The organism is Bacillus sp. FSL K6-6038, assembly GCF_038050455.1.
Classification (GTDB): Bacteria; Bacillota; Bacilli; order Bacillales; family Bacillaceae_G; genus Bacillus_A; species Bacillus_A pseudomycoides.
In genome coordinates, this window is the sequence record NZ_JBBOUH010000001.1 from 3,230,559 (window position 1) to 3,461,244 (window position 230,686).

Below are 230,686 nucleotides of genomic sequence, written 5' to 3' on the forward strand. Positions count from 1 at the left end.
CTGGTTTGACGCCATAGTTCATAAATCCAAACGGCTTCCCTGTCCGGCCAAATCCACATATAACTTCATCACAAATGAGCAACGCACCGTGCTTCTCACAAATTTCTTTTACTTTTGCCATATATCCATCAGGAGGCATTAAAATTCCGCCCCCGGTAATAATTGGCTCCATAATCACGCCGGCTACTGTTTGGCTTAACTCCCATGTCATGACACGATCAATTTCATCAGCACTTGCCAGTGTATGAACATCATCTGGATTGCGATACGTATCAGGCGGTGCTACATGCAGAAATCCTTGCCCCAATGGTTCATATTTGTACTTTCGTTGTGCTTGACCTGTTGCTGCAAGAGCCCCCATTGAATTACCGTGGTAAGCGCGATAGCGTGAAATAAACTTATAGCGTCCATGATCACCTTTTTGCTGATGATATTGACGAGCAATTTTAAACGCTGTTTCATTCGCTTCCGATCCACTGTTAGAAAAGAAAATGACGTATTCGTCACCAAGCCATTCATTCAATTTTTCTGCTAATTTAATGGCAGGAACATGACTTTGTGTCAGAGGGAAGTACGGCATTTCTTCAAGCTGTTCAAAAGCCGCTCTTGCAAGCTCTTTTCGACCATACCCAACATTCACGCACCAAAGACCGGACATACCGTCTAAATAACGGTTTCCATCAATATCCGTCACCCATGCCCCTTCTGCTTTTGTGATAATTAAATTCGTTGGACTAGGGGCTGCTCCTCTCATTGCATGCCAAAGGTACTTTTCATCTGCTTTTTGCAAATTTTGTGTTTGTTCTGTCGTTTGCACAATCACCAACTCCATTCTATCCTTTTATGATTTTACATCACTCTTTCAATAACGAGCCGTAAGCATTTTCTTGCGAGTATAGAATGCTACGCGATCTTTTCCATTTGCATGGAGATCACCATAGAAGGATTTCTTATAACCTGAGAATGGGAAGAATGCCATTAGAGCAGGAACTCCAAGATTGCCCCCAAGCATACCTGCATAAATTTCACTACATTTCGTCAACATTACTTGAGAGAACAATATCGGCTTTTTGGTTCATTAGGCTTTATCTCCATTTCGCTTTACTATTCTGAATTTCTTATCCATTAAATACGCAGGAGCAGTCGTCTGCTTAGCATTTGCCCACTTCTCATTTCACATTATTTCAGATTGATCTCATGGTTCATTTTATAATTCTTTTTCAAAAATACTGGACAATCCCATTCACAGACAAGGTCCTTAGCCAAGGAAACGACCCAGTCCTTTGTAATATGATACTTTTTTCCATCAACAGTAATAAACACTTCACCGTCTGTCACATAGAAAACCTCCTGTTCTTCTAGATGCCACGTTCCTTTATCTGGTTCGCCTACCCATAGTTCCCACGTGTCAACACCTAGTTGTTGTGCTTCTTCTGCTGTAAGTTTTTTCGCAAAAAACATGATGATCCTCTCTCTTTCTTATTGGTAATTTTGAAGGAATAGGTTCTATAAACGTACTGTCTTACCATTTGTATCTTTTAAACGTTTGAGCTCTTTTTTCATAAAGTATATGGCAATGAGAACGCCTGGAATTTCTGCAGCGGGACCTGTGTACCATATACCTTCTACACCCCAGAATTTCGGGAAAATAAATAGAAACGGTACCATGAACAACAGTATTTTGCTAACACTAATAAACGTTGCGGACCAGTTTCTCTCTTGTGATTCGAAATAACCTGAGATAAGCAAGCTGACTGCATTAAGCGTAAACAAAGAATTGAATACAACTGTCGTCCAAATACCCAGTTTCTGCAATTCAGGATTACCACCGGAAAAAAATGACACAATTGGATCTGCAAAAATGATTAGTATGGCTGTCACAATCACAAAGAAGGCAACCGTAAAAATGAGTCCCATCTTAATTGCTTGTTTAACACGATCAAGGTTGCCCGCACCGTAATTATAACTAATGATCGGTTGAAGTCCTGTCATCCCACCGAGCGCTGCTAAGGCAAGCAGATTTGTAATATAACCGTTTTGAATCGTGAAAGCGGCAACGTGCAGCCCACCACCGTAGCTTTGCAGTAAGTTGTTGAAGAAAATAATTGCAATAAACATCATGAACTGACTCGAGAAAGATGCAAAGCCCGTCCAAGCCACTTCACCGATCGTCTTGAGATTAATCATCATATCTTTCATTTTTGGCTTAAGTTTTGTTTTACCAAACCAGAAATAAAAGATTAGGAAAACAGGGATCGATTGCGAAATCGTATTGGCCCATGAGGAACCCATCATCCCCATGTCATACTTCGTTACCATAATCCATTCTGTAATCCCAGCAACAACTGCTGCGACTAACCAACTGTTCATTGATAATACAGGTTTTTCATCGATATTGGTTAAAATACTTAATACAACGGCCAATATCGTTAATGGCAATGAAATCCATAGCAGACGGCTATATTGTACCGCATATGGAAGCGCTTCATTACTTACTCCGAATAAGGTCATAATATTATTTTCAAAGACCACTCCAAGTACAGCTAACAAAATGGAGAGGAAAAGAGTAAACCATAAAGTTTGTCCCATAATACCTCTAGCTTCTTCGATCTTCCCTTTTCCAAGTCGAAGTGAAATGACCGCTCCGGCTCCCACACCCAAAAGAACGCCAAGCATACGGGTAATAACCATGACCGTAAATCCAATTCCGATCCCTTCGATTTCCAGCTCCTGAAAGCCACTGACGAAATACCCATCGACAACCGCTACAACTCCTAGAATCACGTTAGCCATAATTCCTGCCAAAGCAAACCGTAAATATAGTAACGGAATACTTTTGGTTCCCAGCACTGAATCATACGCCGGCTTATTCATTACTTCTAGTTGCTCTATCTTCGATGACGGACGGTTGTCTACTATTTTCATGAGCATGTCCCCTTATAAATAATTTATATAGCAAGTTAAGCTCAATTAATTCGCATACCAACCTACAGGCTGGGCATGCTGGTGGATATTGATTTGCTTCGTTTCCATAAAGTGCTCCAGCCCAACAGCACCTAACGCTCTGCCGATTCCACTTTGCTTATACCCTCCCCAAGGACCTTCAACATAAGCGAGATGATAACTATTAATCCAAGTAATTCCCGCACGCAATTTACTAATGACACGTTTTGCTCGATCCATATCTTCAGTAAATACAGCACCGGCTAATCCATAAATGGAATCATTCGCTTTTTGGATGGCATCTTCCTCATCTTTAAATTTCTGTACAACAAGGACTGGACCAAAAATCTCTTCCTTAACAATACGCATATTCGCATTTACATCAGCAAAGATCGTTGGCGCAATAAAAAATCCTCGATCAAGCCCATTTTCTATTAAGCGCTTACCACCACAAACTAATTTTGCACCTTCTTCGATTCCGCTCTTGATGTAATGTAAAACTTCATTCATATGAGGCTCGTGTGTGAGGGCTCCCATTTCAATGTTCTCGCTTTCCCCGTTGCCAACTACAATTTTGCTTGCACGCTCGGCCAATCTTTCAACAAACTTATCGTAAATGGTCTCTTGTACAAGCAAACGAGATGCAGCTGAACAAACTTGCCCAGCATTGTGGAAAATACCAAACATCGCATTCTCGACTGCAGTTTCAAAATCCACATCGTCGAACACAATAAGTGGAGATTTACCACCCAGTTCAAGTGTGATTTTTTTCATATTGCCCGCAGCTGCGCGCATAATGCTTTGACCTGTTTTTGTTCCACCGGTAAAGGCGATCTTGTCAACATCATGGCTCTCGGCAAGCTCATTCCCAACCTTTGATCCAGGTCCCAATACCAAGTTTGCCACTCCGTCCGGAAGCCCAATCTCTTCGATAATTTCAAAAAGTTTGAATGCGCTTACAGGAGTGCCATCAGCAGGCTTAAGTACAATTGTATTCCCTGCGGCGAGTGCAGGAGCAATTTGCCAAACAGCTAACATAAGCGGGAAGTTCCAAGGTACAATAAGTCCACAAACACCAATCGGTTCATGAATAATAATTGTTTCCGAAGAATCAGCACGAGTGTAAGATTCCTTTTTCATGCCTTTGATCAAGTCAGCATAGTAGCGGAAGCATTGAATCGATACCGGAATATCCACATAAGTGGTTGCACGAATAACCTTACCGTTATTTGCAGTTTCCAAGCGTGCAATTTCAGCTACCTTCTCTTCAAGACGGTCTGCAATCTTATAGAGATAGTCAGCTCTTTCATCAGCCGATAAATCCGACCAGATTCCGCTGTCAAACGCTTTACGAGCCGCCTTGATTGCTATCTTCGCAACGTCTGCTGATCCATAAGCAGACGTTGCGATCACCTCTCCGGTTGCAGGATTGATAATGTTTCGTCTAGCACCGGATAACGCTTCTATCCATTTCCCGTCAATGAACATGTTAATTTTCATAAACAACTCTCCTTTACGCAATAATATCTAACAGTTTGAAACCAATATGTGCTAGATTGACCAGCATCGTTTTCTGATTATAGAACGGGAATGATTTGAGGCGTTCCTTTTCAAATCGATATCCACCTGCACTCCCCGTAACGATCCATTGTGCCAATAACTTACCAAACAATGTCGAGAGAGACGCACCGTGTCCCGTATAACCCGTTGCGAAATATGCGCCTTCTTTGGATCTGCCGATAACCGGGAACGTATCAATTGTAACCCCGATAAATCCACCCCAACGGAAATCAATCTTGCTTCCTGCTAGTTTTGGCATTATTTTAACCATGGCATCGTAAACACTTTGATAAACAGCATCGCCTAAGTTTGGACGAACATCGCCACCGCCAAATACGATCCGATTATCTGGTGTACGTCGGAAATAGTAAAGGAAACTGCTTGTATCAAAAACCATGCGATCTTTAGGAATGACGGTACTCACCAGTGATTCTGGAAGCTGTTCAGTAGCAATAATACGTGCCGAAATTGGCAGTACGCCTTTGTTCAGTTCATTCATGATTTTTCCAGAGTAACCATCTGTAGCCACAATAATGTCTTTCGCAGTAACAGCACCTTTTTCTGTTACAACTTTCACACTGTTTCGACCGTACTCAATAGATAGTGCTTTCGAATGCTCAAAGATTTTTGCACCGATCGATTTAGCTGCTTCTCCCAAACCAATTGCATAGTTCAGTGGCTGGAACGAGTAACTCGAGTTGTCGACTAAGCAGCCATAATAATGTGGAGAATCGATCTCTTGATGCAACTGACTTCGATCAAGCACGCTTGATTCGTACCCGAAATTTTCGTTTAAGTATTCGCTTTCATGTTTCAATCCTTCAAAATGCTTGGCTTTGTAAGCCGCCACAATGTGACCTGTCTTTCTAAAGTTACAGTTGATTTGATGCTCGTCGATGATGTTTTTAACCAGTTCAACACTAAATAGGGAGAGATCGTTAAGCTGTCTCGCCTCGTCGGCACCATACTTTTTGGCAAGCTCCTGCATCGTTGGCTTATAGCCTGGCAATACCATCCCGCCGTTACGACCGCTTGCGCCATATCCGATCGCTTCTTGCTCAAGGACAATGACACTCTTCCCTAATTTTTGCAAATGATATGCAGAAGAAAGACCTGTGAAACCTGCGCCAATAATGACAACATCCGCCTCTTCATTTCCTTCAAGAAGTTTTCCTTTTTCATAGCTGTTTGCAGTCGCTGTCCACAGTGAGAGAGTATCCATTCGATCCATCTTATCCATAGCTAATTCTTCTCCTTTTGTGACATGTATGTTACAATACAGTCAAAAATTATTCAAAATATTCAAACTTCTTGAGTCTATCATATGACTTGGAGTTTCCTCCAAGTCAATAGCCATTTGAGAGTTTTTTGAATTCATTTTTGTGAAAAAAGTGGAGTAACTCCACTTTTTTCGTTGGGGGGCATCTATGAAAATTGGTACATTTGCAAAGCTTTTTCATGTTACAACTGATACCGTTCGTTATTACATTGAACTGGGATTATTAATACCAGACAAAAAAAACACCCAGTATCAAATGAACCAATTGTGTCTCGACGACATGGCTTTTATTACTGAGCTGAAAAAACTTCATTTTTCACTGCTAGAAATTCAACAAATTTTATCGTATCAGCGTGTCACAAACTTCTCGGACCATGAGGATATCGACTACTACAACAACTTGCTCATTGATAAAAAGAACCAGCTGACCAAGAAAAAAGAAGACATATCAAAAGCTATCCAATTGATTGAAAAAGCGGTTCAAACCAGCTCGCCTTCATCCAAAGAAGAGAACCTTACAGGGATCCCACTTTCCTTTGTAAATCTGCTCTATTGTCCGAAGTGCCACATTCCACTTGAAATGAAAGATGTAGCGATTAAAAAAGTCTACATTCAAACGGGGAGTTTAACTTGTACTTGTGGATACGAGGCAGCTATCGAGGAAGGTATTATCATTACCGCGAACTTGTACGAGACGTCTCCTTATCCATCTTATTTTTACGATAAAGAAACGATTAAAGAGATCAATCCCAAAATGATTAACTTATTTGAAAAAAGTAATTTTTGGTTTCAAAAAGTTCTACAAAATGTAGATTTGAAAAACAAATTAATCGTGGAAACAAACGTTGACGCTTTTGTGTCACTACCCAAATATATCGATGTTCTTGAAACGAGCGCATCCTATGTATTCAGTGGCTATTCGCTTGCGATGCTCAAGAAGGTTAGAAAGAGAATTGAGCGTATGAATCCGAAGCCAAACGTCCTTTATATTTTGAATTCTGATTTGAATCTGCCATTGAAACCGCTTAGCATCGATATTTTTGTGGATAGTTTTACAGCAACTGATTTTTCACTGCTCAATCCGCAGTTTCCAATTCATGTTCTAAAAAACTATTTCCATAGCAGTTCAACAATTGTCGGCGGGTACTCCTATTATGATAGCTCGGCCAAATCCTTGAAAAATATTTCAGCCTTATATCCAAATTCCCACGAGCATATTTTATATCCAAAATACTTAGAAGAAAATTTATCAGTCAACGGATTTCAAATCACGCAAAGTGAAAATATCGGTTACTGTACAGATCCAGGACCTTACTTTGATTATCATGTAATAGACGAAAAATTCCACATGCTAATGTATTTGGCTAGTACGAAAAAATAGCGCACAAAAAGAGGCTGTCCGAAAAGTAGGCTAGTTCACGGATGAGACAGCTCCCTTGTAGCTAAAATCATGGTTAATCTGAAAAATTGAGGAAACATTAACAGATTATCTTCTGTAGAATGGTGTATTACAATGAACAATGTTACATGGTTTGCAGTAAGTAAAAAACAAATTACAGATAAAGAAATCCAAGCATTTTTGGGAAAGTTAAAGGCGGCCCAGACCAAATAAATCAAACAGCATTGAAACATCTTGAAGAAATAATGGATGGACCGGGAGGTTTTATCAAAATTAAAAATCCTAAAGGAATAGAATTTTTGGAGAAAAAACTACAAGATGGAAATGGAGTTCGATTAAACCTTGATGGAACTTTTAAATGGTATATTGACCAGTAAAAAGGGTGAGTTATAAATGGAAAATTTAGAGATTATATTAACTGATTTTAATAAGAGAAAAATTGATAAATTAATTTACGGAGAACTTAAATTATCTACATTAAAACTTAAATCATCACATTTGTATAATAATACTTCAGAAAAAGATTTGGATTTTTCTCAAGTGAAAAACATAAAAGAGATTCTATCACCGAAAGGAACAGGAAATATATTTTTAGAAGAATTGAAGTTAGGTATTTCATTAAAAAACGTAGTAATAGTTTTCTCGTTTGATGAACAATATGGTGACATTGTATTTAACTTTCCTGAAAATGAAATATTAAAGGATGAGAGGAACGATAATAAGTTAAGGTTGAAAAAGCTAGTACATTTTCTAGTTGATTTGAAAAAAAATTATGATATTCCAAAAGTTATAATTGGTTATGAGCCTGCAACTGATGAGGATACTTTGTTAATTGAAATTAATAATATAGTAACTAATTATGACAAAAAAATAGAAAAAATACTTTCTTAATTTATGAGCCTTAAGGTAACTACCTTAAGGCTTTTTTAGGGGCGGAGTATCGAATTAACCACTTCTTTATTCCAAGTCAATGGAATAAAGGTTCTTGACATTGACACGTTGAATACTGAAGTGGAGGAAATTTCGTTAGAGTTAAAAGAAACAGGAGTTACCCTATATAATTGCCTGTTTGAAGATGAGTACTGAAAATTATTACCTGATTAAGAAATGAAAGTAGTATAATTTTGTGGAGATACTACTTGATTAATCTTATAGTACACAAAATACATACCTAGGAAGGAAATGATTATGACAGAATTTAAAAATAGAATGGATGTATCCGATCAAGAAAAGTGGGATTTAACGGATATTTATAAAACGATTGAAAACTGGGAAAACGACTATCAAAAAATCGAAACCTTAACAGAGGATTTAAAAAAATTTAATGGAACTATCCATGATGGTCAGAGCCTACTTGCCTATCTTACGAAAAGTGAAGAAATATCAAGTTTGTTTAATTTAGTCTATGCTTATGCAAGACTTCAATCCGACCTTGATACACGTGATACAGAAGCGCAGTCCCTTGTAGATAAAGCATCACAATTACATGTTAAAATAAGTGCTGCTCGTTCCTTCTTTTCTCCATTTTTACTTAGTATCGATGAGAAAACATTACATTCTTATATAGAGGAAAACGAAGGCTTACAATATTTTAAAGAAGACTTATTTGAATTATATCGATATAAGAAACATGTTTTAAACAAAGATAAAGAAGAAATCTTATCTCAAATGGGTGAAGCTCTCTCTTCTCCTCAGCATACATACGGAATGCTTAATAACGCAGATATTACATTTGGAGAAGTTACAACCAAGGATGGTAATAAAGTAAATTTAACACGCGGGATGTATTCAAAATTAATTAAGGATGAAAGTCGAGATAAGAGAAAAGAAGCTTACAAAGCATACTATCAACCTTATGTGCAATTAAAAAACTCTATTGCTTCTACCTTAACAGCAGCTATAAAAAACAATGTTACCATTTCAAAAATTAGAAACTATCCATCTGCTTTAGAAAGGTCTTTATTTGGTGATATGGTTCCAAAAGAAGTGTATGATACTTTAATTGATACAACTAAAAAGAACATTGCATCTCTACATACATATAATCATTTACGAAAAGAAAAATTGCAGCTAGATGAATTAAGACAGTATGACTTAAATGTTGATTTAGTAAAAGGTGTAAAGCAAGAGATTCCCTATGATGAAGCATTCGAAATCATGCTTACATCCCTTTCTCCACTCGGTGAAGAATATCTTCAAACACTTCGAGGTTTTAAAGATAAACGTTATATAGATGTAAGAGAATTACCTGGAAAACGTTCGGGTGCCTATAATTTTGGCGTATATGGCGTTCACCCTTTCATCCTGTTAAATCATAATGATGACTTAAATAGTCTCTTTACACTTACTCATGAATGTGGGCATGGTATGCATACATATTATTCACATAAGTTTCAGCCGAGAATCTCTGCTCATTATTCAATCTTTGTGGCCGAAGTCGCTTCTACAGTGAATGAAATACTCTTAATTCACCATCTATTAAAAGAAGCAAAAGATATAGACGTACGCAACCATTTAATCAATCACTTTATTGATCAATTTAAAGGAACTTTCTTTACACAAGTTATGTTTGCTGAATTTGAAAAGATTACGCACGAAATGGCGCATCAAGGTAAACCATTAAACGCCCAAGCATTTAATGATGTATATGAAAAATTATTTAGAGAATACAATGGGGATACACTCATATTCGATGAAGAAGTAAAATATGGATGGGCTAGAATCCCTCATTTTTACCGACCATTTTACGTTTATAAATACGCTACCGGATTTGCTTCCGCAATTCAAATTGCAGATCAGCTTTTAAGTGGCGATCCTACCGCTCAGCAAAATTATATCGAATTCTTAAAAGGTGGAAGTTCAGATTATCCGCTCAATCTTTTAAAGAAAACTGGTGTAGATTTAACAACGCCAAAACCAATTGAAAGTGCACTAGGACGCTTTAGTAAACTAGTTGAAGAATTCTCATCACTTTAACAAAAAATGATAAGATTCTATGGACAGAATTCTATGTTAGGTCATTTAAAGAGCCAGCTTCTTCAATATTAAAGAAGTTGGCTTTTGATTATTACATTTTTTAAATTTAATAATCAAAAAAATAGAAATTTGAATTAAAAACAAAAACTAAATGAAAATAATACTGCATATATCAGCATGGTATAATATTAATCACAAAAAATAAGATTATTTCGAAAGTAAAACTTTAATCAGTGGGGGGTTTTCTTCATCCCCCACTGATTATTAGCCCACACCAATCGGGCTTTTACGGGCAGTTAATCTCCTACCTAACTTCTTTGCTTTTGCCGAATTTTGAGGTGGGAGTCTTACTGCCCGTTAATACGGGATAAAATCATTTATAAAGAATTTCTAAATCTAACTTATTTATATGAATCAGAATACTACAGACCGCTTATTTTCCTTCCAATAAATCTTTTGCCATCTTCCGAAATTCCTGATTAAATTCATCGGTCATACCGTTTTGAACATTAGAGAATAGAATAACAAAAATTCGTTTATCCCAATTGAAATTATTAAATGTATTCCACCCAGCTAATACACCGTGATTATGGTAATAATCTGGATAAATGTAAAAACTAAATCCATATTTCCTTGCAGGTGATACAGTAAACATATCTGATAAACTTTGTTTGGAAAGAAGTTTGCCAGTCATAATCGCCTCATCTAATCTCTTCATATCTTCTACAGTTGTATACATTTCACCACAACCGTATAGCCAGTTCATTCTTAACCTAGGAGTAGATATGAATTCATTATCTTTCTTTGTATAACCTTCTGCGAAAAATATATCTCCAGGGAATTTTGCCCCCATGCCAGATTCATGCATTCCAACTGGAGTGAAAATATGTTCTTTTACATATTCAGCTAATGGTTGTTTAGAGATTTTTTCTATAACATAGGCAAGTACCATATAATTATAATCCGTATATCTCCAACCTGTTCCAGCAGGGAATTCAAGATTTTGTGAACCAATCCATGTCACTAATTTTAAACGTGATGCCGCATCAACTTTCCCTTGCCCTTGTTCAGGTAATCCAGATGTATGTGTCAATAAATGTCTTAAAGTAATATTTTTATCCGCTGGGAATGAAGGAATATATTTATTCACATTATCTTCTATATTCAATTCCCCTTTTTCCTGCAACTGCAATATAGACACTGCCACTACTGTCTTAGTGATAGAACCAATACGATATTTTGTTCTTGGCGTTGTTAAGACTTTATCCTGCATATTTGCATAGCCATACCCTTTTCGCAAAATCACATTATTTTGATCCGTCACAAGTACCGTTCCATTAAATCCCTTTTCTTTTAAATATTGGTCTAATTTTTGTGTTGCCCCAGCATAACGATTTCGCTGATTTCTATCTACTTTCGGTGTATCTGTTTCTAGTTTACTAGTAGAATCTGAAAATGCCTTTAAATTCTGCGTTTTACCTTTATTTGTTTGCATGAACATATATACACTTAAGCAAAAAATCGCGATAATAAAGCAAACGATTAAACATCTCTTAAACATACAGGAGCCCTCTTTTTATTCAATTTATACTTGTTACTCTTTTCATTGTTTTATTCTATCTCTATTCATTTAAAAGAAGACTTTAATTTTTGCTTAAATTTATTGAAGAACTATATTCGAGAAATGAACTACATATTACTATTTCATCCTCAATTCTACTACTATAAATTAGCATGTCTCTTGATTATCTATATCTTCCTAAAAAGTTTGTATTATTGGAAAGTTATTCAAGAGAAGCTTCCCATACTCAAATTTTTGATCACTTACTATTGTATTTCTTTCTTAGAAAATTTCCACCCAACAATCCGATTCATCTCACTATAATTTTGTTTTTTTATGTAACATTCCTTGTAAACAACATATACAATAATGCCAAAAAAGGTAATCTATTAGCATTCATCGATAAGCAAAATTAACTAGATAGTGAAATGTTCAGTTATCGAACAAACAAAAATAGCATGGTATTTATCGAGTATTACGGAAAATAAATTATGATTGTCAAAAGAAAAGATGCAGAAAAATTTTCAAGTAAAATAAATCATGCAAACAATAAAAAGAGAGGAAGCTCATTACGGCCAAAATAATAGGGAATTTCAAAAGAGGAAATGAACGAAAAGCAAATATTAATAAGAATAAGAATAAGAATAAGAATAAAATTCATTTATATGTCATAATATCACCATTTTAAAATTCATACCAAAATTGATTATACATCATATTGCAAAAAAATGTCATTCGTATGACTTTTTTTTTGCAATTTTTCAATAAACTTATTGCTGAAACAAACAGCAATATAGCCATACACACCCACGCCCACGTATACCCTTTGATATCCACTATGAAGCCAAAAACAGGCGGAGCTAAAATAATAGCAATTTGATTTAGCGTAAGTGCAAAGCTAACCGTAATTCCTACTGAATCCTGCCGCGATGTTTCAACAACTTCAACCATAAAAAGACTAAACCACCCAATGCCGAAGAACCCTAATAAGCCGCTAATTGAACTACCCCCATCTTCACTTCGTTTAGAGGAGAAGGTCTTCTCGGTTAAAATGATAAAATATTATAGTTTATAAAAAACAAGTACTAATACGTTTTTTTCATTGATTAAGGATATAATGTACATAACTACAAGTGAATTATAAAAACAATGCGCACCAATTAATCAATATTAAATTCCAATCTTCTATATTCTCAATAAAATGGAGAATATCATTGAGTATTTATATCTATGCTTTATGTAACAGAAAAAAACGTAAAAGAAGGAGATACAATGAAAAAGAAAAAAGAAACAAAAGAAACCGGATGGAACTTAGACAATAGTTATGCCCGTCTACCGGAATCATTTTTTTCCACCCTTTGCCCAACCCCTGTAGGCTTACCAAAGTTAATCATTCTCAATCATCCTGTGGCAACATCCCTAGGGCTAAACATTGAGGAACTACAAAGCGAAGATGGAGTAGCGGTTCTTGCTGGAAACCGAATTCCCGAAGGTTCTATCCCTCTTGCTCAAGCTTATGCAGGGCATCAATTCGGGCATTTCAACATGCTAGGAGACGGCCGTGCGCTGCTAATCGGTGAACAGATTACTCCTTCAGGTGAACGATTTGATATTCAATTAAAAGGCTCTGGTAGAACACCATACTCCCGCCGAGGGGATGGCCGCGCCGCACTTGGACCAATGCTACGCGAGTATATTATCAGTGAAGCAATGCACGCGCTTGGTATTCCTACTACCCGTAGTCTAGCTATAGTATCAACAGGTGAGTTAATCATACGCGAAACTGCTTTACCAGGTGCAATTTTGACACGTGTAGCTAGCAGTCATATACGCGTTGGCACATTTCAATACGCAGCAGCAAGCGGTTCAGTTGAGGAGCTGAAAATTTTGGCTGACTATACGATTAAGCGTCATTTTCCAGCTATTCAATCACAGGAAAATCCATACCTAGCGTTACTACAAGAAGTGATGAAGCAACAGGCAAGCTTAATTGCAAAGTGGCAACTCGTTGGCTTTATTCATGGGGTAATGAATACCGATAACATGACCATTAGCGGAGAAACCATCGATTATGGTCCTTGCGCCTTCATGGATGAATATGACCCAGCAACGGTATTTAGTTCCATTGACACGCAAGGCCGATACGCCTATGGTAACCAGCCGTATATTGGTGTGTGGAATCTCGCGCGATTTGCAGAATCTCTATTGCCGATTCTACATACAGACCTAGAACAAGCTGTCCAAATAGCCCAAAATGCGATTTCAGATTTCGGCACACTGTATGAAAAGCATTGGCTCGCTGGGATGCGGACCAAACTAGGTATATTTAACGAAGAAGCAGAAGATAAAGCCCTCATTGATGAGCTCCTTAAAATTATGGAGAAATATCGCGCAGACTATACTAATACCTTCCTTGCTTTAACTTTTGGTACACATAAAGATACCGATTTGTTTAAAAGTCAAGAATTTACGAAGTGGAATGAAAAATGGCAGGCAAGATTAAGCAGACAGGAGGAATCGAAATCTTCTTCACATCAGCTGATGCGAGACACCAATCCTGCGATAATCCCACGAAATCACCGCGTGGAAGAAGCATTAGATGCCGCAGTTAAACAAGGGAACTACAGCGTAATGGAACAACTGCTTGTTGTTCTTTCAAATCCTTATGCTCACTCTCCTGAACAGTCTGAGTACTGCACACCACCGGCGCCATCATCCCGCCCTTATCGCACTTTTTGTGGTACATGAGAAAGAATTAAGTTAACACCTTCTCATGATTTACTATTTTTACAACATAATGCTACTCCTTTACCTAATGGAGTGGCATTTTTTCGGTTTTGGTGCAAAATCATTTAATATAGATATAGAACCTACACAGTTTGTTCAACTACTCTTTTCTCAGCGCTAAATACAATTGATTGTTTTTTCATAATATCTAGTGGTAAATCTAGATCTCTATTTTATTAGATAAAGAGAGGCCAGCCAGCATCCAAACCAGGAAGATAAAATATCTGAATAACATGTGGAACAAGACCATCGTTTTATTAAGAAACGAATACGCTCTATGTTGGGATTCAAGTCCTTTAAAACAGCAACCTCTATATTGAGTGGCGTTGAAGCCATGCATATGATAAAAAAGGAACAGATTGATTTAGAAAACCAGTCTGTCCAAAATCAAAAAGAGTTCATCCACCAAGTGTTTAGACTTATAGCATAAAATACGATTCCGTTAGGAGTCTACTATTCTCCGTGTTATTCTTCATATATTTGCACCAGAACCGATTTTATCCAATTATTTTAGAATATTAAAATAATTAATAATAATACAAGCAACGAATATACTATTCATTTTTTTGTTATCATTATCATTTTTTATTTGTGACAACTTGTTGAACAACGGATTATTATACATAACCTAGAAAAAAATAGAGAATAATGTAGATTTTTGTCTAATGATATGTATGTACACTTCCTATCTGCTAGATATAGACTGTGAAGTGTAAGGACCTTATCTTACAAAAAACTTAAAGGAGGCTTATAAAATGGGGAAATTTACAGGATTTTCAAAGTTTACACTTGCTACATTAATAGGGATAGGTAGCTTAGGTGCCTTTTCTCAAACAGAAGGTGTAAAAGCTGAAAGTTTGGATCGTATTTCTCATGAGAATGTTGAATTTAATTCACCTTCTACTATCACAAATACTTTTGAACAAAGAGCTAATATTGTCCCTGAATCAAAAGTAATCACAAACCATTATGTGAAGTACTCAAAAACTAGTTATCAGGTTAAAGAAAGTATTCCAAAAGAAATTTATTATTCATCAGATGGTTTTAAAGGTTATATACAAGCAACAACTATAATTGATATTGGTGACCATTTCCTGACTCTCTATTCCGGAACTGTAATTCGATGTTAATTTCATGATTATGTTTATTAAAAGTAGTTTAAAACTTGTGGATTTACAAAAAATAAACCACAAAATTATTCAATTTTATGGTTTATCAAATAAAAGATAATGCTAAGACTACGTCTAATGCTCTTAGATTACCTTCCCCAAAGTTAATTATAGAGTATTAAAGTATTACTGTACAATCAAAAAGCACTCGAATGAGTGCTTTTTGATTGCTATTCCTAATGAAATTCTTTTTCTTGTCTAAAATCTGTTCATACTATTGATTCACAAAGCACTTATGCCCAGATATACAAATCATTTGTGTGAGATTTTTACATACATGTTTGAAATAAAAACTTACATGAATGATTTTAAAAGTTCTTGTACGAATGGAATTACTCCACCCACAAATTTTAAAACCGCCATTGTGATTGCCATTGTGATTGCCATAGTATTTCCTCCCCTTGTTTGAGTATTAAGATGTGGTAAATCTTATACCTTCATTTTAGATACATTTTTAATATGCAATATTTCATATTAAAAATGTGTTTTATACAGTTATAATAGAATAGGTAAATTCTAAAGCACTCTTAAGTGAACAAAACAGCTAATGAACATATAAAAAAGAAGAGGATTATAAAAATCCTCTTCTTTTTTATGTTAATAAATCTAAGCTTGCATTCATGTTGGTCCTACGTAACTAGTAATTTAATACATAACAGAATATCCAGAAGGGATAGTTTCAAGGGTTTTTTGTAGCTTTTTTATATAAATATCATATTTTTATCTTTAACATTAGGGAATATCGTTAGATGTATATATTTATTTTCATTAATCTCTTTTTTTTTAGATATTTAGTGATACACTATATGTTGTATAAAGCGAGAGAAATGGTTAAAGGTGGTTATTATAGGTGAAAAAGATATCATTATTTTTGATAATTATTAGTTTGTTATTAAGTGCTTGTAATGGTACTAATATTATTAAAAAAGAAGAGAAAGTTGTAGAAAAAAATACGAAGGGAAATAGCATTATTCCGAAATATTCTATTTCTGATAATTATTATAAAACTATTATTCCTTTAAAAGAACATAAAATAATAAATACAGTTAATATACAAACTAATTCTAAATTAGATATAGATAAATTAGAATTAGGTTTAATGAATATGGCATCTAAGCAATTTGATACAAAAAATCATTTATTACAAAGAAGTGAATATATTGCTCAAAAAACAATAGACGAATTACTCACAAAACAAGAAATACCTTATGTATCTAATATTATAGAATATGATTATTATACTAAGAAAAATTCAGGTGAATTGAGTTTAGCTGGTGTTGTTATCGGTTTAGCCATGACTTCAAATCATTCTAATGAAGAAGCAAATGTTAAGGGCAGTGAAATTGCTAATCAACTTTTAAAAGTTCTTTATGATAATAAGAACTTTGTAAAAGTTCCTATTACTTTTTCTATTTTTAAACAGGAAGCTTCTGATTCTTTAAAAGCCGGTACTTTTATTTCTAGTGTAACAGTACAAAAAGGTGAGAATAGTATAGGACAGTGGGCTAATATTAACGAAAAATCCTTTGCTTATCCTTCTGATGATTTTAAACAAGTATATAATAAAGATAATGAAAAGTTAGATCGTTTTTCTCATGAAGTGAAAAAATTCACTACAGCTGATTATGATTATATACCGGTTAATGCTACAATTTTTTATAAAGATGATCATATGGATACTATAAATATGAATGTTTTAGTTAAATTTAATGGTAAATCAGAACTGATTGCTTTTACACAAATGATAGTCCAAAAGATACTAGATATTTTACCTAAAGATGTTAAGGTTCAAATGAATATAAAGTCTGAGCAAAAAGTTGAAGCAGTTGTTGTAAGAGAAAAAAATGAAGATAAACCTTTTGTTTCTTTTATTGAATATTGAAAATAAAAAAGACAGTTATTATACTGTCTTTTTTATTTTCAATATTAGTTTAATGTACCATGGTTATTTTATCATTAGCGCTTTAAAATAATTAGGCGAACAAGTGAAAAAAGATTGTGCTCTAAAACAGATTATTTAGCTCTACAATTGTATCCGCTTCTATAAGCTTAAGTTGCTGCCCCGATTTAACCTATTCGTAACGAAGTGCTTCAATTGGATCTAATTTCGCCGCCTTATTCGCTGGAATTAATCCGAAGATAATACCAAGCGTCATCGAGAATAATACGCCGCCAACAACTACTTGCCATGAAACGAGTGGTGGCCATTTCGCAAATGTGGAAACAATATATGCGCCCCCGTAACCAAGACCAATCCCGATTAATCCACCAAGAAGCGTTAACATAACAGCCTCAATTAAGAATTGCAGTAAAATTTTACTACGCGTTGCTCCAAGTGCTTTACGTACCCCAATCTCACGTGTACGCTCTGTTACAGATACGAGCATAATGTTCATAACGCCAATACCACCAACGACTAATGAAATACCAGCAATACCTCCAATAATCATCGTCATGATATTTGTCATTTTAGAAATACCATCTTGAATTTCTTTTAAATTCATTACCTCATATTTACCTGTAAACTCACTTGGCTTACGACTATTTAATGCATCAGCCGCTTTCTTTCCAGCGTCATCTAAATTATCGACATTTTTCGCTTGGACAGAAATCTCTTGAATTTCATCTGTTCCATACAACGACGGCCATAACGTTAGTGGAATTAGAACTTCTGAACCTCCCATTCCCATGAATCCGCCCTCGGCTTTATATACACCAATAATTTGCAGCGGTTGGCCTTTCATTTCAATAATCTTTCCAACTGGATTTTCTTTTTCAAATATCTTTTCTTCTACATCGGAACTAATCATGACAACGTTATTTCCATAATCGATATCTGTATCATTTAAAGAACGGCCTTTTAACACCTTAACTTTATTCGCAGCGAAATATTCGCTGTCTAGCCCTTTAATATTCACCATATCTTTTTTATCATTGACATCAAGTGTTTCCATGTTTGAATTCGTCTTAATTACGTGTGAAATCTCTGGAAGCTTTTTAATTTCAAAAATATCTTCTTCTGTCAATTTCGGTTTTCCCATGGATTCCATACCAAATGAATCATTCATGTCAGGAGTATAGTGAATAGAAATCACACTATTCCCAGAACCAACAAATTGTGATTTTAACGCTGCTTCCCCGCCCTGCCCAATCGCAACAACAGTAATAATAGAGCCGACACCGATAATAATCCCAAGCATTGTAAGTGCTGAGCGCAGTTTATGAGCTAGAATAGAAGATAGGGCAATCTTTATACTATCTAGTAAACTCATACCGCACACCTTCTATCTTCTGTAATTTCCCCATCCCTTAGTACGATTCGGCGCGAAGAATACGCCGCAACTTCATCTTCATGCGTAACCATAACAATCGTTGTACCTTCTGCGTTTAACTTTGTGAAAATATCCATAACCTGCTCTCCAGATTTCGTATCAAGAGCACCTGTTGGTTCATCGGCCATAATGAACGTTGGATCATTTGCAATAGAACGTGCGATGGCTACACGCTGCTTTTGCCCACCTGAAAGTTCGCTTGGCAAGTGATGCACGCGGTCAGACAATCCGACTTTCCCAAGTGCTTCAAGAGCTCTCTGACGGCGCTCCGCTTTCTTCACGCCGCCATATATAAGCGGAAGTTCTACATTTTCTACCGCTGAAAGACGTGGCAATAAGTTAAAATGCTGGAATACAAAGCCTATATATTCATTGCGAATAAGGGCAAGTTTTGCTTCATCTGCCGTTAAGATATTCACGCCGCTTAACACATATTCGCCTTCTGTTGGACGATCTAAACAACCGATAATATTCATAAGGGTTGATTTCCCTGAGCCAGACGGTCCCATAATGGAAACAAACTCACCGTTTTGAATTGTTAAACTAATACCATGTAAAATCGGTACCGCTAGCTTCCCTTGGTAATATGTTTTATGAATATTGTTTAACGTAATCATTTTTCTTTCACTTCCATTCCGTCATACACGTTGTCGGAAGGATTTTTAACCACCTTTTGTCCCACTGTTACACCTTCAAGAATTTCTGTCCAATCTCCATCAGTAGAACCTTTTTTCACATTTTGTTTACGAAGCTTTCCTTTGTCTTCTACATAAACAAATAGATTACCAGCTTTTTCAATAATACTTTTACTAGGAACAGCAATCATCTTCTTATTCTCTAAGTTTACTTGCAGTGATACGTGATAGCCTGGAGATAAACCTTCTTGTCCATCTAAACTAGCTTTATATGTATACTGAGACATATTTTGTGTTCCCTCACCAACACCAGCTGCTTGAGCCATCTCTGCACTTGTCGGAAATTCACTTACTTCTGTAATTTTCCCTGTCCATTTCTTCTTACTATTTGCTTTTGCATTTGCATTAAATGTTTGATCTTTTTGGATTTGTGATTTTTGAAGTTCTGTTAATGTCCCTTGAATTTGGAATGGTTCTTTAGATGCGATTTGTAAAAATGATTTTCCTTGTCCACCCATTGCTTGCGTCGAACCTTGTGCTGCATCTTTATCTAATTTTTGTACAACACCAGCAAAGTTACTATAAATTGTGAGTTCATCTTGTTTTTTCTTTAATTGTTGTGATTGTAATTGACCTTTTTCTTTCTCAAGTTCAGTTGTTTTTTGCTGTATTTCTAGTTCACTTACTTGCTCTTCTAACGGATCTGTTACTTCTTTTCCAGCGCCGCTATCTTTTGCTTTCTTAATCTCTTTATTTAGTGAATCTATTTTCTTTTTCCCTTGATCATAGCGCATACTTGCCATTTTTTGATCAAGCTCAGCTTGCTTCAATTGTAGATTTATTTCTTCATTATCATAAGAGAATAACTTCGTCCCTTTTTCTACTTCTTGCCCTTCTTTCACCGCAATATCCTTCACTTTTCCTTTTGTCGGATCTGCATAGAAGCTCTCAATATTCCCAGGCTTTACTTGTCCAGAAATCAATTTTGTATTATTGAGTGTACGTTCTGTTACTTTCTCAAAGCTAACAGCGTCTCCCTTTGCTGTCTCCTTCTTCTTACCTTGCATAACAAAAATATTGACGGCTGCAACGATGACAATTAATGCAATAACCCCAATGATAATCCATTTTTTCTTTTTAGTTGGTCGATGTGTTGTAGTTGGTAACATAATGTCTTCCCCTTAATAATGATATAATTTAGTACATACGTTTATTGAACAATTTATATGGGACAACCCCCTAAAGTAACTGGCTATAAAAAAAAAAATAAAAGCTAAAAACCTTTTAATACCTTAGGCTATATGAAGCACAAAATAAAGAGGTCGATCCTTTATTTTAAAGAAACTGACCTCTTTATTTTGTGCTTCATATGATATAAATAATTGCAAAAACTAAACTACATCACTGCTTTTAATAATTCTGTTACTAATGGAATTACTCCACCAATGAATTTCAAAACTGCAATTGCGATTTCCATATGATTTCCTCCTCTTTTTTGAGTATTGAATTGTGGTAAATTTTTATACTACTATAATAGCGAGAATTCATTTGGATATCAATGCATTTCAATATGCAATATTTCATATTTATACGATTTTTTAATTTTTTAATATATCAAATCTAAAGTGTTTTCTGATGAATTCAACAGTTAATGAACATAAAAGTTTCCCTACTTAAAAAGAAGTTAATTTTTGTGATTTTCTTCTTTTTTGTGGCAGATCCTAGATAATTTGACTATTAATAAGTGAACTAATGTTCATTAGACATAGAGGACACCCTCCTATTATAAAGCATGACATTAAAAAAGTTATGGGATCTTCAAAAGAGGTGATACAAGCGACTCAATTGCGATATTTTAACAACCGAATACTCCGTCAGCCTACTCTGTTGTTTGATAAGTGTTTCTCGAAGCGGCTATTATAAATGGCTAAACTGACAAGGAATCCTTGCACCAAGACAATAGGAAAATGAAGAGCTGAAACACTTCATCCAACAGTGTTATGAGAAAGTAAAAGGTGTGTATGGTTATAGTAGAAGGTGATACATATGGTAAATTTACGTGAAATAAGAAATACTCATAAAAAAAGAGATAAAGCATTTTATGAAGTGCTTTATCTCTTTTTTATGAGTGAGGAATGTATTTGGGGATATTTTCGGTATGTTTTTACACAATTTCCGTATCGCATAAATTTTATTTTAATATGTGCTATTACATATTATTTTATCATTCCCCCGACAGAAGAATCCCACTTCAAAGAATGTAAAAGGTGTAGCCCAATGAGTAGGTGGGAGATGAATGTCGGTTAGGTGTAAGCCTAAAGGTTATTGGGTTTACAACGAATAAAGAATACTGGGATTTTAGTATTCAGCGTATCTAGAGATGTAGGTTGTGTGCAACGAATCCGTAAGTACCATATTTTAGAGTTTGTGTATCAAATTCAATGTGTTAAAAATGTATGTTATGTAATTTTATAGTTCTTGGTTTTAATTTGATGTAAAGTATTTATGAATACGATAGTAAAAATTATGACCAATAAAGCCTTTTCCCACAAAAAGTTATGTCTAAGTATAAGATTTGCACATAAATTATACCAATTAATAATTAATAAGATCCCAAAAATCCACACACAACTTTTTAATGTGTTTAAGCGGTATTGATATTCTAATATATTTCTCTTCATATATTTCTGCTCCTATTCGATATAATTAAATAGAATTGTAAACATGATAAGTTAATTTGAAACTTATGTGGAAGAACTTTCTCTTGGAAGAGTCAATAAATCTGGTTACAGCCCTAATTACACATAAAGAAAAAGAATCCCTTATGATTTCTAGGATTCTTTTTCTTGTTTAAAGTTTGCTCATACAAATGATCTGCACCTCAATTCATCTTTGATATACAGACCATTTGTATGATAATTTTTATAAATAATTGCTGAATAAAGAACTTACATAAATGCTTTTAAAAGCTCTTGTACGAATGGAATTACTCCACCTATAAATTTTAAAACTGCCATTGCGATTGCCATAGTATTTCCTCCTCTTTCTTGATGTTAAGATGTAGTACATCTTTATGCTTTTATTATAGTAAGCACTTACTTTTTTATCAATACATTTTAATATGCAATATTTCATATTAAGATGTATTTTAAATTCTCTTCCTTTTTTTATGTGTTCATAGATTAAGTGATACAGGGGTTCAGACGCATGCCCATCAACTTAAGAAACCAAACAAAATGAACTTCCGTTCATATGAACGGAAAAACTCTTAAAATACTTTGTGTCCTTAAAAATGGGCATACCAAATAAACCTCAATCAACCCAATTTCAAAAACTATGCAATTTTATTTTGTTTTTCCAATCCACTATACTCATAAATAACACCCAGGATATCAAAGACTGTTTTCTTCTCCTATCTGTGAGATTTTCGTCCATTTTTCAGTAAAAGGCTGAATAGATGGCACAAGATTTTTGTTATTTCTTGAGTATTTTGTTGTATAGCCTGATATAAGATGTATAGATGATCTTGTATCATTCCAATGGCTTTATATTCGCTTAATTCTTTTTGTTTCTTTTGTAAAATCAACTGTCGCATCTTAAACATAGTAGAAGAACATAGGAAAATAGCAATAAGTTTCCCATAAATGTGACATTCTAATCGCTCTTGTTTGATATTTTGCCAATGATGGATTTGAAAAAGTGATTTCCAAGTTTTAAAGATAATTTGTCGGGTAAAGAACTGGCGCGGTATCAGTTATGACCCGTTTCCAACCCCTCCCCATAAGAACTGCTCGTGAGGTTTTCCCTCAAGCAGCTCACCCCATAAACTTCATCAAAAGGGTTATGAGACCTATCAAATCGCAGACACTTTCATCGGTATCCCTCTGCGCTTTTAAGGGAATGGACTTTCCAGTCCCAGTAGAGCCCCAGTACACCATAGAGATATTCATTACTCCATCTCTGCCATCCGATACTACGCTTTCGTCGCCGTTTCCTTCTTGTCAGCAGTGTACGGATTTTCATCTCCGTATAGTCACGCACTTCGCTAAATGCTCCGCTGGAGTTTCCAACTCGAAAGTAGTTCACCCATCCTGTTAGTACGGCATTGATTTGTTTTACTAAGTCTTGTGCTGGTTTGGCTCCTCCGTTTTGAATGAGTTCGCGGATCCTTGCTTTCACTGCCGTACGGGCTTTCTTCTTTGGGGTCATGCATATGAAGTGTCGGGTCTTATTTCGGTTCAGTACTCGCCTGAAATCAAATCCCAGAAAGGCAAAAGACTCTTCCTGTAAGACATCGACCATCCGAGTTTTCTCAAGATTCAGTTCAACTCCCAAAGGCTCCAATTGTTCCTGCAGTCGTCGCAGTGCCAGTTCAGCCCACCCCCGTTTACTGGAGTGCCCACTTACGGTGATAACCATATCATCGGCAAATCGGTGATAGTTCACAGCTTCATAGTTGCCTTCCGTCGTTTTACGCCGAATGGTATCAAATGTCCAATCTACCTCATTCAAGTAGATGTTTGCCGCTAGTGGCGAGAACGGTCCCCCTTGCGGGACTCCAATCTTTCCTGCGGCTTTTACCACCTGTTTTACTAGGCGCATAACTTGGTGGTCTTGGACACGATTTGCGATTTTCCTCAGTAGGATGTTATGCCGAATTGTATCAAAGTAACGTGACAAATCAACATCAATGACTGTGGTCATACGACGCAGTACACTGCGTCGCACTTCTGCCAGCGCTTGATGCGGGGAGCGTTTTGGTCGGAATCCGTAGGAATTTGGGCAGAAATCAGCCTCAAAGATAGCTTCCAATATGAGTTTTAGCGCTCCTTGGACCACACGGTCCCGTATACATGGGATTTGCAGTGTCCGCATTTTGCCGTTTGCTTTTGGGATTTCTACTTTACGATTAGCTTGTGGTTGATATGTTCCAGCCTGCAGTTCTGCTTGGATGTTCTTTAAAAACGGTATAACTCCCTCTATTTCTATATCAGCGAAACTTTGACCGTCGATACCTGGGGCACCGCCGTTTTTCCTCGCATGCTGATATGCTTCATGGAGGGTTGTTAGTTTGGTAATGTGGGAAAATAGTCCCCAAAACCGATGCGTAGGTTCAGACTTCGCCTTTTGATAGATTCGTCGCCTTAGTTCCTGCAAAGTAATAGGTGTTTTTGTCATGGCACCCTTGCCTCCTTTGGTCGTACGAAATATTTACAGGTTCGGACCCTTCCCTCCCCGCGCGTTTTGCTGCACGCAGATCTCTGGTACTACGATCCGTTCCGCCACCCTGACACCTACCGTTCTCACTTCCCGATCGCGGTTATAGAGACGGTCTCCTCGATGAGGTTTCTTCATCGGGTGTCGAGGGCTTCTCCAGTTTCCACATTATCTTTCTCTCCATGTCGCCGCTGATACCCCGCCGGTGAGAACTGCCGTTCCAGACTCGTTTCGGTCAGTTCTTGCTGCTTTCGCACGTTATCGACCGTCTCAGCCACCGGAATTGCGTGTAACGAGGCTACGTCTACGTTCACTGTACGTTACAACCTGGAGATTTGCCCACATGCCTTTTGCATGTGATGTCAGAGGGCTTCGCCATGTCGCTTTCACTTCATGGTGCCTCTCAGGCTACGGGAGTGGAGTCTATTCTCCCGATTGGACTTTCACCAACTAGATAATGTGTCCTTATCTGGACACGCCGATTTGCCAGCGAAGAGAGTAAAAATCATGTATTTGTTCCATCGGAACAATCTCCCAAGGTGTATTGGTAACATAAATGTTAATGCCAGCTAATCTTTTGCTTTTCTCTGAATATGTAATGCCCTTTTTACTTTCCGTATACACTTGTTTTTTCATACGCTCATGAAGTTGTTTTTCAGTTAATCGATACATAATAACTCGTGTGAATAGTTTTTTATCATTTCCAATATAACCGTCTGTTATTTCATGGACCTGTCCCGGTTTTAAGGTATTCATAGTGTGTTCTAAATCAACTTTGATGTACTGAGATTGTTTTTTTACTGCCCCATTTTGGAAATATTCAGGAAACTCATTTTTGATATACACCATATTATTTAGTTTAAGCCGCGATATATAATACACGCCTCGTTTGTCCATTTGATCTAAATCGTCCAGTGAATAATAGCCTAAATCTCGAATACATAGATCGCCAGGCCGTAATGTCGCTAAACATTCTGTTCCAAAGGTCTTATCATTATTTTTCCCCGGTTCAACTTGAAAGTTTAAAAACTGTCCGCTATGTAAATCATATTCTAATTGAATCTTTATGCCCGCTGTTTGTGCACAACCACCTGATCCAGGATACACACTAGCTAAATGTTTTGGCACTTGAAAAATCGTCGCATCTAAAATACGAATCCGTTGAAAATAGGTGATTGAAGAGCTTGGAATCACTGATGTTTCACAAATTTTATTTTTTAATAATGTGGAGAAAATATGTTTTAAAAAGCAAACAGCTTTCTTATTGAAACGTTTATTTAGTCCTTCTGGACTCATAAGAGTTCCTGTAACAGCATGAAGTTGACTACACAGTCGTACTAAAGAATCACTCGCTACCCGTTGACTAATCCAGACACAGATAGTTGCTAAATCATGCCCTGAAAACTTACGTTTCCGTTGTACAAACCCCAGTTCTCCAGCAAGTTTTTCTAAAAATGAAGGGGTAAGATGTTGATGTAATTCTTCAGCAAATAATTGTAGTTCACTTTGAATGGAAAGATTCATAAAAAACGTCATCCTTTCTGTATATTTCTACAAAAAGAATAACGTTTTTTTCGGCTTATAAATACAATTTCATTTATCTTTTTTGGTGTTATGCATCCCATTCACTTAAATAGGATGCATATTCTAATTCATCTGGATTATCATGTAACATAGAAATAAACTCCGTTACTTTGCGTAACTAATTTGTTTTCTTTGCTCACAAAGATCCAATTCCGAAATTTGTTTCCCAGCCAAAACCAATACTTCTTCGATTAATAACTCCAACTCATTTATACTGTTCTCTGGATGTCCTATTAATATATTTGTCATACGCTCATACAGATTTGCAGGCTTTATTTTCATTCGTTCAATATTAAAGGGCATCCATTTAAATGCAGGATGATGCACGTACATTTTATTAAGGCCAAACAAGGCGCCAAATATATTCTTCTCTACTTCACAAATTACATCATATAGCATGAGCCAATCTTTTCGTTTTAACAATGCTTCGCGGTTATTCCAGCGATTGCTTAGTAGAAGGTTCTCTGCAATCATCCTTTTGGAAAGTTCTAAAGGATACTTTTCAACTCTATCTTTTAACTTTTGAATTATTTCTTTTCCATACAAACTCACCCCATCTTGAATTGAAGCCACAATACATTGTTTCTCATAGTTAGTTTCGTACTTGTCCACCACATCTGAAATAAAACATTCAACTGTTACCGATAAAAAGTTACTTATCTCTAATTTGATTCCATCTTTCGTTAAATATGATTCAGACCACTCTTCCTTTTCATACGGGTGATACGACAAAATGGTTCCTCCAACATCTTGAATAGGATTTTGGCGATCTTCATCTTCTGGCGGTGCTGACCATAAAATATGCAATTCTATATCTGAGTGTTCATCTTGCCAGTTTCTTGATACTGATCCTGCCAAAAGAATTGCTTCTATTTTTGAATTTTGTTTATAGATTTTTGTCATCTCTATTGCTTTTTGCATTAAGTTCATTTCATTTCCTCCATATTTAATTATCCATTTGAACATTTTACTTTTGCATTAATACAGTGTTCCTATGTATAGGTTAATAGTAATTTATTAATATATCAACCAATTTACTTATATTTCAAAAAATTCCTTAAATACAAAACACCTCATCGTCATCATGATAAGGTAAACAAATACCTCAAAACGAGAAAATTGATATCTTCAAATTGAAAATATATAAAATTCTTGTTTTGGGGTTTTATATATTTTTTAAGTTGATGGGCATGGGGTCACCATACATGCCCATCAACTTAAGAAATTGGTTGTTCCCCAAAACGAAAAAAATAAGTTGAATTCTCATAAATAACTGTAAAATAATAAAATTTTACGTTTTTTGGAGACTTCAAAGTATTAGCTTGATGGACATTGGTACTAACCCTAGAAGGAATGAGTTTTTTGTTTTACTACTGATAATGGGTGTTATGTAAAAGAAGACCAGTACATAACAAAGAAATCTTTATCATACTTTTACTATGAATAATTTGTATATTATGTAAAATAAAGAGGTACCTGGAATAAGGTATCTCTTTATTTTTTTAGTATGTTTAAAAATTTTGTATATGGTAGGTGTAAAGATGTTAGGTAATTTAATCCATTCAATTTTAGTTTTTTTAGAAGGACTTGGTTATTGGGGAGTTATGCTTGGACTAATGATTGAAATAATCCCAAGTGAAATTGTGCTAGCTTATGCTGGATATTTAGTATCATCGGGAAGTATATCGTTTTTCGGTGCTGTTGTATTCGGTACAATTGGTGGAGTTATAGCACAACTATTTATATACTGGATTGGTCGTTATGGAGGTAGACCAGTACTTGAGCGTTATGGAAAATATATTTTCATTCAAAAAAAGCATATTGATCATGCGGAAGCATGGTTCAATCGTTATGGAACTGGTGTAATATTTACAGCACGTTTCATTCCTTTTGTGCGCCATGCTATTTCAATACCTGCAGGTATTGCTAAAATGTCACATGTTAGATTTATTACGCTTACTACACTTGCAATTATTCCTTGGTCGGCATTATTTGTATATTTAGGCTGGAAACTGGGTGAAAAGTGGGAGAATATAAATGAAGTAGCAGGACCCTATATTAAATATTTTGCTATTACTGCAGTGGCTCTTGCTGTGTTCTATTTTGTTGTAAAAAAATTAATGAGAAGACGTGGCTAGTAATTTATTATTAGGGGCCACCATACATTACTATCAACCTAAGATGAATTTATACCCATAATTCATAGAAAGCGTTATTCTTTTTGTAGAAATATACAGAAAGGATGGCGTTTTTTGTATGAATCTATCGATTCAAGATGAGTTTCATTTTTTTGCTGAAGAATTACAGCGATATCTATCTCCACATATTCTTCAACAACTCGCACAAGAGACAGGTTTTGTAAAACGTAAAAGTAAGTATGGCGCACGAGATTTGGCTGCCTTATGTATCTGGATTAGTCAACAGGTAGCAAGCGATTCTCTTACTCGATTATGTAGTCAGCTTTATGCAAATACAGCTACACTTATAAGTCCGGAAGGACTTAATCAACGTTTTAACCGATGTGCTGTTTTATTTCTACAACGTGTATTTTCTCTTTTAATCAAAAGCAAATTAAACGATTCGTCTCAAATCTCAAATCAATACACCTCTTATTTTCAACGTATACGTATTCTAGATGCTACTATTTTTCAAGTACCCAATCATTTAGCTTCTATTTATCCTGGTTCAGGAGGATGTGCACAGACAGCTGGTATTAAGATTCAACTAGAGTATGATTTACATAGTGGGAAATTCCTCAATTTTCAAATGGAACCAGGTAAAAATAATGATAAAACCTTTGGTACAGAATGTTTGGATACCTTACGACCAGGAGATTTATGTATTCGAGATTTAGGATACTTTTCTCTAAAAGATTTAGATCAGATGGATCAACGAGGGGTATTCTATGTTTCACGGTTGAAATTAAATAATAGAGTATATGTGAAAAATGAATCTCCAGAATTCTTTCGGGATGGGACAGTAAAAAAGCAATCTTTATATGCTTTACTTGACCTTGAACATGTCATGCATCAGATAAAACCAGGAGATACTTATGAAATTCAGAATGCCTATGTTGGACAACAAAAATTACCCTCACGAGTTGTAATATACAGACTCACATCAACTCAAGTTCATAAACGTAGGAAACAGCAAACTTATGTTGAAAAGAAAAAAGGGGTTACATACTCTGAAAAAAGTAAACGTTTAACAGAAATCAATGTTTATATTACCAACATCCCATGGGAAATTGTTCCGATGGAACATGTTCACGAGATTTACTCTCTACGTTGGCAAATAGAGATTGTATTTAAAACATGGAAATCTCTTTTTGGTATCAATCATTGTCACAATATTAAGCGAGAGCGTCTAGAATGTCATCTTTATGGACAGTTAATCGCTATTTTTCTTTGTTCTTCCACTATGTTCAAAATGCGACAGCTGTTACTACAGAAAAAACAAAAAGAATTAAGTGAATATAAAGCAATTTATATGATTCAAGATCATCTGTACTTAGTATATGAAGCTATACAACAAGACACTCAAGAAGTATCAAAAATTTTTCTTCGTCTGTTTGACCTCTTACAGAAAAACGGACGGAAATCCCATCGATATGAGAAAAAGACAGTTTTTGATATTTTAGGCGTTGTTTATCAGTGCACTGTATCCAATCTAAATAAGAAAATTGCATAACTTTTAAAAATACGCCTTATTAAGGTTTATTTGGAATGCGTATTTTTAAAAACAAATAAACAAAATATCAAGCATGTAGGCAACAAGAACGGAAGTTCATGGAATACCCCACCTTAGCTTGATGGGCATGGGGTCACCATATCAAAAAAAGAAAATTGTACGTTTAGACATAATTTAGACACATTTCATCCGGTTCCCTGTACGTTAAGGGATTAGTTTGTATATTTGAGGAGATGTACTAGACAGATGTGAATTTAGGGGAATCCAATATTTTCTATTCAAATATGATAGAATGGAAATATATACAAAACGGAGGAAAAACAAATGAACTCAATCACAAAACAGTTTATTAATGATATCCGGCAAAGAAAGAACAATTATTTAGAAAATGTATTAATAGCAATACAACACCCTAAAAAAGAGCAATCTGAACAGGTCATTCAAAATATAGTAGAGAAGATGGATATGATGATTAGTTTAGTTACTACTTACATGAGGATTGAATCAGGATCTATGGAAGAATTAAAAGAACTTCAGGAAGAAATTATTCATGCTCAAGCATATATTCAAAAAAGAAAATTTGAAGAAACACAGAGATAAAACCCTGTGTTTTTATTTGGTCGTCTATGACGCCAATCTGTTATAAATCAAATTAGATGTAATTTGATCATTGTTTTGGCATAATCCATACAATTTGTTGAATACGTACAATATACGGTACCGTATCTTCAATGAGCAAATGATCTGGTTTCACATCCTTTAACTTTCCTCTTACATTACCTCTTACAGTTTCAATAACCACAAGTTTACCAATTACTGATTGTAATGTCTGATATACGTAGGGGTTAGGTACACTTACCATATTTTGTTCACTAAAGTCATTTTCCTCCAAATAACTCATTCTATAAGACTCCTTTCTAACTTGCATTCTTTCTCCTAATATATGATATAAATCTTATAAATATGCTAGAAGGATAATTCATTATATGAACGAAAATAACATTTTAATAAGGTACGTTTTCTATTCCTAAATTACTAAAAAATTATTAATATAAGATTATTTTTTAGTAATTAATAGGTACTGATATAGGGATATTTTAAATGTACATTTAGGTTGTTCTTTTCAAGATATTTATCATTTTAAATACGCCCTTTATTAGAATACTGCTCATACTTTTTTTGAGATCCTTTAGTAATACGTGCGTTAAGTAAAATTGCTAACAACAAAAACACTCCATATTTTCCCCCTGTAGCTCCTATGATAATCACACTACTACAAACAAGTACAATTAATAGGAGAAACGAAACTAAATAAATATGGTTATAGTTCTTTGACATCTTCTCGTATTTTATACGTTCTTTCCTTGCATCCATCTAAATTCCTCCTTTAAATTATCTATTTCACTATAAAATAAATATCGCTCTTAAAAAGAAAACAATCTATCGTTTCAAATAATTAGTTTGTTTTTTTATCAACTAATTTATATAAGATAAAAAGAAATACTACCAATATTAAGCTTTCCACCATGATAATCCCGACCCTCTCCTTCCTTTTAACCCCATCACATCCGATGAAATTTATGTATATCCTATTATTATCAGCAACAAACAAAAAGGATCTTCCCTTCGCGTAAAGGCTGATCCTTTTCTTCGTTCATTCAACTATTTTTAGCTATTCTTGATTAATTAGAATAACAGCTGGTCCATCTACACGAATTCCACCAACTTCGATTTTTTCATAAGGCTCAACTGTAATAGAAATGATCCCTTCTCGCTTCTTTAATTCATTACTTAATTCTTTTGTTAACATTTTTTTCATGTGTGCACTCCTTCTTACTGCTTAATTTACTGTTGTTATGTAAATGAAATTTAAAATGGTTTCCTGGTCAGGAAACCATTTTCTTGTAGTTGACCATATGGTGTTATCAATTCGTCTATCAATTTTACGTAAAGAAGATAAACAATTATTATTCACTTTTTCAGTAGATGTAAGAAATTCTTAAAGATAGAGATGAGATTGATTGTTTTTTCTTCTAGAAATAATGACTTAGATATATATACCTAAAACAATGAAAGCCCTACCTCTCTTTCATCCTTACGGCTCCTTGTCCGTGCCAGTGTAAATCAGGATTGCAAAAATCAAGTGACTATTTGATCGAGTTATTTGATGAAACTTCAAACGTTCGTAAAAAGAAATTTAAATAATAAAAATGGATTAGATTGTAGAAATAACAAAAGAGGTTAATACTCTAAAAGTGAGTTGAAGAAGTTGAATGTCTTTGAAATGATTTACTTTTAATAATAATCATATTCCCAAAAAATTCAGGATATTTTTTGGGGATGTAATACATTATCTATAATGAACCTTAACAGAAACTTTTTAATTGATTTTCAGTGATCCCTTTAATTAATCCCAGTTCACTAATCAAAAATTCATGTGCGTTTTCCAACATTTTTTTTTCGCTTGTATTAAGTGCTTTTTCTTTCTTCATACGCATTAGATCACGTACAACTTCAGCAGCTTCTTGTATTTCACCCGTTTTTATTTTGTCCGTGTTTACTTTATATCTTTGTTTCCACGGGAGTAATCTATCTGATTCTCCATGCTGAAAAATGTGTATGATGTGTTTTAATGCAAGTATATCAGTAACTGGACGTATACTCGAACTCAATATTTTACCCGTAGGAATCAAGACTTGCATATTACTGATTGACATTTTTATGACATAATACTGTTGTTTTTCCCCTGAGAATTCTTTTTCTTCTATGGCTTCAATTATACCTGCTCCGTGCATTGGATAAACAATGTTATCGCCAATTTGAAACATATAACCCACCTCCATATATGGTAACCTTCTTAAGCTTAACATATATGTTATTTTTTATCAAATATTTAATAATATCATAAATTTATTTTTAGTGTCAATCACTTTTTCTTTAAAAATTAAATTAAGTAAAACGGCCACAAAATAATAGGGAGCGTGCCAGATTTCCAATAAAGAGAAGGGGAATTTCCCCGCGTATATTCTGAAACCTCTACTAATTAACGTAGATCAGTTTTCCCTTGAAAACGACCAAATCGATCCCGTATTTTTTTCAATCTTGTGTGGTACTCCAAAATCTCAATTCTTGCTTTTTCAGCTAGAGGTGCAATTGGTTGTAAGTCTTTTAACCCCCAATAATCCATTACTACATCAAGTACTTGATCAAAATATTGCAGCGGCCCATAGTTAGCTTCTTTTGCAATCACAGCCATTCTATTTTCAAAATCAGGCATGACAGCACCTGGCATTTTAAAATTCATAATCACATTGGCAATATGATAGCAATAATTAGGTTCCAATTCCAAATGTGTTCGAATGACGTCTCGATAAAATGCATAATGAAGAGTTTCATCTTTTGCAAGACGGCGTAATAATGTAGCAAGATCTGGATCATGCTTACTTGCAACCTTAGCTACATTATTGTAAAACACCATCGTTGCAAGTTCTTGTAGCGTCGTATACGTCATCGCTTCGATTGGTGTATGAAAATCAGGTTCAAATCCACCCTCAACGACTGACTTTCTTAATTCATGTAATCTTTTAGGGTTCACACTTCGAATGTACTGACCCCCTGTCAAGTAGACAGTAATTAAAACGCATAGTTAAGAAGCCTGAGTTCGATATTCGTATGGACTCAGGTTTTTTAATTTCTTTTGAAAACGATGATAGTTATAAAAATGAATATATTTATGTACGGCAAGTTTAACTTCTTCTACTGAACGAAATGAACTCAGATTAAAACATTCCGCTTTGAAATGACTGAAGAAATTCTCCATACAAGCATTGTCCCAACAATTCGCCTTTCTAGACATACTAGCTTTCATCTTATGTTTTTTTAGGAAATCATTATATTGGCGTGAAGTATACTGGAAACCTTGATCACTATGTAAAAGAATCCCTTGTACGTCTCGTCGTTTTTTGGCCTTGTTTAGCGTATCAATAACTAACTGTATATCATGACGATGGCTAATATGATAAGCCACAATTTCATTATTATAAAGGTCCTTTATAGCAGACAGATATAGCTTTTTCTCATTGAAAATAAGATACGTAATATCTGTTACCCATTTTTCATTTGGTTGTACAGCTTTGAAATCTCGATTTAAGTAATTCTTTGAGACTACACATGCTTCTTTTGATACAAAATAAGGTCGTTTTTTTCTGATAATCGCTCGAAGCTTCATCCTATTCATTAGCCTTTGAACTCGCTTATGATTTACAATGAGCTCGTGTTTCATCCTTAACCACACAGTTATTCTTCGATATCCATAGATACCCTTCACTTGTTTATAACATTCCATAATTTTTTCTTTTATTTTTCCATCTTCTATCTTCTTCGGAGAAGGATTGCTTTGTCTTTTTAACCACTTGTAGTATCCGCTTCTAGATACTTCCGCAATTTTACATAGTAGCTGTATTGAACGCATACCTTTGGGCATTTCTTGTATCACCTCATATTTTTTGTATGCCGGTACAGCTTTCATCCCTCCTTTTACATTCCCAATAGCTTTTTTAGCATTTCGTTCTCTGTTTCTAGGTATTTGATTCTTTCTGTAGGATCCTTTGGACAATTTCTAGGTCTCCCTTTTTTTCCTCCAGTAGCCTTTCCACGTTTTTCTTCTAAACCTTTGATTCCCTCGTCTTTGAAACGTTTTACCCATCTACGTACGTTTTTTTGGGTTCCGGTGCAAGAAATTCAAGATACATGCAAGTAATCTCCTAACCTTGGACATACTGATAGTATTACTCTAGAAAAAGGTGTGTGATCGATATGGAAAAGGAAAATTTGTTCAAATGGAAGCATTATCAGCCGGAACTAATCTTATTAACAGTAAGATGGTACCTACGGTACAATTTGAGCTTCCGTAACCTGGTGGAAATGATGGAGGAACGAGGCTTATCCATGGCTCACACAACGATTATGCGATGGGTTCATCAATATGGACCTCAATTAGAAGAGAAAGTACGACATCAACTTAAAACAACAAATGATTCATGGAGAGTCGATGAAACTTATATTAAAGTGAAAGGGTAATGGATGTATGTATATCGTGCCGTTGATTCAGAAGGGAATACCATTGATTTTTATCTAAGTAAATCAAGAGATAAACAAGCAGCCAAGCGCTTTTTCAAGAAAGCCTTGGCTGCTTCTCATATTTGTAAACCTCGTGTTATAACAGTAGACAAGAACCCGGCCTATCCCGTAGCGATTCAAGAGTTAAAAGAAGAGAAACATATGCCTGAAGGCATACAAATAAGGCAAGTTAAATATCTCAATAATATAGTGGAACAGGATCACCGTTTCATTAAGAAACGTGTACGTTCTATGTTAGGATTCAAATCGTGTGAAACAGCCACTTCTATATTGAGCGGCGTTGAAGCCATGCATATGATGAAAAAAGGACAACTTAACCTACAGGTGAAGTCTGCTCAAAATGAAGTTGGGTTCATACATAAGTTATTTGGAATTGCATCATAATCTGTCATTGAATAGGCCATGTAGGTTCTATATCTCTATCAAATGGTTTTTGTACCAGAACCAGAAATTTTAATACCTCCAAGTATCAAAAGATGTTATTTGTTTCTAACAAGCTAGATTAGAAAGAATGACGTTTTCTTATGAATCATTCAAGATGAACTACAACCATTTGTGGAAGGATTACAACGATATGTTCACCTGTGGTTTTAGAAGAAATAGCCTATTCTTGGTCCATTGGAGAAGAAATGTTATCTTTGTATGTATCAATATAAATATTTCCATTTGCAGCAAGTACAGCATACGTAACATCTTTGTAGCGAAGGTTACGTTTTTTTAGTTCACATTGTAACCTTAACTCTGTCTGATTGTTTTGCCTTAGGTTTTCTGTCATAATTTCTCCATCCATAATTAGCTCGATGGGGAGTTTAGACTCTTTTTTTATCGGTATATTTAAATCTTGTTTTGTAACAGTACGATATTCAGGTTTTTTCAAAACAGATATCTTACCATTTGTTTCAACTACGACATAAAGAACTTCTTCAATGTTGAAAATACCATTCTCTCTTAATTGTTGGTTTAAATAATCTAGAGAATAGCGCATTTTCCGCATATTATTTTCTAAAATTTTCCCATTTTCAATAATGACTGTCGGATTTCCAGCAAATATTTTTCTGCCTATCCGACTTTTCATGGATATATAACTAACTATTAGAATGATAAATACTAAAATAAGAAAAGCGATGACTACATGATGAGTTTTTACATTTAAATTAAATGCCAAATTTGCAATAATACTTCCGATAGAGATAGCACCAATAAAATCAAATGTATTCATTTCCGCGATAATTTGCTTTCCTAATATTTTAGCTCCGATAAATAAAATCGAAAAAGATAACAGTGTTCTCAAAATAATCTCTATATGTTCAGACACAAGTAGCTCCTCCTTTTGGGATTGCATGTTCGTATTATAACAATTTATATAAGGATAGTATGTATCATTGTAAAAGAATTTATTATGTTCAATAGCATTAAATAGTTCATGTAGATGAATTAATCTCGGTTCTGTTGCCAAGTTTCTCAAAAGATAAAAAGAGACATGAATGTAAGAGGAAATATAATGATGTTGAATGTTTTGATACAGAGTACATTTTTTGAAATCGAATAAAATATGAATTATCAAAAAGAGATTGGATTCCCTTAAAGGGTATTAACTAGATAAATATGAACTGATTTGAATTACCGGGATATGTTTTCTACCTACAAAATCCTGTATCACTCTCACCTATCCAGAAAATCATAACTTTTTAAACTGGTGATTTCTTTGAGGAAAAACAATCATGTACCGACAGGTATTAATATTTTAAGACCGTCCCTAAAATATATTTTTGGTGTTTTTAAATTAAATGAGAAGTGAATATGATGTGCATTGTTTTCTTATTATCTAAATAAGAGTTTCTTAAATTACTTATATAAAAGCTAATGGACGAGTATTAATACTTATGAAGTAACTTTTATCTGATAAGAAAGGGGCATCAGATTTATGAACAACCTTAATTTCCTTTGTGAACAATTTGCTAAAATTCTTAATGGAAAAAGCAACATAAATCAGGGTGTTTGTTCTGTCTCCTTGCGTCGTAATATTAAAGTGTTTGTTCAAGGACGACCAAGCACCTCAGTGATACCGGTTGGGATATCTTTTGAATCGTTAGATCAAAATGGCAATGCGTTGAACTTTGGAGAAATCGCTATTTTACAAGAAGAAATCCCTTTATTTATGCAATCAATTGTTCAACAAGGGATTATTGTTAGCGCCTTACATAATCATTGGTTATAAATGAAACCATTGATTATGTATATTCATATCCAATCTGTTGAACCACCATTGAGTTTTGCAAAAAAATTGGCAAATTCCTTTTCAATTTTAAGTAGTTATCCAATTACTGATAACGGGAGCTAATGTTAAGTAGATCATATTTATTCATTTCCTATATCGAGAATCATGTGAACAAAAAATGCCCTCCAGCTAAGTGATCTAGAAAGCATTTTTATGAATTTCTAGATACATTGAATTCTGATAACAGGAATTATGTAAATACGAAACCCCTTCAGCAAGTAAATTGAAGGGGTTTTTTCTAGATACAGTGACTACTGATAAGTGAGATTATGTTAACTGAACAATTGAGCTTACAAATAATCCTAATTATAGTAAAATTTATAAGGGTGATAATTATGAGAAAAAGCGAAAAAGATGATTTATCTTGGAAAATATTTAAATTATGGATATCAATTCCAAGGAGTATCCGTTTAGCATTTTTGTGGTCAATTCTTATAGGATTTTCTTATTTAGGTTGGGTAAAAATCATACGTAAACTATTTGAATAAATATATTGTGACATGTTCAATAATTCCTTTATTCAAAGCATACTTTAAAACGTCAAATAAAGTATGTTTTTTGCTTATAAAACAGAAAGTGATTTATTATTATAAAGAAAATATTGAATATTTGTAATATAATTATTGAGTTATGTATTTATAGAAATTTAAGGGAGATGACTATGGAGTTTATTACTTTTAAAGTAATTTGTATCTTTTTATTTTTAATGCTTATGACTTCTATAGAAGTTTTAGGATATGGAGTTCGACTTGTTGGAGCGAAATTGGCGTTAGTTGCATCGGCTTTTGCTATATATAATATTATGTCTTTAATTGCTCGATTTTCTAATATGTTTCAACAACCATTTACTGCTTCTTTGGTTGATAGTGCAGCGAAAAATGGTGGATTAGAATTATTAATTAAACAATTTAGATTTTTGTTATTAGGTTCTACTATGGGAGTAATACTTGGAGGGTTATTAGTACCATTTTTTATGAATGTTTTTTCTAAAGCGCTTGTACCTTTATCAAAAGATGGTTCGTTTTTAAACATGTTTAAATTAATAAATAGCACCAATTTGAAAAGAATGAAGAACTATTTTGTTTTAGTAAATAAAAATAATCTAGAAGGGGTAAATTTAAAAAATATATCAATTAAATTATTTGTTATTAATACAATTGTTTCTGCCGTATTTACATTAGGTGTTATGTCTGCGTTGTATGCAACTTTATTAATTCCTGATTATGATAAAGCAGCGATGTCTTCATCCAATATTATTACTGGAGTAGCTACGATTCTATTAACACTTCTTATTGATCCTAAATTGTCTTTTTTAACTGATAAAGTTGTACAAGACAATCGTAGATATTGGGAACTTAAGAATTTTACATTTATGATATTAATTTCGAGATTATTAGGTACATTAGTTGCTCAGGTTATATTAGTTCCAGGTGCATATTATATAGCATGGTTTGCTAATTTTATTTCTTAAAATTTTTATATGAAAATCAATATATCTAAAGTAAACAAATATTTAAAAGTTTACTTTAGAAATAAGAAAAAAAGTCCTATATAAGAGGACTTTTTTTCTTATTTTTTTCCACAACTATCAATTAAATCATATTGTACAGAAATGATTTCATTTCGAATTTGGTTGAGGTGATCATGTAATGTTTTTTTAACTGCACTACCTGTTTTACTTTCAAAACTTTTATCTAGTACAATCCCTTGTTCAGTTAAGCTTTTGCATACATCATGAAATGATTCTTTATTTTTTTGAATGTCATTTTTTTGTTTTGTTATGATGCTATCTGCTTTCAATGATACTTCAGTTTCTAAAAATGTTCGTTGCGCTTCTCTTTCCAAATGTTTTTTCGCAGCTTGTAATTCATCAACGACATTTCCTGCGAGATCTTTTACAGCTTTTTCTATTTCTTTTTCTATTTTTTGAATTTCCCCTATAAAATCTATCATGTTATCTCACCGCTAATCCTTCCAATTTTGTGCCCAACTGATTATCTTTATCTCGCAGTGAATTGGCAGCATCTGCAATATCATATCCAAAATGGCTTAATTCTTTTTGTTTTTTCCGTAAAAGATGAATTAATTCTTCTGCAAGTTTTACATCATGAAAATAATCTTTTCCGTTTTGAGACGTTTTTGCAATTTTTCTGATGGCTTCATCTACTTCATGTTCTTCTAATAGATGATATTTTCCCCCTGGACCTGTTTCATGTTTTAACTGACTTTTTAATTTTGCAACTTCCTCTTCTTCTTGTCGTTGAAATTTTTCTATACTTTCAACAATACGAAGTAATGTATCACTTATTCTTTGTATTTCTGGTTCTGGTGCAAAAACATTCGCTAGAAACCTAGAGAGTCTGTTTTCTTTAAATTGCTAGTTTATGAAGCTACTCCAAACAGTTGATGGATGAATTCTTTTTGATTTTGAGCAGACGTCATCCTTTGGTGAATCTGTTTCTTTTTAATCATATGCATGGCTTCTATGCCACAGAGTATATAAGTAGCTGTACGAAGTGATTTCAACCCCAACATCGGGCGAACTCGCTTCTTAATAAAACGATGATCTTGTTCTACGATGTTATTAAGATATTTCACTTGCCTTAGTTGGATGCCTGTAGGCATCTTTTTTTCTTTCTTTAACTCTTGGATGGCTATAGGATAGGCTGGGCTCTTGTCTACTGTGATAACACGGGGCTTTGAAACATGAAAAGACCGCAAAGCTTTCTTGAAAAAGCGCTTTGCAGCCTTATGGTCTCTTGTTTTGCTTAAATAAAAATCAATCGTGTTCCCTTCCGAATCAACGGCACGATACACATACATCCATTGCCCTTTCACTTTCACATATGTCTCATCGACTCGCCAAGAATCATTAGTTGGCTTAAGATAATGACGTACTCGCTCATCTAATTCAGGTCCATACTGATGAACCCAGCGCATGATCGTTGTATGAGCAATGGAGAGTCCACGTTCTTCCATCATCTCGACTAGATCACGAAAACTGAGATTGTACCGCAGGTACCATCTCACGGCTAATAAAATAAGATCAGGTTGATAATGTTTCCATTTGAACAAATTTTCCTTTTCCATACTGATCACACACCTTTTTAAGAGTAATAGTATCAGTATATCCAAGTTTTAGAGGTTGCTTACAACTGGATTAAAGTTTTTGCACCAGAACCCGGTTGAGCAAATTGAAAAAATGTTACCAAAAGATGTACAACCAGTTTGGTATTGGGTAGACACATATAATGAAAATAACCCAGATACTTATGTAGGTTTAAAAGACCCTAAAACTGGTGCTGTTTTGAATGCTGAGATGTCTACGTCTGTATATGGATTTCAAGGAAGTTATACAAAAAAAGAAGAATATTTAAAAGAAGATTTAAAGAGAAATTCAAAAGACTTTATGGATGCAATGAAAAAATTAAATGAGAATAATCAATTTAATAATGATGATGTTAAAAATTATTATAAAAATATTAAAGATATTTCTCCGAAAGATTTACCTATATATGGTGTAGTAATTACAGGAACAACAGAATCTTTGCAACAGTTACAAGACGCTCCTTATATGAAGGCAGCAGTTAGAGGAGTAATTGTTGATAAGCAGTAATAATTAGTCATTCAAAAAAGATAACAATATCAAAGAATTGAATGTATACTTTTATCCGTGGTTTTAGAAAAAATGAGTAAATCACAATATGGTCAATAAAATCAAAGAAACGAATGTAAACAAATAATAAAAAGTTTACATTCATAAGTTCATTACATACTAATTATTTAATATATAAATTAATTGTATTAAGAATAGTGTAATATAGTTAGAAGGAGATGATTTTATGTTAAAAATAGAACAAAACAAAGTAGGTTTAATTTCAGGAATTAGCTTATTAATATTGGTTTTAACTAATTCTTCTATAAAAAGTGATTTTTGGGTTATTTGTATAGATGTAATTTTAGTTTTGGTTAACTTAGTTTTATTTATTATTTCTAGAAACATAACAAAAACTAAGTTACTTAGAAAAATGAATAAGTTAGATGAAGTAAAATGATTTTTTGTTATTTTTTAAGGATGGAAGACGATTAATGTGAGATCGTCTTCCATTTTTATTTTCTGATAATATCGTTTTAATTGAATGTAAACAAATAATGGTTTTTTTCAAAAGGCTGTTTTTTTGTAACAAACTTTGCGCTTAACGTACAGTGTATCAGTTAAAATGTGTCCAAATTGTAACTAAACGTACAATTTTCTTTTTTTGATATGGTGAGGCCTACTTGCTAAATTCAGCAAGTAAAATATTTTTAAAAGGATCAGGATTATCAGCTTTTCCTAAGCTGTTCAAATTGACGGCTAACGTATGCTTACCTCCAAGTGTACCTCCAGCAAAAGTACTAAACCCTGGAATGCCACCTGAGTGTCCCCATATCGAGACACCGTTTGGAAGCTTAGTTTCATAGATTCCAAGACCATATCCGCTGATTTCAGCACTTCCTGTAGGAACTGTAGTAAGCATTTGTTTTAGTTGCTGTTCCTTCAGTAATTTGCCACTGAGTAAGGAAGAGAAGAATTTGTTTAAGTCATCTGCAGTAGAAATCATATCTCCAGCCGAGCTACCTATACTTGGGTTATAATAAGTAACGTCTTTTAGCTCAATTGCTCCGTCTGGTTGGAAATATCCACGGGCATGGTTGGTGCCTGGAATAACGCTTGAATTGCCAGGTAGAAATGTATTCGACAATTCAAGTGGTTCAATAATCCGATTTTCAATCTCTTCCGCATAACTGTTTCCGGTTACTTTTTCAATAAGGATACCCAGTAATACGTATCCTGTGTTTGAATAAGACCAGCCCTTTCCTGGGGCAAAGTCTGGGGGCAGCGAAAGTCCAATCTTCACTAGTTCTTCTGCAGTAAATGATTTTTTTGTATTCTTAAAAAAATCAGCTTCTTTTGACCTTGAGTATTCGGCGATACCACTTGTATGGTTCAATATCTGCCGGATAGTAATCTGTTTAGCATCATATCCGTTTCCTTGAATGACACCAGGCAACCATTTTTCGATGGAGTCGTCTAGATTCAGGCGGTTCTCTGCAGCTAATTGAAGTACAACCGTTGCGGTGAACGTCTTCGTCACGCTGGCAATACGAAAGTGAAAATCTGTTTTCATTGGTTTCTTGGTGATCAGATTCGCTACCCCAGCGGCATAACCCCACGTTTTTCCACCCTCAGAAGTTTTAGCAAGTATCCCCGGGAATCCAAGATCCAATGTATCCCGCATTGCTTGCTTGACGGAATTACGATCTCGTTGAGTGCTTGTTTGTGACGAACTAGATACATTTTCAGTGGGATCTGCTTTTACAATTGAGGTTGGCGTTGTGTATAACAGGGAGCTTCCAGCTATTAATAAGGCAAGACTTGCAAATGTAATTTGACTACGTGTTTTCATAAGGCATTCCTCTCCTCTATTCATATTGTATGGGCGGTTGCTTGTTGTTTCGTACTAACTACACAGCTATCATCCCCACCAATGACAAAAGGGCAACATGGAATTCGTAATTATCTTCATAATGATTATTTTTATCCTAACAAACGGTGAATCCCCCTTTCACTCTTCTTTATATTTTTATCTTACACAAGAAAAATTTCTTTTTTCTTATCCATTCCTTACAAATTTCTTACGTTCAAAATAGCTTCTATAATTAGGATAGCAGAAGCATCTGTGAAAATGCTTTTCCAATAAATATATTAATCAAAAAGAAACACGGAAGTTTTTCACTTCTATGTTTCTTTTTTCGTCCTTTAATTATTAAAGATTCGATTTACTCCGAACGAGAGTTCAGCCGCATGTTCATCAACTTAAGAAATTAATTGTTCCTCAAAAAGAAAAAAATGAACTAAATTCCCATAGACACTTATATGCCTATGAAAAAATGAAATTTTGGTTTTGGGGGCAATTCAAAATGTTAACTTGATAGCGATGTAAGGTGACCCCAAATTAAACGATTTTAGAGTCTCTATCTCGGTTCCAGGGTCATTAGATTTGTAAAAAATGAACTCAAACTCCTCGCCGATAATACGAAAATCCCCGTTTAGTGTTTCTCTAATTCCCTTGATCTTTTCTAAAATGCGGTCAATAGAATTACTCACTCTGCGCTCACACCCTCCAATGAAATTAAGGACTGCCACCTGAATAACAGTCCGTTTTTACGTTTATTTTCTGTAATTTCCCCACCACTTAGTGACTTCATGATGATACAGGATGTACTGTTCCTTACTCCCACCAATGTTGCATTCCGCGGATTCCGATATCCCACAGCTTAGCGTTTCCGGAAACGCTAATGGTCAGCTCGTTTACCTTGTTAAAAGGCAACTCCCGTAAAGCCTCTGCTCCTTGAGAAGATTGTTCGTTTAATCGATATACTTCTTGTCCATCTACGATTATTTTGGCTTCACCCTTAAAGTCTACATTGTCGGGAATGCCAAAATAGAAATAAAGCCAGACATTTTCTTTGTTCCCAAGAATATAGTTGTATGTTTTAGTTGATTCACCTTCACTGCTGTACACGTTCATTTTCGGCTCTATTCGCTCACCTGCTACGGTGAAATTTGGAAGGTTCTCGATTATAGGTGTAGTTCCTGTCATTTCTTTCATAACATTTAATGTTTGAATAGGGCCTTCTCTTTTTTTGATGATTTCAGAGACCACCATGACTCCAATTATAAGGACAACAATAGATAGAGTCGAAGCCATGAGCTTTTTATAAGAAATTTTTGAAGAAAATCCAACTCTATAGGTAACATAGCCAATCATTGCACCTAATGTATTGGAAATAACATCATTTACATCAAAGCTACCAAGATATGTTAAAGCCTGAATGGTTTCCAGAACGAGAATCGCTAAGACAAACAAGGATATGAACTTCCCGAATCTGACACGATACAATAGGGGAAATAGTATTCCAAAAGGGATAAAAGCAGCAATGTTTCCAAAATCAACAATCCATGAATAATTTAGGTCTGGAAATTTAAGTGGTACTCTTTCTGGAATAAGAATAAAAGTGTACCGTTCTACACTGGTTACACTATCGAGCCTGTTAAACGCAAAGAACATAAAAAATAAAACTAAAATTGTATAGCATATGGTGCCAGCTAAAATGATTTTCCGTGATTTCGTTTCCATAATTTCAATCTCCTTAAAGCTATCTGTTTCTGAATGATTTTACTTTGAATTAATACGTAAGTGGGTTCTGTTGCAAAGTTAGAAAAAATTTAGAGAGGTGTTTTTTATCGTCTCATTCTCAGGGTTCACTCCAATACAGAAAGAATAGCGTTTTTTTCATTTTAGGGGGCATTTTTTTTATTAGCTTGATAGCGATGTGGCGGTACCCCTATTCTCAATAGAGTACACTCTATTGAGAAGGTTAAATATGCAATTTTGCATTTTATTAATTTTATAGCATGTAAACATATTGATTCGTATATAATTTTAGGGTTATAAGGGTAGCATGCGATTCCGATCAAGTTAAGATATTAAAGTAGCTCCTAAACGAAAATTTTATTATTTTACAGTTATTTATGAGAATTCAACTCTTTTTTTCGTCTTGGGAAACAACCCATTTCTTAAGTTGATGGGTATGTGTAGTGAGTCCTATCTTAGTCTAAGTACATCATAACATTCTAACTATTATGGAGCGTGTATTATAATGAAAAAGATCTTATTATTGTTTATAACATTAGGAATACTTATAGGATGTGAAAAATCTGATTCGTGTGATGAATCAAGAGCCATCTACTCTGGAAATTGTAATTTTTCTAATACACTCACAAGCGACAAAGCTGAATTACAATTAGATTCCAGATAATTGCTTTTATACTTAATTTTAAACTAATTGTTCATCAGATTATTATACATTTCATGTAGATTATTCTTGGGGTTCTGTTGCAAAGTTTCACAAGAGATAGACATAGATCAGCGTATATGACTAAATATGGTTCTGGTGCAAAAATGTTAGTTAGAATCATAGAATAGCAATTTCCTCTACATTTCTATCTTATGAAGCTAAGCCAAACAATTTATGAATAAATTCTTTCTGGTTTTGGACGGATTCGTCCGGTAAAACAACTTGTCCTTTTTTCATCATATGCATGGCTTCAACACCACTCAATATAGAGATTGCTGTTTTAAATGATTTTAATCCTAACATAGAACGAACTCGGATTAATCACCGCATCTTCTGGCGCCATGTCTAAAAAATATTTAAAGGACATGTCATATTTTGAGCGTTCAACAACATCTACATCTGATAAGTCAAAAATGGACTTTAGCAATAAATATTTGAACATACGAACAGGCGGCACTGCATTGCGGCCATTATCAAGACAATATTTATTCTGTAATTCCTCTAAAACAAAAGAAAACTCAACTAATTCATTAAATTGACGAAGCATATTATCTTTCGGCACGACGATATCGTAAATTGCCATGAAAGGACTAAGGTTAAGAGATTGTTGGTTTGAAATCATCCGAGACACCACCTAGAATTAGTACAACTATTATGCATAAAAATGGTGAAGGCTTCCTCGATTTCATCGAGGAAGCCTTCACTTGTTTAAACTATATGGACTTTTTCAGTGGTCTCTTTGATTCTGCCCTCTTTTTTAGCTCATTAATAAAAAATTATTTTTCGTTTCTTTGTGTGAATAACAAGCTGTGATTTAATCCACTTTTAATATAATTGGTTAATTGCTTTCCAATAAGAGTATACAGCTACTTTAGCTTGCTCTTCTGAAGTAAACTGTTCAATGCTTGGTAAAAAACTTCTTCCTTTATATTGAAATAATTTTTCTGTTCTAAATGCTTCTTTTTCATATTCTGCAATTTCTCTATGCAATAGATATTGGTTGTTTCCGACATGCTCAATTAAATAGTTGGACGGCTTAATGATTTTATCTTTAAAAATTTCTGGATTCGCTTGCATTAATTTCATAAGCTTTTCCTTTCATCTATTTCTCCTTTTGATAAACTACTTCTCCTTGTAAAATTGTCATTAAAACTTGAGCATCTGGAATCTTATCCTTACTCATTTCAGTTATATTTTCATCAAGTACTACCATATCAGCAGATTTACCTACTTCAATAGAACCAGCTATATTATCAAGTCCTAATGATTTGGCAGGCTTAATTGTATAAGCATCAATAGCTGCGTATACATCAGGTAAACCTTTTTCACCAATGCTTAGTGAATTCGAAATAGTGACAAGTGGATTCAGTTCATTTACGTCCCAATCACTACTAAGCGATACATTTGCTCCTGTTTTCCAAATTCGTCCTAGCGGCATAATTCGTTTCATCTGTTGATCTGAAAAATACATACTTGCCCAGCTTTGCTTAGGATCTTCCGCAAAATCATGCCCTACTTGAAAATCCGCACTAATACCTAAATCAGCAAAACGGTTAATATCACTATCTTCTACCATTTCCACGTGCGTGAGCGTATAAGGCTGTTTTGCTCCTTCTTTTTTCGCTGCTTCAATTGCGTTTAAACTCTCTCTTGCTCCACCGTCTCCAATTGTATGAATCAATGCACCATAACCAATTTTATCGAGTTCGGTCAACCACCATTTCATTTTCTGCTCTGGAATATAGTTCAAACCATATGGAGTTCCTTTAAACCACTCAAATTTATATTTTTCTAGTGTTTTAGCTGTGCTGTTAATACTAATTCCATCACTATACATTTTCACTTGATTAATAAGCATTCGAGACGATGAATCGTCTCGCCTAATTTTTTTGAAATACTCAATTTGTTCTGCTTCATTTAAATTTGGATACACCCACGGACGAAGTACTACTCGTGATGTTAACTTTTTCTCATCATTAACTTTATTCCAGACATCTAACCAACCTCGTTTCCAATATAGACGTCCATCACCAACTGTAGTAATACCATTCTTCACAACCTCATCTAAGCCATCCAATAAACCTTCGTAATTTTTTTCAAACAGATTTGGTTGTGAACTCCATGCTTTCTCCATTACAATATCACCAGCTGAGTCATAAAGAATACCAAAAGGCTCTCCTGTTTCCGGGTCCCGAATAATTCTTCCCCCCTGTGGATCTTTCGTCTCTTTATTCATTCCAGCCAACTCCATTGCTTTGGAGTTAACCCATACAGAATGAGAGGTTCTTTCCATAATTACTACAGGATTATTGGGGAACAGCTCATCAAGGAGCTGCAATGGAGTCTGCTCTTCCGATTCTTCGCTCATGTCTTTTAACAAACTTTCCAAACTAAATCCCGATCCGCTTATCCATTCCCCTTCTTTTAAATCTTTTTGACAATCCTTTAAATACGAACGTTGGTCTTGTAATGAAGCATCTGGTGACACACTACAATTTCCTGCCGCGGGTGATTTTGCTTCAAATATATGATTATGATTGTCCACAAAACCGGGAAGGACGGAACGCCCTTGTAGATTTATGACTTTCGTATCTTTATTTATAAATTCTTCTACATCCTTGTCGGAACCAACAAATATAATTTTACCATCTTTAATTGCTACTGCTTCTGCCATATCTTGTTTTTCATTAGAAGTATAGATTTTCCCATTTTTAAATACTACATTGTCTGGCAAATGGTTAGGCAGAACAGTGCTATTTTGCTTGGCTTCTCCCACTTCAGGAGCGCATGCTGAAATCAATACCATATTAAAAATCAGACAAATGACCATTAGTGCTTTCTTTGGAATTCCCTTCATTTTTCTACTCCTTTTATTAAGATAAATTGCTTTTGAAAATAGAATAAACGTTAACATAGTGTCAAGGTCAAATCATTATTGTTGTTACTTTTTAATAACTGAAAAACAAATTTGCGTCACATAATCCTCTACTGGGCAATCGCATTCAGGACCCTTTAAATAGACTTCACATGGTGGAGCAACTATCAGATATCCATTATTTTTAATCCATTCTTCTAGTTCCATATAACCGTAACCTATATCGTCATAACTCCCATGATGCAAGGTAGTAACAATTTGATGCTGAGCTAGCTTTTTTATCTCCCAATCCCATGATAAAATTCCAGTGTTCTCATAAATAATTGGAATTCTTAATTCAATATCACTGGGATTCGGAATATACTCTTCATCATAGAAGATGGCGGATGGAGAACCTATTATTTGAAAATTATTCACTTGTACTTTTTCATATAAGAAATCAAAATGTTCATCTATATCATTAATATCGATTTGTAATCTTTGCGTTATGACAGTTATTTCACTTCTCACTCCAATTAATATATCGTAGTGTCTACGTTGGATTGAAATGAGATCTATGTTCCTATTTATCATTTCACTCATTTCGGAAATAACCTGTAAATGTTCTCTCACTTCATGTGATAACTCCATAATTTGCGATTGCATATGTTTGATAAGTGAATTCTGGTCTGATGACTGAAGAATTATTTTGATTTTCGAGAGAGGAAATCTGTACTCTCTTAGTTTTTTGATTTGTAATGCCACTTCCAATTGACCCTGTTCATAATATCTATATCCATTTATGGGATTAACATATGCTGGTTTCAGTATTTCCTCTTTGTCGTAATGTCTCAACATCCGAGTACTCATTTTACAGATTCGAGAAAATTCAGTAATTTTATACATTTAAATACTCCTTGAGTAACTTTATTCACTACGTCTTTTATAATCCCATATAATAACCTTTTACTCTCATAATAGGTATTTTTTACAGGGAGTTTGCAAACAGACATCATTTCCAATTAAAAAAATCCGAAATGGAGAATTCATCCTCCCGACTTTTCATTCTTTTAAATTTTTGAGGTAACAAATGAATGGGACAATACCACGTTAAGCAATTAATTGCGCCTCCCATTGTCGATATATCTCCTACATGAACTGGAATCGCATGTTTATCAGTATGTTTTTGGATGTATTGTAAGACTTCCTGATCTTTAGATAATCCAAACCTAGGAACATAGAGAGCATCTCTTGTTTCTAACATGTTTATATATAAACCTTTGGCTGATGCTATCTCTTGATCATATTGCCCTTCTTCTGTATATGAAGAAGGAACAACTACAAACTCCGCTTCAGGCATTTGCTCTCGAATAATCTCTTGAATGCTATGCCTAAATTCGTAATCTCCTAGAAAGTCACTGATAAACATTGTATGTTCATCAATAAACTTAATCATACCGTCTGCATGTGCAAGCACATCTCCTGGTTCAGAAGGAATGATAATAACTCGACTGACATCTAAATCCCATTCCAGTTGCTCTATAATTTCTTTTTCTGTCCAATCATAATTATCGTCAAGTATACGATCCGTTAATATAATTGTATCTTTTTTATTCCAAATGAGATTACCGCCATCTAATATCAATGGGGAAGTAATATATTCAAAGTCATTTTTCTTCAGCCATTTATTGAATTGTTGATTTAAATATCGACTTTGACTTTCAGGTAAGTAATCTGGTTGGTATTTAAATTTAACGAGGTGATTTGTTACAACTGGTGCAACGTCTCTTAACCAAATGTCGTCATACTCAAAAAAGTTTGTATCAAAGTCTTGTTCTTCCACAGTTAAAGATATAAGTTGATCGGTAAATGCTTTATTTTCATTTAGGTTCTCATTAAAATAAATAAGATCTTCATAAAATGGTCGATAATATTGATTCGATTTATTTGGTATTGCAGTAAAAATAATTCCATTGTGTATTTGATTCATATTGTTTACCTCACTATTTTAAGGGTTATTGAGTAACTGATTGAAACAAGTCATTATCAAGATAAAGTGAAACTTTAATCAGTAGGGGGCTTCATCCCTCAATGGCTATTAGCTCTCACCAATCTGACTTTTACGAGCAGCCCGACCCCCACCTAATTTCTTTGCTTTTGCCGAATTTTGAGATGGGGTTCTTACTGCCCGCAAATAGCTGGATACATACAACTATTCCTCAATTCAATTCTCTTATGATTCTATATTTTAGAAACGTGCACATTTCATGAGTGGATTATAGCACGGAGAAATATTATATATTTATATAAAAAATATAAAGCCGTGGTTAAGCGGAAAATTCGCTCTTGACAAGATTTGAAAACCAAGCCATCATCCATATAAATTCAACTTTTAAAATGAATTACATAATAAAAAAGTTACACTCTCATAATAGTGTTTTGGAATGTAATTGGTTATTTGTTATTAGTAAATTGCGTAATAGTGACCTTTAGATAAATCTCAAGTAGTTAATATTAAGTTATATCAAAAAGGAAGAATTATTTTCCCTCAAAACACCTTAGAGAAAAATGATAAATACCAAAATTAAATTTACAAAAATATATAATATAATGAAGAAGTATGAAAAACGAAATTGAGGAAATTTCGTGGTATTAACGTAAAACAGTTCACTATCATATAACTCTGGAGATAAAAATATCATATGTATTTTTTTAGCACTGCTAATTACATGGTAATTATCTATCATTAAACTGAAGCTATGATATAAAGAAAAGTCCATGTGTGTTTTATTAAATGTATTTCTACTTTTGAATTCATTTATGAAGAGAATATAAAAAGAGTTCTAAATGAATAGAACTCTTTTTGTTAATGATATGAATAAATAATTTAAAAAGTCTCATGAAATATGCAATTAGATGATTTTTTTATGAGAATTTAAAGCTGACGACTCTAATAGATTATTTTGATTGTATAAGTGTAATAAATGAGTTTCCACTCCTATACAAATCCCTTCTAGTGGAAGGTCATTTGGATCATGACCGAATGGATCTTCGATTTCAACTCCTATCGCTTCAATCCCTATAAATGCAAAACTAATAAACGTAGTTGCAAGCACTGTAAACCATCCGAGACAATCAACAAGCCCAATTGGTAAAGTCCCACAAAATATAATCAGTAAACTTTTTATATGGGCGAAATATGCAAAAGGAATAGGGGTTGCTTTGATACGGTCACATCCACCAATAGCAGTAAGCAGATTATTCAAATCAGCTTCCATATTAATTATTATATTGGGGTGAAGGTGACCAGATCTTAATCCTTTTGATAGGATAGTTTTTAACATAAACACAATAGTAATCGGTAAATAGTTTGACTCAATCAATAGCTTTTTTTCCTTATCAGAACATAATTTAAACAAATCTTTTACTTCAGATAAATCTTTTTCATCTCTCAAATGTTGTTTAGCCAATTTTGAAAAAGCAATTAATAGATGTAAAAACTTCAGCTTCTCCTGATCCGTATTTTCCCCTTTAGAATCCCAATGACTTAAAAAACTCACCGCCAAATTCCTAGTAGAGCCACCAATAGCGCCAAATAACTTTCTTCCTTCCCAATACCTATCATAGGCAGTATTGGTCCGAAATACTAATAGTAAACCTAAAGCTCCACCAACAATAACCCATGGAGTTTGATTTATATTTATTTCTACATAATAGTGATTAATTATAACCATACCTGTTGAGACACATATATATAATAAAATTTGAGGGGAAATATCCCTTATAATCGTTCCTTTTAATGTAAATACTCGATGTAAGCTATCTTGATTGTTGTAATGAACCATATTTACATAAACCTCTTTCTTTATTAACTTATTTATACTTTTACGGTAATCAAATTCAACATAAAACCAGCTGGATATTATTAAAAAATACAATACCTAACTTTATTTTACTTAGAGGGGTGAAAAAATCCTTTTGTATGAAAAACATACCTGAGCTTTACCATCATCTAATTACAAATTCTTAATTTTACTTGATTGTTTTACAGTCTGTATGTTCTCTGTATTAAAAATTAACAGATTATAAAATTAAATAATAGAATAGTGAATCCAATATCGATTTATCCTTTGTTCATAAACATATGATTTTCTGAACAAGTATCTCTTAACGTACAGTAGCTGTCTGTACGCTAAGCATAAAGCAAGTTAAATAAGTCCATTCATAATGTCTAAAGGGACTTTGCTCACACAAATGATCTGCACATCAATTCATCTTTGATATACAGATCATTTGTATGATAATTTTTATAAATAATTGCTAAATAATGAACTTACATAAATGCTTTTAAAAGCTCTTGTACGAATGGAAGTAATCCACCTACAAATTTTAAAATTGACATTGTGATTTCCATAATATTTCCTCCTCTTTCTTGGTGTTAAAATGTGGGCATTTATAATGATACTCTACTAGAAAAAACTTTTATTTCCATATATTACATATTGTAATTATAATTTTTAAAGTTATACTTTTTCTATAACTTTAAAAATTTGTATTATCAATAATACACTATACGAAAATAATAACTACTCAGCAATACCTTTAATTTAGGAGTTTCATAGGCGAAAATTCGGTCTATTTTTTTGCTACAACACAAACATGTGCGATAACACTACATCTTGTGATAAAACAGGCAAACATATTTTGGTGAATTTTTCCAAATACCTTATATCTTCATGAGGTGACTGAATAGTTACCAGAAATATTTATATAAGTTACGTATTAGGGTTGAGTTTTTAGGAGGTTTAAATGAGAAAAATATTGCCAGGAGCCATTTCATCTCATACCCAGTATGGGTATTTAAAGGTGCCGAAAAATGTCAAAAGCGAGTGTCCTAAATGCGGTAAATCAAGTGAATTTACGTTAAAAACGAATTTTTACCAAGTTACAAAAAGAGGATTATTCGCAGAAGGGCTTTGTTTTGAATGTAAAAAGCCATCAGAATTCGTGATTATGTTTAATGATTATATGGATCGAATAAATGAAGAAGTAGAAGTTTATATTTATAGTCCTTCGGATTTAAAAGATCCTTCGGATCAGCTCGAACGCAATAAACATGTCCCTATAGACCTTGTCAGGGCGTATCGCTCTACTTTAAATGTCAGTCAGTCAAAAGATAATTCTGCTGCTGCAGTAATGTCAAAACGAGTTCTTGAAAGTGTCCTCAAACATTTTCTTGGAGAGAAAAGTAATGAGCAGCCTCTTTCCCAGCAATTTGAGCAATTGCCAAAATATATCGATTTAACTAAACCGATTCAAGATGTTGGCCACCTCGTTCATCCAGACAGCCCTCTTTATGAGATGCTTGAATTGAAACAGGAAATTGATGATGAAACAGTAGCTTTATTAACAGAATTATTAGAAGTCCTTATCCAGTATTTATTTGTGTTGCCTGAAAAAATCGAATCAGTACATGATAAGATTGAACAGAAATTTAAAAAGGTGTAGCACGCACATTTTAATATTTTTATACGCTAAGAGATTTTCAAAAACCAACAGCATGATTTCAATTGGGATTTTAATTTAAAGATAAGTTTTGAGAAACCGTTTAAGCTATTTTTAGCTTATTTTACGTTTTTTACGTTGAAGTGCATTTGTCTCAAATACTTACTGACGCTTTTGAGATTAGGGGATTTTCTTAGATTAGTAAAATCAACGCTTTTTCATGCCGAATTTTGCTTAGCGTATATTTTCGTTAAAATGTGGGCGGTACGTCCTACTCATCAACTTAAGAATTTTTCTATCCTCAAGTATAAAAAATGTTATTCTTTCTAAACCAACTAAATTATATTTCATAAAAATGTTTTAGACTGCAAAAGATATTTGTAACCTGAAAAGGGATTTTCCATTCACATAATCATCTCTATTGGAAGTGAGTGATATTAACTATTGAGTTCTTAAGAAAAATTGGCTTCTTTAGCTAACTAAAGACATCAGATTTTAAAGTATTCAGCATCAATAAGTATGTATCCTATGAAGGTTAAGAGAAGAACTAGAGTAAAAAAGATTGTTTTTTGCTTTTTACTTCTTTTTTAAACCATCCCCATCTTTTGTTATCCATATCTAAACAATAGTAATCAACAAGAAGAAATAACAGAATGAGTAAGAAATAGAAAAAGATATTCAGTATAATCATCTCCTTTATTATTATCATAGACGCATCAACTTCCTTTTAATTCCATTTCATAAAAAATGATGCTATGTCACATTATGAATATTCTATTCATGGGGTACGGAAACGATTCACAGAATAACCCGCCATATCCGAAAATCCCTCTAATTTTGGCTGGTTCTTTTTATTATACTTTGTCTTGTAGTTCTATTTCTTCTGTCTATTTTAGTCAGAGTATATTTCAAAATTACATCAGCATTAAAATACAGGAACATTCTAAAAATCCCCCCCATAAATTTAAAAATATATTGTTATATTCTTAAACTTATAATATAATAAACTTACAAAGTTCTTAATATTCAGAAATTTACAAAGGAGGAATTATTATGGCAATCGCAATTGCAATTTTATCATTTTTAGGTGGAGTAATTCCGTTAGTAACAACTCTTTTAAAAGCGTTCATGTAATCCTTACTTCTTTACAATGAATTATCATCTTACAAATGATCTGTTTATCAAGGCTAAATTGATGTACAGATCATTTGTGTGAGTCTAAATAGCAAAAATGCTTATTTCCCTCTGAACTGTACCCTATAAAATGGACAGTTTAATAAAAAGACCTTTAAAAATTAAGCACTTAAAAAATAGCCACACTCTGTTTATGAAAAGATCGTGGCTATTTTGAGTAGCCCCAAAAAGAAGGAATCGTTGCCGTGCCCCTTATACATTCCTCTTTGTTCACTAATTTACAAAATTCATTTATTAAACTTTTAGAAACTATATGTTATACTTGATAGGTAGATAGTCAGTAGTCGGCAATCTAATTAAACTGTGGGCCCTAGCTTTGCACCTAGCTAGGGCTTTTTGCTATTCATCAAGTACTATGTGATATACATTCACTATAATTATTTTTATCTATTCCTCATGGTTTCTAACATCTTGTCATTGTAATGTACTATTTCTTTTCTATGTTTCACGTTTTCCCTTGTTTTCCATCATTTCAAATCATAAATCCATTATTTAGTTACTTTATGAAGCAATACTACCATTTGAATTTAGATAAAAAATATCAAAATTCAAATAATTAAAATTGATATATTATTGTTCCTACAATACTAGATCTATCAATATATCCCAGACCATTTCGACTATCTTTACTATGGTAACGGTTATCCCCCATTACAAATAATTTATTTGAAGGTACTTCTCTTTCTTCAAAGTTAGCAAGATATTTGGATTTATTACTTAAATCTTTATAAATATAGTTTTCTTTTTTTTCCTTTCCATTAATATACAGAATATCATTTTCTATTTTAACTTTGTCCTTTGGCAATCCAATTATCCTTTTCACATAATACTTAGGATCATTGGGGTTTTTTATAATAACAATTTCTCCATGACGTAATGGAAAAATTGCTGCACCTGCTCTATTAACTAGTATATACTCTTCATTTTGTAAAGTAGGATACATAGATTCCCCTTCTATTTTACATAATAAAAAGTTTAAACTTATTATCATAAGCATCACTGTAATCAATAAAAACAATGTTATATTACGCCAATATTTTGGGTTCTTTTGCTTCATGTTTTTCCATTCCTTATTGATTATTTTCATGAAAAACGCCTCTACAAAATTTTAATGTAGGGGCGTTTCATTTATATATATTTACTAGAAGCATTCCACTTATTTGTTTATGGAGAAACGTTACTTCCTTGATTCTTTTTTAAAGCGAAATATGCATCTAAGATATCTTTACCAATCATTGAATTAATTCCACCTTTATCATCATTTACCCATGGTACAACAACGGAAAATGCAACCTCTGGATTATCATATGGGGCATATCCTGCTAAAGTTAAATTGTAACAATGAATACGATTCCCTTCTGAATCTCTACCAACAGGGTCCTCGCCTCCATAAACTGTTTGCGCTGTTCCTGTTTTACCAGCTGGTTTATAAGGAGCTTTTTGAAAATACCTCACACCAGTTCCATCACCCTCTTGGAACACTTGCCTAAAGCCCTCTTGTACTCGGTCGATATATTCCTTTTTCATATCTACGCGGTTCAGCACAATGGGTTGCATAGTTTGTACAACTTTACCAATATCTTCTTCTTGCGTTGTTTGCTCCCGAATTTCTTGTACAATCTGCGGCTTCATTCGATACCCCCCATTTGCAATGGTAGAAACATACTGTGCAAGTTGCAAAGGCGTATATGTATCAAACTGACCAATAGCTAAATCTAGTAAAAAACCTGGTTGATAATTTTGTTTTTTTTGTTGTCCCAACGTTTCATTTGGTAAATCAATTCCAGTCGAAACTCCTAATCCAAATTGCCCAAAATAATATCTCATCCTATCAAATGTAGCCGCTTTAATATCTAAAGAACTGTTCGGTACATAATTTATACCTGCAATTTTTAAAGCTGTATTAAACATATACACGTTAGATGAAACTTGTAATGCCCTTATATCATCAATAGTTCCAAAGTCTTTCCAAGATTTCTTAGCTTTTGCTGTTCCCTTAAATTTCATTGGTGCATCATAAAAATATGTTCCTGGTGTTATGGCACCTGTCTCATATCCTGTTAAAAGTGTTGCTCCCTTTACAGTAGATCCAAGCTCGTAGGAGCTTGTCATTGTGCCTAAAGCATAATCTTCCACTTCTATATTTCCATCTTTTTTGACTAATTTTTTCCCTGCCATAGATAAAAGTTGTCCCGTTTTTGGATTCATCATAACAACAAATGCTCGGTCTAATAAACGTTCTGAACCTTTAAAAGCTTTTAAATGCTTTTCAATAATCTCTTCTACCTGTTTCTGTAATTTCATGTCTATTGTTAACGTTACATTGTTTCCGCTTTTCCCTTTAGAAACGGTTTCCGTTCGAATAATGTTTCCTTCTTTATCAGTAATATTTTTAATTTCTGCTTTTGTTCCATGTAATACATCTTCATATCGTTGTTCAATATAACTTTTTCCTACGCGATCATTACGGCTATAACCACGTACCATATAAGAGTCTAAGTGTTCTTTAGGCAGTCCTTCTTCAGAATTTGTTATATTACCCAATACCGAACGAAATAAATCACCATTTACATAATTACGTTCCCATTCAACTGTTGTATCTACCCCTGGGTATTTAGCTAAATTTTCACTTATAATGGTGTATTCTTTCTCAGGCACATTTTTCTTTATAATTTGAGGTGTCATTGAGTAGCCCGAACTCATTTTACTTTTAATAGCTAATACTTTTAAATCTTTTGGTGTTAATTCGCCTAGTTCTTTATCTGTGATACGTTCTCGTCTTAATTCCTCTATTTTTTTATCAAGCTCTTTCCCTTCAATATTTTTGGCTCGGAATTTTGCCTCATCTTGTTTCGTAATCTTTTTTTGAGCCTTTTCCTTATTTAACTTTACCCAAAAATCCTTTTTATCTGTTTCGGTTAACTTATTTATGTCTTCTTCTGGCATTTCAAGTACGTTTGCCAGATCTCTAGCTGTTTTTAGAATGCCTTCTGAATCTACACCCTTCATCCTTGTATATGTAATAGTACGAATAGCATTGTTGTTAACAACTTTTTCTCCTTCCCGATCAAAAATTTGCCCACGTGGAACGGGAATGCTGATTGTGGAATTCCCTTGTTTCTCCGCTATATTCTTATAACTCTCTCCATCAATGATTTGTACTTTTCCTAGCTGAATAATAACAGCTGAAAATAGTAAAAATACACAGAAAAACAATATATTCAACCTTAAGGGAATCGTACTTTTTTTAGTATTTTTTTTCTGTTTTTGTTTCATTTCATTCTCCTCTTAAGTACAATATATTAAAATAATACAGTTCTAAATGTAATTAAAAATAATAAGTTTATTACAGCTGATAGATTTCTAATAAAAAATCATTAACTAATTTAGTATATTGCATTTTACGATTAACGATAATACAACTTCAAATACCCAAGTAAACTTATTAATATGTTATTAAACAGGAGTATTCGTACTTTTCAGAAATAATAAACATCATTGTAAATCAAATAAAAACGACATTATATTAAACGTTTCCAATCCGTCTGTTACTAGCATAACTACTAATGTGAGAGCGATAGATCCATTTTCAAATGAAAAGTAAAATAACAATACCTAGATAAACTCATTTCTTAATTATACAAATGAAAATTTTCCTGTCAAACAAAATTAAAGAACACTTTCTCTATTTAGAGTCTTTAGAGATATCTTTAACGACAATAATTTAATATATTTATATATAAGTTTTATGAAATTTATTCCACAATAAATTTATTCAAAATCTAAATTGTAAGCACCCTGTCCTACGGATTATACACATTTCATGTTCAATCTTCTCAACAAGCGTGTTCCACAATTTTGTTATTGTTTGAAAAATGTTTTTTGAATCCTCACAAATTTTATCGAATTGTTAATAATCGTTTTATGAATGAACTGTATAAAATACCTTTTTAAAGTTGTGTAGTGTATAAGTTTTATTCAAAAATATAAATTACGTTTAAACGACATTTAAAATAAATAAATCATCAAAAATTGATTCCGATATACTTATTCACCACCTTTATCAATTTAACTTTTTGACAAATTATTTTTTTGTTGATACATCATTATTACTTATATTAATATGTTTTTATTGTTATATTTTAAAAATACATATTCAATAAAAACAATACGAATATTCTTGAGTAATAGGAGGTTTTATTATCAAAGGTAAACATCGTAAGATTGTCCTCACAATATTAGGTTTTTATTCAATTTTAATACTTTACTTTATGTTTCTTGGTTTTGATAGGTTGGGATTAAAATATATTAATTATGAATACCAATACCAGTTAATTCCGACTAGTATTCCTTTAGGATTACCAAATATGACAGGTGAAGAAGACTTTAACCTATGGGTTTTTAATTTTGGGAATTTAACTGCATTCATACCTTTTGGAGTACTAATTCCTTTGTTATACCGCTGTAGCTTCATTCGATTCATTACCTCATTTTGTATTTCAATCCTTATACTAGAAGTTTTACAAATGCTAACTTTTCTTGGAGGTTTTGACATTGATGATGTAATTGTGAATGCAATGGGTGCTATAATAGGATTTGCTGCATATAAAATAGGATTTCGTTCAAATACTTTTTTAAAAAAACTTATTATTACTTGTGTAACATCATCAATCCTTACTTTAGGATTGATTGTTGTTGTAGGTGAATTTAACAAATCATTAGAAAAGCAGCAACACTCTCTCAAAAACGGAACTATTATAGGACTAAATCAACTGACAGAAACTAATGGATATGCACCGAAAGATAAAAATTTCCATAGTTTTGAAATTGCTCATAAAAAAATTGAATCTAAATTAAATATGTATAGTAGTAATGGAACAGATTTTCAGCAATTTAAATACTTGTTAAAGGGTAAATATGTAAAAATTTCGGGCTATCTTGGTATCCCAGATGGTGCTAGTAAACGTTCTGGAAAGATAATTATTTCTGTGGATGGAAAAGATGTACAAACAGTTCAATTCTCTGAAAAAAACATATCTACATCAAAAAGTTCCTTTGAAATAGAGTTGGATAAAGCAAATGAACTTTGTATCAAGTTCATTGATACCGATGTATTACTATGGGATGTTACACTTACAGAATGGAAAAAATAAAGAATAATCCGCCAATTTAGATACTGGCGGATTATTCTTTATTTGTATATACTTAATATAAAATACAAGTCTTCCAATTTAGGGTATATACCGAACACCTATATCTTAATATGCAATATTGCATATCATATTATTATTTATTTCTGTTAAAATCTTAGAAGTGGATTGTTCATCTAGCAGTTCACAACAGCGTATATTTATTAGTATAATGCTAACCCTAATTACAGACAAAGGGAGAAGAATGTTTATCACTCTTCTCCCTTTGTTTATGTAATTTTTTACGAAGCATTTATGAACTACTCGCCACCTACCCTTCGCTTAGAGGTGGCATCTTCTCAGTCCCGCGACGAAAATAATCATTCATCTTTCTTAGCATTACTTCCCTTATTCCCTATATTAGATATCGGGAGAATGAAATTTCTTTCGATACCTTGATTATTTTACAAAATGGTGATATTTTTTTAAGAACACTTAGAGATGATTTACTATATCACTAAATGTTACTAATTTTTTAATTAGAAATCTAAAATGCTGTATCAGTTTATTTAATTGTGAAGAATATCACTTGTATATTATAACTATATTGAGAAATTATCCTATTATGTATATAATGTTTTAGGAATTTATGTCCGTTTCAGGGCTAGGGGATACACCCTGCAGTGTAAAAAAGTCGAAATATGTACATGATGGCCATTAACATACTAAACAACAAATGTTAGAGCATTTTTTTAAATGGAATATAATAGGCTACTAGAGGAAGGTATTATGAATCAAAATAATGTATATCCATTTAACCAACAGGTTCGTCATCAACAACTAATACAAAGTAGAAATTTAAAAGCAGCTAGAAGGAAAAAAGCATTAAGTATATGTGTATTAATAACTTTTATTTTGTTATTATTTTTAAATCGCTTTGGAAAAATTTCAACAATATATGTAACTGGAAATGAAATAATTTCAAAAGCAGAAATTATAAGTCTATCCAATTTAAGCGACAAAGATAATTATTGGAATTTACATGAAGAAGATATAAAAAAAAGAATACAGAAAAATAATCTGATTAAAGAAGTCGAAATTTCAAAGAACTTTCCAAGTCGAGTCACTATTAATGTTAAAGAAAATAGCACTGTTGCATATATGATTAAAGATAATAAGTATTATCTTCTACTTGAAAATGGTACAATGTTGGATAAATTTACAAATGATAAAATCTCCAAAAGTGTACCTGTAATAAAACAATTTACTAGAAATGATGAAAAACAACTTAGAAAACTTATTTCGGAGTTAAATAAATTACCGAGCGAAATACAAAGTATAATATCTGAGATTAATTTTTTGCCGACTAAGAATGATAAATTCCATATATATCTATATGCGAAAAACGGGTTTACAGTGAGCGCTTCAATCACTGATTTGTCTAAAAAAATGGAACTATATCCAGTCATAACTAAAAACTTAGATTCTAAACAATACCCTGTAATTCACTTAGAAGATTCTATATTTGCAAATAACAAATTATAAGCCTTGAAATTACATTTGCTATTATAGGAAAAATAAAAAAGAACTTGTAGTAATGAACTGCCCCCAATTGTTAAAATGTGTCTAACTTTTTGGGGTCACTTCAGAACTATCGGCTTTTTGTTATGTTGGGATTTTCAAAAACTAGTTTCTTGTCCTGGTCACATACGGATAAATCGGATCTCTTAATTCGAAGTCATACGTTTCTCCATTCACAATTCCTACCACCTTCCCACTGTCATATAAATCGAGCAAGAAACCGGCCATTTGTTCAGCTGTATGGAACTTAGGAACAACACCATTATATTCAAAATTATCAACATCATAGGATCGTTTCGCAAATTCGGTCTCTGTTGCAGCAGGAGCCAAGACTTTCGCTTGCATGGCTGCTCCTTTTCCTTTCAATTCTTGTGCGAGACCTTCTGTAAAGGCACTTACATAGAACTTTGTCGCGCAGTAGGTCACAGCATCAGCAACAATCAAGTATCCTCCTCCTGAAGAAATATTGATGATTTGCGTTCCTTCAACATCTGTATAGTCACGTACATAAAGAGAGGACAGAACGGTTAAGGCTTCAATATTCAAGTGAAGCATCGTCTCAATTTTATTTAAATTTTGTTCCCCAACGGAAGCAAAGTTTCCAAACCCGCGACTTCAGTCGTGGGTCATTGACAGAATCATTCCCTATTCTTTAATTTTAAAAATCTTATTTGGATTCAGAATATTTTTCGGATCAAGAGCTTGTTTCATTTTTTTCATCACAAGAAGTGCTGCTCCATGCTCTTTTTCTTGATATTTTTGTTTACCAATCCCTACCCCATGTTCACCTGTACATGTTCCACCGCGCTCAAGAGCATACATCACAATTTTTTCATTTGCCGCTTCTGTTTTATGCACTTCCTCTGTATCATTTGGATTCACCATTAATAGAACGTGAAAATTCCCATCTCCGACATGTCCAAGTATTCCCCCAACAATTCCCATAGCATCTAAAGTCTCTTTTGCATACTGTATTGCACTTGCTAACTCTGAAATTGGTACACAAACATCCATACTCATCAGTTTTTTCCCTGGGCAACTATGAACATAAGCGTATGCTAAATTATGTCTTGCTTCCCATAATTTATTTCTTGCTGCTGTTTCTGTTTCAAATGAAACAGCCTTACACTTGTGATCTTTAACAATTTCTTTTGTGAAATCAATATCTTGTTTTAATCCCGCATCATTTCCATGAAACTCTAAAAATAACGTTGGCTCTTCCCTATAGTTTGTTTCACTATATTTGTTAACTTGTTTCATTGAAAGTTCATCAACAAGCTCAATTCTCGCAATCGGAATACCAGCTTGTAAAATATCAATTACAGCTTCTACCGCATCATTCACTGTCGGAAAAGATGCTCTTGCTGCCATCGTATGCTCAGGTATTCCATATACTCTTAGCGTTAATTCCGTAAAACAACCAAGTGTTCCTTCTGATCCAACGAAAATACCATTTAAATGATAACCAGATGACGACTTTGCAGCTAAATTCCCTGTATGTATAATCGTTCCATCTGCAAGCACAACTTCTAAATCACGAACTTGATCACGCATAACGCCATACTTTACTGAGGTCGTTCCGCTTGCATTTGTAGCAGCCATTCCACCTAATGTTGCATCCGCCCCTGGATCCACACTGAAAAACAATCCATACTTTTTTAATTCTTTATTAAGCTGTGAACGAGTTACTCCAGGTTGCACTTTAACTAGAAAATCTTTTTCTCTTACCTCCAGCACTTGATTCATCAGTGAAAAATCAATTGTAATGCCATTTTCATATGGAATTACATGACCTTCCAAGCTTGAGCCCACTCCAAATGGTACAACTGGTGTTTGGTACTTGTTCGCTAGTTTCATTATCTCACTAACCTCTTTTGTCGTTGTTGGAAATACAACAACATCAGGCAGACTGCTAGGATGATAAGATTCATCTTTACTGTGCAGTTCTCTCACCGTTTCATTTACTACTACTTGTGTTTCAGGAAGTACCTCTTTTAAAGCAATTATCAGATTTGCAGTTACAGCTTTCATTTCATTCTCTCCCACCATTCTGTTACAGATTTCATATACAATTTAAGATCTTTTTATAACGATTCATCTGATGAACTATTTCATACATAATAATCTGAAAAAACTAGTAATTCAAGTCCTAAATAAAAAATGCCGTGCAATTACTATTAAGTTGGACATCCATAAGTTAATCAACTCACAAAAATATGTAACATGAAATTAGAAGAAATCTTCTTTCTCGTTAATGTGTCAGTCAAATCATCCCCAGTAATATTTGTAAAATAAAGATATTTTGTTTATATTCAAATTAACCTGATTACATTTTAGCAATAGAAATACGATGTAAATTTAAATAGCATTTATGGGGGAATCAGACGTGCAATTACCAACCTTTAAATATAATCCAAACGCATTAGAACTAGGGATTTTTAAAAAAGAATTTACGACTTGTTCTGTTTGCAAAAACGAACGTGAGTATGTTTATAGTGGTCCTTTCTATTCTATAGAAAGGGTAGAAAGCATCTGTCCTTGGTGTATTGCTAATGGAAATGCATCTAAAAAATTTGATGGAGAATTTCAAGATCCATACTCCTGTGAGGAAGTAAGTGATGAAGAAAAAGTAAAAGAACTTATCCATAGAACGCCTGGATATGGTCGATGGCAACAGGAGTATTGGCTGAGTCATTGTAATGATTTTTGTGCATTTATTGGATATGTGGAATGGGAAGAAATCGCTCTTTTAGCAATTTCATATAAACGGGTTCCTACACGTTTTATTAGTTCACTACAAAATTGAATATCAATTGCCGTCATTAAATATGCCAGCCTTTCTCTTTGAAATAGCTTAACATTTTCCGGTAATTCTCCCCATACTTCTCTTGAAATTCTTTCCCAAAATCCTCTTCGATGTGCTGCATCATCATATCATGGTAAAAAGCATTTTTTATTACTTCAATTACTGCTGGATGATTCGTCTCTAATGCAGATGGCTTAATCTCTCCTCCGAAACTACCAATTAAAGCTGAACTAGAATCACAGAGAATAGAAAACTTCCTTTCATCAGCAGGCCACTCTTCATCCCTATAATGCTGGAATACATGTTTAAGAGGTGTTTTACATGTCCCGATTGTAATTAAGATAACACTAATTCCTTTGCATTCCGCTACAAGTAGTGCTTCCTCTATATAGTGCAAGTCTTCTGACCAAACATCTACAACTATAGATGTTTCCGCATTTGCAATAACGCGGCGTACAGCATTATCTAATGCATTACTTCCTTGCCAATTATAAAAAGCAGGTGCAGGTCTAGGTGGAGTTTTTAATTGATTGATAAGTGCCTTCGAAGTCTGTTCAAATTCAGTTTGAAAAAGACGGATTAATTGCTCAATTGGAACAGCATTATAAAGAACCGTCTCCCCTTCTATGCTTCGACAAGCTCCTTTATCCGTTAATGATCGTAACGCAGCATATACATTTGTTCTTGAAACAGATACCCGTTTTGCAACTTCATAGCCAGACAAATCAGATTCTTCGTGTAATGTCAAATAACATCGCGCTTCTAGATCTGATAATCCTATCTTTTTTAATAAATCAATCATGGAAACACTCCTTACTTTGCACATAAATTTCGCATTGAATTTAAGTGGTATTTTATAATACTACTTAAATTCATATTAATCTTCCCTTAAGGGAAAGTCAACAAAACTTTATCCGTCTTTTCTTACTTACAAAAAATCAGAACAACATTTTATTACGGATAAGTTTCACATGTATAATTATGGTATTCCTCATTTTTATATCGAAATATATTCGTAAAGTCGGGGGCGTTTTTAATGAAAAAATCATACTAGGGGGCGTTTACAGTTGTACTTGCATTAGCCGAAAGTAAACTGGCCAATTCACAAAAGATTGCTGAAAATAAAACATCCATAATTCCCCGATTAGTAAAAGCTAATTTTTATTCCTTTCCCCTCTCCACTAGCAAGACAGTAAAAACATCTTTTCTCTATAACCATAGTAAAAAATATCTATACTAAACATTTGCAATATTCCATATAATAATTCTCAATTTACTGTTTATTCTATCAACGTTAAGTTTTTAATGAAGAGTGTTTCTGTTCAAAACCTTGTTCCCCTGCTAATAAGGTTCTGAAAAGTCATTTCAATACGCGAAAACAAAAAAGTACTCATTGAGAGTACTTTTTTGTTTATTCTAATTTACTGACAGTATTCTATTGTCATCAGACTAAGAAACAAAACACATTCCAGACAGAAAAAATACTTATAACCTATATTCAAAAAGAAATATTTTAATGAATTCTATATTGTCCAGATAATTGTTCTTCTCCCATACGAACTAAACGCTTCGTTATTTCTCCGCCTACAGAACCGTTTGCACGCGCTGTAGAATCTGGTCCAAGTGTAACACCAAGTTCACGAGCAATTTCATATTTCATTTGCTCAATAGCACTCGCTGAAGCTGTTATAAGTATTTCATTTGTATTGTAATTTTCACGAATATTCATTGCTTCACCTCCAGTTAATTTCTTATATGTTTCTCTAATTACCCATAAATATACATACATAAATTCAAAATATTTAACTTCATAACAAAGGGATTCTAGAGTAGAAATCTTTTCCTAATCTATATCCTTTAAATTCATCAACATCAATATCTCCAAGTACTTTATTTCTCTACCATCCAAATTATGTTAAGATTATTTTAATATTTCGAAAAATATATAAAAGGAGCCTAATAATAATGGATGTCTACTTAGTACAACCCACAATTGACTTACAAGAAGAATATTTAGAATTCTATCAAGAATGGAAAAATAGTGGTGAAACGATGATTCCTTGGGTTATCACAAAAGATCCTTCTAATTTTCCAGTAATGGTTCAAGAGTTGCTGGATGCAGCGAAAGGTAAAAACATTCCCGATAGTTGGGTACCGGACTCTACCTATTGGCTTATCACAAATGACAACAAAATCGTTGGTGCTGTAAATATTCGTCATCGTTTAACTGAGCATCTATTCAATGCTGGTGGGCATATCGGTTATGGTATTCGTCCTTCAGCAAGACAAAAAGGATATGCTACAAAATTATTAGCTTTATCATTAGAAAAAATAAAAGAATTAGGTGTTACAAAAGTACTTGTCGTTTGTGATGAAGGTAATACTGCTTCAGAAAAAACAATTTTGCATAACAGAGGACTTCGTGATAATGATTTTATCGAAGAAGATGGTAATGTTGTAAAAAGGTATTGGATTGAGCTGCAAACATTCAGTTATTAATGAAAATGGAGGGATTCACATGTCTACATTAGCAACCCAATTAGAACATATAATTCATACTGCATCTCAAAAAATTATACTTTTTTCTGACATGGATATAAAACTCGCCCCAACAAAATGGTCTAAAAAAGAAATATTAGGTCATCTTTGCGATTCCGGTACGGTAAACCATAGACGCTTTGTTGATATTCTTACTTCAAAGGAAACAATTATACTCACTGGCTATGATCAAGATTTGTGGGTGCAAGTACATAATTATCAACAATCTTTTTCAGCAAATGAAATTCTAAAATTATGGGAAGCTATTAACATACAAATGATAAAATTACTAAGCAATGTAAAGAATGAACACTGGCAACTTACATGTAAGTTGGAAGACCAACAGGAAGTAACTTTAGAATGGCTTGTTACAGATTATATTGATCATATGAACCATCATCTTAATCAAATATTTACAAAACATAAAAACTAAATTCCTTTTCACCCTTTCCCGATTTGGATTACATAACAAAAATAAAGAGGAAAGCTCACAGCCGGACCTCCTCCTTATTTTTGTTATAAAAAAACTAATGCTTTCTATACATAAGCACCTTTTTTCTCTATCATTATGCATTATGAGTCATTTGTTTTCTTTATTCTTCTTCCTTCTATTGACATCTTTTAACGTTTTACTAAATCCTAAAATCAAAATAATAAATATTATTCCAGCAATTGCTACCATTTCTAAAATGAATTGCATAGTTCTCTCCTCCTCAAAGTTATGCCTATTATCCTTTATTAAAGCTGTTATCTATTTGGACAAACTTTCATTTGGTTCACTTGGCGTTTTTATATCAAATTATAGCTGTCTAATTGTAAATATACTTTTAAAACACCCTATTTCCTATTTATTCTAGTTTATCAAAAGAAGTTTTTTAAATCAGTAGATAAAGTAAATCTTTAATAATCGGTTGGGGCTTCATCCCCACTGATTATTAGCCCTCAAGAATCGAGCTTTTACAGGAAGTTTATCTCCCACCTAATCTCTTTGCTTTTGCTGATTTTTGAGGTGGGAGTATTACTGCCCGCGAATAGCGGATAAATTTTCATTACTGATTTATACGTATACAAAAAGCCACCCCTTCTAGAAAAATACTAGAAAGAATGGCTCAGATCATAATAAAGTGAAACTTCGATCAGTGGAGATTCCCCTAATCTTCCACTAATCGTTAGTTGAATCTATAAGACTTTTATGTACGGTAATTCTTATCTTGCTGCACGTACCTCAGCAACAAGTTTTCCACCCTCTATGCTCATATAAAGCTTCACAGGCACTTCATTTGTATTTTCAAACACTAAATCTAAATATGGATATGCAATTGTAGCATCTCGGCCTTGTGGAACGTATCCTACTGTTTTGGAGTGTGTAGTTCTCTCCACCATTTTTAAACCAGCTTGATCTGCAGCATTAAAAAGAGTAGAAGATGTTTGACATACTCCTCCGCCATAACCATCTACTAGTTTCCCGTCAACAATCTCTTTTCCTAACTGATACCCCTTGTCTGGTGTTGTATCTCCAATTAATGCGTTAAAAGAGAAACGATCTCCTTTTCCTAATACGACACCACTAATATTACTTGCAGACAAACGAATATTCTCGATTCTACCACCTGTAGAAGCACCTAAGTTTGTTTCATACCTTCCTAAAACTGCACCATTTCCACTTGCATCTTCCGGCTTCGCTACAGGTTTTTTCTCAACAATTGGTAGTTGGTACGAAGAATCCCACATTCCTACGTTCATTAGTTTATCTACTAGCTCTTTTTCCATTAACTCATAAGAAGGCTTACCTTCTTGCCATGTTCCATCACTTGCCATACGAGAAGGGACCATTTTTTGATCAATAGTTTTTCCGACTTCCTTAGCAACCTTCGTTACTTCTTTTTTAAACTTATTTTCATCTTCAAAATAACCTAAGCTTGCTATATTAACATTTTTTACTTCTTTACCACTTCTAGCATCTACTAAACTTACACTTTCATTGACACCAGTCTTAGCTTCTACTGCATGCTCTCCTATGCCACTTACTAATGAAACTTCACTTATTTTTGTACCACATCCACTCACTATGCTTACACATAGTGCCCCTATTACTATACTTTGTACCTTACGTAACAATATACTCTCTCCTTTTCCCTACCATTACTCTTTGTTTTCAATTTTATGTATGAATGATTACATGACTTTGCAATATGACTACAAAATATTACAATTTGATTTCCACTATATTAAAATTACTCTTTTCTTTAAGAAATGTCTACACATATTTACTTAAAAAACTTAAGTTTGTAATGTCCTTCTTATTTAACCAGTATATACCAAATGATTATTCAAAAACAATTTTAATACATTAATATTTTGGAATTCTTCATAGGCAATTCTCATTTATAAAAACTTATCACAAATTCTCTTGAATACATTTGATGAAGCACCCTATTCAAAATAGGTATTTGCCGTGCCACCTATCCGCTCTTACACATACATTATGATGAATTCAAGCAAATTTAGAGAACGGAGGATGTTTATGTATCCCTATAATTCATATGCCCCCTACAACCTTTATAACTATCAACCATCATATGACGGGCAATCGCAATATCAACCATATATAGAACAAACAGAACAAATTGATCCATATGATCCAAATAGACAATTTCAAATTCCAATTTCCTTTCCAGGTAGTGGCGGCCGTCAGTTAGAAAGACGAGTAAATGAGCTAGAACAAAGAGTAAATCAACTTCAGCAGACAGTAGAACGTCATACACGTAGACTCAATCGATTAAATCAGCGTTTACGTACTGTAGAGAATCGACTAAACATTCCATTTTCAGCACTTGAGGATGGATTTTAAATTAGTAAAACAAAGAACTATATAGGAAGGGACTCTCCCTTCCTATATTTCAAATTAACAGATAGTAAGCCTCTGTTATCCGTTTTATTTTATTAAATTGACGAAAGTTTTCTCCATCTCTATACTGATAAGAGTCAATGAAATGAAACAAGGTGATAAATATGGATTTTGAAATAAACTTCCTCTCCTTCTATGTCGTACAAGTAGAAGGAAAAGGTGAACAAGCAGATAAGCGATATAAACATTTTCAAACGTTAGATGCTGAAGAATATGAGGACAGCCCATTAAAAGAGTTCTTAGATGGTGAATTATTAAAAATATCTAAACGAAAAGTAGAACGTCATGCAAAAACCGAACAAGCCCCAACAAAGATTGGTCGATTTATTGTAGAAACTGGGCACGAATTCGATTCCAACCCTCATTATAATTTATTTAATCGTATCCGTTTTGCAGAAACGAAAGAGAATTTTAAAGATATGAGTGAACCTCTCGTTTATACATATATCGATACAAGTGCAGTACGCGGTGGTGTATTTTTAGTTGCTCAAGCAAAACTGAGGAAATACTTTGACGATCCATTCGTATTCGTTATGAAGTGTGACTTCGAGCCAAAAGTTGCTTCCATTTCCGACGAAACAACACTTATTCGCAACGTTGAAATGGCAATTACGACAAAAAATATGAAATCTATTCAATACCCATACATGCCAGAAGAAGGCATCGTAGAGGTAGGCGAACTAAAAATCCACCAAGCATCACACGCCCGCTACTTCGAAGACTTCTTAAAATTCGTTGAGTATGAGCGTTCCATGCCAGAAATTATGAAAACACAAGTTATGGACATGGTATACGACCAAATTGAAGACGTCTTTGAAGAAGGTACAGAAGAACGGGAACAATTCGACCAAGCGATGGAAGTATGGGCTGCGAGTCCAAAGCGGGAAATTATGGAACATTTCACAACGGAAGAAGTTATGGAAGCTACGGCACAAATTGTGGAGCATACCCCTGAGATAGAATTAAAGCTAAAGGCAGATCATATTTCTGTGAAGGCATTGCTTGCAGATTTTGGGGAACAGATTCATATTGCCAAGGTTAATGATAAATATGTACTAATGATTGAGGCGGATACACTTACGTTTGAGAAGGGATTCTCTCCTATTGAGTTTTTGAAGCCGGATGAGTTAGAGAAAGTAATGGAGCGGATTGCGAGTAAGACGTAAACTAAAAGAAATTTTAGTGTCACTAAAGCGATTTTTGTATTTGGTAATCTAAAAGTAAGCACGTATAATCGTTAAAAACCCAGCCATTCTTCTTCAATTACTTCGAAGAAGTGGCTGGGTTTTTAATGACAAAATGGCTGGATTTTCAATTGACAAATACACTAGCTCCTCACATATGAGTTATCTATTCATTCTTCATACATACAAATTTCTTTAAGTCAGCTTTTACTTTGATTTGCTTTCTTTAAGTAAGAAATCGTTTGGTCTAAACCAAATGAGACGTCTGAAGCAGGCTTCCATTTTAATACTTCAATCGCTTTACTATTATTTAACTGGCTATGAAGAATTTCTCCTTTATAGATTGAGGCATCATTTCTTTTATTACGACGTTCCATACATGTTCTACATATCGCTTATAAAAGAGTGATAGATTCTTTCTATCTTTGAAATCATCCCACCTTGAGTTAGATGTTGTCGTGAATATTCCTGAGCATTTCTTCCTAAACGTTCACGAAGACTCTTATTTGCTAAAAGCAATTTAAGAGCATCGGAAAGTTGTTGTACATTTCCCGGTTCACAAATGATCCCTGTTTTTCCGTTTTGAATCATTTCTGGTATACCACCGCAATTTGTTGTAACAATAGCTTGACGAGAAAACATAGCTTCAATAATTGAAATCGGAAAATTATCGTTAATGGTAGGTAAGACATAGATAGCAGAAGAGGAAAGGATTTCCGGTATATCTGTTCTTCTGCCAAAGAACCTGATATTGTCGAGACCAAGTTGTAGTACTTGGTCTTCTAGTCTTTCTCTCATGACACCATCACCAACAATCCATATTTCTACATTAGATAAATCTTGTTGAATTTGCGAGAGCGCTTTCAAAAAAATGTCATGACCCTTTCTGGGAGAAAGGCGGGAAACACAGGAAATTACAAGATTATCATTATACTCTTGTTTAGGTATAGAAGCTTGATGAAAATGTATGCCTGTATGAACAGTAACCAGTTGTTCTATCTTTGCGCCATACTCTTTTAAAGGGGAATGAAAAGAATTACTGATCGTTATGATTTGATCGGATGCTCTTATTCCCTGTTTTTCAATTTCACTAAAATAAACTTCCTCAATTGATCCTTTTTTTATTTTATCGAACTTTAACCGGCTTTTTGTAAAATGTCCATGCGGTGTAAAAAAAAGAGGTTTCTTATATTCTAGATTTAGTTGTCCTAATAAAAAGACAGAAAATAAATCTTGTGCATGAAACACATCATATTGTTCTAGACTTCTTCCTCTTAAGAAAGACTTATACACATTCATGAAACTAGTGTTTTTTATAATTTTTTCATTGACTGTACCATATCGTTGCAGCAGAAAGTCCCTTGCATGTTCGGCAGCCTGCGGGATATCTTGCTCTAGATGAACTGCTGTCATTTGAGTAGGTGAGATGACATCTACGTCATGACCATACTTTTCAAAACCTGTTTTTAAGGAAGTAATATAATTTGATAACCCTCCAGTATTTGGATATCGCAAAAACGTTACGTAGAGAATCTTTAGTTTATTTGTTTTACTTGGTATGCGATTCTTTTTGATTCCAAATGTCTGAAATGGTTCCATTAAATGATTCTTTTTACTATCTATTTTATAGTATTCATCCATGACTTTTAGCAGGCTCGCATGGAAGGGACAGATGTATTCATTTCGCTCTTCCTTTATTGTATTCAGAAGCATCTCCTCCTAACTCTACTAATGTGAAAATTTTATTTATCTTATAAACCTAATTCTCTTCCCCAAGTTGAAACTTTTTCAAGATGATACGTTAATAGCTCGCCACCGCGGTTATCAAATATTCTTCGTAGCTGGGTATGCAATCCCTTTTCTAATGTTCTCTGCAAATACGCCATTTTATAAAGGTCAATTGGGGCCGTTTTAAATTGAATGCCATTCTTCTGCATTTGTTTTGTATATGATTTCACACAATGCGTGCGAATTTCTTCTGCATGGCTCTGCCAATCTTTTCTGAAACCTAATAATATTTCGACTAAAACAACCATATCAAACCAGACGGGTGCATATTTAATGGACTCCCAATCGATAAACTGGATGTTCCATGGTGCACCCGGTGTCACATTGTTGCTGCATATGTTTTGCATATGAAGATCACCATGCGTTATAGATGAACCATTTTCAAATAGTTCCGGGAAAAAATCCGGTCCCTTATGACATAGTTTTATTAGCGGTTTATGATAGGGTTTAATGATCTCCCTTAACCGGTCGTCTTTCGCTGCGTCATCGAGAAAAGCAATCGTCTTTCCAATATATTTGGCTCGATTACTTCTCATGTGGCTTGATTCATAAATAGGAAGCCAAGATTTCCAAACATCTTTATGCTTTTTAAAATTGTCTTCAAATGTGTGTGCGTGAAGTTTGGCAACGGTGGGGATAATGTAGTCAAAATGTTTCGGGGAGAAGGTGATCTGGCCGCGTACTTGCTGAACAAATTCCATGAATATCCAGGTGTCATTTCCGTTTTTTTCAACATGGTATATTTGAGGAAGAAACTCTTTCAATATAGGATAAGCTCTCTGATATACATTAATCTCTACTTCATTTTTATAGTTTGTTGAATGATATATTTTTAAAATAATGGGATAATGATTCGTTTTTTTTCGAAGAGATAATTTGTAGATACTCATTCTTGTTGTTGATTTTAGACACTCGATTTTAGCAGGGTCTATTACAACCTTCTCAGCCATTGAATAAGAAAGCTTTTCTGAAATCTTCAACTTCTCAAAATGATGGAATAATACTTTTGCCTCGTACAACGTTTTCATTCCTTTCGTTTTTGTTTCCAGGCGTTCTTCAAATGAGACCACGCACTTCTAATGAATGGCATTGGATCATCCCATGCAAACAAAGCAAACTCTTTTTTGCCTCGCAAGCCTTCATAAAAATCTTTCCACGTCATTTCAGCTCTTTTTTTCTTGTGACGGAACGTTAAATAATACCGCACAAGATAAATCCATTTGACACCGTCTATTTGTTTGAGCCTCGGCCCGGGGTTTTGCTTGGTTAAATATAAATAATACATATAAACAAAATCCACGCCAGCAGGTCCTGTCAAGCTATGCGTTAACCAAAAACGAGGATTTATTTCAATAAACTTATAAACCCCATCTCGGGGGTCCTTTTTAAACTCTGCCATACCAATACCTTTAAGGTTCATTTTTCCAAAAAATGGTAAACATATATCCACCAATTCTGGAACTTGTTTACTAACAATATGAGCTCCCGTTCCAAATTCAGCTGGGAATTGATGATTCTTTTGCAAAGAAAATAACGCTAGTAGCTCCATATTGTCGTCATAAAAAGTGGCCACTTTATAAAAATGCTGATTGTCGCCAGGAATGATTTCCTGAATGATGAGCTTTCCATGCTGTCGATACAATTCATACTCATTTCTTAGTTGATCTGGATCTTTTATGAATATGGCCTTTTTATTTATTTTTTTTCGAAACTCATGGCCCAAAGTCGGCTTTAATATACATGGGAAATCGAGGGCCAATATCGCTTCTTCCATTTGTTCTTTATGTTCGATCACATACGTTTTAGGACATGGAATATTATGCTTCACTGCTAATTCATACATTTTGTGTTTATCCAGTATTTCTTCAATCAGCGAATGTTCAGGAAACAAAAATAAATAGTAGTTAGACAGTTCCATTCGATATTTTGAAATGAACACCACATAATCATCCGCGCCTGTATACAAAATCGGTTTCAGTTTAAATTCTTTAGCCAAATTGATTAAAAAAGTTAGTAATTCCTTTTCTTCTGATAAAGGACTTGGGCATACTCCACATGAAGCAAGACGTGATTTTCCTATCTTATAAGGTTTCTCTATATCGAACGCATAAACGTTGATCCCTTTTCTCGCTAAGCTTCTGATGATTCCGATTCCATTGGCACTTAAGTCCAGTACAACTGCTGCGTGTTCATGATTCATAGAATTCTTCCTCACTCAAATACTTTTTGTAGATCTTTTCAATATGAGCTGTCATTGTCTCTCTAGTTAAATGCTTTTTAGCAAAGTTTCTTGCACTTTCACCCAACTGCTCCCGACCTTGCTGATTTGCAATGACGAACTTTAATGCACGTGCCAGTTTATCTGTATCTCCTGGAGCGACTAGAATGCCTGTCTTGGAGTGATTCACCAATTCAGGTATGCCTCCCGATGTTGTCGAAATGACACAAGCTCCACTATGCATGGCCTCAATGATAGAAATAGGCAGGCTGTCGTTTAGGGTTGGAAGTACAAAAACATCGGTTTTGCTTAAAATGTTTGGCACATCATTCCTTGCCCCTAAAAACTCCACCATGGAAAGACCCAAAGAATCGACTTGCTTTTCTAAAGTGTCTCTCATCTCACCATCTCCGACAATGAGCACTTTAATGTTATCAGTATATTTTCTTTTCAGCTTTGAAAGTGCGTCAAATAATACATTATGGCCTTTTCTTGGGCCTAATCTCGCCACACATGTAATAACGACCTTCTTGTGTACTGATGTATTTTTTGTGCGATACTTCTCAGGGTAATCAATGCCCGTAAGCACAGTTGTCATGTTCTCTTGTTTAGTCCCTAGCTGCATTAACGGATCACGAAATGAATCACTGAGAATGATAAGGTGATTGGCAAATTCAATGGCTTTTCTTTCTAATGTTTTATAATAGACTTCTTCCAGCGAACCTTTTTTAAATATACCAAATTTCAGCCGGTTAAAAGTAAACATCCCATGGGGTGTAAACAACAAAGGTTTTCCGTAATATACATTGATTCTTCCTAATATATTCGCTGTAAACAAATCTTGCGCATGGAAGATATCATATTTTTTTAAGTCGATATTGTGAAGAAGCATCTTTTCATAGATGTACATATGTCTGTGATTTTTCAAAATCATGCTATTATAACTTCCATAACGTGTATTAAAGAAATTTTTTAATCTGGGAACAACTACTTCACGCAGGGTCTCTACTTTACTCCGAGGAAATTGATTAGGGGAGATAATGTCGACTTGATGTCCTTGTTGTCTTAACCCTTCACTAAGTGCCGTAATATAATTAGATAAACCTCCAGTATGAGGATAGTCCCAAAACGTAGCAATTAATATAGAAAGGCTTTTCTTTCGGACCGTCTTTGGCCCTGTATTTGTATAACGTTCGTACATTTCATTCTTCTTTTTTTGAAATGAGAACGAATGAATTCCAAAATATTTATCCATTTCTTTAATTACATAAGGATATGGAAACATAAGCTTCTTTTTCATCGCCAGATCCTCCTTACCACTTCGAACGCTTCAGCGTATTGTACGCCAATCGTCATTCCTCTAACTCTTCCTAAATACTGAACTCCTTCATATGAACGAGGATGAGGAAAATCTCTCATTTCTACATCGTAATGTTTGAGCGCCGCAATCTTTGAATCCATTTGATCTGTAATGTCGACAAAATAATTAGCTTTGAAAGCTTTATCATTCGTGTGGATATTCCACTCACTAGAGGAAACCGTTTCAAATGTAATTAATTCTATCGGTTTTTGGTTCGGCAGAGGTCGAGTCGCGGTCAAAACCGCTTGAAAAGTAATTAAATGATCAATATTGACATCTCCATAATGGTGGGTGAAGATTTTACTCGGTTTATAGGTCTGTATTAATTGTTCTATTTCTTTCGTTAACTGATGCAGCGGAATTAATTCTAACTCTAAATTAGCATGCTCGAGGAATATCACTTCTTCAATACCAATTACCTTATTTGCACACCGGCTTAGCTGCTGTATGTGATGGGCTTCCTCTTTTCTTCCTAAAGCGGTAATGATTGAAATTACCCGATAGCCATTTTCTACTAGTCTTTTTAAAGTCCCGCCGACTCCTAATAGCTCATCGTCAGGGTGAGCACCAATGACTAAAACACACTCTCTCATTATTTTTATCACTCCTTGTACTACTTAACTTATGATTGATGCTACAAAAAGAAACGGTCATTAGCGGAGAGCTTGCTCTATTGTTTATCATCTTTTAACAGTATTCCAACAGAAGTCCCCTTCCTTAAGCATGTGCAGGGCATGGCCCAGGTCGTTCGGTTTTTTATCAATGTTTCACCCATGTATTATAAGCAGAAGAAGGTATATTCTTCACATAGTTTAAAAAATCCTGTGACAGTCCAAATTTTTTAAACCCCTTTAATAATTTAATAGGAGCCTTGCTATTTGAGGTAAAAGCTCTTTTATGGTCAATAACTTTTAACTGACCTTCTTCATTTATTAAAACGTGTCTTACTTCCGTGTCCCATCTGGTAAATCCGATCTTTTTAAATTCATCCAACATTATTAATATTTTTTCAGTTAATTCTTCAGTGATCTGTTTTTCTTTTTTCAAGTGACGTGCAAGTGAAATTCCATGTATATACTCCATGACAATATAATTTTCTCCATATTCATAAAGTCGTGGAATAATAGGTGATGATTGTCCAATTACCAGAGCTTTCAACTCTTTTTTTTGAGTTTCTTCCAGGAAAAACATTTTCACACATTTATCATGAGTTAATTGATATACTTCTCCATCCTTCCCATCCCCAATGAGCTTATATTCCTTCAAGTCTCTTCTGCTTATTCTTCTTTTATTAAAGTATGTCTTCATTTGATCGCTCCTTAATAAGTATTTCGTGTTTTTGCAATAGTATTACCTCATATTCTATGATTCATCACTTACATATGTAACCTAGATTAATATATATTTTTATAACTTGATTCAATTCATATGGTTTTTTAATAGATATTATTTTAAAACCTTGAAATGCAATAAAGTGAAAGTTTGATCAGTGGGGGGCTTCATCCCATTGCCATCAAGCTAAGAAATGCAAATATCCCCAAAACAAGAAATTCGTTCCTTTTATTGCAACGAAATTCATTTTTCTCATCTTGAGGTAGTTTATTTTTTAGATTGATAGAGATAAGGCGATTCCCGGGGGCGACTGACCCTATTAAACCGGTTGCCCCCGCTTAACATGGAATAAATACGTTATGTATTAAAAACCGACTCCTATTACATAGCCGGTTTCTTTTATTGCTTCACATACACTTAGTCTTCATTAGGAAACAGTAGGTAAAGTGATATTTGTAAAAATATTGTCTGAATCAACAAAGTTACGTATGTGATTTTTATTTGTATAGTATTTTAAATTCAGAGGTGTAGAGCCTGTATAAACAAACTCATTTCCTTCCAGAACTAGTTCATTCGCTGCATTAGCTGAGCCAGATGCTAATAAGGCACCAAAAGATGTATTGTTTATCGTGACTATACAATTTGCTGCTTTATAAATTGTATAGGGTCTGTTTGTATCTGATAAAAACAGATTATTTTTGGTATTGATAGTGATATCGCATTCTTCTAATGATGTGTATGATACTTGGTTGTCCACATTTGTAATACCGACTTCGCAGGTCGTATCTATAAGCTTTGATTTAGTAACCTTAACGTTCATGGGGCGTCCGCTAAACATATGATTTCTCAGCTCACAATTAATAAATTCTGATCTAGTGAATTCACAGACATCTACATTCTTAGGATTTGGATTTTCAGATCTGACTCGTAAGTTTTCGAATCTACAATTATCATACTCTTTCACTTTAAACGTCATTTCCTTTTGTATAGGAACAGATTTAAAGGTACATCTGCTTATTTTGTTTGCCTTTAGCCACGGTGCAGTAACTAGATTTTCTGTAAAAATAATGTAATTATTATCAAACGTGCAATTATCGCCCATTGCAATCATGTCAGGATTTACGTATTGATTGTTTGATAATGAAACCCTGTATGAATCACTAGTTACATTCATGATGCCACCTGTAAAGCTGTTGCCTTCGATATTCACAAACGCCGCACTAAAATTAGAAGTCATAAGGCCAATGTTGTTTTGACAGTTATATAAGAAGTTATCCTTAATGTTTGCATGCACGAGAGAATACAAATTGATTGCAATATTATCAATGTTGTAAATGTGATTGTGCTCTATTAAAACATCGTAACACCCGACTAAGATACCATGATAACTACCGTAAATTTCGTTATCTTTTATCGTACAGCTTGCCCCATAACTATCTTCCATATTTATCGAATACCTAGTCGGGTCATTGAAAAGCGGTTTTCCATCCAAAAACCTAACCAAACCTTTTCCATTATCACGGATTTTATTGTTTACAATTTTGTTATAGCTACCACCTAAAGTAATACCGCCCCTATGCCCATTAAATATTCCACACTTTTTCACTGTATTATGATGGGGAATCCCGCCAAACATAATAGTAATCTGCATATTCTTACTTGGGTTGGTTTCATTGTAATACTGCAATCTAAACTTAGTTGCAGTAACAGGAATAGAAATATCGGTATAAATTCGTCTTTTCTTCATAACCCCTATGAATTTGTTGCTATTGTCGTAAAAGAAGATGTCCAATTCTTTAGTATTTAAATTAGTTTTTCTAGCGTATCCTGCGCCAGCTATAAGGAAAGAATTTATCTTTGGTGTTAAATCTTGAGGTATGTTTAACAGTTTTGTTATGAGTGTATTAGCCGAGGTGATTGGTTGTCCAGTTGTGTAATCTAAAGCACTTAATGTAAGTCCTTGATCAAATTCACCATAGTTATATATAGAATCTGAGCTAAATGAAACATTATCACCCATGTAATCGCGAACTGTACAATTTGTCATAGAACAATAACTTGAACTTCTTTGAAAGAGAACTCCATATGTGTGCTCCATTGCTGCTTCTAAAGGATTCGAGAAACTCCTATCATCCCTACATCCAATGACGGTTCCGCCAAATAAATGAGAATTAGTGGTTTTGCTAAAAACAACACTATTTCCTTTAAAGTTGTAATAATCAGTAGTTGTTCTATTATCGAATGGTGATTTTTTGTTAGAATCATATATTACTTTTAGTGTTGAACCATTTAAATTAAAGTCAATATTAGAAACCATAGCGATTTCACGAGGGTAACAGATCGCATAATTCCCCTTTGGAAGAATCACTTCAACATAATTGTTAACCGCCGCAAATTGTAATGCACTGTTTATTCCCTGTATATTCTTATCAGCTTGTATATAATCAGCATCTGCATAGGGCTTGGTGGGGAATCCTTCTTTTATACCCCACTGATTTAGTTCAATTAAATAATCCAATTCCCTTCACCCCTTCATTTTCTTAAAATAGTATATTCATTGATAAAAGAAATCGTCCCTATAAAAGGAAACTGTTTTAAAAATCACTAAAATTTACAACCCTATTCATAAAAAAACAGTTATATTCTCTCGTTAGATTTAACAGTACTCCAGCAGAAGTCCCCTTCCTCAAGCGCGTGCAGGACATAGTCCAGTGGTAGGGAGGGGAGGAATGTTGGTCGTGCACAGCACGAAGTTTTTGTTTCCTTTTTCTGTAACTTTATGTATACTAGTAGTAAGGGGAGGAACGTACATTCGTTTCTTTGTTTTTAGGAATCTGAAACACTACAATGAAAAAAGAGGAAGGTGATGACAATGTTGCTGAGCCGAAAATGTGAAATTTCCCCAACGGAAGAACAAAAAGAAATGTTAGAACGTTGGCTGCAATATTGTCGTCAAACCTATAACTCTTCTCTTTTAGATAAACAGAGAAAATATAAAGAAAATAAGCAATTGTATACACGTTCTGACATGCAGAAGCAACAAGTAATCGATAAGAAGAGATATCCTTTTCTAAAAGAAGTGCCATCACAACCCTTACAAGAAGTATTTTTACGACTCAAAAAGGCATATGATGGCTTTTTGAGTGGGGATACAAACTATCCCAAATTAAAAAAGTATAAAGACTATAATAGTCTCACTTCCCCTCAATTTGGATTCAAATCGAATGGGAAACACCGCTTTGCGATGTCATTTGCAGATAACGGAAATTTATATAACAAACAGTTAGGAGAAATAGAGATTCATCTGCATCGGCTGATAGAAGGAACGATCAAACAGTTGATTCTGAAACGCCAATCGAAGAGATGGTACGCTATTTTTAGTGCCGAAAGACAGGATGTACCTCCCTCTATTGATATAGAAAATGCAATTGGTATAGATGTAGGACTGAATCAATACGCTGTTCTTTCAAATAGAACGGTATTTGAAAATCCAAGATTTCTTCTGCAAAAAGAAAAACAACTGCGGAAAGCACAGCGTAACCTTTCGAAGAAAAAGAAGGACTCTGCGAACTATAAGAAGCAAGTAGAACGAATTCAGATCCTTCATGAAAAGGTAGCGAATCAAAGAAAAGATTTCTTACACAAATTAAGTTATCATCTCACGCAAATGTATTCGGTGATTTGTATAGAAAATCTTGATATTCGAAAGATGGTTCGGAATCGAAAAGTTTCGAAGTCGATCTCTGATGCAGGCTGGGGCGCTTTTCGTAAGATGCTTTTGTATAAGTGTGAGAAATTTGGCGGTTTACTTGTGAGAGTAGACCCAGCGTACACATCACAAGATTGTTCTAGCTGTGGGAATCGTGTGGAAAAATCACTTTCGATTCGGACACATATTTGTACAAAGTGTGGAACAGTGTTAGACAGAGATTATAATGCAAGTCTCAACATTTTGCGAAAAGGATTAGAGCGATTACTTATGAGAACGACCGAAGAATGAAACTGTAGGGCAAGGTTGTGTCCAAACAGTATAAACGACGCCTGTGGAGAGTATGTAAGACTGCTTAGATTCCCAAGCAGCAACGCTCTATGAAACAGGAAGTCCCTTCTTCAAACGACTCGTAAGAGTGTTAAGGAGGGGTCATTCACAGACCAGTTTTATTTTACAATTACACCCCCTTCCATATTATGGTTTTTATTGAGCGCTATTCTGTAGCGCTCTTTTATTTTTACTCACATCCCTTTGCCTCTACCTTGGTTACTATACATATCCGGACACGAAAACCTACTATTAGAATTCAAAAAGATGACATTTCTTCAATATATCCTATCAGGCTATTGTTTGTATAACTACTAGAACTGAAGAAAAGCAGTTATCTTTAAACTACAATAAAATATATCAGAATTTAAGGGAGACAGCTCAAGGAGAATTGTCCGTAAGAAACAACTGATGCGAGGGGAATAATCACGGAAAATGCCGCACTTTCTTTAAAATGGACCGATATGGTTCGATCTTAAAGAAAAACTAAAAAAAGTACCTAGAATAAAAAAAAGGGAAATGACAAGAAAATAATGTTTTTTTCTCATCTTCACAGCATGTAAAAACTTTCTGTTCGTAAATATAATCATCGGAAAAAGAATACCACCTATTATCAAAGTAATAACTAAACCCATAACCATACCCACCCATTCTTTTACCATATCTGAGCAACCATTAAATAGACAATTGATTGAATAAACAGTTATTCCCCTCCTAAAAGAGCATACCCAAAAAGAAAACCAAAAATAAAATTTAGAAGCACACTTATTACTAAGTACAATTTTTTCATCTATTCACCTCAAAAAATACGTGTATATAATCATTGTTATTCTAATTAAAGAAGCCTAACAAAAAAACAATTCTTTATATATTCATCTACACGAACACTTTTAACTTTTGACTATGCATCGTTTATTTTGTTATTTATCTCTTCTAACACTCGCAACTGCTGCTCACCTTTCTTTACAGCCATAGTAAAATAATTTTGTAAAAGTCGTATTGTGTTATTATCAATATAATATCGTTCCGTTATATTCCCCCATGTCTTGCTATTTTGAAAATCATCCCAAGTAAATGGACTGTGTTCTTTTTTCTTTAATTCTTTAAATACCCATCTTTTCATTTTCTTTTTTGCTTTTTCAGTTAATAAACCATTCTTTACAAGTACGAGTTCTTCATTTCGTTTATACCGCTTATAAATATCCTTTTCCTTGAATACTTTAAGAAAGATATTCAAGGTGTTCTTAGCGTCTGCAAAGGCACGGTGCTGCTTTCCTTCCCATTCTAAAGAAAATTGTTCCACCGCAAATTTTAAACTTGGTGTATGTATAAATAATTGATCATATGCTTGAAATACAAATTTTTGCAAATCAAATTTTCTCTCATTCTCTATATTAGGGCATTCTATATGATGTAGCTTACAATCTTGCGCAAGAAATTTATAGTCTTCCTTTCCCCATGTTATAAACATATAATCATCCCCAGCAAATTGAAGAAATCGCTCCATTACCTCTGGAAACACTTCTACCTCTTTTAAATCTTGCTTTGTAATGCCTGTTAATTTTGTTGTATGGCGGGTTAGAGGTGCGGTTGGTTTAACAAGTGACGAAAATTGTCCTATTATACGCACTGTACTTGCTTCTACCTTGATTGCCCCAATATCAACCACTTCCAAGGGATCTTGCGATTTATAAGGTCGAAAATTCCGTTCAACATCAAAGACAATATAATATTTAGGTTCATTCAAGTCATATCCCTCTTCCTTATCTGATTATATTTTTAATTATATATTCCCCACTGTACAAATACACAAAACAAAATTTATAAAAAAGATCCCGAGATTACTTTTTGAATATTCAGACAAAAATAACTAAATTTTTTTGTATATAGAGTAAAGCTTTAATCAGCGAGGTTTGCTTTATCTCTCGTCTAGCTTCTTTGTTTTCGTCGAATGTTGAGGTGAGAGTATTATTGCACGCGAATAGCGGGATAAACATACATTCGAAAGAATGAAATGAATCAAGCACAATAAAAAAAGAGAAGGGCAAGCCCTTCTCTTTTCAATTCAATTACTTCTTAACTACGTTAGTAGCTTGTGGTCCACGGTTACCTTGTTCTACTTCGAAAGTAACTTCTTGACCTTCTTCTAAAGTTTTGAATCCTTCGCCTTGGATAGCTGAGAAATGAACGAATACGTCTTCTCCGCCTTCAACTTCGATGAATCCGAAACCTTTTTCTGAGTTAAACCATTTTACTTTACCGTTTTGCATGAAAAAATCCTCCTACAATGTACCTATATGTACATATTCATTTTCGACCACTTTACAACAATAATAACGACATTAAAAAACTGCAACCGCAGAGGAGATTTAACATTGCTATCCTCTTCTGAAGTTACAGCTCATTTAAATCTCTATATTATTAAAAGTAAAATGGTTTATAATCACTATATCATATCGATATAATAAAAGTAAAGCTGAATTCTCTATTTTTTGTACATTTTACTCAACATTTTTCTCCCAGGGCTTCAACTTTAGAATTTCTCCACTAGTTGCCTATCAGCTACTAGGCGAGTCGGTTCTTACCTAGACTTTCACGAGTAAGCAATACTTAGCTTAACTGGGCACGCTATAAAAAAAGCACGAATGACTCTTCTTGTCATTCGTGCTCCTCTACTCTTATTTTTTAAAAATGCCAAATGGCTTTCCTACTGGTAATACAACTTTTCCGAAATGTGTATTTAATACAGCAGCTGCTGAACCATAGAAAGATAGTAATGAAATACATAGTTCAGAATACGCTGCTAAATTATGCATAGCATGTGGCATAACACCTAAAGTACTAAATGAAAGACCGATAAATAAGAAATCAATAAGTACAAAAATCATAAATAATACTTTATGTGTTTCCATTGCTCCAATAGTCATAAAAATTGTAAAAATTAGGTACCCAATAAATGCAACACCAAGTTGCTTTGGATCTACAGCTTGTGCCAGTTTTTCGCCAAATACACCAAGTTGAATTAACCATGATGTCCCAACACCTAACCAAAATAGACCATACGCACCAAAAGCAGTTGTACCGAACGTATTATTATGCTTTGCATCGTGAATGCAAGCAAAAAGTTGTGCAAATCCTCCTAAAAAGATTGCCCATGGTAATACAAATGAAACGCCATCAGTTAATCCTAGCTTTTGTGATGATGCTACAAGTGTTACCATTGCTAATCCAAATAGACCAATTCCAGATGGATCCGCTGTTGTCATTTTCACATGATGTGTAGTTTGATTACTCATAAAAACCTCCTGATTTTGAACACATACTTGAATACAATACTGAATTCAGGTATGTATGTCAATGGTTTTTATTGTATGTCGTCAGACTTCACGTTTTTGTAACAATGAAATATCATTTTCGCTACTTCATATGGCTTGATATTTAAATTTAATAGCTCTTTTACAGGAATCCAAACTGGAATGTATTGTCCCCTATCAATCTTTGTAAATTCTTCACCTTTTCCTGTACCAAAAACACCACCAATGATACGAGCTTCATAAAAATACTGAGTGCCTTTATACTCATACTTCGTAACAAGTTTTTGAACTTCAACATGCACGCCTAATTCTTCATAAGCCTCACGTATTGTTGCTTCTTTTGGTGTTTCATACTCTTCAATCCCTCCACCCGGAAAGACAAAATACACTTCATTCTTTCAAACACGTTTTATAAGAGCAACCTTGTTTTCTTGTATCAAAATGAGTGAGCTACGATTTCGAATCATGCTATTACTTCAACCCCAATAGCAATTGTTCCCCACCTTTTCTCTTGTTCTTTCGTATATATTTCATATGTACTTGCTAGCATTTCTTCTACACTCCAGTTTGCACAGTCCAGCAACTCTTTATCAATGTCTTCATACATCTGTTGAAATGTTTGATAACATTTTAACTCAGTTACTTTTACACAAATTGTTTCTTTTGTTATTAGATTTGTAAATTCGATTTTATCGTCTTTTTGTATATTCTGACGCTTTTTATCATATAAGCGTACTTCAAATACCTTTTTTCCAGATTGAATAGATTGAAATGGCCCATTATATAATCCCATTTTATGTTTCATTTCCTCACCACCTTAGTTTATTATAACATGAGCATTTCCAACTCTTTTTTCATTTGTTGCAAGAAATTCAGCAAGGCTTATTCGATATCATTTTCAAAAGAAGAATCACCACCATTACTTTTTCAAACAGATTGAACAACCCCTCCCCGCATGTACAAAACATTCATGAATTCTACATTATATTTGTGATTATAATCACTTCGATCTCTTTTCTTATCCATTATGCTAAAAGCATACAAATGAACAGAGGAGTGATTCATATGGCTACACCTTTTACTAAAACATCTATTGTTGGTGAAATAGTTACCACTTTTCCACAAGCAAGTGATTTGTTTAAAAAACATCGTATTGATTTTTGTTGTGGCGGGGACAAAACAATTGAAATAGCGACACAAACAAAAAAAATTTCTCCTGATGAACTTTTAAAACTATTAAATGAACAATATATTTTATATAAATCAAAAAATAATGAATCTACAAACTGGAGTGAAGCTAATTTTTCTATACTAATTGACCATATTATCCAAAAACATCATCGATATATTCAAGAAGAATTGCCACAGCTGAGCCCATATGTAACAAAAGTATTTCGCGTACATGGTCAAACAGAGTCGCATTTAAGTACCGTTCACCGACTTTTTCATGAATTAAAATTAGAACTTGAACAACATATAATAAAAGAAGAAACTCTTGTATTCCCGCTTATCAAAAAATACGAACAAAATTCAACTCAAGAAAATTTAATTTTGGCAATTGAAAGGCTTGAAGAATTAGAACAAGAGCATGATGGAGCTGGCGATCTTATAAAAGAATTACGAATCATTACAAATGATTTTACTCCTCCAGAGCATGCATGCCGCACATATCGTATGGTTTATAATCGTCTAGAAGATTTTGAATCTGATTTATTCCAGCATGTACATCTTGAAAACAACATTTTATTCAAAAGATTACTTTCCTTAAAATAAACAATAAATCTCCTCATATGAGGAGATTTATTTCTTTATATAAGATGCTCTATACTATAACATGTAGATAAAACACCTTATCAACACCACTTATTACATTTAATATGGGAGGAGTTTTAAAGAAATGCGCTACGTCATTGTAACAGGTACTTCACAAGGATTAGGCGAGGCAATCGCTACACAATTATTAGAGGAAAATACACGACTCATTTGTATTTCTAGAAGACAAAATGAAAAGCTTATTGAAAAAGCAAAACAAAAAGATATTCCTTTAACATTTCACTCAATCGATCTCCAAGATGTACATAATCTAGAAACTCATTTTGAAACAATCTTTTCATCCATTGAAAAAGAAAACGTATCGTCTATCCATTTGATTAATAATGCCGGTACCCTCGCACCAATGAAACCGATTGAAAAATCAGAAAGTGAACTTTTGATTGCAAATGTACAAATTAATTTAATTGCACCGATGATCCTTACTTCTTCGTTTATGAAACATACGAAAAATTGGAACGTGGACAAACGTATTATTAACATTTCTTCAGGAGCCGGTCAAAAACCATACTTTGGATGGGGAGCATATTGTACAACGAAAGCTGGCGTGAACATGTTTACACAATGTGTCGCTATAGAGGAAGCTGAAAAAGAATATCCAGTAAAAACAATTACTTTTGCCCCAGGTGTTGTTGACACAGACATGCAGCAACAAATTCGGCAAACAGAAAAAGAAGATTTTACTAACTTAGATCGATTTATCGCTTTAAAAGAAGAAGGAAAATTACTCTCCCCTGAATATGTCGCTAAAGCGGTTATCCATCTTTTAGATACACCCCATTTCGAATCTGGCGGCGTAATTCGCATTGATGAAAAATAGTTTCATAGCAAAAGGCTCGCATATAAGCGAGCCTTTTATCTTATCGGTTCTAAAAATATTAATACAGATTCCATTATTGGTTCATATCCTATCTCTTGGTAAATCTTATTCGACGTTGGATTTGCTAAGTCTGTATATAAAGTAGTTGTTTTATAACCTCGGTCTAACATGAGCTGGCTAAGGGCAGCTACACAATTAGAAGCGTACCCTTGTTTACGTTCTTCTTTCGGTGTATATACAAAATTGATTGTAATATTACTCTTAGTAGGCCTTGTAATTGCAGCTACTGAAACTAATCTCCCATCTACTTCCCATCCAAACAACCGATTTGTACTTACTAATGTGTTTGCAGTTTGTTTTGATTTTTCTTCCGTAGTGGGCAAATGAACATCTTCACAAAATTGGTGCACCCACTTTTCAATTAATGGTAGTTCAACGCTGTTTACTCGCCGAAAAACTCCATATTCACCCCATTTCTTCTTTACTTTTTTTAATTCATACACACCTTGATTCATACGAATAGAAAGCTTCTTTTGTTCTAATTTTGCAATCTCTTCAGCTAATTGTTTCACCACTCGCTTTTCACCAATCAATCCCGGTATATCTGGATACACCTTTGTTAATTGTTTCGCTATTCCCTCTATAGCCTCTTGCGAAATCTCGGATTTAGCAACAATCATTTGCTTTTTCTCAGTTTGAAGAAGTATGAGAGCAATTTTTTCATTTTGCTTTGCTATTGCCATAAACAACGGATTCTCCGTAGACTGTAACACCCCTAATAATAAATTATTTTCTTGCTCATTCATTTCCAAAATGGAGGTGACTTCCTTCTTAAAGTAAGAAACATCTTTATATACCTGTAATTGAATCATCGACAATCTCTTCTTTCTATATAAATCCCTTTTGATTTTTCGACATATAAGTCGTTGATACGAAGAAGAAAAGGTGACTTACACTCATTTTCTCTCTCTGTTTTACCTTGGCATGAGGCAGGAAAAGGATCTGACCGTTTCTATGCATGGCCGTATGCTCTCTCCCACCTAAAAAGAAGGGGTTTATTTGGATTTATATTTTTATATTTAAATAGAATATTGGCGATTCATTCATTAAATCCTGCTTTTACGATTCAATAATATTCAAGACTATCGTCATTACTTCTTTTTCAGCTTGTGAGATCCGTTGTTTTTCCCTTTCGAATGTAATTTCTTCGTTTTTAAAACACTCTCTCCTCTTTTGAATCATACGTACCATTTCTTTTTTGCTCGGCCCACCATATACAGTCCGTTTTTCAACAAATGATTCTGGTGATATAATATCATCCCATTCTTTTTCTGAAAGTATTACATGAAAGTTTTCTTGTAAATATATATTTACTTCTGTGAAATTCAGTTCATGTAACTCTTTTTTCTGCTGTATAGACATTGTTGCAATATCACTTGCAGCACGATGAGCACGCCGAAAAGGAATCTTATAATTTTTTGTTAATGCGTCTGCAAAATCGGTTATTGTAATCGCATGTTGAAACGAGCGAGTTCTTAAAACTTCATCTTCCACCTTCATCGTTCGAATTACTGCATTCATCATACAAAACACACGAATTGCCTTTTCGATTCCTTCATACAAATAAGGTTGCAAATCATCTTCTGTATCAACAATATCTCCAAACGGTGTATTATGAATCATTTGAAATACAGTGAAAGTTTCTCCAAGTGCACTGCTAGCGAGAGCACGAGCATGTTCAATGGAAACAGGGTTCCGTTTTTGCGGCATTATACTGCTGATTTGTACGTATGGGTTTGCAACAGTAATCCCATTGTATTCTTTTGTTGCTAGTAGTAAGAAATCATGGAGCCATCTACTGCTATTCGTCATCGCTACCATAAGTGTCGCGCTTGTTTCTAATAAATAGTCTGCGCTTGCAATAGCGTCATATGAATTTTCAATAACACTTGAAAAACCGAGCAACTTTGCAACCTGCTGTCTATTTATAGGAAAGCTTGTAGTAGATAGAGCAGCTGCACCCAAAGGAGATTGATTGACAAGATGATATACCTTCCAAACACGCTCTAAATCCCGATGCATTGTATCATATATTGCTAACATATAATGACCGAATGTTGTCGGCTGGGCAGGTTGTGTGTGCGTATAAGCAGGCATGATTGTTTCCATATGTTCATTCGCAACTTCTAACATGCTTTCTTGTAAAAGAAGAAAATGCTCTATATAACGGAGTAAATAGCGACGCAAACTCATCCGATACATCGCGACCCCCATATCATTCCGGCTCCTGCCAATATGCATATTACTTACAAAATTATGATTTGCTTCTTGCCCAATTAAATGCTCCACTAAAAAAAAGAGATCTTCATGCTCCTTCTCATACAGTAATTGACTCTTTGGAATTTGTGCCACTTTTTCTAACGCTGTTAAAATAACTTTTGCATCTTTTTGTTTCATTAATTTTTGCTCAATAAGCATGATAATATGAGCACGATGAATCATAAACATCTCTTGCAACAAGTAATCTCGCTGAAATTGAAACACATGCTGTAGCACACAATTTGCATAGGTTTCCCCAGGGAAATCAGCGCCCTCACTCTTTATAAATTCCTCCTTATTTTGTTTCATCACCTTTTCCCCTTTCGCCCAGTTATTACTAATCATCATACCCTGAGCTTTTGAAAAGGTGCTTGTATAAAGTGAAACTTCCATCAGTGGGGTCTTACTGCCCACAAATAGCGGGATAAAAATAAACCCGATGCTTCACGCATCGGGTTTATTTAATAACAGTGGCATCATATTTTTCACTTTTTAACACCTGGAACTGTAAATTCAGTAAGTGCTTACGAAGCTCTGTACTATCATCTTCATCCAATTGATTTGCTAAAAATACAATTTCTGTACAATTCCCAAGTTTATCAGTGGCATAAGCTGCTTTTGCTAATGTCCATGGGGTATACCCATTTTTTTGTCCAGCATGCCGGAATGACTTACGATACTTCTTTGCTTTCATGTCCGTTTCAACAAGATTTGCCCACTCATTTTCTCCAGCCTTTGTAAATCCTTTTTTATGATTCGCTTTTTCCAGAAGCACCATATAATCATTTGCGGATGCAGCTGGCAACTTATCTGACCATATTTTTTCATATTTTCCTTCTAAATAGAGCGGAATTTCTTTTTGTAATAACGGTCCTTTCTCTTTTAACCGTTCATGTATTAACATGGCATAACGACGATATTCTTCTGAAGACATTTCTTTTAACTTTTTCTCTAATTTAGATTTTGGAATATGCAGTTCCTTATGCAAATATCCCGGAATGTATAGAGAAGAAACAATAGGAAATAACGGTTGATGTGAAGGAAGTGATAGGTTTTGTAAATTTTGGTTAATATAATCTAGTCCAAGTCGATCCATTAAATATTCTGTATTTGCATTTGAACTAAATTTCATCATCCCTTTCGCAACTTCTTCTAAAGAAATTGCATTTCCATCCATTTTACCAGTTTTCATTAAATACTTTTGCCAACGATCCTGCGCACCACCATCTGTATTTGGAATATAGTAACGATTTACATCATCAATTGACACATAACTATTTGGGTCAATTCTCCCATCTACAACTTGTTTCGTAAATTCAAGTGCAACAATTAACTTCATCGTGCTCGCAACTGGTAACACGACATCTGGATTCACAGAATAAACAACTTTATCATTTCGCTTTATAAGTAGGGCACTATTTTTTTCATCTTTATGTTCTTCAACAAATGAGGCAATAAATTGAGCATCATCATTATTAGAGCTCCAAACTTTTTTTACTAAAAAGTTACCGGATATAAGTACTACGAATACACCAATGATTCCCGCACATATTATAACTTTTCTCAAGTGAATTCCCTCTCCTAATTTACATCTTTTATCTTTTATCTTTTATCTTTTATCTTTTATCTTTTATCTGTTATATATAGTTATAAACAAGACAATAGAGACGATTGTCTAAATAATCGTCTCTATTATTTTAACTTGTCATCTCCTATTATGTCTATGTCATAATTCGAACAAAATTTTCAACAAATTTCTTATAATTTAATTTCCACCCAATTCGCACCCAATTTTTAAGAGCTTTCGCATCGGGTTGTGGCCGAAAATCAGCGATACTTTCCCCCTTTGCACTACCTTCTAAATCAACTTCTACTTTCCGATATACATATTCAATCATAGAAGGATTTACAACTGCCATCATCGTAAGCACATCATGAATGGGGCTTCCGTTAATTTTCGGATTTATTTTCTTATATGCCTTATAATAATATTGAAATATAGGTTCAATTAATTTGTTAAATGCAGTTTGTGAATGTTTTTTTATATAATGCACAGTTTCAGGTGTAACGATTGATTCACTTGTAACATTTAGAGGGATTAATGTTACGTTTTTTGCATACTGCATGACTAAATTTGCAGCAAGTGCATCTCCATGAAAATTCGCCTCTGCTACAGGGGTAACATTCCCTGGAACAAGAAATGCTCCACCCATACAGTAATATTCTTTTACATCTTTCATTATATCTTTTCCTAATATAAACGCCGTTGCTAAACTTGTTGATCTTCCTGTATCAACAATAATAATTTCTTTTTTATAACGCTGGATTATGTCAAAGATTGCACAAAACGATTTAATATTTGGTTGAATCGTTTTTGGAGGGCGAATTGGCCCTAATCCTTCCGCTCCATGAATTTCCGGATAATATGTTGTAAATTCACCTGACAATGGCATTTTTGCTCCATTTATAATTGGTATATCCTCTCTGCCTGCTAGTTGCATTAAATACGCAGCATTGCTCGTTGCTTGCTCTTGTGTTACATTTCCATATCCAGTTACAATCCCAACGATTTCAATCTCAGGATGTAATAGCCCATACATAATGGCTAAAGAATCATCAATACCTGGATCTCCCAAAAAAAGCACCTTTTTCATGGCACTTCCCCCCCATCCCTTCACCTCTTATTATGGTATAAACCAAAATACATGTTAACTATTTTTTAAACCATATACGCCATAAATTAAAATCACACTGTATTCACACACTGCTTTTTGAACAAACGATGAATTATTCAAACAACCACTGGATTGAACCATTTGTTCAAATTTCGTTCATTGTGATTCGATTCACAAAAATACATAATAAACTTGTAAATACATTTTATTATGTATCGGAGGAATTTATTATGTTTATTGATTTTTTACGTAATAACAAAAAAGCTTTATTTATTCTATTACCCCTTCGTTTATATTTAGGATACGCTTGGTTATCTGCTGGATTAGGGAAGTTTTTCGGTCAATCATTTAACGCAAGCGGTTTTTTAAAAGATGCAATTGCCAAAGCGAGTGGAGATCATCCAGCTGTACAAGGTTGGTGGGCTGATTTTCTACAACACTTTGCTCTTCCACATGCTGATTTATTTAGCTTTCTCGTACAATGGGGAGAAATTTTAGTTGGGCTTGGTCTTCTTTTAGGAGGGCTTACGAAAACCGCAGCATTTTTCGGATTAATCATGAACACTGCTTTTCTTTTAAGTGGAACTATAAGTACAAATCCAAATATGATACTATTGTCTATACTGATTTTAGTTGCAGGACATAACGCTGGACGTGTTGGTCTAGACGGATTTGTTTTTCGAAAACTTTTCCATAAACATAAAAATAACTATCCAACCTATCCTACACATAAATTTGCATCATAATTAAGTTTTTAATTATAAAAAGTAGAGCTCTTATAAATGCAATACGAGCTCTATTTTTATAACAAATTTATTTAATTAGATTATAAACTCTTCAAATCCAAACATCTTTTCTATTTTTTGATTAAAAACTGTAGAACATACCCATTTTATATATGCCATTCACACATATATCTTCATGCCGTTTTATTTGACGTTAGCATACTACCTATTACATACGCAATGAAAGCAAAACAAATCGGAAACACAACTGTATGTATACCAAACGGATTTGGAAAACAAAGGTGAAATAGCATATAAGAACTCACACCAACCAGAATGGATGCAAGCGCGCCAACTGCATTCCCTCTCTTCCAATATAGCCCTAAAACAATAGGCCAAATAAATGCTGCTTCTAAGCCACCAAAGGAAAATAAGTTTAACCATATTAAGAAATCTGGCGGTTTAATAGCTGCGGCATATACAAGTAAACCAATGATACCCGTAATCCATAGACTTCCTTTTTTTATTGTTGTATCCGCCGCATTTTCATTTATATAGTTCACATATATATCTTTAATAATGGATGAACTCACCAGTAGTAAAAGTGAGTTTACCGTTGACATAATTGCCGCCATTGGGGCAGCCAAAAAGATTCCAGCAAGCCAAGGTGGCAATACTTCCATCGCAAGAAGTGGCATTACTTTGTCTGGTACAGTTACACCTGGAAGCACCACGCGCGCAAACACACCTGTTAAATGCATGCCAATCATAATTGTACCAACAACAACTGTGCCAATTATTAACGCTTGATGCATTGCTTTTGAATTTTTATAAGACATCGCACGCACGCTAATTTGCGGTAATCCAACAACACCAACACCAATTAATATCCAAAATGATGTCACATACGTTTTCGTTAAACTGCCATCTGCACCAAATGGTGTAATTAAATTGGGATTAATTCGAACCAGTTCTTGCATAATCTTTTCAATCCCGCCACCAGCAATCACTGTTGCAATTAAAATAATTGTCGTACCTGCTAACATAATCATGCCGAGCAATGTATCAGATAAAGCAACTGCGCGGAATCCACCAATTAAAACGTATACAAGTACAGAGAATGTAAAAAGAAATAAAGCCGTTGTATACGAAAGACCTGTTAACGATTCAATTAACCTTCCGCCTCCAACCCACTGAGCAACTGTTGCTGAAAATAAAAAGATAATAATACATACTGCTGAAAGAATGACCACTGCTTTATGATTATATCTTCCTTTTAAATAATCAATAAGCGTAATTGCTTCCATCTTTCTTGCAATGATTGCAAACTTTTTACCAATTACCGTCAAGACAATGTAACCCGTTACAACCTGGATTGCTGATAATAATACCCATCCAAGCCCCATATTGTATGCAATTCCAGGTCCACCGATAAAACTACTCGCACTACCGTACGTAGCAATCATTGTCATAGCTAATAATAGACCGCCAAGCTCACGTCCTCCAAGAAAATATTCTTGTAAAAATTTATTATGAGCGGTTGCTTGTACACGTCTTGATGCATATACACCAATTAAAAATACAACGATAAAAGAAATTATCATTGGGATTATTACGTACCAATTCATTTATCATTCCTCACTTTTTTCTTCCTCATCGAGCGAAATATCTTGAAATGCAAAACGCACGATTAAAATAAGAAGTATAACTACTACACCAAAACCGACTATACAACTATAAAAAAACCATGCCGGAAAACCTAATACATATGTATATTCACTTGGATCTTTACTCCCAAGCCCATAGGCAAATCCATACCATATTATAAAATTGATAAAAGCAAGTCCAAGACCAATTAACGCCTCTCTATGGGCAATTCGAAAGCGTGGATCATCATGATAATCCTTCATTTTCTCCCTCCTCTCACGATGTATAATTGTAACATTGTTTTTCTAGTTTTTCCTACTAGAAAAGAAAAACTAGAAGGATTTTTTGCAAATATATAGAATCCAACTCCGTATTACATAATTTTTACAATTGTAATGTAAATGAAATTTGAATTTTCAGTCTTTGTTATTTATGATTAAAATTAGAGGTCTTCCATCTAGTTTCTTTACAACCTTGTTACAGGAATAAACGCCGTCTCGTACTGCGTTTACATTATATTTTCAAGGGGGTTATACAATGAGTCAACTAGCTGTAAATCTTCATGAAAAAGTAGAGAAATTTCTTCAAGGAACAAAAAAATTATATGTGAATGGGGCGTTCGTCGAAAGCGCTTCCGGAAAGACATTTAAAACTCCTAACCCAGCAACTGGCGAAACACTTGCGATTGTTTCCGAAGCTGGTCGCGAAGATATTCATAAAGCTGTAGTAGCTGCTAGAGTTGCATTTGATGAAGGACCTTGGTCGCGTATGAGCGGCGCTGAACGCAGCCGTCTTATGTATAAACTTGCAGATTTAATGGAGGAACACAAAGAGGAACTTGCACAACTTGAAACATTAGATAACGGTAAACCAATCCGTGAAACATTAGCAGCAGATATTCCGCTTGCAATTGAACATATGCGTTATTACGCTGGCTGGGCTACAAAAATTGTCGGTCAAACAATCCCAGTCTCTGGAGAATATTTTAACTATACACGCCATGAAGCGGTTGGTGTCGTTGGTCAAATTATTCCATGGAACTTCCCTCTTCTAATGGCAATGTGGAAAATGGGGGCTGCTCTTGCAACTGGTTGTACAATCGTATTGAAGCCAGCAGAACAAACACCTCTTTCCGCTCTATACTTAGCTGAATTATTTGAAGAGGCTGGATTCCCAAAAGGCGTTGTCAACATCGTACCAGGATTTGGCGAGACAGCTGGACAAGCTCTTGTCAATCATCCTCTCGTTGATAAAATTGCATTTACGGGTTCTACTCCGGTTGGTAAACAAATTATGAGACAAGCATCTGAAACATTGAAACGAGTTACATTAGAACTTGGAGGTAAATCACCGAATATTATTTTACCAGATGCTGATTTATCTCGAGCAATCCCAGCAGCACTTTCCGGTGTTATGTTTAACCAAGGTCAAGTATGCTGTGCAGGATCACGTTTATTTATTCCAAAGAAAATGTATGATAATGTTATGGCTGACCTTGTTCTATATTCAAAAAAATTAACACAAGGTGCAGGTCTAGATCCACAAACTACAATTGGACCTCTTGTTTCTGAAGAACAACAAAAACGCGTTATGGGATACATTGAAAAAGGGATCGAAGAAGGCGCAGAAGTACTTGTTGGTGGAAACAAACCATACGAGCAAGGTTATTTCGTCGCTCCAACTGTATTTGCGGACGTAAATGATGAAATGACAATTGCAAAAGAAGAAATTTTTGGTCCTGTCATCTCTGCATTGCCGTTTAATGATATTGACGAAGTAATTGAACGTGCAAATAAGTCATCATTTGGCTTAGCCGCTGGTGTATGGACAGAAAATGTAAAGAATGCACATTACATTGCAAGTAAAGTTCGTGCTGGTACAGTATGGGTAAACTGTTACAACGTATTTGATGCAGCTTCTCCATTTGGTGGATTTAAGCAATCTGGCCTTGGCCGTGAAATGGGTTCTTATGCATTAAATAACTATACAGAAGTGAAGAGTGTTTGGGTGAACCTAAACTAAATGAAAGGGCCTGACCAAAGTTGGTCAGGCTCTACTTATTATGTAACAAATTTTTTAGAAAATCCAATTATTTTATTCCGTAACATATTTGAAAATATGGAACTATCTCTTACACTTGCAAGCCACCACTCACATTTAATACCTCGCCTGTAATATAAGAAGCATACTCTGAAGCGAAAAAGGCCGCTGCATTCGCGATATCTTGTGGCATTCCAATTCTTCCAACTGGGATTGCACCAACCATCTTCTCTTTCACTTTATCTGGTATTGTTTTTGTCATATCTGTATCCATAAAACCGGGACAAATGGCATTACAAGTAATACCAAATCCGCCCACTTCTTTTGCTGCCGTTTTTGTTAATCCAATGACGCCCGCTTTCGTTGCAGCATAATTTGCTTGCCCAATATTACCTTCCCTACTAATCGAAGAAATATTGATGATACGTCCAAATTGTTGCTGCCTCATGTAAAGAAGTGCCGGTTGCATACAATAAAACACACCTGTTAAATTTACTTGCATTACTTGCTCCCAAGCTGATTTCTCCATTTTATGTAACATCGCATCTCTTGTAATCCCTGCATTATTCACTAAAACATGTAATTCTCCAAATGTTTGAACTGCGTATTCGACTAACGATTTCGCTTCACTTTGATTACTCACATCACATGCGTATAAACTTACTTCATATCCTTGGTCTAAAAATTCTCTTGCTGTTTCTTTTAATTTCTTCTCATTTACATCACTGATTAACACCTTTGCACCTAACTTTGCAAAAGTACAAGCAATTTCTTTCCCAATCCCTTGCGCTGCTCCTGTTACAACAGCTGTTTTCCCATGTAAAAAATCCATCCCTATCCCCCATTTCTATTACTTATACTGTATATTTCGGCTTTATGCTTTCCAAATCCTTTTTGTATAAAAAAGTCTATTTGTGTCAAACTAAACTTGCAACATAGCATAAACACAAGGAGATTGTGTCGAATGAACAAAAAGAACCTAGGGTATAGCAAAACTTCTGATGGCATCGATGTAGAGTTCTCTCGTGAACTTGCTGATCATGATGACTTAGAAGCAAATGCACGTGCTGACGCCGCCGATGCACGTCAAAAACGCCAGTCTAAACAAAAATAAGGCGCTATCTCGCCCTTATCCTTTTGCAATTGGGACCTACTACTACCCATACAAAATGAAATAAACCGAGATAATTTCTCGGTTTATTTCATATATTTTTTGATATAATGCGCAAAAGTAAGGATTGGAAATATATGATGGTAGCTATGGTAGCGAATATAAAAACCATCTGGTAGCCCTATGCCTGTAGGATAATCCTGATTCTGATTTAGATGTGCAAGTAAATAAGAAATCCCTTTTCGAATGACAGGTGTTTCCGTATCATAAAAAGTAATAAGTGCATCGAGTGCCCATGCCGTTTGTGATGGTGTACTAAACGGTAACGAAATAAAATGCTTTTCTATGCTACTCCTGCAAGACTCTCCCCAACCTCCATCGTTATGTTGAATACGCTCTAACCATGTAGCTGCTTTTTGTAAAGCTGTATGATTAGATGGAACTCCTACAGCACGTAAACCTGTGAGGACTGCCCAAGTACCGTATATGTAACACACTCCCCATTTTCCATACCATGATCCATTCTTCTCCTGTGCTTGCATTAACCATTTAATTGCTCGATCCTTTTGGTCATCTTTTAGCTGGTGCGGAGCATATGTTCCAAAAAACTCCAACACCCTACCTGTAATATCTGACGTAGACGGGTCCGTAGTCATGTCTCCTGCGTTATCAAGTGGTAAATGAGTCAGAAAATGACTCGTTACACCTCTTTCAAAAGCTGCCCAGCCTCCATCAATATTTTGTAACCCTTTGACCCATTCAATGCCTTTTCTCCAATCTTCTTCTATTCTTTGATTTCCTTCTCGGCTTCGTGCTATCGCTCTTAGGGCAGCTGTTGTATCATCAATATCTGGAATTGTTGTATTCACATCAGAAAAGCCCCAACCTCCAGCGTCTAGTGATGGAGCATGCACACTCCAATCTTTTTTCTCCTTATGTTGTTTTTGCAACAAATAATCTGTCGCTTTTTGAATCATTTGGTTATCATTTGGTACACCTGCTTCTTGCAACGAATAACTTAGTAAAGCTGTATCCCACACTGTAGATGGTGAATTTTGAAGATGTGTCCCCTTGTTCATATTCCATATATAAGATTTCAACCCTAATACTGCATTGGAAATAAGCGGTGACTGAATCGAATGCCCAAGTGCAAGCAATGCATAAATCATATAAAATGTAGCACTCGCATAACTGTATAGTGTTCCATTTGTTTCAATCCGCTCAATCATAAAACGCTCTGCTTCTTTATATCCCTTATGTTGTAAAGATAACGGATAAGATAAAAACTTTTTCACGTCACCAAGAAGCGTTTGAAACAATGGTGAACGTTCTTCACGGAACCACTGCTTTTTACTCCCACCTGAAATATAATCTAAATTAGGAAAAATCGTTTTGGACACAGTAAATCGTTTATTCATACAAATCATCATCGGAATGAGGTGAATACGTGCGGAACTACTTAGCTCAAATATACTAAGCGGGGAATCTTCAGGTAAAAATAACATGGGTGTTGGGAAGTGAAATAAAGAAGGATATTCATATCCTCCATGAAGCGCTAATAAAAACTTCGTCATAAAGTGAGCCTTTGTAATCCCACCCTGCCTCCGAATAAACGCTTCTGCACGCTTCATATTTATATCTTCTTTCGTATACCTTCCAGAAGCAAGTAAAGCGACATATGCATTAATTGTAGTAGACAAATTGCCAACAGATTCATCTTCATATAGCTTCCAGGTTCCTTCATTTGTTTGAAGAGATGCAACTCGAGTAACAAATGGCTCCATCTCACCATTTTGTCCTAATAATCTTAGTAAAAAAATCATATGACAATCGGTTAATGGAGAACCTTCAAAACAAAAACGCCAAGCCCCATCTTGATATTGCGTCGTTCGAAGTGCAGTAACTTTCCGCTCGACTTCTTGACGCACTTTTTCATATAATAACACCCTTTTCACCTACCCTTTCTAAATCCGTATACGATATGCCACTTCGCACGCAATTATGTATAAAACAATTGAACTACCCCCACCTTCACTTCGTTTAGAGGAGGGGAGGCTTCTCGGTTAAAATGATAAAAGCAGAACATGTAAATACACATTCTGCTCATAAACAATATCCAATTCCAACAACAATTCCTAAAATAGCTCCGACAACCACTTGATAAGGCGTGTGTCCAACAAGCTCATTCAGCTTTTTATATTCGGTTTGTCTGCCATGAAAAAAATCATTTAAAATCTTCGCCTGTTTACTTACCGCGAGCCTTACTCCTGAAGCATCGTACATGACAATAATAGCAAAAATGACTGCTATAGCAAAAACTGCACTCGTGATTCCTTCCACCATCCCAACACCTGTTGCTAACGCTGTAACTGTTGAAGAATGAGAGCTTGGCATTCCACCAGAAGCAAAAAACTGTGCAAAATCGAACTCTTTTGTCTTTACTAACTTAATAATAACTTTCGTTAATTGCGCCAAAAACCAGGCAATTACAGCTGCCATAAGCGGATCATTATGTAAAATTGTTTCCATATTTCCAGCTCCCTACTTGCAGTAATGGAAATTCTATATTTATAAGTATAAAGAAAAAAGCGTAGAAAATACTACGCTTTATGATACTTTTGCTGATTTATTTTTAAGAAACTTTGGTTGCTTCCGAAGCAAAAACTTTGTTTTTGCTATCGAAAATATCAATAATGCAACCCAAATAAAGAAAAAGGCTGTCATATGAGCTGACGTAAAATGCTCATGGAACACAAAAACACCTAAAATAAGATTAATGGTCGGAGAAATATATTGTAAAAATCCAATCATATATAGCGGAATAAGTTGTGCTCCTTTTGCAAAATAAAAAAGTGGTAATGCAGTAACAATCCCTGCTCCCATTAAAATTAGCGTTGAAGTAAACGAAATAGAGCCAAACGAACCAAAACCATGCTCACCAATCATAACTAAATAAATGAATGCAAGAGGCGTCACAATCATTGTTTCCATCGTAAGTCCTATCATTGCATCATAATTCAGCAATTTCTTGGTTAACCCATATAACCCAAATGTAAATGCCAGTGAAAGAGCAATCCATGGAATTGAACCGTATCGAAACGCTAAAATAATAACACCTATTCCTGCTAAACCAACTGCAACATATTGCCAAAAGTTAAGTTTTTCTTTCAAAACAACTGTACCAAGTAAAATACTTACAAGAGGATTAATATAATAACCAATACTCGCTTCAATGATATGATTCTGATTCACAGCCCATATGTACACAAACCAATTCCCACTAATTAAAACGGAAGCGATCGTTAATGAAATTAATAATTTAGGTCGTTTAAAAAGACTCACAAGTTCACTCTGAAATTGCCCCAACCGTCTCGATACTCCCAAAATTAGTAACATAAAAACAAATGCCCAAACAATACGATGTGCTAATATTTCTTCTGCAGGAACTTCCCCCAACCATTTCCAGTAAACAGGAAGAACTCCCCACATCATATAAGCACCAGCTGCGTATAAAATCCCTTGCTTTTGCAGTGCTTTTTGACTCTCCATCTTCCCTTTTCTCCTCTTCTCTTTTCCCCTTCATTATAAGGTGTATCTTTAAACCTTTACAAATATTCTCTCCCTATCTTTTTCGACAATGAAATTCCTTTTTCAAAAAACTTACTTATTTTTAATATGACATACTTCAGAACCTAGCAGAAAACAGCTAAATTCCTTTTAGACTCCTCATAGGAACCTAATTTGTTGTACGAACTCTAACTAACCAAGTAAACCTAAATTACCCATAAAACATATGAAGTTATAGCAACAAGAAGCGGTATACCAATTTTAAATTTATTTTTATGAGTTTTATGGTGAAAAACATACATTCCAATCCACGTTCCGATTGCTCCTCCTGCTGCAGACATTAAAAACAATGTACTCTCAGGGGTACGCCATTGTTTTTTCACTGCTTTACGTTTATCAAGTCCCATCATCGAAAAAGCAATGACACTAATACACAATATATACATACATTTTACGAACATTATTAATTCTCACATCACTTTCTTTTTTAAATTTAATTCTTTCTACAATAATGGGGTTTTTATTTATATACAAATAAAAATCGCTGTAGACAGTAAAGAATTACTTGTAAACAAGCTATCTTTTCAGCCTACAGCTGTTATTTCAATTATTTATCCGCTATTCGCAAGCAGTAAAGCTAAATTGATGACGGCCAACACCCCACCTTAGGGGATGGTTATTACACTTTATGCGCCATTTCTTTTTCTTACATTACTATGCTTTTTAGCATACACAAAATAAACCAAAATACCTAGCATAACCCAAACCATAAAACTGATTAAAGTTACTTTAGAAAGATTTAAAGCTAAATACATACAACTTATTATTGACATTATCGGTAAAAAAGGAACCAACGGTGCACGAAATGGTCTTTCAATATTTGGGTTTGTTTTACGCAGTACAATTACCGAAATACATACAAATATAAAAGCTGTTATCGTTCCCACATTCACTAAATTCGCCAATAAATTCAAATCTACAAGCCCCGCTAAAAGTGCTGCGAGCATTCCTGTAATCCACGTATTAAGGAATGGTGTTTGAAAACGTTTATGCACACTTGAAAGCTTCTTTGGAAGTAATCCATCTCGACTCATTGAGTAAGATACCCGTACAAAAGCAAACATGGCTACCAAAAGAACTGTAGTTAAACCAGCAATGGCTCCTACTGATAACAAACCTGCAATTTTATCCTCTCCTACAACACGCAATGCATATGCAACTGGATCAGCTACATTCAATTCAGTAAATGGTACCATTCCTGTTAAAATAAATGAAACACCAATATAAAGAATTGTACAAATACATAACGATACAAGAAGACCAATTGGAACATTGCGTTGTGGGCGTTTCACTTCTTCAGCTGCTGTAGCAACTGCATCAAAACCTAAAAAGGCAAAAAATACAGTAGCCGCTCCTCCAATAACACCGTGAAATCCAAACGGAAGAAATGGTTGCCAATTCTCTGGTTTCACATATTGTCCACCTACAATAATAAATCCTAAAATAACAGCAAGTTTAATAATAACCATTATATTGTTAATACGCGCACTTTCTTTCGCACCACGACTTAATAAAAATGTAACAACTAAAACAATAAAAACTGCAGGTAAATCAATGATTCCACCTTTCCCCATGCCCGGTGCCGAGGCAAAAAGAGTAGGAATTTTAATATGAAATCCTAGAAGTAATGATTGAAAATAAGCGGACCACCCAGCTGCTACCGCAGAGGTCGCTAATAAATACTCTAACATGACACACCAACCAACTATAAAAGCAAAAATTTCTCCTAATGTAATATATGTATAAGAATATACACTACCGGATACTGGAACAGTAGAAGCAAATTCAGCATAACAAAATGCCACACATGCACAAACAATTGCAGCCAATACAAAAGATAGAACAATTGCCGGGCCAGCATGTTTCGCTGCCACAATACCTGTTAATACAAAAATACCAGTTCCAATAATTGCCCCGATTCCTAAAAGAGTTAAATCAAATGCTCCTAACGTTTGGTTCAATACCCTTTTCTTTTCTTCATTCATTTCCTTTTTAATTAGTAGACTCATTAATAGAAACCTCGTTTTCAATATAATCCCTTACTAAGTACAACTTCTTCTTTTCCTTTTTAAAGTTTTTATAATTATTATTTTTCAATAGCTATAATTTTTACTTATTTCTAAACTTTGCATTTCGAAAAAAACAGAATTTTTCGAAATGCACATTTGAAATTATCTATACGATATTCTTTCAAATGATGCATCACTAAGAAACAGGATTGAATTTATCATATAATTAATTCAATTGTCAATAATAAGATCAATCACTCTAGAATGGATAATTATGTAATGAAGATTGTTATTTTACAAATCCAAATTATTAAATCTCAATTATTACCAGGAATATCCCTTGATTCATTTTTCTAATATTAATGTTTTATTCATTATCCCCTACAAGACACATGTGCGCTCAACTATTTCATAATTGAAATTATTTTTGTGAAATAAAAACCATAGTCACTTGATTGTATCTTAACTCTATTATTTGCATGATATAAATTTCATATCATAAATTTACTTTTTATTATTAATTCAAAAAATTTTTTTTTGGTTGCTATATAAATTTCATATGAGTATAATAAAAAACGTTGTGAATATAACAATTTTAAAATTCAGAATTTTCTATGTGGCATTATGGTATTTTAAAGAATTATTTCAATGGAGGTTTTAAGTTGGCAAATAAAGTACCCTTTTCTCGTGTCCTTGTAATCGGCCTTATGTTATTTGCACTGTTTTTTGGTGCTGGAAATTTAATTTTCCCAGCTATGTTAGGACAAGCAGCTGGGCATAATGTGTGGATTGCTACTGCTGGATTTTTAATTACAGGAGTAGGTCTTCCTTTGCTAGGCGTTCTAGCATTTGGCATTTCTGATAGTGATGATTTACAAACATTAGCGAATCGTGTTCATCCTTGGTTCAGTGCTGTGTACACATTTATTCTTTATTTAGCAATTGGTCCGTTATTTGCACTCCCTAGAGCTGGAAGTGTTTCTTTTGAAATAGGTGTAAAACCATTTTTATCTGACGGAACAGAAACGGTTGCATTACTTATTTTCACAATCATTTTCTTTAGTATTACATGTTGGTTCTCATTTAATCCAACGAAAATTGTAGATGTTGTTGGGAAACTTTTAACACCTATCAAACTTACATTCATCGGGATTTTAGTAGTTGCAGCGTTTGTCCAACCAATCGGCCCTATTCAGGCACCTACAAAAGAATTCGTGAACAATTCTTTTTTTAAAGGTTTCCAAGAAGGCTACTTAACAATGGATACACTTGCATCTTTTGTATTCGGTATTATTATTATCAATGCTATAAAAGAGAAGGGTACTTATGATAAAAAAGAAATAGTAAGCGTTTGTGCAAAGGCTGCTGGTATTGCAGCAATTGTATTAACAATTGTCTATACTTCCCTTTCTTATATGGGAGCCGCTAGCGTATCTAAACTAGGGCACTTAACAAATGGAGGAGAAGTATTAGCTAAAGTAGCTAATTATTATTTTAGTTCTTTAGGAAATTTATTGTTAGGCTTAATGATTACTGTTGCATGTTTAACAACAAGCGTTGGACTTGTAACAGCATGCTCTTCATACTTCCATAAAGTATTCCCGAAAATATCTTATAAAACATTTGCTGTTATGCTTTCTATTTTTAGCGCATTGATTGCAAATCTTGGTTTGACAGAATTAATTGCGGTTTCTGTTCCGGTACTTACAGCGATATATCCACTAGCAATTATGCTAATTGTTTTAACATTTCTACACCCTATATTTAAAGGTAGAACAGAGGTATATCAATGGAGCTTACTCCTAACTTTTGTCGTTAGTTTGTTTGATGGACTAAATGCAGCAAATATACCTATTCAAGCAATTAATGTTACTTTTTCTAAAATTCTTCCTTTATACGATGCAGGTTTAGGCTGGATCTGTCCTGCATTTATTGGAGGGTGTATTGGTTACTTTATTTTTGTATTCCGAATGAAATTCATTACTAGTACTCCGAAAACGAATCATTAAAAACCATGCAGATAAAAATCTGCATGGTTTTTTCTTAATCTTCCATTTCTATTTCATTCCTCTTTTCCACATGCTCATTACGTAATTCTTCTTCCTGCATTTCCACAGAAATCATCGCATGATAAATCTCCGGATATAATCCAAATATTTGATACACACTTCCTAAAAATGGCACCTAGAACCCCTCTTTTCATAAATAGTATTTCCATACTTAAGGGTTCCCTATCTTTCCCCTACACATTCGTTTTTGTATCTTGTTCTTCATCTTGAACATGTAATAAGTGCTGCCATTTTTTATAAGGCGCACTATTTGGATCAACATACCCTTTCGCATACGAACGGTCCCATAGTTGTTTTACAAACATTTCTTTCTCTTTCTTCGCAACCATATCTGCACCTGTTCCATAATAATTTTGGAAATACAACTCCATTTCATCAAGAAGTAATCGCAATAATTCATCTGATGTTTCTTCTAACGTTGGATCGTATTTTGCCTCCCGGTCGTACATTAAAATAATGTCTAAAATATTATGAACGTGCTCTTTTCTAAGCCATCTCACATCCTGAGCCCCTAATACAAAGGCCTGTGTATACAAATGTCCGCCTTGGAGCATTGCTTTTTCCTGCTCTTCTTCAAAACGGGACAAAATATTTTCATAAATAAACGGATTATGAAGTAATGCTCGATGTAATTTATAGCTTTCACTTGAAATGTTTTTCCCCATTGACTGAATTAAAAAGCTTCGCCCTACACCATTATATTGATATACAAATTGACCATCGACAGCGACAAGACTAATCCACCGGTACATATATGCATAAAGAAGAGCACGATTACATTTATCATAATCTAGCTTCGTTTGCGTTGCATTTAAATCGGGCATGAAGGCTGGTAAGTGCCAATATTTATCTAAATGTGGTGTTAAATTAGATTTTTTAATATTCAATTTATTCACACGTCGATAATAAGACTGAAAATAATCTCCTTTATCATTCATAAAACCATTTGCAAGATGTCCAGATGAAAGCTTAGGAAAATCTTGTAATGATAATCCATAATGAGCTCGGTAACAAATTACTTCAAATGGTGAAAATGCTTCATTCACTGTATCTTTTTCTTGAAACATTTCTTGCAATAGTTCTTCCTGTAGTTCCTGTTTTAGTGATGGATGTATACCCCAATATTGTAACTCTCGATGATGGGCTACCTTCGGGATAAATGGGCTTGCTAGATGGAAGAGATCTTCAATTTTTTCTCTCACATATTCATTACGATCACGCTTTTTAAAATCAGCTTCTTTTCGCAATGCTTCAATAATATTGAGTTCTAATTTGTCACGATATCGGACTTGGAGCTCGTTATAACAATACGTTAAAATATGCTCCCGATAAAAATCCTCTACTTTCTTCGATTGACTTTCCTCTGCTTGTGCATCGCGGCAATATTCCGCATACAAGCTCATATACATCTCTGCTGATATATCCTTTGGAAGCACACCTAAGTTTAAATGCTGCTGCATATCTTGCCATATTTTTTCTTGTAGCTTTTCATCTGCTAACACATATACATTCGTTGGATTTGTTTTCCCTTCAAATTCTTTGCTGCGTTTTTGAATTTCAAACAGCAAATTTTCACGTGTTTCTTGTAAATTATCAAAGAACCTTTCCCAATGTTGGATCATTTTATTTACTGCCTGATATAGCGATTGATAAACGAGTTCCAGTAGCATTTCTTTGCGATATTCATTTAACTTATGCACGTATTGCGTCACTATATCTTCAAATTCTTTTCGGAACATACGCTGCTGATTATAAAACATTTTGCCAAACCAACCTTGTTGCTGTGCAAGTTCAACACGTCGCACAGCTGTTACTGTACCATCAATATTGCTCACATTAAATTTCTTATCATAGTTTTGAATTAGATTACGCTTCTGTTCATTGTTCTCATGTAATCGATTCATTTTCTCTACTAATTGCTTTCGAATCTCATACAGCATGAAACGAGCAGCCACTGGATGAACAGCTTCTGTTTTCTTTAAAAACCATGTATTTAGTTGATATGACTGCCCCTCTGATCCACTAGGCGTATAGCGGTCTGATTCTATCATGTCATATAAAAGTGTCGTCACATGCTCATGCACACGGCTCGGTATCGCATAGGCATACAACCTGACAGCGTGATCAACTCTTGCTACTTCGCCCTTCATTTGCTCCATCATTTTAAGCTTCGCAGCAGATATTTTGCACTCATGCTGTAATCTGTTTAACTCTTCATCTTTTTGTACTGTACGCTGCACGTAACTTTCGACCGCTTCTAAAAATAATTTTGATTTCGCGACGCCTACCTTACCACCTTCTGCACCTTCGCGTGTTTCATTGTACATTTGTCTATAGAAAATATGTGCTTGTTCTGGGCGAGTGGCAAGATGCTCTAAATCTTCTAAATAACTCTTTCCCCGCTCTGGCTTCTCACGCTGCATACCACGACGAACATCTTGTTCATACCGCTGTTTTTTCTCTTGAAACAATTGATCTAAATGTAGCCAGGATTCATCTAATCCTTGCACAGCCCATTTCAAGGCACAATATTTTAAAACATGCTCATATGGATAAATAAGCTTTGCAGTTCCAGCACCACAATAACGTGCTTTTCCGTTCGATTCCGCCAACTGCTGAATTTGATTATCCTCTTGTGCAAAATGACTTGTGGACATCGGACTAAATAACTGTAAATAAATCGTATTTGTCATTTGTTCCATGTAATCTGATAGATTGTGTAAATGATGACCATGTAAATTTTCATAATCATATAAGAAACAATAATTATATGGTAAATGATGCTCTTTAATTGTATGATTCGTTCTTCCGTCTTCATCCACTTGATCTGGACGATACTCTAGTTCAATTGTTACACCGCCCCGCTTTGATAATTCACCCGTTGAGCCAAGTGTAATTGCATGAAGTTCTTTTAATGACGCGTAACCATTTGCCTGAACAGTTTCAAATTCTTTCGCACTAACGGTGCGCGTCTTAACAAGTGCATCTGGCATTAAAAACGCACCGCGAATTAAAATGTTATGATGTTGCAATTTCTTACGAAGCATTTCACGTAGGTACAACGCAATTTGTAAGAACATACCCGAGCCAGTGCCACCAGCTAATGATGTAACGATAATAACTCGAACACCATACTCTGTTTGATCACTTGTGACAGGAAAAATCTTTTCGATTTCTTGCCAAAAAGCAGTCAATTTATCTTCTTTCATCGCTGCCCGAAGAGCTAAGCGTGAAATCACACGCAGTTGACCAGCTCCTTCAGTTAACGGCTTATCCAGAATAGTAGGGTCCATTGGAAACCATTCCGGGATCGTTGGATCCCCTGCAATATATTCTCGCGGCGTTTTACTAGAGCTCGTTTGAGTCTTGAACTTACGAATATGCTCAAATTTACTTAATGTATTCACATCTGTATCAAAGACATGCATCGCTACCTTTTTACGTCGTTCCTCTGGCAATTTCTCATATATTTGGTGTGTAACGGTACTCCCGATTCCACCTAAGCCAATTAAAATTGTTGGAACTTGTAATGTCATGTGAACCACCTTCCTATTTGAACTTCCTATTATTCACATTCATATCGATAAATTTCTTTTCCATACCCACGATCAATTAGTAAAATCTCGTTCGGATATAATGTCTTATGCTCATTTCCGGCCTCTTCCTCTGTTATAAACATACCGTCAATAATCATACCAATCACTTGTGATTCCTTTGCTACAAATATAGACTTCGAACCTTTTTTCGCTATAAAAGTTACTGATTGTACCGTCTTTCGTTCTGCTCGAAATGGAATGCCAAAATAATGTTTCCACCACTTGTTTCTTAATAATTCTGGTTCAGATTGATAGAGCCAATCTTTTGCTACTTCTTGATCCCATTCGTAATATAACATTGCTTTACGATGAAACCTTGGCCGGACAATCCATCCTAAAATAAGAATCGCAACAAGCAAAAGCAGTAAACCAATCGGGATTACAAATTGAAAAATTAGCGCATACCGTTCCCAAAATGGTGCATTTTGAATATAAAACGAAATCGTTTTCTTCACTTCTTGTAACTTTGAACCGTTTATAGTGATGGTAGCTTCTATGGTGCCGGTATCTGTAAAATTGAATGTATCGGAGTAGTAAGGACGAGGATACACATAAATTTGATTGTCATGTTGCCGCAATTCGTAGTTAATCGATTGATGAGATGTGACACCAGTAGATTCCAGTAGCTTTTTCACCTCCACTTCTGTCATTGGTTCACCATTCAGTAATGGCTGCAGGACAAGTGGTTTACTCTTTTCTAAATTTGTTACCTTTTCTTCATAATCTTTCGTAATGACCTGTAAAGATAATTTTGCCTTTGGCATCGGATCAATTCGGAATTCTCTCGTTTGCCTGTAAAACCCTTTTATATTCATATGAACTTTCCCACGTACAAATTGGTTTTTAATTTGTAATTCATAGTAAAACACATGTCTTTTATCATCCCATTTCATCGGATACAGCTTTCCATCTAGTTCTACTTCTGCTTGGAAATAAGAAGATTGGATTGGTAAATCCGTTGGTTTCGCTTCAATCACTGCTTTCGTTCCCTCATACATTTTCTCGACGTTTTTTTTCGCTTTATCCTCTTTATCATAAGTAGCAATGGTATAATCAAGTGCTGGTTCAACAAGTACTTTCGATCCTTCTTTCACAATATCTCTATCAATTTCTAACGTGTATGTCCCTGGTTTAATCACTTCATGATTCGTAGCACCAATATGAGTAATACCACCATATAAATTTGATTCTCCTGGTGCATGAATCGAAAAGGACGATTGTACTGCTAATGGTTTGGCAAGTTGGTCTATCCGATATCGCGATGTATTAAAAGATTGTTGTACGAGCGTCATTCGCTTTAATGGGAATGGTGTAGTAATCTCTAATTTGTTACCAGATATAGTCGTTTTCACGACAGATTCAACAGAAGAAAACGGATCTCGATTCGCAACCAAGGCAGCAGCTTGATTTACACTTTGAATGACTCCATCTTCTCCACTCGTTGGCATAACGATACCATTTATTTCTTGCTTCCAAATTTCTTTAAACGTATTCATCTGTTGTTGCTCTTGCTGTCCTAAGTTTTCTTCCATTGTTATTAAAACTGGATGCAATGATATTTTTTTCGCTTCCATTTCTTTTTTAAACTGTTCCAGTTTCTGCGTGATTTGTTCTTTACCGCCGGTCTTTTCTTTTTCTAATTCATTAAATGCCCCGTCAGTTAATACAATAAGCCAAAATTCACGTTTTCCATTTATGTCCGCTGCCTTTTTAATAGATTGCATTGCGGTCTCTACTGCGCTAAACGGCGTATTTAAATAATTCTTCCACGCTCCAATTTGATCAATTTCTGTTTGTCTTTTTTCATTTGTTAGTGTGATATTTAACGCTTCAGTAGGACGACTCATTGGAACATATGAAAATCTATCTTTTTCATCTAATAATGCAACTAAACTTTGCAAAGCATAGTTGGCATATTTCCAGCGATCGTTATTTCTCATGCTGCCAGAATCATCATATACAAGTGAAACGACCCTTTCTTTTGCCTCCTCTCCTTTTGCAAAAGTTGAAAAAGGATTCAAACACAATAATAGAAAAAAGATGAATGTGGCACAAATTCGAATCTTCATGATGAGGCTTCGCCACCTTTGTAGACAAATTCCTATGTTTAAATTTATGAAAAGAAACAAGATATATGACTTGTATTTTGGGATATGTAGATCATTATAATGTCATTATGTAAACTAAATTACTGGAATGATAACCTCCTTTTCAGTAACGATCTTGTTTTGAAAGCGAATTAATCAAAACAGACTCTTCATACAAAAAATCCCTATAAAAAAGTTTGATTTTCTCTTCTATTAAAAATAACTTTTCACCTTTGAATACGGTGTTTTTTCTAAATATCCCCTACTTCCACTTGTCATTTTTGCTACGCATAAAGCTTTCTAAATATCCTCTTCTATCACTTCTACAGTCATCGTAAACAGATATGAAACTTCCTTACCATCTTCACGTAAAAAAGAATATTGTAAAGTTTCTGTAGCAATGGTATGAGGAATACGATGCGCTGTTGAAAAAGCAATCACAATATCCCCTCTCCTTAAAGTGTGAATTTCCTTACATTTTTCCATACAAATAAAAACACGCCTATAACAGCGTGTTTTATTGTTTCACATATACTTCAACAATAGGATTGTCTTTACGATCCGCATGCAGACGAATATTCTCTTCGCTTGTATGATAAATACTTGCTAATAACATAACAGTTAATAAATTAGGAATTTTCCCATCACTCCCAAGTTTTCGTTCAAGTTCTTCTTTATATTCAAAATCTAAATCTCCTTGTATATATGTATACACTTCAAACCCATCCTTTAAATCACAAACGACTTGGTCAATAATATCTGCTCCTACTTGCTTTTCCATTTCACTACGAAGGGCATTCGTAAATTCATTCCAAGGAACTTCATATGTTTGAAATTGATCTTTAGGTTCCATACTTCCCACTCCTTTTTCATACACTTTCACCATATATTCCCCCTTTCTCGTAACAATTATGAAACTTAGGTAAATCGTACAAGCCGCACTTGTCCCGATGACATATCGTATTACTGTATATGGAAGGAGGCAAGAACATGCATTGTCAAAAATGTTACAATACTTGTCATCGTTATTTTGGTAAAGTTGTACGTATTGAAGATGTAGATGGTTATGTTCATATCGGTAAGATTGTTGATGTGACAAATGATTCTGTTTGGATTGAACCCTATAGATCATCTTTTGATACAGGATTTGGTTACCATGATGCATATGCAGGTGGTGGCTGTGATTTTTGTGGTGGTTTAGGTCAATGTAACCATTGTGGCTTTGGTTTTGATAGAGGCTTTGGTTTTGATGGAGGCTGTGGCTTTGATGGAGGCTGTAGAGGAGGATTTTGCGGAAGTGGTGCCGTTGAATTAGGTTTCGGATTTATTTTTGGTATTGCTTTAGCTGCATTATTTTTCATCTAATATACAAAGAAGCCAACTATATTTTTAGTTAACTCCTTTTCAAAAATAATGGAATACAGTTATCCTATCATACGCGAATAAAGTGAAACTTTAATCAGCCCTCATCAATCGGGCCTTTACGGGTAGGTTATCTCTCACCTAACTTCTGTGCTTTTGCTAAATTTTGAGGTGAGAATATTACTGCCCACAAATAGTAGGATAAATGAAGCAGATTTTTTAATCTGCTTTTTATTTTTCACAAATAAATACACGGTGCCCTAAAATATGTTGATACATTTGCAATACCTGCTCGTGCTGCACCCATGCATCGTACAATTCAGCCGGAATAAAATGTGACAGGTTCCATTCTGGCTGTTCCATTTGTCCTGCAATCGTTTCGGCAATCGTTCCTCCACCTACAATCGTTATCCTTTTGAAGTTTGTCGTTTGAAATAAATCAATCCATTCCTTTTCTGTGTGTAACTCCTTTATTCCGTAAAATTGTAGTATTTTCTCCTCTTCTTCTTTTGTTAAGTGCTTCTCAATTATCATTTCAATGACAACAAGTTTCCCGTTCTTTTGCAAGACACGATAACATTCAGGAATCACCTGTTCTTTGTTTGTAAAAGCAAGTACAGATTCACCTAATACAAGATCAAACTTCTCATTTAAAAACGGCAACTGTTCAGCAGTTCCTTTAATCAGTTCAATGGATAATTGTTCTTGTGACCATCTATTTTTTGCTTTTTGAATCATAATTTCATTATTTTCAACTGCTGTGACGTTATAACCATATTGTTTTTTCATATAAGCTGCTGTACGCCCTGTTCCGCATCCTATTTCAAGCACATTTGCTTCACGGTATAATGGTAACTGTGCCAATAACTGTTTTGTTAATGTAAAACCACCAGGATGTGCGCTTCCAATTCCGTAATAAGCTAAAAAGTCAATGTATACATTCCGTTTCATAAGATTCTCCTTCTTTTTTCTAGAATACCTATATGCATAAACGTAATGTACTGTGCAAAAATAACGTACTATTTTCTCAAAGTAGCTCCACATTACTCATAAAAAAAGCATTTCCAAGGTAAAGTAATTACCATTGGAAATGCTTTTTTTATTACTTGCTATCTTTCTCTGTTACATATGCCCACTTAAAGCTATACTCTGGGCTGATATTATGTTTTACAATTCCTTTTACATTTGGTCTCATTACATACGATCTAGCATTTTGATGTAATGGTACAAGCGCTACATCTTCTTCAAGCAACAGTTTTTCTGCCTTTCCTAACTCTTCCCAACGCTTCTTCGCATCTGCCATTAACTCTGTTTTTCCTTTTTTGATGATTTCATCATATTTTGGATTTGAATAGCTCATTTGGTTTTGAGAGTTTGTTGATTCAAACATATCTAAATATGTCATTGGATCTGCATAGTCTGGGTTCCAACCACCATATGAGAAATCATAATCTTGCTCAGATTCTAATTTTAATTTTTGTTTAAATGGCTGCATTTTAATATTAACTGTTACACCTTTTAAATTTTTCTCAATTTGATCTTTTACATACTCACCAACTTTTTTTGCATTACTCGTATCATAGTTTAAAAATTCAAGTGTCACTTGATCTTTACCAAGCTCTTTCTTCGCTGCTTCCCAAGCCGCCGCTGCTTTTTTCGTATCTTGTTTTAAACCGTTTTTAAACGTTTCTTGGAAATCTTTACCGTCCGGTCCATTCGCTAATCCTTTTGCAACTAAGAAATCGGCAGGTTTGGAACCATCATTTAAAATTACATTTGCTAAATCCTTTTTATTAATTGACAACGCAATTGCTTCACGCAATTTTTTGCTCTTTAATGGTGTATCTTGACCAGCACGTTTTTGATTCAAGCGTAAGTAGAATGTACTTGGTTCCGAATATGTTCCAAATTCATCCTTCTTCGATTTATATTTATCAACAAATTCTCCTGATAATAGTGTAAAGTCAATTTGACCACTGTCATATAGATTTACACGAGTTGCCATATCTTTTACAACACTATAGTTAATTTCTTCTAGTTTCACATTCTTTTTATCCCAATAATTATCATTTTTCTTTAACTTCCAACCTTCTTCATGCTTCCAGTCAGTTAAAACAAACGGTCCATTATAAACTACCGTATCAGATTCTAAACCGTATTTATCTCCTTTTTCTTTTACGAACTTTTCATTTAGTGGGTAATACGATACAAATGCCGTTAAGTTCAAGAAATATGGAACTGCGGTTTCCAGCTCAACTTCAAGTGTATAATCATCTACTGCTTTTGCACCTAATGTAGATACTTCTGCTTTTCCTTGGTTAATTGCTTCTGCATTTTTAATATAATAAGCAATAAATGCGTATTCAGAAGCTGTCTTTGGATCTACTAACCGTTGCCATGCAAATACGAAATCTTTTGCTGTTACCGGATCTCCATTAGACCATTTTGCATCTTTACGAAGTTTAAATGTATACTTTTTTCCATCCCCACTTTTCGTACTTGATTCTGCCACAGCTGGGATTGGCTTATTATCTTTATCAAGGCGATATAACCCTTCCATTGTATTCCCTAAAATTTGTGACCCAAGAGTATCTGTATTTTTAGAAGTATCCATCGTTGGAATTTCGTTTGTTTCTGTACGATTTAGTACTTGTTTTGCTGCATATTTAATATCAGATTTCTTCTCTTCACCACTATTAGACGTTGTATTTGTCTTCTTATCCCCACCTGACCCCGAGCATGCCGATAACGCCATACTTACTGCTAAAACCGGTGCCACAACCGCTGTTAGTTTCTTGATCTTTTTCATTTGTGTACCCTCCCTAAATTATATGTACGATGATACATTTGAGAGATTTTCTAATACTTATGGTATTATCAGAAAATTCTTATTAATTAATATTCTACTATTTTTTTCGAGTTTGTAAAGTTATTTTTAAAAATTCTGAAAATAGTTTTTCTATAATAATGATTCGCTTTTTAATAGCACAATTACAAGATTCTCCCCATCTACTATATGAGCACTAAAGCTTTCTTATTCATCTCTATTTTTTCGAATTATATATAACCTCCTTTCTCTCTATAAAGTGAAACTTTAATCAGTGTGGTTTTTTCATCCCCCACTGATTATTAGACCTCACTAATCGGGCTTTTAGAGATAGTTGATCCCCTCACCTAATTTCTTTGCTTTCACTAACTTTTGAGGTAGGAGTCTTATTGCCCTTTAATAGAGGGATAAATAATATACATTTAAGAATTCCCTTTAATTCCTCACTGCCATTCTGAATCAATTTAAATTTTTATCCTTTTAGCAATAAAACAAATTATGAACAAGATTCTTTCCATGAAAAAGCACCTCCAAAAGTAGTTGACCTACTTCCGGAGGCTCTTTTCTAATTTCATATTATTTTCCGCCTTTTTCCTCTACATACGCCCACTTGAAGCTGTACTCTGGGCTGATATTATGTTTTACAATTCCTTTTACATTTGGTTTCATTACATATGCTCTACCTGTTTGATATAGTGGCACCATCGCTACATCTTCTTCAAGCAATAATTTTTCTGCTTTTCCTAACTCTTCCCAACGTTTCTTCGGATCAGACATTAATTCATTTCCTGCTTTTTTAACCATTTCATCATATTTTGGATTTGAGTAGCTCATTTGGTTATAAGGGCTCTTTGTTTCAAACATATCGATAAATGTCATTGGATCTGCATAGTCTGGGCTCCAACCTGCGTAAGAGATTTCATAGTCTTGCGCTGTCTCTAGTTTTAACTTTTGTTTAAACGGCTGGATTTTCGTATTAATTGTTACACCTTTTAAATTTTTCTCAATTTGGTCTTTTACATAATCAGCAACTTTTTTCGCTGTTCCATCATCATAACTTAACAATTCAATTGCCACTTGGTCTTTACCAAGTTCTTTTTTCGCTTCTTCCCATGCTGCAGCTGCTTTTTTCGTATCTTGCTTTAAACCATTTTTAAATGTTTCTGTGAAATCTTTACCGTCTGAACCAGTTGCTAGTCCTTTTGGTACTAATTGATCCGTTGCTTTAGAACCGTTGTTTAAGATAACATTTGCTAAACCTTTTTTATCAATTGACAATGCAATTGCTTCACGTAACTTTTTATTTTTCAGCGGCGTATCTTGGCCACCACGTTTTTCATTCAAACGTAAGAAGAAAGTGCTTGATTCTGCATACTCACCATATTCATCTTTCTTCGGTTTATATTTATCAACAAACTCTCCTGATAATAATGTAAAGTCAATTGCGTCAGTATCATATAAGTTCACTTTTGTAGCTACGTCTTTTACAACACTATAGTTAATTTCCTCTAGTTTCACACTCTTTTTATCCCAATAATTATCGTTTTTCTTCAACTTCCAACCTTGCTCATGCTTCCACTCAGACATTACAAATGGTCCATTATATAAAACTGTATCCGCCTCTAAACCGAATTTATTCCCTTTTTCTTTTACAAACTTTTCATTTAATGGATAGTATGATGGGAATGCCGTTAAATTTAAGAAATACGGAACAGGCTTTTCTAATTCCACTTCAAGGGTATAATCATCAACCGCTTTAGCACCTAATGTAGATAGGTCTGCTTCTCCTTTATTAATTGCTTCTGCATTTTTAATATAGTAAGCAATAAACGCATATTCAGAAGCTGTGTTTTTATCAAGTAAGCGCTGCCATGCAAACACGAAATCTTTCGCTGTTACTGGATCACCATTTGACCATTTTGCATCTTTACGAAGCTTAAATGTATATTTTTTACCATCCTCACTTTTCGTGCTAGATTCAGCTGCAGCTGGGATTGGTTTATTATCTTTATCAAGGCGATATAGCCCTTCCATCGTGTTCCCTAAAATTTGCGAACCAAGTGTATCTGTTGATTTTGAAGTATCCATTGTTGGAATTTCCTGATTTTCTGTACGATTTAATACTTGTTTTGCTGCATATTTAATATCAGATTTTTTCTCTTCACCACTATTAGACGTTGTACTTGTCTTCTTATCCCCACCTGATCCCGAGCATGCCGATAATGCCATACTCATTGCTAAAACTGGTGCCACAACCGCTGTTAACTTCTTCAACTTTTTCTTTTTCATTGTGTACCCTCCCTAATTATATGTACGATGATACCCTTGATAGATTTCTGATATATTTGTATTATCAGAAAATTCTTATTAGTTAATATTCTACTATTTTTTTATGTTTTGTAAAGTTATTTTTTTAAATCTCGAAAATATTTTCTACTATAATGATGGTATATTTTAGTCACACTACTTTACAAAATCTCTCCATTCACTATATGACAGCAATACCCTTCCTATCATTTATTTAAATTAATATAAAATTATTTATATATAAACTTTGCATCAAACATCCCTTCTAATGTCTGAAGTCTCTTTAAACAAGATTCATTACATAGAAAAAAAGCACCTCTAAAAGTAGATGTCCTACTTTTAGAAATGCTTTTCTATCTTTATATTACTTTCCGTCTTTTTCAGTTACGTAAGCCCACTTGAAGCTGTATTCTGGACTGATATTATGTTTTACGACACCTTTTACGTTTGGTTTCATTACATACGATTTAGCACTTTGGTATAACGGTACAAGCGCTACATCTTCTTCAAGCAACAGTTTTTCTGCCTTTCCTAACTCTTCCCAACGTTTCTTCGCATCTGCCATTAACTCTGTTTTTCCTTTTTTGATGATTTCATCATATTTTGGATTTGAGTAGCTCATTTGGTTTTGAGAATTTGTTGATTCGAACATATCTAAATATGTCATTGGATCCGCATAGTCTGGGTTCCAGCCACCATATGAGAAATCATAATCTTGTTCAGATTCTAATTTCAGCTTTTGTTTGAACGGCTGCATTTTAATATTAACTGTTACACCTTTTAAGTTTTTCTCAATTTGGTCTTTTACATATTCTCCAACTTTTTTCGCATTACTTGTATCATAGTTCAAGAACTCAAGTGTCACTTGATCTTTACCAAGCTCTTTTTTCGCTTCTTCCCAAGCTGCCGCTGCTTTTTTAGTGTCATTTTTCAGGCCAGTTTTAAACGTCTCTTGGAAATCTTTACCGTCTGGTCCGTTCGCTAATCCTTTTGGCACTAAGTAATCAGCAGGTTTAGAACCATCATTTAAGATTACATTCGCTAAATCTTTTTTATTAATTGACAACGCAATTGCTTCACGTAATTTTTTGCTCTTTAGTGGTGTATCTTGGCCAGCACGTTTTTGATTTAAACGTAAGTAGAACGTACTTGGTTCTGAATATACTCCATATTCTTCTTTTTTATTTCTATATTTGTCAACAAACTCTCCAGCTAATATAGTAAAGTCAATTTGGCCACTATCATATAGATTTACACGAGTTGCCATATCTTTTACAACACTATAGTTAACTTCGTCTAACTTCACACTCTTTTTGTCCCAATAATTATCATTTTTCTTCAGCTTCCAGCCCTCTTCATGCTTCCAATCAGTTAGAACAAACGGTCCATTATAAACTACAGTATCAGATTCTAAACCGAATTTATCCCCTTTTTCTTTTACAAACTTTTCATTTAGTGGATAGTACGATGGGAATGCCGTTAAGTTTAAGAAGTATGGAACTGCGCTTTCTAGTTCAACTTCGAGTGTGTAATCATCTATCGCTTTTGCACCTAGTGTAGACACTTCCGCTTTTCCTTTATTAATTGCTTCTGCATTTTTAATATAATAAGCAATAAATGAGTACTCTGCAGCTGTCTTTGGATCTAACAAACGTTGCCATGCAAACACGAAATCTTTTGCTGTTACTGGGTCACCGTTTGACCATTTTGCGTCTTTACGAAGTTTAAATGTATATTTTTTGCCATCCTCACTTTTCGTACTTGATTCAGCTGCAGCTGGGATTGGCTTATTATCTTTATCAAGGCGATATAACCCTTCCATCGTATTCCCTAAAATTTGTGATCCAAGAGTATCTGTTGATTTCGAAGTATCCATTGTTGGAATTTCGTTTGTTTCTGTACGATTCAGCACTTGCTTTGCTGCTAATTTAACATCCGATTTGCTATCACTTCCGCTTGAATTCGTACTTGTTTTTTTGTCCCCACCTGTAGAACATGCAGTTAATGCCATACTCATTGCTAAAACTGGTGCTACGACTGCTGTTAATTTCTTCATCTTTTTCTTTTTCATTTTTTGTACCCTCCCTAATTTCCTGTACGTTTCTAGATTAAGAAATTTCTGATAATTCTGTTTTTCTTTATATTCTTATCAAAAGATTCCTATTAACTATTATTCTACTAATTTTTTGTTTTTTGTAAAGTATTATTATTAAAAATTTTGTAAAAATTATTTTATTACAGTAATATTCATAAACATTCTATTACGTTGATATAGAATTTTCTTGTATTACTATATGCATTTGATTCTTCTTCTATTTATTCCAATTGTAAAGAAAACTCTTCTGAATTATTGTTAATAAATAATGTATAATTCTAGTAAATCCTTTCTTAACAAAATAAAAAAAGTCAGCTTTACTGACCTTTTCATCCGGCTATTTTTTCTTTTTGCATACCTATTAGCATCTGTTTATCTTTCCCCTCATTAAATTCATTTTCGCTTTTCGCAACAACTACAGTTGCAATACCATTACCAATTAAATTTACGATAGCGCGCGTTTCTGACATAAAGTGAAACTTTAATCAGTGGGGGTTTTCTTCATCCCCCACTGATTATTAGTTGAACCAATCGGGCTTTTACGGGCAGTTCATCCCCCACCTAACTTCTTTGCTTTTGCCAAATTTTGAGGTGGGGGTCTTACTGCCCGTTAATGCGGGATAAAACGATCTCCCCCCTAATAGAAGAGCTAATCCTTCTAACGGAATAACATGCATCGCTGATAAAGTTGATGCCAATACATAAAGCCCTCTCCAGTTACAGCGTCTTCCCCTTTTAAAGTAACTAACAAAATAGCTATTATTGTTAATTGTTGACCAAGCGAAAGATCGAGGTAAAAACCTTCACTGTATCATTCAAACAAAAAAGCAGATATTTATAATGATCTGCTTTACTAAAAAATATTTTATATTATGTTTTTCATATACTTTAACTCTCCCCATCTTCTTTTTTAATTTGCTGTTCACTTAATCCAAGATGTATTCGAAGTATATTACTAAGTTCTCTCAAACTCTTTGTATCTGGATTATAATAATAGACTCGTTCACCTTTCGGCCCATTCGGTAAATACAAATCATCTCCAGCTAATTGAATTTTCTCAATTGAAGCATTTAATCCATATTTATAAAACGACAGCATATCAGCCAAAGCTAAGTTTGTCTTAAACTCACCATCTACAGCATCAATCATCTTTCCTATTTTCGTAACAGATCCTGCACTTTTTAATTTTGTTAAGATCGCTTCAATGACAAGCTGCTGACGCTGTCCTCTCATAGCATCACTATCGATATGACGTGTCCTTGCAAGAGCAAGTGCTTGTTCACCAGTTAATGTTTGCATTCCTTTTTTTAAATGAATAGCCTCCGGTTCATCTTTACTATTTTGTTCAGAAAACTCAATTGGAACATCTATTTCAATACCACCCAAATCATCAACAATTTTTATAAATGAATTAAAATTGAATTTCACAAAATAATCAACTGGTACATGTAATAATTTTTCTACCGCTTCAACAGACGCTTGCGGTCCTCCATCCTTTCCGTTCTTTACAAAGCCCCTACCATATGCATGTGTTATTTTATCCTTTTTCTTTTCGATTGGAACATATGTATATGTATCACGTGGTATGCTTATTAACTTGACTGTCTTATCATCCTTATTAAAAGTAGCTAGTAATAATGCATCTGTATGAAATGCACCATTATATTCTTTTTGACGCTCTTGATTTTCATCAATGCCCATAATTAAAAGAGAAACATTATTTGTTATTGGCTTTACAACTTCCTCACGCAAATCAGATTTCTCACCACGTGCTAGACTGAGAGAAGCTTTTTGTACCGCATTTGAAGTTTTATTATACAAATACGCACCATATCCTATTCCAACAGCTAATAACACCCCTACAAATATCCCTATCACTTTTCCTCTTTTATATTTTTTCTTATTCTTTTTTTCACGTGAAGGTAAATTCTTCTCCATATTAGTTCCCCCGATATTTATTATTCTATACGAATTAAAAACTATCAAAATAACAAGATCATTATTTATTCAATACATTTTTCAATTTTTCGTATGAAGAAACATCTTTTTGAAATACGTTTTCATCAATCCCTTTGTTTATTTGTATCTTTTCCGTAGTAATAGAATACTGGATCATTCCATTATGAAAACTAAGAAAATTCAACATAATCCCCGTATTTTTTTCTACAATCATTTCGAATTTTCCTCGTAAGTCTTCAGATGTACTTAAAGGCATCTCTATGTTTATAACGCCCTCTATTTTATAACAGTCTAATCCAAGATACTTTGTTTCTTTAAAATTCCAATCTTTATATCGAATTAACAAATTTGCAAACTCCGATTGAATACTATATTTTGCTAGTCCGACATATTCATCATCATACCGCTTTTTCTCCCCCACTTTATTAAATGCTCTTTCAGTAGGTGTTAGTTTTAGTAACTCTATATTTTTAGGTTCTGACTTCCATCTCACTTCTTTATATGTATAATCTTTATCATTAAATTCCTGTTTTTTCCCTTGGTTATATAAAACTGTCATTTTTTTTGACTGACGATCCTCTTTAGAAGAAATCCCTCTCTGATTCCATGTATCAATTGCGTACTTATAAGTAGTAATTAGGCGAGATGAACTAGAGTACTCTTCAAATTGCCCCTTAACACTTTTAAAATGATCGATTGAATCCAGCATTTTTTTGTGAATTTTTTCTTTTTCAGGATAATTTACATTAGATTTTGTTTCTTCCTCATTTTCATAATCTGAAAATGCCTTTTTCGTTACATATTCAAATACTCCACCTTTTTGCGCAAAACTTTGCACAGAAAATTCAAACATAGAAACGATTGACAATGCCATTATTGCCACACTAACAGCCATAGCTTGAACTCTATAAGACTTCTTCTTAACCGGGAGATTATGTAATGTATCATTAATTTTCCGATTCAACTGCTCCGGTAACATTGTTTTCTCTCGGTCTATTCGCTTTTTCAGTTTTTCATCAAATAATTCATCCTTATCCAACACATACACCTCCTATTCCATTCGTAATTGCTTCTGCAATTGTTCTCTTGCCCGTGACAACCTTGATTTAACAGTTCCTTTTGGTATTTCTAATAATGCCGCAATATTTTCTTGATTCATATCTTCATAATAGTAGAGTACTGTTACAGCTTTTAATTCTTCATTTAAAGACTGAATTGCATTATGAAGATCTATATCTTCATAAGAATCAAATGCTATCATATAATCATTATTTCCTTCTATCGCAATTACCTTTTTTCGTGATCGTATCATTTCATTACACTGATTCATCAGGATTCGAATGCACCATGTTTGGAAAAACTCTTCATTTTTAAGCTTTTTTATATTTTCATAAGCCTTTAGAATTGTTGTTTGTATCGCATCTTCTACGTCATTCTCATCATATAGCATTGCTTTGGCTATACGATAGAGCTGAACTTTATGTGTATGTATTAAAGAGACAAATGCTTCATGATCACCGTTTTTAGCTAAAGAAACATTACTCTCTTCTTTTACCATTATTTTATATACAGGTATTACTTTCACTGTCTATCCTCCCGTTTTATCCCGCTATTTGCGGGGCAGTAAGACCCACCACCTCAAAATTCAGCGAAAGCAAAGAAGTTAGGTGGGGCGGACTAATAATCAATTGGGGATGAAGAAACCCCCTACTAATTAAAGTTTCACTTTATATCTTCCAATAAAACTTTACACTTATTAGATGGTTTAGTGGGGAAAAAGGTTCACTTTTTTTATAATTTTCCAGAAATAAAAAAAGATAGTTAGTTCATAAAGGAACTAACTATCTTTTCAACTCTATTTATCTATAGCGGTAAATCTCTCTTTTTGAACAATACAATCGCTACTACAAAGATACAAATCGCACCAAAAATTAATCCAATACTTACCGGCCATATGTTATATGTCCCTGCCACAATTTCTTTTGGACGGAACAACGTAAATAATGATATATTTCTCATCCATTCTAGCTTATCACTTAATTTCCCTACCATATCTAGTAAATAAAACAAAATTGTAACACTGGCAGAAAGACTAAGAGCTTTTCTTTCATCGTTACATATACAAGAGAATAAAAATGAATAGGCACTGACTACGAAAAACAACAGCCCCCCAACTAAATTCATTTTGAAGAATACTTCTTGATTTAAATTGTTATCTTTCAAGAGCCACTCTGCTCCTAATACACCAGCTCCATACGTCGCAAGTATAATAATCAGCAATCCTAGAATAAGAACTACCCCTTGTGTTATTGCAATTTTCACTCTAGATACCGGTGTTGCCAACAAATAAGCCATCGCCCCTTTATCTACATAACAAGCCATTACATGTGTAGCAACCGTTACACTAAAAATTGTCAATATAATTAGAAACAACATGCCATAGTATTCACCTGCTAAAAAATCACTTACATTTTGAATCGAATTTTCCATGCCAACAATCTTTTTCACACTATCTGGCATAGCATCTATCATTTCATTTAATCCTTTCGCAGATACGAGCGATGGAAATATCCAAATTAATAACCACAAATAAAGAGCCGCACCAATTGAATAACTCCATATGCTTTTTTGATTTTCTTTAAAGCTAGCTAAAAACAGCTGTTTATTCATGTTTCACACCCTCCTTCGCATCATAATAATGCATAAATAAATGTTCTAAATCCATCGCCCTCGTTTGAAGTGCTTTCACATTATACCTAGCAAGCGTTTGTAATACTTCCTGATAATTCCCCTGTACAATAATGGACGCTGTATTCCCCTTCACCGCTTCAAAGTGTAAATTTTCCTTTTGTAAAGAACGCATTTCCACTTGAGATGAAACCGTTACATCCATTACCTGTCTTCTCATGCCTTGTAAATCATGAATATTTTCCACCGTTACAAGGCGACCATCCTTAATAATAGCTACCCGGTCACATGTCCGCTCAATTTCTGTGAAAATATGGGATGACATAAGGATTGTCTTTCCTTTTTGTTTTTCCTCTAGTATTAAATCAATAAAAGTTTGCTGCATGAGTGGATCTAATCCTGACGTTGGTTCATCCAAAATTAACACTTCTGGATCATGCATAAATGCAGCTACAATTCCTACTTTTTGTTTCATCCCTTTAGACATTTTCCGAATTGGTGTTTTCACATCAAATTGTAATCTTTCAATAAGCTCATCACGTCTCTTTACATCTTTCAATCCGCGCATACCTTGCATAAGTTTTAAAAATTCTAATCCATTCATTCCTTCTATAAAGGAAATTTCCCCTGGTAAATAACCAACTTCCCTTTGAATTTTTGCAGCTTCGTTCCAGCAGTCTAGACCGAAAATTTCTGCATGACCAGCAGTTGGCTTTATAAATCCCATTAAATTACGAATCGTTGTTGATTTCCCTGCACCATTTGGCCCTAGGTAACCGAAAACTTCACCTTCTTTTACTTGAAAAGTAATATCAAATAATCCTTTTCCATTTGAAAATTTTTTTGTGACATTTTGGACTGAAATCATTATTCCACCTCATTTTTTGAAATATTTCGTGTTTTATATTTCAAAATTATTGTACTCCTCTCTATTTAAATTGGCAACAACTTTTTGAAATATTTTTATGTTCATATTTCAAAATTATTGTTTTCATCTCTATTTTCTTGTATATTTTAAATGAGGTGATTGTATTGAACGGTTTTGAAAAAGTAAAAGAAAAGAAAAAACGCGCCATTAAAGACGCTGCGTTATCATTATTTTCAGAGCGTGGATTTAATGAAGTAAAAATAGAGGACATCGCAAAAAAAGCAAAAGTATCTCAAGTTACCATTTATAATCATTTTGGTAGTAAAGATGCGCTTTTCCGAGAGCTTATTCACGAATTTGCGACGACTGAGTTTCAATTCTATCAAGAGATAGCAGCTGAAAATATGACATTTCAAGAGATGTTTCATAAGATGATGCGACGTAAAATGGAAAGTGGTAGTTTATTTCACCCTGACATGCTGTTGCAAGTAATCCAAAAAGATCCAGAGCTTCGCGAATTTATATATCGTTACCAAAATGAAACAGTCCTGCCTTGGTTTTTAGAGATATTAGAAAATGCACAACGCCAAAATGAAATTAATCCCAATCTTTCAAAAGAAATGATATTACTATACATTCAAATGTTTAGTAAGTTCGGCGAAGATTACGGTGTACAACTCTTGGAGGACGATCGTGAAAAACATATAAAAGATATCATTACGATGTTTTTTTATGGGCTTTCCAACCCTGAAAATGTCACTCGGGAAAATTAGATTAGTAATTTGAATTGTTTATATTTCATTCGAAGAGAAAAATTATATCCCACAACAAGCACATATATTCCAATCCTAAAATCCAAAAAAAAGACACGAAATCGTGTCTTTTTAACTTATAGTGAGATAACTCTACCTGTTTCACTACTTTCAATTGCCAATTGAATAAGTTGAATCACCTGTAAACCCTCTTCAGCTGTTACAAGAGGTTGCATACCATTTACTATACTATCTCGAATTCCTTTATAATAAATTTCATAGCATCCCACTTCTGTTGGAATATGCTTCACTTCTTCTTCTGTTTCTAAAACAGCAAAATTACTTTCACTATCTTCTCCATATCCTATATCACCTGGCTTCATACCAGCTTTTAATTGGTCTTCTTGTGAATCCATACCATATTTAACAATTGAGCCTTTATCCCCATGAACACTAAAATGAGGGCCTGCATGTTTCACATAACTACTACTATGTAAAATGACACGCTTGATTCCATAGTAAAGTACAATATGGAAATAATCATCCGTTTCTGCCCCAGGTCGTTGCTTTACTATATCCGCACTAACAGCATCTGGTTTTCCCAATAAATGTAATGCCTGGTCAATTAAATGCGATCCTAGATCGTATAAAATCCCCGATCCTGGTAAGTTCTTTTCACGCCAGCGCTCACGTACATGAGGACGGAAGCGATCAAAATGCGCTTCATATGTATACACATTTCCAATTTGTTTTTCCTCAATTAATTTCTTTATTGTTAAAAAATCATTATCAAAGCGGCGATTATGATAAACACTAACAAAGACATTATGCTCTTTCGCCAATCTAATAAGTTCTTCACCCTCTTCAACTGAAACAACAAATGGCTTTTCTACAACTACATGTTTTCCATGTACAATAGCTTCTTTTACAAATGGAAAATGCGTTGTATTTGGTGACGTAATAACAACAAGATCAATATCTTCTCGTTCTACCAATTCTTCAATTGTGTTAACAACTTGCACAGTTGGTAATGCCTGCTTTACTACTTCTTCTTTCGAAGATACAATAGCGCGAATATCATATTCATCAATCGTTTGTAATAAAGGGATGTGAAATGTTGTACTTGAAAATCCAAATCCTACAATCCCTACTCCTATTTTTTTCATATATTCCCTCCATATTTGAGAACGATTTCATAGTTATTATATCAAGTTTTATTTTATTTACATAACCATTTGCTCATTCTTAGATCGGTAAAAATAAAGTAAAGCTTTAATCAGTGGGGATTTCTTCATACCCCACTGATTATTAGCCGTTACTTAAATAACAAGACAAGCTGAATTCTTATAAATGACTGTAGAGAAGAAATTTCCGTTTTGAGAGTACTATAAAACATTTGCTTGATAGGCATAGGCATTCCCCAAAAAGCATACGCCCACTTTCAATTCATCTCACCTTATTTACTTTATTCTTCTATAAGATTTTATAAAATCAAAATTTTCTCAATATACAAAACAAAAACATAATTTATAATAACTCTTGAGCTAACTATTTTTAAAATTTATTTTTTATCTTCTATTTTCTTAGAGGATTTATTTCATTATTTCCATCTCTAAAAAAGGAAGGGTGAAGTCATGAACAATACAGAAAAAAAACTAGAATACATATTGTTTAGTAGCTGGTCGGTTTCCTTTATTGCAACCCTCGGGAGTTTGTATCTGTCTGAAATAATGAAATATGAGCCCTGTACATTATGCTGGTATCAACGTATTCTCATGTATCCACTAGTTCTTTTACTAGGAACAGCTATTATACGAAAAGATTATAGAATTGGGATTTATAGTTTGACTCTCGCTATCATTGGCGCATGTATAGCTGCCTATCACTATTCCCTTCAAAAAATCCCATTTTTATCTGAAAACGGAACATCATGTGGGAGAATACCTTGCACAGGGGATTATTTAGATTGGTTCGGATTTATTACAATCCCATTTCTCGCTCTAATAGCCTTTCTTCTTATTATTATTTGTGGCTTTATTCTTATGAAAATAAGCAAGGAGAGAAACTGTATATGAAAAAAATGCTTTTTTTCATTATTACTATTTTATCAATATTTACACTTATTTTTGTTCTAACCAATAAAGGAACAAAAAGTGAAAAAACCATAAGTACTGAGGAGGTAAATTATTATAAAAATCAAATTACCCCCGAACAATTGCAACAAGATCTATCAAATCACAAAACAAAAATAGTTTATTTCTACAAAACGACCTGTCCGCATTGCCAAAGGATTTCACCAATTGTAGTTCCTATGACAAAAAATATGAATATTGATATGCAAGTTTTGAATCTAGAAGAATATAAACAAGGTTGGGATATGTTTCAAATAAAAGGAACACCTACAATTATTTCTTACAAAGATGGAAAGGAAATGAATCGTATATTAGGCGAACAGTCTTTACAAACGTTTCAAACATGGTTTGAAAACAACAAATAAGAGTTTTTATTTTACCAAAAACGCTATTTTTTCAAACTCATAACTAGAGTATTGATAAAGAAACAAACATTAGCTTTATTTTTTATTTTTAACCATACATTCTATTAATTTATAGGGGAGTAAAGGGGCTCTCCCTCATGCTTACCAATCTTGAATAAAGGATGATTTTTATTTGATAGGTATGAGGGGGATTCCCCATCTGCAATAAAATATAATTTATTAGGAGGTAACACGTATGTTTAAAAAAGTTGCATTATCAATTGCTTCAGTAGCGGTAGCAGGTTCGGTTTTATTTGCAAGTCAATCGGTAACGGAAGCTGCTTTTTATCCGGTACAAAAAACAGGTTCTGGGCTAGATCTTCGCACAACTCCAACAATAAATGGCACACGGACCGAATCAAACATTCCAGATGGCACTCAACTTTGGTTATTTTGCTATGTGAATGGCGAATCTTATATGGGAAGTAAGGTTTGGGATTTTGTAGATGATAATGGCTATGGTGGTGAGTTAGATCAAGGCTTTGCTCCTGACTATTTCATTAAAACTGGTTCTTCTAAACCAGTTGTTGGATACTGCGCTTTTTAATTGGAAAACACAAGAAAACAGCCTCATCAGGCTGTTTTCTTTTTTACATAGTAATCTCAGTAGTAGTTACTGTGCTCACTTCATTTTTTGTTTGCTGATCTCGTACCGCATCAGTAATTACTTTTACGAATTTAACATCATTTGGAGCTTGAGATAAGAAACAGATAAGTGTAAACTTCATTTTTTCCTTCGCATTTAAGCTTCGACTTTTTGGATCCGCATTCATTTTATATACATCTACTTGTTCACCATTACTTAAAACAAGTGTTTTAAAAGGCCCTTGTTCCAAATCAAGTACTTGATCTGAAGTATTTTCTAAAGTGGTTGTAAATTGTATTGCATTCATTTGCTCTGTACCTAGTCCTCGTTCTTTTAAGTTGTATTTCCCAATTTCACTTACTTCTGTACTCTGAATTACCTTAATTCTTTCTACTTGAATATGAAGAGGCCCTGCTTCTATCATTGTATTAGGCTCACTTAATTGCTTTAGAATCACTGTTCCAAGTGGATGCTTTGCTTTTTGTCCTACTTGTGTTAATGGTTCTGTATAAGGCTTAGCTTTTACATTAGTTTCAGCTATTGGAGCTTTTTTATTATCAGATTCTACCTCTTTTTCAGAATTTGTTTGATTGGAACAAGCAGATATAAATATACATACAGATACAGTCATTAAAAAAGGATATACTTTTTTCATTTATGGACTCCTTTATTACAGAATATAGTTAACACATTTATTACTGTTCTATAGTTCTTAAATTATTGTAAATTAACAATGTGTTTTTTTGAATATTGAAATCAACAATATATGCAATCTTATATTGAGAAAATTTATTGTTACATATTTTCTTGCCTGCTTCTTTTTTCAAACATTTCTTTACTTTCACTCGAAGAGTTAGTAATAACAAAAATACCCAAAATAACCAATGTCATTCCAAAAATATGATACCAGAAGAGAGGTTCATGTAATATAAAGGCTGATAAAATTACTGTGCTTATAGGCATTAAAGCAGTAAATACTGCCGCTGTCCCCGCTGATACCACTTCTAACCCTTGATTCATTAATAGAACAGCTAATACAGTAATTACAACTCCTGTATATAATACGAGTAGCCACGCCAATGGAGATACAGTTAAAAAGTTAAAATGTAAAGATTGATATATTGCAGAAGGCAAAAATAATACCGCACCTGTCAAACTCATAATTGTTGTCATCGTTAAAGGTCTTAAAGGTGTAGAAATTAATTTTCCAAAGGAAAAGAAAATCGCTTCTCCAATAACAGCACAGAAGATTAACATATTTCCTATTAATGGGTGCGAGCCTACATTAAAATTTAATACCTGACCAAAAACATTGATAGACAATGTACCTAAAATAGTTAAAAGAATCCCTCCTATTTTATTCATTCCTAATCTTTCTTTTAGAAAATAATAAGAGATTAAAGCCATTATTGCAGGCGTACAACTCATAATAATACCGCTATCTAAAGCTGTTGTTTGTCTTAAACCATATAATGTGCAAACACTAAATAAAAACACCCCTATAAAACTTTGAAGAAAAAATATGATGTAATCCTTTTTTACTAGTTTAGGCATTTTTTCACCTTTATATAAAAATAAAGGAAGTAATATTAAGCAAGCAATTAGTAATCTAAGCTCAGAAGCAATAAATATAGGAAGTTCTTTAATAATGTACTTATTAACAATAACGAAGCTTCCAATTGCAACCATTGCAAATGACATTTGAATATAAGCAATTGTTTGTTTGGACATATTGGATTCCTTTCTCACTAAATTGTTAGTATTAATAGCTTTATTTAGCATGTTGCTTGTTATTATTTTGATATTCAACTGGTTACATAGCATAAGCTCTTAAGCCTTTATGAGTTGAAAGATCTTGTATGTATGATGATTTCATGGTTAATTACCCTTTGGCTGAAAACTCGTTTATAATGAATCAGCTCTTTTAGAAAACAAGAATTTCTAAAAATCATAACTAACAATAGCATGTAGCATCTTATATTTGCAAAATAAAAAACTGATTATCTTTTGAGAAATTTATACCGAATAATCAACCATAGACTAAAAAAAAGTATTTTATGGCTATGTTTCTTATTCTTCAAAAACACTATTATTTTAAAATATCTTGTATATCTCTTTATTTTATTTGAATGCTTATATTTTCAATAAATTTTCTAGGGATTCATTTTGATGTTGAGAAAAATAATTATATTCAGAATATTATTGACGGTTATTTTTTAAGGATGATACTATGAACAACATGATAAACAAGTTTCAAATTAGTATCTAAACTTTATATGATGGCAGTGTCGCCAAGTGGTAAGGCATAGGTCTGCAAAACCTAATTCCTTGGTTCAAATCCAAGCACTGCCTCCATACATTTTAAGGAGGTAACTTATGTCGAATTCAATGAATGTAAAAAAGAAAGGAATTCATCAATTAGTTGCATCAGAAGAAGAAATGATCAAGTTAATCAGTGAAGAATTAAAAAATACTACTCAAGAAGAATTAGTAATTATGTCAGGGCATTTTATGCTCTTTTTTAATGAAGAAACAAATAGCTTAACTCCTGGAATTATCGAAGAACAGAAAACAGATATGATGAAAGAGAGGATTTCACGTAGGGTAGGTATATTCCCTTTATACACTTGGAATATCGGAATTCAATTAGGCGAGCAATTTTATGAACAATTTAAAGACATTAAATACCTATTGTTAATTAATGATTGGCAATACGTTCCATCTACAAATGCAAGTGTTAGTGATCTTCGCAAAGAGTTTTATGAGAGATATACAGAAATTCCAGAAGCTTACGTTACAAGTTTAGAAAAGAGTAAATACTTTAATCAACAGAGTATCTTGCCTAACCGAAAAAATCCGATTTTTTTCCCTGAAACTTGGCTTAAATATAGATTTCAAAAAAGCGCTAGTAAGCTAGTAAAAGAAGGAAAATTAGAAAAGAGAATGTTAAACGATCGAGAAAATCAATCCGAAGTATCATTTGTAGATGAGGATGGAAATTATAAAACATTAATTAGTTGTGGTGTAACTGGATGTGCAGGAGAAATTACAGAAATGATAGCTGAGGTACATAAGGCAGGTTATAGAGCATTGTTATTATTCGCACCTGGAGAGTGTTACCAACCTGTACGTACAGGTATTGAAATCGCCCTTAATCTATATAATTTAACAGGGATGAAAGTGATTGTTGCGGATCCTGGTGGAAGTGGCGAAATGTCAAAAGAAGAAATCTATGAAAAAACCGTTAATTTTTCTGTGTTTTCTTCGTGATAAAGGAGGGCAATGCTTATGAGACAGGTGTACTTAGATTATGCTGCTACTACTCCATGTCATAATAAAGTGATCGAAGTTGTAGAAAAGTACATGAAAACAGAATTTGCAAACCCTTCATCTCAGCATGTGATGGGAAAAAAAGCACAGTATGCGGTGTATCAAGCGAAAAGTAAGATTGCAATTTCTATTGGTGCTCATAAAGAAGAAATAATATTTACTTCGGGTGCAACAGAAAGTAACAACTTGGCGTTGTTAGGAGCAATTGATTATCATGAAAAAGAACCCGTAAATGTAATTCTCTCACCTATAGACCATAAATCGATTTTAGAGGTTGGAAAAGAGTTACAAAGAAGAGGTATTATCGTAAAATATGTGGACATTAAACGTGATGGAACCATTTGCTTAGATTCATTGAGTCGCTTATTAGATGATGATACAAGAGTTGTTAGTTTTGCATATGTTAATTCTGAGGTGGGAACAATTCAACCAATCAATGAGATTTCTGCTTTATGCAGAAAATATAAAACATTGATACATGTAGATGCTGTTCAAGCTTTTGGAAAAATACCAATAGATGTGAAAAAATTGGACATAGATGCTTTATCTTTATCTGGACATAAAATTTACGGACCAAAAGGTATAGGCATTTTATATGTAAATCAGCACAAACAGGAATATTTTCGTCCTTTATTGTTTGGTGGTGAACAAACATATTTACGGAGTGGAACATTACCCACTTCACTAATAGCTGGCATGGGCGTAGCTAGTGATATAGCTATATTAGAACTAAAAGAGAATTATGAAAAAGCACTGAAATTAAGAACAATTGTTATAAATCAAATTCAACAAGAAATACCCCTTTCTCGCATAAATGTATGTATGGAAAATAGCATACCTCATATCATAAATATAATGATCCCAAATATTAGTTCAGAAACACTTATAGCAGGTATGAGAACTGTTTCTATTTCTTCAGGATCTGCTTGTAATTCAAACAGTTTAGAACCGTCATATGTATTACAAGAGATTGGATTATCCAAAGAAGAAGCCAATAGTTCTATTCGTATATCCATTAGTCCATATTTAAGTGAAGAAGAAATTTTATACGCTGTTGATGAGATTATAGCTAAAATTAAAGATATTTATTGCGTGCAACAGGGTTTTTAAAAATAATATAAAAAAGCACTATTCTTTCTGTATATTTTCACAGAAAGAATAGTGCTTTTTTGTGCTTCGCAACAGTATAAGATTTTAACAAAGGATTATAACTTGAAACAATATATTTTCGAGAGTTTCTTATCGTCTTAATATGATGATGACGTACTGTCCCCCGTTTCTATCAATACATAATCCCCCTTATTTTTCATCCTAATTCTTTTTGGTTTACTTTCATGAAAAAACTAAAAAGAATTAGAATAGTGGTGAATTTAAAGCCCTACTACTCCAAGAAACCCATGTTCTATATAGAACATGGGTTTCACTAATAAGATAAGTATATTTAATTGAAATACTTACTATCGTTTATTCACTATATCCGTTTCTTCGTCCACGTCTCAACCACTTCACCCGTATCAGTAACATCTAGTACTAAACTACCGTTACTATACCGGTCTTTATTACGAAATGCTTTTGGATCTATTTCTTCTACAATCTGTTTTTCTGTTTTCATATAAACAAGTTCATCATCACGAACAATTTCAATACCGACAATACGGTACGGATTACGTTTTAACTCTTTGAAGATAACAAGGCCTCGCTTCGCCCTTGTTGATTTCTCAATTTCGGAAGCTTTTAATCGCTTAACTGCACCGCGCTGCGTTACGAGAATCAATTGATCTTTTTCACTATTTAACGGTCTACCAGAAGCAACATAATCATCTTCTTTTAAATTAATCCCTTTTACCCCAGCTGCTCTTACACCAACTGGGCTTACTTCTTCTTCATTAAAAATAAGTGCATATGCACCATGTGTTGCAAGAACAATATCACTTGTTCCATCTGTTGCGAAGATATCGACAACTTCATCATCTTTTTTCAAGTTTACGGCTACAAACGCTCTTGAATAGCGCTGAACTTTATACTGATTTAATTCCGTTTTCTTAATCATACCATTTCGTGTAACAAACACAATAAATCGCTTTTCTTCCTCGAAATTCGGTACAACGGTTGCCCAAATTAATGTCTCGTCCCTATCAAGTGAAACGATATTTGCCACATGCTGACCTAAATCTTTCCAACGAATGTCCGGCATTTCGTATACTGGAAGATAAATATAATTTCCTTTATTCGTAAATAAGAGAACTATTTCTGTTGTATTTGTATCGAAACGCTCGAGTAAGATGTCGCCCTCTTTCATACCGAAGTCTTTCCCGTTCGATGCATTATGTGAGCGCCAACCAGTTCGCTTCACATAACCTTCTTTCGTTACAGTAACGATGACATCCTCCTGTGGAATCATAACTTCCACATCAATTTTAATTTCTTCAATTTCCTCTTCAATAACAGCACGGCGATTATCGCTATACGTTTTCTTTACTCTCTTTAGATCTGCTTTAATGACCTGAAGGAGCTTTTTCTCACTTTGTAAAATCGCTTGTAATTCTGTAATTTTCTTCTCTAGTTCTTCCGCTTCTTTTTCTAGTGCTGTAATATCTGTATTTGTTAAACGATACAGTTGCAAGGATACAATTGCTTCTGCCTGCGCTTCTGTGAATCCAAATTTTGCACTTAAATTATCTTTTGCATTACGCTTATCTTTAGATGCTCGAATTGTTTCAATTACCTCATCTAAAATCGATAATGCTTTCATTAAACCTGCCACAATATGTTGACGATTTTCAGCTTTTCGCAACTCATATTCCGAACGACGTGTAACAACTTCTTTTTGATGCCCAATGTACGCATCTAAAATCTTGGGTAACGTCATTAATGTTGGACGACGATTATTTATAGCCACCATATTGAAGTTATATGGAACTTGTAAATCAGTATTTTTATATAAGTAATTTAAAATACCTTCTGCGTTTGCTTCTTTTTTTAGTTCCACAACAATACGAAGACCTGTACGATCTGTCTCATCACGTACTTCCGCAATTCCATCTAGCTTTTTATCTAGACGTAGTTCATCCATTTTCTTTACAAGGTTTGCTTTATTGACTTCGTATGGAATTTCTGTAATGACAATTTGCTGTTTGCCACCGCGAATCGTTTCAACTTCCGCTTTTCCACGAATGATGATTTTCCCTTTTCCTGTTTCATATGCTTTTTTAATTCCATCAAGCCCTTGAATAATGCCACCTGTTGGGAAATCAGGTCCTTTTATAACTGTTAATAAATCATCTACGGAACTATTTGGCTTATCGATACGCATCATTGTTGCATCAATTACTTCTCCAAGGTGATGCGGTGGAATTTCTGTTGCATATCCAGCTGAAATCCCTGTTGAACCGTTTACCAATAAATTCGGGAACATTGCTGGTAATACAACAGGTTCTTCACTTGTATCGTCAAAGTTTGATACAAATTCTACTGTCTCTTTATCAATATCACGGAGTAACTCAGATGCAATTGGCGATAAACGAGCTTCTGTATAACGCATTGCTGCCGCTGGATCACCGTCAACACTACCATTATTTCCGTGCATTTCAACTAATACGTTACGTACTTTCCAATCTTGGCTTAAACGTACCATCGCTTCATATACAGAAGAATCACCGTGTGGATGATAGTTACCAATAACATTACCAACTGTTTTAGCTGATTTACGAAATGGTTTATCATGTACGTTTCCTTCTACATACATTGAATATAAAATCCGACGTTGTACTGGCTTTAAACCATCACGAGCATCTGGTAGCGCGCGATCTTGAATAATATATTTACTATAACGTGCAAAGCGGTCACCTAACACGTCTTCAAGCGGGAGGTCATGAAACTTCTCTGCCTGCATGTTATTCCACCTCCGTCTCCATAATCATTTCATTCTCTAAAATATTACCTTCTTCTTGCATACCAAACTGTACATTACGCTCAATCCATTTCCGACGTGGTTCTACTTTATCACCCATCAATGTCGTCACGCGGCGTTCTGCTCTTGCTGCATCATCAATTTTTACGCGAATTAGCGTACGCGTTTCTGGATTCATTGTTGTTTCCCATAATTGATCCGCGTTCATTTCGCCAAGACCTTTATAGCGCTGCAACATATATCCTTTACCGACCTTTTTCGTTACGCCATCTAATTCTTCATCTGACCATGCATATTCAATGACTTCGCTTTTCCCTTTTCCTTTACTTACTTTATATAAAGGTGGAAGAGCAATAAATACTTTACCAGCTTCAATTAACGGCTTCATATAGCGGTAGAAAAACGTAAGTAGTAACACTTGAATATGTGCGCCATCCGTATCAGCATCGGTCATAATTACGACTTTATCATAGTTGATATCTTCGACAGTAAATTCATTTCCAACGCCGCCACCAATTGCATAAATAATTGTATTGATTTCTTCATTTTTGAAAATATCAGCAAGCTTTGCTTTTTCCGTGTTAATGACTTTACCTCGCAGTGGCAAGACAGCTTGGAAACGGCGATCACGCCCTTGCTTTGCAGAGCCACCAGCAGAGTCACCCTCTACTAAATATAGTTCGTTCTTCTGTGGATTACGTGATTGCGCAGGTGTTAACTTCCCACTCAACGTTCCTTCTGAACGTTTTTTCTTCTTACCAGTACGAGCTTCTTCTCTAGCCTTACGCGCTGCTTCACGGGCTTGTGCTGCTTTAATTGCTTTTCTCACAAGAAGTGTTGCTACATCTGGATTTTCTTCTAAAAAGTATGCTAAATGTTCCGAAACAATTGCATCGACAGATGAACGTCCTTCACTTGTACCAAGCTTACCTTTTGTTTGACCTTCAAATTGCAATAAATCCTCCGGTACACGTACAGAAACAATCGCCGCTAACCCTTCGCGAATATCTGTACCTTCTAGGTTTTTATCTTTTTCTTTTAGCAAAGAGACTTTACGAGCATATTCATTAAAGACACGTGTCATCGCTGTTTTAAATCCTGCCTCATGTGTCCCCCCATCTTTCGTACGTACATTGTTTACGAATGAAAGAATATTTTCTGAATAGCCATCGTTAAATTGAAATGCAAGTTCTGCTTCAATCCCATTTTGTTCACCAGTGAAGTAAACAACTGGATGTATAGAGTCCTTTTCTTCGTTTAAGTAAGAAACAAATGCTTCAATTCCTGTTTCATAATGAAAAACATCTTCTAAATCATTTCGTTCATCTCTTATAGTGATTTTCATACCTTTTAACAGAAATGCAGATTCACGTAATCTCTCACATAACGTTTCATAATTATAATTTGTTGTACTGAAAATTGATGGATCTGGTTTAAAATGCATCGTTGTTCCAGATTGTTTTGTTTTTCCAATTTTCTCTAGTGTCGTTGCAGGAACACCACCATTTTCAAAACGTTGTTCATATATATACCCATCGCGTTTAATGGTTACAACGAGCCATTCTGATAATGCATTTACAACAGATGCACCAACACCGTGTAAACCGCCACTCGTTTTATAACCTCCTTGTCCAAACTTCCCCCCTGCATGAAGTACAGTTAAAATCACTTCAGGTGTAGGTTTTCCAAGTTTATGCATTCCCGTAGGCATCCCGCGCCCTTTATCAATAACACTAATACTATTATCCTTATGTATTACGACAGAAATTTCGTCGCCAAACCCCGCTAATGCTTCATCAACTGAGTTATCTACTATTTCGTATACTAAATGATGCAATCCACGGCTGTCCGTGCTCCCGATATACATACCCGGGCGTTTTCGAACGGCTTCAAGACCTTCAAGCACTTGAATGGCATCTTCATTATATTGAAACTGATGCTTTGCCAAACTCCTTGCCCCTTTCCTAATCAAATCAGAACATATGTTTCTATTATAGAATAACGCCTTAACCATCCTTTTGGCAAGTTATGTTATGTCTTTTATATACTATTTTCAATAGAAAAATCCTTGTTTTTTCACAAGGATTCCTCTAGGCTACTATTTCAGAAAAATAATCGTTTGTCAACAAAAAATGGATATGTATTCCAATTACACACTCCACCATTTGGCAATTAACCAAATGACAATTATCCAAAATGGGATAACAAGTAGCAATCCCCAAAAACAGCCTTTAAAAAATCTCATGATGAACACCTCGTTCATCTACCCAGTCTTCAAGTATTCCCCCGAGCTGAATCGATCTTTCGTTTACAATGTCTATACTACCTCGTCATTGCATGTTCTACTTTTATACAACGATCCATAATAACAGTATATCCCTTTTCCTTTAAAAATTTATATGTATCTTCATCTTGTACTCCTAATTGTGCCCAAAAAACATCCGCATCAATCTCCACAAATTCCTTTGCGACGTCCATTAAAAATTCAGAACGACGGAATACATTTACGATATCGACATGCTCCTTAATATCTTTTAATGACGGAACAGCTTTTTCTCCCAGTACCTCATCTACGACTGGGTTTACTGGGAGAATACGATACCCTGCATCCTGCATTGCTTTTGAAACCATATAGGATGTGCGTTCTGGTTTGTTAGATAATCCAACAACCGCAATTGTTTTGCTATTTTTCAATACTTCACCAATTTCCGTACGAGTTGGGTTTTCAATTGTCATATTAAATCCCTCCTATTCTTTTAGTATAGCCGATAAAGAAAGTCTCTTTCAATACGAAAGAGACTTTCTTTATTAATTCTTAGCAGAAGAGTTATCTGCTAATGTAGCTGTCTTCGTCATTTTTTCACCATTTCGATAGAACGTAACTTCAATTTTGTCGCCTACTTTTTTCTTTTCATACAAATATTTACGGAATTGAAGCGCATTTTCAATTTTTTGTCCATCTAACGCTACAACAACGTCATACTGCTGAAGTCCTGCTTTTTCAGCTGGTGAAACGGAATAAATCTTACTTAAAATAACGCCACTTGTAACATCTTTTGGTAACTTTAATTGACCTACTGCATACGGTTGTATCTCTTCAAGAGATGCGACTCCTACTCCCATCGCTGGACGTTTTACTGTTCCATCTTTTTCAAGGGATTCCAGCACTGGTTTTGCCACATTAATTGGAATAGCAAAGCCAATACCCTCTACTTCTTGCTGTGCAATCTTACTAGAGTTAATACCGATGACTTGACCATTTTGATTGAATAATGCGCCACCACTGTTCCCTGGGTTAATTGCTGCATCTGTTTGAATCACTTGTGCTTGCCAATCCGGCTGTTTGTCACCATTAATATCCACTGGAATTTCACGTTCTTTACTACTAATAATCCCTTCTGTTACACTACCATCAAAACCTAATGGATTCCCAATTGCAATAGCCGATTCACCAGCGCGAATTTTACTGGAATCACCAAGTGTGGCTACTTTATTAATATTAGATCCATCAATCTCTACAACAGCTAAATCTAACCATGGATCTTTCCCAACTAATTTTGCATCTACTGTTTTACCATCACTTAGTTTCACTGCCAGTTTGTTTGCTCCGTCTACTACGTGATTATTTGTTACAATGAGAGCTTTATTCCCAGCTTTTTTATAAATTACACCAGATCCTGTTCCAGCTGTTTGTTCCTGCCCTGCTTGCTCCATTGCAAATGGATCTATGTTCTGTTGCATATTGATAACACCTACAACTACTTCTTTCGCCCCTTCAATCATACCAGGTAAATCTGTTTCACCCTTTACTTTATTTGCAACAGGAACCACAGTTCCCTCTACTTTTGAATTAGAAGTTAACGCCGTCCCATTTCCATTTGTCCATGGCATATACGGTGCTGCAAAACTAATGGAAACAGCTCCGATAACTGCTCCAACTAAACCTGTAAAAAAGTAACCTTTTTTACTACCTGATTTTTTTACTTCTCTCGTTTCACTATGCTCTTCATTCATATTTGGTCCGTCATAATATCCCATAATTGATATCCCCTCTCTGCTGAATTCGTATTTTCAGTATAGTCACATTTTGTGTCCTTCTTGTGAACTCATCGTGAAATCCAATTAAAAAAATACTTTTATTCATTATTGTAGACAAAAAATCTGTAATTTGTACATTTCCATCTACAAAAGAGAGTGTAAATGTACTATATTTTCAACCTATAAGTTGCTGCTACGAAAACAAAAAGAGATCTCCACTCGTTTTCTCCCTCTGTTTTCACTCGGCATGGGGCTAAAAAAGGTACTGACCGCTTCTATCCATGGGCGGATTCTCTCTTCCAACCAAAAGGAAAGCTTTTCTATCGTTTTTTCTATTACATAGTATTTAAAAACTATTCCTCAAACTTATATCCAACTCGAATAACAGTTCCGATATGTTTCGCTTTATCCCCTAACTTATTTCGCAATTTTTTTATATGTGTATCTACAGTACGATCATCACCATAATAATCATATCCCCAAAGTTGATCTAATAAATGCTGGCGTGATAATACGATTCCTTTATTCTCCATTAAATAAACAAGAAGTTCAAATTCTTTATGCGTTAATATAATTTCTTCTCCGTTTACCGATACCGTACGCGAAAGACGATTCACATCGATTCCAGCCATAGAAAGTGCATTCTCTTCTGCAACGCCTACTGCCCCATCAGCACGCTTTAATAAAGTTTTCGCCCTAGCTACTAGTACTTTAGGACTAAAAGGCTTTGTTACATATTCATCAGCCCCAAGTTCAAAACCTAACAATGTATCATCTTCGTCAGAACGAGCTGTAAGCATAATAATTGGTACCGCTGACTCTTTTCTAATACGACGACAAACAGACCAACCATCTATCTCTGGCAACATGATATCTAACATAATTAAATCAATTGTATGTTCAGCAAATAATTCTAACGCTTGTTTTCCATCTTCAGCTTCTATCACTTCAAAACCTTCATTGCGAAAATAATCACTAACAATTTCGCGTAGCCTTCTTTCGTCTTCAACAAGTAATACTGTTTTGTTCATCTGACCTATCCCGCCTTTTTACTCTTTCAATCGAATAATACGTTGATTGGAGCTTCCGCGAAACGGAAGTGTCAAGTCTCTTTTTTGAAGTTCAAACCTTCCATCGACCAGAACATCCCCATAGTGTAACAACTCTATCATATCATTATTTTGAGAACTCTGTATCTCTTCTAATGTATAACCTGTGTAAATCCATAAGTTTTTTTTCAAAGCCTTCACCGCATTTGCTACCTTCTTCACTTCAGCAGCTTGAAAAAATGGATCTCCACCTGAAAATGTTACATCAGTAAGCGGGTTTTTGGCAATCTCTTTCACAATTTCTTCTACGGTCATTTCAGTTCCATTACAAATATTCCATGACTTAGGATTATGACATCCTAAACAACGATGCGGACAGCCCGCAAAAAACACGACTGTCCGCAATCCGTCACCATCTACTACACTATCATGAATAATATTCATTACTCTCATTTATGTTTCACCCGATCCGCTTCTTCACTGCGCTTTGCACTATTCCATTTAGACATATCACCTACAAGATATCCTGTTATACGGCGAATTCTTTCGATATCATTCTCATCCTCGTTTCCACAACTTGGACATTCATTTTTGATGACACCATGATAGCCACAGCATTTACAACGATCCACAGGGTGATTAATGGAGCCATATCCGACTCCATACTCTGCCATTGCCTGCACAATTTGTTTTAATGCTTTTTGGTTATGAACCGCCGCTCCATCTAATTCAATATACGTTATATGTCCGCCATTACAAAGCGTATGAAATGGCCCTTCTAAACGTATTTTATCTATCGCTTGGATGTTATAATACACCGGAATATGAAATGAATTTGTATAATAATTATGATTTGTTACACCGCTAATCATTCCAAATTCTTCTCGATCTTTTTTAACAAACTTACCTGATAGTCCTTCTGCAGGCGTTGCAATTAAAGAGAAATTCAACTGATGTTCTTCCGTTGCTGCATCCATTTTCTGTCTCATAAAGGTAACAATCTCATATCCAAGATTCCATGATTCTTTATCTTCTCCATGATGTTTTCCTGTTAAAACAACTAAACATTCTGCAAGGCCAATAAAACCAATACTTAATGTTCCTTGTTTTAAAATCTCAGCAACAGAATCTTCAGGATGCAGTTTTTCTCCACCCCGCCATACTCCTTGCGAATATAAAAAGTGAAAATCTCTTGCCTTTTTCGTACATTGGTAAGCAAATCTTTCTAATAGTTGACGAATACCAAGATCTATATAATAATTTAAAGCTTCAAAAAATGCTTCTTTTGAACCGCTAATCAATGCTAATTTTACTAAGTTAATAGAAGTAAACGATAAATTCCCTCTTCCAATCGCGGTCTCTTCCCCATGAATATTAGACATAACACGCGTACGACAGCCCATATAACATACTTCGCTTTCTGGGCGACCATCATAATGAACTGCATTAAATGGCGCATCTAAAAATGAAAAGTTCGGGAATAATCGTTCTGCTGTCGTCTCTAACGCCAATTCAAATAAATCATAGTTCGGATCACTTTCTTCAAAATTCACACCTTTTTTTAGTTTAAAGATTTGAATAGGGAAAATGGGTGTTTCACCTTTTCCTAATCCAGCTTGCGTCGCCCGTAATAATTGTCTAATTAACAATCTTCCTTCTTTCGACGTGTCCGTTCCGTAGTTAATAGAAATAAACGGAACTTGCCCACCACCTCTGCTATGCATACTATTGGAATTATGAATAAAAGCTTCACAAGCTTGATACGTATCATTCTCTGTTTCTTTCCACGCAAACTCTTCTACTTGCTCTTTTGTTAACGGATACGTTTCTAATCTTTTCTTATTTTTCTCGAATGTTTTTCTCACATACGGTGCTAAATCAATGTCAAATAACGCAGCTGATTGACCACCGTGCTGCATGTTTTGATTCGCTTGGAAAATAATCGAAGAAAGTGCCAATGCACTTTTAATATCTTGTGGTTGCCTCATATGCCCATGCCCGGTATGAAATCCTTTTTCAAGCATTTGCGCTAAAGGAATCTGCGAACATGTTGTTGTACCTGTCGCATAAAAATCTAAATCATGTGGGTATAATATATTTTGATCTATTGCTTTTTTTACTTGTTCAGAAAGTAAGTGTTCCATTGCATAATATTTTGCACTCTCAGATGCAAATGTTCCCATCATCCCCATAGGAGACCGCCCATCAACATTTGCATTTTCTTGCATTAAATCTTGCTCATTCCCGTGGACAATTGTTTCAAAAATCTTCATTAACTCTTCTCCACATGCACTTTGTTTCATCATTTTTCAAACCTCCAACAACATCTTGTTAATTTACTAACAAAATGATACAACATATAGTTATAGTAGATCTGTGAGAAATGTAACATTCTTGTGAAAGTTTTTTTAAGAAACTTTGAATTTTTCATTTACAAAAAAGAAATGTGCTCTTTACAAATGTATGGTACAATATATGGGAAAAACTCTTTTTACCCTTTATCAACACATTTGAATAAAGGAGACTGAACTTATGCTTATTACATATCTTTTATTTATCGTTGCCTATTTACTTGGCTCGATTCCATTTGCACTTGTTGTTGGAAAAATTGGTTATGGAATCGACATTCGCGAGCATGGTAGCGGTAATTTAGGAGGAACGAATACATTTCGGACGCTAGGGAAAAAAGCAGGTTTTATCGTTACAATTGCTGACATTTTAAAGGGAACGTTAGCGACAGCTCTGCCGTTAATTTTCGCCTTAGATATCCATCCCCTTTGGTTTGGATTAGCTGCAGTTCTTGGACATGTATACCCAATCTTTGCAAAATTCCGCGGCGGAAAAGCAGTTGCAACTTCTGCTGGAGTACTCTTATGCTATGCGCCAGTTATTTTTGCAATATTAGCTGTTATCTTTTTCACCCTTCTATTTACAACGAGATACGTATCGCTTTCTTCTATGGTAACAGCTATCGTAGCTGTTATTGCATCAATTATTGACGGGGATAAAATCTTCATTGTTGCGATGTGTTTATTAGCTGGTATGGTTATTTATAGACACCGTGCAAATATTGGACGAATTATAAATAAAACTGAACCAAAAGCAAATTTGACAAAGAAACAAAAGTAAGGTTGTGACCCACATAACGCAAAAAGAAAACGCAAAGCATATTAATAGCGTCTTTTTGCGTTATTTTTTATACTAAAGAAAAGGCAACATAACTTGGAGGAACTATACATGAATCTTTCCGTAACAAAAGAAGCAGTAAATTGGTATAAAGATGAATTAAACTTACAATCTGGCGATACACTTCGCTTTTTCGTACAATATGGCGGTTGCAGTACTGTTCAAAAAGGACTTTCTTTAGGAATCCGTAAAGACGATCCTGCACATCCTGCTGTTCAAATTCAAGAAGACGGCATTACTTTCTTCGTTGAAGATGATGATGAATGGTTCTTTGATGGGCATGACTTATCCGTTACCTTTAACGACGGTGATGACTTCCCTCAATTTAATTACGAAAAATAAAAAAGCGTGGCTTTTGCCACGCTTTTTTATTTTTTCTTAATTTCCTCATATTTCGCATACCACTCTGGATATAGTTTCTTAAAGGACACAGGACGAAAACCTTCTTTTTTCGCACAAATATTTGTTGTTGTAGCTGTAATACAAAGATCTCCATCACCGTTATAAATTTCATATCCATATATAACGCGAAGGGGACTAACTGAATCAATCCATGTTTTCACAATTGCTTTCTCTCCATAACGCATTGCTTTCCGATATGAAATTTGCAAATCTAATACGGGAGAAATAACCCCTTCTTTCTCCATTTCAATATATGAAAATCCTAATTCTTGTATCAATTTTGTACGCCCTAATTCAAGCCATACTAAATAATTTGAATGGTAAACAACGCCCATTTGATCTGTTTCCGCATAGCGGATCTCAATTTCGTGTTCTGCTACAAACATATCTTTATCTCCTTCTCACTTCTGTTTCCTCACATACATTTAATCATAATACAGTGAAATCAAAAATAAAATAGAAACGGTGGATCTTTTTAACTGAAAGGAGCGAATATATGATTCAAATTGTAACCGTTCGTAGTGGTGATAGCGTATATAGCTTAGCGTCAAAATATGGCACTACGCCCGAAGAAATTGTAAAAGACAACGGACTTAATCCAGCTGAGACACTTGTTGTTGGTCAGGCACTGATTGTAAATACGAGAGGTAATAATTATTATGTACAACCCGGAGACAGTCTTTATCGAATTTCTCAAACATATAACGTTCCTCTTGCTAGCTTAGCAAAAGTTAACAATCTATCATTAAAATCCATTCTTCATGTTGGTCAACAACTATATGTACCAAAGGGCTCTAAACGAACGATAGAATCTATTGCCTACTTACAACCTTCTACCATTCCAATTAAAGAAAGTTTAGTGAATGCTACGCGGGCCATCAATCCTTATCTCACATATCTAGCTTACTTTAGCTTTGAAGCATTGCGTGATGGAACGTTAAAAGAGCCGACTGAAACCGCAAGAATTGCTCAAATTGCAGTGCAAGGTCAAACAATCCCAATGCTCGTTATTACAAATATTGAAAATGGAAATTTTAGCGCTGAATTAGCCTCTATTCTTCTAAGAAACGCTACTATTCAAAATAAATTCATTACAAATATCCTCCAAACAGCTAAAAAATATAATATGCGTGATATTCATTTTGACTTTGAAAATGTTGCACCCGAAGATCGCGAAGCATATAACCGATTTTTACGAAATGTAAAAACACGACTACCTGAAGGATATACGTTAAGCACAACACTTGTTCCAAAAACAAGTTCGAAGCAAAAAGGAAAATTTTTTGAAGCACACGATTACAAAGCCCAGGGGGAAATTGTTGATTTTGTCGTGATTATGACATATGACTGGGGATGGCAAGGTGGACCACCCATGGCAGTTTCTCCTATTGGCCCTGTAAAACAGGTAATCCAATATGCAAAATCTCAAATGCCCCCGCGAAAAATTATGATGGGACAAAATTTATATGGATTCGACTGGAAGCTTCCCTTTAAAGAAGGAAATCCACCAGCAAAAGCAATTAGCTCTGTCGCAGCCGTTGCACTTGCTCGTAAATATAATGTTCCAATTCGTTATGATTTTACAGCACAAGCACCACACTTTAATTACTTTGATGAAAATGGTGTACAGCATGAAGTATGGTTTGAAGATGCCAGGTCTGTTCAGAGTAAGTTTAATTTAGTAAAAGAACAAGGCATTCGCGGGATTAGCTATTGGAAAATCGGGCTTCCTTTCCCGCAAAATTGGCGTTTACTTGTGGAAAATTTCTCAATTACAAAAAAAGGCTGACAACTGTCAGCCTTTTTTACGCATCATATTCAGATTCATCTTTTATTTCACTTTTCAATGAATCAATACTTTCTAAACGGCGTTGATTTTTCGCTTCAATTGCAGCGCGATCTTTTTCATTCGAAACCTCTGCAGTTTCTTTTGCCTCATTAAAGTTATCAATCGTATTTTGTACCATTTCTTGTAGTTTTTCTACATTATCACTTCTATCATCTGGATTCGCTTTATATTGCTCTGTCATACGATTTCCCTCCTAGTTGAAATATACATACCATGTTAGTTTTCCAAAAACGAATTAGATTATGTATGCACATAAAAAAGGAGAATGAAAACATTCTCCTTTTTTTAACCGTTATCAACAATCGGTTGTTTCCCTGTTTGGTCTTGCATTTGCTTCCCTTTGTTTCCACCGGCTTTTTTCGACTGTGTTCCAATGTGATCTGGTGTAAAATCTTTGGAATTCTTCTTTGGATTTCCCATTCTTATCGCCTCCTTATCACTAGTATCATACTAGTGATAAGAATTATTCAGCCTGCTTAAAAAATTGCATTTCATAACGCTTCTCGATTCGTTCCTCAATCCGTTCAATTGCATCACGATCGTTTAGTAGTTGCCGCTTATTTTCCTTCACAAGTTCTTCAAACGTTCTTCGACGATTTCTTCTCATGCTGCTCATCCTTTCTCCTTCTCTTTCTTACTATAGTTAGTATGAGCAAATGAAAAACTCTTTAATCAGATTTGTAAGAAAATTTTATGTTTTGTCAAAGAAAAGTCTTTTGTTAACAAAAAAGTCCATTAGCTGTTCTTAAACAACTAATGGATTTCCAAGCATTTTATCCTGCTATTCACAAACAAGTAATATCCTCTCAAAATTCAGTAAAATGAAACAACTTAAGTAGGAGATGAAGAATTCCCCCACTGATTAAAGTTTCACTTTATCATTTCGTTATACTTAAATACTTTTTAATTTCTTCATCCGCATTATCTTTCATTTCTTTGTACTCATTCAGCGCTTGCATGACTGCATCATAACTCTCTAAAATATAATTTTCTAATTTTGTAAAGTCCTCTATGCTTTCAATCATAATTCTAGTTGTCCCTATTTCACTTTTTAAAGCCGGCTCACATTTTAAAGTAGGATATATCCCTAATATTTCTTGTTCTGTCTTTTCAGTTAAAACATATTTTTTTCGCCCTTTTACCTTCACCCTTATAATCGGATAAAAAGCCTTTATATCTAGATAACTTCCAACACTCACATTGCGAATCCATTCTATATCGCGATTATGCTTTACAAGCATTTCTTTTATTAGTGTGTACACTTCGTCTTCTTCAACCGTTTCTTTTTTTGTTTTCTTTTGTCCTTCTTCTTGAATAGCAGCACATTTTTGATACACAGCTGCACATGTGATACAGTCGTCAAGTGCATTATGAGAACTTAAACGAATTCCGAGCATTCTTTTTAAAGTTTCTAACTTATGGTTCGGGGCATGCTTCATATATCTTTTCGCTAAAAAGACGGTATCAATTACTATATTTTTAGGTTCTGGCAATCTAAGCATATTTGCATTACTCTTTAAAAAACGCATATCAAACGAAGCATTATGAGCAACAATGGTATCTTCTCCTAAAAACGCTAAAAATAACGGCAAAACTTCCTGAATCGTTGGAGCATCCGAAACGCGATAATTTGTAATCCCTGTTAAACTCGTAATTCGATTAGGAATAAATCGCTCTGGATTTACAAAAGAAACAAATTGATCTGCCAGCTCATGATTACGATACCGAACCGCTGCCACTTGAATTATTCGATCATTATAAGGATTAAATCCTGTCGTTTCAAAATCAATAACAACATAGTCTCCTGTCAATGGTAAATTCCCCACAATATACGCTCTCCAATCATTATTTTCGATGAAATTTCTTTCATCATATCACGAACAAGCTGCTTAATGAAAAAGAAAAGACAGAAATGACAAATAGCCAATTCTGTCCTCTTTCATTATTTTCTTTTCGCAATTCTCTTCTCCATTTCTTTTTGTGTCATCGGTCCGATAAATTTATCTTGAATCACACCTTTTGTATCCACAAAATAAGAAGTTGGAATGGTAATTACTTTATACATTGTTGTAACATTTATATCTTTATCAAGTAAAATAGGGAATGTCAATCCCTTCTCTTCTGCAAACTTTTTCACTTTTTCTTCTCCGTTAGCACGTTCAGAAACCGTATAATTTACAGCAAGGATTTCTACATCATCTTTATGCTTCTTATAGAAAGCTTCCATATCCGGCATTTCTTGCTGACAAGGTCCACACCACGTTGCCCAGAAATTTAAAATAACTTTCTTCCCCTTAAAATCCGATAATTTTACTTTTGTGCCATCTAATTTTGATAACTCAAAATCCGGTGCAATCTTGCCTACCTCAATCCCATTTTTTGCAATGACTTCTTTCATCGCCGCTTCGCTGTTCACTGGTTCTTCCCTTACTTGTTTCTCATTCTTTCCGAGCTGTTCATAAACTGCATAGCTCGCTAAACAAAGCAACACTACAACAATGGTAAGCTTTCGCCACATATACATCATCCTTATCGCTTATCTCATTTTATATATCACTTAAAAATAACAATAGTATTTATACTTTATTTTAGCTTATACGGACAACCTTGGAAATATTCTCCTGATAAATAAATAGAATATTCTTAATAACAATGAAAACCGTTTCTTTTTATCATATAATTATAATAGTTATAATTTAGAAAGGGTGTCATTATTTATGAATAAAACCGTTTTACATTGGTTACAATATGTTATCATTCTCCCCATCTTATTTTTCTCATTGTTTATTACAAGCTGGACTGCTAGCTACTTAAGTATTTCAGAGGACTGGAAACAACATATCGTCTTCACTCCCCAAACAGCAGAAGACTCCAATCAAATTTATGAAATTGACAAACTGTTGTATGCCTTTAAGTATAATCCAGTTTTTACGACAATTTTTGTATTATCAATTGTCTATTTAATAGGAATTATGATAACTCGCTGGTTATACTGGAGAAAACATAAAACAGGATTAATCGGTTTACAACTCATGATTGTTCTTCCTATTTTTCTTTACACATTACTTGTCACACATTCTACAGGTGCGATAATTGCTGTGGAAAAGAATTGGGAGAAATATTTAGTCTTTTCACCAAAATCAATTACAGATGTAAATCAAATTTATTATATTGATAGGTTGTTATACGCATTTCAAAAGTCTCCTATCATTAGTACAGTTCTCATTCTAACTTTTCTTTATATGACAGGGCTAGTTGTAACTAAGCTCTCTCATCAAATACGTTTACGCAAAAATATAAACATATGAGGTGATATTCATTCTACAATTACTCACCTATCCCATTACTTTTATTTTTGTTATTTTATCATTGTTATCTATTGCTTTTGGAGCCTTACTCTATAAATTCAAATGGATTCCTGTTCTTATTTCTTTTCTTATTCCACCTATTTTTTTCATTATCGTATCTGGATAGGATTTACGTGTCGTTTCCCTCAACTTCGATGCTTGGATACTGTACGGCACTTTCTACTCCATTCTTTCCTATATCACAGTAATAATTATAAGACGAAAAAAATTACAATAAAGAAGATGTTTGTACTGTTTTGTGCAAATACCTTCCTTTTAAAAAGGAGGTTTCTTATGCACTCATTTGAAAAAGCTGTTCTCTATATTTTTAGTTTCATATTTTATCCTATTGGTATTATCGGATGGATTATATCCCTATTTAGTAAAGATCCTGAAAGAAGAAAAATCGGCCGTGTTTGCATTTATACAGCTTTGATATCGTTTATTTTATTCACTACACTTGGCATTATTAGCTTCTACTCAATTACAACAATCTCTAGTTTATAATAATCATAGTAAGGATAAATGCTATGGGAGAGCATCCAATTAGTAAAGAACTACGCTATATGCGCATATGTTTTGTCATCTTAATTTTAGTCCTTATATTTTTTGACAGAGGAAAGATTGTTGAAATTTCTACCAACCACGACTCTTCTCCAGTTAATATACCAACTAGTAATATGACACAAATTGCAGAAAATACATTTGCTTTACAGGAAAATGATCCTGAAAGTGGCGATAAGCATACCATTAAAATATTTAAATATAATCCAGAAACAAATACAGTCACATTAGTGAAAGAATTTAATACTGAAAACTCTTCTACATATGAATATCAACTAAATAAAGCAGAATGAAAACTGCGTATGTACAAACAGAGGTATTACTCTAATCCCTGTTTGTAAAAAATAAACCTATTTTATCAACATTTCTTTTATATTCTTTCATTGTTATACCTCCAGTTCTTTATATAAGAAAAGGAAAGAGATGCAACCATATGATTGCATCCCTTTCCTTTCTTTTTACATAAAATTAGGAAGCTAACATCAGTCAGCTTCCTAATTTTGATTGAAACTATTTACTTTTCTCGTTTACTACAACATTTTACTTAGTTTGACACCTTAGACTCTTCAATTTTCTCACGAAGCACCATTTGTAAGATACCACCATGACGGTAGTAGTCAATTTCTACTTCACTATCGAAACGTGCTACTACTTCAAATTGTTTTTCGTTTCCTTCTGGGTCAATTGCAACTACTTTTACAAGATCGCGTGGTTTAACTGTTTTATCAATTTGAATTTCAAATGATTCGTTACCAACAAGACCTAATGTTTCAGTACTTTCGCCTTCTTTAAATTGTAATGGTAATACACCCATTAATACAAGGTTACTACGGTGAATACGCTCGAAGCTTTCTGCGATTACTGCTTTAATACCTAAAAGGTTTGTACCTTTCGCAGCCCAGTCACGAGAACTTCCCATACCGTAATCTTTACCAGCAACTACAAGAAGTCCAGTGCCATCTTCTTTATATTTCATCGCAGCATCATAGATCGATGTTACTTCACCAGTTGGCCAGTAAGTTGTATATCCACCTTCTGTTCCTGGTGCGATTTGGTTTTTGATACGGATATTTGCGAATGTACCACGCATCATAACTTCATGATTACCACGGCGAGAACCATAAGAGTTAAAGTCAACTGGCTGTACACCATTTTCTAATAAATAGCGGCCTGCTGGTGTATGTTTACCAATTGAACCTGCTGGTGAAATATGGTCTGTTGTTACAGAGTCACCAAATTTACCAACTACGCGTAAACCTGAAAGTGTTTCTACTTCACCTGGTTCTTTTGATAATCCTTCAAAGAACGGTGGATTTTGAATATATGTTGAGTCATTATCCCAAGTATATAACGCTTCATTTGAAGTTTGAATTTCATTCCAGCGTTCATTGCTGTTAAATACTTGTGCATATTCTTTTTTGAACAATTCAGACGTTACGACGCTTTGAACCACTTCTTCAATTTCTTTAGCTGATGGCCAAATGTCGTTAAAGTAAATCGGGTTACCATTTGCATCTTTACCGATTGCATCATTTTTCAAGTCGATATCCACTGTACCAGCAAGTGCATACGCCACAACAAGTGGTGGTGATGCTAAGTAGTTCGCTTTTACAAGCGGATGAATACGACCTTCAAAGTTACGGTTACCAGATAAAACAGATGTTACTAATAGGTCATTTGCCGCAATTGCTTCTTCTAATTCTGGTTCTAATGGGCCAGAGTTACCGATACAAGTTGTACATCCGTAACCAACTGTTTGGAAACCTAATTGATCTAAATAAGTTGTTAGGCCTGATTTATCTAAGTATTCCGTTACTACTTTAGATCCTGGTGCTAATGATGTTTTTACATAACCAGGTACTTTAAGTCCTTTTTCAATTGCTTTTTTCGCAACTAAGCCTGCACCGATTAATACATATGGGTTAGATGTATTTGTACAGCTTGTAATCGCAGCGATTGCAATTGCACCTGTTTTCATCGTTACTTCTTGATCTTTTAATGCAACTTTCACTTCTTTATCAAATTCTTGTTCATTGAACCCAAGTCCTTGCGTTCCAACTGGTGCCACAACCGCTTTATGGAACTCATCTTTCATGTTTGAAAGAGGGATTAAATCTTGTGGACGTTTTGGTCCTGAAAGGTTAGATTCAATTGTATTTAAATCAATTTCAACAAGATCTGTATAAATTGGATCTTTGCTGTCTGCTGTATAGAATAAACCGTTTGCTTTACAGTATTCTTCAACAATGCGAATTTGTTCTTCGTCTCTTCCTGTTAAACGTAAGTAATCTAATGAAATTTCATCAATTGGGAAGAATCCACAAGTTGCACCGTATTCTGGTGCCATGTTTGAAATTGTTGCACGGTCAGCTAAAGGCATGCTCTGTAGTCCACTACCGAAGAACTCAACAAATTTACCAACTACACCTTTCTGACGTAACACTTGTGTTACTTTTAACGCAACGTCTGTTGCTGTTGTACCACTTGGAAGTGTACCAGTTAATTTAACACCGATTACTTCTGGTACTGGGAAGTATGAAGGTTGTCCAAGCATCCCTGCTTCTGCCTCAATACCACCAACGCCCCATCCAAGGACACCGATACCATTAATCATTGTAGTATGAGAGTCTGTTCCCACTAATGAATCTGGGTATGCAACTAATTCACCTTCAGCATTTTTCACCGCATGAACAACTGGTGCTAAATACTCAAGGTTTACTTGGTGTACAATACCTGTTGCTGGTGGCACTGCACGATAGTTATCAAACGATTTTTGTGCCCAGCTTAAAAATTTATAACGTTCTTCATTACGTTTAAACTCTAAGTCCATGTTGAATTCAAGCGCGTCTGCTGTACCCGCTCTATCAACCTGTACAGAGTGATCGATTACAAGGTCTACAGTAATTTCCGGATTAATTTTATCAGGATCTCCACCCATGTCCGCCATTGCTTTTCGAAGTGAAGCCAAATCAACGACAGCTGGAACACCTGTGAAGTCTTGTAAAATTACGCGAGATGGTTTAAATGGAACATCGATATCTTGAACATCTTTCGTTCCCCACTTCGCTAAATTTGTAACATGCTCTTCTGTAATTACACGTCCATCAACTTGACGAAGTACAGATTCAAGCAAAACTTTAATTGAATACGGTAATTGTGATACGTTGCCAACCCCTGCGTTTTCAAGCGCTTTCAATTGATAATAATGATACGTTTTTCCATCTACTTCAAATGTTTCACGAGATTGAAATGGATTATGTTTGACCATTATGTTTCCCCCCTGTTAAACATGACTGAGTTGTCTGAATATAAAATGTAGACAAACTTTTCAATACCTTACGATAATATCTTATTACAACTTTCTAAATAAGTAAATAATAAGAAACTTATAGTTTATCATAAGTTTTCTTTATCTCTGGAATTTTGAATAGTCTTCGCTCTCCTTATGAATACTATTACCATAAAGTAAAGCTTTCTTTTTAGAGCTTTTCTTCTCTGTTCATACATGTAATGAACAGCTCAGTATTTTTATAAAGAAAACATTGTAGAGGTGAAAATAAATGGGTAAACGTAAAGCAAATCATGTAATTTCAGGAATGAATGCTGCATCCGCACAAGGACAAGGAACTGGCTATAATGAAGAATTCGCAAACGAGCCACTAACACCAGCTCAGCGTCAAAATAATAAAAAACGTAAAAAGAATCAGTAATGAAAAATCCCAAAAGGTACTCCTTTTGGGATTTTTATTTAATGTTTATAACGTAACAATTCCGAAACTTTTACAAATCGATACCCTTCCTTTTGAAGGGCCGACAGGATTTTTTCTAATGCAGCTACCGTTTGACTACGATCATTTCCTCCGTCATGCAGTAACACAATATCTCCGCTCTTCGCATTTTTCACAACATGATTCACAATGGACTCAGCTCCTGGATTTTCCCAATCTTTTGGATCTTGATGCCAAGACCATAAAACGGTTTGATAACCCGCTTCTTTTGCCGTTGTAAAAACTGCATCGTTAATATATCCACCTGGTGGACGGAAAAGTAGCGGCTCCTTTACCCACTTTTGTAAATACTTTTTCCCCGCTAAAATATCATCTTTTAATCTTTCATCAGATGCACTTCTAGCATATAAATGATTCATCGTATGATTTCCAATCTCATGTCCTTCCTTTAGCACCTGCTTAACTAAATACGGATTCCGCTGAATCCGAAAACCAATCATAAAAAAAGTTGCCTCAGCTTTATATTGGTGTAATAGCTTTAACACCTGCGGAGTATACGTAGGATCCGGACCATCATCAAATGTAATTGCAATTATCTTCTCGTTATTTGGTACCTCCCACGTTACATAACCCGTAGGCTCTAATTCTTTTCTCATCAGCATTTTTGCTTCTACTTTGTCCACTTGAAATATATGTACTACACAAACCAAACAAATGATTATTACAGAAATTTTTCTTTTCAACATATCGACTCCAAACTTGAACAGGTTGTTGAACTCATACAACCTGTTCAATCGCCTAGCAGATCCACATCTCGTATAATGTTTTGCAAATTACTTTCATACTGCTCAAGTTGTGGACGTTGTGTTTCAGATGCTACTTCCAATGCATTTTGAATTTGTTCATATGCCTCTTGAACTTCTTGGCGTAAATGCTTTAAATCCTGACCATAATTCGGATCATTTTTCACAATATTGTTGTATAAATTTTCCGCTTGTACGACTCCTTGTTGTGCGGCTTGAAAAGCTTGCTGTTTATCTTTATGATACGGCATACGCTTTCCCCTTTCTGTTATAGTTAGTCTCACTTAGCTTTACCTTTTTTCATAAAAACATTCTCGTATAAATTTACAAAGTTCTCTCATTCTAAATACAAGAAGGAGGTGCAACACAACATGGAAAAAAACAATAGCAAGTCTATTCGTCAAAACACAAAAAAAGGACAGCCTTCTGGGCAACCTGAGCCGCTAAGTGGGTCACATAAAGTAAAAAACCGAAATCATTCAAGACAAAAAAATCACGCGCATCACGATATGTAAAAGAAGGACAATGCGCATGCATTGTCCTTCTCACTTAAGCTATTTACAACAAACCACTCAACATATTTTCTAGTTTGTTTTTCACCTCTAATTTCTTAATGCATATTATAATATGAATTGAGACTTTACGGAGGGTGTCTTACATGGGCAAGAAAAAGAAAAACTGTCTTTTTCATGTTGATGGTTTTGAAGAATGGATGGATCAGTTTTGCTCTGATTCATACGACAACTTCAGTTTCCCTAATCACATTCACATTGATCTTTGCGAAACGGAGCAAGAGTATATTTTAGAAACTGATATCCCTAATGTGTCAGAACAAGATGTACTTATAAACAAGATGGAGACAGGCCTAGCAATTCATATATTTCATAAGAACTCGTCCTTGCAACGAACAATTTCTTTACCTGCTAACATCATCTATAAAAAAATGCTAGCCTGTTTAGAAAATGGCTTTCTTGCCATACACATTTCAAAAACTGAAGTTGCAAATGAACATGAGAAAAAAGTTCTTTTTTTTAATTAAAACGTTATATAAAAACAGAGTGGAAAAAGTTTATTACTAATTTTTCCTACCCTGTTTTTTCTTTATTTTATATAAAGTGAAACTTCCATCAGTGTGGGTTTTCTTCATCTCCCACTGATGGAAATCCTTCACCACTCGAGCTTTTACGAGCAGTTATCCCCTACCTATCTTCCTTTCTTCTCTCTGAACCTTGAGATAGGGAGGATTACTGTCCGTTAATGCGGGGTAAAATTAAGCTTCTAACCCTATTTCATGCATATGCATAGAAAAAGAAAGCAAACTAACAGCTTTCTTCTCCCTGTTTTTATAGTAAATATGATTACACCTTGGCTATCCTAGATAATTCCATGTCAATACCATATGTAAACTGTAACTCTTTGCAAACGTCCTTGATTAGGATGTTCACATCATACTTTTCATTAAATTCAAGAACCGCATTTTCCACTTCCTCATACGTATATTTGTATTCACCAGTGATGACACTTTTTAAATCAAAGCATTCATTGATACAAAGCTGAACGAGAAGCTGATCATACATAGCGGACACATCTTCTTTTTTCCATAATAACTCTTTCACATATAACCGATCGAATATTATACTTTCTCGATTACACTCCATTAAAGTCCGAGTCATTCCATGTAATTCTCGATATAGTTCAGAAATATTTGTATTGAGACGAATCAATTTGTCTACGCCATTTTCATACAGCATTTCATCCACCCCCGTATATTCCCTTTTTCTTATTATAGCAAGAAAATTCTAAAAAAGAGATTTTTTCTTCTGAAATATTAGGAAACTTATTTAGATTGTTTTACAATGAAACTAGTGAGATAGAAAGGAGTACGAAAGTGAACCAAAAATTATATTACATCGATGCCTATCAGCAAACATTTACAGCACAAATTATTAAACAGGCCTATGATAGCGAAGAAAAATTATATGTTACTTTGACAGAAACAGCATTTTACCCAACTGGCGGTGGGCAACCACATGATACAGGAACATTAAATGAAGCTTCCGTCGTCAATGTTGAGGAAGTTGAGGGCGAAATCCGTCATTTTATATCAAGTGAATTACATACAAAAGAGGTAACGGGTAAAATTAATTGGCAGCGTCGTTTTGATCATATGCAACAACATACAGCTCAGCATATTCTATCCGCTGCATTTTGGGATCATTTTGACATTCCCACAATTGGTTTTCATCTTGGAAAAGAAACGATAACAATTGATTTAGATACACCTGAACTTTCGATAGAAACAGCTACTAGCGCACTCCAAATTGCAAATCAGATTGTCTTTGAAAATCATCCTATCCATATTAAATGGATGAACTTAGAGGAAGCAAAACAGTTACCTCTCCGAAAAGAACCCACAATTACAGAAAATATTCGCGTTGTAATCATTGAAAACTACGATTACAACGGTTGTGGTGGCACACATCCAAAATATACAGGTGAAGTGGGGCCAATTCATATAATAGAGTGGGAGCGGAATAAAGGTGGTATCCGTTTAACATTGGTTGCAGGATGGCGTGTACTCAAGTTAATGGAGCGTCATCAACAAATTATTAAAGACGTTTCCAAACAGTTAAATAGTAGTGAAAATGATATTCCAAATAAAGTAACCCAGCTTCTTACTTCTCAAGAAGAAAACGAAAAAGCACTACAAACTATGAACGAAAAACTACTTTTCGTAGAAGCAAATAAATTGTTGCAACACTCCATAGACATACATGCTGGAACACTCATTTCTAAAGTCTTTACACATCGTTCCATGCAGGAAATCACGAAATTATCAGCTATCATTACCGAACAAAATGAAAACTCTATTACATACCTAGTTACCGAAAATGAAGAAAAATTACAATGCGTTCTTGCATGCGGGAAAGCGGTAACAGCAAACATGAATACAATTTTGAAAAATGCTCTTCCTACTATTGAAGGAAAAGGCGGCGGTAATCAAAAAAGCGCTCGCGGCGGAGGAAAAGCAATTATTACGGGTGAAGAATTTCTAGCTCATCTTATTCATTTATCACAAGAAACATTTTAAAGTACAATCTAAAGGATAGCCTGTTGCTATCCTTTAGATTTTTATCTACTTACAAGCCAATATTTTGTTTCAATCCTTGATAAGTTCCTGCATTAGGAAATCCTTTTTCAATAAGTTCGATAAATGTCTCAGAAAAATGATAATTTCGTAATTCTGTTATTGGTACCATCTTCACATCATGGATTGGATTATGATCGAATTCATTAGACGGTAGCTTTATTTCTCCCGACACCCTTTCAAGTAAAAACGTAATATGTACTAGTGATGGCGTAACATCCGGTTTATCACAAATATATAGTAATTCCTTAATTCTAGTTTCCAATCCCGTCTCTTCTCTCATTTCTCAAATCATAGCTTCTTCTAACATTTCTCCCCCCCTCTACTCTTCCGCCTGGTAAAGGCCAATTCCGATCAGAAACTTTTTGTTTTACAATTAAAAGGTTTTCTTTCTCAATCAAAATTCCAGTTACTCGAACTTGTAACAAATGATTCATATAGTCTCCTCTTTTCATTCTATACATATGACTTCCAAGCTATATAATTCTAGATTATTAGCTAAACCCCTTCCACAAAAGGAACGTACGTTTTATAATTAAAGAAAATTATGGAAGAAAGAAACGATTTCTATGCGTCCGCCTTTAACAAGAAACATACTAATTGAAGATTTTTAAAATTATTATTGGCTAAAAACAGAGTTGCAGGAATTTTGTCGTGAATATGATTTGCCAACAAGTGGTTCTAAAATAGAAGTTACTGAGCGCATTGCAACCTTTTTAACTACAGATAAAATACTGAAAAATAGTCCCGCCAGAAAAAAACAAACCCTACCTTCCTCTTATGAGCCACTTTCTCTACAAACCCTTATTACTGAAAATCACCGCTGTAGCGAAGAGGCTCGGGCTTTTTTCAAAGAAATAATCGGTGCAAAATTCCGATTCACAGTAACACTACAAAGTTTCTTTAAAGAAAATATCGGAAAAACATATGAAGATGCTGTGACGTTTTGGTATGAAGAACAAGAAAGAAAAAATGATCCTTCATATAAACCAAACATCGGTGCTCAATTTGAATACAATCGCTTTACACGTGCCTTTTTCCAAGATCCATATAACAAAGGAAAAACAAAAGTCGATGCTATCTCTGCTTGGAATGAAATAAAATCAAAACCTGGAAGTAATGTCTATGAACCAAAAAAGTAGAAAACTAGATTTTTTCTAGTCCTCTACTTTTTCAAATAATAGAGCAAGCCCAATTCCCCCGCCAATACCTAATGTTGCTATTACGGATTGCGCCTTTCTTCTTTGTACTTGATAGAATAACCGAGTCACAAGCATAGCTCCTGATGCACCGTAAGGATGACCGAGAGCAATTGCTCCGCCGTTCACATTTAACTTTTCATAGGGAATTTGCAGTTCTTGTGCACAGGCTACAATCTTAGCAGCAAAGGCCTCATTCATTTCAATATAATCAACATCGTCTATTGATAGGTTCTGATCTTGTAATAACTTTTGCACAGCATATATAGGCCCACTCCCTGGTAAATGTGGATCTACACCAATAACAGTACTATGAACAAACCGAAGAATCGGCTTATATCCAAGTTCACGAGCCTTTCCCTCCTCCATTACAAGCACAGCACAAGCTCCATCATTCACACCACAAGAATTTCCTGCTGTCACTGTTCCTCCTTGTAAAAAAGCTGGCCTTGTTCTCTTTATAATTCGTTCATAATTCATTCCGTACTTTATCGTTTCATCCTCCGTTATATTTGAAGAAATCGGGATAATTTCTTCTTGTAAATATCCTTTTTCTAGCGCTCCCAATGTTCTTTTATAACTGAAACAAGCATACTCATCCTGCATATCCCTTGTAATTTTGTAGCGCTCTGCTACATATTCAGCTGCTATCCCCATATCTGGATCTCCGATAAAATCAGGAGAAAAACGAGCTCTCTTCTCAAAAGGAGATGTACTTGTACTTTCAACACCACCGGCAATATAGCAATTCCCTGCACCGCCTTGAATCAAGTGACAAGCCATCCGAATTGCTTCTAACCCAGCCCCGCATTGGCGATCAATTGTTACACCTGGTACCTTATATAGCAGCCCAGCTTCAAGTGCCGATAACCGTGCAATATTTCCGCCTGGTCCAACAACGTTTCCTAATATTACATCGTCTATTTCATGCTCTACACCTTTACTTAAGTGCGCCAGTATAGGTGCTGCCAATTGCTGTACTTCATACTCTCTCAATATTCCATTTCGCTTGCCAATAGGCGTTCGTTTTGCTAGTACAATCACCGCTCTATTCATATACTTTCTCCTGTTTTTCAACTATATGTTTTGCCACTTCACGAGCAATTTTCCCACTGCTTGTATGAGGAATTTCATCAATAAAATACCACTCTCTTGGAATTTTGAAAGATGATAAATGCTGTAAACAAAATCGTTTCAATTCTTGTTTTGTTCCTTTTCCCTTTACAATGGCAACAGGCTTTTCCCCCCAATACCCATCCTTCACACCAACAATTACGATTTCATCAACATTTGGATGAGTGCCCAATACACTCTCAATCTCTTCAGGGAAAATATTAATACCTCCAAATAAAATCATATTTTTTTCTCTACCTACTATATATAAGAAACCTTCCTCATCTTGATAGCCTATGTCATATACAGTCATCCAACCATCTTCTGTAACTTGACAAGATAGATCTCCGTTCAGTAAATATCCCATAAAAAACTGATCACTTTTCACATAAATAGTTCCAATTTCACCTTGCTTCAATTCCTTACCCTTTTCGTTACATATCCGAATTTGCACATTATGACATGGCTGTCCAACTGAACTGGCTTTTCTTTCACTTTCTACATCTGTTAGTGCTGTGACAAAGCTTAATTCAGAAGCACCATAAAATTCATATCTTTTTGCATACGGAAATACGGTTTTTACTTTCTGTTTTGCTTCCGCCTCCCATTTTGCTCCTGAAGAAATAATTTTTATTTCCTGTTCAATAACACTTTCTTCTTTATATAATGCCTCTAGCATCGTCGGAACTGTGTACATCACTGAAATATTCTCTTGTTCCAATATAGATAGAACATGATTCGGGATAAATTTTTCTATAAGATACACTGTTTGCCCTAAATATAGCGCACTTATTGCCCCGTATAAAAAAAGGGAATGGACCAATGTACCAGCAAGCAAAACCGTATCATTATTTTTCATATGGAAATCATGCAAATTGCAATCAAAGCTATGAACCCAAGAATCCTGCGCACGAAGAAATGCCTTTGCTTCCCCAGTTGATCCCGATGTAAACCCCATATAGAAAGGGTGGTTTTGTACACTTTCTGAAGAATGATACGTATTTAACTGATTATCCACCATCTGATTCCATTTATTGATAGAAAGTACAGTTCCATTTATTCGCGGCAATTCACTCATCTTATATTGCTCAGAGGTAATGACAATAGAGGGATTTGCTAACTCCAATCTTGCTTCAAGTTCGTCCTGCTTCCACTTTAAATCAAGCGGAACACAAACCCATCCTGCCATTGCAGCACCTGCAAAGATCTGTAAAAATTCAATACGATTCTCTAGTAAAATCGCGACCGTTTTATTCGTTATTTTTTCTTTATTGAGCCAATTTGCAACTTGGCAAACAGATTCGTGCCATTCTTTATATGTTAGTAGTCTATCTTTTTCCTTTATCGCCATTTTATTCGGATGTATACAAGTATGTTTTATATAAGACAATGTAATCCCCACCACTATTCATCCTTTCCTTTCAGATAACAAAAAGAAACACGCTAATACGTGTTTCCTACATTTTATAAAGTCCCTTACGCTCTTTATCTAGCATTTGAGATTTTACCATTCTTTACAGCAGGCGTAATGACGTGCTTCAATGAACGATATAATCGAGGTACAAGAATTGCTGCAATCACAGCTTTAACGAAATCACCTGGTAAAAATACGACACTTACTTTAATCGCTTGCCACACAGAGATATCCATTATAAATGATTGAACAGTCACGCCAAATATATAAACAACTAGAATTCCACCAATTATATTAATCAAAAATACTTTTATAACAGATGCATGGCGTAAACGCTCTACAAGATACCCTATCACAAACGCTCCAACAACGTATCCGATTAAATACCCTGCACTTGGACTAACAAATACGCCTGGACCACCGCGGCCACCAGCTAACAATGGTGCCCCTATCCCAACTACAAACAAGAAAACCATTTGACTTAATGCCCCAAGGCGAGATCCAAGCAATCCTCCTGCAAGCATAACACCAAGAGATTGCAATGTAATAGGAACAGGTGTAACAGAAAGCGCAATTGGTGGTATCAGTCCTAACACACCCATAACTGCACTAAATAAAGCAACAAAAACTAAATTCTTTGTATTCATCTGTCTATTTCTCCTATTTGTAAACTATAAATTCTTTTAAGGTAACATATTACAGAAGTTATATTACCTTCCCAGAGATTTAATGTCAACACATTTTCAGTTGAAGTTAACAAATGACGCTGTATCCTATATAAAAAGCTAACTTGTATGATTCACTCTTTTCTAAATCTATTTCAATTTGTATCATTAGTATTGCTGACATTTATTATAAGCTTTTCGATCAAGGAAAAAGTAGCACTCATTAGTTCAAGAATTTTCTACCGAACTAGGCAACTATTATTTTGAAAATCCAGCCTATAAAATATCGGCCAAATATTTTAAACTTACAATCGAAAACGCTGTAAATTAGTCATTATTCAATATAAAAAGCGACTCACAATCATATCGTGGTGAGTCGCCCTTTCTTATATATTACTTTTCACTGCTTCTATGCAAATGCTCTAATTCTTTTCGTAACGCTTGTTTCAAAAATTTCCCAACTGATGTTTTAGGGATCTCCTCCATAAAAACGATATCATCCGGCAACCACCACTTCGCAAACTGCGGTCGTAAAAATTCATATAATTCTTCTTTCGTTACAGAACTATTTTGTTTTTGCACAACACATGCAACAGGTCGCTCCTGCCACTGAGGATGAGGTACCGCGACAACTGCAGCTTCAAATACAGCCTCATGTGCCATTAAAGCATTTTCTAAATCTACAGATGAAATCCACTCACCCCCACTTTTAATAACATCTTTTGTGCGATCAACAATTTTAACGCAGCCCTCCTCATCAACTGTAACAACATCACCTGTATATAACCAACCATCACGGAATCCTTCTACCGTTCGTTCATCGTTATAATAACTTGCAGCTATCCATGGTGCTCGTAAACATAATTCTCCCATTTCAGCTCCGTCCCATTTCACTTCCCCATCTACTCCCACTACTTTCATTTCAACGCCTGGCACAAGATATCCTTGCTTTGATCGAATTTCCAGTTGCTCTTCATAGGATAAATCTGTTTCATAGCTTTTTAACCGTGCAAGTGTCACAAGTGGACTTGTTTCCGTCATACCGTATGCATGCACAAAAGGAACATTATGTTTTTGTTCGAATGCAGCTATCACACTTTTAGGTGCAGCAGCACCCCCGCATAAAATCCGCTTCATACTTGATAAATCATAGTTATTATTTTCTAGTTCTTGTAAAACACCAAGCCAAATCGTTGGTACACCAGCAGCCAACGTCACTTTTTCATCCTGGATCATTTCAAGTAATATTTTCGGTGTAAACATCGGACCAGGTAAAACTTGTTTTGATCCAAACCACGTTGCTGCAAAAGGTAATCCCCAAGCATTCACATGAAACATTGGAACAATCGCCATTGCTACATCACTTTCAGATAATGCAGCTGTATCTGCTAATCCTAGAGCCATACAATGCAGTACTGTACTACGATGTGTATATACAACACCTTTGGGATTACCTGTTGTCGCTGACGTATAACACATACCAGCTGGCGTGTTTTCATCCATATCTTTCAAGAATTGGAAATCAGGATCCCCTTCTGTAAGAAGCTGTTCGTAGTGATAGACCGGCTCTAGTGAAGTTTCTGGAAGTTCTTTTTTGTCGGTCATAATGATGTATGCTTGTACAGTCAATAATTCACTTTGAATTTTTTCAACGAGGGGTACGAGATCTTCATCAACGAGTAAAATGCGATCTTCTGCATGTCCAATAATATAGGAAATATGCTGTGCAGATAAACGAATATTAATAGTGTGCAAGACAGATCCAATACTCGGAATAGCAAAATACGCTTCCACATGACGATGATGATTCCACGCTAAAGTCCCAACTCGTTCTCCCTCTTTTATCCCTAATTTCTGTAACGCACTAGAGAGTCTCCTTGTTCTTTCTCCTAATTGCTTGTATGTTAAAGTTGTTATAGTATCATGTGTACGCGAAACAATTTCTTTTTTTGGAAACAACTTTTCTGCCCTTTCTATCATTGAACTAATTGTTAATGGTACATTCATCATCATATTTCTCCCAACCTCCTATTAAAGCGTTTTCATTTTTAGACATTATACCAAACTTTCGCACTTATAAGTTTTATTTTTCTGTATTTTCTGAATTATTTCCGAAGAAATATTTCTTCTAGTACACACCTCTCATAGAAAACAGAGAGTGACTCCTTTATAAACCACTCTCTGTCTTTTTGAACATATGTATCACACAAAATCGCATACCTCTTCATATCACGACATGTTCTTTTTACAAATACATCATTTTTAATTATTTTTTTGAATTATATTCGAATATATCAAGAATATCTCGTATATGTATCAGACATAATATTAATCGATTTGTATAAGGCATTGGATATGAATGCTTTTCTTCTATTTATATTGGTTTCTGCTTGAACTTTTGATAATTTCGCACTTTCAACAAAAGTATACTTCCACAATCCGTACAAATATAAGCATCTACTGGAGAAGACGTAAACATCGTTTCTTTTTTTCTTATTTGCGCATATCCAACAAACTCACCTTCCCCAATATTGCTAGAGCCACAATAAGAGCATGTATGTATCTCTTTCTTTCGCATGAGAGCACCACCTTCGTTCTGTTTCTACTCCCTTCGACAGCAATCTTCCAATTTCCTTCCATAAAAAATCCTACTTCTCCTAAATTTTAAAAGGAAAAATAACCTTAGGGTCGTATTCATACATTGTAAATACATATTACATTATTTTTTGGAGGTAAAATATTGAACTCTACTATTACACTTCATTCAGCAAAAGTAATCGAACAAGCAGAAATCAACATGTTATCCGCTAGATTATTAGCTTTGCAAACAATGGAAAAAAATCCAATGCAAGTAGATATCAAGCAATTTGAAAATGCGACTGCATTTTCATCAAAAATTATTTCCGGGCCTTCCTTTAATACAGTACAATGAAGTAAAAGAAGTTGTTGGGAAAGTAACTGACAATAAGGAATTACAAGCTACAGGTAAATGGGATAAGATAAAAGGCACCGTGAAGCATACTGCGGGTAATGTAACAGAGAAAGTACATGAACATAAATAAAACGAGCCTATTTAAGGCCCGTTTTATTTACCATCCTGTTTTTCTAGCACGTATAAATCCTCTTCTATGTTCGACAACTTATCTGTAATTAACTTTCTCGCATCTCCAATCGCTTGGTTATATGCATATGGTCCAAGTAATCTTATCATTTCTTCTATTAAACGCTCTGCTTGAAAACGTCCGATTGTATCTAAGTCTTCCTCTTCAAAAAACTTCTGAATTTGTTCTACAAGCTCATCTTTCTTTTCATTTGGTATTTTTACATTCATCATGAATCCTCTTCTCCTCTATATTTGAGATAATGTTTTCCTTAACTCTACCATAGAAAAACGTGTTCCTGGGCAAGTTTTTGTGACACCTTCTAATTCCCGATGACCAAGTATATGTTCTTCACATATAGAAAACTTCTTCATAAACCACTTACATAGTGAATGTAAAGAATCGATTTGCGCTAAAGTCGGATCATATTTATCAAAATTACCTGTCATACAAATCCCTATCGTTTTGCTATTATATCCTTTTGCATGGGCTCCAATGTATAATCCTCTCCCTTCAAACACCGTCCCATCTTCTTCAATAAAATAATTATATCCGATGCCACTCCATCCTCGTACCTTTTGATGGAATTCATGTGTTTTATACACATCCCATCCATCTTCAGCAGTGTGATGGATGATGAGTTTTGTTACGTTTTGTAAAGGCTGCAATTCATCTTGAAACGTCAGTTTTGCTTGCTTAAATTTCATTCAGGATCCTCCTTTACAACTCAATCATGATTATCGTTTTATCATCTGGTCGAATCCGTTTTTGTTCTTCTAATTCTTCTATTATAGAAACATATTCTTTTATACCATGCATGCTTACATATTGTACTGTTTGCTCAAGTGACCAGTCTGAGTGAAATAATCCATCCGAACAAATAAATATTCCTTTCATTTCAGAAAGTGGAAATTCTCCTTGTTGGATCCAAGTAATTGCTTCCGACATCCCATTTGCTACTGAATACCCATTTGGCATATTGGCAAGATAACGATTATATTTTAGTTGCTGCCTAATGTCATTAAATATATATTCTTCCGGTACAAGAAGTCCCTTTTTCCTATCTTCTTCACGCTTTCTTTTCGCTCGTGCACTAATTCCTTTCACCGTATCTTTTGTTAACACCTTTATGGTTTCATCACGCAATGTAACAACAATCATACAGTCACCAAGTTGAGCATATTGAATGCTTCTATCCTTTATACGAACTACAGCAATACATGTACACCATACATGATCTTTCTTTGTTATATCAATCTCATAATCTATCATTTTTTCTTGTAACACTTCGTTTGCGCTTGCAATTGCTTTTTGCAAACTTGTCACTTCTTTTAGCGATGTAAAATGACTTGCAAACACGTTTGAAGCTAGATATGCTCCATTATGCCCCTCTTCATCTTGAAACGGGACAAGTGGCGTTGCACCATCGCATACACCATAGATTTTCAATTCTTCATTACAAAAAAACGAATCCTCACACTCCTGCTTCAAAGGACTTTTCTGTTGATACATTTGAATTTTCATATTTTTACACCCCTTTAATGAAATATGTAAAAATAATTTGATTTTTCGAATCAGTCTAACTTCCCGAAATAAACTGTTTTCCCCTAATACTTTCAATTTCATATATAATCTTGAAATAATATGATTTTTTAGTGAAGGGCGGGAAAAAGATGGTCAGATTTCTTGGAGTTATCATTGGTTCTATCATTATTGCAGTTGCCTTTAATCTTTTCCTTATCCCCCACAAGATTTTGAGTAGTGGAATTGGTGGAATTGCTATTATCTTAGGAATTGTAACCCCTGTAAACACAGGAATTATTAACTTTGCATTAAACTTACCTATTCTTATTTTAGGGTACATAGGTCTTGGAAAAAAAGTAATTTTTAATACAGTTGTCTCTGTTGTAGTATTATCTGCAGCATTATACTGGATTCCAGTACAAATCGTCGCAAAAGATCCCCTTCTTTCTTCCATATTTGGCGGCGTAATTGCAGGGGCAGGAATTGGCCTTGTCTTTAATTGTCATGGTTCCACAGGTGGATTTGATATTATCGGTATGCTACTATCTCGCAAAAAAGATATTAAACTTGGTGGACTCCTCATTATTTTAAATACAGTCGTTGTTGTCATTGCTGGATTTTTCTTTGATTGGGATGTAGCATTAACGAGTTTACTTTCAATCTATGTAACAGGTAAAGTAATTGATGCTATTCATACGAAACATCGTAAAGTTACACTTATGATTGTAACAAATCAAGCTGAAGAAATGAAAAAGAAACTCCTTTCAACTGTTGTGCGAGGAATTACACTTCTTGATGGTGAAGGTGCGTATTCAAGTGAGAAAAAACGTGTACTTATGACTGTTGTTTCACGTGAAGAGCTTGCTGGTATGAAACTAGCCATTTCTGAAATTGATCCACAAGCATTCGTTAATATTACGGAGACTGTTGAAGTATTAGGGTTATTTAGGAGAGGTTAAAAAACTAGGTGAAGTTCCACCTAGTTTTTTATTTATTCTCCATAAATTCTAGTCTATTCCCAAATGGATCTGAAACATAATATCTAATTATATCTGGACGAGCATAATCATCTATGACTTGAATCCCTTGCTCGATTAGTTTTTCCTTAAATTCATCGATCCCCTGAACATAAAAAGCTGGATGCGCTTTTTTAGCCGGAGAAAAAGTTTGTTCAACTCCTATATGAATTTCTTGATTTCCACAACGAAACCAACAACCGCCACGTTTTCTTAATTCTTCTGGTTTCGGAATTTCTTCTAAACCTATTTTATATCCATAAAAGTCTCTTGCCTCTTCTTCACACCCTACAGGTGCTGCTACTTGTACATGGTCAATCCCTTGAATATAACCTGCCATATCTCTCTCCTCCTTTATATTTTCATTTTATAGTATACTGCTTTAAAAATAACTTATATAAATTTTATAAAACTCCATAAGATTTACTTAACAGCCACAGGCATATCATTTGTTCTATAATGAAGAAGGTGTTTTAATAACAACTTAATCAAAAAGAATGAAAATACATATTATTCTGTAAATTTGTTTTTTATAGAAATATATAATGTTTTTCATATATTATATTTATAATAGGTATTGAATCTGTTTTAGATGCTAGTTGCACGGAGGAAAAATTATGAGTCGGAAAAAGTTCTCATCTATTCAAAAAAGTCGTCATTCGGCTATACCCCGCCGTTTGCGAAATCATATTCAAAATTGTACTTTAACAGAAATGTACGCATCTCTTTTTGAACATAATCCTGATGGTATTATTTCATTGAACTTACAAGGAATCATATTACATATTAATCCCTCTGCGGAAAAAATATTGGGATATACTTCAGAGGAATTAGAAAGAAAAACAATTACTTCTATTATAGAAGCACATATTTCTGATCAAGTACTGCAATTTATAAAAAATACTACAGCTGATAATCAAGAGGAATACATACTTTCTATCCACCATAAAGATGGATATCAAATAGATGTAGTTACAAAATTAGTCCCTATTTTTATTCAAAAGCATCTCTCAGGTGTATATGCAATTATGAAGCCACTCGAGAAATCTGAAAGAATCGAAAAAATGTTAAAAGAGAGCGAAAAACGATTGCGCACATTGATGGACTCAATGCCTGCCTTTGTCATCTTTAAAGATCATGAAGGGCGCTGGCTTGAAGCAAATGATTACGCACTTTCTTGCTTTGATTTTCATGATGTTCCTTATCACGGAAAAAAAGATAGTGAACTCGTTCAATATAATGAAGCGTACCGCGAAGCATTTTTACATTGTGAACAAATTGATGAACTCGCATGGCAACAAAAGAAAATTATTCATGGCGAAGAATTTATTATTCATAAAAGTACGTCCAACCTTATCTTGGATCTTTCAAAAGTTCCACTCTTCCATCCTGACGGCTCACGAAAAGGCCTTATTGTTATGGGCAGGGATGTTACTGAATTAAAGAAAACAGAAAAATTACTACGAAAATCTGAAAAATTAGCAGTAGTCGGACAACTAACAGCAGGAATCGCTCATGAAATCCGCAACCCGTTAACGGCCTTAAAGGGATTCTTAACATTATTGCAACCCGATATTAGCGAACAAAACAAATGGTATATAGATGTTATGCTAAGCGAAATTTCACAAATGGAATCCATTACAAGTCAATTTATGGCAATGTCTAAGCCACAAGTGTTATCTATTCATTCTCACCAAATCCAATCATTAATTGAAGAAGTAGTAACCTTTATTTTACCTACCGCCATCATGCATAGTACACATATTATTATGGATCATCTTTCGACTATGCCAGAAATTCAATGTGATGGTAATCAACTAAAGCAAGTCTTTATTAATGTACTTAAAAATGCGATTGAAGCCATGCCTCGCGGAGGAAATATTTTCATCCAAACAAAGCAAGTAGATGAGAATTTCATTTTAATCCGTATTATAGATGAAGGGTGTGGCATTCCAGAAGATCGTATTTCTCGTTTAGGAGAACCTTTTTATAGTTTGAAAGAAAAAGGAACTGGATTAGGCTTAATGATGTGCTACAAAATAATCGAAGAACATTACGGTAAACTTCAAATCTCAAGTGAGTTAAATAAAGGAACAACTGTAGATATTCGATTACCCATTTCACCGCTGCCAAATAATAACGAAATGGAAAAAGAGTAAATAGATCTTTCTATTTACTCTTTTTATAGTAATTTACTAATATTTTATTCTGTCGCTTGCTCCAGTATTGTTTACATCTCATCAAATTCGTGATGTACAACTTTTTCAAATTCGTTTGTTAGCAAGCTGACTATTATCATAGCTAGTAAACTTGACGAAAATCCTGGTACCATTTCATACATCATTTCTTTTAGACTTGGAATTTATACCCAAGCAATGACTGCCACAGCACCAACGATTTAATGTTTCGCGCTATTTCTCTCACTTTTCACCTACTACTGGAAATAATTTCGATAACGGAATAACTCTACCTGTTTCATCTTTAAATACAATGTGATCTCTTGTTAAATGCCGTGGACTTTTCACCCCTGCCGCTGCTGATAACGCAAACAAACTATATCTCATGCTCACAATATAATTCATCACGCGCCACTTTTTTTCATTGTGGTCTAATGCTTTTTGATAATGTGGATTCGTTGTCGCAACCCCCGAAGGACATTGTCCGGAATGACACTGAAGTGCCATAATACACCCACTTGCCATCATAAATCCGCGCGCAGAGTTTACTGCATCGGCACCAATTGCTAAGGCTATTGCTACTTTATCAGGTGTTACTAATTTTCCCGATGCAAAAACTTTCAACTTATCTCGAACATCAAAACGACAGGCTGTATCAACAAACGTAATGAGTGCTGGTATAAGTGGTATCCCCATACTATCTGCCATCGATTTATAAGTGGCACCAGAACCTCCTTCCGAGCCATCAATTGTAATAAAATCTGGATAAACATTTAATTCCTTCATCGTTTGTAATAACTCTTCTAGCGGTTTTTGTTGCCCGATAACTATTTTCATTCCAACTGGTTTACCACCTTTTTCTTGCAAATCATGAATAAAACGTAAGGCGTCTTTAGCATGATGTAAAAACGCAAAACGATTTGGCGAATTTATCGTTTCCCCTTCTTTTACTTTTCGAACAGCAGCTATTTTCCGATTCACTTTTTGTCCCTCTAAATGTCCACCGCGTATTTTTGCACCTTGCCCAAATTTCAGTTCGAATGCTTTAATATTCGGCTCTTTAGCTTTAACTACGAACTCATCCATTGAAAAATTCCCCTCTTCATCACGATATCCAAATAAACCTGGACCGATTTGAGCAATAATATTTGCACCTGTTTGTATATGCTCTGGAATTACACCACCCTCACCTGTATTAATCCATGACCCCCCTGCCATTTTTGATCCATATCCTGTAGATAAAATATAATTTTCACCAATTGCACCATAAGAAGTAGCAGATGCCCCAAACATTCCATATATTTTCCATGGAAATTTACGATTCTCTCCAACTACAATTGCATCATCTTCCTCATATAGCCAAAGATTTGTTTCATCTGCAGTTAATTTTTCTTTTCTAGAAAACACACCTTCTTTATGAATTACATATTTTTTTGCAGCACGCTCTTCAGAAATGTCCACATTGAGTTCTTCTGTAAGAACTGGAAATAGAGTGTTTGCAATATAATATCCAGATGCATCAAAATCCCGTTTCGAGCCAAAACCTAGAACTTCAGATCGATATTTTGCTAAAAACATTACACTTTGAAAATCATAACGTGAAAAAGGTTTTCCATCTGTATCATTATCAAACCAATATTGCCGAAATTCAGGCCCTATCTTCTCCAGTAAAAAACGCATCCTTCCTAGATACGGATGGAGTTTCAATATAGAATGATGTGTTCGTTTCTTAATAAAAAATGTAGCCATAAAAAAGATAATGAACAGCAAGATTAACAATAATAATATACTAATAATAACGAGTAGCGTTTCATTCATTTTCGCTTCCCCCCTATCATGCCATTCTCTTATATTTTTTGCTTACATAATAAAAGAAGAACACCTTATGTGCTCTTCTTTTATTATTATTCATATCAATGTAGCAAGATGCTGTTTTGCATCGTATTCCTCTAAACTTTCCCCGCGTTTAACACGATGAACAAAATCCGGATTAGAAATCAATGGTCTACCAAATGCTGCTACATCAATTGTTCCTTCTTGTAGTGCTTCTTCTGCCTCTTTTGGATTTAAATTCCCCACTCCTACAATTATACCATTCCAATATTTACGAACTAATTGATGTAAGTTTTTTCCGTCAGCTATAACTTGCGTATAATTCATTGTGGAAGGGTGGATCATCGTTAGTCCTACTTCATGGAACATCTCTACGAAAGTTTGAATTGCCTCTTCAGGATCTTCCCACATATAGCTAGGATTATCACCTTTAAATGCAGAAAAACGAATAAGTGTTTTATCTGCACCAACTGCGCTTATAATAGCTTGTAATACTTCTTTCATAAACGTTAACCTTTGTTTTAAGTCTCCGCCATATTGATCCTTTCGATGATTCGCAAATTCATAAGCGAATTGATCAATTAAATACCCATGTGCCCCATGAATTTCTACCCCATCGAAGCCTGCTTCTATCGCATTCCTAGCAGCTTGCGCATACTGTTCGATAGTCTCTTGAATTTCTTCTATCGTCATCGCTTCTGGCTTATCAAAAGGCTTCCGAAAACGTGGGACATTTCCTTGAACAGCAATCGCAGAAGGTGCTTGTGGTAGGAATCCACCTGTTAGTTCATGATGGCTCATACGTCCTACATGCCATATTTGCGCAATAATTGTTCCACCTTCTTTATGTACTGCATCTGTTACTAACTTCCAAGAATCAATTTGCTCCCCGGTATAAATACCTGGGACACCTGGATTCCCCTTCGCTCTTGGGCTAATTATAATTCCTTCCGTAATAATTAGACCAACACCATCCGCCGCACGTTTACGGTAATACTGGACTACGTCAGCTCCAACTACTCCTGTTTCATCATTAGCAAAACAACGCGTCATCGGTGCCATTGCCACGCGATTCCGAAGAGACCAAGCACCCATTTGAATTGGATCAAACAGCTTTGTCTCTTCAATATTTTGAAAAGATCCCCAATTGTTTATATTCGTGCCTTCATATATACTTGCTGTTTTACTATTTGAACTTGCCATCCTGTTTCCCCCTTAATTCAATATTATTTCAATAAATCATTAAAAAACTAACTATACACGCATCATAATTCCTCCTATATAACAACGTCAATTTACACGCCCTTATTGTAGAATATCCGTATATTAAACATCGATAATACCCATTTCTCCATAGCTGTACTCCTTTTTTACTTCTCAATTGATTATTGTTATGTAGATAAAATTAAAAATGGTTTCCTAATTAGGAAACCATTTTTATAGTTGACCATATGACGCTAGCAATTTATTTATCTTTTTTACGCAAAGAAGATTAAATAATTACTATCTCCTCAGATGTGAAAAATTCTTAACGATAGAAGTGAGATTGATTAATTATTCTTCTAGAAATAATAACTTATATATACCTAAAACAATGAAAGCCCTACCTCTCTTTCATCCTTACGGCTCCTTGTCCGTGCCAGTGTGAATCAGGATTACAAAAATCAAGCAACTATTTTATCGAGTTATTTAATAAAATTTCGAACATTCGTAAAAGAAATTAAAAAATAAAAATGGATTAGATTGTAGAAATAACAAAAGAGGTTAATGCTCTAAAAGTGGTTTGAAAGAGTTGAATGTCTTTGAAATGATTGATTCTTTATAATTATATTCCCAAAAAATTCAAAATCTTTTTTTGGGATGTAATACATTATCTATAATGAACCTTAACAAAAGCTTTTCATTTGATTTTCTGTGATACCTTTAATCAATCCCAGTTCACTAATCAAAAATTCATGTGCGTTATCTAACATTTTCTTTTCGCTTGCATTAAGTGCTTTTTCTTTCTGCATACGCATTAAATCACGTACAACTTCAGCACCTTCTTGTATTTTACCCGTTTTTATTTTATCTGTGTTCACTTTATACCTTTGTTTCCACGTAAGTAATCTATCTGATTCTCCATGCTGAAAAATATCTATGATGTGTGTTAATGCCGTTATATCCGTAACTGGTCGTATATTTGAACTCAATATTTTTCCCGTAGGAATCATTACTTCCATATTACTGGCCGACATTTTTATGACATAATACTGTTGTTTTTCTCCTGAGATTTCCTTTTCTTCTATGGCTTTAATTATACCTGCTCCTTGCATTGGATAAACAATGTTATCGCCAATTTGAAACAAATAATCCACCTCCATATATGGTAACCTTCTCAAGCTTAACATACATTTATTTTTTTAGCAAAATTTTTATAATATCACAAAATTATTTTTCGCGTCAACTTATTTCCTCTTGAAAAATAAGATTGAGAAATAATAATAATAATTCAATAAAAACAACTTCCCATTACTAGCAAAACAAAGTTCAATTTGCGAAAAACACTATCCTTTTTATTCTACAATTCCTTCATCAGAAACCTCTATGCATTTCGGGTTCAAAACTCTAATTCACCACCTAAATAATGCATTATATTAATCAGGGGATGTATATGGTGATTATTGTTCTTTGTCTACTTGCATTCTGAAATCTCGGTTAAAACGTAGATTCGTTTTTCCTTATACAAAACCAGTTTACTCTTGTATCTTTTCTTGTGTGGTACTCCTATTTTTTGACATGCTTTTATTCCCACCCTTGCAAGAGTTCTTATAAATACTTAACTAGTTTGTGTTACTATTATAGGAAATGAGGTCATTTAGAAATCTTATAAAACAAAAAGTACACCACTACATATAAGAGTGATGTACCATTTTAATATAATGTGCAACAGGATAGACAAGATATTAGCTTTAAAAACCTTCATATGCTATCACTTATCTTTAATATTACAGATTAGGAAAGACTTTTTTTCCTATATACTAACCTGCTTACTAACCGTTTCCCTTGCTAATAGGAAACTCATAATAACTTGTGCAGCTACACGACTCGTCATATCCCGAAAATCAAGTGTTGGGTCAATTTCTACAATGTCCATACCCTGAACAAGTGGTTCTTGACCAAGTGTCGTAATCGCATCGAGTAAAGTCGTACTATCCATACCACCTGGGCCAATTGCTGGACAACCTGGGGCAAATGCTTGATCTAATACGTCCATATCGACAGAAACATAAATAGCTGTAACTCCTTGTCTACGTAAAATCTCAATGCTTTCTGTAATGATATCTTTAATCGCTACCTCGCGAACATGTTTCATTGTATATACTGTGACACCATGTTCTTTTGCATACTCATGATACGTACGAGCATTGGAAAAATTACGAATACCAATTTGAACAAGCTGTTTTCCTGCAATCACATCATTCTCTAGTAAGCTACGAAATGGTGTTCCATTAGACGGTCCTCCGTCTTCTAAATTACGCAAATCATGATGCGCATCGAATTGAATAATGCCAACTTTCCCTTTACTACTTGCAAAACCACTTATACTAGGAAAACTAATGGAATGATCTCCTCCAAGAATAATTGGTACCATTTGTGGATTCAATTTCGTCAAACTGCCGAGCGTTTTAGCAATACGAGCATGACTTTCTTTTATGTCTGTAACATGCATGGTAATATCACCACAATCATACAAGACACTTTCTTTCATATCATGCTCTTCTGTAATCGCATATGTGCTATATGCATCTAGCATTGCGCGAATGGTTTTCGGTGCAAAACATGCACCAGAATGACTAATAGACGGCTTAGAAAGCGGTGCGCCAATTAATGCTGCACCAAAGATTTCTTCTCCCTCTTCCCAGCCTTTAATCATATCACTCCATTTCGTTACTTCACGATCAATAAACTTTGCATTTTTCTTTAAATAGTGGCCTTGCTCCACGTTTTGTCACCTCTTGTATATGCAAGATTACCATTCTTCCATACTGTATTTACATGACTCACACCATAATGATATGGTACATACGCATAATTATATGCATCCCATAAAACTAGGTCAGCCTTACGTCCAACACGAATTTTCCCAGCAACATCGCCGCGATTGATCGCATACGCTGAGTTAACTGTTACAGCATTCCAGACTTCTTCTGGTGTCATTTTCAATTTCAACATCGCAATGCTCATAATAAGTTGAATATTTTCAGTTGGGCAACTACCTGGATTAAAATCTGTCGCTAACGCAACCGCTACACCTTCATCAATCATTTTACGCCCACGTGCAAAGCTTTCTTTATTTAAGTAGAAAGTCGTTCCTGGGAGTAACGTTGCAACTGTATTGGAATTCGCTAGCATTTCAATCCCTTTATCTGATGCTCCAACTAAATGGTCCGCTGATGCCGCACCAATTTCTGCTGCAGCTTCTGCACCGCCAAGTGGATCAATTTCATCTGCATGAATCTTCACATCAAATCCAAGTTCTTTTGCTTTTAATAAAAAGTCTTTCGATTCTTCTACAGAGAATACCCCTGTTTCACAGAAAATATCAACAAACTCAGCTAATTGTTTTTCTTTCATCTCTGGTAATAACTCTAACATCCATTGTAAAAACTCTTTTGATTTTCCTTTATACTCTTTTGGAACTGCATGTGCTCCTAAGAATGTTGAAACTAAATCAATTGGATGCTCTTTTTGCAATTGTGCCGTCGCTTCTAATTGTTTCCACTCTGTTTCATCGTCCAATCCATAGCCACTCTTTGCTTCCACTGTCGTAACACCAAATGACAACATGCGATCTAAATGAAACTTCGCCTTTTGTACGAGCTCTTCTTTCGACGCTTGTTTTGTTGCATTCACAGTTGAAAGAATACCGCCGCCTTGCTCTAAAATTTCTAAATACGGCACTCCCTGTAATTTAAGAGCAATTTCATTTTCACGAGATCCACCAAATACAAGGTGCGTATGCGGATCAACAAGCCCTGGAGAAACCATTTTCCCTTCGCAATCGATGGTTTCTTTTGCTTGCAACCCTTTTGCTTCTTCCGCTGTGCCAATGAAAGTAACAATACCATTTTCAATACCCACTGCACCTTTTTCGATAACAGGAAGCGTGTTCATCGCTTCCTGTCTTAACAAGCCATCTTCTTGATCCATTGTTAGCAATTGACCGATATTCGTTAGTAAAATGTCCAGCATGTTTCTTCCTCCTTATTTCATCATTGGAATGTTAACGCCTTTTTCCTTTGCTGTTTCAACAGCTAAGTCATACCCTGCGTCAACGTGGCGAACAACTCCCATTCCAGGATCAGAAGTTAATACGCGTTCAATGCGTTTTCCCGCTGCTTCTGTTCCGTCTGCAACAATAACCATTCCAGCGTGAAGTGAATACCCCATACCAACGCCACCACCGTGGTGAACAGATACCCAGCTTGCACCATTAACACTATTGATTAATGCATTTAAAATTGGCCAATCCGCTACTGCATCACTGCCATCTTTCATTGCTTCTGTTTCACGGTTCGGTGAAGCTACAGATCCACAATCTAAATGGTCACGGCCGATAACGATTGGTGCTGATAATTCACCGTTTGCAACCATTTCATTGATAATACGCCCGAATTTTGCACGCTCTCCGTAACCAAGCCAACAAATACGTGATGGAAGACCTTGGAACTCAACTTGCTGACGTGCCATACGAATCCAGTTACATAAATGCTCATTATCAGCAAATTCACGTAAAATTACTTCATCTGTTTTATAAATATCTTCTGGATCGCCAGAAAGTGCTACCCAGCGGAATGGTCCTTTTCCTTCACAGAATAATGGACGAATAAACGCTGGAACGAATCCTGGGAAATCAAATGCATTTTTTAACCCTTCATCGAAAGCAACTTGGCGAATGTTATTACCATAATCAAATGTAATTGCACCTTTTTGTTGCATTGCAAGCATTGCTTCTACATGTTTTTTCATGCTTTCTTTTGATAATTGTACGTAGCGTTCTGGGTCTTCTTCACGAAGTTTTGCCGCTTCTTCTAATGAATAGCTTACTGGAACATAACCATTTAATGGATCATGTGCAGACGTTTGATCTGTCACTAAGTCTGGTGTAATATCACGTTTCACAAGCTCTGGTAAAATTTCTGCGGCATTTCCTAATAGTCCAATTGAAATTGGTTCTTTCTTCTCTTTATATTCTTTCGCAACAGCTAGTGCCTCTTCTAAAGATTCTGTGTACATATCACAATACCTTTTTTCAATACGGCGATCGATGCTGCGCTTATCTACATCAATAGCAATGACTACCCCACCGTTCATCGTAACAGCAAGAGGTTGTGCACCACCCATACCACCTAAACCAGCTGTAAGTGTTAATGTACCTTTTAATGAGCCACCAAAATGTTGGCGTGCTGCCTCTCCAAACGTTTCATATGTTCCTTGTAAAATTCCTTGTGTGCCAATATAAATCCAGCTACCAGCTGTCATTTGTCCATACATCATAAGACCCTTTTTCTCAAGTTCACGGAAGTGATCCCAATTTGCCCACTTTGGTACTAAGTTTGAATTTGCTAGAAGAACGCGTGGTGCATCTTCATGTGATTTAAAAATTGCAACTGGTTTACCAGATTGAACAAGTAATGTTTCATCACTCTCTAATGTTTTTAACGAATCAACAATTGCATGATAGCTATCCCAGTTACGAGCTGCACGACCAATGCCGCCATATACAACTAATTCTTCTGGCTTTTCAGCTACTTCAGGATCTAAATTATTCATTAACATACGGAGGGCTGCTTCTTGAATCCAGCCCTTAGTTTGTAATTCTGTTCCTCTTGGCGCGCGAATTGTTTGTTTTACGTTTTCCATTTTAATCTCTCCCTTTTCCCTTTTTATAATGCTGCATTTACATCCATTCGTTCCTTCGTAAAGCGACTTGTTTTTAACCAATGTGCAATATTTTCAATATCTGTTGAGAAAATACGGTCATTTGTAATTGACGGTACTTGCTGACGTCCTTGGTGATAAAACGCTTTCGTTACTGTACTCATCTCTTCAATACCACGATATTCCGCCGCTTGCATTGCACAAATCATTTCAATTGCAAGAACGCGTCTTACATTTTGAATGATTTGATGTGCATGACGTGAAGCAATTGTTCCCATACTTACATGATCTTCTTGGTTAGCTGATGATGGAATCGAATCAACACTTGCTGGATGAGCTAGCGTTTTATTTTCTGAAACAAGTGAAGCTGCCGCATATTGCATAATCATTGCACCAGACTGGAGTCCTGGCTCCGGACTTAAAAATGGTGGTAAATCATTTAATTGCGGGTTCACAAGACGTTCAATACGGCGTTCAGAAATATTCGCAAGTTCTGCCATCCCGACCTTCAAAAAGTCCATTGCAAACGCAATTGGTTGTCCGTGGAAGTTCCCACCAGAAATTACTTTTTCTCCTCCATCAAAAATAAGTGGATTATCTGTTGCTGCGTTCATTTCAATTTCTAATTTTTCTTTAACATAATTTAAAACTTGCCAAGAAGCACCGTGTACCTGCGGGATACAGCGAAGTGAGTATGCATCTTGTACACGAAGCTCCCCTTGCCTTGTTACAAGTTTACTATCTTGAAGTACATCGCGAATACGCTTTGCAACTTCCACTTGTTCTTTATATCCACGTGCTTTATGCACATTTTCATCAAATGCATCGATAATGCCGCGCAATCCTTCAATTGTCATTGAAGCAATTAATTCTGATTGATAAGCAATCGCTTCAGCTTCGATATAAGAAAGGATTCCTTGCGCTGTCATCGCTTGCGTACCATTGATTAACGCAAGCCCTTCTTTCGCTTCTAATTCGATTGGCTCTAGTCCTTCTTCTGTCAGAGCTACCATCGCATGAACGCGTTTCCCCTTATAGAACACTTCACCTTCTCCCAATAGAACAAGAGCAAGATGGGATAATGGAGCTAAATCACCGCTCGCGCCTAATGAACCTTGCTGCGGGACAACTGGATGAATTTTACGATTTACAAACTCTAACAGCCTATTTACAACAAGTGGACGAACACCAGATACACCTTTTAACATCGTATTAGCGCGTAAAATCAACATTCCTCGCGATACTTCTTCAGGGAATGGATCGCCAATTCCGCATGCATGTGATTGAATTAAGTTATGTTGAAGTGCCTTTACATCATCTTTCTGAATGAGTACATCACTAAACTTTCCAAACCCAGTTGTAATACCGTAAACAACTTTTCCATCCTCTACGATTTTTTCTACAACTTCACGGCACTCAGCCACTTTTTTCATGCTGTTTGGGCAAGCTGTTACCCCTTCCCCTTCAAACAACAAACGTTTCATTTCTTCTACTGTCAATGAATGTCCTGTTAACGTAATCATCCTTTTTCCTCCTTAAAAGAGCAAAAGGGGACCTTACCTTTTTAAGACAGACTTCTGTCCCAAAAAGCAAGGCCCCCTTCTAACTAATAGACTATGGGCAAATCATATGTGATTAATTCCTAAACCAATCGCCTCATGCTCAGATCCTTTTACAGGCGCACCTATCGTTCCATAAAGTGCAACAGCAAGCCATTCGCCTTCTTTTTTCCCGTCGTATGGTGTACCGCGCACAATTGCAAACCGAAGACCTACCGTACGAAGAACGTCTGCTAACTGAATTTGACCTCTCGTCACTCCGTACAATGCTTCCATGATTGCATGATAAAGTGCATGCGTTTCTCTGTAAACGTCTGTTTCAATAACTTGGTTGCTTTTAGCCGCTGTTTCCATTGCTGCGACAACCTTTTGCGAATTCATAGAACCAACTTTCCCAGTACAATATTTCCAACCTTTTGGAATGGATAATACAGGGCTTTCATTCTCGTCCGCAAGCGCCAACAACATGGCCATACGACCAATTCGATGTGTTCCTTGAAGAAGCATGTGACTCTCTCATTTCTTGTGAATTGTTTGAATATTACTTAATTTAAGAATATATGAAAACGGTTTAATCGTCAATAGTTTAAACGATTATTTGAATAATTTTTTTCAATACTCTATTACCATTGTGCACACACTTTATTTACAGAAAATCCCAAAGCGTGCTATAGTCTCACTAACAGCTGTAAGGGGGACCCAAAATTGGTTAAGAGAAAAGATATTCACTTTCGAATTGACGAAAGATTACTAGAAAGATTTGAAGCAACACTTCATTATGAAGGCCTAAATAAAACAGATGTTTTAACACATGCTATTCAGCAATTTTGCATAAAGGTGGAATCAGAAAAAATGAATGACGTAAAAAGACAATACGCTGTAAGTAATCATCTTCAAACACGGATTGATACCCATAAAAAATATGAAGAAAAACGAGTAGACTTAGATGCAGTTGTAATTGAGCATTTACAATTACAAGGAACAGAAAAGATATTAGAGGTTGGATGCGCTAACGGGAAATTCCTTGCACTGCTACAAAAAAACGGTCATAAGGGACATCTCACTGGTCTGGATCAATCTACAACTCTGCTGCGAGAAGCTGCTATGAATGCAGCACAGCAACATGTAAATATTGAATGGAAACTTGGAGACGCTACCAAACTTCCTTTCCCAGCTGATTCTTATGATTGGATCATCGCAAGACATATGCTGTATCACATGACGGATGTTGAAAAAACAATTCAAAGATTCCATAAAGTAATTTTTCCTAAAGGCAGATTCCTAGCCACGACAAATTCCAAAATCTCATTACCCCGTATGGATGAGATGTGTAACAAAATGTTAGTCGCATTCGATTTACCCGAAAAATCACCATCAGCTTCTCCATTTTGTTTAGAAAACGGAAAACAATTATTACAATCTGTTTTTCAAACTGTGGAGGAAACAGTTATTCATAATGCACTTCTATTTCATCATGCTACACCTATCGTTAACTATATCTCTAGTATGTTTCCATCTTTAAACATACCTGATGACATTCATCTTCATTCAGAAATGAAAGAATGGCTGACCATTGAAATAGAAAATGAATTATCTCTTCATGGCGGAGTATGGCGTGATCCAAAAACACTTGCTATTTATCGGTGTACAAAATAAGCTTGAATCTACTTTGTAACAAATTCTTCAAATTTATCTTAGGTTGATGTTGATATGGCGATACCCTAAGAAGAAAATTACATATTATAAATATAACAATAGACAAAAATACAAGAGGTGAAACTGTTGGCTATAAAACAAAAGAAAATTAAGCTGGTAATTGGTGCAGGGGAATATAATAATAATCCTGGCTGGTTACATACGAATGAGGAAGAATTGAATTTATTAAAAAGGGAAGATTGGATAAAAAGGTTTGATCCTAATTCTTTAGCGATAATTTTAGCGGAGCATGTATGGGAACATTTATCATATGAAGAAGGCATAGAAGCGGCGAAAGTATGTTATGAATTTTTAAAGCATGGTGGTTATATTCGATGCGCCGTTCCTGATGCATTTTTCCCAGATGAAGAATACCAAGAGGGTGTACAAGTTGGGGGACCTGGACCTAAAGACCATCCCGCAGCTAGTCATAAAATAGTTCATAATTATGAAACTTTAAGGAAAATGTTTGAAACTGTTGGATTCGAAGTGAAATTACTTGAATATTGTGATGAAGAGGGGAATTTTCATTACAATGAGTGGGATGGAGCCGATGGGGTTATTTTTCGTTCAAAAAAATATGATCCACGAAATCAAGGGGATAAACTTGTTTTTCCATCGTTAATTATAGATGCAATAAAGTCTTAGTTATTAAGCTAAACAGGTGCTTTTCTTGAAGAAAAGCTTTAAAGTCGATCTCCAATAGGAGATTGACTTTTTTAGTATCATAATGGCCTCCATCTCCTCACATGAATTTACTAGAATACCATTAGAAGCGTTGAATTAATATGACCTTTCACTCTATATTAAAGCCCTTGTTTAAGAGCAATTTCTTCATATGCTTTTCTCCTTCACCCATTTCATAAAATATCTCTCTGTTTCCTCTACTGTCGCTTCATCAGTATTCACATATGTAACCGGAAATTGTTTATACCATTGTTTTTCTATTTCTGCTAATTCTAGCTGTTTTTCAAACGTACTGCGTCTTCTCGTATTATCATTCTTCTTTCTCTCTTGCAATATCTTTTTAGAAACATCCAAATAAAAAATCGCATCTGAATGGCATCTTCTTAATTTATACAATTCATCTTTTAGTTCGTTTTCGATATCCCAATCCATCCCTATCAATTTCGGAAAATATATTGTATAAAATTCAATATCTTCTGAACCACGATCAAATATCACAATACGCCCTCGCGCATTCTGAATTTCTTTTATTTTCGCTTCAATAAACATTCTTTGATTTGTAATAAATCCCTCTTTTGTGTAAATATCCAAATTTAAATTTTTTCTTTTTTCTACAATTCCATAAGGGTTTTCATACAATATTGGGAATCCATGCTTTTCTAATCTTCTTGCTAACGTTGTTTTTCCGCTTGCCATTGGTCCTTGAAGTGAAATTATATACGTCATTTCTTTTACCCTTTCCCACTAAAATAAACCTCTTTTTTACAATAAACGGAATTTTATAAACTATCAACAAAATACTCCCTACCTTGTTTCCTATTTCTATCTAGCTTATAATAAAAAACAGAGATGATTATGGACGCCTTTTATGTAAGCTTGGAAATCCAAGCTTACATTATTTTTTGCTTTCCCTTTTATTAGAAACAGGGTATACTAGATTGGAACATACGTTCTGAATAATTACATATAGTAAGGAGATAGAACAAATGGTATACGATACAAAAGTAATTTCTTGGAACGAATCTTTAAAACAACTACAACGTCGCTACACAAATCAAGCAGTAGATCGAAAACAATTTGAAGATGTTGAACTCATGGAGTTTTTCCGCGATAACGACTACATTTCTCTTCCTACACATATTAGCGGCCTATCAACAAAACGTTTTACTTCTTACTCTATTTTCACAACTGAAGATAAAGATCGTAAAGTCGGCACACTTATTATTGAATATTTAGAAGATGATAATGACCTATTACGTGTTGAACAACTATACTTCGTTTAATTCAGAACGCTTGGTCAAAATGGCCAAGCGTTCTTGCTTTCTATCAATTTCACCGATTATAATACTAGTAAAGGAAAACTGCTATCGTAAAGGGGGTATACACTTGCTCGAAGGATGGTTTAGTTGGTTTATTGTTACTTGGACTGTTATTTTACTAGGCCTTATGTCTATTGGTGGATATTTCATGTTCCGAAAATTCTTGAAACGTCTACCGAAAGAAGACGGCATGTCTATTTTAGATTGGGAACAACACTATATCGATCACACACGGCATTTATGGGATGATGAGCAAAAACAATTATTAGAAGAACTTGTAAGTCCGGTCCCTGAACTTTTCCGCGATGTCGCAAGATCTAAAATTGCTGGTAAAATCGGAGAGCTAGCGTTAAAAGAAAAAGCCGCAAAAATAACTGAAGATTTAATTATTAAAGGATATATTGTAGCAACTCCAAAACGAGATCATAAGTTTTTAATTAAAAAATTACAAGAAAAGCAAATTGACTATTCCCGTTATCAATCACTGCTGGCTAATTGACCTACCCCTACCTTCACTTCGTTTAGAGGAGGGGATCTTCTCGGTTAACATAATAAAAAACCTCAAGGAATCTTGAGGTTTTTTACGTTAATTTCATATCTTTCTCATTATAAAATCCATCTTCTTTTTCCATTTCCTTTTGCAATTTCGTGAATGAGCGATACATTGCGATTCTCCAAGATACAATCATTGCAAAAGCAAGTAAGAAGAACATACCACTTAGTTGCCCTAAATCAAGCGATTGACTTAAATATGTTTTAAAGACAATACGTACCACGAGCAAACCAATTAAAATAAATACGAAAGCTTTGGAGCGTTTTAAATAAATTTCTTGTCCACGCACTTCAAATTTAGATGTTTTAATAAGAAAAATTGAGAAAAACAAACCTACACCGATTGCTTCTAACATTTCTGCTGGCGTTAGGCGAAATTCCGGAAAAATGTACATCAATGCTCCCGTACTCATAAAAAATGGTGGGAGAATGATTTTTTTCAATGTTGCAGGTTTCTTCGCTGCTTTTAAACGAATGAACATCGCACCAACAGCCATACAAACGGCAACAATACTCGACAAAAGAACTATGTTCATACTTTCTCATCCTTTTTTGTGGCAATATGAAAATCTAGTTTCATTATATGCTTTTCTGTTAGTATTTCCAACATTTTCACAGGATAATACTAAAAACCGGTGAAACCACCAAATAAACTTGAGAAATACGCTATAATTTTTGTCATCCAATTAAAGTATAAGAATATACCCATAACAATCATGATATATCCGCCTACTTTCACAAACGTCCCACTATGTCGTTTAATCCAAGACATTTTCGTAATAAAAAATGAAAGTATAAAAAATGGTATTGCAAACCCAAGTATGTAAGCAATCATATATAGCATTGCTGATTCTGGATTCGTAGTAGCCAGTCCAATTACAGCTACTAAAATGGGTCCTGTACAAGGTGTCCAGCCAGCAGCAAATGCCAAGCCAATTAAAATAGATCCAATATAACCACTAGGACGACTTTTAAATGTAAATTTTCGATCTTGCATTAAAAACTTCGGTTTAAATACCCCCACAATTACAAGTCCAAATACAATGATGAATAGTGCCCCTAACTGTCTGATTAAATCTTTATAATCTTGGAAAAATGATCCGATAAAACTCGTACCAAAACCAATTGCGATAAAGACAATTGAAAATCCAAGTAAGAAAAACGCCGTATGTATCATACTTCTTTTACGAAGCATCGCATTTTCTTCTTTTAATTCAGAAACTGACATTCCCGTTATGTAAGATAAAAATGCTGGATAAAGCGGTAAGCAACAAGGGGAAATAAATGATAAGAATCCCGCACCAAACGCTAAAAAAATATTAATATCTTGCATCGTTTCACTCCTCTCTTCTACAATATTGTAGCAAAAATGAAAGAAAATACTATGTACAATTCATGAATTCACTATTTACAACATTTTAATAAGAAAAAATAGCTGCACACTGCTATATAAATACAAATTAAAAAACCGAAATAAAATCCTTCTTTTTAGGTGGGAGAGAGCATCCCGCCATGCATAGAAGCGGTCCGATCCTTTTCCTGCCCCATGCCAAGTGAAAACAAAAAGAGAAAACAAGTAGCAGTCACCTTTTGTTATCCATAACCATGGCTTATATGTCGAAAAATCAAAATGGATTTATATATTCTTTCTGAAGCGGTTTCATTTTCCTTCTATTATAAATATATTCTGTCATTCATTAACATATCAAAGCTTTTTCTAAACAACAAATCATTTGTATACTTTCCCCCTATACGCTAGGTATTTCCTGTGAAAAATATTTTTTTCAAATGATAACTTTATACAACTCGTTCCCTATCTTACAATACTTCTATAATTATAAATTTCAAGATTATGCATAAATATCATACTTTTATTATTACGCTATAAAATGTCACACTTTTCTTTCATTTGACCCTTCATTTTTAATTTTGTATACTTCCATCTAGTTATATATGTCCGTTTTGGAACAACTTAATATATAGGATGGGAGGAATTTTCATGCTTCGTTATTCTCTTTTAGTTTTATTAGGAGCATGTAGCTATGGAATTTTAGCTATCTTTGTTAAACTTGCATACGCAGAAGGTTTTTCACTTGGAGAAGTAATTGGTAGTCAATATTTGTTCGGTTGGTTTATTTTACTTGGAATTACTCTTCTTTTTTCTAGACACCGCGTTCCACTTAAACAAATGCTTATTTTATTTGTCGCTGGAACATCAGCTAGTTTTACCGGTATCTTTTATTATGCTTCACTGAAAACTGTACCGGCATCTATTGCCATTATACTATTATTCCAATTCGTGTGGGTTGGCATTATCATTGAAGCTGTAGCAACAAAAACATTACCGTCAAGAGAAAAAGTCATTTCTGTTCTCTTTTTACTTGCGGGTACATTCTTATCGAGCCGATTATTAGAAAAATCAGCAGGTGACTTCGATACAACTGGAATCATATTAGGTTTACTATCTGCTGTTACATTTGCAACCTACATTTTTGTAAGTGGTAAGGTCGCTGTCGAAGTGCCCTCATTACCAAGAGGCGTCCTCTTAATGGCTGGTGCTTTAACTTTAGTAATGGTAGTATTCCCACCAACATTTATTTTTAATGGGGCTATTTCACAAGGACTTTGGAAATACGGTTTAGGATTAGGAACATTCAGTATTGTTATTCCATCAATCGCCTTTACAATCGGAATTCCAAAAATCGGTTCCGGCTTAGCCACTATTCTTGGTGCAGCCGAATTACCTGTTACAACAATTATGTCTGTATTCGTTTTAAAAGAAGCGGTACTCTCTTCTCAATGGCTTGGTGTATCACTTATCTTGGTTGGTATTGCAATTCCACAAATTGCATATGCAATGCGCGGACGATATCGAAAACATCATACACATAAGAAAGTTGCTGCATAAGCGAAAAGAGGCTTCTCATTTGAGAAACCTCTTTTTTAGTATATCTTGTATTTATGAATTCCTTGTAAATAATAACATGTGAAAAATTTCAAAATTAATTTAAGGGATATTTTTCTCTTACAGATTCATTAAAAACACTAAACTCCTATATAATTACTAATGAATAGATTTTTTATTTTTATATACTTAAAATATAAATTGAAGTTTATCCTGAGAAAGAAGGCAAAATAGATGAAACCCATCACAAATCAATTAACAGAGAAGCTAATCTCCATCCGCCGTCATTTACATCAATATCCAGAACTATCTTATGAAGAAACAGAAACAACAAAAGCGATACAGAACTGGTTAAACGAAGCTAACATCACAATTATTAGTTCTAATTTAAAAACTGGCGTAATCGCAGAAGTTTCCGGTGATAAGAATGGACCAATTATTGTGCTCCGTGCTGATATTGATGCTCTTCCTATACATGAAGAAACTAATTTATCTTATGCTTCTAAAAATCCTGGTAAAATGCATGCATGTGGACATGATTTTCACACAGCATCTATTCTCGGCGCTGCCTACTTATTAAAAGAAAATGAATCTTCACTTAACGGAACTGTTAGATTCATATTCCAAGCTGCTGAAGAAAGCGGAGACGGAGCATGCAAAGTAATAGAAGCTGGTCATTTAGAAAACGTACAAGCCATTTTTGGTATGCACAATAAGCCCGATCTACCAGTTGGTACAATTGGTATAAAAGATGGACCAATTATGGCCGGCGTTGATCGTTTTGAGATTGAAATACACGGAGTTGGAACACATGCAGCTGTACCTGATGCTGGTGTTGATCCAATTGTTGCCTCTTCTCAAATTGTTATGGCACTACAAACAATTGTAAGCCGAAATGTAAGCTCTTTTCATAACGCTGTCGTGAGTGTAACAAACATTCATTCAGGAAATACATGGAACGTTATCCCTGAAAAAGCAACTTTAGAAGGAACCGTTCGTACATTCCAACCTGAAACACGCCAAAGAATACCAGAACTGATGGAACGTATTATTAAAGGGGTTTCTGATGCACTAGGTGTTGAAACGAAATTGCATTGGTATCCAGGTCCTCCTGCCGTTCATAACGATATAAAACTTACAGAATTATCTACCCATATTGCTCAAGTAATGGGCCTCCAAATTATTTCACCAAAACCTTCTATGGCAGGAGAAGATTTTTCATTTTATCAACAAAACATACCTGGTTCATTCGTCTTTATGGGAACAGCTGGGACACAAGAATGGCATCACCCTGCTTTTACATTAGATGAAGGAGCATTACCTATAAGCGCACAATATTTTGCTTTATTAGCTCAAGAAGCTATTAACAAATTACGATAAAAAAGCCGTTAAGATCATTCTTCTTAACGGCTTTTCCATCTATTATTATGTTAAATCGCGCTTTGAAAATACAGTATAGGAAATACCTAGGAAAACAAGTAAATAAATCATCAGAATACAAGAGGCAAATGGGAATGTTATCCCTGAAACTAAGCTTCCATGTTGTAATATTCCATATAAATCTGTATTTGCCGGTAACAAAAATTTCATCCATTCATATCTAGATGCTGGCATTAAAATGATTCCACCAGATAATGCCACAAATAAAGAAATACCTATTGCACCCCCACTTGATCTTGTTAGAACAGAAATCATAAAAGCAAGCGCTGCATACACAAGAGTTGGTAGCCATTCTAATAGATAATACTGGCTCACATCACCAAAGATATTCCGCTCAATAATACTACCATTTTGTACAATAAATTCCGTCCATGCTGGCTGTTGAAACTTATAAATAACAAACCCACATAACAGTGAGAAAAGCATATTAAATATAAATAGTAATCCAGAAAAAATAACAATCGCAACATATTTCGCTGTTAAAATTTTAAATCGATTCGCCGGGCGAATCATTAAGAATTTATAAGTTCCCCAGTTGTACTCATTTGCAAAAATTGTACTAGCATATACAAGAATAAATGGTAATAAAATCGGAAAAATAATTAATCCGGTATCTCTCATAAAAGTTAGAGGTGAAGCATCTGCAGGTGGTGTATTCGTATCTAAGTGCTTCATTTTAAGCTGATACTCTTTAACGAGCTCATCTCCTGATTTTTGATTTATAATATCCTGTTTCGTACTTCCAAGTTTCTTTTCAATTTCTGCCGTTCGCTCCGTATACTCTGTTTTCCAATCTCCTGATAAAGACGGAAAGTATTTAACAGAAACCCATCCTAAACCAATAACTAAAATTGCAATAACAACAAACGGTATCATTGTTCGCTTTCGCTTAAAGATTTTATACAGTTCGTTATAAACTAAATTAAACAATATCCTTGCCTCCTGTTAATTCTAAAAACTTCTCTTCTAATGTTTTTCTTTCTTCATAAACACGATAAATACGAATACTTTTTTCTGTTAATGTACGAATCACATTTGGAATTTCTTCATTTTCCACAGTAAGAATTAATTCATTATCTTGAATTACGGCATCATACGTTAAAAGATCCGCTGCCCGCTTCACATCATCAACACGTATATGAATCGTCTCCATTTCCAAACTTCCATCTCGTTGAATACTTTGCGTCGTTACATATTCTCCATGTTGAATGATAATGACGCGATCACACATTAATTCAACTTCAGATAATAAATGACTCGATACAAGAACTGCCTTTCCTTGTTCATGTGCAATTTTCTTTATGTACATACGCATCTCATGGATACCATTTGGATCTAACCCGTTTGTTGGTTCATCTAAAATAAGTACATCCGGGTTATGTATAAGTGCTTGTGCAATTCCTAAGCGTTGCCTCATACCAAGTGAATATGCTTTTACTTTTCGGTCAATAACCTGTCCCATACCTAGTAATTGGACAACTTCATCAATGCGATCTTCTGTAACGTTACTATTCATACGCCCAAAATATGTCAAATTTTCATAACCACTTAAAAAAGGATAGAATTCTGGATTTTCGATTACAGCACCAATTTTTGCAGCTGTACTTTCAAATTGCTGTTTTACAGATTGACCATCTATCCAGACTTCACCTTCCGTCATGCGAATCATACCAACCATCATTCGCATTAATGTTGTTTTCCCGGCACCGTTTGGCCCTAATAAACCAACAACTTCGCCTTTCTTTACTTCAAAACTTATATTTTCTACTAATGTCTTTGAGCCGATTCGCTTTGTTAGTTGTTCTACTCTCACTATAGATTGTTTATTTACCATTTTATACAACCTTTCTCTCTAACACTTTTTTCAGTTCTTTACACTGTATCATGATTATTTTCTGCTGTAAAACGAACAAAAAGACATGATGCCTCATGCCTTTTCCTCGACTTTATTTAATTGTTCATATTTAAATTCTTGAATAAATTTATAACATTGCCATATTGATAATAAGATGATTATAACGATCAACACTGTCGTTACTGATACTGCGTATAACGTAATCGGTGCGCTATTTATTCCATGAACTCCTATTAACTTTATAAAAATCACTGTAAATAATTTCAAAAACAGCATCCCATGAATAAAACCAAAAAGAATCGCTCCACCGTAAATCAAAAACTGCTCCTGACATAACAAACAAAATATTTTTCTTTTTTTCATACCGGCAGTTTCATACAACAGTAATTCTTGTTTCCTATTTTTTAAAAATCTTTTTGTCATTTGGTATGTAACAGCAGTGCATACAAAAAACAACAGTACTTCCCCATAATATAGTGTAGCTAACAAAAACGGTATATGCTGTATTTTTTCTATTACCGCTTCATTAGATTGGATAGATATAATGAAAAAATATAGCATTGTACTCATTGCAATCCATATAAATTGCTTTAATCGTTGGGCAGCATAGTTTTGTATATTTTTCTTTGCTAACCGAAATAAAGACATAATTGATTCCCCTACCTTACTTCTTAACGTCCAGTATTCCATACTACTAGTGTATAAAAATATGACTTTTTTAACATCGAACTACAATCGGAGTCTCTACTAGGTCTTAAGTCGCAGAAAAATGACTTTATGTCTAAGGTTACACTGAAACAGGAAGATTCCCATAAAAATCTAATTTACCAGAATGGAGAAAAGGTAAAAGATATGGGTGGGTTTTCTTCTTTCGACTTTAAAGACAAAAAAATAAGATTAGCCGTTGGTCAACAAATGTTTCAACATACGAACAACGAGACTTGGCAATGGTTCATGGGTATTGACGATAGTTCAATGACTGTTTCTGAAAATAGCTTACCTAATATTAATGGGTCTGCATTTGAAGAAATTAGCAGCTCTAAAAAAATAAAATATAATAAAAGAACAGTTCTTGCTGCTTGGATAAAAACAAATAAAAATCATATATCTTCACTCTCTATAGAAGATGAAAGCTCACGCCAACGATTAATTCAAGAAAATGAACATGTCTACTTATTCATTATTGAAATAAAAAGAGGAGATGCATCACAATAGCATCTCCTCTTTTATCACATTTCTGTCACCTTACTTATCATTTTCAACTTCAATTCGTTTTTTTTCTCTCGCAATTTTTAAAAACTCTAACAGCTCAGGATTACTATTTGTTTTCCGATATGCCACTGACATTTCAGCTACAAATTTAGAATCAAATATTGCCTTGTACACCACTTCTGTTTTATATAACTTATTTGCCGATACCGGAATAACGGTTATACCAATTCCTGCAGCTACAAGTCCCATAACGGTTTGATACTCTGTTGCCTCTTGCACAATGTGTGGACTGAATCCAACATTCCTGCATAACGATAAAATTGTATCGTATAACGCAGGCCAAACAGGTCTTGTTATAAATACAAATGGTTCATCTTGCAAATCTTCAATATGAATTTCTTCTTTCTCTGCTAATGGATGCGCTTTTGGTAAACATAGTGTACACGAAAGCTTTTGAATTGGTTCTAATTCTAGCAATTGTGTATTAATTGGTGGACGTAAAAATCCAACATCAATACGATTATCATGAAGCGCATGAACTTGATCCGGTGTCGATAATTCATGCAGTGCAACAGATACTCTTGGAAACTTCTTTCGATACTCCCTAACAATAGACGGTAAAATATCATATATCGCTGCCCCTACAAATCCAATTGAAAGTGATCCAACTTCTCCCCTTTGTGCACTTTGCGCGACTTCTACTGCCTTCTCAATTTGATCAAATGCTTTTTTCACTTCTTTTAAAAACATCTCTCCTGCTTCTGTCATCTCAACTTTCCGCTTCGTTCTTGAAAATAATGTAACTCCCATCTCTTTCTCTAATTGCTGAATTTGTTGACTTAGCGGTGGCTGTGTCATTTGTAAGCGAGCAGCTGCTCGTCCAAAATGTAGCTCTTCTGCTAGAACAACAAAATATTGCAAATGCCGTAATTCCATTTGAGATCCCCTTTTCGATTAATATGTATAATAAATTAATAACATATAATTTATATATTAGACAAATATTTTGAAAGGACGTATAGTAGAAATTGTTAATTCTTTTTACAATTTTTATGAAAAAAAATCGAAAGAGGTGTTACTGTATGAAATGGTGGAAATTAAGCGGACAAATCTTACTATTATTTTGTTTCGCTTGGACAGGTGAATGGATCGCAAAGCAGGCACACCTCCTAATTCCAGGAAGTATTATCGGAATTTTTTTATTATTAATGTCATTAAAATTTAATTTGGTGAAAAAAGAGTGGATTCAAGACGGAGCGGATTTTTTATTAAAAGAACTTATTTTATTTTTTATTCCTTCGGCCGTCGCTGTTATCCGCTACAAAGATACATTATTACAATATGGTATCGATCTCATTTTGATTATCATGATTAGTACCCTTTGTGTAACACTCGTCACTGGAATCTTAACAGAACTGCTATTAAAGCGGAAAGGATCAGCACAATGATCGGCTTTTTTTGTTTACTATTAACACTATTAACATATTGGATTTCTAAGAAACTATATCAGCGCTGGAATTGGAGTATACTTTCACCGCTTCTCGTTTGTCCAATTGTTTTAATCGTGTTATTACTTGGACTAGATACATCTTATGAAACATACGATTCTGGTGGCCATTGGTTAACTGAACTATTAAAACCAGCAACCGTAGCTTTTGCATGGCCCATCTATAAATACTTTGATTTATTAAAAAAACATGCGAGTGCAATTTTAATTAACGTCATTGTCGGTTCATTATTATCTGTTATTACTTCAGCTCTTCTAGCAGATGCTTTTCACATTGATTCATCACTAGAACATAGCTTAGCACCGCACATTGTCACAACACCAATTGCCATGGCAATCTCAGAAATGATTGGCGGTATGTCACAATTAACAGCCGTATTCGTTGTACTTACAGCACTAACTGGAGCACTCTTAGGCCCTTCTCTTATTCGCATATGCCGTATTAAAACCGCCATCGCGAAAGGTATTATGCTAGGTACTAGTGCAAACGGTACCGGTACTTCAAAAGCATTCGAAATCGGACCAGTGGAAGGTACAATTGCAAGTTTATCCATGCTTCTAACAGCTGGCGCAAGTTTAGTCATTGTACCACTTTTCTTATCCTGGTTACATTAAACAACACTATACTCTTATTTTATTTATCCCGATCAATCGGGCTTTGAATAAAAATAAATCATTACAAGAAAAAGAATAGGAACTGTAGTATAACGCTACAATTTCTATCCTTTTCTTAATTCCCTTCTCTCCTACACAAACATAACTATGACTGTGTAATTTTATTTGAAACAAGTAATTTTTCAATACATATAGGCAACATATCTAATAGCGTTTCAAATGCGTAATTTATGTCCAGACGTTCTGTCCATTGATGTGCATCTTTTCCTACTGGTCCCATATTTAATACTGGAACATCAAACTCTTCTAACTCCTGGAGCGGAATTGAATAGCCTTTATCCCATAATGGCATATTTTCTACAAGTGAGCTCATTGAATCAACTGGATACTGTAATCCTACATAGCTTAAATCTGAAATTCCTCCAAAATAATTTTGATTTTCAAATGTAATTCCATGATTGTAGTGAGCATATCTTTCCATTTCCCCAACTACTTCTTTAATTAAAGGATTGTGACGTGAACTCACAGCTGGATAGTACGGTGGGGCAAAGAAAAGCACAATCATTGGTGCCTTTTCTTTACATAAAATAGCTAATTTATCAACTAAATCAATTGTTACCGCACGATCATCTTTATCTTCTCTATTTTTTATAACAGTAGATTGAATATCAGCTATTTTTTCTTGCCCATGTTGTTCAATTGCATAAGCGATAAGCTCTTCATACGTTAATACATTTACTTTGAGATTAGGCGGTATGAACGGATTATACTTAGAAAAACGATATGCTTGCTTCTCATACGAGTCTTCGATTTTTTCTGCTACTTTCGTTACTTTTTGATGTAACAACGAAATTACATCTGTCATCGTTTTTTCTAGTAAAAATAAATTAAACAATGTGACTGCACGATGAGGAATTTGTACAGAATAATCCTCCTTTAAGTCTCTTTGAAACAAATTAGTTGGTGGAGGGCTCGCTTCGCCTTCTACAATATCACAAAGTTCCGTATTCAATTCTAATTCAGCTGTTAATAATGAAGCCATATAATTAGCATTTAATCCCGCAAAAGGTTCGCCTACATGTGTTTCCTTTCCATAACAAAGGAAACCAGGTAACACCTTACCAATAGAACCCGTGTAAATATACTTATTTTGATCACCAGGATGACGCGTAAACATAGGCTCTGAATTTAAAACCGTTTTATATTCTAGGTTATGTTCTTTTGCTAAATCTAATAATCTTGGAACAGCAGCTCTCATTCCTACAGAGTTCACTTCTTCATCTGGAACAGCCAATAAAAGGACATTTCCGTCAAACTTCCCTTCACAAGCTTGCTCAACCATTGCCATTTGCAAAGCTAGACCACATTTCATATCCATTGTTCCTCTACCAAATAGCCAATCCCCTTGTTCTATATCTTCACGTACATGATTCGGTAGCTCATCTTTATGAGAATAAAACATAGATGTTAATTTTTTAGGGCTAAATGCATCCGCTTTCCAGCCCCCATAATCTTGCACATCTACAACATCAAAGTGACTAACAAGAATTACTGTATTTTTTGTATTATTATTTTTCTTTACTAGAGCAGTAACAAAATATCGTCCATCCCCCGTGGGATTTTTTTGCACATGATTGGAATTTTGTTTGAAATAATCTAGATCCGTTAGTTGGCCAACAACAAAATCTGGCAATATAATCTCAGCTTCCGAGCCAGTAATACTAGGAATTTCAACAAGATCGCTTAATAATTGAACCAATTGTTCTTTTGATTGCCATTTTGACATATAAATCCCCCTATTTTTCCACATAATGAAATTCATTTCCACTATATGAATAAAAAAATGACGACAGACTATCAAAATTATTATTCCGATGTTCTGCCGATTTTTATTGATATTTCATTAGCCGCTTGCTTGACCTTACTAATAAGAAAAGATAGTCGATCATCGTTAATGCGATGATTAATTAATCCAATACTTAGTGCTCCTACTACTTTATGATTAAATCCTATAATAGGTGCAGCTACTGAAGCTGTTCCTTCTGTTTTCTCACCATAACTCACAGCATATCCTTCATTTCTTATCATTGCGAGTTGATCAAAAAGCATTTGCTTTTGTTCTGGTAAAGAAGAAAGTAACTGTTCTACAATGTATTCCATTTCATTTGTTTTCATATTGGCAAGCATCGTTTTATTTGCGGCGCCAATCGAAAGAGGAATCTGTTCCCCTAAGTTATCGATAACTCGAATTTTTAAAGGGCTATCCATTCTTTCAATAATAATAGAATGTGTTCCATTTGGAATGTTCAAGTAAACACTTTCTTCGACTTCAAAGGCCAAACGCTTCATCACTTCTCTTGCAACAGATCTGTAGTCTACCTTCTCTAATTGGCGTAACCCTATTTCCATCCACATTGGTCCAGTTGTATACTGTTTTGTTTCTGAAACTTGCGTAACTAATCCATGCTCCATTAGAGAGTTAAGTAACCTATGTACTGTACTAACTGGGAGATGTGTTCTATCAGCTATATCAGAAATAGCCCAATATTCTTTGTCATTTATAGAATTCAATAACTTAATAATACTTATTGCTCGATCAATGGATTGTACCATAACTCGCCTCAACTTTACTTGTAATATGTTAGTAGCCTTAATTAACTATCAATTTAACAAAAATTCAAACTGAAATCAATTTAATTATCGAATTTTCTAAAAATAAAAACAACAACTTCTCGGATACAACACTCTTCTAATGTTTCTCCTTCTTCTTGTCCACCACTTGGTACTGACCACCTTTTCGGTTCCTCTTTCTTACCCTGTAATACCATCAAAATTTCATTTTTTTCATTCACACATATAGCTGCTGTTCCAATCCATCTTTTCATGTGTCTCTCCTCCCATACCTAATATTCTTTCTTACCCTGTTCTTCTCCTTGAAAATAGAGGAAAATGCTGAATTTGTAACGAAAGGTTATATCAACTTCAAAGACAACTTATTCCTAGAAATTCAAGCGGAAGGATGAGAGTATGATTTCTAAATATGTTGTGGAGTGTGTTTTTTGTGAAGAAAACCGAAAATCTCGGCAAGCAACTGTCACCGTGTCTGCCACTTCTCATACACTTGCCATTCAAAAAGTAAGAGATGAATGCAAACGCCGCTTTGGAAAAACACTGCTATTACAAACCGAAATTACAGAAGAATTATTTTTACACAAAAAAGAAAGCTGACCATACATTGGTCAGCTTTCTTCATCCGATCATATTTTCACATGAAGATTAGGGGCATCCTCTTTAAGGATCGGGATTTCCCCATTATGTACGCTCCATAATGGGCATCGAACAATATATTTCTATACAATCAAACATTGAATAGAATAGGGCAAAACTTGTTCGCATTTTTAGAAAAGGGATAGGGATATAATACTAGTAATGCGTCGAATACTCGGACGCTACACTCATTATATTATAGCAAATCCTTTTATATGGGAAATATGAATTACTTACATAATTCATACGTAAAACATATTAATCCATCATTTTATATTTTTAACATTACGAAATAATAGCATTGCCAACATCGCCCCAATTAATGCAAGTGTCATATCCCACTGTGTGTCCCAAACATCTCCTTGTGTTCCAAGGAATGCTTCTGCTCCTGTCCCCGTTAATTTTGCAACTGCAAACTCTAACAACTCATATAATGCACTAAATGCTAAACAAACTGATATTACAAGTAGTTCTAGCCATCCTTTTTTTTGAATCTCTACTACCTTTATAAGTACTTCTCGTGTTAATAATGCTGGAACAAAGCCTTGCATAAAATGCCCAACACGATCATAGTAATTTCTTTCTAAATCATAAGCATCGCGTAGCCAATTGAATAATGGTACTTCTGCATATGTATAATGGCCTCCAATGAGCAATATCAACATATGAATCCAAATCCATACGTATGTGAACGTTGTAAATCGAAAACGTCGATATGTAATCATTAAAATGAGTACTAAAATAGCTGCAGGTGCGACCTCTAAAACCCATGTAAAAGAATCCTTTGGATATATTCCTGATATAAGTAATGCAATCCAAAAACCTACACATAACAATTTATGAAAATGAGCAGACACACCTCTTCCCCCCAGTACTTTATTTCTTATTCCATTAATAACATACATCCAGCTAAAACAGGTGTCATGATCATCGAAAACCTCAAAATAATACGAGGTGCATAATTTGTAAACTTCGCGCCTATATATGCCCCGAGCATTGTTCCCATTAAAACTTGTACTAATAACATGTAATCTAAATATCCTGCTGAAGTATATCCAACTCCTCCACCAATTGCAATTGGTAAAATAACAAGCATTGTAGTCCCTACTGACTGATGAATTGATAAGCCTAGTAATACCATTAATCCTAGTTGAATGAAAGGTGCTGAACCAATTCCAAATGCTCCTGCTAATATCCCAGTTGCAATTCCTAACATAGCTCCTTTTCCTAATACATATGGAGATAACTGATCTGATAAACTAGCAGACAACTCTTTTTGATTTTGCACAAAAAACAAACGAACTAACATGCATATCGCTGATAAAAATAACATACCAGCCGTAAACCAATGAAGGAGCTGTGCAGGAATCCCAGCACCAATTTTAGATCCAACATATGACCCAAGCGCACCAAATCCTCCTACAACACAGCCAATTTTCATGACAACATTTCTTTCTCGATAATGACTTATCACTCCAGAAAGTGTTGTAAATGCCATTGCTGTTAATGATGTCGCGAGCGCTATGTGAATTGGCACATAAAATACGAGAGTGAGCACTGCAATAATAAACCCAGCTCCACCTGCTCCAACAAACCCTAATAAACTCCCCATTAGAAACATTGTAATAATAATAGCCACTTTCTTTCCCCTCCAATGGCTCTATTATCTTATATATTTCTTTTTTAGCAAATAAAAAAGCATCCACATAGGATGCTTTTCACTATTTTTCTATATTCATTATATGTACTCTGTTAATCTTGATTAATTAAAATGACTGCTGGCCCAGATACTACCACTCCAGCGACTTCAATTTTTTCAAATTCTTTAACTGTAATAGATATAACCCCTTCTCTTTCCATCAATTCCTTACTCAAGGCTTCAGTTGGTATTTTTTTCACCGTCTTACCTCCTTTTCATTCTTGTTACCTTATATCAGTAATATCTTGTCATGAATCTGGCATGTAAGATTATGAAATTGTTCCAATGCATCCATATATACACTTCCCCTGCCATTTTCATTCCTTATTCCATAAAGAATATACGATTCCTTTTTGTAGCATATTGAAAAAAAAATAAAAAAGCATCCTGTACGGATGCTTTCATCAGTTTGATTCACGTGAAAATTTTGTATACACACCAATACCTGCAAGCAATACCCCTAGCCCCGCAAACATTGTACCTAGGCCTAAAAAGAATGAACCGAGTGTTTGTAAATCTTCCATATGTATATCCTCTTTTCGTGTTATCTTTATATTAAATAAATCAATTGTATATCATTCCCTATTTTAATTCCATTTATTTTTAAAAAATTCTAACTTTTAGCGTCCCTCTGACCAATAAAGTGAAACTTTAATCAGTGGATACTTTTCTTCAGCTCTCACCAATGAGACTTTTACGGGCAGTTGATTTCCCATCTAACTTCTTTGTTTTCACTGAATTTTGAAGCCTGGACTACTGGTTCAGAAAGCTCTGCACCTGTTACATGCTGCAAATCAACAGAATCGTATAAAGGAGTTGATTTTATAATATGTACGAGAAATTCTCCTTACACTTCACTTTCAACCACTTGATTATCTCCTCGGCTAACCTCGCCTTCCATATACTCTTTCATATGTTCCTCAATGCTTTTTAACGCTTATTCATCCGTCGATATTGCTACTGTTTTTTCTACTGGGGCTGCAAATGAAGAAGTTGGCACCCTTACAATTTAAAGTGCAATTAACATTGCTAAAACATTATAAATTCCTTTTTTTCATGATACTTGTTTAACGCGTTATGTATTGAATCATTTCGTGTTAACTTCCCTCCTTTTCTAACATAATAAAAGTTATTTAGTAATCTAATAAACTTCTATATTACAAAACTAGTTTAAAGTATAATGAAATTTTCCCAATTCACATAGACAAGAAATCCCATTTTTCACTTTTTTACATTCATTAACAAAAAAACAGAAGACCATAACTCATAATGATCTTCTGCTTTTCACTTCAATCTTTATATAACCTATGCTCTACCACCTTATCATCATTATCAAATTGAAGAATGAGCCATTCACTATCTATAGGAATAAACCCTCTTTCATCTCCAAGGTAATAAATAGTTTGATTCATTTCCTCAAAACGCCTTGTCTCAGTTGGTTTTCCTAACAATTGTACAATCTCTTTCTTAGGTTTTCCCACTAGTTTATGTTTCGTTAGAAGATCATCTATCATATATACTCGTTTCCGTTCATCTTTTAGCCATCTATCTGTTTGAAACTTTGAATTATACTCATTTACACCTAGTTGTACGATACAAATACTGAATAATATCGCTCCCACAATTGTAATACTTTTAAATATGCCCTTATTATTACCACCAGAAAAATGAAAAACGATCCACTAAAGAGCCAGTAAAAGAATAAACGGAATTGATACCACTAAAATACTCACAGTATTATAAGACGAATGAGTCATGCCAATGATGAATATGAAAGCGATACATATAAACAAATATAAAAAAACATAAACATACAATGTTGCCCGTAATAAAAAATCTCTATACGCTCCCAATGAAAAATCACCTTTATCACATCAGATTTTTTACAACTTCACTTCTCCCATACATTCAATCATTTCTTTTATCCCTTGTAATTCTTGCACTGTATATAGTACTTTCCCTTCCAATCTTTCCTTTCTAAAATACGTAACAAGTTGCTCTCTATCCTTCAACCTCGGAAGTACTTCATTGGAAAGATCGATCATTTCATTTCCACTTCCATTTGTCTCATTGCCGAAATATACAGTGGGCTTAACTTCTTCTTTTAGAGCTTGCGAATGAACCTCTTTCAAGTAATCATATACAATTGTTGAAAGATGTTTTGCTTTATAAACGGGGTTTCCTACGTTTTCTACCATTAGAGTCATTGAATCTCCCTTTTTCATAAAAACAAATGTCTCTTCCTTCTCATATTCATTTTGATACTTACCAATCTCATCAATCATAAATGAATATACCCCTGCATTTTCTTTCGTCAATCCGTGTATCATTCTTCCTTGCCATTCTGTTGTCTCAATTACATATATTCCGGTTGTCGATAACAATATATGATCAACTCGAGTATTCCCCATTTTATTTCCTCTTCTACTATGTACTTTGGGAAGAAATATATTTGGAATAATATGTAGTTCGTCTTCAGTTATGATTCCTTCCTGAACAAATCCCCGTTTCATATAATGTAATATTTCATGCGTATTCATTTCTTCACCATTTCTAGAATACGCTCTTAATTCTGTAATTAGATCTTGTAACATATGTATCTCATTACTGTGTTTCTGTTGCATTTCACTACGCTCTTTACTATGCTGCATCGCTAATTGATTCTTCATCACTCTCATGTTTTCTACTTCTCTAGCTGCACTCTCTTTTAAATTATTGTACTTTTTACGCTCTATGTTTTTTAATGTCTCCTGCTTTTCTTCATAATCCGCTACAGCTGCAGCCATCTCACTCTGATAGTTTTCTATTGACTTTGTCTTTTCAAATTCCACTTGTTGGTTTTCTGATTCTAACTGTTTATTCTTATAAAACAGTACAAATACTCCAGCTAATAAAGCTAAAATTACACATATAAGTACATATTCCATCTTTTTTCTCCTTTATGGCTTAGTAAAATATTACCTAAACTTTTAAAATCAATTTTATTCTATTATACTACGTATTAAAATAACTCTCTGTAAAATTTGGATATACTTTTCACAGATAGCGATGGGTATCTCTCGGAATATAGCAAATGGTTTAACAAATATGTTGAAATTGAAGTTGATAGAATACATATTGAATTTTTAAAAGTAGAGTAAAAATATCGATAATCAGATATGATAGTATAAAAAAGCCTTCAGGAAAACCTTGTTCTCGCAGTTTTTCCTAAAGGCCTCTTATATTTTGAAGTAAATATATATTTTAATTTATAATTCTTTGCCTTACTACATTTAGACCTGATTATTTACTATAATCCATTTTCTTTCCATATTCCTATATCTTTTTGAAAAGAATATACTCAATAATTGAATCATAAAATACGCTTTAAACTGTAATACCTCCATACTTTTTATTTTTCAATATACACCGAACGTACAATCGTACGAGTATAAGCTTTACCTTCTGAGTTAATACCTTTAATATCAATCGTCACATTATATACATCTGACTTTTTAATATGATTCAAAAGGCCTGTGAATGCAGCCTCATCTAACCTTTGCAGCTGATTCGATTGCGATACTAAATTCCCTTCTCGATCAACAACTCGGACAGTGAAAGAAAGATCCTCTTGTTTTCCTAGTTCTTTAGTAGATTGTTTCAATTGAAATTCAACTTTATCAGCTTTGATTTTCCCTGGCATTTTCAAAGTAAACGGTGCTTTTTGTTTATAATCACTAACAATCATATAAGCATCTTTTGCATGTGCTGTCATTAATTTAACATGCCATTCCCCTATTTCCATTCGATTTATTTTAAATGTCCGAATAGACGCACCCTTAAAGTAGGAAGTTTCATCTCCTATCGTGACCTTACTATCTTCGTCTGTATATACTTTTCCCGACGGAGAAATAAGTTGTATTTTCACTTCTGAAGATGCTGTTAACACCGAGACAACGCCCTCTGTTTTTGTATCTACAGCAAACGTTTGATCAATCCATTTATTCTGTATTAGTTCTCCACCTAAAACGGTTTGATTAGAAGTAGTATTTAAATCATTAACAAGTTCTCTAGCATTATTATTTAAAGTATAAGGAACGAACGTGGCGGTAGAAGTACGTAAATACGGTTCAATTCGAGAAAACACCGCCGAACCTTTTCGTATATCATCATGATCAAATCTAGAATCGGTAAATAAGTGTGTTCCATAAGGTAATTTTGTACTCCATTCATTCACTAATCCATCATTGGAGCCATACGCGGAAAGGTATAGCCCACCTAAAGATAGAGCAGAGAAAGCCGGTCCCCAGCTTGTACCTGCAACTGTATAGTAACGATTTAATTTAACATTTGGATTGTTATCTATTACAGAACGAAATTGTGCCATTTCACCTGTTTGTAAAGAATAAGTGCCATCGTCTCTTTGTCCGAGTAATGAGGCCAGCCAACCAGCCCACCAACTATACGATAAGTCTGCTAAATTTGATCCATAATGCGGCGAAGCCAGTGTAATGACTTTTCCTACAAAACGATTCGCACCATATTGAATGAGTGCTGCTTGAGTGTCAATTCCACCTTTACTATGAGCCACAATATTCACTTTTTTACCAAAATGATTATAAATCTCTTCTAGCTTTGCAGCCAACAATTTGCCATTATCCCACTGACTTGCAGATCCCTTCCCAGCTGCATCATATAGTTGAACAAACACAGTTTGATATCCTGCACGATAAGCATAATCATACATATCGTTTGCATCGTGATAAACTGTTTTTCCATACCAACTATCCGCACTTCCATTTCTTCCTTGCACAAAAACAATAGGTGGCCTATTTTCATCATAATTTAAAGGCTTCTCACCTAAAAACCAATCTCCTGGATTGAATGTTTCTTTCGGTGGAAGCATCTCCCTATAAATTGGCGTAGCATTGGTCTCAGCAGTTGCAATACCACCAACAGAAGTAACCAGTAAAATGAATGCAGCAATCAACACCATACATCTTTTAAACAACGCTTGCATAATACTCCCTCCTTTTTTAGAAAGATGACGCAGAGTTTATAAATTGCTATGCTGTTGCAATACAATAACTGCTATTATTTCCAAATCTCATTTTCTTCTAAAGTTTCTAAGATTCATATTTATTCCATTAATAAGTATGATAATTTGACCGCATCGTCTTATTCTTTATAAACGATATTCTTCCTATGCTCCTTAATTCCTTTCATTCATCAATAGTACAAATGTTTCTCAACAAAAAACTTACAGATTTTATCGGTAATAATACTGAGTTAAGAAAACCCACTAGAAAAAGAAGTTATAATTTGTATGATGAAGATTTTATATTAGTTGGAGATGATTTAGAAGTTGGTGTATGTATTGAAAGAACAGAATATCATTACGAATTCAGTATGTGAGGCGTAACAGAAATTACAGCAATGTGATCATTTTTAAAAGAATAAAAAAGAGGCCTTCAAAACCTTAATACTACAAGGCTTTCTGAAGGCTTCCTTTATTCTGAAGTAAATACATATTGTAATATAACCCTTGCTTACTCAGTAACTCTTGATGTGTTCCTCTTTCTATAATTTCTCCATCATGCATAACAAAGATTTGGTCAGAATCTTGAATAGTAGATAAGCGATGTGCAATCGCAATTGTTGTTCTACCTTTTCGCATACGCTGCAACGCTGTTTGAATGGCCTCTTCCGTTTCTGTATCAATATTGGCCGTTGCTTCATCTAATACCAATACTTTCGGATTTGTCGCAATCGTTCTAGCAAACGCGATGAGTTGCCTTTGTCCACTTGAGAATGCCGCTCCCCTTTCTACTACTTCTGTATCATACTGTTCTGGTAACTTTTCAATAAACGTATTTGCTTGAACAAAACGTGCTGCTTCTTTTATTTCTTCATCCGTAATACTTTCATTATACATGCGAATGTTTTGTTTCACATTTCCGGCAAACAAGAAGGCATCTTGCAATACGAGCCCAATTCTCTTTCGAATTTCCTTCTCTTCAAACTTTTCTAAGTTTACACCGTCTATTAAAATATGACCCGCTTTAATATCATAAAACCGCATCAACAAGTTCATAATTGTACTTTTCCCACTTCCGGTATGCCCAACAAAAGCAACTGTTTGCCCAGGTTTTACATGAAAAGATACATTTTTTAAAACATCACGTTTTCCGTCGTATGAAAATGTAACATCTTTAAATTCAATTTCTCCTTCATGTACTTTCGGCTCTCCATTCCCTTGTTGAATAGGCGCTAAATCTTTTTCATCCATCAAATGAAAGACACGTGATGAAGAAACAAGTGCTTGTTGGAAGAAAGATAATTTCATCATCATTTCATTTACAGGTTGGAAAAAACGATGAATATAGTTAACAAAAGCATATAATACCCCAACTTCAACTGGACTATTCAAAGCGTCAATTCCAAATAATGCGAGCACCAATGCAATCGCCACAATATGAACAAGATCTGTTGCCGGTCGTAAAAACAATGCATCTAATTTTAACGTACGGCGCCCAGCACTGTAATGCTTATTATTCACTTCTTCAAATTCTTTTCGCATCCGTTTTTCTTGACGAAACACTTGCACAATGTTCATCCCTTGAATCGATTCATTAAGCTTTGCATTTAAAATACTTAATTGATTGCGAAGTTCTAAATAAAAAACAGAGCTTTTCCTGCGATACATGGTCATAATCGTCAACATAATTGGTATTAATAAAAGAGAAAACAATGTAAGTTTCACATTAAGTAAAAACATAGCCACTAAAATTCCAATTAAAAATACTACATTTTTTACAAATGTTGATAACACACTCACATAGAAATCTTTAATTGCTTCTGTATCATTTGTTATACGAGATACGAGGGTACCAATTGGTGTACGGTCAAAAAAGCTTAATGACAACCGTTGTACATGTTCATACACTTCCACTCGCATATCTTGCACAATTTTGAAAGCTATATTTTGGAAATATAATAAATTTAAATACGTAAATAAAACCTTTAATAAATGAGCAATCATATATACAACAAATAAGGTTACAAGTGCTGATTGTTCAAAGTTACGGGGAACTAAATGTTCATCAAGAAACTGTTTAATTAAAAACGGACCCATCATTTCTGTAACAGTTGCACCAACTAGAAATAGAAATGCTAGTGACAATAAGCCTTTATATGGTTTCATATAAGAAAGTAATCGCCATAAATCGCTTCTTTTTTTCTCAGCCATTATATGCCTCCCTTCTCAACTAACGCTTCTAACTGCTGGCTTTCATACATTTCTTTATACCAACCTTCTTGCCTCATTAGTTGTTCATGTGTACCACGCTCTACAATTTTCCCTTCATCAACAACAAGAATAAGATTTGCATGTTGAATGGCACTTAACCGATGTGCTGTAATAATCGTTGTTTTTTGCTCTCTTTCTCGTTTCAGCGCTGTTAAAATTGTTTCTTCTGTCTTTGCATCAACTGCTGATAAACAATCATCTAAAATTAAAATTTCAGCATTCGTTAGTAAAGCACGTGCAATAGAAATCCTTTGTTTTTGCCCACCTGATAAAGACACTCCTCGTTCCCCTACTACCGTATCGTATCCTTCTGGAAATTGAACAATATCATCATGAATACAAGCAATATCAGCAGCACATGCAATTTCTTTATATGTAGCATCAGCCTTTCCAAATGCAATATTTTCCCCTATACTTGCTGAAAATAGGAAATGGTCTTGAGGAACATACGAAATAGCAGATCGAACGCCATGCAGCGTCATATCACGAATATCTTTCCCACCAACTTGCAGCGATCCATTAAAATGATCATATTCCCTGATTAAACATTTTAACAATGTCGTTTTCCCTGCACCAGTGCGGCCAACAATACCTAATGTTTCACCCTTTTTCAGTGTGAAATGAATATCTTCTAAATGGAGAGTTTCATTTTTCTTATAGGAAAATGTATCAATTGCAAAGGTTATATCACCGCTTGCCTCTTTATGTACCGCTCCATCTTTGTTCACAACATCTGAAGTTTGAGATAATATTTTTTCCACACGGTCATATGAAGCACGACCACGTTCCATAATATTAAACAGCCAACCAAATGCGAGCATCGGCCAAACAAGCGTCCCTAAATATGTTGTAAATGTAATTAACTCACCAACTGTCAGTTCTCCGCGAACAACTAATAGTGATCCATAGCACACAGCGATTAAGAATGAAAAACCGACAATAAGAGAAATTGTTGGATCAAATAATGAATCGATACGCGCAACTAACATATTTTTATGCACAACATCTTCTGACTTTTTTCGAAATGCTTGTAAATCTTCCTTTTCTTGACCAATTGAGCGAATCACCTTCATTCCACTCATACTTTCTTGTACTTTATCATTGATCTCAGAAAACGCTTGCTGTGCTTTATGAAAACGTCTGTGTAATAAAGTACCATAATAATTAGTTGAAATCGCTACAATCGGCATTGGGATTAAACTTAACAATGTTAACTTCCAACTAATCGTAAACCCCATAGCCACTAGCACGCATCCACCTACGGCTAACGAATCAACAAGCGTCAAAACGCCTGCTCCAGCTGTCTGTTGGATTGCTTGAATATCATTCGTTGCATGGGCCATTAAGTCCCCTGTACGATGTGATTGATAAAAAGATGGACTCATGTTTGTAAAATGTTCATATAATTTCTTTCGTAATTGGCGCGCGAGCTTTAAAGAAGACCCAAAAATCATAATACGCCATATGTAACGTAATATATACATTGTAATCCCGACAACTACTAAAAGAACAACCCATTGTAACAACTTTTCAGATGTTAGCGTTTGGTTATTAATTTGGTCTACAACAACTCCAATTACTTTTGGTGCAACAAGCTCAAGAAGTGCTACACCAAATAACAAAATAATTCCCGTTATGTACGCCCGTTTTTCTTGTTTAAAAAACCACGCTAAATTAAAAAATACCTTCATTATATCCCCCTCCCTTGAAATGAGCGATGTTTTCAGTTTATCAAAAATACAGAATTTTTAAAAGTTTTAAACACTAAAGTTTTCCAAAAGAAAAGGACACTCTTATCGAGTGCCCCCTTTAGCGCTTATTTCATTTGTTGTTTGTTCATTGCGCTCATCATTTGATTGATTTTCTTTTGGGATGGTTTTTGTCCCATTTGCATCATCATCATTTTTAACATTTGTTCATTGATTGGTGGATTTTTTTGTAAGTAATTCATCATATATTTGCGGGCGATGAAAAATCCTAACGCCACGCCTGCTACTAGTGCTAATACGCCCACTAGAACAACTACCCAAATTGACATATATTTTCCTCCTTCATGTTGTCTACCTTACAGTGTACTAAAACCTTTTCAATAAGACAAGATTGTATTCGACATTTTTTACACATATGTTCGTGCTTGTTTCAGAGGATTTAACCAACCATACTTTTTATTTTCATAATCCATTGCTAAAAATGTCAATTCGCATTTCCTGAGAACCTCAAAGAAAGTCGTTTCCATCGACACATTTCCAGATGTACTCATTTGAATATATTGTGATTTCACCGTTATTTCGCCGTATTCTGCCCCAGTATAAAGCATGTGCGTATGATGTGTTCTATTATACTTCCCAAAACTACGTAAAACCTGTTCTAATTTATGGTGAATTCTCATTACTTGTAATGGTGTCGTAATATACATCATCTGCTTATATAACACTTTCTTTTCCGAAAGGGAATCAGATTCTGAAAATCGAGCAAATAAATCGAAAAACAAATACTCCCGACCAAAGTATGCCTTCGCAACATCTTCTTGAATTAAATACAATTCATACGTTTTCATACTTTCCCTCCCGCTCTGGACAACCTTTTCTCTTCATTATATAGAAGAAAATATGCAATGATTGTCTGACTACGGAGAAAGAAAAAACTTTTTCTGTCGAATAAACTCATTTACATAGAAAAATCTCTCCATGCCGGAGAGATTTTTCACAAACCATTAAAGCATTTCTTTTACTTTACGAACAACATTTTCTACAGTGAATCCATACTCTTCCATGATCTTTTCACCAGGAGCAGAAGCACCGAATGTATCGATACCTAGTACATCTCCTTCAAGACCAACGTAACGGTGCCATCCGAAAGTCGCACCCATTTCAATTGCGAAACGTTTTGTTACTGCTTTTGGTAATACAGATTCTTTATATTCAGCAGATTGCGCTTCAAAGCGATCCATAGATGGCATGCTGACAACAGCTGCATCAACACCATCTTCTGCTAATGCTTTTTGCGCTTCAATCGCTAAGCTTACTTCAGAACCAGTTGCAAGTAAGATTACATCAGCAATTTCTTTCTTGCTTGCAGAAATTACATACGCTCCTTTTGCAACTTTTTCATACGTATCGTCTTTTGCACCTTCTAATGTTGGAAGATCTTGACGAGTTAAAATTAATGCAGTTGGTGTGTTTGTAGACCCTAAAGCTAACTTCCAAGCTGCAACAGACTCGTTACCGTCAGCAGGACGAATAACAGATACATTTGGCATTGCACGAAGCGCCGCTAACTGCTCGACCGGTTCATGTGTTGGACCATCTTCACCAACAGCGATACTGTCATGTGTAAACACATATGTTACAGGCAATTGCATTAATGCTGCAAGACGGATTGCTGGACGTAAGTAATCAGAGAATACGAAGAACGTACCACCGTAAGTTTTTAAGCCGCCATGAAGTGCGATACCGTTCATTGCTGCACCCATTGCGAACTCACGTACACCGTACCAAATATTTTTACCGCTGTAGTCAGCTCTTGTAAAGTCTTTTTCGTTATTCATGTATGTTTTGTTAGAACCAGCAAGGTCTGCAGATCCACCAAAGAATGATGGTACCGCTTCTGCAATCGCGTTAATTACAGTACCTGAAGAAGAACGAGTTGCTGTTTTTGATCCTAATTCATAAGTTGGTAAGTTTTGATCCCAACCTTCTGGAAGAAGACCCTTCATCGCTGTTTGTAATTCATTTGCTAATTCTGGATATGCTTGTGCATATTCACCAAGCATTGTGTTCCACTCAGCTTGAGCTGTTTCGCCAACATCTTGTACCGTTTTACGGAAGTTATCATATACTTCTTCTGATACATGGAAGTCTTGTTCAGCTGTCCAAGCATACGCTTCTTTTGTTAATTTTGTTTCGTCTACACCTAGTGGAGAACCGTGTGAAGCTGATTTTCCTGATTTGTTTGGAGAACCGAAACCGATTGTTGTTCTTACTTCGATTAGCGTTGGGCGTTTTTCGTCAGCTTTCGCTTCCTCAATTGCTTTCGCAATTGCTGCAACATCGTTTCCATCCTCAACACGGATTACTTGCCAACCATATGCTTTATAACGATCTTCTACACTTTCAGAGAATGAACGATTTAAATCACCATCTAATGAAATATCATTAGAATCATATAATACAACAAGTCGACCTAATCCTAAGTGAGCAGCTAATGAAGATGCTTCAGCAGAAACGCCTTCCATTAAATCGCCATCACCGCAAATTGCGTATGTATAATGGTCAACTACATTGTATGCATCACGGTTATACTTCGCTGCTAAATGTCTCTCAGCCATTGCCATACCAACAGCTGTCGAAATACCTTGTCCAAGCGGACCAGTTGTTGCATCTACGCCTGCTGTGTGACCATACTCAGGATGTCCTGGAGTTTTGCTTCCCCATTGACGGAAGTTCTTTAAATCATCCATTGTTACATCATAACCAGATAGATGAAGTAGGCTGTATAATAACATTGAACCATGGCCTGCAGATAATACGAAACGATCGCGGTTAAACCACGTTGGGTTATTTGGATTATGTTTCATAAATTGCGTCCATAATGTATAAGCCATTGGTGCTGCACCCATTGGCATTCCTGGGTGACCAGAGTTTGCTTTTTCAATCGCATCAATGGATAATGTGCGAATCGTGTTGATAGAAAGTTGTTCGATTGAATGTGACATGCTATTCTTCCCTTCGCTTATATTAGTAAACGTTTTACACATTTATATGATATCTTCCCTCGCAAGATTATACAACATGTATCGACAAATATGTTGATGTTTTTTTCGAATTTGTTCAAAAAACATACTAAATTTCACAATGTATAGGGTTTCAATCTGCTATACTTTTTCATTATTCATTTATTGATAATAAAGGGAATTATCTGTATCTTCATACGTGGCTCATAAAAATCTTTAGCAAATATTCTGCCCCCTCCATGCCACTCCTCTATTTACCATTTATTCACAACATATATAATAGAAATGAATATATATTAATTTTCATCGTATATATCAAATAAAAACTGCGGGAGGAGAAATGATGAGTGAACAAGTGGCTTCCTACACCTTTTTAATTGTTTTTTCCCTTATTACAATTAGTTCTATTTACCTTTCAGTAAAATTAAAGTCACCTTATAAATACATCCCAGGTGTTGTCATGCTTATTCTCTCCATTGGCACGTTCAGCATACTATATTTTGATCGAGGTATAATGATAACGAGTGAAGGATTAGGTTATTTATATAGTCTCATTGCAATCCTCTTGTTACTTATCGCCAGTATTTCTTTATTCATAGCAATTGCTATTTCTTTTATTTCGGCTTTATTTAGAAAAAATTAACATTTGTTATGTCTGAGCACTACGCTCGATAAAAAATTAAATTCCAAAATGCAAAAGGTGTCCTTCTCCCGCTTCCACTTTATAGAGTAGTCTAATTAAAGACTCTAACTCTGTACAAAGAATATCTCGATTAAAACTAAAGTGTTCATACTCTCCATCCGTATCACACTCTACCGTCCATTGAAATGAGCCTGTGAGTTCTATTTTTTCAGGTCCCAATGAAAAGAGATTGACTAATGAGCGAAATAGGTTGATCGCTATTTCTGCTCCCTCTTTCTCGATTTTTGTAATACCATAATAATGGATACCAAACCCTTTCTCTTTCTTAAAAGGATTATATGTTGGAATCCACTGTAAAAAATCTGACACATACAAAACAATTTCATCACTGAATATCACGCATTCTTCAACAACCGTTCCATCTTTATAAAAAAACTCCCTGTCATGCCAAGAAAAATCTTCAGAACTTAGCTCTCCTTTTTCATTTGAAACAAATACAAATTCATGTTGCAAAGCCATAGTATTCTCCTCCTTCTCCTGTCATCATACGATACTCCGAAAACATTTTCATTTTCTTCATTATACATTTTTATATTTTCTAAACATTTGACAAAAAATAAATCTAGATTATTTGTTATGATTTATCATAAGATAACAAAAAAAGAAGGTTGATAAGCTTGAATAAGAACAACATTGTTCATATAAACATTCTACTAACAAGCGATATACACGGTACGATTTATCCAATTCATTATCGAAATAACGAGCCAGCAGAAATAGGATTAGCCAAACTTGCAACACGTATCACCCAAGAGCGTAACCAACATGAACATGTAATTGTGATCGATAACGGCGATTTTATACAAGGAACTCCATTCACCTATTACTACGCTAAATATATACAGCATAAAAAGAACCCAATGTCACTTATCGCGAATTACATTGGATATGATGCGGCCGTTATCGGAAATCACGAATTCAACTATGGAATGGATGTATTAAACAAAGCTATATTAAACGCGAATATGCCTTATCTATCTGCAAATATTTTAAATAAACATACAAAAGATCCTTACTTTGGGAAACCCTATATTATTAAACACATACATCCTAATATAAAAGTCGCTATCTTGGGAGTTACAACACATTACATCCCAAATTGGGAGCAGCCACCTCATATTAAAGATTTACTATTTGAAGATGCACTAGAAACAACAAAAAAATGGGTTTCTCTCATTCATAACCAAGAGCAACCTGACTTATTAGTCGTAGCATATCATGGTGGCTTTGAAAGGGATTTACAATCTGGAGAACCAACAGAAATTTTAACCGGTGAGAATCAAGGATATGCGATGTGCCAAGAAATAGATGGTATTGATATATTACTAACAGGTCACCAACATCGCTCTATTGCAAATACGAAAGTAAATGGTGTAACCGTTGTACAACCCGGATCTAATGGCCATTCATTAGGAAAAGTTCGAGTAGAGTTAGAACAAAATAAAGATCGAAGGATCATTAAAAAGTGTCAATCGGAACTGTTATCTGTCAAAGACGTTCAAACAGACGAAAAAGCACTTTCACTTGTATCTGACTACGAAAATCAAACGCAACAATGGCTAGATCAACCAATCGGCACCATTATTGGTGACATGCAAATTCACACTGCGATGCAAACACGTTTACAAGACAATCCTTTTATTGAATTTATAAACAAAGTACAAATGGAGGTAGCTGGAGTCCATATTTCTTGTACAAGCCTATTTCATAATGAATCTTCTGGCTTTCCAAATCAAATTACAATGAGAGATATTGTATCAAATTATATTTATCCAAACACATTAAAGGTCATACGTATTACAGGAAAAGATATTAAAGATGCTCTTGAATTATCCGCTAAATATTTCACATTAAATAACGAAGGAGATATTATTGTAAACCCCGCTTACACTACGCCAAAACCACAGCATTACAATTACGATATGTGGGAAGGAGTTTCATACATATTAAACATTTCAAAACCAGTTGGTGAACGAGTAGTTTCCTTACAATATGACGGATCTCCCATTCACTTTGATCAAGAATATGACGTAGTTATGAATAATTATCGTGCAAGTGGTGGCGGAAATTATTTTATGTACCAAAATAAACCCATCATAAAAGACATACCAATTGATATGTCTGAACTTATCGCAAATTACATATTAGAGCGGGGGACAATTGAAGCGACTACCAATCGTAATTGGAAAGTTACCAAATAAACCATTCTATTAAAATCAAAAAAGATGGGCTGCGCCCACCTCTTAATTTAACTTTGTATTATCTTGTTTTTTCAATGCTTTTAATTTCGTCGGTGTAATATCTTTACCTTCTTCGTTAACGACTTTAATGCCTTTTAATTCGTTTAACATATTTTGACGAAATCCTTTTAAATATTGTTCACGGAGCGATTGGCGCTCACGTTGTTCTTCTTCAGTTAATCCTTCAGCTTTCGCTTTTTTCGCTAAGAAGTTAATGCGTTCAATGAGTTCGTGACTTAGCATCTCGAATCCCCTTTCTACTTAAAACTGATTATTATCATACAATAGTTAGTCTTGTTTATCAAGCAATTGCTTCGTGTATTCCACGTATCTGCGATGTACTGTTGCTTTAGATACATCGTGTCCAAAACCACGAAGCGTTGCTGCAATTTCCTCAAATGTTAATTCATTGCGACGCAGACGTACAATTTCTTCAATCGGCACTTCTTTCTTTTCACGTCCTGTACTTAAATGTCGGTTTTTTAAGTTTTTTTCTGGACGAAACCCTCTTTCTACCGCTCTCTGCATTCCACGTTTAATCTTCAAATTATGAATCTTTCTCTGATACTCTTCAACTATACCAATAATATCTAGTACCATAGAATCCGAATCAGAAAGCTGTAATTCACCATTATGCGTATGTGTATATACTTTTATTCCTTCTTTATGTAAACAGTGCATTAAAGCAATTTTTGCATTCCCTCTTCCAAGCCGCGTTTCATCTTGAATGAGAAGCACATCGACCTGTTCATCTCGAATCATATCTAACACTTCCAATATACCGTCTCGTTCAATCGTATAGCCGCTTGCCTTCTCCTCAATCACCTTTATAACATTCATTTGATACCGCTCAGCTAAATGCAATAATTCATCTTTTTGGCGTGATAATGAAGTTTCCTGCGCTTCTTTCGTTGTGCTTACACGGGCATAAATGATTGCATTCATTTTAAAACCTTCTTCCTCATTTCAATTTTTCCTTTAGTGTATCACAAATCGTCCTTTTGTTCGAACTTATGTTTGTAGAATGTTTTTTTGCATGTTATACTTATAAGTAAGAAAATTGAAAGAAAACGAGGTGTAAAAAAACATGGAAAAGTTAACAAAACGCCAGCAAGACATTCTCGACTTCATTAAACTAAAAGTACAAGAAAAAGGTTATCCACCTTCCGTACGCGAAATCGGTCAAGCGGTTGGCCTTGCTTCTAGTTCTACGGTGCACGGACATTTATCACGTCTAGAAGAAAAAGGTTATATTCGACGTGATCCAACAAAACCAAGAGCTATTGAAATTTTAGGAGAAGTAAGAATCGAAACAGACACACAATCAGTTGTTCAAGTCCCAATTGTCGGAAAAGTTACAGCTGGTTTACCAATTACAGCAGTTGAAAGTGTAGAAGAACACTTCCCACTTCCTGCAAGCGTTGTTGCTGGAGCAGACCAGGTGTTTATGCTACGAATCTCTGGAGATAGTATGATCGAAGCTGGTATTCTGGATGGAGACTTAGTTGTTGTTCGCCAACAACATTCTGCATACAATGGAGAAATCGTTGTTGCTTTAACAGAAGATAATGAAGCAACTGTAAAACGTTTTTACAAAGAAAAAGATCATTTCCGCTTACAACCCGAAAACTCTTCTTTAGAGCCAATCATTTTAGATAAAGTCTCTGTTATTGGAAAAGTAATCGGGGTATATCGCGATTTACATTAAAAAATAGGCCAGTTAAACTGGTCTATTTTTTAATTCGCTTCAATTGTCACGTCTCCTGCAGATGTTTGTCCGCTAATTTTTACGCTCCCATTCCCTACTACTACATTTCTTTCTTCTTCCTTGAAAACCTTAACTTCACCGGCAAATGTTTTCCCACTTACAGTCGCATCTTGAGGCTTTTCAAGTAGCCGAATATCAATATCTCCTGCAGTCGAGCTTGCTTCCACATCATATTTAGAGTCATGATCAATAACGTCCACATCTCCACTTGTTGTTTTCGCAACAACTTTTCCACTTACTTTTTTCATTTTAATTCCGCCCGCTTTTGAAGATCCTTCTACTTTCTTCGCTGTCACCCGCTCTATTTCTACATCTCCACCAAGCGTTGCTGCTTCTATGCGTTCACTCTTCACATCATTTACTGTTATCTCACCAGCAGAAGAACTTACTTTTATGTCTTGATAAGCACGTTCTGGAACAACAATTGTTACCCCCGACGATTTAAACCCAAATGATAAAAATGAAAAATCTAATGAAATTCCTTTTTTTATCTTACCTTGAACTTTTAATATATCTCCTTTTTCATCAATACTTATTTTTTGCTTCGTAGTATTTCCTGATTGTTTTATATAAAAAGAAGAATCATTCCCTTTTTGAACTGTAACATCCCCAGCATCCAAATGAATTTCTAGATTTTTAATTGCTTCATTTTTTATAACTCTTTCAGTTTCTCCCTTTTCCGCCGCATCTACTGTTTTTGAATATGTTTGCGATATACCAATAACACCAATAATGATACAAGCGACAGCTATTAATAATATCTTTTTCATCTCATCTATTCCCCTCTAATCATTTTGAGATTCCAATTGACATAGCGCACACAAAATTTTTTAAACCATTTTGTACAGTAGTAAGCACCTATACATAACAATAATCCAACACCAACAAACGTAATAGAAACGAATACCTCAAGCCACAAAAAAGTACCAGTTAGGATTTTAATTACTACAAATAGTGGTGCCACAACGCTAGCAACTCCACCAACCCAAAGTGCAAATATAAAACTTATAATTGCGACTAAAGGACCTAATACAAGAATAAAATTTAATAAACTAAGACCAATTGCCGCCATTACAGCTCTTGTTATATTTGAAGCAGATGGATCCTTTTTCATCTCATCAAAACGATATAACGCTAACATCTCTTTCGCAATTGCTTTTGGCGAACCGAGTCCTTTTATAATTTCTACCTCTGTCTTCCCTTCCTCTAATCCAAACTGAAAATGCTCCTCATAATCGTATAAAATATCCTGTCTTTCTTCTTCTGATAACTTTCTAAGATGTCCTGATAGATCTCGAAGAAACTGTTCTTTGTTCATCTCATTACACCTCTTCAATAATTTCTTGTACCCCTCTAGCAAAATCACGCCAATCCGTTACAAGTAAATGGAGTTGTTCTTCACCTTGATTTGTTAATTGATAATATTTACGCGGTGGCCCTTCTGTTGATTCTTTTAAATATGTTTGAAAATAGCCCTCTTTTGTTAATCGACGTAATAACGGATATACAGACCCTTCCGATATTAAAAATTTATTGGAGATTTGCTGAACGAGCTCATAACCGTAGCAATCTTTTCGTTTGACAAGTGCCAGTACACAAAGTTCTAGCACACCTTTTTTAAACTGGACGTTCAAAGATAATCCTCCTTTCCAATCAGTACCACTCAATGCAAGGTACTTGCGTTACCCATAATATACCATCCACTATTATTTATTGCAAGGTACCGTTTGTTGTGTATTTAATAAAATACCGTTTTCCACCTCTCTTTTCTTTATACCAAACAAATTAAAGAATCACGATTCCCCTTACCTAAACATGGAGAAATCGTGATAAATAATATCATACAATTCTATACACTAAATGGATTTATGTAATAATTCCAGCACATCTTTCATAACAAAGGGGGCATCTTTTTTTACATGCTCAGCAAACTCAGAAACTAGCCGCAATGTTTTAATACTTTCAATCGGATGATCACCTGATGCACTTTCAGCAGAAAGCATAACAGCATTCGTTCCATCCAATACAGCTTGAAATACATCAGTCACCTCAGCTCTTGTAGGAATAGAATAATCCACCATGGATTGAAGCATTTGCGTTGCCGTAATCACATACGTATTTGTGCGATTACACTCATGAATCATCATTTTTTGTAAAAGCGGAATAAATTGGTACGGTAATTCTACGCCTAAATCGCCCCTGGCAATCATAATACCCTCCACTTCTTTACATATCTCCTGAAAATTCTCGATGGCCTCCATCGTTTCCACCTTAGCAATTAGATTTGGTGAAGTTTCATTTTTTAGGCGGATAAAGTTCCGGATTTCCTGTATATGAGAAGGTTTTCTAACAAATGAGCATGCAATAAAGTCAACATTCTCACTTAAAAGAAACTGAATATCTTTTTTATCCTTCTCTGTAATAGCTGGTAAGCTAACGATTGTACCTGGTAAATTCACCCCCTTATGAGAAGCTATATCGCCACCTACCTTTACTTTTGTTTCTATTTTATCCTCGCTTATCTTTTCAACCGTTAACTCAACTTGTCCATCATTAATAAGAATTCTATTTCCAACTTTCACGTCATTAATAATCCCTGGATAATCAACACTTGCTTCTTCTTTGTTTCCAGAAATAGAATGAATGTATAAAGTAAAAGTATCTCCTGCTTGAAGAGTAACTCCATTTTCTTCAATAACTCCCAATCTTATCTTGGGTCCTTGTAAATCCCCTAAAATTTTGATGGAATCATCTAAAGATTTTACTAATTGAATTATTTCCTTATGGCTTTCATGGGAACCATGCGATAAATTAAGGCGGATAATATTCATACCATTTCTTATTAACTGCGACAAAGTATCCTTATTATTACTCGCCGGTCCAATTGTACAAATTCGATCAATTGTCATATTTTCACCATCCTTTTTTATCTATAATTCCCATATAGAAAGAAAAAATAATATTTCTCATACATGGTTTGTAATGTAAGAGTAGAAAAGGCCGATAATTCCTTAGTACAAGAATTACCGACCTTTTAACGATGAAAATGAACTGAGTTGTTGCATGATAAAAAAGCGAACCATCAAATGGATTTTTTTAACAAACGAACACTCTAGTATGTATCCATCATGATAACAAAGCACTCATTCCATCGATTGTTGCATTTGTTTTTGTTTCAACCTTTCTTCCAACACATGAATCATAAATAAGAAATGCTCAGCTTCTCTTGTAACATGATCAGCTAGTAATGGATTAATTACATTTCGAATTTGGCATGTTTGAATAAGTTCCAATCCCGCCTTTTTGAAATTTCTCAATTCAACTGTGGCATTTTCACTATCTTTATTTAGCTTTCCGATTATCGGATATGTTGGTTCCTTCTGATATAACATCGATTCAACATCCCTAGCTTGATTAAGAAGAATTTCAAAATCATCACCGAATTTTAAAGCAGTATGAACTAAATTTCGCTCTGATTGATCAAGCAAAGAGGCAATAAAACGAGAGTGCTCCATCATAATTTTTAGCCAAAACACATTTTCACTAATTATCGCATCTTGAATTGGATCCATCTTTCCTTCATTAAATTTCTGAAGCGTTCTTATAAAATATTCTGCTTCTCGCGCAACATGATCTACTAATAAAGGAAAATTAAAGCCACTTACCTTACAATTAATAATTAAAATTAAAAGATTTCTTTTATAATTACGAAACGCATAAACTAGCTGAATACTTTCTTCATTTAATTGCCTAACTGCTTGAACGGTTTGAGGAATAGAGAATGCTTTTTGTAGATGTCGATCAAAAAGCTGAAAAAACTGATCTACTTGCTGAATTAGATTTTTATCTTTTCGATTAAACCCTTCACCAAGAAAAAGCGCATGTTCCTTCATAATCCGTAACCAAAATCGATTTTCAGTTAAGGACCTTTCGATAAATAATTGTTCTGTTAATGATTCAGAAGGTGCGGCTTTCAATTCGGGCGGAAGCAGCATAGCCCTTTGCTTATCCATGACAAAATGATCAGGAATTGGTTGTTGTCCGTTAGTCATTAAAATCCCACCTCATTTGTAAAAATTTCACTACTACACCATGTATATGAATAGACGATACCCATCATACTTAAACTGCATCATTAAGAACTGTAAATCTAGTATTTTGTAAAGAAAAGATAAAAAAACTCACATCTCATTAGGACGTGAGTTTTCCTTTTAAAAAATATCTTTTTATTTATTACCTGGCGCAGGCTGGTCCACTCCCTTAATACGATGTTTATGTCCATTATCTTCTGTTGTATAAAAATCGTAATAATGGACATGCATTCCATTTCCAACTGGAATAGCTGGTCCTGAGTGCGCCTTATAATAATGCGTATGTCCATCTTCGAATACTACATATCCTTCTGTATAGTGTATATGTCCTCCGTCCTGTACCGAAATTGGTGGAGAGGTTACATCTAAGCATTGATGTACATGCCCCGCCTCAACAGATGTATAATCAACAGAACCATGATTATGATTAGGTACAAATCCTGAAACAAAATCATCTTTTCCTACCCTGTTCACTCTGCTCACTCCTTGGCCATCAGGATAAACTTTATAAACTTATATGCTTAAAATCAAAATTAATACCTATTAGTTCCCTATTTGCTTACTGTTGAGTAATAAGAATAATTAAGTAATTTAAAGTACATATTATTACTGTTATAAGTCAAAAGGAGGTCATTATCATGAACAAACAACGAGCACAAGAGATTGCATCTTCACCGGTTATGGCTAATGTAACCTATAATGGGGTTCCGATTTATATTCAAAATGTAGATAAAAATAATGAAACAGCTAGAATTTACCCCCTTAATGAGCCTCAAAATGAGCAGGAAATTCCTTTATCCAACTTAATAGAACATTAAACAAACAATAATTTTTAATACAAACACTACTCAGAGTGATGTTTGTTAGGGACAGCTCATACAATTGCTTGTCCCTATTTACAAATGAAATATTCAACCTCAAAATCTAAAATACTTCTGAATAATACGTTGGGATAAGTGTAATTTTATTGAACTTGTCAATTAGTTGTTAAATCCCATAGTTACTAGAATATTGTTAATCTATGTTTCTAGTGAAATATTTTTACACTGGAAACAAATTTCATGGACATAGGACCAGAGTCAAAACAAAATAATTTAAAAACGTAGAGTAGGATTTCCTTAAATGACATAGAAATTATATAAAGTGACAAAAAGGGGTAATTTCCTCAACAATACCAACCATTTCAAGCAAATTCCCTTCAATTTCCCCGTAGATTGGTTTTTTCTTGCAACAAAAATCAAAAAAGCAAATTTTATTTTACACGAAACATAATTTTCACAATAAATTGAATCAACTATAAAAAATGAAATTGGGAGGAGTACGATGACGCAACTCGATTCTTTGCACCCAATTGTAGAAAAGATAATCAATAATATTGAAAAAGTGATTGTCGGAAAGCGAAAGGAAATCATTCTTACCTTAGCGGCTCTCTTAACCGAAGGCCATGTACTATTAGAAGATGTACCAGGTGTCGGGAAAACAATGATGGTACAAGCCCTTGCAAAATCCATCGATGCAAATTTCAAACGGATTCAATTTACTCCTGATTTACTGCCATCAGATGTAACAGGTGTTTCTATTTATAATCCGAAAGAATATCAATTTAAATTTATGGCAGGACCTATTATGGGAAATATCGTGCTAGCTGATGAAATTAACCGTACATCACCAAAAACGCAGTCAGCCTTGCTTGAAAGTATGGAGGAAGGCAATTTAACAGTAGATGGTATAACAAGACCTTTACCAAAGCCATTTTTTGTAATAGCTACACAAAATCCAATTGAGTATGAAGGAACGTATCCTTTACCAGAGGCTCAGCTCGACCGTTTCTTACTAAAGCTAAAAATGGGCTATCCCACACCGGAAGAAGAATTTGAAATTTTAAATCGGACAGAAAAAACAAAGCCTATCTCTCATTTACAAGCCGTTATTACAATAGAAGAATTACTACACTTACAACAAAACGTACGGGCAATATATACAGACAAGGCCATCAAACACTACATCGTAAAAATCGTTAATCAAACCCGATCTTATAATTCCGTACAGCTAGGGGCTAGCCCCCGTGGCTCCATTGCTTTGATGAAAGCTGCACAAGCTTATGCGCTCATAAATGGCAGGGATTTTGTCATTCCAGATGATGTTAAATGTTTAGCTCCATATGTTTTAGCCCATAGACTCATTTTAAAAATAGAGACGAAATTTGAAGGGATAACACCAGAAAGCGTTATCATAAAAATTATCGCCCGGACTCCAGTACCGGCTCAAAAGGCGAAAGACTCCTAATGAAACAGCTACTACGAAATGGTCGTCACGCCGGGAAGCTATCGCTGCTTGCTTTATTCATCGCTTTAACATTTGTATACACCATGTTACAAGGAGAATTTGTAAGCTGGTTTCTATTTTACACCTTTAGTCCTTTCGGTCTTTACTCATTATTGTTACCCTTTTGTGCCTTGTGGAACGCCGAGGTGAAACGCATAACAAATCAAAAGGAGTTTACAGCAGGACAGCAGTTCTTATGCACTATTTCAATAAAACGAAAAATCCCCTTCCCCTTGCTTTATTTAATTGTAGAAGAGGTGCTACCCATGGAGTTCAAAACTCGCAAACAATCAAAAAATGCAAAAGTGTTATTATTTCCAGGATTCAAGCGAAATATTTCATATCAATATGTAATCGACGCAATCCCAAGAGGAGAACACACCTTTTCGAGTGTGCGTGTAAAAACTGGTGATGTATTCGGGATTATCGAAAAAGAGACAATCTTTTCAGTTCCCGATAGATTTTTAGTTTATCCCCAATATGTAGACATAACTTATAGACAATTAGAAAACGATTTCGAACAAGGAACACTCTCATCAAATGTGAATGTAGCAAGAGATGCAACAGTCTCATCTGGTGTCAGAGACTATAAACCTGGTGACCGTTTTTCATGGATCGATTGGAAGGCAACTGCTCGAAAAAACAAGATTATGACGAAAGAGTTTGAACAACAACGAAGTCATGATGCCGTGATTTTCATGGACAGAACCCCCTCTCCCCTGTTCGAATTGGTTGTTACGTTTACAGCTTCTCTCGTGAGGTCTATCCTAAAACATGATTCACAAGCATCATTTATATCCGCCGGAAAAGAACAAACCGTTCTTCCTTTACGTCATGGTGAGACACAATTACAACAAATTTTTCACCATTTAGCAAAAGTACAAGCAGACAATATGTTTCCGCTCTCTCAAACTGTAGAAATAGAGTTAAAGAAAATCTATCAACCAGTAACATTCATACTTGTAACAAGTAATCTTTCTCCCGATATTCAAAAAGTTGCTGACAGTATATCACTGAAAAGCAGTAAGCTGATGATATTTGTCGTCAAGGAAAAAGTACATCAATTCTCAAAATTGGAACTAAGCCTACTCGAAACGCTAAGAAAACAAAAAATATTCGTGAAAGCAGTTTATGAGAATCATTATACAAATGTATTTTTTGAGGTGAACAAATGACCATATTACCTTCAAATAATAAATGGGATATCAGTAGTTTCCTAATGCATTTATTTGGTTTTCTCATTTTATTAGAATGGTTGCGGCCACTTATAGAAATTACAGACATGGTGAGATTGAACCTCTTTACAGGATTTATAGGAATTTGCTTCATTCTCTCTTTTTTTCAAACGCGATTCCAAATTTCGATAAAGATTGTAGTCATCTTATTTATGATTCATTCGGTAGATTATAAGGGACCTTTTATTCATCCTGCTTGGTTGGTAGAATTCTTATCTGATTTTTTTCACAATATCCTCCTTCTCTTTCAAGCAAATTGGTGGGATCTTTCCAAATCTTTTCAGACCTTTTTATTTTTTTTAGTTCTTTGGTTTTCGTGCTTCCTCGCCCTTTATTGGCTGATTCACCAAAAACGCGGACTCTTATTTCTTACGTTAACCGTTATTTATATTACAATTTTTGATATATTCGGCTTATATGACATGAACAAGGCGATTATTCGTACAATTATAACGGGTCTTTTCATGCTCAGCCTTCTCCAGATTGAACGTATAAAAGCGTTCGAGAACTTACAAAAGCATACCAAATCCACACCGCAATTGCTCATCCCAATTGCGGTATCTATTATATTTACGATAACTATTGGATATTTCGCTCCCAAACCCGGTCCTCAATTATCCAATATTGATACTTTCTTCAGATTCGATACACCTTCAGCAAATAAAGAGACAACAATCAACAAAGTCGGTTACGGTATGGATGACTCTCAATTAGGCGGTCCTTTTAAATGGGACGACACAGTTGTTTTCACAGCGCAAATGCAAAATAGTCAATATTGGAGAGTTGAAACAAAAGACTTTTATACCGGAAAGGGTTGGGAAATTTCTGATAACCCGAAAAAAATTTCTTTTAAGAATAAAAACAACGTATTGAGTTGGTATGAACGGAATACAAAAACGGAAACTGCCGAAGCAATTATCACCATGCAAAAAGACTCACCTCACCTTATTTATCCCGCGGGATTAGTATCGGTTGAAGCTGCTTCAGATGTATCATTCCGTGCAGATCCCTTTTCGGAAAAAATCGATATGATGAAAGAAGGCTCTTCTACTACCTTAAATAAATATAAGGTGACTTATAAGACTCCTCATTTTTCTATCGAAAACTTAAAAGCTGTAAAAGCGGCTGAGGGTCTAGAGGCAAGCTCTTATTTCATAGAAAAATATACTCAATTACCCAACTCATTACCAAAGAGGGTAAAAAACTTAGCGATAAATCTTACAAAAGATAAAAACAATCGATACGATCAAGTATTAGCTGTTGAAAGCTACTTCGCAAATAATTCTTTTGTATATGAAACAGAACATGTTAAGGTTCCTGGAAAGGATCAAGATTATGCAGATCAATTTATATTTGATACAAAAAGTGGATACTGCAATAATTTTTCCACGTCTATGATTGTTTTACTTCGCTCAATTGGGATTCCGGCACGCTGGGTAAAGGGCTATACCGGGGGCACTCTTGAAAACAAAGTAACGAATTCAGATTATGAGAATATTTACACAATCGATAATAACAATGCACACTCTTGGGTTGAAGTATACTTTCCAGGATACGGATGGGTCCCGTTCGAACCAACAAAGGGTTTCAGCAATCCATATAACTTTACACATGACGCTTCTACTCCAACTGCCACTTCACCAAATAGCGAAACTACGATACCTAGCAACGAACAAACTCCACAGCGAAATGCAGAAACAAAACAAAAAAATTTAATAGAAGATACCGAAGTCCTCTCTAACGGAAAGATTATGGATTCCAAAAAAGGATTTTCATGGGGATACTTGTTCCTTTGTATCATATCAATTAGCATAACTGGCTATGCCCTCTTTACTACTAGAATAAAGTGGTTCGCATTTTTTATCATTCTCTCCTATAAATACCGAAAAGGAGATGATGTTTATGCAAAAGCTTATGATGCACTTTTAAAACAACTGGAAAGAACCGGCATCTCACGCAACGAAAGCCAAACATTGAGAGAATATGCAATCCATGTAGATAACCTTTACAATTCGACTGATATGCAAAAACTCACTCTTAGTTATGAAAATTTTATTTATCAAAACAATCCTGCTACATCGGAATGGAGCAAGTCCATACAATTATGGGAAAAACTCATGAAAAAAGCATCCTCTCCACCCAAGTCGAATGAATTTGATACGTTCATTTAATTGAGTAAGGCGATTTCTATAATTAGAACAAAACCTTTTATTAATTTATCAGATTTGTAATCATAATAGTCTCATGATCATGTGTTTTAGATAGTCCTTACGAATAATTAGATTCCTACTTCAAATTTAATTCAACTTTGAAATCCTTGATATCAGTAGTATCAAGAATTTCAGTTCTTAGTAAAAATAATCAATATTCTCAATACATTTACAGACACACAAAAGCGCGGTTCCTGATTACTCAGAAACCGCGTCACATTAATGTTTATTGCGTTTTATTTTTAAAATATTAATAAAGAGACATATATTGATCGCGTTCCCATTGGTGAACTTGCGTGCGGAACATAATTTAGGCCATGAATACGAATCGAAATCCTTACAAAATGTTAATTTATCAACGGTTTGAGATTTCACTACATCAAAAAAACTTAAAATACATTACGTAAAATCGGGCATCTTTCGGGTAATTACCAGGCATTTTTCAAATAAAAAACAAAAGAGCACAACGTGTATATACAGTGCTACCAACACTATATATACCGTCCGCCTATCCTAACTAGGCAAACACCTGCTGTACTCTTACGACTATTTTACAGTACGTAAGGGCTCCAAAGCAACAGTTTGCTTAAACTCGGCATTCTGTTGCTTTTTTTGTTCTATAAAGGAGCCCGTGTCTAATGAAAGAACGTATCGATGTTATCGCAAGTGAAGAGTCCTTCCACAACTTATCATCATTCACAGAAATTGAAGAACTAAATAAAACTGTACGTACATACAGAGACATCATCCGTATGTCTATTAAGCGTACTGACGTACAATCCAAACTCATTGCACTACTTGAAATTTTAAAACGCCATAGCTGCAAATATGTAGGTGTTAGTTTCCTATGCAAAAATACGATTGCTGACATGATGGAAGTATCTTATAAAACTGTTCAACGTTTAATGAAGAAGCTTGTGGACTTGGACATGATCAAACAGGTATCTATTAAGCTATGCATAAATGTTGTAGCACCAATGTTTAACGACAATTGTTTGTATATTGACTTTCGATAATATTCGTTTGCTTTTGAAATAAATATGGTCAAAATATGGTCATTAAACGGTCGACAAAACATAGCCTGCTTTTGCGGGCTTTTCTTCTCTATTTTCTTATTACGGATAAACTTTGATATGACAAGAAAGATATGTGGGCGAATTGTGGGTAAAAAACACCTAGCAAAAGTTTGCTTATTTCAATGGGATTGTAAATAACTTAATGGACAAGTTCTACTTCGATAAAGAGTTTATGGGATTATAAAAAAGCTCCCAAACGCTGAGGAACCAATAAGGGAATTTTTTTAAAAAGCATATGGAGCGGGATTTTCTACAACCGTAATACATTTTTTCATATTGTTAAAACACTCAAAATTTTTCTTAAGGATGGGAAATCTTTATATCTTATTTATATAATTTATGTTATGGTTCAATATGTTAATTAATTACAATATTTTTTAAAAGGAGGATACATAATGAAAGCAACGAAACTCCTATCATTAGCAATACCTGTTCTATTATTAGTAGGTTGTGGGGTAGGAGATAAAGATTCTATCCCTAAGACTGAGGAAACTAGTAAAGCAATGTCGAAAACAGTAATATCTGAAAAACAGTATCCGTATTATATTTGTGAGCAACTGGTAGAGTTTCAATTCAAGAAGGATGAAATATTGTTAAAACTAGGAGAAGCTTCAAAAGATAATAAGAAATATAAAGATGTATTTAAAACAGCAAACGATATGGATGAAGCCTTAGACCGTATGGAGAACATAATAGTACCTGATAAATACAAAGACATTCATAAACTCGTACAAGAAGGGATAACAGATGCAAGAAAAGGAACAAAGTTAATAAAAGACGCTGATAAAGACGATGGACTGAAGATTCAAGAAGCTGTATTAAAAAGTTCTCCACATATGTCAGGTGTAGATGGAGAACAGTGGAGAGAAGCAATTTATAAGTTAAATCAGGAAACCAAAGATGCCTACGCCAAAGCACTTGATAAGAAAATGGAAGAACATACAAAGTAATAGAGTAACTTGTAATTATATATACAATCATTCAACTAATAAGGGGTAATAGAAATATGAAAGCAAAGAAACTTGTAACGTTAGCACTTCCAATCATGTTATTAGGGGGGTGCGGAACAGACAAAGCAGACAGCGAAGAAAAGAAAGCAGACGTGAAAGTAGAACAAAAGTCAGATGATAAATCAGTGAAAGTAAAAGCCGATAAAGACGTAAAAGAAACGAAATCAGTAAAAGCAGACGATAAACAAGCAGAAGAGTATGTATCTACTGTCCTACATTTCATGCAGGATCCTGGTAAACCTAAGTATACTTCAGAGGAACGTTCAGCGTTACTAAAAGAAAACTGTAAAAAGTTAAAAGAATTAACTCCTCCTTCTAGCTTTGTAGAAGAACACAAACAGTTAGTTACAGCAATAGACATTTTAGAAGACTCATTTAAAATGGAAGAAGCAGGTAAGACTGAATTAGCGAATGCGGTGTCGAAGGGTGCTATTAAGCAATTCGATAATACACTTAAACAGATTGAAGAAAAAGCAGAAACTATGGGATTATTTAACACATCTAAACAAAAGTAGAGTCTAAGTAAAAGGGGTAGTCAATCATGAAAGCAAAGAAACTAATAAGTTTAGCACTTCCAATCATGTTACTAGGAGGTTGCGGAACAGACCAAGCAGAGAAGAAAGCAGACACAAAGGTAGAAGCAAAAACAAAAGTAGAAGAGAAGGAAAAGTTAGAGGGAACCGACTACATGTCTCGTATGTTTGCATTAGATAACACATTTGAGACAAAAGTAGCTGAAATAACGGAACTTTCTGCGAAAACGAAGGACAAAAGCAACGACATAAAAGAGTTAAACAAAGAAATACTGAAAAAAGCAGACGAACTAAATCAAGCACTTGCTGATTTCGATAAAGTAGAACCGCCTAAAGAATTTGAAGAACCACATAAGACGATTCTAAAAGCAGTAGACTGTTATAAGGAAGCATTTGAAACACAAATTAAACTTGCAAAAGGTGGTTCTATTAGCAAAGAAAAGACAAAGGAATTACAGGAGTTAATGTTAAAAGGTAATGACTACTTAAAAGAAGGATACAAACCGATTAAAGATGCGTATTCAGAAAAGATGAAAACAAAAGCTAATGACCTTCAAAATAAAAGTGTAGGAATATCCCAAGACGGTAAAGAGTTGCTAGGTGAATGGGGTAGTTCAAAAGATGGTAAGTTTACTAAAGGGTTAGACTTTAAGGAAGATGGTACATACATTATATACGATGATGTAAATAACACACCTTATGAGACTACTCATATGCAAGGTAAATGGTCTTATAATGCAGAAAAGCAACAAGTCAAGATGACAATAGACGAGTTTGTAAAAGACGGTAAGAAAGTAGACCCTAGTCAAATGAAAGAATCTATAGACTATGATGTTATGTATTTCACATCGGATTCCTTAGTTATGATGGATGCTGACGGAAACAAGATAGACGTGGTAAAACCTAAGTAAATTAGTATAAGTCATTATAAAAGCGAGTGGGGTAGAATAAAGAAGTGTAAACAGATTACTTATTAAAAGTAGTCTGTTTTATACCAAAGGTTAAAGGGGTATTTAATCATGAAACTAAAAACACTAGTAGTTACAGTTCCTATTATTCTTCTAACAGGAACAGTAGTTGGTTTTGGAGATGGGCAAACAACATTAT

203 protein-coding genes, 1 tRNA gene and 26 pseudogenes (2 of these 230 only partly in view) are annotated in these 230,686 nt (G+C 34.7%); 78 read left to right on the top strand and 152 right to left on the bottom strand.

Annotation, left to right across the window (positions count from 1 at the left end; translation table 11 throughout):
- The 6 genes and pseudogenes from NSQ40_RS17065 to NSQ40_RS17090 all read right to left on the bottom strand — a co-directional run.
- On the bottom strand, nt 1–832 hold the 5' portion of the coding sequence (locus tag NSQ40_RS17065; RefSeq protein WP_003207872.1) for an aspartate aminotransferase family protein. The gene continues 524 nt to the left of window position 1, outside the view; the window shows 832 of its 1,356 coding nt (coding positions 1–832); the start codon lies at nt 830–832; the stop codon falls past the left edge of the window.
- A gap of 30 nt (nt 833–862) precedes the next feature.
- A pseudogene (locus NSQ40_RS17070) lies at nt 863–1,024 on the bottom strand (methylmalonate-semialdehyde dehydrogenase); the annotation flags it as partial.
- A 155-nt stretch (nt 1,025–1,179) separates the two neighbouring features.
- Complete coding sequence (locus NSQ40_RS17075) at nt 1,180–1,461, bottom strand: cupin domain-containing protein (RefSeq protein ID WP_006095502.1); 282 nt, start codon at nt 1,459–1,461, stop codon at nt 1,180–1,182.
- Nucleotides 1,462–1,506: 45 nt separating this feature from the next.
- Nucleotides 1,507–2,925, bottom strand: coding sequence for an MATE family efflux transporter (locus NSQ40_RS17080; RefSeq protein ID WP_003198911.1), 1,419 nt, complete (start codon nt 2,923–2,925; stop codon nt 1,507–1,509).
- Between the two features lie 45 nt (nt 2,926–2,970).
- Nucleotides 2,971–4,443, bottom strand: coding sequence for an aldehyde dehydrogenase family protein (locus NSQ40_RS17085; protein ID WP_097787325.1), 1,473 nt, complete (start codon nt 4,441–4,443; stop codon nt 2,971–2,973).
- Nucleotides 4,444–4,456: 13 nt separating this feature from the next.
- Nucleotides 4,457–5,743 carry an NAD(P)/FAD-dependent oxidoreductase gene (locus tag NSQ40_RS17090; protein WP_003198916.1) on the bottom strand — a complete coding sequence of 429 codons (1,287 nt, stop codon included), beginning with the start codon at nt 5,741–5,743 and terminating at the stop codon, nt 4,457–4,459.
- 187 nt (nt 5,744–5,930) lie between these two features.
- On the opposite strand from NSQ40_RS17090, the gene NSQ40_RS17095 reads away from it, so the two are divergent.
- From NSQ40_RS17095 to pepF, 4 genes are all read left to right on the top strand, one after another.
- Complete coding sequence (locus NSQ40_RS17095; protein WP_097787326.1) at nt 5,931–7,163, top strand: MerR family transcriptional regulator; 1,233 nt, start codon at nt 5,931–5,933, stop codon at nt 7,161–7,163.
- A 242-nt stretch (nt 7,164–7,405) separates the two neighbouring features.
- Nucleotides 7,406–7,558 carry a hypothetical protein gene (locus tag NSQ40_RS17100; RefSeq protein WP_018781563.1) on the top strand — a complete coding sequence of 51 codons (153 nt, stop codon included), beginning with the start codon at nt 7,406–7,408 and terminating at the stop codon, nt 7,556–7,558.
- Nucleotides 7,559–7,574: 16 nt separating this feature from the next.
- The gene (locus tag NSQ40_RS17105) at nt 7,575–8,072 is read left to right on the top strand and encodes a hypothetical protein (RefSeq protein WP_003207852.1); all 498 of its coding nucleotides are present in this window, start codon (nt 7,575–7,577) and stop codon (nt 8,070–8,072) included.
- 297 nt (nt 8,073–8,369) lie between these two features.
- Nucleotides 8,370–10,157, top strand: coding sequence for an oligoendopeptidase F (gene pepF, locus NSQ40_RS17110; protein WP_258248616.1), 1,788 nt, complete (start codon nt 8,370–8,372; stop codon nt 10,155–10,157).
- 433 nt (nt 10,158–10,590) lie between these two features.
- On the opposite strand, the gene NSQ40_RS17115 is transcribed toward pepF, so the two are convergent.
- A complete protein-coding gene (locus tag NSQ40_RS17115; protein WP_033796302.1) occupies nt 10,591–11,718 on the bottom strand; it encodes a serine hydrolase domain-containing protein in 1,128 nt (375 codons plus the stop codon).
- Nucleotides 11,719–12,146: 428 nt separating this feature from the next.
- Between NSQ40_RS17115 and NSQ40_RS17120 the strand changes: the two are divergent.
- Nucleotides 12,147–12,331: pseudogene (locus NSQ40_RS17120) on the top strand (hypothetical protein); the annotation flags it as partial.
- A gap of 71 nt (nt 12,332–12,402) precedes the next feature.
- Here NSQ40_RS17120 and NSQ40_RS17125 read toward each other — a convergent pair.
- A pseudogene (locus NSQ40_RS17125) lies at nt 12,403–12,717 on the bottom strand (hypothetical protein); the annotation flags it as partial.
- A 273-nt stretch (nt 12,718–12,990) separates the two neighbouring features.
- On the opposite strand from NSQ40_RS17125, the gene NSQ40_RS17130 reads away from it, so the two are divergent.
- The 4 genes and pseudogenes from NSQ40_RS17130 (at nt 12,991) to NSQ40_RS17145 (ending at nt 17,556) form a co-directional block, all read left to right on the top strand.
- The gene (locus NSQ40_RS17130; RefSeq protein ID WP_179863655.1) at nt 12,991–14,466 is read left to right on the top strand and encodes a protein adenylyltransferase SelO; all 1,476 of its coding nucleotides are present in this window, start codon (nt 12,991–12,993) and stop codon (nt 14,464–14,466) included.
- Between the two features lie 248 nt (nt 14,467–14,714).
- Nucleotides 14,715–14,935: pseudogene (locus tag NSQ40_RS17135) on the top strand (DDE-type integrase/transposase/recombinase); the annotation flags it as partial.
- Between the two features lie 325 nt (nt 14,936–15,260).
- On the top strand, nt 15,261–15,635 hold the full coding sequence (locus NSQ40_RS17140; RefSeq protein ID WP_003205206.1) for a hypothetical protein: 375 nt from the start codon (nt 15,261–15,263) through the stop codon (nt 15,633–15,635).
- Nucleotides 15,636–16,524: 889 nt separating this feature from the next.
- Nucleotides 16,525–17,556 (top strand): CamS family sex pheromone protein, encoded by a 1,032-nt coding sequence (locus tag NSQ40_RS17145; RefSeq protein ID WP_033796920.1) that lies wholly within the window; start codon nt 16,525–16,527, stop codon nt 17,554–17,556.
- Nucleotides 17,557–17,746: 190 nt separating this feature from the next.
- Here the strand turns inward: NSQ40_RS17145 and NSQ40_RS17150 are convergent, their stop codons facing one another.
- The 9 genes and pseudogenes from NSQ40_RS17150 to NSQ40_RS17195 all read right to left on the bottom strand — a co-directional run bounded on the left by NSQ40_RS17150 (nt 17,747) and on the right by NSQ40_RS17195 (nt 27,372).
- On the bottom strand, nt 17,747–18,946 hold the full coding sequence (locus NSQ40_RS17150) for an ABC transporter permease (RefSeq protein ID WP_018767608.1): 1,200 nt from the start codon (nt 18,944–18,946) through the stop codon (nt 17,747–17,749).
- On the bottom strand, nt 18,943–19,623 hold the full coding sequence (locus tag NSQ40_RS17155; RefSeq protein ID WP_098101490.1) for an ABC transporter ATP-binding protein: 681 nt from the start codon (nt 19,621–19,623) through the stop codon (nt 18,943–18,945). The genes NSQ40_RS17150 and NSQ40_RS17155 overlap by 4 nt, the downstream gene beginning before the upstream one ends.
- Entirely contained in the window at nt 19,620–20,810 is a 1,191-nt protein-coding gene (locus NSQ40_RS17160; protein ID WP_258248617.1) for an efflux RND transporter periplasmic adaptor subunit, read from the bottom strand. The genes NSQ40_RS17155 and NSQ40_RS17160 overlap by 4 nt, the downstream gene beginning before the upstream one ends.
- A 1,779-nt stretch (nt 20,811–22,589) precedes the next feature.
- Nucleotides 22,590–22,776, bottom strand: a pseudogene (locus NSQ40_RS17170) (hypothetical protein).
- 199 nt (nt 22,777–22,975) lie between these two features.
- Nucleotides 22,976–23,368, bottom strand: a pseudogene (locus tag NSQ40_RS17175) (IS4 family transposase); the annotation flags it as partial.
- Between the two features lie 143 nt (nt 23,369–23,511).
- Nucleotides 23,512–24,819 carry a group II intron reverse transcriptase/maturase gene (gene ltrA / locus NSQ40_RS17180; RefSeq protein WP_098159124.1) on the bottom strand — a complete coding sequence of 436 codons (1,308 nt, stop codon included), beginning with the start codon at nt 24,817–24,819 and terminating at the stop codon, nt 23,512–23,514.
- Nucleotides 24,820–25,332: 513 nt separating this feature from the next.
- Nucleotides 25,333–26,382: pseudogene (locus NSQ40_RS17185) on the bottom strand (IS4 family transposase); the annotation flags it as partial.
- Between the two features lie 88 nt (nt 26,383–26,470).
- A pseudogene (locus NSQ40_RS17190) lies at nt 26,471–26,545 on the bottom strand (VOC family protein); the annotation flags it as partial.
- A gap of 2 nt (nt 26,546–26,547) precedes the next feature.
- Nucleotides 26,548–27,372, bottom strand: coding sequence for a DUF4037 domain-containing protein (locus NSQ40_RS17195; protein ID WP_018767988.1), 825 nt, complete (start codon nt 27,370–27,372; stop codon nt 26,548–26,550).
- Between the two features lie 611 nt (nt 27,373–27,983).
- On the opposite strand from NSQ40_RS17195, the gene NSQ40_RS17200 reads away from it, so the two are divergent.
- From NSQ40_RS17200 to NSQ40_RS17210, 3 genes are all read left to right on the top strand, one after another.
- On the top strand, nt 27,984–28,580 hold the full coding sequence (locus NSQ40_RS17200) for a DedA family protein (protein WP_003203054.1): 597 nt from the start codon (nt 27,984–27,986) through the stop codon (nt 28,578–28,580).
- 118 nt (nt 28,581–28,698) lie between these two features.
- Nucleotides 28,699–30,132, top strand: coding sequence for an IS4 family transposase (locus NSQ40_RS17205; RefSeq protein ID WP_098114868.1), 1,434 nt, complete (start codon nt 28,699–28,701; stop codon nt 30,130–30,132).
- A 324-nt stretch (nt 30,133–30,456) separates the two neighbouring features.
- Nucleotides 30,457–30,732: a hypothetical protein gene (locus NSQ40_RS17210; protein ID WP_003202922.1), complete on the top strand. Its 276-nt coding sequence runs from the start codon at nt 30,457–30,459 to the stop codon at nt 30,730–30,732.
- A 67-nt stretch (nt 30,733–30,799) separates the two neighbouring features.
- On the opposite strand, the gene NSQ40_RS17215 is transcribed toward NSQ40_RS17210, so the two are convergent.
- The 6 genes and pseudogenes from NSQ40_RS17215 to NSQ40_RS17240 form a co-directional block, all read right to left on the bottom strand.
- Entirely contained in the window at nt 30,800–31,033 is a 234-nt protein-coding gene (locus tag NSQ40_RS17215; protein ID WP_003202925.1) for a YuzF family protein, read from the bottom strand.
- A 239-nt stretch (nt 31,034–31,272) separates the two neighbouring features.
- Nucleotides 31,273–31,506, bottom strand: coding sequence for a hypothetical protein (locus tag NSQ40_RS17220; protein WP_003210372.1), 234 nt, complete (start codon nt 31,504–31,506; stop codon nt 31,273–31,275).
- 298 nt (nt 31,507–31,804) lie between these two features.
- Entirely contained in the window at nt 31,805–31,951 is a 147-nt protein-coding gene (locus tag NSQ40_RS17225) for a BC1881 family protein (protein WP_000738547.1), read from the bottom strand.
- 547 nt (nt 31,952–32,498) lie between these two features.
- Nucleotides 32,499–32,960, bottom strand: coding sequence for a CarD family transcriptional regulator (locus NSQ40_RS17230; protein ID WP_258248277.1), 462 nt, complete (start codon nt 32,958–32,960; stop codon nt 32,499–32,501).
- A gap of 215 nt (nt 32,961–33,175) precedes the next feature.
- Nucleotides 33,176–33,733: pseudogene (locus NSQ40_RS17235) on the bottom strand (acyl-ACP desaturase); the annotation flags it as partial.
- Between the two features lie 45 nt (nt 33,734–33,778).
- Nucleotides 33,779–34,660, bottom strand: coding sequence for an IS3 family transposase (locus NSQ40_RS17240; RefSeq protein WP_141521904.1), 882 nt, complete (start codon nt 34,658–34,660; stop codon nt 33,779–33,781).
- A 287-nt stretch (nt 34,661–34,947) separates the two neighbouring features.
- On the opposite strand from NSQ40_RS17240, the pseudogene NSQ40_RS17245 reads away from it, so the two are divergent.
- Nucleotides 34,948–35,655, top strand: a pseudogene (locus NSQ40_RS17245) (IS6 family transposase).
- Nucleotides 35,656–35,875: 220 nt separating this feature from the next.
- Here NSQ40_RS17245 and NSQ40_RS17250 read toward each other — a convergent pair.
- Nucleotides 35,876–36,586, bottom strand: a complete 711-nt coding sequence (locus tag NSQ40_RS17250) for a DUF421 domain-containing protein (protein ID WP_097787541.1) — start codon at nt 36,584–36,586, stop codon at nt 35,876–35,878.
- 609 nt (nt 36,587–37,195) lie between these two features.
- On the opposite strand from NSQ40_RS17250, the pseudogene NSQ40_RS17255 reads away from it, so the two are divergent.
- Nucleotides 37,196–37,612, top strand: a pseudogene (locus NSQ40_RS17255) (DUF1259 domain-containing protein).
- A 598-nt stretch (nt 37,613–38,210) separates the two neighbouring features.
- A complete protein-coding gene (locus tag NSQ40_RS17260; RefSeq protein ID WP_258248276.1) occupies nt 38,211–39,020 on the top strand; it encodes a lipid II flippase Amj family protein in 810 nt (269 codons plus the stop codon).
- Between the two features lie 98 nt (nt 39,021–39,118).
- Here the strand turns inward: NSQ40_RS17260 and NSQ40_RS17265 are convergent, their stop codons facing one another.
- The 3 genes and pseudogenes from NSQ40_RS17265 to NSQ40_RS17275 all read right to left on the bottom strand — a co-directional run bounded on the left by NSQ40_RS17265 (nt 39,119) and on the right by NSQ40_RS17275 (nt 40,639).
- On the bottom strand, nt 39,119–39,502 hold the full coding sequence (locus tag NSQ40_RS17265) for a hypothetical protein (protein ID WP_006097181.1): 384 nt from the start codon (nt 39,500–39,502) through the stop codon (nt 39,119–39,121).
- Nucleotide 39,503: 1 nt separating this feature from the next.
- Nucleotides 39,504–39,869 (bottom strand): annotated as a pseudogene (locus tag NSQ40_RS17270) (hypothetical protein); the annotation flags it as partial.
- A 62-nt stretch (nt 39,870–39,931) separates the two neighbouring features.
- Nucleotides 39,932–40,639, bottom strand: coding sequence for an IS6 family transposase (locus NSQ40_RS17275; RefSeq protein WP_003209755.1), 708 nt, complete (start codon nt 40,637–40,639; stop codon nt 39,932–39,934).
- A 79-nt stretch (nt 40,640–40,718) separates the two neighbouring features.
- On the opposite strand from NSQ40_RS17275, the gene NSQ40_RS17280 reads away from it, so the two are divergent.
- Both NSQ40_RS17280 and NSQ40_RS17285 read left to right on the top strand, forming a co-directional pair.
- A complete protein-coding gene (locus NSQ40_RS17280; protein ID WP_371391955.1) occupies nt 40,719–41,165 on the top strand; it encodes an anti sigma factor C-terminal domain-containing protein in 447 nt (148 codons plus the stop codon).
- A 226-nt stretch (nt 41,166–41,391) separates the two neighbouring features.
- The gene (locus NSQ40_RS17285) at nt 41,392–41,604 is read left to right on the top strand and encodes a hypothetical protein (RefSeq protein WP_003204432.1); all 213 of its coding nucleotides are present in this window, start codon (nt 41,392–41,394) and stop codon (nt 41,602–41,604) included.
- Nucleotides 41,605–41,823: 219 nt separating this feature from the next.
- On the opposite strand, the gene NSQ40_RS17290 is transcribed toward NSQ40_RS17285, so the two are convergent.
- The 9 genes and pseudogenes from NSQ40_RS17290 to NSQ40_RS17330 form a co-directional block, all read right to left on the bottom strand.
- Entirely contained in the window at nt 41,824–42,996 is a 1,173-nt protein-coding gene (locus tag NSQ40_RS17290; RefSeq protein ID WP_018767423.1) for a serine hydrolase domain-containing protein, read from the bottom strand.
- Nucleotides 42,997–43,821: 825 nt separating this feature from the next.
- Nucleotides 43,822–44,730, bottom strand: a complete 909-nt coding sequence (locus tag NSQ40_RS17295; RefSeq protein ID WP_003203261.1) for a VanZ family protein — start codon at nt 44,728–44,730, stop codon at nt 43,822–43,824.
- Nucleotides 44,731–45,601: 871 nt separating this feature from the next.
- A pseudogene (locus tag NSQ40_RS17300) lies at nt 45,602–45,766 on the bottom strand (IS6 family transposase); the annotation flags it as partial.
- A pseudogene (locus NSQ40_RS17305) lies at nt 45,759–46,073 on the bottom strand (transposase); the annotation flags it as partial. The pseudogenes NSQ40_RS17300 and NSQ40_RS17305, both read right to left, overlap by 8 nt.
- A gap of 203 nt (nt 46,074–46,276) precedes the next feature.
- Nucleotides 46,277–46,537, bottom strand: coding sequence for a hypothetical protein (locus NSQ40_RS17310; protein WP_097787477.1), 261 nt, complete (start codon nt 46,535–46,537; stop codon nt 46,277–46,279).
- A 16-nt stretch (nt 46,538–46,553) separates the two neighbouring features.
- Nucleotides 46,554–48,308, bottom strand: coding sequence for an amidohydrolase (locus NSQ40_RS17315; protein WP_097787478.1), 1,755 nt, complete (start codon nt 48,306–48,308; stop codon nt 46,554–46,556).
- Nucleotides 48,309–48,392: 84 nt separating this feature from the next.
- On the bottom strand, nt 48,393–49,211 hold the full coding sequence (locus NSQ40_RS17320) for a MerR family transcriptional regulator (RefSeq protein ID WP_258248274.1): 819 nt from the start codon (nt 49,209–49,211) through the stop codon (nt 48,393–48,395).
- 106 nt (nt 49,212–49,317) lie between these two features.
- Complete coding sequence (locus NSQ40_RS17325; RefSeq protein ID WP_098159370.1) at nt 49,318–50,295, bottom strand: agmatine deiminase family protein; 978 nt, start codon at nt 50,293–50,295, stop codon at nt 49,318–49,320.
- A gap of 922 nt (nt 50,296–51,217) precedes the next feature.
- Nucleotides 51,218–52,150 (bottom strand): bestrophin family protein, encoded by a 933-nt coding sequence (locus tag NSQ40_RS17330; RefSeq protein WP_097787481.1) that lies wholly within the window; start codon nt 52,148–52,150, stop codon nt 51,218–51,220.
- A 964-nt stretch (nt 52,151–53,114) separates the two neighbouring features.
- On the opposite strand from NSQ40_RS17330, the gene NSQ40_RS17335 reads away from it, so the two are divergent.
- The gene (locus tag NSQ40_RS17335; RefSeq protein ID WP_258248273.1) at nt 53,115–53,813 is read left to right on the top strand and encodes a DUF4145 domain-containing protein; all 699 of its coding nucleotides are present in this window, start codon (nt 53,115–53,117) and stop codon (nt 53,811–53,813) included.
- Nucleotides 53,814–55,560: 1,747 nt separating this feature from the next.
- On the opposite strand, the gene lepB is transcribed toward NSQ40_RS17335, so the two are convergent.
- The gene (gene lepB / locus NSQ40_RS17340) at nt 55,561–56,091 is read right to left on the bottom strand and encodes a signal peptidase I (protein WP_098610646.1); all 531 of its coding nucleotides are present in this window, start codon (nt 56,089–56,091) and stop codon (nt 55,561–55,563) included.
- 77 nt (nt 56,092–56,168) lie between these two features.
- Nucleotides 56,169–58,280 carry a peptidoglycan D,D-transpeptidase FtsI family protein gene (locus tag NSQ40_RS17345; protein ID WP_003207932.1) on the bottom strand — a complete coding sequence of 704 codons (2,112 nt, stop codon included), beginning with the start codon at nt 58,278–58,280 and terminating at the stop codon, nt 56,169–56,171.
- 977 nt (nt 58,281–59,257) lie between these two features.
- On the opposite strand from NSQ40_RS17345, the gene NSQ40_RS17350 reads away from it, so the two are divergent.
- Together NSQ40_RS17350 and NSQ40_RS17355 are read left to right on the top strand one after the other, a co-directional pair.
- Nucleotides 59,258–60,157, top strand: a complete 900-nt coding sequence (locus tag NSQ40_RS17350) for a VanZ family protein (RefSeq protein WP_255258819.1) — start codon at nt 59,258–59,260, stop codon at nt 60,155–60,157.
- A gap of 765 nt (nt 60,158–60,922) precedes the next feature.
- Entirely contained in the window at nt 60,923–61,678 is a 756-nt protein-coding gene (locus tag NSQ40_RS17355) for a cell division protein FtsQ/DivIB (protein WP_191664129.1), read from the top strand.
- Between the two features lie 141 nt (nt 61,679–61,819).
- Here the strand turns inward: NSQ40_RS17355 and NSQ40_RS17360 are convergent.
- Both NSQ40_RS17360 and NSQ40_RS17365 read right to left on the bottom strand, forming a co-directional pair.
- A pseudogene (locus NSQ40_RS17360) lies at nt 61,820–62,323 on the bottom strand (SDR family NAD(P)-dependent oxidoreductase); the annotation flags it as partial.
- Between the two features lie 36 nt (nt 62,324–62,359).
- A complete protein-coding gene (locus tag NSQ40_RS17365) occupies nt 62,360–63,745 on the bottom strand; it encodes an FAD-binding oxidoreductase (protein ID WP_098715619.1) in 1,386 nt (461 codons plus the stop codon).
- 355 nt (nt 63,746–64,100) lie between these two features.
- Here NSQ40_RS17365 and NSQ40_RS17370 point away from each other — a divergent pair, with 355 nt between their 5' ends.
- A complete protein-coding gene (locus NSQ40_RS17370) occupies nt 64,101–64,520 on the top strand; it encodes a CbrC family protein (RefSeq protein ID WP_176523932.1) in 420 nt (139 codons plus the stop codon).
- Between the two features lie 16 nt (nt 64,521–64,536).
- Here NSQ40_RS17370 and NSQ40_RS17375 read toward each other — a convergent pair whose 3' ends face one another.
- Together NSQ40_RS17375 and NSQ40_RS17380 are read right to left on the bottom strand one after the other, a co-directional pair.
- On the bottom strand, nt 64,537–65,322 hold the full coding sequence (locus tag NSQ40_RS17375; protein ID WP_003202962.1) for a TrmB family transcriptional regulator: 786 nt from the start codon (nt 65,320–65,322) through the stop codon (nt 64,537–64,539).
- A 711-nt stretch (nt 65,323–66,033) separates the two neighbouring features.
- On the bottom strand, nt 66,034–66,249 hold the full coding sequence (locus NSQ40_RS17380) for an alpha/beta-type small acid-soluble spore protein (RefSeq protein WP_018767404.1): 216 nt from the start codon (nt 66,247–66,249) through the stop codon (nt 66,034–66,036).
- Nucleotides 66,250–66,485: 236 nt separating this feature from the next.
- Between NSQ40_RS17380 and NSQ40_RS17385 the strand changes: the two genes are divergently transcribed.
- Both NSQ40_RS17385 and NSQ40_RS17390 read left to right on the top strand, forming a co-directional pair.
- Nucleotides 66,486–67,019: a GNAT family N-acetyltransferase gene (locus NSQ40_RS17385; RefSeq protein WP_018767403.1), complete on the top strand. Its 534-nt coding sequence runs from the start codon at nt 66,486–66,488 to the stop codon at nt 67,017–67,019.
- 19 nt (nt 67,020–67,038) lie between these two features.
- Complete coding sequence (locus tag NSQ40_RS17390) at nt 67,039–67,491, top strand: DinB family protein (protein ID WP_003198931.1); 453 nt, start codon at nt 67,039–67,041, stop codon at nt 67,489–67,491.
- Between the two features lie 773 nt (nt 67,492–68,264).
- Here NSQ40_RS17390 and NSQ40_RS17395 read toward each other — a convergent pair.
- Nucleotides 68,265–69,176 carry a VanW family protein gene (locus tag NSQ40_RS17395; protein WP_033798279.1) on the bottom strand — a complete coding sequence of 304 codons (912 nt, stop codon included), beginning with the start codon at nt 69,174–69,176 and terminating at the stop codon, nt 68,265–68,267.
- A 406-nt stretch (nt 69,177–69,582) separates the two neighbouring features.
- On the opposite strand from NSQ40_RS17395, the gene NSQ40_RS17400 reads away from it, so the two are divergent.
- Together NSQ40_RS17400 and NSQ40_RS17405 are read left to right on the top strand one after the other, a co-directional pair.
- Complete coding sequence (locus NSQ40_RS17400) at nt 69,583–69,909, top strand: hypothetical protein (RefSeq protein WP_018767401.1); 327 nt, start codon at nt 69,583–69,585, stop codon at nt 69,907–69,909.
- Nucleotides 69,910–70,070: 161 nt separating this feature from the next.
- The gene (locus NSQ40_RS17405; protein ID WP_098101309.1) at nt 70,071–71,132 is read left to right on the top strand and encodes a DUF3900 domain-containing protein; all 1,062 of its coding nucleotides are present in this window, start codon (nt 70,071–70,073) and stop codon (nt 71,130–71,132) included.
- A 218-nt stretch (nt 71,133–71,350) separates the two neighbouring features.
- Here the strand turns inward: NSQ40_RS17405 and NSQ40_RS17410 are convergent, their stop codons facing one another.
- The 8 genes from NSQ40_RS17410 to NSQ40_RS17445 form a co-directional block, all read right to left on the bottom strand.
- Nucleotides 71,351–71,527, bottom strand: a complete 177-nt coding sequence (locus NSQ40_RS17410) for a hypothetical protein (RefSeq protein WP_006095548.1) — start codon at nt 71,525–71,527, stop codon at nt 71,351–71,353.
- A gap of 7 nt (nt 71,528–71,534) precedes the next feature.
- On the bottom strand, nt 71,535–72,863 hold the full coding sequence (locus tag NSQ40_RS17415; protein WP_052100716.1) for a glycosyltransferase family 4 protein: 1,329 nt from the start codon (nt 72,861–72,863) through the stop codon (nt 71,535–71,537).
- 38 nt (nt 72,864–72,901) lie between these two features.
- Complete coding sequence (locus NSQ40_RS17420; protein WP_003198942.1) at nt 72,902–73,957, bottom strand: phosphotransferase; 1,056 nt, start codon at nt 73,955–73,957, stop codon at nt 72,902–72,904.
- Between the two features lie 5 nt (nt 73,958–73,962).
- Nucleotides 73,963–75,138 carry a carboxylate--amine ligase gene (locus tag NSQ40_RS17425; protein ID WP_258248272.1) on the bottom strand — a complete coding sequence of 392 codons (1,176 nt, stop codon included), beginning with the start codon at nt 75,136–75,138 and terminating at the stop codon, nt 73,963–73,965.
- Nucleotides 75,128–76,456: a glycosyltransferase family 4 protein gene (locus tag NSQ40_RS17430; protein ID WP_033798278.1), complete on the bottom strand. Its 1,329-nt coding sequence runs from the start codon at nt 76,454–76,456 to the stop codon at nt 75,128–75,130. Before NSQ40_RS17430 ends, NSQ40_RS17425 begins: the two co-directional genes overlap by 11 nt.
- Nucleotides 76,453–77,109, bottom strand: coding sequence for a PIG-L deacetylase family protein (locus NSQ40_RS17435; protein WP_003198951.1), 657 nt, complete (start codon nt 77,107–77,109; stop codon nt 76,453–76,455). The genes NSQ40_RS17430 and NSQ40_RS17435 overlap by 4 nt, the downstream gene beginning before the upstream one ends.
- 166 nt (nt 77,110–77,275) lie before the next feature.
- On the bottom strand, nt 77,276–77,824 hold the full coding sequence (locus NSQ40_RS17440; RefSeq protein WP_098101310.1) for an AarF/UbiB family protein: 549 nt from the start codon (nt 77,822–77,824) through the stop codon (nt 77,276–77,278).
- Between the two features lie 451 nt (nt 77,825–78,275).
- The gene (locus tag NSQ40_RS17445) at nt 78,276–80,366 is read right to left on the bottom strand and encodes a right-handed parallel beta-helix repeat-containing protein (RefSeq protein WP_258248271.1); all 2,091 of its coding nucleotides are present in this window, start codon (nt 80,364–80,366) and stop codon (nt 78,276–78,278) included.
- Between the two features lie 348 nt (nt 80,367–80,714).
- Between NSQ40_RS17445 and NSQ40_RS17450 the strand changes: the two genes are divergently transcribed.
- Complete coding sequence (locus tag NSQ40_RS17450; RefSeq protein WP_258248270.1) at nt 80,715–81,848, top strand: RNA-guided endonuclease InsQ/TnpB family protein; 1,134 nt, start codon at nt 80,715–80,717, stop codon at nt 81,846–81,848.
- A 940-nt stretch (nt 81,849–82,788) separates the two neighbouring features.
- On the opposite strand, the gene NSQ40_RS17455 is transcribed toward NSQ40_RS17450, so the two are convergent.
- The 5 genes from NSQ40_RS17455 to NSQ40_RS17475 form a co-directional block, all read right to left on the bottom strand.
- Nucleotides 82,789–83,634, bottom strand: coding sequence for an exonuclease (locus NSQ40_RS17455; RefSeq protein ID WP_018765374.1), 846 nt, complete (start codon nt 83,632–83,634; stop codon nt 82,789–82,791).
- 322 nt (nt 83,635–83,956) lie between these two features.
- Nucleotides 83,957–84,157, bottom strand: coding sequence for a cold shock-like protein CspB (gene cspB, locus NSQ40_RS17460; RefSeq protein ID WP_003198964.1), 201 nt, complete (start codon nt 84,155–84,157; stop codon nt 83,957–83,959).
- 408 nt (nt 84,158–84,565) lie between these two features.
- Nucleotides 84,566–85,183, bottom strand: coding sequence for an acetate uptake transporter (locus NSQ40_RS17465; RefSeq protein WP_003198966.1), 618 nt, complete (start codon nt 85,181–85,183; stop codon nt 84,566–84,568).
- A 68-nt stretch (nt 85,184–85,251) separates the two neighbouring features.
- The gene (locus NSQ40_RS17470; protein ID WP_003198967.1) at nt 85,252–85,590 is read right to left on the bottom strand and encodes an NUDIX hydrolase; all 339 of its coding nucleotides are present in this window, start codon (nt 85,588–85,590) and stop codon (nt 85,252–85,254) included.
- 74 nt (nt 85,591–85,664) lie between these two features.
- The gene (locus tag NSQ40_RS17475) at nt 85,665–86,006 is read right to left on the bottom strand and encodes an ASCH domain-containing protein (RefSeq protein ID WP_003198969.1); all 342 of its coding nucleotides are present in this window, start codon (nt 86,004–86,006) and stop codon (nt 85,665–85,667) included.
- Between the two features lie 260 nt (nt 86,007–86,266).
- Between NSQ40_RS17475 and ric the strand changes: the two genes are divergently transcribed.
- Both ric and NSQ40_RS17485 read left to right on the top strand, forming a co-directional pair.
- Nucleotides 86,267–86,974 (top strand): iron-sulfur cluster repair di-iron protein, encoded by a 708-nt coding sequence (ric, locus tag NSQ40_RS17480; RefSeq protein ID WP_006095534.1) that lies wholly within the window; start codon nt 86,267–86,269, stop codon nt 86,972–86,974.
- Nucleotides 86,975–87,098: 124 nt separating this feature from the next.
- On the top strand, nt 87,099–87,851 hold the full coding sequence (locus tag NSQ40_RS17485) for a (S)-benzoin forming benzil reductase (protein WP_097787451.1): 753 nt from the start codon (nt 87,099–87,101) through the stop codon (nt 87,849–87,851).
- A 35-nt stretch (nt 87,852–87,886) separates the two neighbouring features.
- Here the strand turns inward: NSQ40_RS17485 and NSQ40_RS17490 are convergent, their stop codons facing one another.
- From NSQ40_RS17490 to NSQ40_RS17505, 4 genes are all read right to left on the bottom strand, one after another.
- Nucleotides 87,887–88,723: a GNAT family N-acetyltransferase gene (locus NSQ40_RS17490; protein WP_003198976.1), complete on the bottom strand. Its 837-nt coding sequence runs from the start codon at nt 88,721–88,723 to the stop codon at nt 87,887–87,889.
- A gap of 247 nt (nt 88,724–88,970) precedes the next feature.
- The gene (argH, locus tag NSQ40_RS17495) at nt 88,971–90,479 is read right to left on the bottom strand and encodes an argininosuccinate lyase (protein ID WP_033796310.1); all 1,509 of its coding nucleotides are present in this window, start codon (nt 90,477–90,479) and stop codon (nt 88,971–88,973) included.
- A 148-nt stretch (nt 90,480–90,627) separates the two neighbouring features.
- Complete coding sequence (locus NSQ40_RS17500; RefSeq protein ID WP_003198980.1) at nt 90,628–91,737, bottom strand: serine hydrolase; 1,110 nt, start codon at nt 91,735–91,737, stop codon at nt 90,628–90,630.
- Between the two features lie 154 nt (nt 91,738–91,891).
- The gene (locus tag NSQ40_RS17505; RefSeq protein WP_033796309.1) at nt 91,892–92,824 is read right to left on the bottom strand and encodes a nucleoside hydrolase; all 933 of its coding nucleotides are present in this window, start codon (nt 92,822–92,824) and stop codon (nt 91,892–91,894) included.
- A gap of 251 nt (nt 92,825–93,075) precedes the next feature.
- Between NSQ40_RS17505 and NSQ40_RS17510 the strand changes: the two genes are divergently transcribed.
- Nucleotides 93,076–93,591 (top strand): DoxX family membrane protein, encoded by a 516-nt coding sequence (locus NSQ40_RS17510; protein WP_033796308.1) that lies wholly within the window; start codon nt 93,076–93,078, stop codon nt 93,589–93,591.
- 173 nt (nt 93,592–93,764) lie between these two features.
- Here NSQ40_RS17510 and panF read toward each other — a convergent pair whose 3' ends face one another.
- Nucleotides 93,765–95,198: a sodium/pantothenate symporter gene (panF, locus tag NSQ40_RS17515; RefSeq protein ID WP_033796307.1), complete on the bottom strand. Its 1,434-nt coding sequence runs from the start codon at nt 95,196–95,198 to the stop codon at nt 93,765–93,767.
- A 3-nt stretch (nt 95,199–95,201) separates the two neighbouring features.
- Complete coding sequence (locus NSQ40_RS17520; RefSeq protein WP_003198986.1) at nt 95,202–95,480, bottom strand: YhdT family protein; 279 nt, start codon at nt 95,478–95,480, stop codon at nt 95,202–95,204.
- Between the two features lie 274 nt (nt 95,481–95,754).
- Between NSQ40_RS17520 and NSQ40_RS17525 the strand changes: the two genes are divergently transcribed.
- A complete protein-coding gene (locus NSQ40_RS17525; RefSeq protein WP_003198988.1) occupies nt 95,755–97,239 on the top strand; it encodes an aldehyde dehydrogenase family protein in 1,485 nt (494 codons plus the stop codon).
- Nucleotides 97,240–97,348: 109 nt separating this feature from the next.
- Here NSQ40_RS17525 and fabG read toward each other — a convergent pair whose 3' ends face one another.
- On the bottom strand, nt 97,349–98,089 hold the full coding sequence (gene fabG, locus NSQ40_RS17530; RefSeq protein WP_003198990.1) for a 3-oxoacyl-ACP reductase FabG: 741 nt from the start codon (nt 98,087–98,089) through the stop codon (nt 97,349–97,351).
- 132 nt (nt 98,090–98,221) lie between these two features.
- Between fabG and NSQ40_RS17535 the strand changes: the two genes are divergently transcribed.
- On the top strand, nt 98,222–98,371 hold the full coding sequence (locus NSQ40_RS17535) for a YfhD family protein (protein WP_003198992.1): 150 nt from the start codon (nt 98,222–98,224) through the stop codon (nt 98,369–98,371).
- 83 nt (nt 98,372–98,454) lie between these two features.
- On the opposite strand, the gene NSQ40_RS17540 is transcribed toward NSQ40_RS17535, so the two are convergent.
- The 5 genes from NSQ40_RS17540 to NSQ40_RS17560 all read right to left on the bottom strand — a co-directional run bounded on the left by NSQ40_RS17540 (nt 98,455) and on the right by NSQ40_RS17560 (nt 104,004).
- Nucleotides 98,455–100,314 carry a terpene cyclase/mutase family protein gene (locus NSQ40_RS17540; protein WP_003198994.1) on the bottom strand — a complete coding sequence of 620 codons (1,860 nt, stop codon included), beginning with the start codon at nt 100,312–100,314 and terminating at the stop codon, nt 98,455–98,457.
- 157 nt (nt 100,315–100,471) lie between these two features.
- Entirely contained in the window at nt 100,472–100,897 is a 426-nt protein-coding gene (locus tag NSQ40_RS17545; protein WP_003198996.1) for a divergent PAP2 family protein, read from the bottom strand.
- A gap of 78 nt (nt 100,898–100,975) precedes the next feature.
- Complete coding sequence (rarD, locus tag NSQ40_RS17550) at nt 100,976–101,917, bottom strand: EamA family transporter RarD (protein WP_258248268.1); 942 nt, start codon at nt 101,915–101,917, stop codon at nt 100,976–100,978.
- A 224-nt stretch (nt 101,918–102,141) separates the two neighbouring features.
- Complete coding sequence (locus NSQ40_RS17555; RefSeq protein WP_087943336.1) at nt 102,142–102,381, bottom strand: DUF1294 domain-containing protein; 240 nt, start codon at nt 102,379–102,381, stop codon at nt 102,142–102,144.
- 240 nt (nt 102,382–102,621) lie between these two features.
- Complete coding sequence (locus tag NSQ40_RS17560) at nt 102,622–104,004, bottom strand: APC family permease (RefSeq protein WP_003199002.1); 1,383 nt, start codon at nt 104,002–104,004, stop codon at nt 102,622–102,624.
- Between the two features lie 662 nt (nt 104,005–104,666).
- On the opposite strand from NSQ40_RS17560, the gene brnQ reads away from it, so the two are divergent.
- Nucleotides 104,667–106,013, top strand: coding sequence for a branched-chain amino acid transport system II carrier protein (brnQ, locus tag NSQ40_RS17565; protein WP_033798273.1), 1,347 nt, complete (start codon nt 104,667–104,669; stop codon nt 106,011–106,013).
- Between the two features lie 34 nt (nt 106,014–106,047).
- On the opposite strand, the gene NSQ40_RS17570 is transcribed toward brnQ, so the two are convergent.
- From NSQ40_RS17570 to NSQ40_RS17590, 5 genes and pseudogenes are all read right to left on the bottom strand, one after another.
- Entirely contained in the window at nt 106,048–106,188 is a 141-nt protein-coding gene (locus NSQ40_RS17570; protein WP_003199007.1) for a hypothetical protein, read from the bottom strand.
- Between the two features lie 58 nt (nt 106,189–106,246).
- Complete coding sequence (locus NSQ40_RS17575; RefSeq protein ID WP_003199008.1) at nt 106,247–109,609, bottom strand: tubulin-like doman-containing protein; 3,363 nt, start codon at nt 109,607–109,609, stop codon at nt 106,247–106,249.
- Between the two features lie 29 nt (nt 109,610–109,638).
- Nucleotides 109,639–111,738: a vWA domain-containing protein gene (locus tag NSQ40_RS17580; protein ID WP_258248267.1), complete on the bottom strand. Its 2,100-nt coding sequence runs from the start codon at nt 111,736–111,738 to the stop codon at nt 109,639–109,641.
- A gap of 318 nt (nt 111,739–112,056) precedes the next feature.
- A pseudogene (locus NSQ40_RS17585) lies at nt 112,057–112,260 on the bottom strand (P1 family peptidase); the annotation flags it as partial.
- 13 nt (nt 112,261–112,273) lie between these two features.
- Complete coding sequence (locus NSQ40_RS17590; protein WP_026008529.1) at nt 112,274–112,609, bottom strand: hypothetical protein; 336 nt, start codon at nt 112,607–112,609, stop codon at nt 112,274–112,276.
- A gap of 137 nt (nt 112,610–112,746) precedes the next feature.
- Here NSQ40_RS17590 and NSQ40_RS17595 point away from each other — a divergent pair, with 137 nt between their 5' ends.
- Nucleotides 112,747–113,121 carry a hypothetical protein gene (locus NSQ40_RS17595; RefSeq protein ID WP_033796303.1) on the top strand — a complete coding sequence of 125 codons (375 nt, stop codon included), beginning with the start codon at nt 112,747–112,749 and terminating at the stop codon, nt 113,119–113,121.
- 228 nt (nt 113,122–113,349) lie between these two features.
- Here the strand turns inward: NSQ40_RS17595 and NSQ40_RS17600 are convergent, their stop codons facing one another.
- From NSQ40_RS17600 to NSQ40_RS17650, 10 genes and pseudogenes are all read right to left on the bottom strand, one after another.
- Entirely contained in the window at nt 113,350–114,069 is a 720-nt protein-coding gene (locus tag NSQ40_RS17600; protein WP_098609975.1) for a class I SAM-dependent methyltransferase, read from the bottom strand.
- Nucleotides 114,070–114,220: 151 nt separating this feature from the next.
- Nucleotides 114,221–115,927, bottom strand: coding sequence for a peptide ABC transporter substrate-binding protein (locus NSQ40_RS17605; protein WP_003199023.1), 1,707 nt, complete (start codon nt 115,925–115,927; stop codon nt 114,221–114,223).
- A gap of 594 nt (nt 115,928–116,521) precedes the next feature.
- The gene (locus NSQ40_RS17610; RefSeq protein WP_003199025.1) at nt 116,522–118,234 is read right to left on the bottom strand and encodes a peptide ABC transporter substrate-binding protein; all 1,713 of its coding nucleotides are present in this window, start codon (nt 118,232–118,234) and stop codon (nt 116,522–116,524) included.
- A 382-nt stretch (nt 118,235–118,616) separates the two neighbouring features.
- Nucleotides 118,617–120,323, bottom strand: coding sequence for a peptide ABC transporter substrate-binding protein (locus NSQ40_RS17615; RefSeq protein WP_003199026.1), 1,707 nt, complete (start codon nt 120,321–120,323; stop codon nt 118,617–118,619).
- Between the two features lie 353 nt (nt 120,324–120,676).
- A pseudogene (locus tag NSQ40_RS29515) lies at nt 120,677–121,146 on the bottom strand (hypothetical protein); the annotation flags it as partial.
- Between the two features lie 89 nt (nt 121,147–121,235).
- On the bottom strand, nt 121,236–122,285 hold the full coding sequence (locus tag NSQ40_RS17630; protein WP_003199028.1) for an LCP family protein: 1,050 nt from the start codon (nt 122,283–122,285) through the stop codon (nt 121,236–121,238).
- A 61-nt stretch (nt 122,286–122,346) separates the two neighbouring features.
- Complete coding sequence (locus NSQ40_RS17635) at nt 122,347–123,345, bottom strand: hypothetical protein (protein ID WP_033796318.1); 999 nt, start codon at nt 123,343–123,345, stop codon at nt 122,347–122,349.
- A 12-nt stretch (nt 123,346–123,357) separates the two neighbouring features.
- Entirely contained in the window at nt 123,358–123,891 is a 534-nt protein-coding gene (locus tag NSQ40_RS17640; protein ID WP_018765348.1) for an RNA polymerase sigma factor, read from the bottom strand.
- A 278-nt stretch (nt 123,892–124,169) separates the two neighbouring features.
- Nucleotides 124,170–124,976, bottom strand: a complete 807-nt coding sequence (locus NSQ40_RS17645; protein WP_018765347.1) for an ABC transporter permease subunit — start codon at nt 124,974–124,976, stop codon at nt 124,170–124,172.
- Nucleotides 124,969–125,862, bottom strand: coding sequence for an ABC transporter ATP-binding protein (locus tag NSQ40_RS17650; RefSeq protein ID WP_003207942.1), 894 nt, complete (start codon nt 125,860–125,862; stop codon nt 124,969–124,971). The genes NSQ40_RS17645 and NSQ40_RS17650 overlap by 8 nt, the downstream gene beginning before the upstream one ends.
- 137 nt (nt 125,863–125,999) lie before the next feature.
- On the opposite strand from NSQ40_RS17650, the gene NSQ40_RS17655 reads away from it, so the two are divergent.
- Nucleotides 126,000–126,635 (top strand): TetR/AcrR family transcriptional regulator, encoded by a 636-nt coding sequence (locus NSQ40_RS17655; RefSeq protein ID WP_080547229.1) that lies wholly within the window; start codon nt 126,000–126,002, stop codon nt 126,633–126,635.
- A 116-nt stretch (nt 126,636–126,751) separates the two neighbouring features.
- Here NSQ40_RS17655 and NSQ40_RS17660 read toward each other — a convergent pair whose 3' ends face one another.
- Nucleotides 126,752–127,780 carry an oxidoreductase gene (locus NSQ40_RS17660; RefSeq protein ID WP_258248266.1) on the bottom strand — a complete coding sequence of 343 codons (1,029 nt, stop codon included), beginning with the start codon at nt 127,778–127,780 and terminating at the stop codon, nt 126,752–126,754.
- A gap of 468 nt (nt 127,781–128,248) precedes the next feature.
- Here NSQ40_RS17660 and NSQ40_RS17665 point away from each other — a divergent pair, with 468 nt between their 5' ends.
- The 3 genes from NSQ40_RS17665 to NSQ40_RS17675 all read left to right on the top strand — a co-directional run bounded on the left by NSQ40_RS17665 (nt 128,249) and on the right by NSQ40_RS17675 (nt 129,697).
- Complete coding sequence (locus NSQ40_RS17665; protein WP_018765343.1) at nt 128,249–128,689, top strand: disulfide oxidoreductase; 441 nt, start codon at nt 128,249–128,251, stop codon at nt 128,687–128,689.
- Complete coding sequence (locus tag NSQ40_RS17670) at nt 128,686–129,111, top strand: thioredoxin family protein (protein WP_018781492.1); 426 nt, start codon at nt 128,686–128,688, stop codon at nt 129,109–129,111. Before NSQ40_RS17665 ends, NSQ40_RS17670 begins: the two co-directional genes overlap by 4 nt.
- A gap of 235 nt (nt 129,112–129,346) precedes the next feature.
- Nucleotides 129,347–129,697 carry a hypothetical protein gene (locus tag NSQ40_RS17675; RefSeq protein WP_003199046.1) on the top strand — a complete coding sequence of 117 codons (351 nt, stop codon included), beginning with the start codon at nt 129,347–129,349 and terminating at the stop codon, nt 129,695–129,697.
- A gap of 43 nt (nt 129,698–129,740) precedes the next feature.
- Here NSQ40_RS17675 and NSQ40_RS17680 read toward each other — a convergent pair whose 3' ends face one another.
- Together NSQ40_RS17680 and NSQ40_RS17685 are read right to left on the bottom strand one after the other, a co-directional pair.
- Nucleotides 129,741–130,391: a hypothetical protein gene (locus NSQ40_RS17680; protein ID WP_003199047.1), complete on the bottom strand. Its 651-nt coding sequence runs from the start codon at nt 130,389–130,391 to the stop codon at nt 129,741–129,743.
- A gap of 140 nt (nt 130,392–130,531) precedes the next feature.
- Complete coding sequence (locus tag NSQ40_RS17685) at nt 130,532–131,467, bottom strand: DMT family transporter (protein ID WP_003207937.1); 936 nt, start codon at nt 131,465–131,467, stop codon at nt 130,532–130,534.
- Nucleotides 131,468–132,017: 550 nt separating this feature from the next.
- Between NSQ40_RS17685 and NSQ40_RS17690 the strand changes: the two genes are divergently transcribed.
- From NSQ40_RS17690 to NSQ40_RS17700, 3 genes are all read left to right on the top strand, one after another.
- A tRNA-Cys gene (locus NSQ40_RS17690) sits at nt 132,018–132,091 on the top strand.
- Between the two features lie 21 nt (nt 132,092–132,112).
- Entirely contained in the window at nt 132,113–133,006 is an 894-nt protein-coding gene (locus NSQ40_RS17695) for an LPD16 domain-containing protein (RefSeq protein WP_018765339.1), read from the top strand.
- 18 nt (nt 133,007–133,024) lie between these two features.
- Entirely contained in the window at nt 133,025–134,176 is a 1,152-nt protein-coding gene (locus tag NSQ40_RS17700; RefSeq protein WP_018781489.1) for a cysteine desulfurase family protein, read from the top strand.
- Nucleotides 134,177–134,537: 361 nt separating this feature from the next.
- Here the strand turns inward: NSQ40_RS17700 and parC are convergent, their stop codons facing one another.
- The 7 genes from parC to NSQ40_RS17735 form a co-directional block, all read right to left on the bottom strand.
- Entirely contained in the window at nt 134,538–136,958 is a 2,421-nt protein-coding gene (parC, locus tag NSQ40_RS17705; protein WP_003199054.1) for a DNA topoisomerase IV subunit A, read from the bottom strand.
- A gap of 1 nt (nt 136,959) precedes the next feature.
- Nucleotides 136,960–138,924, bottom strand: a complete 1,965-nt coding sequence (gene parE / locus NSQ40_RS17710) for a DNA topoisomerase IV subunit B (RefSeq protein ID WP_003199055.1) — start codon at nt 138,922–138,924, stop codon at nt 136,960–136,962.
- Between the two features lie 374 nt (nt 138,925–139,298).
- The gene (locus NSQ40_RS17715; RefSeq protein WP_003199060.1) at nt 139,299–139,712 is read right to left on the bottom strand and encodes a CoA-binding protein; all 414 of its coding nucleotides are present in this window, start codon (nt 139,710–139,712) and stop codon (nt 139,299–139,301) included.
- 72 nt (nt 139,713–139,784) lie between these two features.
- Complete coding sequence (locus tag NSQ40_RS17720; protein WP_003199061.1) at nt 139,785–141,014, bottom strand: S1C family serine protease; 1,230 nt, start codon at nt 141,012–141,014, stop codon at nt 139,785–139,787.
- A gap of 353 nt (nt 141,015–141,367) precedes the next feature.
- Complete coding sequence (locus NSQ40_RS17725) at nt 141,368–142,045, bottom strand: response regulator transcription factor (protein ID WP_003199064.1); 678 nt, start codon at nt 142,043–142,045, stop codon at nt 141,368–141,370.
- Nucleotides 142,046–142,063: 18 nt separating this feature from the next.
- Entirely contained in the window at nt 142,064–142,516 is a 453-nt protein-coding gene (gene nrdG / locus NSQ40_RS17730; protein WP_018765335.1) for an anaerobic ribonucleoside-triphosphate reductase activating protein, read from the bottom strand.
- Entirely contained in the window at nt 142,513–144,369 is a 1,857-nt protein-coding gene (locus NSQ40_RS17735) for an anaerobic ribonucleoside triphosphate reductase (protein ID WP_003199068.1), read from the bottom strand. The genes nrdG and NSQ40_RS17735 overlap by 4 nt, the downstream gene beginning before the upstream one ends.
- 226 nt (nt 144,370–144,595) lie before the next feature.
- Between NSQ40_RS17735 and plsY the strand changes: the two genes are divergently transcribed.
- Entirely contained in the window at nt 144,596–145,192 is a 597-nt protein-coding gene (plsY, locus tag NSQ40_RS17740) for a glycerol-3-phosphate 1-O-acyltransferase PlsY (RefSeq protein WP_003199069.1), read from the top strand.
- A gap of 108 nt (nt 145,193–145,300) precedes the next feature.
- Nucleotides 145,301–145,591 carry a HesB/YadR/YfhF family protein gene (locus tag NSQ40_RS17745; protein ID WP_003199071.1) on the top strand — a complete coding sequence of 97 codons (291 nt, stop codon included), beginning with the start codon at nt 145,301–145,303 and terminating at the stop codon, nt 145,589–145,591.
- A gap of 26 nt (nt 145,592–145,617) precedes the next feature.
- Here the strand turns inward: NSQ40_RS17745 and NSQ40_RS17750 are convergent, their stop codons facing one another.
- The gene (locus NSQ40_RS17750) at nt 145,618–146,037 is read right to left on the bottom strand and encodes an acyl-CoA thioesterase (RefSeq protein WP_003199074.1); all 420 of its coding nucleotides are present in this window, start codon (nt 146,035–146,037) and stop codon (nt 145,618–145,620) included.
- A gap of 110 nt (nt 146,038–146,147) precedes the next feature.
- Here NSQ40_RS17750 and NSQ40_RS17755 point away from each other — a divergent pair, with 110 nt between their 5' ends.
- Entirely contained in the window at nt 146,148–147,440 is a 1,293-nt protein-coding gene (locus tag NSQ40_RS17755) for a LysM peptidoglycan-binding domain-containing protein (RefSeq protein WP_003199077.1), read from the top strand.
- A gap of 16 nt (nt 147,441–147,456) precedes the next feature.
- On the opposite strand, the gene tlp is transcribed toward NSQ40_RS17755, so the two are convergent.
- The 5 genes from tlp to NSQ40_RS17780 form a co-directional block, all read right to left on the bottom strand.
- Nucleotides 147,457–147,681, bottom strand: coding sequence for a small acid-soluble spore protein Tlp (gene tlp, locus NSQ40_RS17760; protein WP_003199079.1), 225 nt, complete (start codon nt 147,679–147,681; stop codon nt 147,457–147,459).
- Between the two features lie 104 nt (nt 147,682–147,785).
- Nucleotides 147,786–147,920 carry an acid-soluble spore protein SspN gene (gene sspN, locus NSQ40_RS17765; RefSeq protein ID WP_003199081.1) on the bottom strand — a complete coding sequence of 45 codons (135 nt, stop codon included), beginning with the start codon at nt 147,918–147,920 and terminating at the stop codon, nt 147,786–147,788.
- 43 nt (nt 147,921–147,963) lie between these two features.
- Nucleotides 147,964–148,107 carry an FbpB family small basic protein gene (locus tag NSQ40_RS17770; RefSeq protein ID WP_003199083.1) on the bottom strand — a complete coding sequence of 48 codons (144 nt, stop codon included), beginning with the start codon at nt 148,105–148,107 and terminating at the stop codon, nt 147,964–147,966.
- Between the two features lie 271 nt (nt 148,108–148,378).
- On the bottom strand, nt 148,379–149,326 hold the full coding sequence (locus NSQ40_RS17775; protein WP_033798266.1) for a 3'-5' exonuclease: 948 nt from the start codon (nt 149,324–149,326) through the stop codon (nt 148,379–148,381).
- 116 nt (nt 149,327–149,442) lie between these two features.
- A complete protein-coding gene (locus NSQ40_RS17780; RefSeq protein ID WP_097787124.1) occupies nt 149,443–150,018 on the bottom strand; it encodes a peroxiredoxin family protein in 576 nt (191 codons plus the stop codon).
- 199 nt (nt 150,019–150,217) lie between these two features.
- Here NSQ40_RS17780 and NSQ40_RS17785 point away from each other — a divergent pair, with 199 nt between their 5' ends.
- The 3 genes from NSQ40_RS17785 to NSQ40_RS17795 all read left to right on the top strand — a co-directional run bounded on the left by NSQ40_RS17785 (nt 150,218) and on the right by NSQ40_RS17795 (nt 151,704).
- A complete protein-coding gene (locus tag NSQ40_RS17785; RefSeq protein ID WP_003199092.1) occupies nt 150,218–150,808 on the top strand; it encodes a YjdJ family protein in 591 nt (196 codons plus the stop codon).
- Nucleotides 150,809–151,141: 333 nt separating this feature from the next.
- Nucleotides 151,142–151,354, top strand: coding sequence for a hypothetical protein (locus NSQ40_RS17790; RefSeq protein WP_003199097.1), 213 nt, complete (start codon nt 151,142–151,144; stop codon nt 151,352–151,354).
- A 23-nt stretch (nt 151,355–151,377) separates the two neighbouring features.
- A complete protein-coding gene (locus NSQ40_RS17795) occupies nt 151,378–151,704 on the top strand; it encodes a YmzC family protein (protein WP_033796319.1) in 327 nt (108 codons plus the stop codon).
- A 251-nt stretch (nt 151,705–151,955) separates the two neighbouring features.
- Here NSQ40_RS17795 and acnA read toward each other — a convergent pair whose 3' ends face one another.
- Nucleotides 151,956–154,679 carry an aconitate hydratase AcnA gene (acnA, locus tag NSQ40_RS17800; RefSeq protein WP_003199100.1) on the bottom strand — a complete coding sequence of 908 codons (2,724 nt, stop codon included), beginning with the start codon at nt 154,677–154,679 and terminating at the stop codon, nt 151,956–151,958.
- A 292-nt stretch (nt 154,680–154,971) separates the two neighbouring features.
- Between acnA and sspO the strand changes: the two genes are divergently transcribed.
- Nucleotides 154,972–155,121 (top strand): small acid-soluble spore protein O, encoded by a 150-nt coding sequence (sspO, locus tag NSQ40_RS17805; RefSeq protein WP_003199101.1) that lies wholly within the window; start codon nt 154,972–154,974, stop codon nt 155,119–155,121.
- Nucleotides 155,122–155,159: 38 nt separating this feature from the next.
- Here sspO and NSQ40_RS17810 read toward each other — a convergent pair whose 3' ends face one another.
- Both NSQ40_RS17810 and NSQ40_RS17815 read right to left on the bottom strand, forming a co-directional pair.
- Nucleotides 155,160–155,885, bottom strand: a complete 726-nt coding sequence (locus NSQ40_RS17810; RefSeq protein WP_033796320.1) for a polysaccharide deacetylase family protein — start codon at nt 155,883–155,885, stop codon at nt 155,160–155,162.
- Nucleotides 155,886–155,929: 44 nt separating this feature from the next.
- Entirely contained in the window at nt 155,930–156,193 is a 264-nt protein-coding gene (locus NSQ40_RS17815; protein WP_003199104.1) for a hypothetical protein, read from the bottom strand.
- A 120-nt stretch (nt 156,194–156,313) separates the two neighbouring features.
- On the opposite strand from NSQ40_RS17815, the gene NSQ40_RS17820 reads away from it, so the two are divergent.
- Both NSQ40_RS17820 and NSQ40_RS17825 read left to right on the top strand, forming a co-directional pair.
- On the top strand, nt 156,314–156,457 hold the full coding sequence (locus NSQ40_RS17820) for a small acid-soluble spore protein P (RefSeq protein WP_000414451.1): 144 nt from the start codon (nt 156,314–156,316) through the stop codon (nt 156,455–156,457).
- 143 nt (nt 156,458–156,600) lie between these two features.
- Entirely contained in the window at nt 156,601–156,981 is a 381-nt protein-coding gene (locus NSQ40_RS17825) for an Hsp20 family protein (protein WP_003199106.1), read from the top strand.
- A 319-nt stretch (nt 156,982–157,300) separates the two neighbouring features.
- Here the strand turns inward: NSQ40_RS17825 and NSQ40_RS17830 are convergent, their stop codons facing one another.
- A complete protein-coding gene (locus tag NSQ40_RS17830; protein WP_018765327.1) occupies nt 157,301–157,693 on the bottom strand; it encodes a hypothetical protein in 393 nt (130 codons plus the stop codon).
- Nucleotides 157,694–157,812: 119 nt separating this feature from the next.
- Between NSQ40_RS17830 and NSQ40_RS17835 the strand changes: the two genes are divergently transcribed.
- Nucleotides 157,813–159,033 carry an alanyl-tRNA editing protein gene (locus tag NSQ40_RS17835; RefSeq protein ID WP_080547344.1) on the top strand — a complete coding sequence of 407 codons (1,221 nt, stop codon included), beginning with the start codon at nt 157,813–157,815 and terminating at the stop codon, nt 159,031–159,033.
- Between the two features lie 49 nt (nt 159,034–159,082).
- Here the strand turns inward: NSQ40_RS17835 and NSQ40_RS17840 are convergent.
- A pseudogene (locus NSQ40_RS17840) lies at nt 159,083–159,527 on the bottom strand (NUDIX hydrolase).
- Nucleotides 159,528–159,659: 132 nt separating this feature from the next.
- Here NSQ40_RS17840 and NSQ40_RS17845 point away from each other — a divergent pair.
- A pseudogene (locus tag NSQ40_RS17845) lies at nt 159,660–160,232 on the top strand (DUF6434 domain-containing protein).
- 15 nt (nt 160,233–160,247) lie between these two features.
- Here NSQ40_RS17845 and NSQ40_RS17850 read toward each other — a convergent pair.
- The 5 genes from NSQ40_RS17850 to NSQ40_RS17870 all read right to left on the bottom strand — a co-directional run bounded on the left by NSQ40_RS17850 (nt 160,248) and on the right by NSQ40_RS17870 (nt 166,059).
- Nucleotides 160,248–161,345: an acetyl-CoA C-acyltransferase gene (locus NSQ40_RS17850; RefSeq protein WP_033796322.1), complete on the bottom strand. Its 1,098-nt coding sequence runs from the start codon at nt 161,343–161,345 to the stop codon at nt 160,248–160,250.
- Nucleotides 161,338–162,804, bottom strand: a complete 1,467-nt coding sequence (locus NSQ40_RS17855; RefSeq protein WP_003199120.1) for an acyl-CoA synthetase — start codon at nt 162,802–162,804, stop codon at nt 161,338–161,340. The genes NSQ40_RS17850 and NSQ40_RS17855 overlap by 8 nt, the downstream gene beginning before the upstream one ends.
- Nucleotides 162,805–162,887: 83 nt before the next feature.
- Complete coding sequence (locus NSQ40_RS17860; RefSeq protein WP_003199122.1) at nt 162,888–163,463, bottom strand: biotin transporter BioY; 576 nt, start codon at nt 163,461–163,463, stop codon at nt 162,888–162,890.
- Nucleotides 163,464–163,874: 411 nt separating this feature from the next.
- Nucleotides 163,875–165,494, bottom strand: a complete 1,620-nt coding sequence (locus NSQ40_RS17865; RefSeq protein ID WP_258248265.1) for a long-chain fatty acid--CoA ligase — start codon at nt 165,492–165,494, stop codon at nt 163,875–163,877.
- 361 nt (nt 165,495–165,855) lie between these two features.
- A complete protein-coding gene (locus tag NSQ40_RS17870) occupies nt 165,856–166,059 on the bottom strand; it encodes a hypothetical protein (RefSeq protein ID WP_003199126.1) in 204 nt (67 codons plus the stop codon).
- Nucleotides 166,060–166,278: 219 nt separating this feature from the next.
- On the opposite strand from NSQ40_RS17870, the pseudogene NSQ40_RS17875 reads away from it, so the two are divergent.
- Both NSQ40_RS17875 and NSQ40_RS17880 read left to right on the top strand, forming a co-directional pair.
- Nucleotides 166,279–166,410 (top strand): annotated as a pseudogene (locus NSQ40_RS17875) (CsbD family protein); the annotation flags it as partial.
- A gap of 1 nt (nt 166,411) precedes the next feature.
- Nucleotides 166,412–166,543: pseudogene (locus tag NSQ40_RS17880) on the top strand (CsbD family protein); the annotation flags it as partial.
- A 23-nt stretch (nt 166,544–166,566) separates the two neighbouring features.
- Here NSQ40_RS17880 and NSQ40_RS17885 read toward each other — a convergent pair.
- Genes NSQ40_RS17885 through NSQ40_RS17895 form a run of 3 tightly spaced genes read right to left on the bottom strand, consistent with a single transcriptional unit; the run spans nt 166,567 to nt 168,106 of the window.
- Nucleotides 166,567–166,815, bottom strand: coding sequence for a DUF2164 domain-containing protein (locus tag NSQ40_RS17885; protein WP_003199129.1), 249 nt, complete (start codon nt 166,813–166,815; stop codon nt 166,567–166,569).
- Nucleotides 166,816–166,830: 15 nt separating this feature from the next.
- Nucleotides 166,831–167,289 carry a peptidoglycan recognition protein family protein gene (locus NSQ40_RS17890; protein WP_003199131.1) on the bottom strand — a complete coding sequence of 153 codons (459 nt, stop codon included), beginning with the start codon at nt 167,287–167,289 and terminating at the stop codon, nt 166,831–166,833.
- A 13-nt stretch (nt 167,290–167,302) separates the two neighbouring features.
- A complete protein-coding gene (locus NSQ40_RS17895; protein WP_033796323.1) occupies nt 167,303–168,106 on the bottom strand; it encodes a protein phosphatase 2C domain-containing protein in 804 nt (267 codons plus the stop codon).
- Nucleotides 168,107–168,255: 149 nt separating this feature from the next.
- Here NSQ40_RS17895 and NSQ40_RS17900 point away from each other — a divergent pair, with 149 nt between their 5' ends.
- Complete coding sequence (locus NSQ40_RS17900) at nt 168,256–169,065, top strand: YitT family protein (RefSeq protein WP_018765318.1); 810 nt, start codon at nt 168,256–168,258, stop codon at nt 169,063–169,065.
- Nucleotides 169,066–169,093: 28 nt separating this feature from the next.
- Here NSQ40_RS17900 and NSQ40_RS17905 read toward each other — a convergent pair whose 3' ends face one another.
- Entirely contained in the window at nt 169,094–169,462 is a 369-nt protein-coding gene (locus NSQ40_RS17905) for a VOC family protein (RefSeq protein WP_258248264.1), read from the bottom strand.
- A gap of 277 nt (nt 169,463–169,739) precedes the next feature.
- On the opposite strand from NSQ40_RS17905, the gene NSQ40_RS17910 reads away from it, so the two are divergent.
- Nucleotides 169,740–171,281, top strand: coding sequence for a BA3702 family sensor histidine kinase (locus tag NSQ40_RS17910; RefSeq protein WP_003199139.1), 1,542 nt, complete (start codon nt 169,740–169,742; stop codon nt 171,279–171,281).
- A gap of 71 nt (nt 171,282–171,352) precedes the next feature.
- On the opposite strand, the pseudogene NSQ40_RS17915 reads toward NSQ40_RS17910, so the two are convergent.
- The 9 genes and pseudogenes from NSQ40_RS17915 to hutP all read right to left on the bottom strand — a co-directional run.
- Nucleotides 171,353–171,520, bottom strand: a pseudogene (locus NSQ40_RS17915) (sodium:proline symporter); the annotation flags it as partial.
- 22 nt (nt 171,521–171,542) lie between these two features.
- On the bottom strand, nt 171,543–173,117 hold the full coding sequence (locus tag NSQ40_RS17920; RefSeq protein WP_003199143.1) for an FMN-binding glutamate synthase family protein: 1,575 nt from the start codon (nt 173,115–173,117) through the stop codon (nt 171,543–171,545).
- A gap of 90 nt (nt 173,118–173,207) precedes the next feature.
- A complete protein-coding gene (locus tag NSQ40_RS17925) occupies nt 173,208–174,335 on the bottom strand; it encodes an alkene reductase (RefSeq protein ID WP_097787125.1) in 1,128 nt (375 codons plus the stop codon).
- Between the two features lie 683 nt (nt 174,336–175,018).
- Nucleotides 175,019–175,480, bottom strand: coding sequence for a CarD family transcriptional regulator (locus NSQ40_RS17930; protein WP_170957047.1), 462 nt, complete (start codon nt 175,478–175,480; stop codon nt 175,019–175,021).
- A 665-nt stretch (nt 175,481–176,145) separates the two neighbouring features.
- Nucleotides 176,146–177,117 carry a formimidoylglutamase gene (gene hutG, locus NSQ40_RS17935; RefSeq protein ID WP_033796324.1) on the bottom strand — a complete coding sequence of 324 codons (972 nt, stop codon included), beginning with the start codon at nt 177,115–177,117 and terminating at the stop codon, nt 176,146–176,148.
- On the bottom strand, nt 177,096–178,367 hold the full coding sequence (gene hutI, locus NSQ40_RS17940; protein WP_003199152.1) for an imidazolonepropionase: 1,272 nt from the start codon (nt 178,365–178,367) through the stop codon (nt 177,096–177,098). The genes hutG and hutI overlap by 22 nt, the downstream gene beginning before the upstream one ends.
- 12 nt (nt 178,368–178,379) lie before the next feature.
- The gene (gene hutU, locus NSQ40_RS17945; protein WP_003199154.1) at nt 178,380–180,038 is read right to left on the bottom strand and encodes a urocanate hydratase; all 1,659 of its coding nucleotides are present in this window, start codon (nt 180,036–180,038) and stop codon (nt 178,380–178,382) included.
- A gap of 23 nt (nt 180,039–180,061) precedes the next feature.
- Nucleotides 180,062–181,579, bottom strand: coding sequence for a histidine ammonia-lyase (gene hutH, locus NSQ40_RS17950; RefSeq protein WP_003207972.1), 1,518 nt, complete (start codon nt 181,577–181,579; stop codon nt 180,062–180,064).
- A 102-nt stretch (nt 181,580–181,681) separates the two neighbouring features.
- Nucleotides 181,682–182,122, bottom strand: coding sequence for a hut operon transcriptional regulator HutP (hutP, locus tag NSQ40_RS17955; protein ID WP_003199156.1), 441 nt, complete (start codon nt 182,120–182,122; stop codon nt 181,682–181,684).
- A 198-nt stretch (nt 182,123–182,320) separates the two neighbouring features.
- On the opposite strand from hutP, the gene NSQ40_RS17960 reads away from it, so the two are divergent.
- Together NSQ40_RS17960 and NSQ40_RS17965 are read left to right on the top strand one after the other, a co-directional pair.
- Nucleotides 182,321–183,271, top strand: a complete 951-nt coding sequence (locus NSQ40_RS17960) for a class I SAM-dependent methyltransferase (protein WP_258248262.1) — start codon at nt 182,321–182,323, stop codon at nt 183,269–183,271.
- A gap of 126 nt (nt 183,272–183,397) precedes the next feature.
- On the top strand, nt 183,398–183,958 hold the full coding sequence (locus tag NSQ40_RS17965; RefSeq protein WP_003199158.1) for a class I SAM-dependent methyltransferase: 561 nt from the start codon (nt 183,398–183,400) through the stop codon (nt 183,956–183,958).
- 186 nt (nt 183,959–184,144) lie between these two features.
- On the opposite strand, the gene NSQ40_RS17970 is transcribed toward NSQ40_RS17965, so the two are convergent.
- Complete coding sequence (locus NSQ40_RS17970; RefSeq protein ID WP_033798264.1) at nt 184,145–184,723, bottom strand: AAA family ATPase; 579 nt, start codon at nt 184,721–184,723, stop codon at nt 184,145–184,147.
- Nucleotides 184,724–184,983: 260 nt separating this feature from the next.
- Between NSQ40_RS17970 and NSQ40_RS17975 the strand changes: the two genes are divergently transcribed.
- The gene (locus NSQ40_RS17975) at nt 184,984–185,280 is read left to right on the top strand and encodes a hypothetical protein (RefSeq protein ID WP_003199164.1); all 297 of its coding nucleotides are present in this window, start codon (nt 184,984–184,986) and stop codon (nt 185,278–185,280) included.
- A 103-nt stretch (nt 185,281–185,383) separates the two neighbouring features.
- Nucleotides 185,384–185,815, top strand: a complete 432-nt coding sequence (locus NSQ40_RS17980) for a DUF2621 domain-containing protein (protein ID WP_003207978.1) — start codon at nt 185,384–185,386, stop codon at nt 185,813–185,815.
- Nucleotides 185,816–185,897: 82 nt separating this feature from the next.
- Here NSQ40_RS17980 and NSQ40_RS17985 read toward each other — a convergent pair whose 3' ends face one another.
- A complete protein-coding gene (locus NSQ40_RS17985) occupies nt 185,898–186,404 on the bottom strand; it encodes a CcdC family protein (protein ID WP_018765308.1) in 507 nt (168 codons plus the stop codon).
- An 89-nt stretch (nt 186,405–186,493) separates the two neighbouring features.
- Complete coding sequence (locus NSQ40_RS17990) at nt 186,494–187,201, bottom strand: cytochrome c biogenesis CcdA family protein (RefSeq protein WP_003199170.1); 708 nt, start codon at nt 187,199–187,201, stop codon at nt 186,494–186,496.
- Nucleotides 187,202–187,867: 666 nt separating this feature from the next.
- Here NSQ40_RS17990 and NSQ40_RS17995 point away from each other — a divergent pair.
- Both NSQ40_RS17995 and NSQ40_RS18000 read left to right on the top strand, forming a co-directional pair.
- A complete protein-coding gene (locus tag NSQ40_RS17995) occupies nt 187,868–188,776 on the top strand; it encodes an EamA family transporter (protein ID WP_341286135.1) in 909 nt (302 codons plus the stop codon).
- A gap of 231 nt (nt 188,777–189,007) precedes the next feature.
- The gene (locus NSQ40_RS18000) at nt 189,008–190,153 is read left to right on the top strand and encodes a M20 peptidase aminoacylase family protein (RefSeq protein ID WP_003199174.1); all 1,146 of its coding nucleotides are present in this window, start codon (nt 189,008–189,010) and stop codon (nt 190,151–190,153) included.
- 45 nt (nt 190,154–190,198) lie between these two features.
- On the opposite strand, the gene NSQ40_RS18005 is transcribed toward NSQ40_RS18000, so the two are convergent.
- The 3 genes from NSQ40_RS18005 to NSQ40_RS18015 all read right to left on the bottom strand — a co-directional run bounded on the left by NSQ40_RS18005 (nt 190,199) and on the right by NSQ40_RS18015 (nt 192,716).
- Complete coding sequence (locus tag NSQ40_RS18005; protein WP_018765305.1) at nt 190,199–191,143, bottom strand: ABC transporter permease; 945 nt, start codon at nt 191,141–191,143, stop codon at nt 190,199–190,201.
- A complete protein-coding gene (locus NSQ40_RS18010; protein ID WP_003199178.1) occupies nt 191,136–192,047 on the bottom strand; it encodes an ABC transporter ATP-binding protein in 912 nt (303 codons plus the stop codon). The genes NSQ40_RS18005 and NSQ40_RS18010 overlap by 8 nt, the downstream gene beginning before the upstream one ends.
- Nucleotides 192,048–192,140: 93 nt before the next feature.
- On the bottom strand, nt 192,141–192,716 hold the full coding sequence (locus NSQ40_RS18015) for an FtsX-like permease family protein (protein WP_033796325.1): 576 nt from the start codon (nt 192,714–192,716) through the stop codon (nt 192,141–192,143).
- A gap of 129 nt (nt 192,717–192,845) precedes the next feature.
- Between NSQ40_RS18015 and NSQ40_RS18020 the strand changes: the two genes are divergently transcribed.
- Nucleotides 192,846–193,283, top strand: a complete 438-nt coding sequence (locus NSQ40_RS18020; protein WP_003199180.1) for a hypothetical protein — start codon at nt 192,846–192,848, stop codon at nt 193,281–193,283.
- Between the two features lie 30 nt (nt 193,284–193,313).
- On the opposite strand, the gene alsR is transcribed toward NSQ40_RS18020, so the two are convergent.
- Nucleotides 193,314–194,216, bottom strand: a complete 903-nt coding sequence (gene alsR / locus NSQ40_RS18025; protein ID WP_003199181.1) for an acetoin biosynthesis transcriptional regulator AlsR — start codon at nt 194,214–194,216, stop codon at nt 193,314–193,316.
- A gap of 146 nt (nt 194,217–194,362) precedes the next feature.
- On the opposite strand from alsR, the gene NSQ40_RS18030 reads away from it, so the two are divergent.
- Entirely contained in the window at nt 194,363–194,728 is a 366-nt protein-coding gene (locus NSQ40_RS18030) for a CidA/LrgA family holin-like protein (protein WP_003199182.1), read from the top strand.
- Nucleotides 194,725–195,402: an LrgB family protein gene (locus NSQ40_RS18035; RefSeq protein WP_033796326.1), complete on the top strand. Its 678-nt coding sequence runs from the start codon at nt 194,725–194,727 to the stop codon at nt 195,400–195,402. The genes NSQ40_RS18030 and NSQ40_RS18035 overlap by 4 nt, the downstream gene beginning before the upstream one ends.
- A gap of 145 nt (nt 195,403–195,547) precedes the next feature.
- On the opposite strand, the gene NSQ40_RS18040 is transcribed toward NSQ40_RS18035, so the two are convergent.
- The 3 genes and pseudogenes from NSQ40_RS18040 to NSQ40_RS18050 all read right to left on the bottom strand — a co-directional run.
- Nucleotides 195,548–197,188, bottom strand: a complete 1,641-nt coding sequence (locus NSQ40_RS18040; RefSeq protein ID WP_033796327.1) for a M20/M25/M40 family metallo-hydrolase — start codon at nt 197,186–197,188, stop codon at nt 195,548–195,550.
- An 80-nt stretch (nt 197,189–197,268) separates the two neighbouring features.
- Entirely contained in the window at nt 197,269–198,015 is a 747-nt protein-coding gene (locus NSQ40_RS18045) for an IclR family transcriptional regulator (RefSeq protein ID WP_033796328.1), read from the bottom strand.
- 113 nt (nt 198,016–198,128) lie between these two features.
- A pseudogene (locus tag NSQ40_RS18050) lies at nt 198,129–198,287 on the bottom strand (NUDIX hydrolase); the annotation flags it as partial.
- Between the two features lie 142 nt (nt 198,288–198,429).
- Between NSQ40_RS18050 and NSQ40_RS18055 the strand changes: the two are divergent.
- Nucleotides 198,430–198,630: a DUF3903 domain-containing protein gene (locus NSQ40_RS18055; RefSeq protein WP_016115767.1), complete on the top strand. Its 201-nt coding sequence runs from the start codon at nt 198,430–198,432 to the stop codon at nt 198,628–198,630.
- A gap of 305 nt (nt 198,631–198,935) precedes the next feature.
- Here the strand turns inward: NSQ40_RS18055 and NSQ40_RS18060 are convergent, their stop codons facing one another.
- The 6 genes and pseudogenes from NSQ40_RS18060 to NSQ40_RS18085 form a co-directional block, all read right to left on the bottom strand.
- Entirely contained in the window at nt 198,936–199,526 is a 591-nt protein-coding gene (locus NSQ40_RS18060) for a DUF2238 domain-containing protein (protein ID WP_003199191.1), read from the bottom strand.
- Between the two features lie 26 nt (nt 199,527–199,552).
- Nucleotides 199,553–200,308, bottom strand: a complete 756-nt coding sequence (locus NSQ40_RS18065) for a sulfite exporter TauE/SafE family protein (RefSeq protein ID WP_003199193.1) — start codon at nt 200,306–200,308, stop codon at nt 199,553–199,555.
- A 113-nt stretch (nt 200,309–200,421) separates the two neighbouring features.
- Entirely contained in the window at nt 200,422–200,568 is a 147-nt protein-coding gene (locus NSQ40_RS18070; protein ID WP_003199195.1) for a BC1881 family protein, read from the bottom strand.
- 1,089 nt (nt 200,569–201,657) lie between these two features.
- Nucleotides 201,658–202,221 (bottom strand): annotated as a pseudogene (locus NSQ40_RS18075) (hypothetical protein).
- 30 nt (nt 202,222–202,251) lie between these two features.
- Nucleotides 202,252–203,295: a nuclease-related domain-containing protein gene (locus tag NSQ40_RS18080; protein WP_003199202.1), complete on the bottom strand. Its 1,044-nt coding sequence runs from the start codon at nt 203,293–203,295 to the stop codon at nt 202,252–202,254.
- A gap of 464 nt (nt 203,296–203,759) precedes the next feature.
- Nucleotides 203,760–205,367, bottom strand: a complete 1,608-nt coding sequence (locus NSQ40_RS18085; protein ID WP_033796330.1) for an esterase/lipase family protein — start codon at nt 205,365–205,367, stop codon at nt 203,760–203,762.
- A gap of 314 nt (nt 205,368–205,681) precedes the next feature.
- Between NSQ40_RS18085 and NSQ40_RS29520 the strand changes: the two are divergent.
- Nucleotides 205,682–205,762 (top strand): annotated as a pseudogene (locus NSQ40_RS29520) (YxiF family protein); the annotation flags it as partial.
- 70 nt (nt 205,763–205,832) lie between these two features.
- Here the strand turns inward: NSQ40_RS29520 and NSQ40_RS18090 are convergent.
- From NSQ40_RS18090 to tkt, 5 genes are all read right to left on the bottom strand, one after another.
- Nucleotides 205,833–207,596 carry an ABC transporter ATP-binding protein gene (locus NSQ40_RS18090; protein WP_003207987.1) on the bottom strand — a complete coding sequence of 588 codons (1,764 nt, stop codon included), beginning with the start codon at nt 207,594–207,596 and terminating at the stop codon, nt 205,833–205,835.
- Nucleotides 207,596–209,347 (bottom strand): ABC transporter transmembrane domain-containing protein, encoded by a 1,752-nt coding sequence (locus NSQ40_RS18095; RefSeq protein ID WP_003207989.1) that lies wholly within the window; start codon nt 209,345–209,347, stop codon nt 207,596–207,598. The genes NSQ40_RS18090 and NSQ40_RS18095 overlap by 1 nt, the downstream gene beginning before the upstream one ends.
- A 125-nt stretch (nt 209,348–209,472) precedes the next feature.
- Nucleotides 209,473–209,694 carry a YneF family protein gene (locus tag NSQ40_RS18100; protein ID WP_003199214.1) on the bottom strand — a complete coding sequence of 74 codons (222 nt, stop codon included), beginning with the start codon at nt 209,692–209,694 and terminating at the stop codon, nt 209,473–209,475.
- Nucleotides 209,695–209,772: 78 nt separating this feature from the next.
- Entirely contained in the window at nt 209,773–210,213 is a 441-nt protein-coding gene (gene sirA, locus NSQ40_RS18105; RefSeq protein WP_003199216.1) for a sporulation inhibitor of replication protein SirA, read from the bottom strand.
- Between the two features lie 156 nt (nt 210,214–210,369).
- Nucleotides 210,370–212,370, bottom strand: coding sequence for a transketolase (gene tkt, locus NSQ40_RS18110; protein WP_003199219.1), 2,001 nt, complete (start codon nt 212,368–212,370; stop codon nt 210,370–210,372).
- Between the two features lie 361 nt (nt 212,371–212,731).
- Between tkt and NSQ40_RS18115 the strand changes: the two genes are divergently transcribed.
- The gene (locus tag NSQ40_RS18115; protein ID WP_033798261.1) at nt 212,732–213,031 is read left to right on the top strand and encodes a hypothetical protein; all 300 of its coding nucleotides are present in this window, start codon (nt 212,732–212,734) and stop codon (nt 213,029–213,031) included.
- Nucleotides 213,032–213,067: 36 nt separating this feature from the next.
- Here NSQ40_RS18115 and NSQ40_RS18120 read toward each other — a convergent pair whose 3' ends face one another.
- The gene (locus NSQ40_RS18120; protein ID WP_003199223.1) at nt 213,068–213,550 is read right to left on the bottom strand and encodes a hypothetical protein; all 483 of its coding nucleotides are present in this window, start codon (nt 213,548–213,550) and stop codon (nt 213,068–213,070) included.
- Nucleotides 213,551–213,708: 158 nt separating this feature from the next.
- Between NSQ40_RS18120 and NSQ40_RS18125 the strand changes: the two genes are divergently transcribed.
- Nucleotides 213,709–215,292 carry a bifunctional metallophosphatase/5'-nucleotidase gene (locus tag NSQ40_RS18125; protein ID WP_033798259.1) on the top strand — a complete coding sequence of 528 codons (1,584 nt, stop codon included), beginning with the start codon at nt 213,709–213,711 and terminating at the stop codon, nt 215,290–215,292.
- 42 nt (nt 215,293–215,334) lie between these two features.
- Here the strand turns inward: NSQ40_RS18125 and NSQ40_RS18130 are convergent, their stop codons facing one another.
- On the bottom strand, nt 215,335–215,574 hold the full coding sequence (locus NSQ40_RS18130) for a DUF896 domain-containing protein (protein WP_003199228.1): 240 nt from the start codon (nt 215,572–215,574) through the stop codon (nt 215,335–215,337).
- A 45-nt stretch (nt 215,575–215,619) separates the two neighbouring features.
- The gene (locus NSQ40_RS18135; protein ID WP_003199230.1) at nt 215,620–216,276 is read right to left on the bottom strand and encodes a YneB family resolvase-like protein; all 657 of its coding nucleotides are present in this window, start codon (nt 216,274–216,276) and stop codon (nt 215,620–215,622) included.
- 142 nt (nt 216,277–216,418) lie between these two features.
- Between NSQ40_RS18135 and lexA the strand changes: the two genes are divergently transcribed.
- Entirely contained in the window at nt 216,419–217,039 is a 621-nt protein-coding gene (lexA, locus tag NSQ40_RS18140) for a transcriptional repressor LexA (protein WP_003199232.1), read from the top strand.
- Between the two features lie 29 nt (nt 217,040–217,068).
- Here the strand turns inward: lexA and NSQ40_RS18145 are convergent, their stop codons facing one another.
- The 6 genes from NSQ40_RS18145 to NSQ40_RS18170 form a co-directional block, all read right to left on the bottom strand.
- A complete protein-coding gene (locus tag NSQ40_RS18145; protein WP_003199234.1) occupies nt 217,069–217,869 on the bottom strand; it encodes a DUF4097 family beta strand repeat-containing protein in 801 nt (266 codons plus the stop codon).
- Nucleotides 217,870–217,874: 5 nt separating this feature from the next.
- Nucleotides 217,875–218,417 carry a DUF1700 domain-containing protein gene (locus NSQ40_RS18150; protein ID WP_003208004.1) on the bottom strand — a complete coding sequence of 181 codons (543 nt, stop codon included), beginning with the start codon at nt 218,415–218,417 and terminating at the stop codon, nt 217,875–217,877.
- A gap of 4 nt (nt 218,418–218,421) precedes the next feature.
- Nucleotides 218,422–218,733: a PadR family transcriptional regulator gene (locus NSQ40_RS18155; protein WP_003199239.1), complete on the bottom strand. Its 312-nt coding sequence runs from the start codon at nt 218,731–218,733 to the stop codon at nt 218,422–218,424.
- Nucleotides 218,734–218,955: 222 nt separating this feature from the next.
- Nucleotides 218,956–220,008, bottom strand: a complete 1,053-nt coding sequence (locus NSQ40_RS18160; RefSeq protein ID WP_003199240.1) for a pyruvate kinase — start codon at nt 220,006–220,008, stop codon at nt 218,956–218,958.
- A 234-nt stretch (nt 220,009–220,242) separates the two neighbouring features.
- Nucleotides 220,243–221,151, bottom strand: a complete 909-nt coding sequence (locus tag NSQ40_RS18165) for a DUF2935 domain-containing protein (RefSeq protein ID WP_018765286.1) — start codon at nt 221,149–221,151, stop codon at nt 220,243–220,245.
- A 174-nt stretch (nt 221,152–221,325) separates the two neighbouring features.
- Nucleotides 221,326–221,664 carry a YmaF family protein gene (locus NSQ40_RS18170; RefSeq protein WP_018765285.1) on the bottom strand — a complete coding sequence of 113 codons (339 nt, stop codon included), beginning with the start codon at nt 221,662–221,664 and terminating at the stop codon, nt 221,326–221,328.
- Nucleotides 221,665–221,828: 164 nt separating this feature from the next.
- On the opposite strand from NSQ40_RS18170, the gene NSQ40_RS18175 reads away from it, so the two are divergent.
- The 9 genes and pseudogenes from NSQ40_RS18175 to NSQ40_RS18215 all read left to right on the top strand — a co-directional run.
- Nucleotides 221,829–222,008, top strand: coding sequence for a small acid-soluble spore protein H (locus NSQ40_RS18175; protein ID WP_006095595.1), 180 nt, complete (start codon nt 221,829–221,831; stop codon nt 222,006–222,008).
- Nucleotides 222,009–222,513: 505 nt separating this feature from the next.
- Nucleotides 222,514–223,476, top strand: a complete 963-nt coding sequence (locus NSQ40_RS18180) for an AAA family ATPase (protein ID WP_098100928.1) — start codon at nt 222,514–222,516, stop codon at nt 223,474–223,476.
- Nucleotides 223,476–224,690, top strand: a complete 1,215-nt coding sequence (locus NSQ40_RS18185) for a DUF58 domain-containing protein (RefSeq protein WP_098100929.1) — start codon at nt 223,476–223,478, stop codon at nt 224,688–224,690. The genes NSQ40_RS18180 and NSQ40_RS18185 overlap by 1 nt, the downstream gene beginning before the upstream one ends.
- A complete protein-coding gene (locus NSQ40_RS18190; protein ID WP_098100930.1) occupies nt 224,687–226,921 on the top strand; it encodes a DUF4129 domain-containing transglutaminase family protein in 2,235 nt (744 codons plus the stop codon). Before NSQ40_RS18185 ends, NSQ40_RS18190 begins: the two co-directional genes overlap by 4 nt.
- A gap of 677 nt (nt 226,922–227,598) precedes the next feature.
- Nucleotides 227,599–227,913 (top strand): annotated as a pseudogene (locus tag NSQ40_RS18195) (hypothetical protein); the annotation flags it as partial.
- Between the two features lie 518 nt (nt 227,914–228,431).
- Entirely contained in the window at nt 228,432–228,986 is a 555-nt protein-coding gene (locus tag NSQ40_RS18200; protein ID WP_003208014.1) for a membrane protein, read from the top strand.
- Nucleotides 228,987–229,042: 56 nt separating this feature from the next.
- Nucleotides 229,043–229,561, top strand: a complete 519-nt coding sequence (locus NSQ40_RS18205; protein WP_003208016.1) for a hypothetical protein — start codon at nt 229,043–229,045, stop codon at nt 229,559–229,561.
- A 26-nt stretch (nt 229,562–229,587) separates the two neighbouring features.
- Nucleotides 229,588–230,490, top strand: coding sequence for a DUF3994 domain-containing protein (locus NSQ40_RS18210; protein ID WP_033798254.1), 903 nt, complete (start codon nt 229,588–229,590; stop codon nt 230,488–230,490).
- Between the two features lie 108 nt (nt 230,491–230,598).
- On the top strand, nt 230,599–230,686 hold the 5' end (the start) of the coding sequence (locus NSQ40_RS18215) for a DUF7018 domain-containing (lipo)protein (RefSeq protein ID WP_258248261.1). It continues 512 nt past the right edge of the window; 88 of the gene's 600 nt are visible here — the first part of the coding sequence; it begins with the start codon at nt 230,599–230,601; its stop codon lies off the right edge, out of view.

Excerpts from the sequence above, each read along its gene's own strand:
- NSQ40_RS17075 (WP_006095502.1), bottom strand. The coding sequence starts at position 1,461 with ATGTTTTTTGCGAAAAAACTTACAGCAGAAGAAGCACAACAACTAGGT.
- NSQ40_RS17080 (WP_003198911.1), bottom strand. The coding sequence starts at position 2,925 with ATGAAAATAGTAGACAACCGTCCGTCATCGAAGATAGAGCAACTAGAA.
- NSQ40_RS17085 (WP_097787325.1), bottom strand. The coding sequence starts at position 4,443 with ATGAAAATTAACATGTTCATTGACGGGAAATGGATAGAAGCGTTATCC.
- NSQ40_RS17090 (WP_003198916.1), bottom strand. The coding sequence starts at position 5,743 with ATGGATAAGATGGATCGAATGGATACTCTCTCACTGTGGACAGCGACT.
- NSQ40_RS17095 (WP_097787326.1), top strand. The coding sequence starts at position 5,931 with ATGAAAATTGGTACATTTGCAAAGCTTTTTCATGTTACAACTGATACC.
- NSQ40_RS17105 (WP_003207852.1), top strand. The coding sequence starts at position 7,575 with ATGGAAAATTTAGAGATTATATTAACTGATTTTAATAAGAGAAAAATT.
- pepF (WP_258248616.1), top strand. The coding sequence starts at position 8,370 with ATGACAGAATTTAAAAATAGAATGGATGTATCCGATCAAGAAAAGTGG.
- NSQ40_RS17115 (WP_033796302.1), bottom strand. The coding sequence starts at position 11,718 with ATGTTTAAGAGATGTTTAATCGTTTGCTTTATTATCGCGATTTTTTGC.
- NSQ40_RS17130 (WP_179863655.1), top strand. The coding sequence starts at position 12,991 with ATGAAAAAGAAAAAAGAAACAAAAGAAACCGGATGGAACTTAGACAAT.
- NSQ40_RS17140 (WP_003205206.1), top strand. The coding sequence starts at position 15,261 with ATGGGGAAATTTACAGGATTTTCAAAGTTTACACTTGCTACATTAATA.
- NSQ40_RS17150 (WP_018767608.1), bottom strand. The coding sequence starts at position 18,946 with ATGAGTTTACTAGATAGTATAAAGATTGCCCTATCTTCTATTCTAGCT.
- NSQ40_RS17155 (WP_098101490.1), bottom strand. The coding sequence starts at position 19,623 with ATGATTACGTTAAACAATATTCATAAAACATATTACCAAGGGAAGCTA.
- NSQ40_RS17160 (WP_258248617.1), bottom strand. The coding sequence starts at position 20,810 with ATGTTACCAACTACAACACATCGACCAACTAAAAAGAAAAAATGGATT.
- ltrA (WP_098159124.1), bottom strand. The coding sequence starts at position 24,819 with ATGACAAAAACACCTATTACTTTGCAGGAACTAAGGCGACGAATCTAT.
- NSQ40_RS17195 (WP_018767988.1), bottom strand. The coding sequence starts at position 27,372 with ATGAACTTAATGCAAAAAGCAATAGAGATGACAAAAATCTATAAACAA.
- NSQ40_RS17200 (WP_003203054.1), top strand. The coding sequence starts at position 27,984 with ATGTTAGGTAATTTAATCCATTCAATTTTAGTTTTTTTAGAAGGACTT.
- NSQ40_RS17205 (WP_098114868.1), top strand. The coding sequence starts at position 28,699 with ATGAATCTATCGATTCAAGATGAGTTTCATTTTTTTGCTGAAGAATTA.
- NSQ40_RS17210 (WP_003202922.1), top strand. The coding sequence starts at position 30,457 with ATGAACTCAATCACAAAACAGTTTATTAATGATATCCGGCAAAGAAAG.
- NSQ40_RS17215 (WP_003202925.1), bottom strand. The coding sequence starts at position 31,033 with ATGAGTTATTTGGAGGAAAATGACTTTAGTGAACAAAATATGGTAAGT.
- NSQ40_RS17220 (WP_003210372.1), bottom strand. The coding sequence starts at position 31,506 with ATGGATGCAAGGAAAGAACGTATAAAATACGAGAAGATGTCAAAGAAC.
- NSQ40_RS17225 (WP_000738547.1), bottom strand. The coding sequence starts at position 31,951 with ATGAAAAAAATGTTAACAAAAGAATTAAGTAATGAATTAAAGAAGCGA.
- NSQ40_RS17230 (WP_258248277.1), bottom strand. The coding sequence starts at position 32,960 with ATGTTTCAAATTGGCGATAACATTGTTTATCCAATGCACGGAGCAGGT.
- NSQ40_RS17240 (WP_141521904.1), bottom strand. The coding sequence starts at position 34,660 with ATGAAAGCTGTACCGGCATACAAAAAATATGAGGTGATACAAGAAATG.
- NSQ40_RS17260 (WP_258248276.1), top strand. The coding sequence starts at position 38,211 with ATGGAGTTTATTACTTTTAAAGTAATTTGTATCTTTTTATTTTTAATG.
- NSQ40_RS17265 (WP_006097181.1), bottom strand. The coding sequence starts at position 39,502 with ATGATAGATTTTATAGGGGAAATTCAAAAAATAGAAAAAGAAATAGAA.
- NSQ40_RS17275 (WP_003209755.1), bottom strand. The coding sequence starts at position 40,639 with ATGGAAAAGGAAAATTTGTTCAAATGGAAACATTATCAACCTGATCTT.
- NSQ40_RS17285 (WP_003204432.1), top strand. The coding sequence starts at position 41,392 with ATGTTAAAAATAGAACAAAACAAAGTAGGTTTAATTTCAGGAATTAGC.
- NSQ40_RS17290 (WP_018767423.1), bottom strand. The coding sequence starts at position 42,996 with ATGAAAACACGTAGTCAAATTACATTTGCAAGTCTTGCCTTATTAATA.
- NSQ40_RS17295 (WP_003203261.1), bottom strand. The coding sequence starts at position 44,730 with ATGGAAACGAAATCACGGAAAATCATTTTAGCTGGCACCATATGCTAT.
- NSQ40_RS17310 (WP_097787477.1), bottom strand. The coding sequence starts at position 46,537 with ATGAAATTAATGCAAGCGAATCCAGAAATTTTTAAAGATAAAATCATT.
- NSQ40_RS17315 (WP_097787478.1), bottom strand. The coding sequence starts at position 48,308 with ATGAAGGGAATTCCAAAGAAAGCACTAATGGTCATTTGTCTGATTTTT.
- NSQ40_RS17320 (WP_258248274.1), bottom strand. The coding sequence starts at position 49,211 with ATGTATAAAATTACTGAATTTTCTCGAATCTGTAAAATGAGTACTCGG.
- NSQ40_RS17325 (WP_098159370.1), bottom strand. The coding sequence starts at position 50,295 with ATGAATCAAATACACAATGGAATTATTTTTACTGCAATACCAAATAAA.
- NSQ40_RS17330 (WP_097787481.1), bottom strand. The coding sequence starts at position 52,150 with ATGGTTCATTACAACAATCAAGATAGCTTACATCGAGTATTTACATTA.
- NSQ40_RS17335 (WP_258248273.1), top strand. The coding sequence starts at position 53,115 with ATGAGAAAAATATTGCCAGGAGCCATTTCATCTCATACCCAGTATGGG.
- lepB (WP_098610646.1), bottom strand. The coding sequence starts at position 56,091 with ATGAAAATAATCAATAAGGAATGGAAAAACATGAAGCAAAAGAACCCA.
- NSQ40_RS17345 (WP_003207932.1), bottom strand. The coding sequence starts at position 58,280 with ATGAAACAAAAACAGAAAAAAAATACTAAAAAAAGTACGATTCCCTTA.
- NSQ40_RS17355 (WP_191664129.1), top strand. The coding sequence starts at position 60,923 with ATGAATCAAAATAATGTATATCCATTTAACCAACAGGTTCGTCATCAA.
- NSQ40_RS17365 (WP_098715619.1), bottom strand. The coding sequence starts at position 63,745 with ATGAAAGCTGTAACTGCAAATCTGATAATTGCTTTAAAAGAGGTACTT.
- NSQ40_RS17375 (WP_003202962.1), bottom strand. The coding sequence starts at position 65,322 with ATGATTGATTTATTAAAAAAGATAGGATTATCAGATCTAGAAGCGCGA.
- NSQ40_RS17380 (WP_018767404.1), bottom strand. The coding sequence starts at position 66,249 with ATGAATATTCGTGAAAATTACAATACAAATGAAATACTTATAACAGCT.
- NSQ40_RS17385 (WP_018767403.1), top strand. The coding sequence starts at position 66,486 with ATGGATGTCTACTTAGTACAACCCACAATTGACTTACAAGAAGAATAT.
- NSQ40_RS17390 (WP_003198931.1), top strand. The coding sequence starts at position 67,039 with ATGTCTACATTAGCAACCCAATTAGAACATATAATTCATACTGCATCT.
- NSQ40_RS17400 (WP_018767401.1), top strand. The coding sequence starts at position 69,583 with ATGTATCCCTATAATTCATATGCCCCCTACAACCTTTATAACTATCAA.
- NSQ40_RS17405 (WP_098101309.1), top strand. The coding sequence starts at position 70,071 with ATGGATTTTGAAATAAACTTCCTCTCCTTCTATGTCGTACAAGTAGAA.
- NSQ40_RS17410 (WP_006095548.1), bottom strand. The coding sequence starts at position 71,527 with ATGGAACGTCGTAATAAAAGAAATGATGCCTCAATCTATAAAGGAGAA.
- NSQ40_RS17415 (WP_052100716.1), bottom strand. The coding sequence starts at position 72,863 with ATGCTTCTGAATACAATAAAGGAAGAGCGAAATGAATACATCTGTCCC.
- NSQ40_RS17425 (WP_258248272.1), bottom strand. The coding sequence starts at position 75,138 with ATGAATCATGAACACGCAGCAGTTGTACTGGACTTAAGTGCCAATGGA.
- NSQ40_RS17430 (WP_033798278.1), bottom strand. The coding sequence starts at position 76,456 with ATGAAAAAGAAGCTTATGTTTCCATATCCTTATGTAATTAAAGAAATG.
- NSQ40_RS17435 (WP_003198951.1), bottom strand. The coding sequence starts at position 77,109 with ATGAGAGAGTGTGTTTTAGTCATTGGTGCTCACCCTGACGATGAGCTA.
- NSQ40_RS17440 (WP_098101310.1), bottom strand. The coding sequence starts at position 77,824 with ATGAAGACATACTTTAATAAAAGAAGAATAAGCAGAAGAGACTTGAAG.
- NSQ40_RS17450 (WP_258248270.1), top strand. The coding sequence starts at position 80,715 with ATGACAATGTTGCTGAGCCGAAAATGTGAAATTTCCCCAACGGAAGAA.
- cspB (WP_003198964.1), bottom strand. The coding sequence starts at position 84,157 with ATGCAAAACGGTAAAGTAAAATGGTTTAACTCAGAAAAAGGTTTCGGA.
- NSQ40_RS17465 (WP_003198966.1), bottom strand. The coding sequence starts at position 85,183 with ATGAGTAATCAAACTACACATCATGTGAAAATGACAACAGCGGATCCA.
- NSQ40_RS17475 (WP_003198969.1), bottom strand. The coding sequence starts at position 86,006 with ATGAAACATAAAATGGGATTATATAATGGGCCATTTCAATCTATTCAA.
- ric (WP_006095534.1), top strand. The coding sequence starts at position 86,267 with ATGGCTACACCTTTTACTAAAACATCTATTGTTGGTGAAATAGTTACC.
- NSQ40_RS17485 (WP_097787451.1), top strand. The coding sequence starts at position 87,099 with ATGCGCTACGTCATTGTAACAGGTACTTCACAAGGATTAGGCGAGGCA.
- NSQ40_RS17490 (WP_003198976.1), bottom strand. The coding sequence starts at position 88,723 with ATGATTCAATTACAGGTATATAAAGATGTTTCTTACTTTAAGAAGGAA.
- argH (WP_033796310.1), bottom strand. The coding sequence starts at position 90,479 with ATGAAACAAAATAAGGAGGAATTTATAAAGAGTGAGGGCGCTGATTTC.
- NSQ40_RS17505 (WP_033796309.1), bottom strand. The coding sequence starts at position 92,824 with ATGAAAAAGGTGCTTTTTTTGGGAGATCCAGGTATTGATGATTCTTTA.
- NSQ40_RS17510 (WP_033796308.1), top strand. The coding sequence starts at position 93,076 with ATGTTTATTGATTTTTTACGTAATAACAAAAAAGCTTTATTTATTCTA.
- panF (WP_033796307.1), bottom strand. The coding sequence starts at position 95,198 with ATGAATTGGTACGTAATAATCCCAATGATAATTTCTTTTATCGTTGTA.
- NSQ40_RS17520 (WP_003198986.1), bottom strand. The coding sequence starts at position 95,480 with ATGAAGGATTATCATGATGATCCACGCTTTCGAATTGCCCATAGAGAG.
- NSQ40_RS17525 (WP_003198988.1), top strand. The coding sequence starts at position 95,755 with ATGAGTCAACTAGCTGTAAATCTTCATGAAAAAGTAGAGAAATTTCTT.
- fabG (WP_003198990.1), bottom strand. The coding sequence starts at position 98,089 with ATGGATTTTTTACATGGGAAAACAGCTGTTGTAACAGGAGCAGCGCAA.
- NSQ40_RS17535 (WP_003198992.1), top strand. The coding sequence starts at position 98,222 with ATGAACAAAAAGAACCTAGGGTATAGCAAAACTTCTGATGGCATCGAT.
- NSQ40_RS17545 (WP_003198996.1), bottom strand. The coding sequence starts at position 100,897 with ATGGAAACAATTTTACATAATGATCCGCTTATGGCAGCTGTAATTGCC.
- rarD (WP_258248268.1), bottom strand. The coding sequence starts at position 101,917 with ATGGAGAGTCAAAAAGCACTGCAAAAGCAAGGGATTTTATACGCAGCT.
- NSQ40_RS17555 (WP_087943336.1), bottom strand. The coding sequence starts at position 102,381 with ATGTATATATTGTGTATTAGTGTCATTGCTTTTTCGATGATGGGACTT.
- NSQ40_RS17560 (WP_003199002.1), bottom strand. The coding sequence starts at position 104,004 with ATGAGTCTACTAATTAAAAAGGAAATGAATGAAGAAAAGAAAAGGGTA.
- NSQ40_RS17575 (WP_003199008.1), bottom strand. The coding sequence starts at position 109,609 with ATGACATTACAAGTTCCAACAATTTTAATTGGCTTAGGTGGAATCGGG.
- NSQ40_RS17580 (WP_258248267.1), bottom strand. The coding sequence starts at position 111,738 with ATGAAGATTCGAATTTGTGCCACATTCATCTTTTTTCTATTATTGTGT.
- NSQ40_RS17590 (WP_026008529.1), bottom strand. The coding sequence starts at position 112,609 with ATGGAACCTAAAGATCAATTTCAAACATATGAAGTTCCTTGGAATGAA.
- NSQ40_RS17595 (WP_033796303.1), top strand. The coding sequence starts at position 112,747 with ATGCATTGTCAAAAATGTTACAATACTTGTCATCGTTATTTTGGTAAA.
- NSQ40_RS17600 (WP_098609975.1), bottom strand. The coding sequence starts at position 114,069 with ATGAAACGGAATGTATACATTGACTTTTTAGCTTATTACGGAATTGGA.
- NSQ40_RS17605 (WP_003199023.1), bottom strand. The coding sequence starts at position 115,927 with ATGAAAAAGATCAAGAAACTAACAGCGGTTGTGGCACCGGTTTTAGCA.
- NSQ40_RS17610 (WP_003199025.1), bottom strand. The coding sequence starts at position 118,234 with ATGAAAAAGAAAAAGTTGAAGAAGTTAACAGCGGTTGTGGCACCAGTT.
- NSQ40_RS17615 (WP_003199026.1), bottom strand. The coding sequence starts at position 120,323 with ATGAAAAAGAAAAAGATGAAGAAATTAACAGCAGTCGTAGCACCAGTT.
- NSQ40_RS17630 (WP_003199028.1), bottom strand. The coding sequence starts at position 122,285 with ATGGAGAAGAATTTACCTTCACGTGAAAAAAAGAATAAGAAAAAATAT.
- NSQ40_RS17645 (WP_018765347.1), bottom strand. The coding sequence starts at position 124,976 with ATGAATAAACAGCTGTTTTTAGCTAGCTTTAAAGAAAATCAAAAAAGC.
- NSQ40_RS17650 (WP_003207942.1), bottom strand. The coding sequence starts at position 125,862 with ATGATTTCAGTCCAAAATGTCACAAAAAAATTTTCAAATGGAAAAGGA.
- NSQ40_RS17660 (WP_258248266.1), bottom strand. The coding sequence starts at position 127,780 with ATGAAAAAAATAGGAGTAGGGATTGTAGGATTTGGATTTTCAAGTACA.
- NSQ40_RS17665 (WP_018765343.1), top strand. The coding sequence starts at position 128,249 with ATGAACAATACAGAAAAAAAACTAGAATACATATTGTTTAGTAGCTGG.
- NSQ40_RS17670 (WP_018781492.1), top strand. The coding sequence starts at position 128,686 with ATGAAAAAAATGCTTTTTTTCATTATTACTATTTTATCAATATTTACA.
- NSQ40_RS17675 (WP_003199046.1), top strand. The coding sequence starts at position 129,347 with ATGTTTAAAAAAGTTGCATTATCAATTGCTTCAGTAGCGGTAGCAGGT.
- NSQ40_RS17680 (WP_003199047.1), bottom strand. The coding sequence starts at position 130,391 with ATGAAAAAAGTATATCCTTTTTTAATGACTGTATCTGTATGTATATTT.
- NSQ40_RS17685 (WP_003207937.1), bottom strand. The coding sequence starts at position 131,467 with ATGTCCAAACAAACAATTGCTTATATTCAAATGTCATTTGCAATGGTT.
- NSQ40_RS17695 (WP_018765339.1), top strand. The coding sequence starts at position 132,113 with ATGTCGAATTCAATGAATGTAAAAAAGAAAGGAATTCATCAATTAGTT.
- NSQ40_RS17700 (WP_018781489.1), top strand. The coding sequence starts at position 133,025 with ATGAGACAGGTGTACTTAGATTATGCTGCTACTACTCCATGTCATAAT.
- parC (WP_003199054.1), bottom strand. The coding sequence starts at position 136,958 with ATGCAGGCAGAGAAGTTTCATGACCTCCCGCTTGAAGACGTGTTAGGT.
- NSQ40_RS17715 (WP_003199060.1), bottom strand. The coding sequence starts at position 139,712 with ATGACAATTGAAAACCCAACTCGTACGGAAATTGGTGAAGTATTGAAA.
- NSQ40_RS17720 (WP_003199061.1), bottom strand. The coding sequence starts at position 141,014 with ATGGGATATTATGACGGACCAAATATGAATGAAGAGCATAGTGAAACG.
- NSQ40_RS17725 (WP_003199064.1), bottom strand. The coding sequence starts at position 142,045 with ATGAACAAAACAGTATTACTTGTTGAAGACGAAAGAAGGCTACGCGAA.
- nrdG (WP_018765335.1), bottom strand. The coding sequence starts at position 142,516 with ATGAGAGTAATGAATATTATTCATGATAGTGTAGTAGATGGTGACGGA.
- NSQ40_RS17735 (WP_003199068.1), bottom strand. The coding sequence starts at position 144,369 with ATGATGAAACAAAGTGCATGTGGAGAAGAGTTAATGAAGATTTTTGAA.
- plsY (WP_003199069.1), top strand. The coding sequence starts at position 144,596 with ATGCTTATTACATATCTTTTATTTATCGTTGCCTATTTACTTGGCTCG.
- NSQ40_RS17745 (WP_003199071.1), top strand. The coding sequence starts at position 145,301 with ATGAATCTTTCCGTAACAAAAGAAGCAGTAAATTGGTATAAAGATGAA.
- NSQ40_RS17750 (WP_003199074.1), bottom strand. The coding sequence starts at position 146,037 with ATGTTTGTAGCAGAACACGAAATTGAGATCCGCTATGCGGAAACAGAT.
- NSQ40_RS17755 (WP_003199077.1), top strand. The coding sequence starts at position 146,148 with ATGATTCAAATTGTAACCGTTCGTAGTGGTGATAGCGTATATAGCTTA.
- tlp (WP_003199079.1), bottom strand. The coding sequence starts at position 147,681 with ATGACAGAGCAATATAAAGCGAATCCAGATGATAGAAGTGATAATGTA.
- sspN (WP_003199081.1), bottom strand. The coding sequence starts at position 147,920 with ATGGGAAATCCAAAGAAGAATTCCAAAGATTTTACACCAGATCACATT.
- NSQ40_RS17770 (WP_003199083.1), bottom strand. The coding sequence starts at position 148,107 with ATGAGAAGAAATCGTCGAAGAACGTTTGAAGAACTTGTGAAGGAAAAT.
- NSQ40_RS17780 (WP_097787124.1), bottom strand. The coding sequence starts at position 150,018 with ATGTGGCGAAAGCTTACCATTGTTGTAGTGTTGCTTTGTTTAGCGAGC.
- NSQ40_RS17785 (WP_003199092.1), top strand. The coding sequence starts at position 150,218 with ATGAATAAAACCGTTTTACATTGGTTACAATATGTTATCATTCTCCCC.
- NSQ40_RS17790 (WP_003199097.1), top strand. The coding sequence starts at position 151,142 with ATGCACTCATTTGAAAAAGCTGTTCTCTATATTTTTAGTTTCATATTT.
- NSQ40_RS17795 (WP_033796319.1), top strand. The coding sequence starts at position 151,378 with ATGGGAGAGCATCCAATTAGTAAAGAACTACGCTATATGCGCATATGT.
- acnA (WP_003199100.1), bottom strand. The coding sequence starts at position 154,679 with ATGGTCAAACATAATCCATTTCAATCTCGTGAAACATTTGAAGTAGAT.
- sspO (WP_003199101.1), top strand. The coding sequence starts at position 154,972 with ATGGGTAAACGTAAAGCAAATCATGTAATTTCAGGAATGAATGCTGCA.
- NSQ40_RS17810 (WP_033796320.1), bottom strand. The coding sequence starts at position 155,885 with ATGTTGAAAAGAAAAATTTCTGTAATAATCATTTGTTTGGTTTGTGTA.
- NSQ40_RS17815 (WP_003199104.1), bottom strand. The coding sequence starts at position 156,193 with ATGCCGTATCATAAAGATAAACAGCAAGCTTTTCAAGCCGCACAACAA.
- NSQ40_RS17820 (WP_000414451.1), top strand. The coding sequence starts at position 156,314 with ATGGAAAAAAACAATAGCAAGTCTATTCGTCAAAACACAAAAAAAGGA.
- NSQ40_RS17825 (WP_003199106.1), top strand. The coding sequence starts at position 156,601 with ATGGGCAAGAAAAAGAAAAACTGTCTTTTTCATGTTGATGGTTTTGAA.
- NSQ40_RS17830 (WP_018765327.1), bottom strand. The coding sequence starts at position 157,693 with ATGCTGTATGAAAATGGCGTAGACAAATTGATTCGTCTCAATACAAAT.
- NSQ40_RS17850 (WP_033796322.1), bottom strand. The coding sequence starts at position 161,345 with ATGAATAGAGCGGTGATTGTACTAGCAAAACGAACGCCTATTGGCAAG.
- NSQ40_RS17860 (WP_003199122.1), bottom strand. The coding sequence starts at position 163,463 with ATGAATACAAAGAATTTAGTTTTTGTTGCTTTATTTAGTGCAGTTATG.
- NSQ40_RS17865 (WP_258248265.1), bottom strand. The coding sequence starts at position 165,494 with ATGATGATGAATGTACCATTAACAATTAGTTCAATGATAGAAAGGGCA.
- NSQ40_RS17870 (WP_003199126.1), bottom strand. The coding sequence starts at position 166,059 with ATGCGAAAGAAAGAGATACATACATGCTCTTATTGTGGCTCTAGCAAT.
- NSQ40_RS17885 (WP_003199129.1), bottom strand. The coding sequence starts at position 166,815 with ATGATGAATGTAAAAATACCAAATGAAAAGAAAGATGAGCTTGTAGAA.
- NSQ40_RS17890 (WP_003199131.1), bottom strand. The coding sequence starts at position 167,289 with ATGAAATTTAAGCAAGCAAAACTGACGTTTCAAGATGAATTGCAGCCT.
- NSQ40_RS17895 (WP_033796323.1), bottom strand. The coding sequence starts at position 168,106 with ATGAAAATTCAAATGTATCAACAGAAAAGTCCTTTGAAGCAGGAGTGT.
- NSQ40_RS17900 (WP_018765318.1), top strand. The coding sequence starts at position 168,256 with ATGGTCAGATTTCTTGGAGTTATCATTGGTTCTATCATTATTGCAGTT.
- NSQ40_RS17905 (WP_258248264.1), bottom strand. The coding sequence starts at position 169,462 with ATGGCAGGTTATATTCAAGGGATTGACCATGTACAAGTAGCAGCACCT.
- NSQ40_RS17910 (WP_003199139.1), top strand. The coding sequence starts at position 169,740 with ATGAGTCGGAAAAAGTTCTCATCTATTCAAAAAAGTCGTCATTCGGCT.
- NSQ40_RS17920 (WP_003199143.1), bottom strand. The coding sequence starts at position 173,117 with ATGAATGAAACGCTACTCGTTATTATTAGTATATTATTATTGTTAATC.
- NSQ40_RS17925 (WP_097787125.1), bottom strand. The coding sequence starts at position 174,335 with ATGGCAAGTTCAAATAGTAAAACAGCAAGTATATATGAAGGCACGAAT.
- hutI (WP_003199152.1), bottom strand. The coding sequence starts at position 178,367 with ATGCTGGACATTTTACTAACGAATATCGGTCAATTGCTAACAATGGAT.
- hutU (WP_003199154.1), bottom strand. The coding sequence starts at position 180,038 with ATGGAAAACGTAAAACAAACAATTCGCGCGCCAAGAGGAACAGAATTA.
- hutH (WP_003207972.1), bottom strand. The coding sequence starts at position 181,579 with ATGATTACGTTAACAGGACATTCATTGACAGTAGAAGAAATGAAACGT.
- hutP (WP_003199156.1), bottom strand. The coding sequence starts at position 182,122 with ATGCTTCTTCAAGGAACACATCGAATTGGTCGTATGGCCATGTTGTTG.
- NSQ40_RS17970 (WP_033798264.1), bottom strand. The coding sequence starts at position 184,723 with ATGACGTATATAATTTCACTTCAAGGACCAATGGCAAGCGGAAAAACA.
- NSQ40_RS17975 (WP_003199164.1), top strand. The coding sequence starts at position 184,984 with ATGGTATACGATACAAAAGTAATTTCTTGGAACGAATCTTTAAAACAA.
- NSQ40_RS17985 (WP_018765308.1), bottom strand. The coding sequence starts at position 186,404 with ATGAACATAGTTCTTTTGTCGAGTATTGTTGCCGTTTGTATGGCTGTT.
- NSQ40_RS17990 (WP_003199170.1), bottom strand. The coding sequence starts at position 187,201 with ATGCAAGATATTAATATTTTTTTAGCGTTTGGTGCGGGATTCTTATCA.
- NSQ40_RS17995 (WP_341286135.1), top strand. The coding sequence starts at position 187,868 with ATGCTTCGTTATTCTCTTTTAGTTTTATTAGGAGCATGTAGCTATGGA.
- NSQ40_RS18000 (WP_003199174.1), top strand. The coding sequence starts at position 189,008 with ATGAAACCCATCACAAATCAATTAACAGAGAAGCTAATCTCCATCCGC.
- NSQ40_RS18010 (WP_003199178.1), bottom strand. The coding sequence starts at position 192,047 with ATGGTAAATAAACAATCTATAGTGAGAGTAGAACAACTAACAAAGCGA.
- NSQ40_RS18015 (WP_033796325.1), bottom strand. The coding sequence starts at position 192,716 with ATGTCTTTATTTCGGTTAGCAAAGAAAAATATACAAAACTATGCTGCC.
- NSQ40_RS18020 (WP_003199180.1), top strand. The coding sequence starts at position 192,846 with ATGTCTAAGGTTACACTGAAACAGGAAGATTCCCATAAAAATCTAATT.
- alsR (WP_003199181.1), bottom strand. The coding sequence starts at position 194,216 with ATGGAATTACGGCATTTGCAATATTTTGTTGTTCTAGCAGAAGAGCTA.
- NSQ40_RS18030 (WP_003199182.1), top strand. The coding sequence starts at position 194,363 with ATGAAATGGTGGAAATTAAGCGGACAAATCTTACTATTATTTTGTTTC.
- NSQ40_RS18035 (WP_033796326.1), top strand. The coding sequence starts at position 194,725 with ATGATCGGCTTTTTTTGTTTACTATTAACACTATTAACATATTGGATT.
- NSQ40_RS18040 (WP_033796327.1), bottom strand. The coding sequence starts at position 197,188 with ATGTCAAAATGGCAATCAAAAGAACAATTGGTTCAATTATTAAGCGAT.
- NSQ40_RS18045 (WP_033796328.1), bottom strand. The coding sequence starts at position 198,015 with ATGGTACAATCCATTGATCGAGCAATAAGTATTATTAAGTTATTGAAT.
- NSQ40_RS18055 (WP_016115767.1), top strand. The coding sequence starts at position 198,430 with ATGATTTCTAAATATGTTGTGGAGTGTGTTTTTTGTGAAGAAAACCGA.
- NSQ40_RS18080 (WP_003199202.1), bottom strand. The coding sequence starts at position 203,295 with ATGGAATATGTACTTATATGTGTAATTTTAGCTTTATTAGCTGGAGTA.
- NSQ40_RS18085 (WP_033796330.1), bottom strand. The coding sequence starts at position 205,367 with ATGCAAGCGTTGTTTAAAAGATGTATGGTGTTGATTGCTGCATTCATT.
- NSQ40_RS18090 (WP_003207987.1), bottom strand. The coding sequence starts at position 207,596 with ATGGCTGAGAAAAAAAGAAGCGATTTATGGCGATTACTTTCTTATATG.
- NSQ40_RS18095 (WP_003207989.1), bottom strand. The coding sequence starts at position 209,347 with ATGAAGGTATTTTTTAATTTAGCGTGGTTTTTTAAACAAGAAAAACGG.
- NSQ40_RS18100 (WP_003199214.1), bottom strand. The coding sequence starts at position 209,694 with ATGTCAATTTGGGTAGTTGTTCTAGTGGGCGTATTAGCACTAGTAGCA.
- sirA (WP_003199216.1), bottom strand. The coding sequence starts at position 210,213 with ATGAAAACGTATGAATTGTATTTAATTCAAGAAGATGTTGCGAAGGCA.
- tkt (WP_003199219.1), bottom strand. The coding sequence starts at position 212,370 with ATGTCACATTCAATCGAACAACTTTCTATCAACACGATTCGCACATTA.
- NSQ40_RS18115 (WP_033798261.1), top strand. The coding sequence starts at position 212,732 with ATGAGTGAACAAGTGGCTTCCTACACCTTTTTAATTGTTTTTTCCCTT.
- NSQ40_RS18120 (WP_003199223.1), bottom strand. The coding sequence starts at position 213,550 with ATGGCTTTGCAACATGAATTTGTATTTGTTTCAAATGAAAAAGGAGAG.
- NSQ40_RS18130 (WP_003199228.1), bottom strand. The coding sequence starts at position 215,574 with ATGCTAAGTCACGAACTCATTGAACGCATTAACTTCTTAGCGAAAAAA.
- NSQ40_RS18135 (WP_003199230.1), bottom strand. The coding sequence starts at position 216,276 with ATGAATGCAATCATTTATGCCCGTGTAAGCACAACGAAAGAAGCGCAG.
- lexA (WP_003199232.1), top strand. The coding sequence starts at position 216,419 with ATGGAAAAGTTAACAAAACGCCAGCAAGACATTCTCGACTTCATTAAA.
- NSQ40_RS18145 (WP_003199234.1), bottom strand. The coding sequence starts at position 217,869 with ATGAAAAAGATATTATTAATAGCTGTCGCTTGTATCATTATTGGTGTT.
- NSQ40_RS18150 (WP_003208004.1), bottom strand. The coding sequence starts at position 218,417 with ATGAACAAAGAACAGTTTCTTCGAGATCTATCAGGACATCTTAGAAAG.
- NSQ40_RS18160 (WP_003199240.1), bottom strand. The coding sequence starts at position 220,008 with ATGACAATTGATCGAATTTGTACAATTGGACCGGCGAGTAATAATAAG.
- NSQ40_RS18165 (WP_018765286.1), bottom strand. The coding sequence starts at position 221,151 with ATGACTAACGGACAACAACCAATTCCTGATCATTTTGTCATGGATAAG.
- NSQ40_RS18175 (WP_006095595.1), top strand. The coding sequence starts at position 221,829 with ATGAACAAACAACGAGCACAAGAGATTGCATCTTCACCGGTTATGGCT.
- NSQ40_RS18180 (WP_098100928.1), top strand. The coding sequence starts at position 222,514 with ATGACGCAACTCGATTCTTTGCACCCAATTGTAGAAAAGATAATCAAT.
- NSQ40_RS18185 (WP_098100929.1), top strand. The coding sequence starts at position 223,476 with ATGAAACAGCTACTACGAAATGGTCGTCACGCCGGGAAGCTATCGCTG.
- NSQ40_RS18190 (WP_098100930.1), top strand. The coding sequence starts at position 224,687 with ATGACCATATTACCTTCAAATAATAAATGGGATATCAGTAGTTTCCTA.
- NSQ40_RS18200 (WP_003208014.1), top strand. The coding sequence starts at position 228,432 with ATGAAAGCAACGAAACTCCTATCATTAGCAATACCTGTTCTATTATTA.
- NSQ40_RS18205 (WP_003208016.1), top strand. The coding sequence starts at position 229,043 with ATGAAAGCAAAGAAACTTGTAACGTTAGCACTTCCAATCATGTTATTA.
- NSQ40_RS18210 (WP_033798254.1), top strand. The coding sequence starts at position 229,588 with ATGAAAGCAAAGAAACTAATAAGTTTAGCACTTCCAATCATGTTACTA.